A 230,686-nucleotide genomic window follows, 5' to 3' on the forward strand; every position below is an offset into this window, starting at 1 on the left:
GAAAAACAGCCTCACCAGGCTGGTACAATACTGCTGCTTTTGAAACCGAAGCCATTAAAGCTGGTTTATATGCAAAGAGTATCAACGGAGATGCTTTTTCTAATGAAGTAAAAGCACAAACCATCGACTTGATCAAAGCTGATTTAGGTCAGATTGATTTGGTGATCTATAGTTTAGCATCGCCTGTTAGAACTAACCCTAACACTGGAATTACCCATCGTTCGGTATTGAAGCCTATAGGTGGAACTTTTAGCAACAAAACTGTCGATTTTCATACCGGAATAGTTTCTGAAGTATCAATTGAGCCTGCTAACGAAGAAGAAATTGAAAATACGATTGCAGTAATGGGTGGAGAAGATTGGGCCATGTGGATTGATGCTTTAAAAGAAGCCAATTTACTTGCCGAAGGCTTTTCAACTGTAGCTTATTCTTATATCGGTCCTGCCGTTACCGAAGCGGTATACCGTAAAGGAACCATCGGCAGAGCAAAAGATCATTTAGAAGCTACTGCTTTTACCATTAGCGATACTTTAAAAGATTTGAATGGAAAGGCTTATGTTTCTGTAAACAAAGCATTGGTTACCCAAGCAAGTTCTGCCATTCCGGTTATCCCTTTGTATATTTCATTGTTATATAAAATCATGAAAGAAGAAGGCATTCATGAAGGTTGTATTGAGCAGATCCAACGCTTGTTTAAAGACAGGTTATATACTGGAGCAGCTGTACCGGTAGATGAAAAAGGACGCATCAGAATTGACGATTGGGAAATGAGAGCTGATGTACAAGCTAGAGTGGCCACCTTATGGGAAGAAGCTACTACAGAAAACTTGCCATCTATTGGCGATTTAGCTGGCTACAAAGCAGATTTCTTAAACCTTTTTGGGTTTGACTTTGCTGGTGTAGATTATCAAGCAGATGCAAATGAAATGGTTGACGTACCAGGCTTGGTTGAAGTAAAAGAAGAAAGTGGAGAGTAGGAAATAGTAAATGGTGAATGGGAAATAGGGAATAGTAAATGGGGAATAGAGAATAGGAAATAGAGAATTCGCTATTAAAATAAAAACCTCATTCGATTAGTTTCGGATGAGGTTTTCTTTTACGAATTGTTTACAATAAGCTTTAATCATATCCCTAACAGCTCTAAATTCTTGTGCAATTTCTGCTGCCGTTCCAACAGCTTTTGCGGGGTCTGGGAAATTGTAATGAAATTTTTTAGCCATGCTAGGAAAATAAGGACAACTCTCTTTGGCATGATCACAAACAGTGATCACATAATCAAAATCAATTGTTTTATACTCGTTGATGTGGTTTGATGTATGGGTGGAAATATCAATCCCATCTTCTTTCATTATAGCAACAGCTCTGGGGTTTACACCATGGGTTTCTATTCCTGCACTATAGATTTCGGCACTACCGTGAGCAAAATACCTTAAATAGCCTTCAGCAACCTGACTGCGACAACTATTCCCAGTACATAAAACCAATACTTTTTTCATCAGCTAAATTCTAACAACAGCCACCACCTGGCGTACAAGTATTTGCCGTTGGCAATTGAGCCAAATTGATGGGCTGCCTGTCTGCCGGAATACCACAAGCATCTTGTGCTAAACATGCTGTTTGCATATTCACCAACACAAAGTCTTTCCCATCAAAATCTAAGGCATACTTACCAATGGTATGACTTTGGTATTCAACCTCAATCTCTAAATCTTCCATACCCAACATATTTTCAGAAAGGTTGATGATGTGTAATAGTTTTCCTGGTTTTAAACGATGTTCGAAATCGTTGGCATCCCATAGCTGAAAATTAGCCTTATACTCTTTACGTACAGTGCCTCCACAATCGATAAAATGTTTGCTTACCACACCAACTTCTGTAACATGGAAATGTTCTGGCACCAAAGTACCATCTGGCAATTTAAAATTTACTACTTCCAAGGTTTCTAAAAAGTTTTTAACTTCTGATAGTTTCATGCTTTGATAATTTAGGTTAACAACAATTGTTTTTTTGGTTTTGGATTTTTCCAAAGACTTCGGACAGGAAATTCTGGAATTTGGTGAAGGTTTCTTCATCAATACAATAACAGATGGCATTGCCTGCTATATTACCTTTGATCAAACCTGCGTTTTTCAATTCCTTTAAGTGCTGAGAAACTGTAGGTTGCGCCAACGGCAATTCATTTACAATGTCTCCACAGATACAGGTATCAACGGTGAGCAGGTAATCGATAATAGCCACCCTAGCCGGATGACCTAATGCTTTCATTATTGCAGCAATCTCATTTTGCTTTTGCGTAAAATGTGTTGTTTTGGATGCGCCCATGATTTCATATTTTAATATTGCAATATTACGATAAAGATTATTACAAATCAAATTATTATCTTTAATAAAAAAAAGAGATGTCGAATATTAAGCTCATTATTGAAGAAAGGCCAAGTGACATTGGCAATTTTATGGTTGGTAGGTTATTGCCATTTAGAGAGAAAAGAATGGTTGGTCCATTCTCTTTTATCGACCACATGGGACCAGTTTTAATGAGTGACCATCTTAATTTAGACATTCCTCCCCACCCCCACATTGGTTTATCTACTTTAACTTATCTCTTTGAGGGTGCCATTATGCATCGTGATGGTTTAGGTACCGAGGTTGTCATCAAACCTGGTCAGGTGAATTGGATGACTGCCGGGAAAGGCATTGCCCACTCTGAAAGAACACCCGAATATTTGCGCCATACCAACAAAATGATGCATGGTTTGCAGATTTGGGTAGCCTTACCTAAGGAACTGGAACAAATGGACCCAGAATTTTTTCATGCAGATGCAGACCAACTCCCAATATGGGAAGATGGTGACCTTCAATATAAACTCATTGCTGGTGAAGCATTTGGCAAAAAATCACCCATACCTGTTTATAGCCCTTTATATTTAATAGAACTAAAGAGCAAAACCCGTCAAACTGTTAAAATTGGCGATCAGCTTTTCGGAGAAAGTGCCATCTATATCTTAGAAGGCGGAATAGAAAGCGAGGGAAATACTTTTGGCACAAAACAACTATTGGTAGCCAAAGAGAGCTCACTTTGCGAGTTTACTATTCTAGAAAATACCACCATCTACATTTTTGGTGGAGAAGCTTTTCCAGAAGAGCGTTTCATCTATTGGAATTTTGTAGCCACCAGTAAAGAATTGATCGAAGCCGCAAAAGAAAAATGGCTTGCGCAAGAATTTGCTCCAGTTCCTGGCGAAACAGAATTTGTACCCTTGCCAGAACGGAAAGTTTAAATTTTATAATTATTTAGAAAAGGCTACGCCTGTCCCTAGGTTCGTGTCGACACGAACCTAGGTCTTTGAACTTTTAACTCCCCTTCTTAATCCCAAGTAATCGTTGTTTCATTTTCGGTAGGGCGTCCGGTACAAACTAAAACCCTTCCTTCGGCTATTTCCTGATCGGTTAACACTTCGTTGTAATCCATCTTTACATGACCAGAAATACAAGTTGCTGTACAAGTGCTACACACACCTCCACTACAACTGTAAGGCAGATTGATCTTATTTTCAAGTGCAACTTCTAAAATTCTTTTTGGATAAGGGATCAACAAGTGATGGGTATTTCCCCTAAAATGTAAATTAACAGAATAGGTATTGGTGTCTTTTACCTTTTCCGTCATGTCATCCTCATCTACCTCATCTTCTGGCAGCACAAAGGTTTCCCGTTTCACATGGCTTGGCTTAAAACCTGCACCTAGCAATGTAATGCGACAAACATCCATATAATCGACAGGGCCACAGGTATAGAACAAAGCATCATTTTTATCAAAACTGAGGTTCTCTTTCACCAATTGGTTAATCAAGAAACCATTGAGTCGAGCCCGCATTAGGTTTTTAGAATTGCTAAAAAGATGGATCACTTTTAACCTTTCTGGATAAGCGACCTGCCATTTGGCAATCTCTTCCATAAACAAGGTATCTTCAGCAGATCGACTGCTGTAGATCAATACAATTTTCGACTTGGTTTCTTTAACTAAAGCTGTTTTTAAGATCGATAAAAGTGGCGTAATTCCAACTCCAGCCGCAAACAAAAAAACGGTCCTTTCTGCTTTAGTTACTGGATGATAGGTAAATTGACCATTAGGTTCGCCAATCTCCACCAAATCGCCTACCGATAATTGATGATGGATAAACCTAGAGATTTCTCCATTCTCTACCAGTTTAACAGCTATGGTAAGCGGCTCATCAACATCAGGAGAGCTACAAAAAGAATATGACCGTCTTAACTCTCTTCCATTAACCTGAAAAACCAATGGCAAAAACTGACCAGCTTGATAAGCAAGCTTTAATCCATCCACCGTTTCGAAGCTGATGCTCAATACTTGGGTGGCTTGTTGATCTACAGAAATGACACGGAGTTTTTGCAATAACATATGGCTGCTAAAATAACAAATTAAAGGCTGATCAGAAAAGCGCTTCAAATGAAACAACAAAAAAGCCATCCCAACAAGTTGGAATGGCTTTCATCAGTTAGTTAAACAAATCTTATTCTACCATAGTATTTGTACTACCAGTATAAGCAATTAATGCTTTTTGGTTGGTATAACCATTACGTACAGGGTTTTCAAGAATTTCTTTCATTGATATGAGTTTGTAAACATATCCACCTGTTTCACGGTTCAATTTCATTTTGAAATAATTGTCTTGACTTTGCTTATTGATCTGCCTTTTCATATGTCCATCTCCAACATTATAGGCTGCTGCAACTAAAGTCCAGCTATCAAAAATGCCATATAACTCTTTAATGTACTTACAGGCTGCAATGGTAGATTTTTTTAAGTTTTTACGTTCATCTACTCTGCCGTTTACTTTCAAACCATAAATACGAGCAGTACCAGGCATAAATTGCCAATAACCTGCTGCGCCTTTTGGCGAGGTTCCGTCTTGCAGTCCCGATTCAACTAAGGGCATGTACTTAAAATCGTTTGGAATACCATAGGCTGCCAAAATAGGTTCAATAATAGGAAACCATTCTGCGGCTTTGCGGTGTAAACGATTTGTTTGCAGACTTTCATAGGCATAAGAAGCTAAAACTTTCTTCATTTTGCCTTTCACCTTATTATCGCCCAAAGGCAAGGTTTCATCTGCGAATTCTAATTGAGCAAAGGTAAATGCTGGCTCTTCAGCTTTTTTAACTATGGTGGTGAGATTGTTGTTTTTTAGATCTGTTTTTACTTCTGGTAGTGTATAAGCAAACACTTTTGCCATGACTAATAATGTTAAAATTATTACGCATGGAGTGAGGTGTTTCTTTATCATCTTCCTCCTTTTTTTGGTGAACAATTATAATTGGATTTGCAAAGATACAATACATTTAGTTAATTATCAAATAGTTACGTATTTTTCTGCAAAAATCGAGGTTTAAATGTGTTTAAACAGCGATTCCATTTTAATGATTTTAGCTTAATTTTTACGAAATAGATTGTTGCATTTTTATTATCTTTGCACCCGCATATTTTATGTGGTTAAAAGCGTATCATGATAAAAAACAATAACAGGAACAGTCGCGATGACAAGTCCAAGGCGGGCGGAAGCAACACAGGTAGAAGACCTGCAGGCACCGATAAACCCAAAGCAAGATTTAATGACAAAGACGGAAAAAACAATTCTGGATTTGACAAAAAAGAAGACAGGGATAAAGACAAACGCAAATCTGGTTTTGCGGCGGGCGACAAAAAAGAATACAAACCAAGAACAGCAAGAGATGGAGATTCGAAACCATACTCTTCTTCAAGACCATCAGCTGGGAAAGATTTCAAACCCAGATCCGATAGAGATGGTTCAGCCAAAGAATACAAACCAAGAGCGGCAAGAGATGGAGATTCTAAACCATACTCATCAAGACCATCAGCTGGAAAAGATTTCAAACCAAGAACCGAAAACAACGAAAAGGGTGGTTTTAAACCTTGGGAGAAAAAAGAAAGTGGCAACAGCGGATACAAGCCTAAAGCCTATAAAGAAGGAAGCTCTAGAGACGATTCTTCTGAAACCAAACGCAGCTACATTAAAAAAGACAATTACGCGAAAGACGGAGAAAAACCAAATTTTGCAGATAGAAAAGGCGGTACCTCTAGAAGTACAGACAGCCGTCCATATAGAAAAAGAGAAGATGGCGACTTTAAACGCAAGGATGACCGCGGCGAGCGTGTAGCACCAGCTACAAGAGCTAGAAAAAATGCTGCAGAACCAAAAGATGATGGTTTAATCCGTCTAAATCGTTATATCGCCAATTCAGGAATTTGTTCTCGTCGTAAGGCAGACGAATTGATCGAAGCCGGTGTAATTTCTGTAAATGGTGTACCAATTTCAGAGCTTGGACATAAAATTGATCCTTACAAAGACGAAGTACGTTACAATGGCGAATTGTTAAAACGTGAAAAGAAAGTTTACGTTTTATTGAATAAACCAAAAGATTATATCACCACAACCGACGATCCTCAAGAACGTAGAACCGTAATGCAATTGGTTGAAAAAGCCAGTCGCGAACGCATCTACCCTGTTGGACGTTTAGATAGAAATACAACTGGATTAATTTTAATGACCAATGATGGTGAGCTAGCTGATAAGTTATCGCACCCAAGAAATGGCATTACCAAAATTTACCATGTTGAATTGAGCAAAAACTTAAGTCAAGGCGATTTTAACAAAATCCAATTTGGATTGGAGTTAGAAGATGGTGTGATTAAGCCAGATAACATCTCTTATGTTGCTGGTGCAAGTAAAAAAGAAATCGGCATTCAGATCCATAGTGGTAAAAACAGAATTGTTCGTAGAATTTTCGAGCACTTAGGTTATGATGTGGTTAAACTAGACCGTGTGGTTTATGGTAACCTGACCAAAAAGGATCTGCCACGTGGCAGATGGCGTTTCTTAGAAGAACATGAATTGATTCAAATTAAACATTTGATAAAATAACCGATATTTTAAGTAATTTCACAAGATAAGACAACGAAAATCGTTGTCTTTTTTGTAGCAACCCATTTTACATGAAAAAGTCACTCTTCTTTATATTCACTTTAATTTTAGCATTTCAGGCTCAAGCTCAAAACTATAACTTATTGGTTGGCACTTACACCAATAAAGGAAATAGCGAGGGTATTTATGTATACGATTACAATAGTTTAACTGCCGAAACGAAATTGAAAAGTGTGGCTAAAAATGTGGTCAACCCTAGTTATTTAGCTGTAAGTAAAGATCGCAAGTTTGTATACAGTGTAAATGAAGATGGAAAAAATAGTGCAGTAAGTGCTTTCAGCTATGACCCTAAAAGTGGGAACCTAGTTTTTCTAAATAAAAAGGCAGCTGAAGGTGCAGATCCTTGCTACATTACAGTTGACGATAAAAATGTAATTGTAGCGAATTATAGTGGCGGTAACATTGCTGTTTTTGGTCGCAATGCTGATGGTTCATTAGGCGATGTGAAACAAATTGTGCAGCATACTGGAAAAAGTGTTGATGCCAAAAGACAGGCCAGCGCACATGTACACATGGTGCAGTTTACCCCTGATCAAAAATATCTACTGGTGAATGATCTTGGTGAAGACCAAACCTACATTTACAACTATAACCCGAACAGTAAAAATCAGGTTCTAACTGTTAAAAATGTAATTAAAACCAATGCAGGTTCTGGGCCAAGGCACTTAACTTTTAGTCCAAATGGAAAATTTGCCTATTTGGCCCATGAGTTTAACGGAAGTATTACTGCTTTTGCCTATTCAAATGGCAACTTAAATAAAATCCAGGAAGTTGGCTCAACGGTTAAAGATTTTACCGGCAGAATAGACGGAGCAGATATCCATATCTCAGCTGATGGTAAATTTTTGTATGAAACCAATCGAGGTGATGCCAATACGATTAGCACATTTGCAATACTGCCAACAGGAACTTTGAAATTGATAGAAACAATTAGCACTTTAGGTAAAGGTCCACGAAATTTCAGTATTGACCCTAATGGCAATTTCATATTGGTTGCCCACCAATACACCAACGATGTAGTAATTTTTAACCGCAATCAAACCACTGGTAAATTAAAAGATAGTGGCAAAAGAATTAATGTCGGCGTTCCGGTTTGTTTGGTATTTAGTAAAAAATAGCGTCCTACATGAAAAACAAACACTTAGCTCATCAGCATCGATTATCAAAATGGTTCTTAGCCTTATTTGTGTGCTTTGGCTTTTTTGTATTTGCTGGTGGCTTAAGTAATTCCCAACCGGGCCAACATAGAGCTGTACAAACAGAGCTCATTCTAAATGCGGTTCAAAAGAGCAACAAAAAACTTGTTGCTTATTACCATCTATTCGGTTCATTAAACAAGATACATTTCAATGGATTTACTTCTTTTGAAACCATTGTTTTAGTAAACCACCATCGCTCGCTACAAACAAAATTTAAGGTGCTTCAACAGCTGTATTCCAGTCGGGCTACTTTCTATTTTTCTCCTTTAAAAACCATCCCTCAAAGCTTTAAAGAAGAACCGCAATATTTTCTTTTAGGATAACCATCCTCCCCGCCAATTCACTTGGCTTTATTAACTATTTATTTTTTATTGAACCGATACTACTTGGTGTGGGTTAATTATGTATTGCATGAAATTTTTCAAAAAATTGATGCGGTTAATTGCATTGATATTTTTAATGTTACTAGCCACCGTAGGTGTGGGTTTAAGCGGAGGTATACCAATGCCATCTTCTGGAAGAAAAGAAAACACCATTGAGGTTAAAACAGAAGTGGAAGAAGAAGAAGAAGAAAGTCCAGATCAACAGATCAAGCCTCAATAAATTCCACTCCAACAAAAAAGCCATCAAGAAAATTTCTTGATGGCTTTTTTTGAGCTTTGGTATTATTTAGATACCAATGATTGTTGCAGCACCTCTGTATAATAATCGATATACATGGGTAATATTTTTTTAAGATCGAAATCTTTTGCACGCAGATAAGCATGCTCTTTAAATTCTTTTAAAGTCTCGTCATTTTCCAAGATGAGAACAGCTTTTTGCGCCATATCTTCTATATCGCCAACATTGCTCATGTAACCACAATAACCATCTACATTCAATTCTGGCAAACCACCAGCATTGGTAGTAATAATTGGCACCTTGCAGGCCATGGCCTCAAGCGCCGCCAGACCAAAACTTTCAGATTCTGAAGGCATTAAAAACAAGTCAGACACAGATAAGATTTCTTCAATGGCATCTTGTTTACCTAAAAACCTTACATTTTCGCAGATATTTAACTCCCTACACAATTGTTCATTGGCTGTACGTTCAGGGCCATCCCCCACCATCAATAATTTAGAAGGGATTTTTTCTTGCACCTTTTGAAACATTTTGATCACATCTTCTGTACGTTTTACCTTTCTAAAGTTCGAAGTATGGATTAAAATACGCTCATTGTTAGGCGCTATTGCTTTTTTGAAATGATCTTTGGGCTGTAAGCTAAAGCGGTTAAAATCTATAAAGTTTGGAATAACCTTAATTTCTTTCTGGATCTCGAAATGTTTATAGGTATCTTCTTTCAAATCTTCTGAAACCGTAGTTACACCATCACTTTGGTTAATAGAGAAAGTAACCACTGGTTTATAGGTGGCGTCTTTACCTACAAGCGTAATATCCGTTCCGTGCAAAGTGGTTACAAAAGGAATATTAATTCCGTAAGTAGCTAAAATTTGCTTGGCCATAAATGCTGCAGATGCATGTGGTATGGCATAATGTACGTGTAAAATATCAAGCTGCTCAAAACGCACCACATCTACCAACTTGCTAGCCAATGCAGACTCATACGGAGCGTAATCAAAAAGCGGATAATCTCTTACCGAAACCTCGTGGTAAAATAGGTTGGCAGAAAAAAAATCGAGCCGAGCTGGCTGACTATATGTGATAAAATGAACTTGATGGCCTTCATTAGCTAGTGCTTTACCTAATTCTGTAGCTACAACACCACTACCACCAAAGGTAGGATAACAAACAATTCCTATTTTCATTAATATGATTTCTATTTAAGAACAAATTCAATAAAGCAAATTAACCTATATCTTATTTAATTTGTGTTATCTATTGGTAATAAAATTAGGAGGTGCTTTTTATTTTACCAAAGCCTTCATCGTATCATCAATTGTTTGCGCTATCTTATTCTTTTGCTATTTTTGGATAGAGCAGTCTGAATGCATTGGCAACAGCCTGATGCATAATTGTTGCATGGTCTTCTTGTGGCAAATAGTCAAAATAGACTTTTACATTTTTGCTTTTGGTAGCTTTTATTTTTTCGGCCAATAGGTTCGCGTCTACCTCCATTACTCTGGGTAATTCAGTCGGGGTAAGCCCTTCTTTACCAACGCCAATATAAATTTCCGTTTGTTGAGTGAAATCGCCTTGCAAAATTTTTGAATCCTGACCTAAAAGTGAGCCATTGTCCCACCATAAACTTGGACTGATGATGATATATTTATTAAAAAGTGTGGGCTTCTTTAATAAAATCTCTGTTTCCAGTAATCCACCTAAAGACTGCCCTATAATCGTTTTAGAATTATTTGTACGGTATTTTTTTTCAATAAATGGTTGTAGCTCTTTCTCTATAAACGCAATAAATTGATCTGAATGTCCAGTAGTGGGAAATTTCTTTTTGTCTCTTTCAATTCTTGTCGGAAATGTAAAATCCCTCCTTCTGTCTACTGTTGCAATGCCTACAATAATTGATTTTGGCACTTGGTTGATCCATTCAAAACTATTGAATTGAACCAGTCCAACAATATGAATAAAATCTTCATCAGCCGAACCATCTAACAAATAGATTACAGGATATTTGGCTGCTTCATCTTGTTTGTAACCTTCTGGAAGGTAAATATTTAAAATTCTATTTTCTCCTAATTCTTTTGATTGTATTTCGTCAATTACACCCAATACAAAAGGTTTGGTATTTTCTTTTGGCATGGTCTTATTTGTTTGTCCAAAAGCCAATGTTGTAGAAAAAAGAAATGCAAAAACTATAAATATTCTATTCATTTTTATTTGTTTAATATTTGCAGTCATGTTCAATACAATACCTACAAACGCTCACAAAAATAACATCCTATTTTTATTAGAGCCTATTATTTATAATCATATTTGATCAAAGGCTTTTTATACGTCAATTTTCTTTCTTCTGTTTGAATTTCAGTTCGTAATAAAGCCACTTTTTCAATCTGTTTTTGATAACGGTCTAATGCTTTTTTTGCATCATCCTCATCATTTTTAGCTTTTTTGGCTAGTTTATCAGCAGCTTTAGCATCTATTGCACCAGACTTTAACTTCTCTGCAGCGTCTTTATGTTGTGTAGCTGATTCTTTAGCGTTGCCATTTGCTTCCAATAATTTAACTTGGAGTTTTTCAATGTCGGTCTCTCCTTCTGCCTCTTTGATTTTAAGTTCCTGAACTTTGATACTTAATTTGAGTGCATTTATTCGAGCATTCAAAATCCCTACTGAGTCTTTAGAAACTTTGGGAGTATATTGTTGTGCCTTTGTAAATCCATAACTTAAAAGGCCAATACAAATTATTAAAAATCCTTTTTTCATCTGTTATTTAACTGTTTTGGTTTCACTAAACTTTAGCTGTTGATCCATCTTTGCAATTTTAACCTTTAATTTCTCTATGCTGGTTTTTAAACTTGCGATATTCTTTTGATTAGACTTTAGATCATCGGCCAATTGATGTGCTTTTTTGGTATCATTATATAAAGATTTGGCTGCGCTTTTGGCTTTCTTGGCCACCTTCTGGTCTCCAGCATTTGCGGTCATCTTAGCAGACAAATCCTTGCTTTCTTTAGTCGATTTAACTACCCTTTCATTTGCTGTAGCGATATTTTTTTCCAGCTTTTGTGTTTGGGCTTCTGCATTAGCCAATTTAATCTTCAACCCATTTAATTTTGTAGTTTCTTTTAGCAATGCCTCTCTAGTTTTCAAAACCTCTACCGGAACAGGTTTCGGAGCTTGCTGTGCATTGCTCAAACCTGCAAATGAAATGAATAATGTGGTAATGCCTAAAATTAAAATCTGTTTATTTTTCATATCTCAATAATTTATTTTCAACTTAATCATGCAAGAATAATACCCTATGCTAAATAGGACTATAACTTAACAGAAAGCAATCTAATGCTTTAGATTTAAGAAACAAGATATAGATTTTTGGGGAAATAAATCCCAGTTCGGCAATTATTATTAGCTTTTCATTTCGGCCTGGATCACCAAATACATCTCATTAGGACGTTGTGTTCCGATAAAATATTCCAGTCCATCTCTATCGGTTAAAACTACGGCATCTTTACCAGAAGAATAAAACCTGATGCTTCCTTTACGGTGCAGGTTATACACTGGATTATTGAACACATAGTTGCTATAGGTGGCCTTGCGAACTTTTACAATACTGTTTAAATCAATTTTCACTTTTTTGGCTGTCCATAAACCATCAATAATGACACTCTTATTTTCGATACGGATTTTATACTGGATCAGGAAAAGAAGAATAATGGAAACCCCGATGATACCAAAACCTACAACTAAGAAAAGGTCAACTGTATTGTCGCGGTCGCGTTCGTAAACATATGCAGCAAAACAGAATGCGGCCATTACTAGCCTTATCGCAATACGAATGTAATCGCGACCGATGTACTGTTTTTCGATATAAACATGTTTCTGATCCATTATTGATGGGCTTATTTTCTTCTCCTAGCTCCAATGAGCCTACAAACTAGGATGATTGATTTAACAGTTCGAATATAGCAACTTTTTTTGTTGTAGCACTTACTTTATATCTATTGTCTTGACGTAAACCCGCTACCCAAATAATTTCACCATTGCCATTTAAGAGCAATGGAACTTTATCTTTTTTGGGCAATGGAACTTTTTCGTCGATCAAGAAATCGCTTAATTTTTTATACTGTTTCATTCCCAATGGCATAAACTTATCGCCATCTTGCCTAAAACGGACAACCAGTGGAAAAATGAGTTGATCTAAATCCACAAATGCTTGATTTGGATTGTTTGCTATCGAATTCGAATCTGTATAATGCAGGGAAATGATTTGCTCGCCAATTGAAATAGTGGTATCATTTGGGTGTATAAAATGATGTGGTACCTGCTGTATTGGCAAAGCCGAGATCATTACGTCTGTTCTATTGATCGTTGCCCTGTGTGTGCTACTGTAAAATGAAGTTCCGCTTTGTTTGGCTAATGAACTTAAAATTTCATCTACCACAACACTGGTAAAATGATAGGGAGCCAACAATTCAAAAAACAACAGTTTTTGAGGTCGAAGTTTTTTAATTTTCTCGATAGAAAGATAAACATCACCGGCTTTTTCTTCAATCATTTCTGATCTTGTACTGGCCACTACTTGTTGTAAAACTTCTTCAGTTTCTGCAAAACGAATAATATTTTGTGCAAAAGTATGCTCCAAGTTTGGGTTAATTTCTCGCAACTGCGGGATGACCTGAAGTCGGATTTTATTTCTAGCGTACTTTGTACTTTCGTTTGAACTGTCTTCTACAAAGTCGATCTGATTTTCAGAAATTAATTGATCTATATCTAATCGTGATAAAAACAGCAATGGCCTTACCAATTTATCCCTTTTAGGTAAAATACCATGCATTCCACTAATGCCCGTACCACGGGTTAGGTTTAACAAGAGCGTTTCTATCGAATCGTTTTGGTGATGTGCTAAAGCTATAAAATCATACTTTTCTGCTTTCCTAATTTCCTCAAACCAGGCATACCTTAAGTCTCTAGCGGCCATCTGTGTAGAAATCTGATGCTTTTCGGCATAAGTTTTCGTATCAAAATGGGTTACATGTAGCCGAACACCTAAATTAGCGGCCAATAACTTTACAAATGCTTCGTCACGTTGAGCTTCGCCCTCGCGTAAATTAAAATTGCAATGGGCTATACTAAATTGATATCCTGCGAGTTTAAATAGCTGAACCATTAAAACAGAGTCCTTGCCCCCACTTACGGCCAACAGTATTTTATCCGTTTTGGTAAAAAGGGCATTTTTTTTGATGTAAGCCGTAAACTGTGCTATTGGTAACATGGTTCAAAAATATTTAATTTAAGTAGCATAAGCTTGCATCTTCAAAAAAAAATAAAAACAGACTGCCAATCTCCAATTAACAGGTAACAAGGATATAACCTAATTAAAATAAAACCCTAACTTTGTAAAGTGCAGAAATTACGCTTTTTCTTCCTTCTCATCTTATTTCCGAGCCTATTGTTTGCTCAGGAAAAATCAAAAGTACAATTGATCAGTTCATCATCTGTGCAAGTTGATAACAAAAAAAATATCAGTTATCTTAAAAACCCAACATTTAAGCACGATAATGCTACGTTAAGTTGTGATAGTGCTGTATTTTATAACGACCTTAACTATTTTGAGGCTTTCAGAAATGTACATATCAACCAGGCAGATACTGTTAATATTTTTTCTGACCTGCTCAATTACGAAGGCAATAAGAAAATGGCGCATTTAATTAACAATGTGCGCATGGTTGACCCTAAATCGACATTGACCACCAATATATTGGATTACGATATGGCGCTAAAAATTGGCACTTATATCAATGGGGGTAAAATTGTAAATAAAGATAAAGATGTTACGCTAACTAGTAAAAAAGGATGGTATTTTGCCAATACAAGCGATGCCTATTTTAGATATAATGTAGATGTAGTTACCCCGCAAGCCAATATCAAATCGGACACCTTAGTTTACAATACCACCAGTAATTGGGCCTTTTTTCATGGTCCTACCAATATTAAGGGTAAAGATGATAACCTCTATACCGAAAATGGCGCCTACAATACCAAAAGCGAAAATGCTTTATTTGGCAAAAAAAATCTATATACACAGGGAACTAAATCGTTAAAAGGTGATAGTTTATATTATTTTGGCAAACTGGGCTATGGTAAGGCGGTTAAAAATATCGTTTTTATAGACACAGAAGACAAAATGCTTTTACGAGGGCAATTGGGCGAATATTATAAAATAGATGAGCGAGTTGTGGTGACCAAAAATGCCTACATAGGTATGGGAACTGCAGATTCGGTATTAGTGAACAGTAAAAAAATTCCTGATAGTTTATGGATAGGTGCCGATACTTTACAGGCACAAATGGTACTGCAGAAAACATTAACACTAATTCCTACTCCAGTAATTTTAAAGGATAACGAAATAGGGGCAGAAACTGAAAAGGAGAAAAAAGAAAAGGCCGCTGCAAAAGCCCAAGCAGCTGCTGAGGCCGCCGCTGCCAAAGTACCGAAGCCAAAAGCTGCTGCAACTAAAACAGAAAAAAAACCTGAAAAATTAAGCCGAAAAGAAAGAAAAGAAGCTGAAAAAGCGGCCAAGGAGGCAAAAGATGCAAAGGATGTAATTCCACCCGTGCCCAAACCACCAGACAGTACCAAGCTAAAGCCAGATAGCATTCGAATAGATAGTGTCAAAAAAGAAACGGTAAAAAAAGATAGTCTATTACTTTCGTTAAAGAAACCTGTTTTAAAAGACAGCACAAAAACAATAGAGAAAGCAATTGCCAAAGACGTTAATGTAAAAAATGCTGTGCCTGTGGTTGGAGCAAAAACACCAGTTGTAAAAGGTATTGTCCAAAAGCCTTTGGTTAAAGATACACTCCCCTTTAACCCTGCTGATACGGTAAGAACCCGAGCAATTAAGGCTTACCACAATGTAAGGGTGTTTAAAGCAAATTTACAGGCCAAATCTGATTCGCTATTTTACACGGCTGCAGACTCTACCTTAAGATGGTACCAAGACCCGATGATCTGGTCTGAGAATTCGCAACAAACCGGCGACACCATTTATGTGCAGTTCAAGAACAAGAAAATAAACACCATACAAGTATTAAAAAATGGGTTTATGGTAAATACCGAAGGCGATTCTACCAAATTTAACCAAGTGAAAGGCAAACTCATTACTGGCTTTTTTAGCGAAGGAGAGTTAAGAACGATGTATGTTGATGGCAATGCAGAAAGTATCTATTTTACCAAAGACAATGATGGCGACCACATGAACCAAATGATCAGTGGAAGGATCAAATTTACTTTTAAGGATAAAGAATTGAAGGGTGTAATGTCGGTAAAAGACAATGAAGGTGCCTATAGCTCTAATCAAGATATTCCAAAAGAATCGCATTTAACCGGTTTTATCTGGAAACCAGAACTGAGGCCAACTAGTAAAGCAGATATCATTAAAGGCCGACCAATTGCTAAAAAGGAAGTGAAGCCTTCTACTACACCATCAAAAACAACACCTAAAGGCAAAGACCCATCAGGAATCAAACCCATTTTACCTACTAAAAAGCCGACAACAGACAACACTAAAAACGCTGGTAAGAGTTTAGTCCCTGTGGCAAAACCTATATTAGATAAAGTTAAAATGGATAGTGTTAAGGTAGATACGACAAAGACACCCGTTAAAAATTAAAACTAGTTGCTTTGCAAAAAGTCTATTAATTTTTTCATGGCCAATGCCCGGTGGCTAATCTTATTTTTTTGTGCAAGATCCATCTCTGCAAATGTTACCTCATAGCCGTCTGGTTCAAAAATTGGATCGTAACCAAATCCTTTATCACCTTTTGGTGCAGTTCTGAGCTTGCCATAAATTACACCTTCGAAAATATAATTGACGTCATTTTGAATAAGAGAAATCACAGTTTTGAAACGGGCGTTTCGGTTGCTTATCCCTTCCATTTTTTTAAGCAGAAACATCATGTTTTCATAATCGCCCCTTGCACCACTGTACCTGGCCGAATAAATTCCTGGTTCATTATTAAGGGCTTCAACCTCTAGTCCACTGTCGTCTGCAAAACAATCTATCTGGTAGTTTTGTACTACATACGAACTTTTTAAAGTAGCATTTTCTGCAAAGCTATCTCCTGTTTCTGGAATATCAGCCTCACAGCCAATATCAAGCAAATTTAATATTTGATAGGTTGGTGCCAATAATTCACGTACCTCAAGGGTTTTGTTTTGATTATTGGTAGCAAAAACTAATTGATTGGGCATTTTAGTAATTAATTGGTAGGTATTCGTTTTGGTAGGTATTCCAGCTTCAAACCATTCTAACTACCTTTTATGCTATTTTAGTTGTTGTAAGCTACCCCAAAGTGTTTTTTTACTCAACTGATCGCTGTCTAAGTCGTGTAGGTTTTTGGTAAATACAAATCTTGTCTCGTCGAGCTTAACAATTTGATGTAGGGCCTGCTCATTTAATTTAAGTTGTGTAGTTGTAACTCCAAAAGACAATACCAATTGGCAGTTAAAGAAACCTTTTAAATCTTCGAAGGTAGCCGTTGGATAATGTGCATAATTGACCAATGCAAAATCATTATTGGTCAACTCAATCGCTTTAACCAATTTTCTCAACAGCTCTGTACCCACTGTAGTACTTACTTTATTTTCCTGATCATGTACCAGAATTAGGATGCCTTTTTGGTTTTTCCCTAAAAATTCGAAACTAGATTCTCTTTTTAGGGTTGGCATTGGCTCTTCAACTACTCCAGTTTCCTTCGGTAAATTTTCATAAGATACATTTACCGTTGGCAGGGTAATAATTTCAGCAATTTTCACTTCAGCTACGCTAACAGGCTCTACAGAAGCAATTTGATTTTTATCTTCTACCATAAATATATCTTCGGTAAAAAATAAACGCAAGGCTTCAGCGTTACTTGTTAGTTGGCTATTCATCAAATTTATTTTATTAAAATATTTTCTGTTAAAATTAGTTAAATATCTTATTATAGCGGCTTAATTTGTTACTTTTATCCATTAAAAATATATTGTTGTTGTCTTTTGTGAGAAAAGTCTATTGTATTTCTATTTTATGCTTTCTTAATATCGCTTCATTTGCGCAAAATGTGGCCTCTGTTAATGGAAAATCAATAAGTAGTAAAGAGTTTATGTGGGTTTATAAAAAAAACCATGCAGGTGTGGCCAGTGCTTCTTATCAAGAGTTAGCTGCCTACTTAGACCTTTATATTAATTTCAAATTAAAAGTAATTGATGCAAAAGGAATGGGCCTAGATGTAGATACTGCTTACAAAAAAGAGATTAATGGATATGAACAAGCATTAAAGGCTCAAAAGAAAGCATCTCCAAAAAACATTGAATATAATTTCATTATGAACGAGTATAGAGAGGGCGTTCTTATGTTTAATGTATCAGAAAAAAAGGTGTGGAGCAAAGTGCAAGACAACGACAGCCAATTACGTGATTTCTATAGCAAATACATCAACAAATATGATGGCAAAGGCTTTGATGAAGTAAAAGGACAGGTAATTGCAGATTACCAACAAAACTTGGAAGACGACTGGATTAGATTACTAAAATTAAAATATACGGTTAAAGTTAACGACGATGAATTGAGGAAATTGGCTAAACTCTAGCAAAATTTCATAAACGAATTAATATTAACTTTGCCTTAAATACAATTGAATAAAATAGAATGAAGAAATTTTTGTTAATAGCAGGTGGTCTAATGTGCCTGTTTATAAATGTACAAGCTCAAAAGAAGAACCTGGATAAAGTAGTGGCGGTAGTAGGGAGCAATATTATCCTTTTGTCTGACCTGAACCAACAATATGCCATCTACCTTAATCAAGGAAACCCTGCAGACGACAGAGCCAAATGCTTCTTCTTACAGCAAATGCTCACACAAAAACTATTGAAACAACAAGCAGAAATCGATTCAATTATGGTTGATGATGCCCAAGTTGATGATGAGCTTGATAAACGTATGCGTTATCAGATTCAACGTATGGGTGGTCAAGAAAAACTAGAGAATTTCTTACATAAATCGATATTGCAATATAAAGATGAAATGAGACCTGACATTAAGGAAGGTTTGATTGCTAGAAAAATGCAGGCTAAAATTACAGAACATGCCACCATTACTCCTTTAGAAGTAAAACAGTATTTCAACACTTATCAAAAAGATAGTTTGCCTGATATTGGTACAGAAGTAGAGGTTGGCGAGATTGTGCTTTATCCTAAATTAACTAAAGCAGAGAAACAAAAATCTTATGATAGACTTGATGCCATCAGGTTACGTATCAAAAGTGGTGAAGATTTTGCCTTCTTAGCGAAGTCTTATTCTGAAGACCCAGGTTCTGCTGCAGAGGGTGGCGACTATGGCTTTATTGACAGAACTACCATGGTTAAGGAGTTTACGGCATGGGCATTTAAATTAAAAGCTGGAGAGATGTCGCCAGTTTTTGAAACTGAATTTGGCTACCATATTGTACAAGTATTGGAGCGAAGAGGTGAGCAAGCACACGTAAGACACATTTTAATTAAACCTCAAACTACTCCTGCCAGTTTAGAAAGAGTAAGATTAAAGGCTGATAGTATTTATAAAGATATTGCAGCTAAAAAACTAAGTTTCTTTAATGCTGCTTCTTTATACTCTGACAATAGAGAAACCCAATACAATGGTGGTATGATGTTGTATGCTGACGAATTAACTTCAAGAACAACTTTTATTCCGGTAGAGAAATTAGACCCTGCAGTATTTTTGGTTGTTGATACCATGAAAGTTGGCGAAGTTTCTAAACCTATTGAATTTAAAAGTCAGCAAGATGGCAAAGAAGGTTTTAAAATTTTCTTACTAAAATCTAAGATCCCTCCTCACAAAGGTAACCTAGAGCAAGACTATACTAAATTTAAAGAAAGAGCGCAAGAAGATAAAAATTCAAAGATTGTTAGCGATTGGTTTGAAAAACGTAAAGAAACAACGTATATTAGAATTGATGACGAATTTGCATCTTGCGACGAAATGAAACTCTGGGTTAAAAAAGAAAAAAAATAGTTTACATGCAGTTTAACAATGAAGTAGAGGCTGTAAACGCACTGCACCAATCTTATAAAAACATTAAGGCCGAAATAGGCAAAGTTGTTATCGGGCAAGACGAGATTATCAAATCAGTACTCATTGCAATTTTTAGCAATGGGCATTGCCTTTTAGTTGGTGTACCGGGCTTAGCCAAAACCTTATTGGTACAAACTGTTTCTAGCGTACTGGATCTTAACTTTAACCGCATCCAGTTTACACCAGATTTAATGCCGAGTGACATTATCGGTGCCGAGATTTTAGGTGAAGACAGACATTTCAAGTTTATCAAAGGCCCGATTTTTTCTAACATCATTTTGGCAGATGAGATCAATCGCACGCCACCAAAAACGCAAGCAGCTTTGTTAGAAGCTATGCAAGAAAAATCGGTAACGGCAGCTGGACATACCCATCATTTGCCTCAACCTTTCTTCGTTTTGGCTACACAAAACCCTATTGAACAAGAAGGAACCTATCCACTTCCTGAAGCACAATTGGATCGTTTCATGTTTAACATTCAGTTAAACTACCCATCATTTGCTGACGAGCTGACTGTTGTAAAAAACACCACAAGCAATAGAGAAGTTCAATTAGAAAAGATCATTAGTGCTAGTGAAATTCAATATTTCCAGAAACTGGTTAGAAATATTCCGATTACCGACAATGTATTAGAATATGCTGTTAAATTGGCCGCCAAAACTAGGCCTAATACGGCTTTAGCCTCAGCAGCAATCAACGATTACATTTCTTGGGGTGCTGGGCCAAGGGCATCTCAGTTTTTGGTATTGGGTGCCAAATGCCATGCAGCCATCTCTGGTAAATATGCACCAGACATTGAAGACGTACAAGCCGTAGCAGAACCTATTTTGCGCCACCGTATTGTACGAAACTACAGAGCTGAAGCAGAAGGCTTATCGATTGAACAGATCATTAAAGATTTATTCTAGATCTCTTATTTTTCTTTTTATTTCTTATCTGAAAATCAAGCTGTTATTTGGTTTTAGCTAGTTATTTGTTATTTTAGATAAATACTACCTAGAGAACATGAGAAAAAATTTGATGATTTTGGCATTAGCCATTGGTACCTCAACAAGTGTCTATGCAAATAGATATGTTGTTGCAAAAGAAAACCCATCTATTATTAAACTTGATGAGGTAAAAATCACTTTAAATTTAGGAAACATCACTCACCTTAAAAAAAGCGAGGTTAAGCAAAAAATTAAAGATTTGTTAAATAGCATGGATCAATTCGGTACAGAGTCAGCTCTATCTTTTAAAGTGAATGTAAAGGCCACAGCTGATTCAAAAGAGCTTAAGAATTTACAAATTGAAGCCTCTGTTTCTGGAAAGCGAGAAAGTGTAAAAAAGGAAGTTAAGTCGTTATCCAATATCTTATTTGATAGTATGAAGGAATTAACAAAAATTGACCTCCCCTAGTTCAATTGCCCCATGATATTGGGATAATCGGTAATGATTCCATCTACACCCAAACCCATTAAATATTGCAGGTCCTTGATAGAATTTACCGTCCATGGTATAATCTTGATCCCTGCTGCATGACATTTATCGACCAAAGTTTTGCCCACTAGTACTGAATAAGGGCTATAGATTGTTGGGTTAAAACCCAAGTCTTTGATGTTGTTTTCAAAATCTTCTTTTTCGTCGATACCTAAAGATGTACGTATTTTCGGATATTTTTGGTGTACATACTGTAAGGTACGAATGTCAAAAGATTGGATAATCACCCTTTTTTCTAATTTCTTTTGCTTTACAATAGCCATAATAATCTCTACGTATTCTTCTGGGCTGGGTTGAAACTCGCCATCCCCTTTACGGATCAACTTGGTCTCGATATTGTAATCTGGTTTGGCCAATTTATTTAATTTTACATAAGCTTCTACAGAATCTATCAATTCGCCCAGTAAGGGTTTATATACTTTAAATTTTTGCTGTCCTAAAAAACGGGGATGAATTTTACTGCCTACATCAAATTTTTTAACCTCGGCATAATCCATTTGATAGATGTTATATTTCTTCTCCTCTTTTAGGGTAATTGGTTTACCATCTGGAGTTAAGCTAAACTCGTGGTTAAAATAAGGCTCTTGCGACACTACAGCTTGTTTATCTTTTGAAATGACAATATCCATCTCTAAGGTAGTTACCCCTAATTGTAGCCCTTTAATCATGGCTGGAATGGTATTTTCTGGCATAATACCTCTTGCCCCACGGTGACCCTGCACATCAAATTTTTTCTGGGCAAAAGCATGAATTGAAATCGTTAAAACGGCTATTAAAAGTAAGTTTTTCTTCATTATAAAATCTTCTTCAATAATAACGCCAAGATGTTTGGCTTATTGGCTTATTTAGGTTAATACGCATAAAAAAAGGACTTCTGCTTAGCGGAAATCCTTTTTTATATAGGGGTTGTTCAATTAGCGTACGGCCAAAGTAAACAGCTGGGTAGTGATGTTCCAGCTAAAATCTGCCTGACGTTCCCAGATAAATACATAATGGAAACTTTCTCTCAAATCTGTTTTGTAATCAATAGTAGCAATTCCATAAGTATAAGCAATATCTCCACCTAAAGCCTTATCCGCTGAAGTAGTTTTTAAGGTAATCTTATCAATCATTCTATTGTTAAATGCTTGAATCTTATCTTTTCCTACAATTAGGTCGGTTCCAGGGAACATCAACTGGGCATCTGGATTTAAGAACCCTGCAAAAGCACTTGCGCCATGAGTTTTCAACATGGTATTCAATGTTTTTTCTGTGGTGTAGATGATATCTCTACTTGCTTTTATTTCTTTATCTGTAGCAAATTTTGGCGAGTAATGATCTTTTGGTTCTTTAAAGTTTGGAGCAACGTTAACCAAAGGTCTGTTGGTTTCTGCACCAAGATCTAAAATATACTCCCATTTTCCTTCTTTGGCTCTCCAAATTGACAAATAGTGTCCATAAGATTTTGGCTCACCATCTACTACATAACTTCCAGAGGTAAAACCTAAATCTCCGCTTCTTGCTACTCTTGCATAGTTCACTGTCCAGTTCAGGTTTTTCATGTCTGGTGCAGTGGCGTAAAAAGTTTTTGCATTTACCGGATTTGGTCTAAATACGATGGCATCACTTGCCGCATATTTTACGAAAGCTTCTCTAGTTCCATTTTTTGTAGCTGCTTCTGCAAAAGCTTTCTCAGCATTTACTAAAGATTTGGTTGTTCCATCTGCTTTTTGTGCAAAAGCACTTAGGCTTAAAGATGCGGCTAAAACCGTATATATAATTTTCTTCATTGTTAATAGTAATATGGTACGAATATAAGATTAGAATAATAAGCTGAAATAAAAAGTAATTAACAATTACACACTAGCTGGCTGGTTTTTCGCGATAGATTGTTTCCAATACCGTTTGTCCAACTGCATTTAAAGTATTTTTATCAATATTGTTTAAGTTATCTAATTGGGTATGCCAGTTCCTATAAAAATTTCCATCTTCTGAATAATCAATAATATCAATAGTTGGAATACCTGCTTGGTTCATCCAAAAATGGTCATCAATTAAGTTTGGAGAAGGTTTATGAATGAAATAAGCTGAAAACCCGATTTCATTACCAATATCCCAAACTTTTTTCAACACATTAGGTGCGTATTTTCTAGAAACCTCATCTTGTAAGAACTGGGCATTTCCGCCACCCACCATATCGAGGTTAATGGCATATAATGCTTTGTATCCTTTTACATGTGGATTTTTTGCCCAATGTTGTGACCCTAGGCACCAAGTGCTTTCATTTGGTGTTTGGTCACTGCCCTTTCCATAATCTTCAATGTCCCACAAAATAAAATCAACACCTACATTTGGTTGTTTCTGTTGTATTTGACGAGCCATTTCTAAAATTACCGCTACCCCACTTGCACCATCATTTGCGGCATCAAAAGCTTTGTTCTTCATCTCTTCATCTTTGTCTGCATCAGAAAATGGGCGAGCATCCCAATGGGCGGTAATTAAAATCCTATCTTTTTGAGCAGGGTTAAATGAAGCAATGATATTTTTTAAGGTGTGGCTTTTGCCATCGTAGGTTTTAACAGGTGCTTCTTGTACCATTACTTCGCCACCAAAAGATTTCAGTTTTTTAACCAGATATGCTACGCATTTGGCATGTGCTTCGGTTGATGGAATACGTGGACCAAAATCTACTTGCGCTTTGGTATAAGCAAAAGCACTATCTGCATTAAACGCTGGCGAAATCAATTTAACCTCGCTTACTACAGTTTCCTTTTCTTCGGCCGGTTTGTCATTTCTACATGCTTGTAAACTCGCCAATGCAATTAAAGGAAGTATTAAAAGTTTTTTATTCATCTCTGTATGCTTTTATTTAGAGGGAATGGGTAATAGGAAATAGGGAATAGGGAATAGTAAATGGTGAATAGGAAATAGAGAATGGGGATGTAAATAGATGCTGCCCCCATTCTTTCTTTTTAATTTTTGCTCCAAGTTGTACCGTCTTTACTATCCTTTAACTGGATGCCTATATTTTGAAGACCAACACGAATCAAATCAGATGTGGCGTAATCTTTATTCTCTTTAGCATCTTTTCGCAGAGCGATTACCATATCCAATACCTCATTGAGTTCAGTATTGCTCGAGTCTTCATCTTTTAGTCCAAAAACTTCAAATATAAAATCGTGCATTAAGGTTTTCAGTTTAGCCAGCTCACTAGCAGAGATTTTTAAAGCCCCATCATAAACCGTATTGATGATACGAGCCGCTTCAAACAGTTCTGCAATAACTACAGGGCTATTGAAATCGTCGTTCATTGCATTTTCGCAATTTAGTTTAATTGGATCAATTTCTACATCGCCTTGCTCGCTTGCTGTTAGCTTTGGCAATAAACTTACTGCATTCATCAATCGTCTAAAGCCCTTTTCTGATGCATCTAGCGCATCATTTGAAAAATCTAACGTACTGCGGTAATGTGCCTGCAACATAAAGAATTTAACAGTCATTGGGCTATAACCTTTTCTCAACAAAGGATGGTTACCAGTAAACAATTCGCCTGGTAAAAAGCCATTACCTGCCGATTTAGACATCCTTGTACCATTTACCGTTAACATATTGGTATGCATCCAATATTTAGCAGGTTGATGATGGCTACATGCTTCCGATTGTGCAATTTCATTGGTATGGTGCGTTGCCGCCAAGTCCATTCCACCTCCGTGGATGTCAAATTCTTGTCCAAGGTATTTAGCACTCATGGCAGAACATTCAATATGCCAACCTGGGAAACCCATACCCCATGGGGATGCCCATTGCATTAAAGTTTCTGGCTTTGCTTTGATCCAAAGTGCAAAATCTAACCTACCATGTTTATCATCTTGTCCGCCCAGTTCTCTGGTATTGGCCAACATGTCTTCTAAATTACGGTTGGTTAAAATGGTATAATTATATTGTTGACTGTATTTTTCTACATCGAAATAAATGGTGCCATTTACTTCATAAGCATAACCATTGTTGATAATGGTCTTGATCATCTCAATCTGCTCAATGATATGCCCTGTTGCTGTAGGTTCAATGCTAGGTGGCAAAGTATTAAACATGCGCAATACCTCATGGAAACCCAATGTATATTTTTGTACAATTTCCATTGGTTCCAATTGCTCTAACTTTGCTCTTTTTGCAAATTTATCATCACCCTCATCTCTATCTCCTTCTAAGTGGCCAGCATCGGTAATATTTCTTACATAGCGCACCTTGTAGCCACTGTATTTTAAATACCTGAAAATCAGATCAAATGAAATAAAAGTACGACAATTACCCAAATGTACATCACTGTAAACAGTTGGTCCACACACATACATACCCACATGCGGGGCATTTAAAGGTTGGAATAATTCCTTTTTCCGAGAAATGGTATTATATAATTGAAGGTCTTGTTTCATGCTGCAAATGTAAATAAAAGCCCCATATCTTTTAAGTAGAAAGGGTAAACTTAAGGTTTCGATGACTTTAAACGCAAGTCGCTACGTACGGGAAAATGATCTGATAATTTGGCTTCTATAATATGGTAATTGGTAATTTCAATATCTGGTGTAGTGGCAATATAATCGATCTGAAAATTAGGGAATTTGCCATTGTAGGTACGCCCTAAGCCTCTACCCTGTTTCACGAAAGCATTGTTTAACGAATCGGTCATTTTTGTAACGGCATAAGATGCAGGTGTGTCGTTAAAATCGCCAGCTATGAGGTAAGGTGTTTTACAAGTTTTCATGTGCGCTTTCATTAGATCTACTTGTGCACTTCTCTTCTTAAAAGCCTCTCTCAACATCTTTGCAATTCTTTTTGATGAACCTACCTTTGGTGCATCCATTTCTTTAACCTTATCGATATAGGTATAATCCTCTTTTTCGAAAGAAATAGATTGTAAATGCACATTGTAAATTCTCAGCGGATTACCTTTAATATTCAGGTCAACATAAATACTTTCGTTTCCTGAACCAGGTTCAAAAACAATATTTCCGCGATCTTCAATAGGGTGCTTAGAAAAAATAGCCAAACCTATAGCCTCTGTTCTACTTCTCATGGTTGGTTGGAAGTAGTAATAGCTGGTATTGAGCAGTTTCATCAAACTGTCAACCGTATCATAAGGTCCTTTAAAGCGTGTATAAAATTCTTGGAAACAAATGACATCTGGATTTTGCTCTTTAACCACATTCAGCATTTTTTCTTTCACCTCGATGGTATTCTTGTCTCCATAAGGTTTAAAATTATGCACGTTATAAGTCATCATTCTTACTAATTCTGCCTCTTCTTTTTGATGGTCTCCAATATTTCCGAAAAGACCGAATGTTGCAATCAAGGTACTCCAACCAGAAAAAATTACTACAAGCGTAGCCAAAGAGAAGATCCATCTGCTCCTGATTACCCACCAGAACAATACTATAAAATTGGCCAACAAGAAAAAAGGATAAGCCAGTCCGAAAAAAGCAAGGACAATATGTTGGCGGGGATCATTTTTACCCGCTAAGACACCACAAATTAACCCAACAGCCATTGCAATGGCTACGAGTATCATTAGTTTGTCCAATAATGTCAGCTTTTTCTTCTTCATTAATTTTTGCTTGCCTTAAACAAAGTTTCTTTTTCTGCTCTGCTCAATTGATCATACCCACTTTTAGAAATTTTATCTAATATGAGATCTATCTCTTTCTGGTTTACTGTATTGGTATTCTTTTCGGTTTTGTTGTTTTTAACCACCTTCAATTTAGGTTTTTTCTTGAAAACACTACTTAGATCTGTACCGTTTTGTAGCAGTTTAACATATACAAAACCAAATAGTGCACCACCTAAATGCGCAATGCTTCCGCCTGCATTGTAAGATTGCATGGCTATAATATCTAAAATTACGTAAACAAATAAAAGGTATTTGATCTTTACATCGCCAACAAATAACAAGCGAATGCTATAATTGGGTACTAATGTAGCAGCGGCAGCAAAAACTGCCATTACAGCTGCAGAGGAGCCAACAACCGTACTGCTATTTGCTACTGGCTGAAAAACAGGAACCAGGTTATAAATTAATGCGTAAAAAATCGCCCCCAATATGCCTCCTCCTAAATACACAAAATGGAATTGACGAGGTTTTACAAAATCCAAGAATATTTGTCCCATCCAATAGAGCCAAAGCAAATTGAACAAAACATGGAAGAAATCGCGATGGAAAAACTGATAGGTTAAAAGGGTATAAAACCTTGTAAGCCATAAATCTGGTGACGATGGAAAAGCCAAATATTCATTGATAAAGCCATCTACCACACCAGGCATTTTAGCGAAGAAGAAAACAACACTTAATAAAGAAAAAACAATAAAAATGAGGGCATTGATCCCAATATACAACAATACGGGATTGCCCGACTTAAATAATTTAAGCTTTAAATCTGACCATAGGCTATTATTCATAATAATCGTAATAGGTATTTTTGTTCTTCCATAATTTAACTAAGATGTAACCTAATAATGCACCACCCAAATGCGCAAAGTGGGCAATCGAATCTCCCTGAAACCTAGCTACACCTAAGAACAATTCGATAACGATATATACAGGAATGATATATTTTGCCTTTACAGGAACAGGAATAAACATAATGTACATTTCTAAATTGGGATACAGCATAGCGAAGGCCACCAATATACCAAATATGGCTCCAGAGGCACCCACCATTGGTCCAAAATAAATGCCCTGTAAGGTTCTTACATATTCCTGACTTACGCTAAGTGTAGTTAGATCGTTTATTGGCGAACCTGTAATCTGGTAAACCTCAAAAGCTTGAACCGCCCATTGCAAGGCTAATGCACCTAAACCGGTAATGAGATAAAAGTTGATAAAACGTTTACCCCCCCAATGCGCTTCCAATATGCTCCCAAAAGAATACAAGGCAAACATATTAAAAAAGATATGCGCCATATTTGCATGCATAAACATGTAGGTAATAGGCTGCCAAACATTAAAAAGTGGAGAGTTGAAATAGAAAACAGCTAGGTATTTAGTCAATTCAATTCCCTGTTGTTCAAAAAGCCAAGTCGCAAAAAAGAAAATCACATTAATAATGAGTAAATTCTTAACTACTGGGGTAATATTGTTCATATATTATTCGTTTGTTGTTCTTTGTATTGGGGAATAGGAAATAGAAAATGGGGAATGGTAAATAGGGAATAGTTAATTTGCTATTTGTCTATCTACTATTACAATATCTTATATTTCTTTATTCATCCCTTCTACATTATTTATCAAATTTTTGCGCTATTTCTGTTAAAGTTATCGTTTGTATTACTGGTTTACCACTAATGCTAAAGTTAGGGGTTTTACAGGCAAATAGTTCTTCAATTAAGGTATTCATTTCTTGTTGACCTAAAGCTGTTCCGGCTTTTATGGCACTATTTCTGGCCATGCTTCTGGCCAAAGAGTCGCGTTTATCTAATTTCAACTCTTGTTGCGAGTTTTTAAAACCTTCTATTAAATGCTCAAACAACTGGGTTTCGTTAACATTTGTACTTCCCAAATCAACCGGAATTCCTTCAATTACCAAAGTGTTTTTACCAAACTCCCTCACTTCAAATCCTAAGCTTTTGATATCTTCCAACAAACTCTTGGCTAATTCGTAATCATTTGGACTTAAAGTTACCGTTTGCGGGAAAAGACTCTGTTGCGATGCTCCTTTCCGATCTTCTAAGTGTAATAAAAATCTTTCGTACAAAATTCGCTCATGTGCTGCTTGTTGGTCAATCACCATCATCCCCGACTTGATCTGGGAAACAATATAACGATGGTGCAGCTGCATAAATTGTTTCTGTACGGGTTCAAATTCGTCATCTTTTTGAGTACCACCCAAATCTATCGTAGCTTGCTCTGGCAATTGATGATTGGTAATCTCATATAAAGAACCCCAGTTTTTACTTGGCGCCAAGTGTTGGTTTTGACTTCTTGGAGCTGCACTTTCCCTTGCAGGAGATTTTGTAGAGGTAAAAGGGTTAAAATCTGGATTAAAGGCAATGCTCGGTGGCACAATATCTTCTGGTGCTTTATGACTGATCATATTGCTAAATCCAGTTTCTTGGTCGAAATCTATTGTTGGGCTGATATTGAACCTACCTAATGATCTTTTTACCGCCGAATGGATAATGGCATAAATCGATTTTTCATCCAAGTATTTGATTTCTGTTTTTGTTGGGTGAACATTGACATCAATTTTTGCAGGATCAATATCGATAAACAACACATATAGCGGAAAGTTATCATCTGGCAACAACTCTTGATATGCTTTATTTACGGCATGATTGAGGTAAGCATCTTTAATGAAACGATCGTTGACAAAGAAAAACTGCTCGCCCCTGGTTTTTTTGGCAAACTCTGGCTTGCCAATAAATCCTTTTAAATTGATGATTGTTGTTTCTTCTTCAACTGGAATGAGGCGTTCATTGTAATTGTTACCAAACAAATGTACAATGCGCTGTTTCATGGCTGATGCCGGTAAACGATATACCTCAACCCCATCGTGGTGTAGGCTAAAAGCGATATGCGGTTTGGCCAAAGCTACTCTTTGAAACTCGTCGATAATGTGACGCATTTCTGCCGGATTACTCTTTAAAAAATTACGACGGGCTGGGGTATTGTAAAAAAGGTTTTTAATACTGATACTAGTACCATCGGCAGTACCCACAGGTTCTTGTTTGATAAAAGAGGCCCCTTCAATCTGGATCAATGTACCTACTTCATCTTCATGACGCTTGGTTTTCATCTCTACCTGCGCAATTGCGGCAATGGATGCCATCGCCTCGCCCCTAAAACCCATGGTCCGAATGGCAAATAAATCTTCCGCTTTGCGAACTTTGGAAGTAGCATGGCGCTCAAAGCACATTCTTGCATCGGTGATGGTCATGCCACAACCATTATCGATCACCTGAATGAGGGCTTTACCTGCATCTTTAACAATGAGCTGTATTTTATCTGCTCCTGCATCTATGGCATTTTCTAGTAATTCTTTTACCGCTGATGCAGGTCTTTGCACCACCTCTCCTGCTGCAATTTGATTGGCAACACTATCGGGTAAAAGTTGTATAATATCAGACATTTATATTCTTTGTAAGGTTGCTAATTTAGCGAAAATAAGCCTTATCCCTATGGCAGATTTCACATTGTTGATACTAAATGACTTAGCATTGAACTTTTATTAACTTAGAAGAAAAAATAAACAACCGATTGTTGATTTGTTTACCTGTTAATTGAAAACTGTGAACTGATTTTATATCTTTAAAGGATGAAACAAATAATCTCATTGTGTGCCTTGTTGATCATCTTATGTAGTTGTAATCAACCAAAAGCAGATCTGATCATCTATAATGCAAAAATTTATACTGTTAACGATAAATTTGATATTGCCGAGGCAATTGCGGTTAAAGATGGAAAGATTTTAGCAGTTGGAAAGACAGCTGATATTCGAAACCAATATAGTGCCAAAGAAGAATTAGATGCCAATGGAAAAGCAATCTACCCTGGTTTTATTGATGCACATGCCCACTTTTTTGGCTATGGAGAAAGTTTGCAGAGTGCTGATTTAAGAGGCACCAGCAGTTGGGATGAGGTGATTGCACGGGTTACCGAATTTGCAAAAACACATCCAGATGGTTGGTTAACTGGTCGTGGTTGGGACCAAAATGATTGGGCCGACAAACAGTTCCCGAACAAGGATCAATTAGATCGACTGTTTCCAAATAGACCTGTATTGTTAGAAAGAATTGATGGACATGCTTCGATTGCTAACCAAAGTGCATTAAATGAGGCAGGAATTACCAAATCTTTTACCTTAACTGGTGGAGATATTGTAGACAAGGATGGCAAACTAACAGGGTTATTAATTGACAATGCGGTAGAATTGGTAGCCAATAAAGTTCCACCTCCTGATGCAGCAAAAGCGAAAAAAATCCTTTTAGATGCACAAAAAAATTGTTTTGAAGTTGGTTTAACTACCATTGACGATTGTGGTTTAGATTACGATGCGGTAGAATTTATCGAAAAATTACATCAAGATAAGAGCTTAAAAATGCGTTTATATGTAATGCTTTCTGATGCTGAAAAAAACTACGATTATCTATTTAAAAGAGGAGCGATCAAAACTGAAAGACTGAATGTGAGAGCCTTTAAAGTTTATAGCGATGGTGCTTTAGGCTCTAGAGGTGCTTGTTTGCTGCATCCTTATAGTGATATGCCTAGTAAAAAAGGTTTCTTATTGAGTGATATTAAACATTTTGAAGAAGTAGCCAAGAAAATAAACTCGCATAATTTTCAGATGTGTACCCATGCCATTGGCGACTCGGCCAATCGCAGTATCTTAAAAATATATAATGAAGTATTGGGAGGTAAAAATGACAAACGCTGGCGCATTGAACATGCGCAAGTTGTAGCACCAGAAGACTTTAACTTATTTGGCAAAGCGAGCGTTGTTCCTTCAGTGCAACCCACACATGCCACTTCAGATATGTACTGGGCCAAAGACCGTTTGGGTAATGAAAGGGTAAAAGGTGCTTATGCCTACAAACAATTGTTGGCCCAAAATGGTTGGATACCATTGGGAACAGATTTCCCAGTAGAACAGATTAACCCGATGCTTACGTTTTATGCGGCTACCATTAGAAAAGATGCCCAAGATTTTCCTAAAGGAGGATTTCAGATGGAAAATGCATTGACCCCAGAAGAAGCGCTACGTGGAATGACCATTTGGGCAGCCAAAGCAAATTTTGAGGAAAAAGAAAAAGGGAGTTTGGAAGTTGGAAAGTTTGCTGATTTTGTGATGCTAGAAAACGACATTATGAAAGCAAGTGGACAACAAATATTGAACAATAAAGTGTTAAGAACATACCTCAATGGAGAAAAAGTATATGAAACGATCGTGGCCAAGCCAAATACAAGTAAAAAATAAAAATAGGGGCATGATAGCTTCATCTGTGATGAAAACCAACACCAAAAAAAACAGTTTAATTGGCACAATTGCTACTTGTTTAACCTTAATTTTTACCTTAAGTGCCTGCGCACAAGACCATAAAAAAAACGAGAGCAGATTAAAAACAATTAATGCCATAGCGAGTAGCAGTGTTTTACTGAACAACCAACAAAGCTTTATTCCAGTTACCAAACTTGCCGATAAAAAATTCGTTTCTATCAATTTAGGTTTTACCTATCAAACTTCCTTTGATAGCTTATTGAATAAATATGCCGATATTAAATTATTGAGTGCCGATAAGTATAGAGACTCTGCTACACTTAACGATTTAGACGATGACCTTAAATATTTCAGTACTGTAGTCATTGCCATTTCTGATCAAATGGCTAGTAATGGAAAATACCTCAATTTTATTAACAGTGTGGCCAAACACAAAGAAGTAGTATTGGCTGTTTTTGGAGAAGGAAAGAGTTTAGCTGCTTTTGACAATTTAAGTGCCCCAATTGTATGGAGCCCACAATTAAACAATGAGGCGGCAATGGTGGTACCCCAAATTATTTTTGGTGGTATTGCAGCCCAACAAACCTTAACCAAAGGCTACTCTGGAAAATATACCATGGGTTCTGGCTACAAAACAACAGTAACACGTTTAAAATATACGGTTCCGGAAGATGCGGGCGTAAATACTGAAGAATTAAATGCAGTTGATCAAATTGCAGCAGAAGCCATTGCTGGAAAAGCAGCGCCAGGCATTGTGGTTTTAGTTGCTAAAGATGGCAAGGTGATCTACAACAAGGCATTTGGTTACCATACGTATGACAATGCAATACCTGATCGGGTAACTGATATTTTTGACATGGCCTCTGTAACTAAAATTACAGCAACTACACCAAGTGTAATGCGCTTAGTTGAAGAGAACAAATTGAAATTAGACACAAACATTGGCTTTTACATCCCAAGGGCCCGCAACACCCCAATGAATGCCATTCCGGTTCGCGAGGTAATGTTGCACCAAGCCGGATTTATCCCTTACATCCCCTTCCATAACTATGTGAAAGAAGGCGATTACAGTAGAGATTCTTCAGCACTTTTTCCAACAAAAGTTGCAGATCGCTATTATGTTAAGAAAGGATTTTTCAGCGATTTTATGTGGCCTAAGATGTTAAATTCGCCTATTAAAACCCGTGGCAGCTATGTTTATAGCGACATCAGTATGTATGTAATGCAAGACATTGTAGAACAAATTACAGCAAAGCCACTTGATCAGTATGTACTAGACAACTTCTATACCCCATTGGGCATGCATACTGCTGGTTATTTGCCACGGAACCGCTTCGACAAAGATCGAATTGTGCCTACAGAAGATGACAAAATTTTCAGGAAGACCTTGTTAGAGGGTTATGTTCATGATCAGGGTGCAGCACTAAAAGGAGGTGTTGCAGGGCATGCAGGTTTATTTGCCAATGCCAACGATTTGGCCATTTATTACCAATTGATGCTGAACAAAGGCACTTATGGTGGCGAACAATACTTTAAACCGCAAACTGTAGAAACTTTTACCAGCAAACAATCTAATGTAAGCAGAAGAGGCTTGGGTTTTGACCGTTGGGATCCAGATGCTTCGAAAAAATATCCATCAGAATTGGCTTCTTCTCAAACTTTTGGGCATACTGGTTATACTGGCATTGGGGTTTGGGTAGATCCAAGCAGAGGTTTGGTTTATATCTTCTTGTCAAACCGTGTTCACCCAACTGTGAGTGAGCAATTGGGTAAGCTCAATATCAGACCACGCATACAAGACGCCATTATCAAAGCGGTAGATAAAGGAAATAAGTAGGTTAGCTAGGTATTTAGTCGAGATTGCAAATCCAGACTAACTTTACAAATCCCAACTAACATTAATAAGTAGGTTATTTACTAGTGCCAATAGAAAGTATTGGCACTAGAGAAAACTTGTTATAAACAAGGAGTTTCATAAACTGTTCCTGGACACTCGAAATGTGCTGTCGCCGGACCTGGTACACTACAAGCTGGAGACTCGGAATTTCCCCTTGGACAACATTTATAACATTTTTCTCTTTCATCAACTGGTTCTTCTTCTCCAGTTCCGCCTAGTACTTTTTTCATTTCAGCTTTGCTCAATAAATTTAATTTCTTCATGGTTTAAGGGTTTTGATTGTGATAACTATGGTACAACTTTGTTTGTACTACTAGCAATTTAGTTGATTAAACTCAACAAAACAAATCTGCGAATCAACTTGAGCAATAGAAGTGCTACATTAGCATCACAAGTGCATCAATCTTCATATCCACCTAGTGATTTACTTATTTTTATTAATCTTGAAACAATTGCCACAACCTACGACCTTAAAATAGATTAAAATTATTTTAGTTATTTTTGCAGAAACAAAACAATTTATGGAAGACGAATTAATTGTAAAAGACAGTAACGGAAATATATTAAAGGATGGCGATTCGGTAATCTTGATTAAGAGTTTACCTGTAAAGGGAACTTCAGTTACCTTAAAAAAAGGAATGGTGATCAAGAACATCAAATTAACTGATGATGATGGCGAGGTTGATTGCAAAGCCGATAAAATGCGGGTTGTACTCAAAACCATGTTCCTTAAAAAAGCTTAAATTAAAAAGGGTTCGACAATTGTTGAACCCTTTTTAATTACTTACACCAACAACTTGTAAATTATAGTTTCGAGGAGCTGGGTATCTCTATCTTCGCAAAGCAAAAATTCTATTTTATCTTCATGTTGTTTAAAAAAGGAAATCCCTTCAAATTTTTGATCATCGGAAATCTTCTTGGTATAGTTTAAGCTTAACGTTTTACGGTCTATGCTCCCGATATAACTCCCTTGTATTTCTCCATCATCAAAAGTTGAGGTCGTATCTTCTGCAGCTGCAATAAAGTAGATTTGATCTTTGTATAAAATCGCATCGGTAAATGAAGCAATTACATGATTCGTTTTTTGTAATACAATCGCAAAAAATTCAATCTTATTCTCCGCTGTTAGGTTATTCCCAGCTATTTTGACGATCCCATTTTTTGCTGTATTTCCATTTCCACGGTTAAACAAAAACCATTCGTTTCCGGTAAAAATAGCACCTTCAATATTCAGGTTGGCATCATCAATTGAAGCAACTTCTTTTATTCTTCGATAAAGCTTAGACAGATCGTGCCGAATAATTTCTTTTGTTTTAAGCCGATATTCGACTATCAGATTTCGATTGGCCGCAGAACCAGAACTCAATATATAAAGTACATTGTTGTAATTGCAAAGCACTTCAAAATCTGGCTTATCCTTTTTGGGGATATTTTCTAGCTGAGATTGTTTTGGTAAAATCTGGATCCTATTTAGCTTTTCACTGGCAATATGGTATTCATATAAATAACCACTATTGTCGCCAATGATATAGAGCAAATTTTGATAAAGAAATAAGCCTGAGGCCGAACCTACTCCTTTAATTTTCGCAAAAACTTCCAGCTCGTTTTTATACATGGACCTGATTTAAAAAAAGCGCTAAAATGAATTAGCGCTTTATATTTTATGGTTAAAAAAATGCAGTTTCTGCTTTACACTTAGAATAAATTATTTCTTTAAGCCAATCTCTCTCAAACGTTCGTCTAAATATTCACCAGCGGTCATATCGCTGTATACTTTTGGATGTTCAGCATCAATGGTAGAGGCTAAACTTGTTAAATCCATATCTGAACGTGGGTGTAAGAAAAACGGCACTGAAAAACGAGATGTTTTCATTAATTCGCGTGGCGGATTAACTACTCTATGGGTAGTAGATTTTAACTTATTATTGGTTAAACGTTGCAACATGTCGCCAACATTCACTACAATATCAGTATGGTGCGCCTTAATTGGCAACCATTCGTTACTTCTTGTCAAAACTTCTAAACCATCGGCACTTGCACCAATTAATAAGGTAATCAAATTGATATCTTCATGGGCACCTGCACGTACAGCATCATCAGGTAATGCATCTGGGTTTTCAATCGGAAAATAATGGATTCCTCTTAAAATTGAATTTCCATTGTGTACATGTTGATCGAAATAATCAATAGGCAAACTCAAGTAAGTGGCTATGGCACGTAATAAGTGCTTTCCGTTTTCTTCCAGTTTCTGATAAATTTCTCTGGTTACCGGATTAAATTCAGCAATTTCTTCCAGCACTTCGTTATCTGGATATTCCTTTTTAATTGGATCACCATCACTAACTTCTTGGCCAATTTGCCAAAATTCTTTCAAATCAGCAGTTTTAGCACCTTTAGCAGTTTCTTTACCTGCGCTAGTATAACCACGTTGACCAGCTAACTCTGGTTTTTCGTATTTACGTTTTGTTTCTACTGGTAAGCTAAAAACAGCTTTAATATTTGCATATAGTTTATCAATCAATTCTTGACTTACGCCATGATTGGTAATGGTTACAAAACCAGAATCATTAAACGCTCTTCCTAATTCGTCAGAAAAATTTTTACGTTGTTCTTCATTACCATTGATGTATGTACCAAGATCAAGGCAAGGGATATACGGTGTAGACATATAATTTTATTTTAATGAATATTTAAATTTATAAAAGATATGTTAATAAACCTCAACAGCTCCAGTTTTTGTTAGCTAACAAATTACAGAACAATTTGTTAAGTTATTAACAAATTAAGGATATGTATTGAGATTGTCAAGATGATATCCCTTTTTTATATTCAAAAACTTTAATAACTTGTTTTGCGTATACTTACTAACGTAAAATATGCCAAAATGAAAAAACTAGCTATCATTATCTTAATCATCCTATCTATGCAAGAAGCTGATGCTCAAAAACAAAAATTACAGAAAGCCACATTTGGAATGGGGTGTTTCTGGTGTACTGAAGCACTTTTTCAACGTTTAAATGGCGTTACAAGTGTTAAATCCGGATATGAAGGTGGAGACGTGCCCAATCCAACCTATGAAGAAGTTTGTACCGGAACTACTAACCATGCTGAGGTAATTGAAGTTACTTACGACCCAGCAAAAATAAGCTACGACGAGCTTTTGGAAGTTTTTTGGAAAAGCCACGATCCTACCACCTTAAATAGACAAGGTGCCGATGTGGGCACCCAATACCGTTCGGTTGTGTTTTACCACTCTGATGAACAAAAGGCAACGGCTACTAAATACAAAGAGGAGCTGAACAAGGCCAATGCTTTTGGTAAACCTGTAGTAACAGAAATTAGCAAGGCACAACCTTTTTATGTTGCAGAAAACTATCACCAAGATTACTTTATTAAAAACGGTGAATTGCCTTATTGCCGTTTGGTCATTTTGCCTAAGATGGAAAAACTGGAAAAGTTATTTAAGGCGAAATTAAAACACTAGTTTTTTAATTTCTTGATCCAAATAAAAAGCCCCAAGATTTTGTCTTGGGGCTTTTTTAATATCAAAATATATTTTAAGCTTCGTTAACGACACCCATTGAACAGAATTTATCTATTCTGGTGGCAATTAATTTATCAGTATTTACTTTCTTTAATTCTTTTAAATCTTTTAAGATCTGTTTTTTAAGGGTTTCGCCCATTAACTCAGGATTTTGATGTGCCCCACCAAGTGGTTCCCTTACAATTCCATCTATCAATTTATTCTTGAACATGTCTTCAGAAGTCAACTTTAAACATTCTGCAGCTTTTTCTTTAAAATCCCAACTTCTCCATAAAATAGATGAACAAGATTCTGGAGAAATTACTGAATACCAAGTATGCTCTAACATGTACACATGATCGCCAATACCAATACCCAATGCTCCACCAGATGCACCCTCTCCTACTACAAAGCATAAAATTGGCACTCTTAATACAGACATTTCTAACAAGTTACGTGCAATAGCCTCTCCTTGTCCACGTTCTTCTGCTTCCAAACCAGGATAAGCACCCATGGTATCGATAAAAGAAATTACAGGTTTGTTAAATTTCTCTGCCAAACGCATTAGCCTTAATGCTTTTCTATAACCCTCAGGATTGGCCATACCAAAATTACGGTATTGACGTTCCTTTGTATTTTTTCCTTTTTGGTGACCAATGATCATTACGGTTTGACCATCAATTGTAGCAAAACCTCCAATGATCGCCTTGTCATCCTTTACCGTTCTATCGCCATGTAATTCGATGAAATCATCGCAGATCATGCTGATATAATCTAAGGTTTGAGGTCTTTCGGCATGTCGAGACATTTGTACTTTTTGCCAGCCTGTTAAGTTGTTATAAAGGCTTTTACTGGTTGTAGCTACCTTTTCGTCAAGTTCTGCTAGCGTTGCAGACATGTCTACTTTAGTTTTATCAGCAACTTGCTTTACCTTTTCAATTTGCTGCATTAAATCAGCTAAAGGCTTTTCGAAATCGAAGGATGTTTTGATCTGTTCCATAAGCGGGTTACAAAAATAGGGAATTATCCCGAAACATAATGCAATAAAAATTCACTCTACTTTTTAGCGCTGCTTTTATCCATTCAAAAAGTTCAAAGACCATTTGAATCAACAAAAATTAAAGGATACAAAAATGGTTCGTAATCAATACGAACCATTTTAATTGTTATTCAGTTTTATTAAAACTTAGCAGGTACACCAGGTTTTGGTAATGCTTTTTCAATAAAATCTCTGATATGCTCGTTACCCATTTTCAAGTCTGGTTTACGCAGGTACATCATGTGTCCGCTCTCGTAACCTTCCCAGCTCATTCTATCTTTTAATTTACCACTTGGGTCCATTTGCCACATATTGTATTTGGCATTGAAATAATCGCAGGCCCCATCATAATATCCAGACTGAACCAAAACATGCAAATAAGGATTTTGAGCCATTGCTGCACGTAGGTTTTCGCCAGTACGGTCGCCAGTGTTATCCCAAGGATTTACTGGGCCAAACATATTGTATTTTAAATCTGTTTTGTAGTTCAATTCATTACGCAAATACATGTTAATTGCAGGTGTAAATGAGTGCAACCAAGAAGTCAACTCTGCGTTATAATCTGGTCCGTTACCCGCATCAGAGCGATCAATACCTTTGTATCTTGAATCTAATCTTCCTACAGTAAATCCTTTATCGCGTAAAAGCTCTTTCCAAAATAGGTTGGTAGATACATCTAAATTGTTCTGCATAATTACTTTCTGCGAGATACCCGAAAATCTGGCCATTTTTGCAGCAATCTTTTGCTTTTCTGCCATTGGTAAAAATCCACCTTTGGTAATTGCAGGGATCAATTCATTTACCGTAAAGTTTTCTACTTCTGGCAACATATCTGTTAATTTCTTGCCCTGTAAATCGGCTGGCAACATTTTATGGTACCAAGCTGTAGCCGCAAAATAAGGTAAACGTAAAGCAGCATCTAAAACTGTTCCTCTTTCCATACCTAGTTCTGTTGGCGAAACTAGAATTACTCCATTTAGGTACATCCATTGGTTGCTTTGCAATTCGAGTGCTAAACCAGAAACACGAGTGGTACCATAACTTTCGCCAATTAAAAACTTAGGCGATGCCCAACGGTTGTTACGGGTTACAAAAGTATTTAACCACTCTGCCAAATAACGGATATCTGCTCTTACGCCAAAAAATTTATTAGTTGGCACATCTTTACTTGTAGCACGAGAATAACCTGTGTTTACAGGATCGATGTACACAATATCAGCAATATCTAAAATAGAACTGCCATTGTCTTTATAGCCATAAGGTTGGATTGGATAACCTTCGTCGTCAATATTTAATACTACTGGACCAGTATAGGCAATGTGCATCCAAACAGAAGCAGAACCTGGGCCACCATTGAATGAAATTACCAATGGTCTTTTATCTTTATTTTGTACATCAGTACGCTCATAGTAGGTATAGAACAAACCCGCAATTGGCTTGCCTTCTTCGTCCCAAACAGGAAGGGTACCTGTAGTAGCTTTATAAGGCACTTCTTTGCCTCTAATGGTTACCGTATGATTGGTAATTACTGTACTTTCTGGATTAATTGTTCTTGATGAAGTACTTGCAACACGAGGAGCAGCTTCTTCTTTTACGGCAGCTACAGGGGCAGTAGTACCTGGATTAGTTGGTCGTTGACCATTGGGGTTTTGACCTTGAGTTCGTTGTGCTTGGGCAAAACTAACAAAGCTCAATGCAATAAGAGTTGAGGTAAAAATTTTCTTCATTTGATTTGGGTTTGGTTATAGCCATAAATATCAAAAATAGAAAACCATATTTAGCAAAAACACGAAATTGTTACTTCCAAATTCGAGCTTTAATCTGTTTAAACCGATAAATAAAGCGTTGCTTTTTATTAAGGATTGGTTAAAATAGGAGCTAACACTTTTATTTTACCATCTACTTTATTGCTAAAGGTTAAGCCTAAAATTTTAGCAATTAACGGATAAATATTTACATTTTCAAAAGCAGGAATTTTCAGTCCACTTTTAAAATTTGGTCCCCAAGCATAAAAAATGGCCTGCATATCTCTAATTGCTGGGTCAAAACCATGTTGACCGGGGTCTGGCTTAATGCCATTGATGTTAAAGGCGTTTGGCAATTTTGGCACCAGTATAATATCGCCCACCCTGTTGTATAGGTCATTCTTTTTATTGTAATGCCAAACCTTTGGAATCTGTTTACTTAAATAAACATCGTAAGTAGTGGCCTCAGCTTTTAGGGCCTTATAGGTTGGCTTGATATCTTTTTGCTGGTTGGCATATAAATGAAGTAATACATTACCAGGTGGAACCTTAAATTTGTTCATATCTATTGCTTTGGGCAATGGGATGGTATTTTCTCTATCAATTGTGGTCATTCCATGATCGGATACTACAATAAAATTAACAGCAAGGCCCGTGGCTTTTGCAGCTTCCACAACTTTGCCAATGGCATCATCTACAATTTGTACCGCAGCCCGGGCTTCTTCAGAATCTGCTGTATGTTTGTGTGCCGCCTGATCTACCTGTGGGAAGTATAATGCAATAAAATGAGGTCTTTTTTCTGCCGGCAATTGCAACCAGTCTTTAACAATAGCCACCCTCCTATCAATTGGAATAACCTCGTTATAGTTATATAAATAGGTTGGCCTTATTCCATTCATAGAAATTTCTGAGCCCGGCCAATAAAAGATCGCACTTAGCATTTTTTGTTCTTCTGCTAAAATCCAAAGCGGTTTGCCACCATACCAAGAACTATCAACAGCCATCTTTTTATCAGATTTCCTATAAACTACATCTCTGGCTTTATCGTAAAAAATATTATCTACCACACCATGATGTGCAGGATATAAACCTGTAGCAATGGTATAATGATTTGGAAATGTTAACGATGGATAAGCAGGCTTTAGATAATCGGCCTGCACCCCACTTTCTCTTAACTTGATCAGGTTCTTGGCTTGATATTTATCTGCCAGATCCCATCTAAAAGCATCGATAGAAATTAAAATTACATAGGGTTTCTTTTGTTGTTCAGGGCTGTTTGTCCGATCAGCAATTACTTTTTGAACAGTATCTTGTGCCCTGATGGTTAAAGCCAAAGAGACCCATAAAAAAACAAGTAAAGAAAACTTCTTAAATAACATACTCAACATTAATTTAGGTTCTGTCTACTGTAGATACGGTACTCGCCTGGAGCCAACACAGCACTATAGTTTGCAGTTGCTAAATTAATATTTGTTCCGTTCATTGCATCAATCCAATTGCCATTATTACCAAAATCTACATTGGCTGTTTGGGCAGTTACATCAAAATTACCTACAACCATTACTGTGTTTGAACCGCTAATCAATTTGATATATTTAATTCCACCAGTTAAATTATAGCTTGTATTTGCAGTAGTAAAAATGGCATTGTTCTTTTTCAATTTGATAAATTTAGCATAGGCTGTATACAGGGCTTTACGTCTAGCATCATCAAAATAATCCCATCTGATAGGTTTTTCGCCCAAACGACCATTAAAATCGATGCTATAATCATAGCCGAGCTCGCCAAATTGCCAAATCATTTTAGGCCCTGGTACCGCAAATAAAAATGCTGCTGCCAGTTCTTCTCTTTTCAAAGCAGTGGTTAAATCTTTAACCGAATACCCCGGCACTACATTTCCATAAGTTATATTTTTAAAATTCAAGCGTTCCTCATCATGGCTTTCCATGTACGACACTAAATTTTCTGATTTAGCAAAACCATGTTTACTGGCAAATGCCCAAGAGAAGTCTGAAGCGCCTAGCCAGCCCATTGTGGCTTCATTCATATTGTAATTGATGTTTGCCCAAAGCATCATTCCCTCATCGGCCAATACCTTTTCTTCATTTGCTTCTGCAAAATGCTCAAGGATAACGTAAAAATTGTTAGCGTCTATGCTTTTGATATAATTGTTGTATTCTTTCCAAATGGATACCCTACTGGCATCGTAAGCAGCAAAACCCGCATCATCTGAAGATGTTTTCTGTGTAAATCCTTTTGAAAGATCGAACCGAAAACCATCTATTTTATATTGTTGCATCCAATATTTAACTACATTTTTCACATAGTATTTAGTTGCGGCACTTTCGTGGTTAAAATCGTAACCCACATTATAAGGGTGTTTGGCATCTACATTAAACCAAGGGCTATTTGCAGTTGGTTTATTGCCATCAAAATACAATTGCACCATAGGCGATTGACCAAATGCATGGTTCAGCACCATATCCATAATCACGGCAATGCCTTTTCCATGGCATTCGTCTATAAAGTTTTGCAAGGCGGCCTTTGTACCATAATATTTATCAGGTGCCATGGCATAAGAAATATTGTAGCCCCAACTAATGTTACCCTCAAACTCTGTAATAGGCATAAGTTCAATGGCATTGATACCTAAACTAACCAGGTAATCTAATTTTTGAAGGGTAGAGGCATAGGTATGTTCATTTGTAAAATCGCGGATCAGCAATTCGTAAATCACAAGGTTATTTTTGTCTGGTCTAACAAAGCTGTTGTTTTTCCATGCATAAACTGGCTTATTGGCCTGCATTACACTCACAATTCCTGTTGTTTTACCAGTGGGATAGGTTTTTAATCCAGGATAAACCGAAGCAGAGATGAAGCTATCGTTATTTGGATCCAACACCTTTTCGCAATATGGGTCGGCAACTTTCAAGCTCCCATCTACCATAAATTGGTAGGCGTATTCTGTATTTGGATCGAGACCATCAATTTGTACCCACCAAGTATTGTTATCTGGTGCCAATTTCAATTGATTGGCAGGTAGCGTTTGCCAATTGCTAAAATCGCCGATTACATAAACAGATGTTTTTGAAGGCGCATATAACGTTACAATTGCAGAAGTACCTCCATTGATAAAAACCACCCCATCTTTGGCCGCAGCAGGTAAAGGATACGATGTAGGTGTTGGTGTTGTAGGAATTGTGGGCGTAGGATTTGGCTCCGGGATCGTTCCCGATTTCTTACAAGCTAAATGGAACAAAGCCACAATGGCTAACAAATAAATTACCTTTTTCATGAGATTGATTGAATGGATAGCTAGATACCGAATTTTAAAAATACTAATTATAAGTTATTTAACTACTTAAAAAGTTGGCAAACTGCTAAAAACAAATCTAGGCATCCTTAACTCTGTTAATTTCGTAGGTATAATTTGTTATTATGAAATTAATATGACAATTGTATAGAATAACTCATTAATTAAACTACATTAGCGAAAATATTAAAACCAACCCTATACCGCTCTAATTAAAATATGACAAAGAAAGTCAAGTTTACAAACCTCAACAAATCTACCTTTTATGCAACTTTACGAAAACGTGTCGATGACCACTTTGAAGATCAAAACCTAAGCGTACATGCCAATGGTGCCATGTGGTTCAAGGCTATTTTCTTTTTAGGAACTTTTATCACCTTGTACTTTCTCATTTTATTAGGAGGCTTTGGTACAGGAATGATGTTAAGTATGGCCATTTTACTTGGTATTTTTGGCGCATTTGTGGGCTTTAACATTTGTCACGATGCCATACATAAAGCATTTTCCGACAAACCAATTGTCAATAAGTCTTTTAGTTTCTTGTTTAGTTTAATTGGTGCTAGTGCTTATGTTTGGAGTATTTGCCACAACATTGTACACCATACTTACACTAACATATCTGGTCATGATGAAGACATTGATGTAGCACCAGGCTTGATCCGTTTTTGCGAAAAGGAGCCAGTTAACAAAATACAGCGCTACCAACATTTTTATGCTTTTGCACTATATAGCTTGGCCATGCTTTCGTGGGTTTTTAGAAAAGACTACAAAAAATTCTTCCAAACCAAAATTGGATCTCAGGTAGCCAACCACCCTAAAATTGAATATTTCAACTTATTCTTTTTCAAATTTCTATATTATTTCCTATTCATCATTTTACCATTAATTGTAATTGATGTGCCTTGGTGGCAGTTTTTAATTGGCTTTTTAGCCATGCAATTTGCACAAGGTTTGGTATTGGGCCTTGTATTTCAATTGGCTCATGTGGTAGAGGGAACCAGTTTTCCCCACCCTAACGAAGATGGAAATATAGAGGAAGCTTGGGCGGCGCATCAAATGATGACTACAGCTAACTTTGCAGTAGACAGCAAATTAGCTGGCTTTTTATGTGGCGGCTTAAACAGACAAATTGAGCACCATTTGTTTCCAAAAATCTGTCATATCCATTATCCAGCTATTGGTAAAATTGTTAAACAGACCGCATTGGAGTTTGATCTACCTTACATAGAAAGTCGCACTTTTTTTAGCGCACTCGGCTCTCACTACCGCATGTTGCGGAAATTGGGTAAAGAGGCTTATATTGCTCAAGAAAAAGTTGCAGCTATCCCTTGTATGCTTACTGCTAAGATCAACATTAGCCAACCTTTATAAAAAAACTGAAATATCTTTTTTTTATCTGAACAAATGGATAAATTGTTTGTTTAAACAAACAACTTGTTAATGGTGTATGAATAGAGGTTTCTTAAGTAAGGGGGGCGAATGTGGCGCCTTAATTCGCTCTATTGATTGGGGCAAAAATCACTTAGGACCTGTTGCGCACTGGCCACAAAGTTTGTTAACCACGCTCAGCATTTTGTTGAACTCTAAATTCCCCATGTTTTTATATTGGGGCCCTGAATTGATTTGCTTCTATAACGATGCTTATCGGCCTAGCTTAGGCAACAATGGAAAACATCCATCTATTATGGGCATGCGGGCCGAAGAAGCTTGGGTTGAAATATGGCCAATTATTAAACCCTTAATAGACCAAGTTTTAGCTGGAGGCGAAGCCACATGGAGCGAAGACCAACTGATCCCCATTTTTAGAAATGGCCAAATAGAAGATGTTTATTGGACATTTAGCTATAGCCCAGCATATGACGAATCTGGCCAACCAGCCGGAGTATATGTAACCTGCACAGAAACTACCCAAAAGGTAAACACATTACTGGCCTTAAACGACAGTAATGATAAACTTGAATTTGCATTAAATGCAGCAGAATTGGGTACCTGGGACCTGAATCCATTGACCAATAAATTTACGGCAAACAACAGGTTAAAAAGATGGTTTGGGCTTCCGCCAGAGGCAGAAATGGACTTAAGTTTAGCCCTCAATTCTATTTTAGAAAAGGACAGGAAAAGAGTGAATGATGCCATTTTGAAGGCTTTAGACTTTTCTTCGGGCGGCAACTATACGGTTCAATACACCATAGTGAATGCCAAAAATGGTAAAGAAAGAGTAGTAAAGGCTAAAGGAAAAGCCTTGTATAATGACGATCATATTGCCTATCGCCTAAATGGCACCTTACAGGATATTACCGAAGAAATTGCTACTCAGCATGCCTTTAAAGAAAGTGAGGAGAATTTTCGCAAACTCATTTTGCAAGCTCCTGTTGGTATGATCATTTTAAAAGGCGAAGAGTTTTTTGTAGAACTGGTTAACGACGCTTACTTACAAATTGCAGGCAAAACCAGAAAGGACTTTGAAAACAAACCCCTGTGGGAAGCATTACCTGAATCCAAAACATTAGGATTCGATCATATCCTTAAAAAGGTAATGCAAACAGGCATTGCCCATAATGGGAATGAACAGCCTACAAACCTGATCAGAAACGGCAAAAAAGAAACGGTTTTTATCAACTATGTATATGAGCCTTTAAAAGATGCAGATGGCACTATTAACCGAATAATGGTAGTTTCTGTTGATGTAACCGAAATGCTCGAAAGCAAGCGCAAAATACAAGATGCAGAAGAACGGGCCAGATTGGCAACTGCTGCATCGGGCTTGGGCACTTTTGATCTTGATCTGCAAAAAGGACACATGAATACCTCTGAGCGCTTTAATGAAATCTTTGGTTTTAAAAAACAAGTGCCTCGATCTGAATATGTAAATGCAATTCATCCAGGTGATCACCTTGTACGTTTAAATGCACATCGAAGAGCCTTAGATATAGGTCAGATCTATTATGAAGCTAGGGTAATATGGAAAGATCAATCGCAGCACTGGATAAGGGTTGAAGGCAAGGTCTATTATGATGGAGATGGCAAAGCCTTGAGGATGTTGGGGACGGTAATGGACATTACCCAACAACGAAATGCAAAAGAAGAACTCATCCAAACCAACCAAAGGTTGGCCATTGCTTTAGAAGCCGGACGTTTAGGCTCTTACGAAATTGACTTAAATACCCATAAAATCAGTTTTTCTGAGCAATTTAATTTAAACTATGGCCTATTGCCTAATATTCAAATCAGTTACGATGAACTGTTTAATTTTATTGAACCTCCTTTTAAAAACGAGGTAATTGAAGGCATTAACAGTGCCATTGTAAATGGTACGGTATATGGTGCTGAGTATCCCATCCACTGGCCAGACAAGTCCATTCACTGGATCAAGGAATCTGGAAAGGCACAATATGATGAGCAAGGTAATCCAATTACTTTTATCAGCGTATCTTTTGATATCACTGAGACAAAACAATTGCAACAACAAAAAGACGATTTTATTGGAATTGCCAGTCACGAATTAAAAACACCAGTAACCAGCATTAAGGCTTATGCGCAAATGCTGGAAAAAATATTGCTTAAAAAAGGTGATGTAATGGAAGCAGGGCTGATGAAAAAAATGGATGCCCAGTTGAACCGTTTAACCAGTTTAATTGGCGATTTGTTGGATGTAACGAAGGTAAACGCTGGAAAACTACAATACAACCATACCCATTTCGACTTTAATGAAATGATCCATTTTGTAATTGAAGACCTACAACATACCACAGAGAGTCATCAAATTATGATGAATTTACAAGAAGTAGGTCAGGTTTTTGCAGATAAAGAAAGGGTGAGTCAAGTATTAACCAATTTGATTACCAATGCCATTAAGTATTCTCCAGATACCGAAAAAATCATTGTTCACACGAGTATTTCTGGAGAGAACGTTGAAGTTTGTGTAGAAGATTTTGGCATCGGCATTGCCGAAGATAAGCTGCATAAGGTATTTGAACAATTTTATAGGGTAAGTGGCAATATGCAACATACTTTTCCTGGCCTAGGATTAGGTCTTTATATCTCTTCGGAGATCATTAAACGTGAGGGCGGAAGAATTTGGGTAGATAGTACCGAAGGTAAAGGTTCTAAATTCTGTTTCTCTATTCCCGTTAATCGTCATCATTATTAACCTAAAATTTAGCCTTATAACGACTCAATTTTTACAACCAAGTATACCATGAACAAACAGAAACGTGTAACAGTAGCAGACGATGACCCCGGAATTTTAGATGCCGTTGGCATGATGTTAGAAATGGAAGGCTATGAAGTAAATGCGACCTTAAATGGGCACAGCATTCTTAATTTTGAACAAGGCTTACCAGATATTTATGTGTTGGACATTTGGATGTCTGGAGCCGACGGCAGAGAATTGTGTAAAAAATTGAAGAGCGAAGAACGAACCAAAAATATCCCTGTCATTTTAATTTCTGCCAGTAATGATTTGAAACGTTCTGCTGAAACGGCCGGCGCCGATGATTTTCTGGCCAAACCTTTTGAAATAGACATGTTGTTATCTAAGATAGAAAAGGCTTTAACTAATTAAAATCATTGCCACATTCAGCCTTTCGAGTCGCTATTTTTAAACATTAAGAAGTTAAGTCTTAACTATGCTTCATGTTTTAGATTGGTTACCAAATAGTCTTCGACAGGCTCAGACTGACAACATTTATTTATTTCTAAGTTGTCTGAGGTGGTGAGAAAAATGACTGACAAAGCTTTCTATGTGTACTATATTTCTATGTGGTGAAAAAATAACCACCTAAGTAACTTGAGTTAACCTAAGCGCTGGTTTTAAACATTAAGAAGTTAAGCGGACTTAAATCTTCTTAATGCCTTAATGTTTTAAAGGGCATTGGCAAGGGATACTTCGCTGCGCTCAGCATGACAAAGTTAGCTATGTGTACTATGTTTCTATGTGGTAAATAGCACACTAAAAACAAAGCCTTAACCCTTCTTCATTTCTTAATGTTTCAAACTACAGATTGACAAAGCCTTCTATGTGCGCTATCTACCTAAGTGGTAAATAGCACACCTAAAAAACCTAATCCTTCTTCATGCCTTAATGTTTCAAACTGAGTGACGCTTCGATACTTCGACAAGCTCAGTATAAACTTAGCTCAGCGTGACATTTATTACAGTTACGGCGTATACTTTTTAAACAAACTGGTAGCAGTATGTCCACCAAAGCCAAAAGTATTGTTTAGCACATAATTCACTGTTTGATAAATGGGCTGACCCAACACGATATTTAATCCTTCTGGAATTTCATCATCTAGGTTTTGCGTATTAATAGTTGCCGGAATCACATCATTTTTTATCGATAAAATAGAAATGATACTCTCTATTGCTCCCGCTGCACCCAATAGGTGCCCAGTCATAGATTTAGTTCCGGTAATGGCTACCGGTAAATCGCCAAAAACATTTTTAATCCCTACCAATTCGCTAATATCCCCAATCCCGGTTGAGGTAGCATGTGCATTGATATAAGTTACTTCATTCGCTTCAATTCCAGCTTCTTCCATGGCATAACGCATGCCTAATACCGCACCAAGACCTTGGGGATGTGTTCCAGTTAAATGATAAGCATCAGCAGCCATTCCACTGCCCACTAATTCTGCATAAATGGTAGCTCCTCTTTTTACCGCATGTTCTAAATCTTCCAAAATCAATGCGCCAGCACCTTCGCCCATTACAAAACCATCACGTTCTTTATCAAATGGTCTTGAAGCCTGAAGTGGGTTTTCATTATTTTTACTTAAAGCTTGTGCCGAATTAAAACCGCCAACAGAACCTTCAGTAATGGCAGCCTCAGAACCACCAGCAATCATAATGTCTGCTTTACCTAACCTAATGGTATCAAAAGCATTGATAATGGCCGTGTTTGATGAAGCACATGCAGACACCGTACAATAATTTGGCCCATGCAATTGGTGACGAATGGAAATCACGCCAGCTGCAATGTCAACAATCATTTTAGGAATGAAATAAGGACTAAATCTAGGTGTACCATCTCCGCCATTAAATTCTTTCAATTGGCTTTCAAAAGTAGAAATCCCACCGTTTCCGGTTGCCCAAATTACGCCAACTTTATACCTTTCGGTTTCTTCCATTGTGGTAAAGTCCAATCCAGCATCTTTAATCGCCTGATCGCTGGCAGCAATGGCATATTGGGTAAAAAGATCATACTTCTTAACTTCCTTTTTATCTATATACGCTTCGATGTTAAAATCTTTTACTTCACAAGCAAAATGAGTTTTGAATTTACTAGAATCGAACTTCGTTATTGGACCTGCAGCGCTTTTGCCTGCAATGATGTTGTCCCAAAATTCGTTTACTGAATTACCCAAAGGTGTAATGGCGCCAAGGCCGGTAATGACTACTCTTTTCATATTGTTATTGTTGCGGCAAATTCTTTTCGTTGATCAGCTTATTTACCAGTTTTTCAATTTGTGGTGCAATGGTTAAAATGGCAGGAACTGCAACGATGTAGGCAATTGCCCACGATTTTAGCCATATTTTAAAAAATTGATTGTTTAAACCAATGTTTACTATAATCACCACAAAGGTAACAATACCTGTGGTTACCATAGCCATTAAAAACGCAAATGCCAATTTCTTTTTCATTATTCTGACGTGCTTTCTATCCATTCTGCTCTTTTTGCATTCATAACATTCAGTGCATCAGTTGGTGAGGAAAGAAACAATTCGTACATTTTTGCGGTATCTCCTACACGGATTTCAAAGTCGTTATTTTCAAGTGCTGTTAAAAGCTCTTGGGCAACTACAGCAGGTTTAATCCCATTGTGACCCCCTATACCGGCAGAAAATTCGGTATCTACCAATGGTGGCATCAATTCAAATACTTTAACAGACGTGTTTTCTAAGCTTAACCTTAATGAAGTAGTATAAGAATGTACTGCGGCTTTACTTGCAGCATAAGTTGGCAAGGTAATTCCAGGTACATAAGCCACAATTGACGACACATTAACAATAGCTGCCGTTGCTTGTTTTTTCAACAAGGGTAAAAGCTGTTGGTTCAATCTAATAATGGATAAATAATTGGTCAGCATTTCATCTGCAGCATTTGCAAAGGCATCTTCATTTTCATCCGCTAAATTGTAAAGCAGTGCCCTCCCAGCATTGTTGATCACGATATTCAGTTCTGGAAAATCTGCCTTTAGAGTAGTTACCAACTCCGTTACTTCTTCCGCTTTGCTTACATCTGCTTTGATAGCCGTTACCTGACCCAATTTAGCCTTTGCTTCGTCTAATCGGGTTTGGTCTCTACCAACAATGATCACCTGATTGCCTTGTTCGCTTAATAATTTTGCTGTTTCGAAACCAATCCCAGCACTTCCGCCAGTAATTAATATGGTATTGTTTGTTGTTTTCATGTTATGATTTGTTTTTAAAATTTATGTTTTTATACCAATCGGTATATTTTTAATCAAAAAAATTTAAAGTGTTTGTATCATTTTTTTCATCGACTGCATAATCACTACAAAATGGTTCGCGTTGCCCAATAATTTGGCAATCATTATTCCACCCTCAATCATGGCGATCATACTTAGTGCCAATTCTGCGGCATTAACGTCGGTTTTAAATTCTTTGTTGGCCACTCCTTCTTCTATAATTTGAACCAATTTATTCTTCCAAGAAAGCACAGCTGCTGCTGCTCTTTTTTTCAGGTCAGGGTGTGTATCGTCTGCCTCAATAGCGGTATTTAAAATTGGGCAGCCCCCTTCTGTAAAAGGGAGATTAAAGATCTTTTCGTAATTTTCGGCATACACCAATAGTTTCTCTTTGGCAGTGGTGTGTTTGGCAAACTCAATTGCCACCGCCGTATTTAGTTTGTTCAAGTTATAATCGAAAACAGCGAGTGCCACTTCGTCTTTGTTGGCGAAATTGCCATAGATACTGCCTTTTGTTAAACCAGTTGCGGCAGTAATGTCATTCAAAGACGTGCCTGCAAAACCTTTTTTATTAAAGATTGGGGCTGTTCTTTCAATAATAAATGCTCTAGTCCGCTCTGCTTTCGACATGTCTATTTTGATTTGACAGCACAAATATATACCGAATGGTATTATTTTACAAATTCTTTTTAACAAGATGATTTTGAAGAGACAAATAATATGCTCCTTTACAAATTGAGCAAAAGATAACGGGGACACCATTCTTCAGCAAAAGCTTGAAACGGCACCCCCATCATCGATCTCATCAGTATAAGCTATTCAAAAGACTACTTAATGCCCATGCCCTTCGGTATTGGTTAATTTGGCATTGATAAAAAATGCTCCCTTGGCTACAATTTTTGCTCCTTTCGGGATATCAGTTACAAAACTGATTGCTGTAAATCCTAAATTAGATACCCCTCTAATCACTTCTATTTTCTCGAAATTTACATCAGTCTTAGCCTCTTTGTGCACTTCTCCTTCTTCGTGTTTTTCTTCAGGTTTTTTATCGGTTACCATAAAAATGTAGGTTTTACCGTCTGCCTCAACTATGGCATCGTTTGGTACGGCAGAGGTAGTTACATTATTGATACTTACAAAACCAGTAATGTTCATTCCATCTATCAGCCCTGCTTTATTGCCTTTTACCGTACAATGCACTGGAATGGTTTTACTTTCGTTCTCAAAGGCAGTTCCAATACTGAACACTTGCGCATCATATTCTACTGTTGGATTATTGGTTAATGTAAAATGAATGGTCTGACCAACTTTAAGCATCGGCAAATCTTTCTCAAATACATTCAGGTCTAAGTGCAATTGACTATTGTCTACAATTTCTGCCACAGGCGAAGAAACATCTACATAACTCCCTATTTTCGAAAACACATCACTAACAGTACCACTAATTGGACTGGTAACCATGAGTAAAGATTTTAGATTGCCATTGCTCAGGTCATTCGGATTGATACCCATTAATGTAATCTGCTGTTGCAAAGATGCTTTTCGTGTACGCAGGCTACTCAATTCGGCATTGGCACTTTGTAGGTTCTTTAAGGCCCCTGCATTACCAGCATTCAAATCTTTTTGACGTTGAACTTCTTGCTCTGCAAAGGTAATTTTACTGCCAAGGGTGAGGTATTCTTCTTGTAATTGAATAAACTGCGGATTGGTAATGGTAGCAATAACCTGACCTTTTCTAACTGCACTTCCTACTTGTACATTAATGGATTTGATAGCCCCGCCGTACAAAGAAGTGGCATTGGCCTTATTGTTATTGGGCACCCTCAAATTACCGTTGGCCTTAATGGTAGCGGTTAACTGTTTTTGTTCTACCGTACCGTATTGGATGCCTACAGTTTTAATTTGTTCTGCACTTAAAGTAGCAATGGTTGGCTCTTCTTCTTCGTGTGGCGCTGCTGTTGCATTTGCTATTTTAGCTTCTGGATCAGCCGTTTCTTCTTTTGCTTTTTCTCCGCTACAAGCTACAGTTAGGCTAATCAACAGTGCCAGCAATAAGCCAGAAGCCAACATTTTTTGTTTTTTTATCTTGAAATTCATTGTGTTCAATTTTATTTATTCATCAAATAATTAATAGAAACCACCGTTTGGTTAACTTGCTGTATGGCTTCTAAATACTTCAATTCTATATCTGTTGCAGTTTGTAGGGCATATAAATATTCTACGTAATTGATATCGCCTGTGCGATAGCCCAACTTAGCACCCTGTACTATTTCTACGGCATTGGGCAAAGCTTGCTGCAGGTAGTAATTGTACTGTTGCATAGATTGACGGTATTGTTGCAGCGCATTCTTTAACTGGCTTTCCAATTGTTGTTGCTGGTATTGTGCAGTGGCTTCGGCGGCTTGCTTCTGGTAATTTAAAGATTGTACACGGGCCTTATTTGCTCCAAAAGTTAAAGGAATAGCAATCCCAAAACTTACCGCACTAAATCTTTTGCCTGCCCCAAAATACCGTTCTTCGCCATTGATGTTCTGAAACCCAATTAGAGATTGATTGTTATAGCCCAGCTTAAAATCTGGTAAGGCCAATGCCTTTTCTACTTTAATGTTCTGCTCGGCTATCAATGCATTTTGGTACAACGACCTCACAATTGGATGGTTGGCCATAGCAGTGCTATCTAATAAAGCACTCACCATTAAGGGTTCGTATCTCTTGGCATTGACGATTGTAAAATCAGCATTGCTATTCATCAATGTCTTTAAATTTTGATAAGCATTGGTGATATACGTTTCATTCTGTTGCAACAACAAGCTAATCTCTCCGCGTTTGGTTTCTGCAGTACTGAGCTCTAGTTTTTTGCTTTCTCCTGTTTTGAAACGAAGCGCTGCTGCCTTCACAAAATCGACATACAAAGTATCGAGGTATTGGAGTTTAGCTTTGTTGTATTGCAGATATATCAATTGGTAATAATAGCTTCTTACCTGATTTTTCAACTCGTTTTCGCTAATCTTTTGTTGCCATTCCTTACTTTTCACTTCTGCATTGATCAGCCCTTTTTTTGCGCCAAACAAGGTTGGGAAAGGAATGCTTTGAGAAAGCTCAAAAGCATTATCGAAATTGGTACTATTGTATTGCCCCAGTTGTGCATTCAAATCTAACTTCGGTAATTCGCCAGCAGTTTTTTTCTTGCTCTGCATGGCCAATACTTCTAGGCCTTTGGCCTTAACTTCATTGTTGTTTTTAAGGGCAATATTAATGGCCTCATCTACAGACAAGCTTTTATCTTGTGCCTTTGCCGTTTGCAAAAGTCCAAAGCATAATACCACAATGGTGGCAATGGCTGTTTTCATTTTCGGATTTGCTTTTAAAGTAATTTTCGAACTAAAAATGATGTAGAGCAAAGGCAGTACAAACAAGGTTAAAAAGGTAGCTGTTAATAGTCCGCCTATTACTACAGTAGCCAAAGGTTTTTGTACCTCTGCTCCCGAACTGCTGCTCAATGCCATTGGTAAAAAGCCTAGACTGGCTACCGTGGCTGTCATTAAAACTGGTCTTAATCGTATTTTGGTTCCTTCTATCACCCGTTTTACCACGTCGGTCCAACCCTCTTTTTCCAATTGGTTAAAAGTGCCAATCAATACAATGCCATTTAATACGGCTACCCCAAACAAGGCAATAAAACCTATCCCTGCCGAGATGCTAAAAGGCATGCCCCGAAGTAACAATGCAAATACGCCACCAATGGCACTCATCGGAATGGCGGTAAAAATCAGTCCTGCTTGTTTAACTGAACGGAAGGTGAAGTAGAGCAAAACGAAAATTAAAATCAACGACAAAGGAACAGCTATCAATAATCTTTTAGATGCCTTTTGAAGATTCTCAAACGTACCGCCATAGGTAAAATAATAACCAGGTGGTAGTTTTACAGTTGCAGCCAATTTGGCTTGGATATCTTCTACCACAGTTTGTACATCTTTGCCATCCACATTAAAAGATACATATACCCTTCGCTTTCCATTTTCCCTACTAATTTGTGCTGGCCCCAATTTGTAGCTTACATTGGCAATTTGCGATAGTGGGATCTGGTTGCCATTATTGGTAGGCACAAATAAGTTGCTTACATCGGTTAAAGAGGTGCGATGGGCACTGTCTAAACGGATCACCAGATCAAACTTACGTTCGTTTTCATATACTTGTCCGGCAGTTTGGCCTGCAAATGCAGTACTGATTACCGCATTAATATCTGCCACATTTAAGCCGTAAGTAGCCATTCTACTCCGATCGTATTCTACACTGATCTGTGGCAGACCAGAAATCCTCTCGATTTGTGGTTGTGTAATGCCTTTAATGTTATTGATTGCCTTGCTTACCTTATTGGCATAACTGGCCAATGTATCTAAGTTTTCGCCAAAAATCTTTACGGCTACATCTTGCTTAATCCCTGTCATCAGCTCGTTAAAACGCATCTGTATGGGCTGACTGGGTTCTGCAATTACGCCAGGGATATTCTGGAGCTTTTCTTTCATTAGGTCTGCCAACTCATAGAAATCAGTTGTGGTCTTCCATTCCTTTTTATCTTTTAAAACCACAATAATATCTGTTGCTTGCATAGGCATTGGGTCGGTAGCAACATCGGCTGCTCCGGTTTTACCTACCACCATTTTTACTTCTGGAAATTGTTTAATGATCCGCTCTGCCTGCATTACCGTTTCAACAGTTTGACTTAACGATGCACCCTGTGGCAACCCAAACTCAATGGCATAATCTCCTTCTTCAAGCGTAGGAATAAACTCGCCACCCATTCTACTGAACACAAAAAGCGTAAGCACCAAAACACCAATGGTAATTCCAGTAACAATATATTTGATTTTAATTACCTTAACCAAAAGTGGTTGATAAATCCCTTGGAAAAACTTCATCATCCGATCGGAAAAATTCTCTTTATGCTGAGGCTTTTTAGATAAGAACAACGCACACATCATCGGGATGTAGGTTAACGATAAGATCAATGCACCCAAAATGGCAAAACCTACCGTTTGCGCCATTGGCCTAAACATTTTACCTTCAATACCTACCAGCGTAAGGATTGGAATGTATACAATTAGGATAATGATCTCTCCAAAGGCAGCACTGCTCCTTATTTTCGATGCAGAGGTAAACACCTCCTCGTCCATTTCTTTTTGGGTAAGCTTATTAATCGATTTTCTGAGCCCCAAATGGTGCAGCGTGGCCTCCACAATAATTACAGCCCCATCTACAATCAGTCCAAAATCTATAGCCCCCAAACTCATTAAGTTGGCACTTACCCCAAATAAATTCATTAAGCCCATGGCAAAAAGCAGCGCCAATGGAATGGCCGATGCCACAATCAATCCCGCCCTAAAGTTTCCTAGAAAAACAATCAGTACAAAGATCACAATCAGTGCACCTTCAATTAGGTTTTTTTCTACCGTACCAATGGCCCTGTTTACCAAATTGGTCCGATCTAAAAAAGGTTCAATCGTTACATCATCTGGTAGGGAGCTTTGCACAGTCTTCATCCGTTCTTTTACCAAACTAACCACTTCAGAGCTGTTTGCACCTTTAAGCATCAATACAATACCGCCCACTACTTCTTTCTCTCCGTTATAAGTCATGGCGCCATAACGTGGTGGTGTACCAAATTGAACTTTAGCTACATCTCTTACTAAAATGGGTGTTCCATTTTTTGAACTTTTAACAACGGTGTTCTCAATATCTTCGAATGTTTTTACCACACCAATACCTCTAATAAAATAAGCGTTTGGCTTTTTATCGATATAGGCACCGCCTGTATTTTCGTTGTTTTTTTGAATGGCCGAAAACAATTCTGGAATACTTACATCTAAAGATTTTAAACGATCTGGGTTTACAGCTACTTCATATTGTTTGGTAATTCCACCAAAGCCAGTTACCTCTGCCACACCTGGAATGCCGTACAACTGACGACCTACAATCCAATCTTGCATGGTACGCAGATCCATAGCAGAGTACTTGCTTTCGCTTCCTTTTTTTGGGTGGATTACATATTGATAGATTTCACCCAAACCAGTAGTTACTGGGGCCAATTCTGGTTTACCCAATCTTTCTGGTATTTCTTTCTCTGCTTGTTTTAATTTTTCGCTGATGAGCTGACGGGCAAAATAAATATTTACTTCGTCTTTAAATACTACTGTAATTACGCTCAATCCAAATCTGGAGAACGAACGCATCTCTACAATATCTGGTAGGTTAGCGAGCGATTTTTCAATAGGGTAAGTAACATATTGCTCTACTTCTTGAGCTGCCAATGTTGGCGATTGGGTAATGATTTGCACCTGATTATCTGTAATATCGGGCAGGGCATCAATGGGTAGTTTAGAGGCACTCCAAATACCCCAAATAATTAGTAATAAGGTCATCAAACCTATGGTAAGTTTGTTCCTTATGCTAAATTTTATAATTTGATCTAACACACGTTTAATAATTAATAATTGATAAATTATCAATTGACAAGGGCGCATAACATTGCCCTGAGCAATTGACATCGAATTAAAAAAATCAATGATCAACGTGCCATATGCCTAAAGCAAACCGCAGTAAATAAAAGGGAGAAAAGGAATATTAGCCGTTAATCATTAAGAATTAACCGCGAGCTTGGGTGGTTGCCAGATATTGATTGGTCTTTGCTGTAATGAAAACTGATAGATCGCAATGGGATCATTCAGTTCAGCAATGGGAACTTCGATACTGAAATCGATAACTGTGGTTGCTACTACGCTTTGTCCGCAGCAGGTACAAGCGCAAATTGCTGCACAGGCTTCTGTATTGCCATCTTGTTTACCCTGCTCTACTTGAGCAATCACATTTTGAGGAAAATCTCGAGTTTCTGATTCATCACTACATGGCAATGCCGAAAGCAGCACCATCAAGATCAAATAAAAGACACTTAAGTTTTTCACGTTGTAAAAGTAGAGAAAAATATTTATTAGAATCCATAATGATTATCTAAAATAATTACGGCAAATCTATAATTCACATTTGAGTAGTCACAGAAAGCCTGTAAAGAAAGCCACTGAGAATGTTTCAGCTTGAGAGATTTCCTGATTTTATTGAAAATATTTTTTGAATTAAAACAAGTTAGTCCTCCCAAAACTTGAATATCTTTCGAGGTTAGATTAATTTCGTAATGTTTCATAAAGATTTGCTTAGCATATTGAAGCACTTGAATTAGTACTCAAACCCATGTTTATTGCATATCTAAGATATTAATTTTTAATAAAAATCCAATGTTTAGGCCTCAACCGGTTTAAATATTTCATTGCCCCAAAGTTCTAAGGCCTTGAAAACTTCTGTTAGTTTTTCGCCGGTTTCGGTAAAGGAATATTCTACTTTTGGCGGCACTACCGGATAGATTTTTCTTTGAATGATCTGGTCTTCTTCTAGCTCTCGCAACTGCTGGGTGAGCATTTTTTCGGTAATTCCAACTACACTTCTATGCAGTTCGCCATAACGTTTAGGTCCGGTTGCCAAGCGAACTAGAATTGGCAGTTTCCACTTGCCCCCAATTACACTGATCGAAGCTTCCATGGCACATGAATATTGCGCTTGTCTTTTCTTTGTCATATAAAATTTAGTGGAAAGGATTTAAACAATTTCGACACATTTCCTACCTAAAAGTATGTACCGAACTTTAAAGTACCTACTTGCCAAACCTAGTTAATTGCTGTCAATTTGTGCTATAAATATAAAGATAAAATGAAAAAATTAGCAGGTAAAACCGCAATTATTACTGGCGGTAACAGTGGCATAGGTTTGGCCACAGCAGCAGAATTTATAGCTCAAGGAGCAAAAGTGATCATTACCGGAAGAAACGAACATGCCATTAACGAAGCTGTAAAATTATTGGGCAACCAGGCACAAGGTATCGTTTCTGACGCCAACAAAATGACAGACATTGCCACATTAGGTGCTAGCGTTAAAGCATTAACCGAGCACATTGATATTGTAGTGATCAATGCAGGCATTGGCAAATTCAATTCCTTAGAGCAAATGACAGAGGAAATGTACGATGAGATCATGACCATCAATTTTAAAGGTGCTTACTTTAGCCTGCAACAACTATTGCCATTAATTAATGATGGAGGTTCAATTGTATTAAATACTTCTATCAATGCACATATTGGCATGGCAGGTGCTACGGTTTATGCCGCCAGCAAAGCCGCATTATTAACTTTGGCCAAAAATCTATCTGTAGAGTTGTTGCCAAGAAAGATTAGGGTAAATGCAGTAAGTCCTGGTCCGGTGGTAACGCCCATCCACACTGCAGAGAAACTACAGATTACCGATGCCCAATTACAAGAAATGGGACAGGGCATTTTGCAGAAAATACCAGTGGGAAGATTTGGTGCTGCCGAAGAGATTGCCAAAACCATTACCTTCTTTGCTTCAGACGATTCGTCATTTATTTTAGGCGCAGAGCTGATTGTAGATGGTGGCATGGCCACATTATAAAATAGCATTAAGTTGGTCTGGATTTAAAATCCAGACCTCATTGTCTAGTGGATTTTAAATCCACAATTAAATAGTCGAGATTGTAAATCCCGACTAGCAAAAATGGTGGTATGGCTACCTTATAAATATAAAATAGTCGGGATTTGAAATCCCGACTAACAAATTTGAAATCCCGACTAACTTTGTTAAAGTCCTTCGCTCAGCGCTACTTCTTCTTTAACATCAGTCAAGGCTTGGCTGCCTTTGCCCGCTGCTAGCTTGCTTACCCTGTACATTAAAAATATACTGAGAATAGAAATGACCACAATTACATAACCCACAATATCATAGTTTTCTAAAGGGCTAAACTTTGTTTGTTGTATTACAATTTTGCCCGCAACTGCCGCAGCTATACCGCCAGCAATTTGTTGTAAAGAAGCATTGATACTCATAAAAGCACCACGATCTTCCAAATCTGGAATGGCACTGGTTAAGGCCGATGAAGGGATCATTCTACTCATTACGCCCATCATCATCAAGATGTTTAATACCACAACTAACCAAAATGTGGTACCCGATAAATTGGTATACACCACACACATGATCATCATCCAGATAGAAGCAAACATAAATATCTTAAATTTACTTACACTATCGCTTAAACGGCCAATTAATGGCATAATCAACAAAGAGCTTAAGCCAGAGATCATAAATAACATGGGCAATTGAGCATTGGTTACATTGAGGTTATTTACGGCAAAGGCACTCCCAAAAGGCATCATCATAAAACCACCAATAGACAACAGGGCGGTTGAGGTAAAACCAATGCGGTGTTTTTTCTTCGCAAAGGTATGCCATAGGTGCATAAAGGCCGATTTATCTCTTTGAAAAGCCAAATGCGCTGTTAACGGTTTAAGTTGCATTAAAATGAGGATGGCAATCAAAAATGCCAAGCCAGCAACCATTAGAAAAGGGGCCTCCCAATCCCAAATGTTGGCCAAATAAAGGCCAATGGGTACACCCAAAACCTGACTTGCGCCAAAGCCCATTTGTACAAAGCCCATCACCCTACCCCTTTGTTGCAGGTTAAAGATATCTGTAATAATGGCCATAGAGATAGAACCGATTACCCCACCAAAAAGACCAGTAATAATCCTTGCGGCAACGAGTTCTACATAAGTATGGGCCAAACCACAAAAAATGGTTCCGACAATAAAGCCGATGTAAAAAAATAATAAGAGTTTTTTGCGATCGAAACGATCGGCAAAGCCTGCGGTAAGCAAGCCAGAAATTCCGGCGCTAAAAGCATAGGCAGAAACAGCCACACCAAAGGCGGCTGGTGTTAGCGTCAAAGATTTCATCAAGATATCGCCCAGTGGCGACATCACCATAAAATCTAAGATCACCGTAAATTGTGTAACGGCTAAAAGAAAAATAACCATTTTTTGATATCCCGTAAAAGGGATAACTGTTTGTTCTGGTTTCATTAAATGTTAAGTTAACTCACAGCAAGAATGGCCGTGATGATTGATCAATTCGATAATTTGTTGGTGACTCAAAGTATAAGAGACTACCCTCAGCACATAGTCAGAGTCGTCTAAAGCTACATTCCACTTGTTTATTTCTTCGTGGTTGTTTAATATGGCTTCGAGCTTTGCTTTGCAGGCTTCACTTTTGATGTCTGTTTTAAATAGTAAGATGTGGTCTAGATTTTCCATGGGTGTGGGTCGTTAATTTTTTAGTCCTTTAATTACCAGATCGAAGGTTTGCCATAAAACCTCGTCTGTCATCTTAAATGGTTTTCCTCCAATGCTTTGACCTTCTTTATCAAAGCGTACCAGAGAATAAAATGGTGCATAAGCTACCGACCAAAAAACTTCTAATGGCATGGGGTTCATTTCGCCCCTTGCAACTACGCCATGCATAAATTCGCTGATCACTGCTTTAAATTTTTTCATGAAGTCTTCTAAAAACCTTGCCTGATACGTTGAGGTTCTTAGTTGTTCAAAAAATGAGTTGGCCAGAGGGTTTTCTAAAATGTAAGTGTAACGGTTCTTCCATTGTGTACGCATTCCCTCTTCAAAAGACATCGATGGATCAAAATTCCTGATCAGCGTATCTGCCATTTTATTCCCTTCTTCTTTGGCAATAGTAATGATCAGATCGTCTTTGTCCTTATAATAAATGTAAAGTGTGGCTACAGAGATGCCGCAGATTTTGGCAAGCTTATTCATGCTAAACCCTTCAAAACCCTCTTTAACAATACTCTCTAGCGCTTTTTGTTTAACGAGCTTTACTTTATCTTCATCTCTCACTCTCATCGCACAAATATAAGTGAATATTCATTCATTTATAAATTAATTGAAAGTAATTTTTAACATTTAGTTAAAAGATGGTAATTCCCGCATTCCAACCCAGCCAGCCTTTATTGCCATTAATGTCTTGATGTTTGTTGGGTACAATCTGTTGTTTATAACCTACAGCACTGTTTTCTATCAATTTGTTACTTTGGTAAATACTATAGCTTGGTCCACCAAAAATGCTGAGCCCGTTAAATATTTTAATGTGCAAATTGGTCTGAAACTTGGTTAACGTTTTCGTCTCGTCCCAACTACCCAAGTACAAGCCTTGCGTTGTAAGCTCGGCGGCTACAGAAAAGGTATTGTTTAAAATAAAATCGTGGCCCAGGCCTAAACCCGCAGTTAAAATTTTTGCTGTATCTACATAGTTTTGTCCTGCTAAAAAGATGGTATATAATTTGGCATTACCTGTTTTTAGGCTCACATTGGCATTTACCAGTTCGTTGGTAAAGAAACTTACTTTATGGTAGCCATGTTTAACAATATTGATCAGGCCCAAACTTACTCCAGAAGAGCTGTCGGCCAAATTGATTAAACCCAGTTGAAAACCTTTGTTATTTTTAGCATAGTTAAAGCCACCAGAAATTTGCATACCACGAAGGGCTCTGGAAGTGATGTTGCCTAAGCCAGCAATCTGTATTCCTTTAGTGCTGCGACTAGTGATATTGGCCAAACCAGCCACCTGTATTCCGTTTAAACTTTTACTGGCCACATTACCTAAACCAGAAATCTGTATGCCACCCACATTTCCTTTAATTAAACTGGTTAGCCCCGTAAGCTGTATTCCATTTGCATTGCCCTGCACACTATTGATTAAACCCGCAATCTGAACGCCATTTACATTACCACCAACCACGTTAAATACACCAGCAATTTGAAGCTTGTTTACATCGCCCTTGCTCAGGTTAAATATGCCTGCTACCTCTACCCCATCAACCCCGGCAGTATAACCACCCAAAATATTTAGCGAAACTTTGTTTACCACCCTACCACTCATCATTCCGTGCGAGCTTAGGCCAGGCGTAAGTGAAGCCTGAAAAGGCATATTGGCCAAAAAATTGGGAATATTTGCATTTTGGATCCTCTGTTTAGAAGAAAGAAAGAATTTTCCAATCCCCAATTCTTCTATGGTATTGGAAAAGAATGTTCCCTTTTCTTTATCTGGATCATTGTAACCTGCAGGCTTAATGTTAATGCTCGATAGAAATACCAATGAGGTATCTCTATAAGTTTCTTTACTGGCAGTTAAAACAATGGCTGCATGTTCTCCCTTAAACTTTAAGCTAAAATAACCCTCATCATCGGTAAGGATAGATTGCAATAATCTCTTCTCGTAAACGCTGGCCTGTTTAACTTTTTTACCTGTTTTAATATCCACCACATAACCACTAATGGCATAAAGGTTTTCTGCGGTAGTAATATTATCTGGCTCTATGGTAAATTGGTTTACCGCATAACGCAGAATAATGTATTTTTCGTTCTCCTTGTAATCTACCTTCCCATCAAACAATTGGTCTAGCACATCTCTAACTGGTAAACTCTTTACACTCAGGTTTACAATACTATCTTGCGCAATCAATGCTCCATTATAGGCAAAATAAAAATTTCCGGCATTGCTAATCTGTTGCAGTACATCGCCAACTCGCTGCTGCTTAAAATCGAACGTTACCCTTTTAGATAGGTTATGCTGATAGGTAGCTACCGATGTTTGTGCCTTACAAAGTCCTGTTACAAATAAAAATATAATGATGAGTTGATTGCGCATTTCTAAGGATAAGACAACAAAATTTCTTTTTGGTTACGGGTAAGTTTAAGTTCTAATACTTGGCAGATGATAGACAGGTTCTGATCTAGGTTACCCAACTCTAACGGGCCTGTAAAAGTTTCCTTCACTTTATCATCAACTACAATATGGCTACCATAAGCTTCGTTTAAGGTTGCTACCAGTTTTTGTAGTGGGGTATTGTTGGCAATAAACAGTTTTGTACGGTAATAGTTATACAGCTGATCTGTGTTCTGTTCTTTTATCAACTGTTTAGTGGCAGGGCTAATCAACAACTTCTCGCCCTTAATCAATCTAATTTCCTGATCGCCCAACTTAACCTTTACAATACCTGTTTCTACCACAATTTCTGTGTTTTCTTTTCTGTGTTTAATGTTAAACGAGGTACCTACCACTTCCACATCTACATTGTCAACATCAATAACAAACGGGTGTTGCTTATCATGCGCTACATCAAAAAACACATCGCCTTCTTTTAAGCGTATGTTTCTATTGGTTTTAAAGTTTTTGGCGTAGCTGATCTGTGTGTTTTTGTTAATGGTTAATGCCGATCCATCTGGCAGGGTTTTATTCAATACCTCGTTGGTTGAAACCACTTCAATATATTTTGCTGGCATTAGTACCGTATAAAGAGACCACGAGGCAATTGCAACTACCAACACCGCAGCAATTCTAAGCCATAAATTATTTCTTTTTAAAGGCTTAACTATAGTTTGGGCAGCAGGTAAAGCATCGGCTTTTGCCTTAAACTTTAACCAAGCCTGTTCTTCATTAACCTCGCTTTTAGCTGCCAGTTGTTTACTTGCATTCCAGATTTTTTCAAGCTGTGCAAATTGGGCTACATTTTCGGGGTTTTCCAATAGCCAATCATTAACGATGGTATTTTCATCCTCACTCGTTTCCTTTAACAGAAACTTTATCAATAATTCATCATTCACTTCCATGGTCTTAGTTAAAAAAATCTTTGTAATACATTACTCCCAACAAAATCAAGATCAAAAAATCTGCTAGTTTAATCCGTAAAAGCCTTAAAGCCTTACCCATCTGGTTTTCTACCGTTTTAATAGACAGACCCAATTGGTCTGCAATTTCTCTGTATTTAAGTTCCTCAAATCTGCTCATTTGAAATATCGTTCTACATTGTTCTGGCAGGTCGTTTAGGGCGGCTCTTAACTTCAGTTCTAACTCTCCCAACTCTACCCGGGCAGATGCGGCTTCGCTTTCCGTATTCATGGTATGTACGGTAAAGTCTTGGTATTTTGTTTTTACTTTTTCATGTTTCAGATAATTGAGGCTATCGTTATAGGTACATTTATAGAGATAAGCTTTAATAGAGGTCTGTATGTTTAGTAGCTCTCGTTTTTCCCAAAACCTTAAAAACATGTTCTGTACAATTTCTTCGGCCAGATCCATATCTTTTAAAATAACATGGGCATAGGCATGCAGGGCCTTGTAATGAGTTTTAAATAAATGCTCAAAAGCCTGGTTACTGTTACTGGCAGAAATGGTAGTGGTTATGCTCAAAATTTTAATTCCTGTTCAAATATATGCCCTCAGCGTTAATTTTCTTTCTCTCCTTTAATTAATATTTCAGGTGTGTTTAGGTATTCATCTCACCAAATCAATCTATTGCTCTTCATCCGTCTATATTGATCCTTTTTAAAATCTCTTTCCCATTATCGCTATTGGTGGTAAAAAGGTCTATGTATTGTACTTTCGGAAACCAGAACGAACCCCCGTTTATTTTTACAAAAACTCTTTTTAGCAATAGATTTTTACCCTCTTCTCTAATGTACATGCGGTATTGCTGGTCGGTTTCTGATTTTAACAAGTACATGGGCATTTTTTGGTACGCTGCCAATCTAATCTCGTACACATCGTTGCCCAAGGCCTTGCATTTTACCCCATAGGCAAATTTCTTTTCAATACCCGTTAGGGCTTTGGTCTTGCCATTTTCTTCGTACCTAATCCACGATCCTTTAATGGGCAATTGGCTGTCGATCATGCCATCGCTTTTATAGTTCAGCTCGTAAATTACCGTATTGGCATCTGGTGTGCGTTGCAAAAAGAAAAGCAGGTCTTTCCCTTTGGGCGTTGGCAAATTTGGGGCAGTTTGTTCTTGTGCGGCTAACATTTGGCTCAGCAATAAAATAATGCCAATAACTGCTATTTTAACCATTAATTTATAGGTCACTTTAGGCTTCGCTTCTTTTTGAACCTTATTCAGTTTGTGCCGATATATTTTGGCAGGGCTGGCAAAAATAAAGAACAGCATTTCTTTTACCCCATCACTCTGTTTCACATCGTGCAGCATATCTCTATACTCGTGAAAATTCAATACAAACGGGTTGGTTTTGTTTGCTACTGGCGTGGTTAATCCGTAAATAGGTTGCTCTTCTTCATATTGGAACGAGCCAAAAACATGGTCCCAGATCATAAAGGTAGCACCAAAGTTTTTGTCCAGGTATTTCTCTTGGCTGCCATGGTGTACCCGATGGTTTGATGGTGTACCGAAATACTTTTCTATAAAGGGGTGCAGTTTGTCAATGGCTTCGGTATGTACCCAAAACTGGTATAAAGTACTGAGCTGGCTGGCAATTAAAAACACCACCGGATGAAAACCCATTAAAGCTACAGGAATAAAAAATACCGTTTTAAAATGCTGTACCCAACTTTGTCTAAAAGCTACCGTTAAGTTGTAATGCTCTGCCGAATGGTGTACTACATGTGTTGCCCAAAAAAAGCGGTTGTAATGAGAAATACGGTGCGACCAATAGCTACAAAAATCGTAACAGATAAAACATACAATTAACGTGTACCAATTCAGTTCCATGCGCCAAGGCAGTTGGTTGTAAATCCAAATGGCCCCACATACCAAGGCTGTTTTTAGCAATAGGTTAACCGTTAAATTACCCAAGCCAATTAACAAAGAGCCAAATGTTTCTTTACGTTCGTAGCTTTTGTGCGTACCATAGTGCGAAACCACAAACTCTATAATAGTTAACAGAAACACCACCGGCAAGGTATAGGCCACTAAGTTAGGTGCATCTTTTTGCAATTGATATACGGTGCTTAAGGCAATTTCTTTAGCTCCAAATAGTGAGCTAAAAGATTGCCAGTAGGTTTCAAAACTCTGCATAGCTGTAGCTTTAAAATTTAATTAACTTACCAGAGCCACTGATGTTAGATTGTACCACAGGGTTGCCTGTATAATACACCTTACCACTACCACTAATTGATGCCTTTAACCGCTCTGTTACTTTAACCCTAACATCGCCAGAGCCAGAAATGCTGGCATCTGCAAATCGGCTGCTCAATCTTTCCAAGTCAACCTCACCAGAGCCAGAAACTGTTACATCAATTTCATCGGCTGTCATTGCGTCTGCTACCTTAACTTCGCCAGATCCGCTAATGTCAACATTAAAGAAAGCTAACAAAGGGAAATTTCCTTTTACATCTACCTCACTGCTTCCACTTAAATTAATACTTTTAATTACTGGCAGGGTTACGTAAATCTCTAGGTCGTCTCGCCAAACGCTAGCATTTTTGTAGCTCAGTTCTAGTCTACTGCCCACTACTTCGGTTTTAAAATAAGGGATCAAATTGCTCGATCCTTTCAGTTCTACTTTACATTCGTTTCCATAACTGATATGGATGGCATTAGACCCGCTACTGCGAACCCCTGTAAATGTGCCTGGGTTTCTTGTTTCTGTTTTCATATCTCCGTTTGCTGTTAACCTGTCTTTTTTACAGGATATAAAAAGGAGAAAAATGGTTGCAACTGTAATTAGGCCTTTCATGTGTGTGTGTGTATTTTAAGGTTAATTAATAGAGTTAGAATTGGATATTTATTGCATTTAGTGCTTGCAAACGCATATTATTAGCGCAATTAAGCACGCTTGTTAATTAATGTTAATTTGGCCTAGGCTAGAAAATAAAGTGCAGCCCGCCACTATACCCTATAGATAGAGTCTGTTGGCGGCTAGACCATTTGCTCTGCCATGTTTTAAGGTTTTTATGGTTGGCTATTAAGGCTAAACCCTCGGTACTATTGGTACTGGTATAGTTAAAGCTTGGGCCCGCAAACAGTTCTAAATGTTTAAATAATTTAAGGGCAGGAAATACCTTGAAAGAACTTCTAAAGTACTCGCCAGATTCAAAGCTCTCTAAACTGCTTGTGGTCAACTCTGCATTGATCCTAAACATGCTCGACTGTAAAATATGCGCACCCAAGCCAGCCTCAAAGGCATAAACCTCGTCTTTGTTTTTAAAGTTGTAGCCCACACCCAAAATACCGTACAATACTTTTCCGCCCGACCTAAAGGTTAACATGGTGGTCTGGTTCTCGTCCATACTAAGGCCTAGGCTTTTCTCTCCTTTTTTAACAAAGTTGACAATGCCAATAGGGTAATCGCTACTATCGGCTACGTTAATGAAACCAGCAATTTGTACCCCTTTTACTTTTTTGGCAATATTGATAAAGCCAGCAAATTGCGAACCCTTTGTATTTTTAGCGACATTAATAAACCCTGCAAACTGAGAGCCTTTTACGTTTTCGGCAGTATTGGCAAAACCTGCAAATTGCGATGCCGTTACATTTTTGGCCGTATTGCTAAAGCCAGCAAATTGGGCCCCATTCATATTTTTGGCAATATTGGCAAAACCTGCAAACTGTAAACCATTTACATTGCCAAGGGCAACATTAGCGAAACCTGCAAGTGCTACACCATTGCCTTGGCCATAGGTATTGGCAAAACCTGCAAACAAAACCCCTTCTGCTTTTTTAATAACATGGTTAGAGAAACCTGCAAACAAGGTACCATAGGTATTGTTACGCACCACATTTGATATACCGGCAAAAGCCAAACCTTTTTCTACCGATGATACACCTGCAATAACATGAATAGAAAGGTTGTTGGTATCTAATGGTGCTTGTTTACCATTGCTGCTAATTGGGTAAATAAAACCTACGTGTACCTTAAAAGAGTTATTTTGTGCTTGGCTATTTAATGCACCAATTAATAAACCTAAAAACAATATCGCTTTAAAGGTTTTGTGTTTAGTGTGTTGTTGTTTAATGGGAGTTGTAATGTTATTCATTGTGTCTATTTTAAATGGAGACAACGAAAAAGAACTTTACCCCTACGCCACTTCGAAAAAAAAATTAAGACAGTTAATAAAGTTTGAAACATTAAGGCATTAAGAAAGATTAAGTTTTTCCTTAATAACCCTTAACTTCTTAATGTTAAAATAACCATCTCAGACACCTAAGAGCAGCTTAGAAGTTAGTAAACGTTTGTCATGCTGAGCGAAGCGAAGCATCTATTGGCAACCAGTTTGAAACATTAAGGCATGAAGAAAGAATAAGTTTTTCCTTAATAACCCTTAACTTCTTAATGTTAAAATAACCATCTCAGACACCTAAGAACAGCTTAGGAAGCAATACCCTATGTGTTGCTATGTGCCTATGTGGTTATTAAAAAATAGCGCTTCGATAAACTCAGCGTGACATTTAATGAATAACCCTTAACTTCTTAATGTTAAAAACAACCATCTCAGACACCTAAGAATAGCTTAGAGTTAACGGTTTAATTTAACCCTATGTCTTATTATTTGCTGGGTTTTTGAGGGCACCAACCGTTGAGCTTATTTAGCCATTTTACGATTCTCATTTTTCACATCTTTTAAAAGGAAAAGGGATATGATCCAAAAAAAGATAAAGGGGAGCAGCATAAAGAAAAATGCAAAGTTGAGCAATGAATAAGCAACTACAAATACAATAGGCGCATAAATCAATGCAGTACTATAGTAACTTTTACGAACCATAAAAGGCAATAAAAACACAATACCGTGCGAGAGGAGAAGAAAAATCCAATAAACAAATTTATCAATTCCTAATCTTGGAGCCACTTCCAGAAAACCATAAAACTCAAACGCAAAGAGAAAGCCCCAACTACCTTTTATCTTTACACCCATAAAAAGACTGCTGAGTATCATCAGCACTAAAATAAATCTTATACTTTTCATGTTAGTACTAATTACATGGTCCTTTGCCACCAACCGCACTACCACCAGTAGTAACAGCTCCAGATTTACTTCTTAATGCTTGTCCAAGATCACCCGGAGTATTTTTGAACACTCCTCTTGACACATCATCCAGTCCAGCACCACCAGCATTCATCCATTTCAGAGCGGCATCAGTACAATTATAATTAAAAATGTTATACTGCCCATATTGAAAATCACCTTTAGCTTGTGCCAATGCAGAAGTAAATTCAATATTGTTAACATTAATTGTATAACTCACATCATAAGCATGCCCACTATTATCTTCCAACACCCCCGGCCTAATTACACCAGGCAATATATTACTTGGGCGAGGATAGAACCCTACCACCTGACGAACAGAAGAACCGTCTGTATTTATCTTAGTAAATCCTACAAAGGCGTGTCCAACATCAAATTTTTGGCCCGCAATTACCAACACCAAATTCCCATTTGCAGGTACTGCACCAACCAATGTAGATTGTTTATTTGTACCATTTACAGGTTGATCTACATATAATGTAAGTTTATATTCTTGTGCTGTTTTTCCATCATTAAAACAATCAAGATACTTATTAAAGTTTTTAATTGTATCCTGTGGGGTTTCTTCTATCAATGCATTTTCTATATTATCCTCAGTTAGCGCATCAGGTTCCACACCACCACTTCCTGTACCTCCATCACCTGGAAGAGGTGGCGGATCTTGTACATAAACATATTCGCAACTCTCAAAAGGTTCAGAAAAGCTCAAATACCAAGAATTATCAGAACAGGATCCGTTTCCATAAAGATCTTCTACTGTCCATCTAGGTGGCTGGCACCCTCCACTTTCATCTAAATAAATAACAGCATTAGGACCACAATAGGTGTAAAATGTACATGCATATCGCCACTCGCACTGTCTTTCCCAAGCCATTGTTTTTATTCCAGTATTGCTTCTTTTATCACCTAATAACTTGTTCGTTTCTCCTTTATAAGTTATATCCAATCCTTTTTTGTAACTGAATTTTCTTTTTTCTCCTGTTACCAAATTATCTAATAACAATACCCCACTAAAGGCATTAAGACTAAATGTTTTGATACTCGGTTTTGCACCTGCCACAAGTTCTGGAATATAAGTTGCTTTCATAAACACCTTTCCATCTCTAATAATCAAAAACTGTTTATTGTTTAAAAGTTGTGCCTTTGTAGATAAGCCATCCTTTTTCAATATACCTTCTAGTGGCACATAACTATAAATTATGCTATCTCTAGTTATGGTTTTTACCTGCGACCAGTCTGGCAACCACGAAATCTCTACTTGGCCATTTAACTTGCCAGCCAATTTTTTATCTATTTTATTTTGGTAATAAAGCTTTTGCAATTGATCGTTATTAATCATTTTACTTCCCTCCTCAGTAGTTGGAATAAGAAGTTCTTTTTTACAGCCTGTATAACACACTAGTAAAAGAGACAAAAGCACAAAAGCCAAAAGGTTTTGAATTCGAGAGCAGTTAGTTTTCATAAGGGTATCATCTAATCTTATCCCAAAACTATTCCACCCATATCAACAGTATATAACCAATGTATTATTAATAAAGTCTGAAACATTAAGGCATTCAAAACAGTTAAGGTTTTTCTTAACTTCTTAATGTTTAAAAACAACACTTAGGTTAACTCAGGTTACTTAGGTGGTTAATTTTTTTACCATCTCAGACACCTAAGAACAACTTAGAAGTTAGTAAACGTTTGTCATGCTGAGCGCAGCGAAGCATCTCTAGCCAACCAATTTGAAACATGAAGACATTAAGAACAGTTAAGGCTTAACTTCTTAATGTTAAAAACTAACACTTAGTTTTAAATACCAAAAGCCCCAATAAAGGGGCTTTTAGCGCATTAATCAAAAAGGAGTGGTGAAGCTTTTTATTTCAAGATGTTTTGTAAAACCTCTTTTTTACCATCAATCTCGTCAGTTATTTTTAAGCCCAATATTTGTGCAATCATTGGGTAAATATTTACGTTTTCGAAAGATGGAATTTTGGTATTCTTTTTAAAAGCAGGGCCCCATGCCATAAACGTAGCATGCATGTCTTTTACCTTTAAAGGTTCAAAACCATGGTAACCTACACCAGGTTTTCTGTTAGAGAATACCTTTGGCCAATGTGGCAACAAAATAATATCACCAATTCTATCCATGCGGTCGTCTTTGGCACTGTAATGCAGTTCTGCAGGCACATCGGCCTTTAGGTACACATCGTAATCTTTGGCCGTTTTTTTCAGTTCGTTGTACAAAGGCAAAATATCTGCTTTGTCTTTGGCCTGAATGTCAACCATGGTACCAGACGATGGAACAATAAACTTTTCTAAATCAATGGCCGTAGGCATCGGAATAGGGTTTTCTCTATCTACGCTAGTCATGCCATGGTCTGAAACAAAAACGAAGTTAACCGGTAGGCCAGTTGTTTTTACAGCTTCTGTAAGTTTAAATATAACCGAGTCTACCATTTTTACGGCACGCTCGGTCTCTTTAGCCTCTGGGCCATAGCTGTGCCCCGCATGGTCTGGCTCAGACACATAAAAAGTAATAAAATGTGGCCTTCTCTCTTCTGGTAGGCTTAACCATTCCTTTACAGTCTGTATCCTTTGGTCTACTTTAATCTGCTCGCTATAATCGTAATAATAGGTAGACCTTACATTTTTTACCGCAGCTTCAGAGCCTACCCAAAACATATTGGCTGCCAACATATTTTGTTGCTCGGCCAGTACCCATAGTGGCGTACCACCGTACCAACTGCCATCTCTAACTTTGTCTTTTGCACTCATCGAGTACTTTTCTTTTTTCACCTTATCGTAAAAGGTATTGTTAACCAAACCGTGGTGCGCAGGGTATAAACCAGTAGCAATGGTATAATGGTTCGGAAAAGTAACCGATGGATAACTAGGTATCATAGAGGCCGACTGCACGCCGTTTTTACTCAACTCTAACAAGTGTGTGGCTTGGTATTTCTCTGCATAATCGTACCTAAAACCATCGGCAGAAATTAAAATTACATACGGCTTTTGCTGTTGAGCAACACTGTTTTTGTTCTGTTTGTTTACCCGTTGCGTTGTATCAACCGGTGTTTGTTGTGCCCCTGCCCAATTAGATAAGGCCAAGAGCACAAGCAAGAAACTATATTGGATAATTGTTTTCTTCATTGATCTTTTTTTACGGTAATAAAACCATGCTAAATATTGAAGAGCGTTAATTTAGCAACAGCATATTTTTAACCAGATGGATTTATTTATAGATTTCGTTCAACAATCCTGCAAGGCGAATACCCGCTTGTGCCAAACGTTTTTTAATAAAATCTGCATGTTTTGGATAATAATCGTAATCGAACTCTGCATTTTGTGCAGCCTCGGCATACAATTGCTGACTAATCTCGTACGATTCGAAGGCCCATTTGGCTACCTCGTCTTTTTGCCATGCTTTGGCTTCATCTTTAGAAATTACATCGCAGCTTTTGGCCAGCTCGGTATAAGACATGCCTGCATAATCAATCAAACCGCTGTCCCAAAGGCCATGTAAATTGGTTTCTTTGCGCATCAATTTTACCTTAATGCCATTACCGCCAGAGTCTTCAGAACGGCCAGTATGCATCGGCTGATGAAGATCGCCTACCAAGTGCACCAAAAACTTTAGGGCAAATACTTTTTCTGCCTTGCTCTTTGCAGGGTCTTTTAAATCGTTGCTACAATTTAAAATGGCTTTGTAAATATTCGGTTTGTCCATACCCGTTAACTGGGCACTAAACTGCTCGTAACTTAAACCATGCGCTACGTTTACATAATGCCAAGGGGCAGTGTAGGCATATTTTTCGTAAGAGCGTATCTCGTCTGGATAGGTACTTACCATGGCCAAAGATTCAGAGCCTAACAGCTCTTTTACGGCAGCACCTGCTTTTTTGCTTAAATGATTCTCAGCAATCTGGCCTATGGCACGGTGGCCCACTACGCCCCAAGAAATAAGCGAAAGACAGATGGCAATGGCGCCAATTGGGAATATTAATTTTTTTAACATCGTTTATAGGGTTGAATAAAAAAGGGAAAGCGAACTTTCCCTTTTAAATGGTTTAAATTTCAAATTAGTTAAAGATGTAACGGAAACCAAACTGCATGCTATAGGTAGAACCAAAGCCTACACTGTCTCTGTAACCTTGTGTAATTGGCAAGTTACGATCTGTTGCAATTCTGAAAGTTGGTTTGGTAGTACCACCTGGTACCAATGCCGCTGCATTTGTAGGCACCAAAATTGAAGAAGTACCTGAACCTCTTTGTGTACCCCAGTATTTGTTTAACAAGTTACCAAAGTTCAACACATCCCAGCTAAACTGGATGGTGTTACGTTTGCCACCAACATTGGTAAACAAGTCTTGTTGGAACCTGAAATCGAACTGGCCGTTAAATGGTGTAATGGCACCGTTTCTTTCTGCATATTGTCCTTTTCTGCCACGCAGGTATTTATCTTGCTCAATGTAGCGGAAAAAGTAATCGCTCTGTTGTTTAGCAGTATAAGTTACCGCATCGGCACCAGAACCTACTGTTAAAGGCACAAAGGTAATTTCTGATGCGTCTTTAGGTACGTAGATCAAATCGCCAGTTACCCCATCTCTGTTGATATCTGTAGAATAAGTAAATGAGTTACGACCATTAGAACCATCGTACACCAAAGTAATCTGTGTACCCAAGTGTTTGATAATTTCTTTACGGTAATATAATGAGGCAATGATACGATCTGGCGAAACAAAACCTGAATAACCTAATACTGGTTTGTTAGCTCCATCTACCGTACTTGTTCCCTGCCATGCAGATAAAGTTTGGTCTCCACTACCCTCGTACAAGCTTTTTGCTTCACTTCTGATGTAAGAGATCGAAGCGCCGAAACCATTATCGAAACGTTTGTTCAAGCTTCCTGTTACCGAGTAATAATACCCTTTGTTGGCATTGCTCAATACAATTACGTTAAATGCATCTGGCTGTTTTACACTCGAGCCACCTGGCATTACCGTTCCTCTTGGTACAGCTTGGCCATTATAAATTGGGTTTAAGAATTTATCTGTAGCCGCATTCGGATAGATCATTCTGTTATCTGGATAACCAGCAACATTTAAAGGCACAGGATCTACCAAGTTGGCATTGCGGAACAATACCGTACGTAAATCTTTGTTATAAATACCTTCTACCGAAGCTACGATACCTAAAGGTAATTTAATGTCTACCGCTAAACTGGCTTTCAATACCGAAGGCATTTTCAAGTTCCTATCCATTACGGTAATAGGGTTTGGCAATACCGTACCTGCAACAGGTACAGATGCTGGGCGGTAAGCACCAATGTTAGGGTTAAATGGACCAGGCGTGTTGTTTTGGCCTGAATAGGTTTCTGTAATCTGCAACATACCAGCATCACCGGCTTGTGCTACAATCCATACGTTCGGAATTTTTCCGGTAAAGATACCAGCACCACCTCTAACTTGTAAAGAGCGGTCGCCTTTTACATCCCAGTTAAAACCTATACGAGGTGAAATAGCCACTCTTGATTTAGGTAAGTTACCTGTATTTAAATGTTCGCCATTTTGGAAAGTTAATGCCGAAACCAATGGATGCTCTTTTAATACTTTAGGATAAGTACCCAAATCAAAACGAACACCAGCCGTTACACGGAATCTATCGCTAACAGAAATCTCATCCTGTCCGTATGCCGAGAACTGTAAAAATTTAAACGTTGGGAAAGCTTGGGCATAACCAGGCGATAATGAATACGTTTGGGCAAATTCAATTGGTTTTGCTCCGTTTTTAAAATCATCCCAAGAGTTAAAGGTATAATAACTGGTTCCGAAACGTTGGAAACCATTTTTGGTAATATTGTATTCTCCTTGTAAACCTGCGGTAAAGTTGTGCTTACCTGCAGACCAAGTAACATAATCGTTTAATGAATAAACCTGTACATCTCTTAAGTTGCCATAAGTAAATGGCTCGTAACCAAAAGTAGTAAATGGTGTGGCAGGCTGTACTTCGCCTTTATCATTAACTTCCGATTTTAAGATATCAACCAAAGGGAAAACATCACTATCAGAACTTCTAGGGTCGTTCTGGTTGGTATAAGATAACCTTAAAGTATTAGCCACCTTACCTATGGTACTGTTTAACTCAGCAGTAATAGAGTAAAGGTTACTTTCTTGATAATAGATAGAGTTTTTAAATGGCAATGCTGTATTACCCGTACGTGAACCACCACCTGGGAAAGCACCTAACGGACTTCTAGAGGTACTTACTGGCGAAGGATTTTTAGTTTTTACATAACTACCACGAATGTTGAAACGGTTTTTGCTGTTAATGTTCCAGTCTAAACGGCCCAAAAGGTTGGTACGCTCGTATTTGTAACCATAACCTTGGTAAATACCCGGATCGTAATTGTATTTAGAGATCAGGTAGTTTCTAATCTCGTCTAACTCTGAAGCTTTTGGACGTACCACATTGACACTTCCTGTAGCGCCATAAGGGTTTTCTGGAGTTGCAGCAACTCTAGTTTGGCCTGGTCTAACTTGGTCTTCTCTTTCTGCGTTTAAAAAGAAGAACAATTTGTTTTTAATAATCGGGCCTCCAATTCTTGCGCCATAGGTTTTATAAGTCTGATCTGTTGGATCGGCTAATTCTGGATAGTTCTGTACTTTTTTACCAATTTGGTTTTGGTTTCTAAAGTAGGTATAGGCAGAACCCGAAAACTCGTTGTTACCCGAACGGGTTACTGCATTGATCGATCCACCGATAAAACCAGATTGTTTCACATCATAAGGTGTAACGTTAACCGAAATAGCTTCTAATGCATCAATAGAAACTGGGTTACCATTACCCGGCAAGTTGTTACCAATACCAAAGTTATTGTTAAAATCGGCTCCATCTACAGTTACGTTGTTCTGGCGAGAGTTACCACCACCAATAGAAGAACCATTGGCCTGAGGCGCAAGTCTAATCAAATCGCTTAAACTACGCGTTAAAGTAGGTAGTGCATTAATCTCTGCTTTGGTTAAGTTGGTAGAAGTACCCGTACGACTAGCATTTAACATAGAGTTTTTAACCGTTCCTTTTACCGCAATTTCGCTTAACTGGGTACCTGCAGCTTCCATGCTTAAGTTAAGCAAGTAAGGATCGCCCAAACCGATGTTAATGTTCTCTATTGTTTTTGGCTCTCTACCTACATAGGTAAATTGGATCTTATATGGACCTCCCGGACGTAAGTTCGGAAGTGTAAAACGCCCATCTTGGTTACTACTTGTAGTGTAGGTAGTACCAGATGGAGTATGAGTAGCCTTAACGCTAACTCCGGGCAAGGTTTCTTTGCCTTCTCTAATGGTTCCTGTTATGCTTCCTGTGGTTACCTGTGCGTGTACGCTCAGGGCAGAAAACAACAGTAATAGATAAGTAAATAATTTCTTCATGTTGTTTTTTTAATATTTGAACTCTGTTTCACATCATCCTACATGGACGATTTCAGGGGTCAAAGTTCTCTTAGCCACATAAAGCAAATATTACCTACTAGTTAAAGAAAGCTTAATGTTGTATAATCACTGTTACAGTTAACCATACCCCAAACAAATACACAAACAACTGCATTACAACAACTTAAATCCGAAATTACAACCAGCGCAATTAACCAGCTTAGACCTTGTTAATTTAAAACCAATTAAAAGTTATCGTTATGTTTAACTAAAATGAAATTACTCTATTACAGCAATAACCCATTTATAGCGTTGATATAATCGATTGCATAACTCATGGCCTCTTTTTTAATCCTTAAAGTTCAACCATTCGTATTTCGTTTGCCACCACTCGTCGGTATTCTCTTTAAAACATAGCCTTTGCGCTGCAATTTTGAGCCATCAATCTAAAGCAGCATAAACATGAAAGCAGTTTTTACTTTTTTAATCCTCATCAGTGGCATTGCACTCCATGCACAAACCCGTATCAGTGGCACCATTAAAAACTACAATGGCGAGATCATTTCGGGTGCAAATGTAGTTTTGGTAAATACCTACGATGGTACCTCTACCGATTCTCTTGGTCGGTTTAAATTTACCACCAGCGAAACTGGTAAACAATTGCTTCGTTTTACAGCAGTTGGATTTAAAACAGATAGTATTTGGATTAATTTAGAAGGCAAAGAGATTGTACTTGCCTTGCAGCTTAAACAGGCAATTAATGAGCTCAATGTAATTACCATCAGTGCAGGTACCTTAGAAACCGGCGACAGTAAAAAAGGATCGGTACTAAGCTCTTTAGATATTGCCACTACTGCTGGAGCCGTTGCAGATATTGTGGCTGCACTACAAACCTTACCGGGTACTGCACAGGCATTTGGCGAAAACGGTTTGTTTGTTAGGGGTGGTTCTGGTGCAGAAACACAAACCTATTTTGATGGGCTATTGGTTAAAAATCCTTTTGGTAGTCAATTGCCCGATATGAATTCGCGTAGTCGTTTTTCTCCATTCATCTTTAAGGGCACTACTTTCTCTTCTGGCGGTTACTCTACCCAATATGGTCAGGCGCTATCGTCTGCTTTATTAATGGAAAGCAAAGACCTGCCCGAAAAAACAACCACAGAGTTCTCCATATTGAGTGTAGGCCTAAGTGCTGCCCATACCCAAAAAATGAAAAACAGTTCGCTAGCCATCGGTGGCAATTATTATAACCTAAAACCTAATTATGCCGTAATTAAACAGAACGTTAACTGGCAGAAAGAACCTGTAGATATTCAAGGCTCGCTTCAATACAAATGGAAACCAAGCAAAAGCGGCATATTAAAAGTATATGGGCAGTACAACAATACCCAAGTAGCTTTATTAACTGGTAGCGATACCAACCCAACACATGTAACCAATACCAACAACACCTATTATGCCAATGCTACCTATCTAGATTATTTAAGCAGCACCTGGAAAATACAGGGTGGTGTTTCTTATAGCAACGCTAAAGAAAATGGAACCGTGAGCATTAACAATTATTACAGACACAGCAACTTGCTACAAGGCCGTTTTACTTTAAGCCATTACCTTAACAAAAGGTCGTTGCTAAGAATGGGTGGCGAGGCTTACCATAGCAATAGGTTAGAAGGCTGGAACAACTTGTCTCGTGGTTTTGGCGACAACCTGCAGGCAGGTTTTGCTGAGGGCGAATTTTATTTTGGCGATGCGGTGGTGGCCCGCATAGGCTTAAGGTCTGAGCATACTTCTTACATTAACAATTGGAACATTGCGCCTAGAGCTTCGTTGGCATTTAAAGCAGGCAAACGCGGACAGCTATCTTTGGCCTATGGCACTTTTTATCAAAACCCAGATGATAGCTATTTAACACAAAGCAAAAACTTAAGTCCAGAAAAAGCAGACCATTATATTTTAAACTACCAATACCTAAATGACAAGATCACCTTTAGGGTAGAAACTTATTACAAAAAATACAGCCAATTAACCAAATACGATTTTATGGGTTATGTTTCTTCTTTTGGGGTATACAATTACCAAAACCTGAACAATGGCGGCAGTGGTTATGCCCGTGGCTTTGATGTGTTTTTTAGAGATAAAAAAACCATTCCAGCAGGCGATTATTGGATTTCTTACTCTTTCTTAGATACCAAAAGAGATTTCAGAAACTATCCAGTACAAGCTACCCCTCCTTTTGCCGCCAAGCACACTTTAAACATTGTGTATAAACAATATATCCCCTACATTAAATCAGAAATTGGCACAACTTATTCTTTCAGTTCTGGCCGTACCTATTACAACCCTAACAATACAGGCTTTTTAGCCGATAAAACCAAAAACTTCAATAACCTGAGCCTTAACGTTAGTTACATTACCCGTGTATTTAAACAGTTTGCGGTGGTGTATGCTTCGGCCACTAACCTACCTGGCTTTAAAAATGTATACGGCTACAATTATTCGCCAAATGGCGAAAACAGAACGGCAATTTTGCCAGCTGCAAAACGCAATATCTTCTTAGGCTTATTGGTTACCATAGGCGACGATACTTTTAACCATTAATTAAATTATGAACTCTAAATCTTAATCAACATGAAAACTATTCAATTCATTGCCATCTTATTTCTTATTTCTTTCACAAGTTTTGCGCAAGCAGACAAATTTACCACAGCCATGCAAAAAGGGCTAGTGATGATAGATAGTGCAAAAACCCCCGATGATTATACCGCTGCGGGCAACTATTTTGAACGTATTGCCACTGCCGAACCAAAACAATGGCTGCCCCAATATTATGTGGCTTTTAATAACCTATGTGCTGCACTATTGGGCAAACAAGATGCAGAAACCAAAGATGCCATTTACGACAAGGCCATGCAATATGTAGAAAAGGCCGATGCTTTGATCCCTAACAATAGCGAGGTTTATGCACTAAAATCTTATATCACTTTTATGAAAATGGCTGTAGCCCCACAAGCAAGAGCCATGAGCATGATACCTAAGGCTACTGCCTTTGCAGAAAAAGCAATTTCTTTAAACCCCGAAAATCCAAGAGCCTATTTAATGAAAGGGCAGAACCTATTTTACACCCCAGAAATGTTTGGTGGTGGTAAAGATAAAGCCAAACCAGTTTTAACTACTGCTGTAGCAAAATTCGAAAACTTTAAGGCCATTGGTCTAGAACCAAATTGGGGTAAAAACAGAGCCAAAACTTTATTGCAACAAAGCAACTAGTACAGGCCTACCATTAAAATGTAGCATTTTAATGGTAAAATTGGTGAAAAGCAACTACCTTAATGCCTACAAAATGACAAAGAGAATAATAGCCATTAAAGAGAAGGGGTTCCTTCATGTCAATATTAAATATGGCACAATTGGCATTGCTGTTGGTATGGTAATGAGCCTATTTGTAGCTATTTTTAATAGAGATAGTATTTCTATGGAGGATGCCACCATCAATGTAATCTATAGCATGATGATTACCCTAGGCATTGCCAATATTGTTGCTTTTTACCAATGTTATTATACTCCAACAAATACCAGTTTTTGGAAATTTATTTTAGGGTACTATGCTTGTAACCTAGTGGGCATGGTAATAGGCATGGAAACTGCCAATCTGTTTGTTTCCTTGATCTTTGGTTATGATATCCATTTTTTTAGATGGGAGTATTATGGATCTACCTTGGCCATTGTAACCATTGTAGGTACATTGATCTTATTTTATCACCTGCAAAAAATCAATGCCGAAGCCATTTTACAAGCTAGAGAAATGGATCTGGTTAAACTGGAGCAGCTAAAGACACAGGCAGAGTTGCAAGCGCTACAATCTAAAATCAATCCACATTTTTTGTACAACGCTTTAAATTCTATTGTTAGCCTCATTCATGAAGATGCCAACAAGGCCGAAGAAATGACCTTAAAGCTTTCGAAACTGTTTAGGTACAGCATCAACACCATGCAAGAAAACTATTGCTCCATTAAAGAAGAAATAGAAATCTTAAATACTTATTTAGATATAGAAAAAGTACGTTTTGGCAATCGGATCAATTTTCAGATCGAAAGCCCTACCGAACTGGAAGACAAACTCATTCCTCGCTTTTTATTGCAGCCATTGGTAGAAAACTCGTTAAAGCATGGTTTAAAAGACATGCGGATGCATGGAGAAATGAAAGTAGTAATTGCCTTAAATGAAGCCCGGATAGAAATTTTTATCTACGATAATGGAGTTCCATTTCCTGAAGAATTAATTGCAGGTTATGGCCTACAAAGCACTTTTGATAAACTTAAATTATTGTACGGCGACAATTATGATCTACAGCTCAACAACAGTCCTGCAAAGCACATTAAAATTTCAATTCCTTTAATCTAATCACCATGTGGAAAACCATAATTATTGATGATGAGCAATTGGCACGCCAACGGATTAAACGTTTGCTAACGGAGTACGATGAGGTGGACATAATTGCAGAAGCCGAAAACGGTTTGGAAGGCTTGGAGTTGATCCATCTTCACCAACCAGACCTGATCTTTTTAGATATTGAAATGCCTGTTTTAAATGGTTTTGAAATGTTGGCCAAACTCAACTATCAACCAAAAGTTGTTTTTACTACAGCTTACGATCAATATGCAATTAAGGCTTTTGAAGAAGGATCAATAGATTATCTACTCAAACCTATTGAAACCGAAAGACTGAACAAAACCATTAAAAAACTCAAACAAACCAATCTTTCTACTCCACAGTTACCTATAAATGAACTGATCCGTCAAATTCAAGGTAAAAAAGCAATCAAAACCTTAACCGTAAAACTGGGAGATAAAATTCTTTTGATCAAGCTTGAAGATATTGTGCATGTACAAGCAGAAGATAAATATGTATTTCTACATACCAGCGATGGCAAGAAACATTTAACAGATTATACACTTGCCACACTCGAAGAAAAGCTACCAGAAGAATTTTTAAGGGTGCACCGCAGCGATATGATCAATACCGATTACATTAAAGAAATTAGAAAAGGTTTTAATGGCGCACTCATTTTTGTCTTGAACAACCCTAACGAAAGCCGTGTAACCTCTAGCCGCTCCAATAGCGAAGCGCTGCGTTTAAGATTTGGGATATAAATTGTTGGTCGACCCCTTGCTGGTCGGGATTTGTAATCTCACTTGTTGGTCGGGATTTATAATCCCGATCCTTATACTTTGGATTTATAATCCAAAACACCGCACACTTGCAAAATAAATAAACCACAGTATCTTCTAATTAAAAAGATCTTATTCATCATACACTCGTTGGCGTGGACGCCAACAACAGCAAGTAATCAAACCACATAGAAACATAGGGCACATCGCTAACAATTAAAGCCTATGTTTTCTATGTACCTATGTGGTCAAAAAAACAAACATTCCTAGTTGGTCGAGATTTGCAATCTCGACCATTATAATCATTATCTTATTTCAAATAAGGCTCCATAATCTTTTGCCAAATGGCATAGCCCTTGGCATTCATGTGCAGGTTGTCTTTTAAAAAGATATCCGTCATAATGGTGCCATCAGGATTGAACATTGCATCGTAAGTATTTACAAATGTTACCCTCTTCAACTTTTTCGTCATTTCGGCAATCACTTTATTGGCTTCTACCATTTGTGGCATATATTTTTCTCTCGATGGACTTGGCTTAATAGAAATATAAACCAAAGGTACTTTTGGATATTTTGTTCTAATCAAGTCAATCAATTGTTTTACCCTGTCAACCACCACCTGTGCAGTTGCCCCACCAGTAAAGTCATTTTCGCCACAATAAATCACAATCTGTTTCGGATGATAAGGAAAAATAATATCTGGTGCATAATTGATCACATGAGGCAAAGAAGAACCTCCAAAGCCACGGTTAATAATTACATGGTTCGGAAAATAGGTCTGCACATCTTTCCAATTGGTAAAAGTAGAGCTCCCTACAAACAGAATAGCCTTTTTTGGCGGAAATTGAATACTGTCTTGCTTTTTAAAATTTCTGATTTCATTATAAAATGGGGCGTCTTGGGCTTTTAAGGTAATAAAAGCAGTTAAAAAAAGTAAAATGAGGGATAACTTCTTCATTGTATGGTCTATTTTTTATGTGGTTATTAAATGGATTGCAAATTAGTTCAAGTGTTGTAACGCAGGTTTGTATTTTTATGTATTGCCTGCATTACCATTTCATTGTTTTTTTAAGATAAGCGGTCAATTCTGTTGCTATTTCTTTATGCTCGGCCAAAGAGGGATGGCCACCACAACCTTTATTAGCCTGTTTAGAGAAAACATACATCCCGACATTCTGGTCGCCAGCTTTATTTAAATGTGCTTTTACAGCGGTAATGTATTTTACTAAAGCTGCTTTTAATTCTTTACTGGCCATTGGACTAGTTAAAAAAACCAGTTTCGCTTTAGGATAATAACTACGCAAAGATTTGGCAAAATTTACATACGCTGCACAAAATGCAGTAGAATCTTGTATGCCATCATTCTGCCCTAAACATACGGTTACCACATCTGGTTGGTAGCGATTAAAATCCCAAGGCAAATTATCTTTAGCCAAACTGATCTGATCAAAAACCTGTGGCATGATTACTTTTTTATCGCAACAACTGTGCATTAGGCCAATACCAGAAACCGACGACAGGTGCCATTGGGCATTCAAACTCCGTGCTGTAGTAGGGCCATAAGCAAACCAAGCATTGTGTTGGTCGTGCCACTCGCCTTTACCGCAGGCAATCTCGCTTTCATCGCTACCAGCCCCACAAGTAATAGAATCGCCAATAAATTCCATTTTACGTGTAGGCTTAGGTGGTGGTGGCAATAATTTATCGCAGGTAAAACCTACAAATTCTATATAACCATTTTCGGCTTCCGAGTTTTTGCAAATGGTAATGATATGTTCTCCAGCTGGTAAATCTTTGGCCAGCAAAAGATCGTTCACTTTTCCTTTCAACTGAATTCGGTAGGCAGGTTGGTTGTCAATCTTTATTTCCAGGTAGTTCAGTACCTTGTCCCAAACCATCTGATCATTCAGTTGTGCCGAAAAAGAAGTGCCACTAAATTTAATGGTCACATAAGCGCCAGAGGCCCAAAATTTAGGTTTAGCAGCATCAGAAAAATCTACCCTCCCAGTGTATTGCACATACTCGTGGTTGGCTTTAAAAAAATGTGCTGTATGCTTTTTTGTAAACGAAAAACAACAGGCAGACAATAACAATACGAAGTAAAAAATCCTTTTCATATACTTAAACAAAAACACGGTGACCTGAGAGATTATCTCTAAACTCTTTAGGCGTACAGCCCTTTTTCTTTTTAAAAATTCGGTTAAAATTAGAGATGTTATTGAACCCACAATTGTAAGCTACTTCTGCTACAGCTTCGGTGGTGTCTATCAATTTTCTGGAGGCATGCCCTAGTCTGATCTCAATCAAACTATCAATAAAACTAATGCCTGTTCTGCTTTTAAAGAACCTGCTAAAAGACACCTCCGTCATGTTGGCTATTCGGGCAACTTCTGCCAAACTCACTTGTTTATCGAAATTAAAGTTAATGTACTCCATTACCTTTTCTACACGCCTGCTGCTGTAAGAAAATTCAGCATTACTGAAGGTAGAATCAGAGAGTGTACGCATGTTTCTAGAAGTAGAAAGATCGTGCAAAATAGACATCAGTTCCAACACCGAATCAAAACCATGTTTCTTGTTCAACTTTACCAATCTTGGGCCAATGGTCTGAGCGGTTTCTTTCGAAAATAGAATACCACATTTCGATTTCTCAAACATCTCCCTAATTACACGCAACTGGTTTCTACGCAAAAACTTCTCATCAAACAGGTCTTTATGGAATTGGATGGTTACTTCGTGTATCTCTTGTCCACTTAATTTGTGGGTTTCCCACACATGTGGAAGATTAGATCCGATCAGTACCAATTCAATCTCTCCAATTTCCTCAATATGATCTCCTACTACCCTTCTCGCTCCTGTAGCATTAGAAATAAAGTTCAGTTCCATTTCCTCATGGTAATGCAACGGAAAGTCGAAATCCTGTTTCTTCCGCTCAAAAATGGTGAAACAATCGCTGTTGGTTAGTGGTGTTATTTCCTTTATCATATTTGATTACACAGTAAGTGAATAAATAATATCAATAAACAGGATAAAATAATATCAGTCATCAAATATATAACAACCACAAGCAATTTGCTAATTAAAATAGTTTAAACAAAGATGAATCACGTTTATTTTGAAAATAAAGAATGTTAAAGCGATAAAAATATTATAAATGGATAAAATAGTATTATTTTGTGCATTAGATAGACTACTACTTTTGAGTAAACCAAATAAACCGCTTATGCTTAATAAACTAACCACTAATTTATTGGCACTACTTGTATGCCTGTTATCCATTACCAATTGCTTTGCCCAAGACAAAAAAATTTCGGGCAAGGTATCTGATGAGAGTGGAACTCCACTTGTTGGTGTTTCAGTTGGTATAAAAGACACCAAATTGGCAACCAATACCGATGTCAATGGAAATTTTATCATCAGCGCAGCTGCCAACCAAACCATTGTATTTTCATTTTTAGGAATGGAAGAACAACAGTTTACCATTGGCAACAAAACATCATTCAACATTATTTTAAAGTCAAAGAGCACTATGCTTTCTGATATTGTAGTGATTGGCTATGGCACTGTTAAAAAGGCCGACCTTACTGGCTCCGTTGCCAGAATTGAACGCGAAGACTTGCTTAAAGATGGTCCAATTAACATTCTACAAGCCTTGCAAGGAAAAATTGCTGGCGTAAACGTTACACAGAATGACGGTTCGCCAGGCGCAGGTTTGAGTATTAAAATTAGAGGATCGAACTCTTTCTTGGGTGGCACAGAACCATTGTATGTAATAGATGGCATTCCTTTTAACAACTCGAGTTCTGGCTCTACACCAATGTCAATTGGCGAAGATGAAAAACAGACCTTAAATGCCATGGCTTTTATTAATCCTAGCGAAATAGAAAGTATTGATATTTTAAAGGACGCTTCTGCAACAGCTATTTATGGTTCTCGTGGAGCAAATGGCGTGGTTTTGATCACTACCAGAAAAGGAAAAAGTGGAAAAGACAGAGTAGAGGTGAATGTAACTACAGGCGTGGCAGAGGTTTCTAAAAAACTCGATGTACTTAATGCATCAGAATATGCAGCTTATCAGAATCTAGCCTATGCCAATGCCAACAAATACACGGGTACAAATTACAATATCCCTTACCCAGGGGCACAGGTACCAGATCCTTTAAACCCTGGAAAAACCTACTATTCTAAAGGCCCACAAGATTACATTGGCAACAATAACAATTGGCAAGATCAGATCTTCCGTCGTGGTATTTACCAAAATTATTCAGTTAACATTGCTGGTGGTAGCGATATGGGCAACCATAGCATTACCTTTAACTATTTAGACCAACAAGGTACCATTTCAAATTCTGGCTACAGCAAATTAGGCTTAGGATTAAACTTGGGCAGAAACATTAGCAAAACATTTAAGGTGGGTACCAGCACCACGTTTTCGAGCACTACAACCAATGGTGTAAAAACAGGAACCGATAAATCTGATGCAGCAAGTGCAGGCGTTATCCGCTCTGCCATTACCTTCCCTTCTACAATAAGCGAACCAGCGGTTTACGATGGCGTGGGCGATGCCTTCATCACCAATCCTTCTATCTACGTTAACGATGTATTAAACAAGGTAAAGGGACTAAACATTTTCTCTTCTAATTACATGGAAGCTACTTTTTTAAAAGACTTCAAGTTTAGACAAAACATTGGTTTCAGCTATGCATCGAGCACAAGAGACCAATACTACCCACGCAGTGTATACGAAGGGTTTGCGGTAAAAGGTTGGGGTTTAAAAGCCGATAACCTATGGAACAGTGGTACTGCAGAAAGCATTTTAACTTATAACAAAACCATTGGCAAACACAGCTTGAATTTAATGGGTGCTGGAACTTTTGAGCGCACCAATGGCAACAGCAAAAGATCTGAAGCCAAAACATTTCCAAATGACGCGTTACAGAACGAAAACTTAGCCGCTGGCGAGGTTATTCTTCCAATTATTTCTTCGCGCTACCAATCTACACTGATCTCTTTCTTAGGTCGTGCCAACTATAGTTTTGACGATCGTTACCTGTTAACCGTTTCTTACCGCCAAGATGGATCGAGCAAATTTGGCAAGAACAATAAATGGGCAGGTTTTTCTTCAGCAGCTTTGGCATGGAAAGTTTCTAACGAGAACTTCATCAAAGACATTGAACAGATTAGCGATTTAAAAATCCGTGCAAGTTATGGCCAAACAGGTAATCAAGGAATTGGCAGTTATGCCTCATTGGCTAAACTAAGTGTATACAACTATCCATTTGGTGGTGCTGTACAAACTGGTTTGGCTAACGATTTGTATTCTGGCCCGGCTAACGAAAAGTTAAAATGGGAAACCACTACCGCCTATAATTTAGGTTTAGATTTAGGTCTATTTAAAAACAGGTTAAACTTGCATGTAGAATTGTACAAAAAAATAACGGATGATCTTTTACAAAACCTGATCATCCCTTCTTCTACAGGTTTCCAAACTAAGCTGGTTAACTCTGGCTCTGTACAGAACAAAGGATTAGAGGTTACCCTAAACGGAACCATTGCCAAGAGCAAAGATTTCGAATGGAATTCTAACTTCAACATCTCATTTAACAGAAACAAGATTTTAAGCTTAAGCCCTAACGTAACAGAACAATATGGCAGAAACATCTCTACTGGCGATGCACCATTTATCCAAACTGTAGGCATGCCAATTGGTGCATTGTACGGTTATGTAGAAGATGGTTATTACGACAATGAAGCAGAGGTTAGAAATGATCCAGCCTACACCAATCAGGGAGACCCAATTATTTTAAGAACTATTGGTGAGATCAAATACAAAAACTTAGATGGCGACCCAAGCAATATCTCTCAAACCGACAGAACCTTTATTGGCGATGTAAACCCCGATTATACTTTCGGTTTCATCAACAATTTCAAATACAAAAGATTCGACCTGAGTATTTTCATCAACGGTGTACAAGGCAACGATATCATTAACATGAACACCAGGTTTAATGGAAATTTAGGCACCAATAAAAACATTACACAAGAAATGGCCGATGGTGCTTGGGCGCAAGGTAAAGACAACACCAATGCCACAGGGCCAAAAATAATGCGCCAATTTTTTAGAAATCAATTGTTTAGCAGAAGATTTATAGAAGATGGTAGTTTTGTAAGGATCAAGAACATTACTTTAGGGTATAATGTTCCAATGCGATCAAAAACCATTTCGGCATTGAAGGTTTCTGTAGGAGTAAGCAACCTGTTCACCTTTACCAATTATTCAGGTTACGATCCAGAGATCAATAGTTATGGAGACAATCCTGCTTTATTTGGTGTAGACTTAGGTGGCTATCCAAACTCGAGAACTTATAACCTGTCTTTACGTTGCAATTTTTAACCTTATTAAAAATATAATATGAAAGCGATTTCAAAATATTTTATAGCATTTGTTGTTGGCAGCTGTTTATTAACCAGCTCTTGCAAAAAAGCACTAGAAGAAACCCCCTACTCTTTTTATTCGCCAGAAAATTTCTACAAAAACGAAAGCGATGCAAAAGCAGCCATCAATGGGGTTTACAACGAATTATATACTTACGATCTGTATCTACAGCCTTTCTGGAACATGACGGTTTTAGATGACGACCATGTTTCTGGAGCCGATTGGTTTTTGGGCACTACGGGCGCAGGTAACCCTCAGGCCTATTTTGGCTGGGACAGACCATGGGTAGGCTGTTATGCCATTATTGCTCGTGCAAATACCGTATTAGAAAATGTAGTGAACATTACTGATATTGATCCAGATATCAAGAATAGAATTTTAGGAGAGGCTTATTTCTTAAGAGGTTGGGCTTATTTTCAACTGGTTCAGCTCTATGGCGGTGTGCCAATCCGTTTAAAATCCTTATCAGCAGAAAATCCAGAAACCAATGTACCACGTGCTTCAGTAAAAGATAGCTATGCGCAAGTAATTAACGATTTGAAAGCTGCCGAAACCAAATTATTACCCTTAGGGCATGCCAAAGTTGGAGAAGCAGGCCGGGTTAACCAAGGTGTAGCCAAGGCATTTTTAGCTAAAACCTATTTAACCATGGCTTCTGGCTCTTTGGTTGGTAACGTAACGGTAAGAGGCGGTACAGACAATGGTTATTATACTTATGCAAAAACAGTAGTAGCTGGCTTAGAAGGCTTAGACACCAAAGCTTATTATACTTTAGCAAGAGATAAGGCGGCCGAAATTATAACAAGCAACTTATATACCCTCACTCCAAACTGGAAAGATTTGTGGAGCATTGCAGGCAGAAACTCGAAAGAACAAATGTGGGAATTGCAATCGCTAGCAGGAACTGCTTTTGTAAATAACCTGAGTGCTTATTTCTCGGCCAGATCTGTATTTGGTCAAGGCGCAGTATGGACAACCAACAACCATTATAGCGACTATGAAGATGCCGACAAAAGAGTATTAGATGGTGTAACACATAATTATACTACCCTACAGGGCACAAATATTTTCTACCCATCGTGGCAAGCAGCCTTATACAAAGTTGTAAATGGAGTGAATTATAACAATACCGGAACAACCGGAGCCGAAAGAGCTTATGTTATTAAATACAGTTCGGTAGCCGATCCAACTGTGGCCAATAGCGATGCATTTTTTCCGCTGATGCGTTATGCAGATGTATTGTTGATGTATGCTGAGGCAGAAAATGAAGTAAACGATGCTTCTACCCAAGCCTACGATGCCTTAAATGTTATTCGTACCAGAGTAAGCGCCACACCAGCTCCAACAGGGATGAGCAAAGAACAATTCAGAAGTTTTGTTTTGGCAGAGCGAGCAAGAGAATTTAACCTAGAAGGTGTGAGACGTTTTGACCTGATGCGTTGGGGCGTTTATTTACAGGTAATGAACAAAATTACAACCGGACAGAACAGCATCTCTAAATTGAGGTCGCTTAAAAACCTATTGTTGCCTTTACCACTTAACGAACTAAATTCTAATACAGCGATTAAGGGCAATAACCCGGGCTGGTAAAATTGATATATTTATTTAATCATGACTTTCAATCCTATAAGTATGAAAAAAAATACGCCATCAATACGCATTTATGCAATGGTTGCACTAATGCTGCTATTTTTAGCCGCCTGTAAAAAAGATAAAACGGAGAATGCTGCAGCGCCAACTTTAAGCGAGGTAACTAATCTTACAGCACGAACAGCTCCATTGGCTTCTGTTGGTTATGGCGAGTGGATCTTAATTAAAGGCACCAATCTGGCTACCACTTCTAAAGTAGATTTTAATGGTACTTTAGCTGCCGATTCATTAGTCTATGCCGACGATAACAGCATTACGGTGAAGATCCCTTCTACTTTAAAAGACCCCGTAAACAATCCAATTACGGTAACTACAAAATATGGCACCGCCACACTCAATTTCAAAATATTACAACCCGCTCCATTGGTTACAGATTTTGATCCAGCTGCTGGTGCACCCGATGATCAAGTAACCATTAAGGGCAATTATTTTAAGGGCTTAACTGGGGTAACCATTAACGGCGTAACGGCCAGCATTGTATCTAGCAGTCAAACCGAAATTAAGGTAAAAGTACCTGCAGGCGTAACTAATGGGCCCATTGCAGTAACCACTCCAATTGGAACAGTTACCGCTACCAAAACCTTTGGCCTTAAACATGTCATTTTTGACGAAGCATTGCGAGGTGGATGGAGCAATACTTCTTATAGCAGTACCTGGGATATGGCCCAATCTGTAATTGTGCGACGTGGAACGATAGCCATTGGACATAAATACTCGGTTGGATTTGGTGCCGCAAGGTTCAGGTGTATTCCTACCTTTAGCACAACTGGTTATACTGTACTTAAGATCTCTATTTATGGTGGGCCAGGTACCGCAGGTAAAAAAGTGAGAATTTCTTTAACTCCAGCAAAATCAACTTACGATCTGATTCTAACTGAAGGTGCTTGGACAGATTACCAAATTCCATTAACCAATTTGGGTAGCCCAACACTCATAGACTACATTACTTTCCAAGAATTTAGTGGAATAGCCTCTCAGATTTACATTGACGACATTGGTTTCTACTAGTTGATTAAATTTTTAAGCAAAAATTAGCCGTATCCCTTACATGAAATTAAAGCAGATCATTTTACCAAGCATTTTGAGCAGCCTACTCTTATTAGCGAGTTGTACTTTGAATGCCCAATCTTTAAGCGACCCCCTAGCCACCAAAGAAACAGTTGCGCTTTACAAAAATTTGCACAAATTGAGTAAGCAATATACTTTATTTGGACATCAAGATGACCTGGCTTATGGGGTAAACTGGAAATATGTTGCGGGTAAAAGCGACATTAAAGATGTGGTAAATGATTATCCAGCCATTTATGGTTGGGATATGGGCCGGATAGAACTGGGTAGTGCTAAAAACATAGATGGTGTTCCTTTTAACCAAATGCGCAAGTACATCCAAGAAGCTTATAAAAAAGGAGCTGCAATTACCTTAAGTTGGCATTTCGACAATCCACTTACTGGCGGCTCCTCTTGGGATACCACCAAAAATTCGGTAGCCGCCATTTTACCTGGCGGAGCCAAACACCAATTGTATAGCTCGTGGTTAGATAAGGCTGCGCAATTTATGCAAAGCTTAAAAGGTAGCAAAAATGAGGCTATCCCCATTTTGTTTCGCCCTTTTCATGAACTCACTGGCAATTGGTTTTGGTGGGGCAAAAACACCTCTACCCCTGCCGAACTGAAACAGGCTTGGCAATTTACCATCAATTACCTCAGAAACAAAAAGCAGCTCCACAACCTGATCATTGTATACAACACCAACGATTTTAACACCGAGCACGAGTTTTTAGAACGTTATCCTGGCGATGATCTGGTAGATGTGGTGAGTTTTGACCTTTATCAGTTTGAACAGAAAGACAAACAAAAATTCATCAATGCCGTACGCCATCAATCTACCATCCTAACTAAAGTAGCCAAAGAAAAAAATAAATTGGCGGCCTTTGCCGAAACAGGTTTCGAGGCCATACCAGATGCAACTTGGTGGACAGAAACTTTATTACCTGCCATTAAAGATTATCCTTTGGCCTATGTATTGGTTTGGCGCAATGCTGGTTATTCAGCTTCTATGAAAAAGATGCATTATTACGCACCTTACAAGGGGCAGGTATCTGAAAAAGATTTCAAGAAATTTTACCAATACAACAAAATATTATTCGAAAAAGCCCTAGGCACCAAAAAAATATACCAATAACCTTAACGCTTACATGAAACTACAACTCATAGACATTTTAATTCTGGTTACCTATCTCGCCACCATGGTGCTCATTGGTTTTTACATGAGAAACAAGGCCAAGCAAGATAAAGAAAGCTATCTAATGGGCGGCAAAAAATTGCCTTGGTATATGCTGGGACTTAGCGATGCGAGCGACATGTTCGACATTAGCGGAACCATGTGGATGGTTGCCCTCTGTTTTGTATACGGCTTCAAAAGCATTTGGATCCCATGGTTATGGCCTGTTTTTAACCAGGTTTTTATGATGATGTTCTTGTCTAAATGGCTCAGAAGATCTAATGCTACCACAGGTGCCGAATGGTTAAAAACCAGATTTGGCCTTAGCGGAAAAGGAGTTACAGGTTCGCATGTAATTGTAATTGCCTTTGCCTTAATCAGCTGCCTCGGTTTCTTGGCCTATGGGTTTGTGGGCTTGGGCAAGTTTGTACAAGTTTTCATTCCTTGGGATGCGATTAAAGACTACATCCCTTTCCATGTAACCGATAAATATGTACCCCATTTTTATGGCATCGTATTTACCTTGTTCGCCATGTTCTATTCTATTATTGGAGGTATGCACAGTATTGTTTTGGGCGATGCCATTAAGTATTCGATCATGACTTTGGCTTGTATTGCCATTGGTGTAATTGCTGTACAACATTTAAACGGACAAACCTTAAACGTACCAAAGGGATGGAACGACCCTTTCTTTAGCTGGAAACTGAACCTCGATTGGAGCAAGATTGCTGCCGATGCCAACAAGAAAATTGCCGATGATGGTTTTAGTCTCTTCGGGATCTTTTTTATGATGATGTTGATGAAAGGGATTTTCGCCTCATTGGCAGGTCCGGCTCCGAACTACGATATGCAAAAAATATTGAGTACACGTAGCCCAAAAGAGGCCAGTAAAATGACTGGTTTTGTAAGCATTATCCTTTTGCCTATCCGCTACTCTATGATTACCGGATTAACCGTGCTAGCGCTTTTATATTACAACCAGCTTTACCTAAAAGGACCAGATGGCGTAACCGATTTCGAGCGCATCTTGCCCGCAACCATCAACAATTTTTTACCTGTTGGTGTATTAGGTTTAGTATTAACTGGCCTGCTAGGGGCATTTATGGGCACATTCAGTGGCACTTTAAATGCGGCACAAGCCTACATCGTAAACGACATTTATTTAAAATACATTAACCCTACCGCAGCAACTAAAAAAATCATGTCTATGAACTACATTGTAGGTGTAGTAGTAGTAGCTGTAGGGATCTTTTTTGGCTTTTTAGCCAACGATGTAAACAATGTGCTGCAATGGATAGTTGGAGGTTTATATGGTGGCTATGTGGCTGCCAATTGTTTAAAATGGTATTGGTGGCGCTTTAATGCCAATGGCTTTTTCTGGGGAATGGCCGTTGGTGTTGGTGCAGCCTTGTTAATGCCTTATGTAACAACGGGCCTTCCCTTATATTGGTGGCCATTGCTCTTTGTGCTTTCCTTTATTGGTTGTTTAATTGGCGCCTATACCGCTCCGCCAACAGACACTACTGTGTTAACCTCATTTTATAAAACGGTAAGACCATGGGGATTTTGGCAACCCATACATCGTATTGTAACAGCAGAAGACCCAACTTTTGAAGCCAATAAAAACTTTAAGCTAGATATGTTCAACGTAGTACTTGGCGTTATTGCACAGCTCTGTTTAACCATTGCACCAATGTACCTCATTACAGGAATGTACTCCCCTTTATGGATAGCCCTAGCCATTTTAGCCGTCATCATCTTTACTTTAAAAAGAACCTGGTGGAATAGATTAGAAGATTAAGAAAACACATGAAAACGAATTTCGAACAACGCATTACACAATTGGCCAAAAACCAGGAAGAGTTAATTCAAACTCCAAACCAAAAGATTGAAGAAGGAAATGGCCTTTTCAATAGATATAAAAACGCAGTATTAACAGCTGGCCATGTGCCATTCAATTGGAAATACGACCTTAACCCTCAAACCAATCCTTATTTAATGGAGAGGTTTGGCATTAATGCCGTACTTAACGCAGGTGCTATTAAATGGCAAGACAAATATGTGTTGATTGCCAGAGTAGAAGGAAACGATAGAAAATCTTTCTTTGCAGTAGCCGAAAGCCCTAACGGGATAGACAATTTCCGCTTTTGGGAATATCCGGTGGTGATGCCAGAAACGCATGAACCAGATACCAACATTTACGACATCAGATTGGTAGCTCATGAAGATGGCTGGATCTACGGTCTTTTTTGCACCGAACGTAGAGATCCGAGTGCTAGCGCTGGCGATCAATCTGCGGCCATTGCACAGTGTGGAATTGCACGCACCAAAAACCTGGTAGACTGGCAAAGGTTGGCCGATTTAAAAACATCCTCTCCGCAGCAACGCAATGTAGTATTGCACCCCGAGTTTGTACATGGAAAGTATGCCTTTTATACCCGCCCACAAGATGGATTTGTTGATGCCGGCAATGGTGGTGGCATTGGCTTTGGCCTTTCTGCTTCTATAGAAAATGCAGTGGTAACAACTGAAATTGTGATTGATAAAAAAGTTTACCATACTGTTTACGAAGCTAAAAATGGACAAGGTCCGGCCCCTATCAAAACATCAAAAGGTTGGTTACATTTGGCCCACGGCGTAAGAAACACGGCCGCTGGATTAAGATATGTGTTGTACATGTTTATGACAGACCTCAACGACCTTACTAAAGTGATCCATAAACCTGCAGGTTATTTTTTAGCACCAGAAGGAAGAGAAAGAATTGGAGATGTGTCTAATGTGGTGTTCAGCAACGGTTGGATTGCGGATGAAGATGGAACTGTTTACATCTATTACGCTTCTTCAGACACCCGCATGCATGTGGCTACAAGTACCATTGCCCAATTAACCGATTATGTGATCAACAACCCAGAAGACGGTCTACGTTCTGCTACTTCTGTAAACACCATTATAGATATTATTGATCGGAATAAAAAAATTGCAGATGAGACGCCTATTGCCGTAAATTTAAACGGACAATCTGCGCATTTGTAACATGGATCCCGAAAAAATAAATACTTACAAAACCGAAGTAACAGCTGAACTGGAAAGCCTGCTCAACTGGTGGATCACCTTTACAGTTGATACAGAAGAGGGTGGTTTTTATGGCAAGATAGACCACAACAATACCGTGGCTCCAACTGCGCCAAAAGGCCTGGTCTTAAACGCAAGGATCCTTTACACTTTTGCTTCGGCCTATTTATTAACTGGCAAGCAGCCTTATCTTGCCATGGCAGATAGGGCATTTACCTACCTCACTACCCATTTTTTAGACACAGAAAATGGTGGTTTTTATTGGGCTGTAGATTTTAAGGGAGCAATGTTAGATGGCAAAAAGCAAGTTTACGGACAAGCTTTTGCCATTTACGCATTTGCCGAATATTATAAGGCTACCCAAAACGAAAAAGCTTTGGCATTGGCCATTGATGGCTTTTCATTATTGGAGCAACACAGCTTTGATCATCAGTACTTAGGTTATTTAGAAGCCTTTACCAAAAATTGGCAAGAAATTGACGATCTGCGTTTAAGCGACAAAGATCAAAACGAAAAAAAATCGATGAACACGCATCTGCATGTAATCGAAGCTTATACCAATCTTTATGCCGTATGGCCAAACGAAGCTTTGGCACAGGCCATAAAGAAATTATTAGCTAATTTTTCTACACACATCATTGATAAAGACACTTATCATCTCCAATTGTTTTTTGCAGAGAACTGGGAAGTGAAATCTTCGTTAGTTTCTTTCGGGCATGACATTGAAGCAGCCTGGTTATTACAAGAAGCCGCAGAAATGATCGCCGACCCAACAGCAATTGTTCAATTCAAAAACCTTGCACTAAATATCAGTAAGGCCAGCACCAAAGGTTTAGCTGAAAATGGTGGGCTATGGTATGAATATGATACCGCAACTGCACACTGGATTAAAGAGTGGCATTGGTGGCCACAGGCCGAGGCCATGGTTGGTTTTTTTAATGCTTGGCAGCTTAGCGGAGACGAGCAATTTCTAACCCATTCCCTACAAAGTTGGTCTTTTATTAAACAATATATTAGAGACAAGCAAAAGGGAGAATGGCATTGGGGACTTAACAGTGATTACTCGCTTATGCAGGGCGAAGATAAAGCTGGCTTTTGGAAATGCCCCTACCACAATGGCAGAGCATGTATAGAACTCATTAAAAGAATAACTGCCAAAAACCTTCATACTTGGTAATATTCCCAACTTATATCGCTAAAAAGGAGAATTACAATTGGGCATGTAAAAAAAATTACGATATTTAGGGTCATCATCGCCCTTAATTATTTATCGATCCCTTAATCGCTCATGAAAGTTAAGTTTATTAATAGTTATACTTTGGCTTCCTATTTTGTCCTAGGTACATTTATTATTGGTGTAATCAACATTTTTATTCACGGATTAGAAGACCTAGCAGATGTAATTTTAGCGGTGGTTATCCTTCTGCTCAGGTATTTTTCTTTTGTATTGGTTAAAAGAAGCTTCAATTGGAGTAAATATCTTTTAGTTCTTTTATTGGCTCGAAGCGTTTATCGCCTTTGGTATATCTGCAATTTACCAGGCACCGATTTTCTGGGTGTATTTATGATGATCCTACAAATTATCTTTACCATACTGGCTTTATCCTTAATTACCAAGGTACCCGCTAATATTTACAAAAAACGAACCCGCATCTAAGCTATTTTATTATCTGCTCAAATCTTGAGATTTAACTACGGCAATCTGCTCATTGCTTAAGGTTATCTCTAGATCTATCTTGATCTCATCGTTGTTTTTAATAGCTCCCAATATCGTTTCGGGCATTTTAAACTGGTAATCGCTCAGTTTGATATAGTGTGTTCCTCGAAATGTTAAACTTTGGTCTTTATTCACCACATGGTGCAACTGCAATGCAACTCGATTGCTTTTGCCCCCTATTTGTAACTCGCCAATAACATTGGTCATTTTCATTACAGATAGCACCATGGCATTGCTTTGTTTAAAGCTGATCTGAGTTACACCATTGTACCTAAACAATTCATCCATCGCCTCATTCATTAATGGATTTTCGCCTTTAAGTTCGTTTACCGGCAATACAAAACTCAATTGCGATAGTTCTTGCAGCTCGTCCTTTTCTAGACTGAAATAACCGTTACAAGCAAAATTTAAAGCAGTAACCGACCAATTGCCAATAGTAGAACTCCCTTCTACAGCAATCTTAGAACGATCGTAACTTTTATAATAGATTTCTTCTTCTTTAGTTCTTACAAAAGAGATACAGATCACAACGATCAGCAATAATACGATGCTAAAAAGTCCTGTTTTTTGAAATACAAAATTTTTAAAATTCTTCATCATCATTTGATTTTAAGGGGATTATCATTCAAAAATAAATGTTTAAACATATAAAATCTATGACATCCATACACTCAAAAAAGTGATTGATCTCATTTTTTTGAATTGGCTAACTAATGATTACTATCTAACAATTTTCCTTAACCCAAGCAACATCTAAAAAAGTTGGGTGTCTTGTAAAAAACCAAAACAAGCCCAAACTACCATGAGAATCTTATTTCTACTTTTATCATTATGTACCCTATCTCTTTTTTCGAAAGCACAAGACCATAAAGGAAGCATCCAAGGTATAGTGATCGACTCTACTACTTCGAAACCCATTACTTATGCAACCATAAGTATTTACAAAGCAACAGATACCACCCTAATCAGTTATAAGTTAAGTGATGAAAAAGGAGAGTTTCGGATCCCCTTGCTCCCTACTGCACTTCAATTAAGGGTAGTGGTTACTTTTACAGGTTATGCAGTTTACCGCAAAGAATTGTTGATCAGCAGCGACAAACTTCAGGTCGATCTGGGTAAAATATTGATGAACACTTCTGCCCTGAGCCTGAATGAGATTGTAGTACACGCCGAACGCCCACCCATTACCGTAAGAAAAGATACTGTAGAGTTTAATGCAGCTTCTTTTAAAACCTTACCAGATGCTTTGGTAGAAGACCTATTGCGCAAATTGCCCGGGGTAAATGTAGATAAGGATGGAAATATCTTGGTGAATGGCCGCAGAGTATCGACCATTTATGTAGATGGAAAAGAGTTTTTTGGTGGAGATGTACGCATTGCCTCGAAGAACCTCCCAGCCAATACCATAGACAAAGTACAGGCCATGAATGATCCTGAAGCGATAAGGCTAAATCCCCTGATGCCTGAAGCAGATATTCCGCAAGTGATTAACCTTAAACTAAAACCCGGCATCAAAAAAGGAATGTTTGGTAAAATATATGCCGGTGGAGGCTTCAAAGACAAAGGAGAAGCAGGAGCCATGTTGAACCTTTTTAGAGATACTACGCAAATCAGTTTATTAGGCTATGGCAACAATTTGAACAAAGCAGCTTTTGCCTTTACCGATCTACGTTCTGTGGGTGGTTTTAACCGAAGTGGTTGGGGCAATGCCAATGGCAACGGTAATGGCGGTCTCTCTATCGATAAGGTATCTTTTGGCGGTTTTGGCTCTGGATTAATGACATCTTCTGGTGGTGGCGGAAACTTCAATACCATGATCAAAAAAGTACAGTTTAGCCTTAACTATTTTTATGGCGCCGTAGTATCAGATTATGATGAATTGAGGAACACCCAACAAAATTATAAGGATACCTTGCTCATTACCAGACAGAATATGGACCAACAAGCTCGTACCCATGCCCAAATGATAGGCTCGAAAGTAGCGTTTAACCTATCGCCAAAATTGCGTGTAGAATTTAGGCCTACTTTTGTTTTTACTAAAGAAAATACCCGCCAAATTTTCGATATCAACTCTACCAATAACAAGGGCATACTTAACCAAAGCAATAACGACCAACAAAACCGCAACAATGGTTTTACCTACATGTCTGTGTTAAGAGTAATCACCAACTTTACTAAAAAAGGAAGAACTTTTGATGCCTACAACATTACCAATATCGACAACACTAACACCAATCTTTTTAACAAGGCGAACAATTACTTTTTCCAACCACCATCGCAAAGTATCTTAAATCAGTTAAGAAGGAATGATACGCGTAATACAAGTAATCTTTTCATGGCGTATTACAACGATCTTTGGAACGAAAAAACCAGCTTTAGCTCGAGCATTAATTCTTCTTACTTCCATAACACCAATGACATTGGGACTTTTTTACCAGACATCAATGAGCAATACATCATTGGCGTGCCTTCATTGTCTCAAGATTTTATAAGATCAGGCATGAAAAATGATGTTACGACAAGCATCCGTTGGAAATTCAAAAAATTATCTTTTGGCCCAGGTATAGGCCTAAGTTCTTATATCGCTAAAAATGCATTTAGTGCCAGCACTTCCGTTCAACAGAATTTCTTTTTTGTACTTCCTTCATTCAACATCAGCTACGATATCTTTAACCTCAGCTACCAGACCAATTATCGCGAGCCTGCCATGGCCAACCTACAACCTGTAGTAAACAACACCAATCCATTGTTTATCAGAAAAGGAAATCCAGACTTGAAGCCATCCTATAACAATGCCTTAAACTTATCGATAAGGAAGTACGACACCAAACGTTTCATGACTTATAACATTGGCTTTAATGGATCGATAGTTAAAAACGCTACCATTATTTCTCGTACCCTTAACAGTTCAGGCGTACAAAGTACAATGCCTATCAATAGCAGTGGGATATGGACCATCGGCAATAACCTCTCTTTTCAAAAAGACTGGAAATTGGCAAACAATCGTCAGATCTCATTTATAGCTTCAAACAATAGCTCACTTAACCAATCGTTGGTGATGCTCAATCAGGTAAAAAGCGATTTCCAGACTTGGAGCATTCGCCCCTCTGGCGAAATCAGGATTAACCTGAACGACAAGTTTGAGCTGAACCAAGCTTATAGCCTTACCCGTTTCAGCAATAAATACGAAAGCAAAGAGTTTACCAGTCAATCTTTAACCTATCACGATTCGAAGAGCGAAATTATCTTCCGCATTGCGGATAAACTGGTTTGGGAAACTTCGTTAGATTACCGCTACAACCCTAATTCGGTACCGGGCTTATTGAAAGATTATTACAAATGGAATGCAGCCGTAACCTATATTTTCTTAAAAGGCCGGAGAGGTCAATTAAAATTTGCGGTTAACGATATCCTCGACCAAAATATCATGGCCTCGAGAACGGTTCGCGAAAACTTGATAGAAGATATGCAGGGCAGTACCATTAGAAGATATGGGCTACTTACTTTCACCTATAACATCAGAAATTTTGGAGAAAAGATTGGTGGTAAAAACAAATTATTTTAAGCAATAAACTAAACAACTATAACTCACGAAAGCTTTACCCCACCAGGTAAGGCTTTCTATTTTTTATTGATTTTAGAAATGGTTTGCCCTACAGTTTTGCTAGGTTTATCCATATCCTTTTTTGCAAAATCTATGGCAGTTTGGAGCAGTTGTTTCACTTTCTCATTCCTATAATCGCTCTCTGCCTTAACAGGGATGTGTCTAATCAGATTTCCTGTACCAGCAAGCAAATGATGCGGATCGGCTAACAAAGTGCCTTTGTTAAAACCCAAGTTCAAATGATTGGTATAGATTGGGATCATACAATAAGCATCGCCCAATTTCTCTGAGGTTGAAAAAACAGCTGTTAAGGCATGGGTATGATAAATCAGCTCATTGCTGTCTGGATATAGGTCTAATATAAACGCCCTTAAATCGCAAAACAACTCAATTACCTCTTGTTCTTTCTGCACCAATAAAGCCTGAAAATCTGGATGTATAGGTCTCTCTGTCATCATCTGGCACTCGGATCTGTTTGCATGGCACAAATTAAATTACCTTCGGTATCTAAAAACTTGGCAATCCAGCCCACATAAGGGATGGCCATTTTTGGCATGAGAATTTGTCCGCCTTTGCTTTCAACTCTTTGTATAATTTCGTTAATATCCGCTACCGCAATGGTACATTCTAAACCAATTAGTTTTTCTTTTACAGGAGAATATTGTCTGGATTGTAAGGCCCCAATCAATTCCCCATCTTCCGATTGATCAGCTTTGATCTGCAAAAAATCGCTCGGACCATAAGCATTGAAACCCCAGTCAAACACGTCACCATAAAAATCTTTTGCCCGATCCATATCGTCAATATGAATGGCAAAATGAACCAGTTTATTTTTCATTTGGTTTAATTTTGATTGTTGCTCAGCTGATTTACAGCTCAACTCTATCAACGAATTTAACGATTTAACAGCACATCTCTTTTGATCTATATCAAAAAGACACAAACTGTTTAAGCCAGCGTTAGCCGATAACCCTTACCATGAATATTGATCAATTGGATAGACGGATCAATTTCTAATTTCTTTCTCAATTTCGAGATAAACATATCCAAGCTCCTACCAACAATTACACCTTCATCTTCCCAAATCTCTTTCTGAAGCCTACTTCTTTCGATAATGGCATTTGGCGATTGGGCAAAAATGAGCAGGAGTTTATTTTCTTTTGCCGTTAATGTTGTAGTTGCTGTTGACGTGATGAGCAAACGTTTTTTTGCATCAAAAAGCGTGTCTCCTATTTTGAAACCTTCACCCTCAATAGAATGCGGTTCGCTTTTATCTTTTCCGGTTTTACCCGATCTTAAAAAAATCAAACCAACAAAGGCCAGCAAAGGCAAACCACCAACCAAGTAACCTTTCTGCAAGTCGGTAATGCCCGAATTTTGAAATTTCACATCGATCACGTAACAAGCTTTAGGCTGTACTCTTCCAGAACAGGCAATGATATTATCCTTTTCATTTTTAGAAATGGCATAACCAAATATCACATCATTACCACCGCAGTTTAAAACATTCACAATATAATTATGGTCAATCTTATCTTTTGATAAAGCGCTGCTGATGATCTTTACCAACGAATCTGCCTGAAAGGTAAGCTCTTGCTCAAACCTGATCTGGTATTCATTCTCTGCTATTTTTTTAACAGGAAGTACCCTAGAGGTGCGATCGCCAGCTTGCAATAATACCTCATGGCCAATCTTCCTCAATAAAATCTCTTGTTTGGCCATGTCAAAATCATCACGGCTAGTGAAACCAAAAGCTACCCAGATTACAGATAGGCACAATAATCCGATTAATGCTAATCGATACTTGGTTTTCCTATACAATTGTGTTTGCTCCTTATCCATCTTCTTAAATTTGAATTTACAAAGTTTAGGATTTATTTAACCTTTTAACGAATAAAGATATCGATTATTTATTGGCTAAGTGTATTTCAAAAATTGATCGCAATACTTTGATATATTTACAAAACAAAGCAGATTTAACGTTAAAATTTAAGACTTACTTAAACTAACCCTATTTTTGTGTGCTAATCTCTTGCCGACATGAAAATATTATTGATAGAAGATGAACAAAGAGTTGCCGGACTAATTCAAAAAGGATTAGAAGAACAGGGATTTGCAGTTACCCTAGCCTACGATGGCGCATTTGGAAAAAAATTAGCCTTTGCAAATACCTACGACCTAATCATTACCGATATCATTTTACCTAAGCTCAGTGGTATTGAGCTGTGCAAGGAAATCAAGACCGAATACCCTCATCTGCCAATTATCATGCTCACTGCTTTAGGCACAACAGATGACAAGGTAGAAGGTTTTGATGCAGGGGCTGATGATTATATGGTTAAACCTTTTGATCTGCGAGAGCTTTATGTTCGGATCCGTGCCTTGTTGAAAAGAAATACTTTGGAGATCAAACCAAAAGAAACCTTAATTGAATATGCCGATCTCCAATTGAATAACGATACCAAAACAGTATTTCGGTCTGGCGTAGAGATTAACCTTACCCCTAAAGAACTCAAACTGCTGGAATACATGATCCAAAACAAAGAAAGATTGTTGACCAGAACAGAGATTGCAGAAAAGGTATGGGATACCCATTTCGATACCGGAACGAACTTTATTGATGTTTACATCAACTATCTCCGAAAGAAAATTGATAAAGATTTCGCCAGCAAATTGATCCATACCAAACCGGGCCTAGGCTTTATATTTAAACTATAAACCGATGAAAATCCGCAATAAGCTCACCTTACTGTTTACTGGTATTGTTGCAGCCATATTCTTGGTTTTTGCACTTGTTATTTATCTTTCTTTCAATAAAAACAGAGAAGAGGAATACTATAAACAATTGCACAACATTGCCATTACCAAGGCAAAGCTACTTTTAGATGCCAAGGTTTCGCCAGCGGTTTTACAGTTGATTTACCGAAATGCCCAAAATGTATTGTACGAAGAGGAAGTAGCCATTTACGATACTTCTTTCCATTTAAAATACCATGATGCGGTAGACATTGACAAGGTAAAAGAGACCCCTCAAATGATTGCTGAGATTGTTAAACAGCATTACATCGAATTTTATCAGGGCAAGATGCAGGTGGTGGGTATTTTATACCAGCACAAGACCGGAAATTATGTACTCACGGCTGCTGCTAACGACCAACTCGGCTATGCCAAGCTCGATAATCTCAAATACACATTGATCATTGCATTTCTGGTTACTATTGTTCTCATTTACCTTTGTGGCCTATTCTTGGCCAATAAGGCGCTTCAACCTGTTTCTAATTTAATTGATGAAGTAGAGGAGATTACAGCCACCAATTTAGATTTAAGGATTAAAGAGGGTAATGGCAAAGATGAGATTGCTGAACTGGCCATTACTTTTAATGCCATGCTCAATAGGCTCGAAAAATCATTTGATGCCCAAAAAGAATTTGTTTCTAACATCTCTCATGAACTGAGAACCCCCTTAACAGCCATGCTTACCGAGCTACAGCTTACCGTAGAGAAAGAGCGTGACCAAGAGACTTATCAAAAATCAATAGTGCATGCCATTGGCGATGCCCAAAAACTAGTGCGTTTATCCAATAGCCTTTTAGACTTGGCCAAAACCAATTACGATTTTACCGAAATTGCCTTTAAAGAATTGCGCATAGATGAGCTGATTGTAGATGCCAGAGCAGACGTACTGCACCTACAACCTAGCTACAAGGTGAATATTGTTTTTGAAACTGAAATTGAAGACGATGATTTTATCTCGGTTTTAGGCAACGAATACCTGCTGAAATTGGCATTGATTAACCTGATGGAAAATGGCTGTAAGTTTTCCAAAGCAATGGAGGTTACAGTTGCGATCAACTATTTCAAAGACAAAACCATTCTTCGTTTTCAGGATCAGGGCATTGGAATTGACGAAAAAGATCTTCCACATGTTTTCAAGGCATTTTATCGTGGAGCCAATCAAAGTTATGCCACTGGAAATGGCATCGGGCTTTCTTTAACCAAAAAGATTGTAGAGCTACACAGCGGAACCATTAACTTACAATCGAAAATCGGCGAAGGTACGGTCTTCACCATTGAGCTTCCTCATGTTTAGCTTTTAGGCAATCCCCTATTTCTCTAATTAAATTCTAATGAACTTCTAAGGCTCCTCTAACCGGGGGCTTTTTTGATATACCCTACTTTTGCGGCAGTTAAAAAAAATAAACATGGACAGCGATCCGAATAGTAATCATCAATTTTTAAATCTTCCCCTCTAAACTGGATTAGCTTTTTTTGGCAGTCCTACACCGATGGGACAAATCTTATGCTCATGCCTAAAAAAAGAAAAATGCAATACCAGTTATTGCAGCACTGCAAATCGCATCTAAAACACACCTGCTTTTTAAGTCTCGAAGAATACCTGGTTCTTCAAAGTAAGTGTAAGGCTTCTGCCTTAACAGGAATATCCAGTTTCTCCATACTGCCAAAACAGTAACAGCAAGTGCTTTTCGCACAATGTGCACAAAAAATTCATTCTAGCTCACACACATTAAATATCAAGAACATGAAGTTATTGACCAAAATCAATGGAACCGTTCGAAAAAGAATCGCGACAACGGAAAACTTTAATCACCTTTCGGCAAAACGTTTGCGGAGAGCGGCCCAAGAAAAAAACACTTTCCTTTATACCATGTTGGAAAGCAGCGAAAATGGCTTATCCTCAGCAGAAGTAAGCGAAAGAAGAAAAAAATTCGGTTTCAATGAAATCGCACACGAAAAAGCTGCCGCCTGGTATGTCCAACTTTTTCAGGCTTTTTTAAACCCCTTTATAGCTGTACTGATTGTACTTGCGGCAGTTTCATTCATCATCGATGTACTGCTGGCTAGCCCCGAAGAGCAAAGCTACAAAACCGTAATTGTAGTGGGTGTAATGGTATTGCTGAGCTCACTGCTCCGTTTTTGGCAAGAGTACAGTAGCAACAGAGCCGCAGAATCGTTAAAAAGCATGGTCAAAACCACGGCAACGGTTATCCGCAACAACAAAGAAAGAACAGAGCTCAATATCATAGACCTTGTTCCCGGCGATCTGGTTTTCTTAAGTGCGGGCGATATGATTCCTGCCGACTGCCGGTTGGTACAGAGTAAAGACTTGTTTGTAAGCCAATCTATGCTTACCGGCGAATCGCTTCCAGTAGAAAAAAGAACAGCACAATTGGCGCCAATTCAAAATGATGGCCCATTGGAAATGGACAACATTTGCTTTATGGGCACAAACGTAGTAAGCGGTACTGGAATGGCAATTATTGTCAATACCGGAAGTGCCACCTATTTTGGCTCCATTAGCAAAGCCATTACGGGCAAACGGGCCGAAACCAGTTTCGATAAGGGTATTAATAAAGTGAGCTGGCTACTGATCAGGTTCATGTTGGTGATGGTGCCTATGGTATTTCTCATCAATGGGCTTACCAAAGGCGATTGGTTTGACGCCTTGTTGTTTGGGATTTCTGTAGCGGTTGGCCTTACTCCAGAAATGCTCCCGATGATTGTAACCGCCAACCTGGCCAAAGGTGCAAAAAACATGAGCAAACGAAAAGTAATTGTTAAACGCCTAAATGCTATCCAGAATATTGGGGCAATGGACGTACTCTGCACTGATAAAACAGGCACCTTAACCATGGACAAGATTGTACTGGAACGACACTTGAATGTTTTTGGTGATGAGGATGATGAAGTAATGAAATGGGCTTATCTGAACAGTTTTCACCAAACGGGACTAAAAAACCTATTGGATGTTGCCGTATTGGAACATGCAGAAATTCACAACTTCATCAATGCAACGGCAGATTTTGTTAAAGTCGACGAAATTCCCTTCGATTTTCAAAGAAGAAGGATGAGTGTAATTTTAGAAGAAAGAAATGGCAAACATTTATTGATCTGTAAAGGAGCAGTAGAAGAAATGCTCGAACACTGCAGCAGCGCATTCGATCCGGGAGCAAACAAACAACTCCATATCGAGAATGACAATATTGTAGCCATGGACAACACAATGCGCAAAATTGTGCTAGAAACTTCCAAAAAATTAAATGAAGAAGGCCTGCGTGTGTTATTGGTGGCCATAAAAGAATATGATGAAAGACCACTCAACTACAGCATAGCTGACGAAACCAACATGGTGCTGACTGGTTTTATCGGTTTTCTAGACCCTGCTAAACCTTCGGCTAAACCTGCCATTGAGGGCTTACAGAAGCTAGGTGTAAACATTAAAGTACTCACCGGCGATAATGAGATCGTGACCAAGAAAATCTGCCGTGATGTGGGCATTCCAGTACAGCATATTTTATTGGGTAAAGATATTGAACGGCTGAGCGATGAACAGCTGACCGAAAGATTGGAAGAGACCAACATTATGGCCAAACTAAGTCCCATTCAAAAAGCTCGAATTGTTCAACTTTTGCAAACCAAAGGACATACTGTTGGTTTTATGGGCGATGGCATTAATGATGCAGCTGCGCTTAGGGATGCCGATGTGGGTATTTCTGTAGATACCGCTGTAGATATTGCCAAAGAAAGTGCCGACATTATCTTGTTAGAAAAAGACCTGATGGTATTGCGCAAAGGGGTTATCTATGGCAGAAGGACCTTCGGCAACATTATCAAATACATTAAAATGACGGCCAGCAGCAACTTTGGCAACATGTTTAGCATGCTCGGTGCCAGTGCATTTTTGCCCTTTTTGCCGATGTTACCTATCCATTTATTGGTACAAAACCTGCTGTATGATATTTCTCAAACCGCTATTCCATGGGACAGCATGGATGATGATTTCATTGAAAAACCACAAAAATGGGATGCAGGTGGCATTAGCAGGTTCATGCTATTTATTGGCCCGATTAGCTCTGTATTCGATTATGCCACTTTTGCCGTAATGTGGTTTGTATTTAAAGCCAACCTACCAGAGCACCAAACCCTTTTCCAGAGCGGTTGGTTTATCGAGGGGCTACTTTCGCAGACCTTGATCGTACATATGATCCGGACCAGAAAAATACCTTTTATCCAAAGCTGGGCCACAAAGCCAGTAGTTGCCTTAACCACATTAATTATATTGATTGGCATTGCCATTCCCTTTTCGCCTTTGGCCAGCACTTTAAAAATGCAAGCATTGCCATTCAGTTACTTCCCATGGTTAATTGGCATTTTAACAGGCTACTGTGTATTGACACAAGTAGTTAAAACATGGTTCATTCAAAAGTTCAATCAATGGCTCTAGCCTATCTCCCCTTTCATCTTAATTGGTGAAAGGGGAATAACCTAGCCAACAAAACTAATCACATGATGAAATTACAACATCTGCTGGCCATTGTAATGGCCGGTATGGCTTTGCCTTGCTGTAAAAGTATGCAAACCGTAAACGAAATTCCTGCAGCTATTTATACTGTTTCCCCTAAAAAGAAAAGCACAATTGATAGTGGCACCAAAGATTTTCAGGCTCCAGCTCATTTTAAAGCTGATGTTGAAGAGACTGACGGTATCCTTCAAATCAAACCCTTAACAGAACAGCTGTTACCTATAGAATTAACAATGAATCCTGTACAAAATCTCCATATCTATAGGTACACTTTTGATATCGACATCTTGACCATGCCAGTTAAGGTTAGGCCGGCAGTTAAAAGTTTTCCGGCACAGCTCAATGCCGACTTTAGTGCGGCCATCTATTTTGGGTATCGAAAAGATAGCTACAACATCCAATCTGGAACCACTGGTAATTCAAAATTCAAGATCAATGGAGCAGGTTATGGTTATGGTGCTTTCATAGGCATTGGTTCAGTAACCATGAACCCATTTGTAACCAACCAACACATCGATTATGAGTACAATGGTTTTGTGCTGAATGGTGGTTTTGCAGGCATTTACGACGCTAAAAAATTCAACCTCGGGCTGGCCATTGGGATCGATCATCTGGCAGATAAAAATCGTAAAAGTTGGATTTATCAAGATCAAATTTGGTTTGGCCTATTGTTTGGCATTAACCTCAATTGATTTTGAAACCTTTCATCAACCCGCACAAAAAGAGGATTACATCGTAACATCAATGCGAAAAGTAAATGTCATTTAGATAAAATATTTATCTTGTAGCCCCTATCATGACAACGAATACTTCAAAAGCAAAACAAAGCATTTTACCAATTATTGTCATTGCACAATTCTTTTGTACCTCGTTGTGGTTTGCGGGCAATGCAGTGATGTCTGATCTTGTTCGGCAATTTCACTTCGACCCCTCTTATTTGGCACATTTAACCAGTGCCGTACAATCGGGCTTTATTGTGGGTACTTTAGTTTTTGCAGTACTGAGTATTTCAGATCGGTTTTCACCTTCACTTATTTTCTTTAGCTGTGCCATTATTGCCGCATTGGCCAATCTTTGTATCAGCTTAAGTAACATCAATGTACAGCAATTGATGGTATTGCGGTTAATTACTGGTTTTTTTCTGGCAGGCATTTACCCTGTAGGGATGAAGATTGCTGCCGATCATTATGAAAAAGGATTGGGTAAATCGTTAGGCTTTTTAGTAGGCGCCTTGGTTTTTGGAACGGCCTTTCCACACCTCCTTAAAAGTATCAATGGCATTCCTTGGCATTACATCATCTTTTCAACCTCTTTATTTTCAATAATTGGAGGTGTAGCTATGTATATTTTTGTTCCCGATGGACCATTTAGAACCGTTGGACAACAATTGAGTCTTTCTTCTTTTATCAAAGGTTTTAGCAATCAAAAATTTCGGGCTGTTGCTTTTGGTTACTTTGGGCACATGTGGGAATTGTATGCTTTTTGGGTATTTGTGCCTGTAATGTTAGTGTTCTACAATACACATCACCCCATCACTCCGCTTAACGTGCCCCTTTTATCATTTTTGATTATTGCAATTGGTGGTGTGGCCTGTATATTAAGTGGCTTATGCTCCAATCGATTTGGCACCAAAAAATTGGCTACGATTGCTTTAAGTCTATCCTGTGTTTGCTGTTTCCTATCCCCATTGATCTTACTCCAAGCTTCTCCCTTTGTATTGATTACTTTTTTGTTGATTTGGAGCATGGCGGTAATTGCAGATTCGCCCTTATTTTCTACCTTAATTGCTCAAAATGCAGCTAGTGCCTATAAGGGTTCTTCCTTAACCATTGTCAATTGTATTGGCTTTGCCATTACCATTGTGAGTATTCAGTTGATCAATGCTTTAAAAACCGATGCCAATGCGCCTTACATTCATATGCTACTCGCTTTAGGTCCGATTTTAGGGTTAATTGCTTTGGTAAGAAAAGATTGATCAGCTACACCCTTAGCGAAGCACGAAAACCTCTGGCTGCATAGTACGAATCTGCACCATTGTGGTAGATAAATACGGTACCATATCTAAAATCGCCAAAAAGACTTCCTCCTTTGTCTCTAATCTCAGTAGGTGTAATGATCCAACTCGATGTTTTGGTATCGAAGTTGCCCAATTGCTGCAATTCTCTGTATTCTTGCTCCGTTAAAAGGTTAATACCCATTGCCGAAGCCATATCCATTGCACTATTTGCTGGTTTATGTTCTTTTCTTGCATCTAAAGCTTTACGATCGTAACAAATGCTTCTACGGCCTTTAGGGCTTTCTGCAGCACAATCGTAAAAAATATATTCGCCAGTTTTTTGATCATAACCTACCACATCTGGCTCGCCACCTGTGTTTTCCATTTCTTGTAACGACCATAACTTTTCAGCATGGTTGCTTAACTTGGTTTGTACTGTAGCCCAATCCATACCTTGATGGCGGTTCATGTGTTGCTCAAAACGTGTTTTCAATATGCTCAACAGCGCTTCACACTGTGCTGGCGATAACTCTTTGTTATGATCTTTCATATGTATTAGTCGTTAAGTCCTTTTCCGTTTAAAATTTGAGGGATACATTTTTCAACCCTTTCTACTCGGGTTTTGGATTGTTTAGCTGCTGAAAAATGTAACAAATATGCTCTTTGCCTTCCTGGGGCCAATGCCTCAAAAGCAGTTTTCAAGGCCGAGATTTCGTTTAATTTTTGCTGAAATTCTTCAGCCATTACAAATTCGTTTGTTTTTTTTAATTGAACTTTCAGGCCTGCTTTTTCTATTTCAATGGCCTCAAAAATATAGGTCTTCAGCGTGGTTTCCATTGCTATTATTTGTTGAGCATTGGTAAAGCGGATTTGCCGAGCGGCCTGTACATTTTCACTTTGTTGGATCAGTACTCCATCTGGATCTTGTAACAAAGCCCCTTTAAAAAATAACAGTGCACAATATTCCTTAAATGCATGAATTAAAACAATGTTATTTTTATGATAGGTGTAACAAGGCGTGCCCCATTTCAGTTCTTCATTTAATCCGCATTTCAGAACAATGGTTCGCAACTGCACCAATTCGGCTTGCCAATTTTCGGCTTTATTAAAATAAAAATCGACTTTCGGATTCATACTGTTTATTTCTTAAAATTAGCTGAAATCATTTGTCTATCCAAGGGTCTAAAATACCACGACACCACGGTTAGCACAAGTAATAAAATTGGTCCAAAAAATTCCTTGCCTCCATCGCCAATGGCCAAATGAGAAAATACAGCACCAGACATGGCAAAAAAGAAACCTGCATAGGCCCATTCTTTTACCAAGGGGAATTTAGGGATGAGCACTGCAATTACACCCAATATTTTCCAAACGCCAATGATGATCAGAAAATAAGCTGGATAGCCCAAATGCGCCATCATTGTCACTTCATCTTTCATTTGAAGTAACTGTACCACTCCGGTAGATACCATTCCTAAGGCCAACCAAACTGTGGCAATCCAATAGATAATTCGATTTCTCTTTGTCATGACTTTTTATTTTAATTGATGTACAATAGTTTGCAAACGGTTATGTGCCATATTGATACCTTGAGCAAAAGGTAACTTTAACATTTGATCTCTTAGCTCAGCCGATTGATAAACCACATGCATCTTCAGTTTACTGGTATCAGCTGTTAATTTTTCAAAGGTTAAAAACTCCAATTGTACCGCAAAAGGGCTAGGCACCATTTCAAATGTCCGTGTAATTTTCTCGTCCGGTACCAACTCGTGTATTACCCCACTGGCCTTAAATACCACATTGCCCTTGGCATCGCTGGTTTCAAATTGGTAACTGCCATATTTTTCACTTTCCAACTTCAACACTTTGGTTCCCATCCATTGTGCTACAATTTCGGGCAATATATAGGCTTTAAAAAGTAGTTCTACAGGCAAATCAAACTCCCTAGTAATCACTAAGTCTTGTTTACCCTCTTCTGCATTGATTTTTGTTTTGAGTTCCATAAGAGGCTATTTTTTGGATTGGTAGTTTTTCATGATGGTTTCTAATGCATTGAATCGATCATCCCACATTTGGCGGAACGGTTCAATAAAATCGGCTACTGTTTTCATATTCTTGGCGTTGATATTATAATAGATTTCCCTACCATTCTGCTCTTGTTTAAGCAATTCGCACTCGGTTAATATTTGCAGGTGTTTAGAAACGGTTGGTCTTGCGGTGTCAAAATTTGAGGCAATTGCACCTGCTGTCATCGCTTGAGAGGCCACCAATAACAATATCGCCCTTCTGGTAGGGTCTGCTATGGCTTGAAATACGTCACGTCTTAAATTCATTATGTAGCTATTTGACTACAAATATATATGTAGTTATTTAACTACGCAAATTTTTATGAAAATTTTTCTGATTGAGATGAAGTTCGAACCCCATCCGTGAACTAAGCAATACAAATAAGATGCTATTAAACCATAAATTAGTATAGAGAAGATGTTTTTAACACCATCTTCTCTATGCATTGTTAGGCGATCGGATTTTTATTTTTTTACGGATATAAAGGTTTCTACTTCTGCTTGGTCTCCGTCGTAATATTTTTTACCGTGAATGGTAAAGTCGGCTTTGTAGGCCCGGTTCAGGTTTTTATTTCGCCATATCTCTAACCAGGTATTGAAAACGGCTGCGGGCATTTTACCTTTTGAGGTGAACTTTTGGTAGACCCCAGTTTCAATTGTGATGCCTACAAATCCTTTAGGTATATTTTCTAAAGAACTTACCGGTAATCCAACAATGGTGGTATATGGCCCATTAAAGTCAGTTTCATAATCGGTATAAACTGCATAAATATCGTCGCTCACTTTATTGGGAATTTGTTTTTGTATGGCCTCACCCCAAAATTTACCCCACAGTCCTTCAATGTCTTTTGATGACTGTCCATTTTGGTTTGTTGTTCTTACTGAAATGCCAATGACATAAAATTTTTGAATGGTTTGATTGTTCATAGTTTGAGATGTTTTTGGTTGTACTTGTGTGTAAGCGCTAAATGAGCATAGCACAAATGCGAGCAGCATCAAATTGCGAAATGTTTTCATTGTTCCTTTATGATATTTTGTGATGTTGCAAATTTAGAATGCTCCTGTGTCAGCCCTATGGCAAGGGTGCTGAACATTTTTTTCTGCAAATTTCAAAATACATTTCAAAGGTGATTTGGTGGGGCTCAAATGTCTGATCAAGTACCAATAAACTTTCAACTCTATCTAAGCGAAAGGCTCTATAATCGTTTCTTAATCTGCAGAACGCAACGAGCAGCCAATTTTCTTGAGCAGTGTAAATAGCAAATGGCTCTATGGTTCTTTCTGTAGTTTGGTTATTTTCTGGCGAATAATACTTTATCTTAACAAGATTAAAATTTGTTAATGCCAATTGAAGGGTCGATAAATTATTACTGGTTCGGTTGTTATCGGCATTTTGTCCAGATAGTGTACGGTTGGCCAATAAATTGACTTTGTCTTTTGTATGGTTTCGTAAAACAGATTTTATTTTACCAATGGCCTCCACATAGTCTCTTACAAAAGATGCATCTTTATTTTTCAATATCAATTGCTCGGCAGTGATCAGAGCATTGGCTTCGCTTTCGGTAAACATTACAGACGGCATTCTATAACCATCCATTAAGGCATAACCTTTCCCTTCTTCTGTTAAAATAGGAACATCAGCTTTTTCCAAAGCTTTAATATCTCGATAAATTGTTCTTTTACTTACTGAAAATTTCTCTGCTAATTCTGCAGCTGTCAAAAGCCGTTTGGTTTGCAATTGGGTTAAGATTGCAGTCAGTCTGGAAAGTCGTTTGGTATCATTATCCTTCATGAGTTCATTATAGCTTCTTTTTAATCGGCCTATGTTCGTAGCTCACAATGCGTTTCAGTTTCCACTCATTGCCTTGTCGCTCCCAAATATGGATAAACTTTCCTGTACCTTCTGGCACACCATTTACAAAAAAGGTATGTTCGCCCAATTGCACTGCCCCAAAATCTCCCAACTTATCAATGGTACATGAATTTAATTGTCTGGTCAGTTTTTCGGGTCTAGCACATTTCTCCATTAAAGACTTAATTTCGAGCTCTTTTGATTTGCTTAATCCAGAACGGTCATCATAAAACTCTACATCGTCTGCAATAATCTTTTTGAAAAGTTCTACATCACATTGATTAAATGCCACACTAAATAACAGACTATCCATTTTGATAATTTCAGCTTTTAAGCTGGCCATTTTTTCAGGAGCGCTTTTAGTTTGGGCCATAACCGGAATGCCAAAAAATAGCATAAACAGGACGAGTAGATTTTTCATTTAAATATATTTTAGGATTTTGTTTAATGGGTAGATTTTTGTTTGAACCTCTACCTCTTGAAATTTTGTTGCTTTGACATGCCAAATGTACAACTTAAAACAAGTCGATTTCAATTTTACATTAACCCATACTTATTGGCAGTTGATTGGGCGAAACCCCATATTTCTTTTTAAAAATAAAGGAAAAATGAGAAAGATCTTCAAAGCCCACCTCTAAATAAACTTCAGTGGGCTTTTTCTTTTTTTCTGACAATTGGTAATAGGCCAGCTCCAATCTTTTAGCCGTTAACCATTTTTGAGGGGTAGTATTGAAAAGCTTCTTAAAGTCTCTATTAAATGTAGAGAGGCTTCGCCCTGTTAAATAGCCCAATTTCTCTAATGACATGTTGAACATAAAATTGCGTTGCATAAAACTCACCAGATCAATTTTGCCAGGGGTATCGAAATTTGCCAATACGCTGTCAACACCTGCATCAATCATCCTTAAGATGCTAATGGCTTCTGTTATTTTTAATGAGGCCAACTCTTCTGGAAACTCTCCCTCTACATCAAAGTAAGGAATCAATGAAGCCAAACAACTTTCTAATAATGGATGGTTGCTGAAGCGATATATTTTTTGCTCGGGCTGGGTTCTCTTCCTAACATCAATATTTTCGTAATATTTTTTCAGTCGTTCGAGCGATAAATGCATCACCACGGTTTTATGGGGCAGGCCATTTTTAGGGTAATTGATAATGGTAGCCAATTGATTTCGGGGGATGAGGAAAATATCGCCCGTTTTAAAGTAAAAGGTGGTATCCCATTGGATAATTTTTGTTTCGCCAGAGATAAACCAAACCAACATGTGGTCATCAAACATCAAGTCTGATTTAAACAGTTTGTCTTCATAAGAAGAAAGTTTGATCTCTTTGCTCAGGTGTCTGGATATGTGTTCCATTTTTGATAAAGTTATCTATTTCGTATCGATTTCTTTTAAGGTTGGAATGAATTTTTAGATGGACTGCCCACCATCAATAAAATATTCAGATCCGGTAATAAACGATGCATCATCACTTGCCAAAAAGCTGATCAACTTGGCTACCTCTATCGATTTCCCGAACCTTACCAAAGGGATAGTGGCTGTAATGTGGTCTTCCAAAGCTTGGTCCAATCCAATTTTCCCCATAATTTCTGTGGCAACAGGGCCTGGGCTTACTGCATTCACTCTAATCTTTCGAGCAGCCAATTCTACCGCAGCAATTTTCATCACAGCATTGAGTGCAGCCTTGCTTGCTGCATATACCGATCCCTGCGGTGGCGAAATATGCGCAGATGTTGAAGACAACAAAACCACTGCTGCGTTTTCATTTAAGATAGGGATAAACCTGCTCAACGTAAAATAAGCTCCTTTGAAATTTACGTTCATTACCTCATCAAAAACGTTTTCTGGCATTAGCTCAATGGTCGAAAACTTTGTAATTCCGGCATTGACCAAAAGGATATCTATTTTTCCAAATTGTTGGGTTACTTCCAAAACTAGCGCATTGATATCCTCAACATTGGATTGATCAGCGATCAACCCAATTACACCCAATTCTTTAGCAGCTTGCGCCACTGCTTCTTTTCTTCTACCAGTGATGATTACCTGAGCACCCTGCTCTTTTAATTCTTTTGCGGTAGCATATCCGATACCACTATTACCACCAGTAATAACAGCTACTTTTCCTTTTAAATTTTTCATCGTCCTATTCTGATTAGTTTACTTTAAAGCTAATTCCTGTCATTTCTTCGGTTAGATCCCAAAGTTTTTTAGCATTGCCTTCATCTAGCGAATAAGGTTGTACACCTCGCGTACCCAAACCATTATCTTGGCCAAAGTTGCCCAGATCCAATTCTGCAACATCTCCATCTTCACAGTACACTCCGCCTATATCATCAAGCATTGGGCTGGTGGCACACCATACGGTAGTTGCAGCACCTTGCGGAATGGTTTTTAGGCCTGCCAAAATTTCTGGGCGCATGTTGCCATTTTCGTCAAAGAAGCCCATTTGTTTAAACAGTTCCATATCTGCATCTCTGGCCAGTTCTGTACCAGCAATTGAGCCTGGATGTAAAGAATATGCCCTTACATTAAATGATTTGGCACGATGATCTAGCTCCAGCGCAAATAGATTACTAGCCGTTTTTGATTGTCCATAACCCAAAAGGGTTTGGTATTCTCTGTGCACGAAATTGGGATCGTCGAAATTGAAAGGAGCCATTTGATGTCCGTATGAAGATACATTAACCACTCTTGCACCATTGGCTTCTTTAAGTGCTGGCCATAATCTGGCCACCAACTGATATTGCCCCAAATAATTGGTAGCCAATTGCGATTCAATGCCACGGCTATCTCTTTGTAAAGGCACCCACATGATCCCCGCATTGTTGATCAGTAAATGCAATGGTCTGCCCGATGCAAGAAATCTTTCGGCAAATGCATCAATAGTATCAGTCTGGGTCAGGTCCATAGCCTCAATTTCAACATTTGGAATACCTGCTAGGTTTTTCTTTGCTTTTTCAATGTCTCTGGCTGGCACCACTACCGTTGCACCTGCCGCTGCAAGTACTCTTGTAGTTTCTAGGCCGATGCCTGCGTTACCACCTGTTACAATTGCTATTTTTCCATTCAGGTTAATGCCTTTGATCACTTCAGTAGCTGTTGATGTGGCGTTAAATCCAGATCCTACTGGATGTTGTAACGCTCCTTGATAATTGTTCTTTTCCATTTTCTTTTTTGTTAAATGTTATAGGACAAATTTAGGGCGATGTAGAAGGACAGGTTTTGTTCAGCGTGTCAATTTACTTTGTTTAAAATGTCAACTCGCTACAACAGGTTGAATCAATTAACCCCTGCTCGCCAAAAATAATTATTGGCAAACAGGGGTTAATCAGGTATAGTGTTACCCAGTGGTTGATTTATTTCAAAACAGTACCATAAATTTTATTCAACAAATCTTGTCTCATTTTTGAGTTTCTTTGATCTAGTAGGATAATGGCACCCCAATTTTTAGCCCTATTGTAAAATATAATTGAAGATTGTCCCATAGAATCTCCAGATTTTAGGTAAACGGTGTTTTGATCATCCACCATCACGTTAAAACCTAATCCCATTTCTCTTTTGTCATCTTTATAGTAGATTTTTTCTGCAATGATGGATGCTTTACCTACTGTAGTCTCTTTATTCAAAACTGCTTTTAAATAGGTAACCATATCAGCAGCGTTAGATTTTACCAATCCGGCAGGTGCGGTAACATTCCAGTTGAAGAATTCCTGAATGCCACCTTCTGGATTGTGAGCTGTCGTTATATTTTTTACATTGAAATCTTTGGTCAATGTACTTGTCATTTTTAACGGTTGGAATATTTTCTCTCTAATAATTTGATCATAACTCTTGCCATATACTGTTTCTAATATTTGTCCAAGCAAAGTATAGCCAATCGTAGAATAACGAAATTTACCATAATCCTTTAGTTCTGTACAGTTGTTGATGATAGCAGTTAATGTTTCTTGAGTTACATTACTTACAGGCTGTTGTGGATTTAACTCTATTAATTTCGCAAAATCGATATCAGGCAAACCAGATTGATGAGAGCCTAAGTCTGAAATTTTGATCTTGTTTTTAAGATTTGGATGTAACACATACGCCTTAGGAAGGAAGCCATCAATAAAATCATCGGTTTTTATTTTATGCTCCACAACTGCTTGTCCTATTAAATTTGAAGTTAAAATTTTAGTGATCGATGCAATTTCGAAGATCGAATTCTTATCGATTTTCGCTTGGCTGGTTGCATTCAAATTACCATAAGCAGTATAGTATGCTTCCTTATTTTGGATAAAGCCAACGCTAATACCAACGTTTGGATTTTTTTGATAATTATCTTTGATGATGGAATCGATCTTTTTAAAAATGCCTTGTCCAAAAGAAAAGTTACTGATGAATAATAGAGCGGCTAAGAGTTTGAATGAAGTTTTCATGATATCGAATTTTAAGTTAAAAATTATTACTCTGCAAACATGCGGAAGAAACTGGTGCTGTGCGACCGAATAAACGTAGTCGAACCCATTTGTTTCAAAAAATAAGTACGCATCATTACAAAGACAAGTACGAGTAATTACAAATTACTGTATTACAACATTTTGCAATACAGTAATTGATTTATTGTGGTTATTTTTCTTTTCGAGTTACTGGGATTTGAACAGTTAAATGATCTCTTGTTATAACAACAGATTTTGGTTGGCCGTTGCTGAAATCGAATTTTAATCGGTTGGGATAATCTACAATTCTAAATGATCCATCTTTTAGATAAAGTAACTCATTCTCATTTTTTCCTTTCAAGAAATCTAATAACGGAGACTCAACATAAAGACGATTATTCTTTTCTACAATTTTGGTATCCATTCCCTGTCCGTATAAGAAATCGTTATAAGTTCCGATCAGTTGTTTTTTTAAACTCAATGGTATTTCCTGAATATCTTCATTGGTTTTTTTATTCCAGCCCATTAGTGTAAGGATCTTTACTCTAGTATTATTCATCACTGGAAAACGATTAGGTTTTTCGCCATTGGCTAGATATACTACACCATTACCATCTGTCATAGAAGCCAAAACATTGCCCCCAACTCCAGTATTAGAACCATTACATGAAAACCAATCGTAGTTGTTGTAACCAAAAGATTTTTGCCACCCGTAGCTCCATCCGCCTACAGCATTTTTTAAAGCGCTTACTGCTGTTATTTTTTTAGCAATATCATGAGAGATCACCTTGTTATTCTTATTGCGTAAAGCATTTTGTATTTCAATAGCAATTTTAGCCAAATCAGTTGGTGTAGACCATAAGCCAGATGGCCCAACTTGAGGTGTAATTGGTAAACCATTCCTGATCACTTTTCCTTTTTCATCATGAACAAGCGCCACATTAGTTAGAAATCCCTTTTCATCAGGCTGTATCATTGTGGTGTTTTTCAAGCCAAGAGGCGAAAAAATGTATTTTGCTGCAAGCTCGGCAATAGGCTTGTTCAAAGTATCCTCTAATGCCATTTGGATAATTACATATCCACCTCCACTGTATTGCCAGTTTGTTCCTGGGGCGAATAAGAAATCAATTTCTTTATTGTATCTCGGTATTTTACCTAAAAGACTTTGTTTTAACGTTGGAATGGTATCTCCTTCATAATAGTCCTCAAAGCCCTCTTGCGTTGTACCAGCGGTATGATTAAGAAATTGTCTCCAAGTTGGGCTGTTGTGCTCCGTAAACTTACTTTTTGGCAAATGCCAACGTTTTAAATATTTGTCTATTGGATCATCTAAATTAATCAACCCTTTCTCTTCAAGCATATAGCAAAGCAGTGCGGTAATTGGTTTTGCAATAGATGCTGTAGAAAAAGCGGTGTTTTCATCTATCTTTTCGTTTGAACTTGTTGATTTTACACCAAATTGGTTAGTATAAACGATTTTGTAGTTTTCAAAAACAACAACACTAAACCCCGGAAGCTTGTGTTTGACTAATTGTTGTTCAATATTTAAACTGTCTGTAAGAAAGCTAAGGTCTCTTTTTGTAGACAATGCTTTTTTGTTGGTTTGACAACTCGAAACTGTTAAGAGAAGGAGGAGTAAATAAAGCGTACTTTTCATGGTGTCGTTTATTAGGTTAAAAATTATTTCTATGCAAACATGCCGAAGAAACTGATGCTATGCGACCGAATAGACGTAGTCGAACGCATTTGTTTGAAAAAACAAGTACAAGTAATTAAGCAGACGAGTACGAGTAATTACAAACCACTGCATTACAACACCTTGCAATGCAGTGTTCGATCTGTTGATGTTATTTTTCTTTATTGATGATTGGGATTTGAATAGCTAACTGATCTCTTGTTAATACAACAGCATTTAGCTTTCCATTGCTGAACTCCAATTTTAATAAGTTGGGATAATCTATAATTTTAAATAATCCATTTTTCAGATACAGCAACTCATTTTCATTCTTCCCCTTAAATACTTCCAAAAATGGAGATTCAACATAGAGACGGTTATTCTTTTCTACAATTTTGGTATCCATTCCCTGTCCATAAAGGAAATCATCGTAAGTTCCGATCAGTTGCTTTTTTAAACTCAAAGGCATTTCCTGAATGTTGTTATGAGGTACTTTTTTGTTCCAGTTCATCAGCGTCAACAGCTTTATCCGAACTTGGTTGATCACAGGAATACGATTAGGTTTTTCGCCATTTGCAAGAATTACAAAGCCATTCCCATCGGTCATCGTTGCAAAAATACTACCACCAACCCCAGTATTGGAGCCGCTACACATAAACCAATCGTAGTTGTTGTAACCAACAGACTTTTGCCATCCATAAGCCCAGCCACCAACAGCATTTTTCAAAGCGCTTACTTTCGTTACTTCTTTAGCGATACGATGAGAAATTACTTTGTTATTTTTATTGCGCAAGGCATTTTGTATCTCAATGGTAAGTTTAGCTAAATCTGTTGGGGTAGACCATACTCCAGATGCGCCAACTTGTGGTGTAATTGGCAGACCTTTTTTAATCACTTTTCCATCTTTATCGTGAACTGAAGCAACATTAGTCAAAAACCCAGTTTGATTAGGCTGTCTCATGGTGGTGTGCTTTAAGCCAAGTGGCGAGAAAAGGTATTCTGCTGCAAGTTCTGCAATAGATTTATTTAAAGTATCTTCTAATGCCATTTGTACAATTACGTAACCACCGCCACTGTATTCAAAACTGCTTCCTGGTGTAAACAAGAATTCAATTTCCTTATTGTATCTTGGTATTTGCCCTAATAAACTTTGTTTAATTGTTGGAATGGTATCTCCTTCATAATAGTCTGCAAATCCACCTTGATTTGTACCAGAGGTATGGTTAAAGAATTGTCTCCAAGTTGGGCTATTATGCTCCGTAAACTTACTTTTAGGCAAGTGCCAACGTTTTAAATATTTGTCTATTGGATCATCTAAATTAATTAAGCCTTTCTCTTCAAGTATATGGCAAAGCAATGCGGTAATTGGTTTTGTAATTGATGCTACAGAAAAAGCAGTGTTTTCGTCTATTTTCTCTTTAGCATTCATTGATTTCAATCCCACTTGGCTCGAATACACAATTTGATAGTTTTCAAAAACAACAAGGCTAGCTCCCGGAAGCTTGTATTTTGCTAATTGTTGTTCAAGATGTAAACTATCGGTTAGAAAGTTATAATCTGCCTTTTTCGACAAAACTTTATGGCTTGTTTGGCAACTCGAAACTGTTAAGAGAAGGATCAGTAAATAAAGCGTACTTTTCATGGTATCGTTTTTTAGGTTAAAAAATTATGACGATACAAACATGGGGAAGAAATTAAGGCTATGCGACCGAATAGACGTAGTCGAACGCATTTGTTTGAAAAAACAAGTAGGAGTTATTAAAAAGACAAGTACGAGTAATTACAAAAATTTGTTTTACAGACTTTTACGATAAATAGTTGGGGTTTTACCCGTATGCTTTTTAAAGGCTGTATTAAAAGAAGATTTTGAATTAAAACCTACATGATATAGAATTTCTAAAATAGTTAGCTTACTTTTTGTCACATCTTTTAAAATATCCATGGCACTTTCTATCCGATAGGCATTCACAAAATCGTAAAAATGTTGTTCTAATTTATGGTTAATTAAAAGTGATAAGTCTCTAACAGGAACCCTAATGTGCTTGGAAACCTCTTGAATGGTTAAAGCAGGATTAAGAAATGGTTTTTCTTCGACCATATACTGCTGCAATTTCGATAACTCTTCATTGTACTCTTTTTCAGCTACGGCTACTTGCTCATTATTTTTTTCTTCTAAAATAAGATCCGAAACCAATTTTAATTTCGAGTCTACACTTCTGAATAAATCGGGATGATTTAATGCCTTATATAAATACCAACAAATCATAAACAGGTTAAATACCGATATGCCAACCCTTATCCATTCAGAGATATAAGGATAATCAGAAAATTTAAACGCATTTTTTAAAATGGCAGTTAAATATAAAAAGGTGAGTATGCTTGTAAACTGAAATAACCACTGGTAAGCATTAATGCTGGCTCCTGCATAATTTTCTAAATAGAGCTTTTTTGCTCTTCTTAATAACATAAAAATAGCCACAAAATAGACCACTATTTGAACAAGAATAAGCAAATGGGTAAACTGCAGCTCAATCATATCTTGGCGATTGACAATAAAATTAATTTTAGAAGCCGCATCTACGGCATAAAAACGAGGTAACAACACAGCATTAACCATTAAAAATGGCAGCAGATGAAGTAGATATTTGGCTTTAAGCTTGAAATCGGCATAACAAACAGATAAAACATACAGGTAAAAAACAGGAACCTGTAAGAAAGCAAATGTAGTTCTGAACATTCCCATATTTGAGGGGCCTTCACTAACTAAATTAAATAAAGGATGACTAAGATCTATAGCATTTACCAATAGAAAAACAGCAAATAACACATTGCTGATCTTATGTTTGGTTTTAACCGTAAGCAGAAAAAATGCAAGAAATAGTGAAATGAATAAAGAGACTACTGTTACAATAACTAATAAATTGATTTGATCCATTCCTTTTTATCCGTCGTTTATTTTAGAAATTTGTTTTTAGCTTACAAATAATGACTCGCAGCTTTAAGCTATGCTTTATCCATTCATTTTGTGGGACGAATTTAGCTAATTTTTATAATTATTTCTGATTTGGTCATCATCAATTTGAAGACATTGACCAAGTGGAATTAAACAAACTGGCCTATCTAATTGACCTCTATTTGCATGATCATGATAGTCAAACAAATACCTTTTACATTGTCTGTATCAACAATGTAGTATTGATGGGAAGAAGTAGAATGGATGAGGTATTGATCAAACATCAATAGATGTTATAACAAGTAAAGCTAACGATGTCTTAATTAATTTATAACCTAAAATTGCGCTTTTATCTTCAGCTCAGCTGCTCAATTCCCTGGTCAAGCTGAAAGAGGATCCTGGCACCCGAATCTGCAATATCCCTATCCTGATCAGGGCTACCTCCAGAGGATGCGATAACGCCGATAACCTTACCTTCTATATTTTTGATCATTGCCGTGCCCGCAATGTAAAGTGCACTTTTCTTGAATTCTAGCATCCTTTGTGCGTGGATACCAGTCCTTACGGCTATCGCTTCGAGTCTATCATCAACTACATCAAACATCATTGCTGTTTTTGCTTTCTTAACAGCAAAATCAATCATTTCCACATCCTTGTCTAATCTTGCAAAAGCAACCAGATAGCCATTGCTATCTACCACCGCAATGCTTGCCGAAATACCCAATAGCCCTGCTTTTTCTATCGAGGCACCTATTGCCTTTATCGCCTGAGGATAAGTGATATTCATGTTTGCTGTTTTGTGTAGTCATAATCGGCATTGATAATGCGATTAGTTTTTTATCATCCAAGTTGCAGCTGTTCTGGTTCTTCAATATCTTTCTGATCTGCTGAAGCCCCAACCAACCAATTGTCTTCCTGTCCGTCGTCCTCATTTAGGCACTCCAGGTGCAATTTCAACTGCCGCTTCCCTATAATGTCCAATAGTTCGGTTACGCCATAATAATCAATAGCATCTATAATATCTACATTTTCCAGCAGTTCCTGAACTTCTACTCCATTAACAACAATACCTAAACAGTAGGCCTTGGTGGCTGGATCAATATGGACCGATTTGGCATTTTTTATCTTCAAACGCATCTTTATTTTTCAGTTTGTCTTCTTTTAAATAAATGTCATCCAAATCGAGCTGATTAAAAATCATCCAAATGTTATAGACTTCTCTTTTCCTTAACATGTCCATGTGGACATCACAGTTAAAATTTCCCCTATTGTAATGTGCTGTCCAACATGGCCAATATTTTCCATCTCATACCCTCCAAATTCACCTCTCTTTCAAAACTTAAAAGTAACTCCTCTTCTACAAAATGAGCGCAGACTTTAAGCATTACAGCAACAACATGTTACCGTAGGTATACAAATAGCAAAAATTTGCTACTGCTGTCAGAAACGAATAAGCTATCTTAAAGTCGACATGTGCCAAATGGCAAAAGGAATTGAGACGATAAATCGTTACTTTACTGTTTGTTAGATGATGATGAGGTTAATGGTATGGATACGATGATTTCAGTGCCTTTTGCATCTGAATGTATTTTAGTCTCACCGTTTAAGGATTGAACCCGGCGCCGAATAGATTGCAAGCCCATAGTTGCTTTCCCATTTCTGAGTTTCTTTTCATCTAGCCCTATCCCATCATCATGGATAGTTAATACGAGGCCATCTTCCTCATAAATCAGGATACTCACATTTTTAGCTTTGGCATGTTTGATAATATTGGTAATTGCTTCTTGGATGATACGGAGAAAAGCAATTCGGATATCCATGCCAACACCTGTTAATGAACCATCGTCAATGTGAATAGTTTTGTGGTAGCGGCTATCGGGCAGCGAACTGTCTGTAAGTAGTTTGATCTGCTTTTCAAAAGACTGTTCTTGTTGGTTATCAGCTGCACTGAACCACTCATGGCTTTTATTTCGGGCTACCGTATAAGCATGTGCTGCTTCCTCCTGAAGCATATTCAATTTGTTTTTTAAGGCCATATCAGTGGTATCCATCAATAACACCTCCAATTGATACCTAATGGCAGCAATGGATGATGAAAGACCATCATGAAGGTCTTGCCCAAGTCTTTGTTGTTCTTCTCTTACTGCCTGATGTTTTGCCTCCTCCATGGCAATGATTTGCATATTAGCAGTGTTGTTGAGTGCCGCGATCTGAGATTTTGCTTTCTTACTTCGGTTAAGCATGATCAAATAAATACTCAGCACAACAATAACGGCAGAAAATGAAACAGTCAGCAACCAAAAATTTCGTTGGACATTTTCCTCACTTAACACCTTGTTATCATCTTGTATGGCATTGTACTTTACATAATCACTGATAAATTTTTTCGACTTTTCCCATTCTGCAGACATGGCCTTTTCCAATTCCAGATGAACTTTGATAATCTCGTCTTTATTGCCCAGTTGATTTGCAACTTCTAAGGCATTATTTAAAATATAGATTTCTAAAGACCTGTCTCCACTTTGCTGTGCCAATTCATAGGCCTGATATAAATAATCAAGTGCTATTTTAGGCTTGTTATCGTAATATCCGCTCATCAAAAAGAGCGAATTGACCTCTAATCTTGAGCTGCCAATACGTTTTGAATCTGATATCAATTGCTTGATAAGGAGTAATGTTTTGTGTTTTTGTCCATTTAAAATTAACAAACGTACTTGCCAAAGCCGAATAAAGATCAGCATGGACTCATCCTTATAACGATTTGCAATTCCCCTAGATTTGTTAAGGTAGTAGTTGATGCTATCTGTAGAAAGATTTGAATTTCGGTTACAGTAGTTCATATATACCTCTGCCATGATGCTATCCTTTTTTAGTTTTACTCCAGTCTGGATCGTCTTTTGCAAAAGCGATATAATCTTTGTCCTTTCAGAAATGCCCTTGTTCAGCACTTCAGCCATGTCTAAATATATTCGAATAATTTTCTCTTTATCTTCAGATTCTTGGTAATATGGCAATATTTTACCGAGTAAATTCAGCGATTCTGCATATAACCCTCTCCTAAAAAAAGCATAAGCGATCAATTGATTGGCATCTGCTTGGCCTTTCGGGTAATGTAAGCTCGTTGCGATACGTTTGGCCTTTACTCCATAATAAAAGCAGCTATCTGTATTATTGCTACGGTAAAGTGTTCCCAGCTCGTTTAAACTGTTAACCAGGTTAATACTGTCTTTGATGAAAGGTAGCTCCTGTAGTTTCTGCTCAATCTGCTTACTTTGGCCGCAGGCAAAGTGAGCACTAAGGCAAAACAATAGAATGAGGACAGCGCAAGATATCGATTTTAGGAATTGCATAATTGAGGCCTTGATGAAAGAAACAATTGGATGTGGATTGGATATACAAGCATAAAAACCTCCTATTGGCATTAGATCAATTCCTGATCACGGGCATACAACAATAATTCTGTAATGGAATTTACATTTACTTTTGACATCATCTTCCGCCGATGTGCCACAATTGTATGTTTGCTCAAATGCGCCTTCTCGGCGGTATGGGCAATGGATAGTCCCTGTGCAAAATACTGTAAGATTTCTAATTCTCTAGCAGTAAATGGCATTTTTTTGATGCGTTCTGTATGCTCAGCAATTTCGCTGATGATTGGGCAGATATATGGATTGCCCTGCGCTATTGTGGTTAGACATTGGAGTATGGTATCAAATCCAGATGATTTTGAGATAAATCCATGGGGCTTATAATCCAAAATATTAGTCACAGTTGTAGGGCTTATGGTAGAGCTCATTACAATGATACTGGTCTGTCGGCTCAAACGCCTCACCTCATTAATCAACGCAAGGCCATTTTCATTTTTCAGGTAATAATCCAAAAATAGGCAAATACGTGTTTTGGAGTGTTTGATGAGAAACTGTGTCAATTCTTTTTTATCATGAAGGGTATGAACGGCACTAAAAAGATCCAAACGTTCTATCAATGCCGAAAAAGAATCGGCAAATAAAAGGTGGTCATCGAAGACAATCGCAATGGTGTTGGTTTTCTCCATAAATTATTTACCTAATGTAGCAAAAGTATGGGATTAGATTACTCACAAGTAGCTGTGAATAACTAATTTCTATTTATGAATAGCCAATTTATGCTATTCATAAATTAGGTAATCGCATTTTTTTGCTATTGCATACTCTTGATAAATTTAGATAAGTTAGGATTGATCAGTTGAAGCAGAATAGAGAATGTACAGGTAAAACATCAAAAAGCTTTAAAAACAAGAAAGCCTTACAACTTTCGTTATAAGGCTTTTAATCTGCTTCTGAGACTGTGTGCTTTTCAAGAAATTTGTTGGATGATTTGAATACCATTTCAAAGATTGGAGAAAATCCTCTAGAATAATCTAATCAAATTTCAAAATAATAACAAAAATTGAAACTATTGTTTGGCGTAGACACACCAGAAAATTTCGCTTGCAGAAAAGTAGATAAGCGGACGTGTGGTGAAGCTGATGTTGAACACAAGGATGTGTTTGTAATTGCTTAGCTTTGATTTAGGATTAATTATATCAAAATATTGCGAACTGAATTAGATATACATCAGGTTAATGCAACCATTGCCGAGCTTAAAAGACTTGATTTGAAGACTGCGACACGGGATCAAATCTATCAGTTACTGAGTAGGCTTTATGGGCATATCGGTGTTACAAGAAAGCTTGAAAAAGGACGTTTTGTTCAGCGTGGTGTGTTCATAGGATCGGAAGAGGATTTCCCCAAAGAGGTTCAACGGATTTCCTTCAATCCAAAGGGTTCGGCAATGGGCCGATGTAATTTTGATGGGAATTCGATGTTTTATGGATGCATCTCATCCAATGTTCTGGAAGGGTACATTAACTGCGGCTTTGAATTACTGCCATTGTCCAATGAGGAAGTAAAAGACCTGCCGCCGATCCGGGAACATCGGGTAATTGTTGGCAATTGGATTTTGTCAGAGGAAACAGAATTCGTGAGCATCGGAAGCAGAAGCTACCTAACACACCTGAATACAGATGTACAGCATCGAAATGAACTTTTTTACAAAATAATCAGCCCGTACCAGCAATCGATGTTGAGCTTTTATGCGATAGATAAATTTATCGCTGATGAATTCAGCAAACCAGTTCCTAAAAATGAGCCTTGGTTGTATAAGATTTCAGCCACCTATGTAGATATGATAAAGGCAAACGGTCATAAGGGCTTGATTTATCCAAGCGTAAAATCAAATGGTGCAGGAATGAATATCATTATTTTTCCGGAGTTTGTCACCAATGGGCTGATCACTTTTGAAAGATGTGTATACGGCATATTTTACGTGCGGGAGAAGGAAGTGGGGAACGAATGGTTGATGAAGGCTAAAGCGAACGATGGGAAACTGGTTTGGAAGGATGAATATGGAAGGATGCCAACTCCATTGAGAAACTTCTACAAAGGTATTTCGGATATAAATCCAGCTGAGGGCAAAATCAAGATGTTGGATCTTGGTAATTCTCCATCCTGAATGCATACCTTTATTCATGGAATCAAAGAAAGCTCCTAAGAACAAGCCGTTTCCCGATGCACTGATCAAACAATGGGAAAAGAATGATGGCGTAGATTTCGCTATCGCACTGGCCCGGATAACGGGCTGGATTCTCCAGGTGGACTGGTTGTGTTCGCGTGAAGATGATGATGTACATGATATGGTACCTTTGCGTGTTTATGTAGAGACCAATAGAGATGTCGTATTTGATTTCACTGGTAAAAAGAGTATGATGGCTTTTCATAAGTATACCATTATGCCTATCGCTTCAAAACGGCTTAAAAATGGTTTACAAAATAAGGCGACCAGAAGTTATACCGAGCAGGAACTGCGTGAAATGCCTTTGCGGGTTAGGGCAAGTGATTACGGAATAGAAAAGGCGACCCAAGCTATTTTAGCCAACTCTGCATATTTGGCATTGATACCCAAACGTGAAAACAGTTATATCTCCGGCCATGACGCCGTTCTATTCTCACAAGGCAACTGTGTTCCATTTGCAGACGCTGTTCAACAATTGACAAGTCTACCTGCTGTAGGTATAGAGGTTTCAGCATATTCGGAAGAATGCGGAAGTCAACTGGGGTTTTGTCATGCGGTGATCTTGCATCCAGATGGGACAGTTGAAGATTCCTGGGGTGTGCAGCCTTTATCGGTTATTTTAGAACGGTTTTACATCAAAGATTACCAGATAAGCCCTCAGATTTTTGAAGATGCAAAACAAAGACATATTCGAGAAAATCCGGATCGCTACATGCATGCTTATAAAAAAGCAGTATCGCTTTTAACGCCATACCGATAATAGACTCATTTCAGCTTTCCAGCATTCGCATCTTATTTAGCACTAATACCCACCTGTTGATAAGTTGATTATAGAAGTTTTTAAAGAACTTCCTAACTTTATCATATTCTGTTACTTATCGATAAAAATGAACAATACAAATACAGTTGCCAGAGGAAATAAATTTGAAGATGAAGTTTATGACTTTATCAAAAAGGAATTTGATGCTTTGAAATTTGGCGTGTTACCCACCTGCTGTAGATTCTTCAAGAAGAAAAAATATTACTCTTCAAGACTGGATTCGTATATCGAATTTGATATAAGCATTGAGGTATGGCTGGAAGACGCCAATGAATATTCGTTTCTCTACCTTTTGGAATGCAAGGATTATGCAACTTCGATTCCTGGTAGCGATATCAGTGAATTTATTACAAACGTCGAAATGGTTGCCGGCATGAACGTTAAACCGATCATCATAAGTACCACTAGGCTTCAAGAACGGGCAATGCGATTAGCAACAGAAAGAAAATTAATGTGGATATTGATTGAGAAAGGAAAACACACAACCAAGCTTCACAATTCAAGAAAAAGTAACAACTTCCAACTTCAAGATGCAGACATAAGGTTGTTGAAGCAAGAACTTGAGCATATCAATTCATTAAGGCAGTTGGAATTGAATGAAGAAGTGACACACCAAGATTGGGATGAGATTTTAAAGAAATTTCTCGAGGGGGCTCTTTCAGGAAATTTAACTGGTGGACAGGATTCTGACATAGGTTTAAGGCATCTTTCTGGAGAGATAATCAAAAATATTGCCAACCGTATTTTGGATAAGTTCGATCCGAACATCAGAGAGAAATTTTTAGCTCTAGATGATGAAGCTTTTGTGGAACATTTAACAAAAGAATATGGTATAACAATAGTTCATTCTACTATTGATCAACCCAGAGACAGAGAAGTTTTGGGGTATTACGACTGTGCCCAAAAACAAATTACCATCGATCTCAAAGTAGTCGGAACAGACAGGTATATGTTTGTACTCACACACGAAGCTTCCCACTATTTTCTACATTCTAATCTTTCTATTGACCAAACAAGTTATGATGGCATGCAAGACTCGTTGTTAAATCCGCAGACCAATCGGCATGAACTGGTAAATGATAGGAACTGGATTGAGTGGCAGGCAAATTACCTTGCAGTTTGTTTGCTTATACCAGATTTGAGCCTACAGGTTCGATTGCGACTATTCCAATTGGGCAAGGGATATGGCAATCTGGGAAGAATATTTGCAGACAACACTCCTGACAGTAGGCAAAAGCTTAAGCTTACCCTACATCACTTGAGTGGATATTTTGGTGTAAGCGAACTGAATATTGAATATCGATTAGCTGGCATCGGGATGTTGCGGTATTCGAAATATTATCGCAAAGAGTCACTCCCGATCCATGTTAGCGCATCAAGTGCGCAGCCGATTGGACAAATTTTATATAGAGCATTGATGGAATTGGAAGCACGTTCTGGGACTTCATAAGCTAAATTCAACTCCAGACAGACACCATATCTGATTACTTGTTAATCCAAAATTATGTCTGTTATTAACGCTCGACTTTCTGGCCATCTTCGTAATGTAAAAGAAAACTACCCTTTTGCTCTTGTTTTTGATAAGGAACGAATTATCGCTACAGAAGAATGGTCAGCAGAGGAGCTCTCTTTCATCGAACTTTTCGCAGAGCTTAACTATGCATTTATTTCGGGGCTACATCAAGCCTATAAAACCTTGCAAACACAGGATTTAGCAACCAAGGATTAAATGATTTAAGGAAAGTTTCTCCATTAAATGGCAATGAAATTCTCTCGGTTGTTAATAAGGGATTGGTGATAGATGAAGGAAAGAAAAAAGCTTTCGTGGGTGCGGGTTTCATGATGAGACTAGTATTCGATCATTTAACACCTACTATAGAACTGGCGAATAGGTTGGCCATTCTTGATGACGGGAAGTAGTTTATTAATGTAGAAAAAGAATTCCATTAAAAACAAGAAAGCCTTACCGGACATGGTAAGGCTTGTTCTTGCATTGGCTCCCTCTGCTGGGCTCGAACCAGCGACCCTCTGATTAACAGGTGGACGCCCCCCACGTTCTAACAATATATTTATCAAACAGTTACGGTAATTTTAAAAATCTCTGTAACGTATTTGTAACGGTTTTTATTTTTGTTAATTAAAGATACGGCTTTTTATTTAAGAATAAAATGCCATCCTCCATATATGAAGAAGATTAGCTAAATCCGAATGTAAAAGCATACAGAGTGCAGTAAATTTATAGGGATTTTACGGTAGCAACGAGGTTGAGATGAACAAACCACGGCATTCGAAAAGCCTGTTTCCAATTTAATTTAGAACAGGAAAAATCATACTGATTATAGAATATGTATGGCGTATTTGCCTTTAATATCCTTAAATATGCCTTGCTGCAACGTGCCAATGGTCTAATTGCAATTAACTTAAATTCATCCATGCTACCGAGAGTTTGTTCGTTAAAGTTAGTTTTTACCCTAAATAAATATAGTACAGCTAAAAACATCCACTAACTTAATAAAATACAGGCAAACTATTGATGCAAGTATTAACAGTATCAGTTAAAATAATACTATTTTTAGATTATTAATTAAAAGATTTCTCTCTCAAAAAATGCCAAAGACTGAACTCGTTAATCCTAATGTTGGAAATTTTATTGAATCTATCCGAGATATAGGTTATTCTTTTGAGGTAGCTGTTGCTGACCTTATCGATAATAGTCTTACTGCAGGGTGCTTGAATATTAAAATCGTTACCATACCCCAACCTGATCTAATATTTGCAATGCTTGATGATGGATTTGGAATGTCTGAAGTGGAGCTATTAGAAGCGATGAGACTAGCATCCAAACACCCTCGTGAAGTCAGAACTAAGACAGATCTTGGACGATTTGGATTAGGACTTAAAACCGCATCCTTTTCCCAGTGTAAAAAACTAACTGTCATTTCAAAAAAAAATAACTCTGTAGTTGCTAGACAATGGGATATCGATTATATATCCGAAAAAAATGCTTGGCTACTCATTAATCCAGATAAAATTGACCATTATCCATTTTATGAAGACCTTTTAAACTTAAACAGTGGAACCCTCGTTTGTTGGGAAAACGTCGATAGATGTGAAAAAAATGGTTTTTCTAACGTTATTGATAAGTTAAGAAAACATCTATCTCTAGTATTTCATAAATATTTGGAAGGATCAGAAACTTCAAAATCGGTAAAAATATTTGTTAATCAGAATCCACTTATCCCATTTAATCCATTTAATCTTAACCATTCGGCTACACAGCAACTTGCCTTGGAAAAAATTAAATTGTATGGAACAACTATTCTAGTCCAGCCTTATATTTTACCCCATCACTCGAAGCTGTCACAGCAAGAATACGAATTATATGCAACTGAAGATGGCTACATTAAATCTCAGGGATTCTATTTATATAGAGAGAATCGAATTCTAATTTATGGTACTTGGTGGGGGCTTCACAAATCTTTAGATGCACACAAACTTGTTAGAATTAAGGTTGATATCCCAAATAGCATCGATACTTATTGGGGTATAGATATCAAAAAATCTATTGCAAGGCCTTCCGAGGAAATAAAAAATGATTTGCGCCGTATCATTGGACAATCAACAGAAAAAGGATCGAGACCATTTACAGGTAGAGGTCGAAAGATTGAAAATAAAAACATAGTACATTTCTGGGAAATTCTTCCGCTAAATGATGAATTCCGTTTCGCAGTGAATCATGAGCATCCATTTTACAAGGAGTTGTCTTCTAGCCTTACTCCTGAAAATCTTGATAAATTAAACTATTATTTAAAAGGACTGGAAGCATATCTTCCATTAGAGGCAATTCAATTTAAGCTTCAAAAAAGTCCTCATTTGGTTAAGCAACAATCTGCATTTTCTGAAGAGGACATTGTTGAGCTGACTAAAAAATTAATAGATGCAGGTCTTTCACAAGAATATATAAATGAACTTTTGAAAACCGAATTATACAACGATCGCAAAAACCTACTTCAAAATGGACACAATTAGCTATCAAGCAATAAAGGAAAATATACATAATAAGCTTGTTAAAGTGACAGGAGCCCTTGCTCATGACAAAATTGAGGAAGAAATCACTAAAATAAGAAAGGTCATCGCAACAGTAGGCACTGAAACATTTGCAGATATACTTTCTATAGAAAAATATTCAGATCTATCAGAAAGTGATTGGAATAGATTAACACGAGAATTTGAAATTCATTTCAACGTTAAGTTACCAAATGGAACACTGATTCAAGGAGATGAGCAACAAGAACGCGACACAGTTTGGTGGTCAACTCTTCATAAGCAAAAATCAGAAAAATATTATTGGAATAGATATGCAAGTTTTCTAGAAACAACACTTCCACCGGATGTAGTGAAGACAATAGATGAAGATACTGATGTAGTCATGGATAATCTGGAGAATCCATCGTCATCTGTATTCTCTCGCTATGGCATGGTAGTCGGCCATGTACAATCAGGCAAGACCGGCAACTATGCAGCAATAGTTTGTAAAGCCGCCGATGCAGGTTATAAATTTATTGTTGTTATTGCTGGAGACAAAAACAACCTCAGAAACCAAACTCAAGAACGACTAAATGAAGCATTCATTGGACAATCAAAAGGGATACAGGTGGGCGCTGGCAAAGGAAACTCTAGTCATGAAAAGTTACCTTATAGCCTAACAACGGTAGAAAAAGACTTCAATAAACATGATGCAGATAAGGTAGCCCAAGGTTTAAATTTCGACAATATCAGCGTGCCGATACTTCTTGTTATAAAGAAAAACTCCGGAACTCTAAAAAATGTAATTGATTGGCTACAGAAGCAATACGTGAACAAGATTGTGAAACATGCAATGTTAGTAATCGATGATGAATCTGATTATGCATCCATTAATACAAAGGAAGAAGATGATCCAACTCAAATAAATAAAAAACTTCGCATTCTTCTAAGCCTATTCCAAAAGAGCGCTTACGTCGCTTTTACGGCTACACCTTATGCGAATATTTTTATTGATCATAATGCTGAAAATACGGAATTAGGAAGAGATCTTTTTCCAAAGGATTTTATTTATGCGCTCGATGCTCCCACAAACTACTTTGGGGCAAGAAAGATTTTTCTCGACAATAACAGGAAACACTTAGTTGCAATCAATGATTGGAGAAATTTACTTCCGTTGAACCATAAAAAAGATTTAAGTATCGATGCTCTGCCTGAAAGTTTATTAAAAGCTATAAGACTTTTTCTTTTAGTTGTCGGCATTCGAGCACTGAGGGGACAAGAAAACAAGCATAATAGTATGCTCATTCATGCTTCAAGATTTACGGATGTCCATAAAATGATTGCAAAGTTAGCTGGAGCTTATGTTTCATTAGTCAGAAAGGATATAACATCATATGGAAAACTTGATAATGCACTAGAACAAAGTATACACCTACAGAACTTAAAGAGTACGCTATTTGATGTTTATCCAGAAATAGAATTTAGTTGGTCAGAAGTTTTAAAAAGTCTAGTTAAAATCATCGATTCAGTCATTATCAGGGAAGTGCATCAGAAAACGACGCTCCCTTTGGTGTATAGAAATGATATTGTTACCAATGCGATAGTTATTGGAGGGACAAGTCTTGCAAGAGGTTTTACAGTGGAGGGTCTAAGTATCAGTTATTTCTTGAGAAGTACAGTTTTTTGGGACACCTTGCTTCAAATGGGTAGATGGTTCGGATATAGGCCAGGGTATGAAGATTTATGCAAAATTTTTATGTCTGCTGAAAGAATTGATGATTTTTCAGAAATTATTAAATCTACGGAAGATCTTTACCAAGATTTTAAATTAATGGCCGAAAAGGGCATGACTCCTAATGACTTCGGACTGGCTGTTCAAGAAAATCCTGATAGTGCATTACAGGTAACTGCCAGAAACAAGCAAAATCATGTCACAGAATATATTCATTCTCTCAAGCTTGATGGAAGACTAAAAGAAACCAGTCGACTTAGAAGTGACCCTAATGATATTGAGAAAAATGTTCAATTGGTCAAAAATCTGATTGATGCTTTGCCAAACCCAGAACCAATTGAAGGTAGCTTCATATGGAGAAAAGTTGATCGATCGGTTGTTGGAAGTTTTTTAAAAAATTTCAAGACTTTTGAAAACGATAGGTTGGGACTCACATCAAGAATGCCATTGCCATTCATAGAAAAGTTTACAGAAGAACGTGAAACGTTATGGGATATTTCATTGCATAATGGTATTGGAAGCGAGTTTCAATATAAGGAAATCAAAGTTAAAAGAGAGACTAGACAGTTCTCATATAAAGATGACGGTTATTTTGAAATTCAGAATCGACAGGTATCATCTGGTTCATCTGAATCAATTGCTATATTAGATCCCGAACTAAGAAAAACTTACGGTCCGGACCGAGGTTTAACTCGTAGAAATATGGAACGTCCACTTTTGATGATACATATCATAGAACCTACATTCAAAAAGGATGGCATACCAACTTCGAATTTTGACAGTATAACCGAAATGATTGCCATTGGAACAAGCTTTCCCGGAGACGTTACAACGAAAGAAGATATCGTAAGGCTAAAAATTAATACTGTTTATTATCAAAATTTATTAAAAGACCTTGAATTAGATCAGATTTCAGATGACTGACCAACTTAATAATCCATGGAACAATATGTTCATCTCCAGTGGAAGACGGATAGACACTGAAACAAATCACAATATTTTCTGGATATTGGATGATGGTGGTCGAGCTGGTATAAGAATAAACTTCAAAACCATCCCTGCGGAATTTGAGGATGTTGGAAAGTTCAGTGGAATTTCTATGATTATTAGACATTTGACAGATTTTGACGATGAGTTATATCTAATTTTGAATAATTCTTCCGACAAGGAAATCTTCCATACACTATGTTTAAACCTTATAAGTATTGCTGTATCTATCAGAGACGAAACTCAACTGTTTATTGCAATTTTGAAAAGATTGAAACACTGGCAACGATTTTTGAGCCAGGTTGCTTCAAAGATGTTATCAGAACAAGTTCAGATGGGATTATATGGGGAACTAATCTTTTTAATAGAATGCGTTATGCCAATTATGAGTGATAAAGATGCATTGCTTTCTTGGGTAGGCCCTGATTTTCATAAACAGGATTTTTCATTTGAAAATAGCTTGGTAGAAATAAAAACATTTATATCATCAAATGGACCTTTCATAAAAATCTCATCAATGCATCAGTTAATATTTGAACTAAAACCCTTAACACTTGTAGTTTATGGGCTTACTAAAAATAATACTGGCCGATCTATAATCGATTTGATAAAGGAAATAAAGAATAAATTTACAGACAATCATTATTTACTAGATATATTTGAAAGTAAGCTTGCCTTGTACGGTTATCTTGATGGCATTTCTGAAGAGCCATTTTTTAAGTATTTCACTGATACCAAAAAGGCATTCAAAGTCAATAGTGAATTTCCAAAAATTACCCCAAAAGAAATCGCTAATCAGATTGTAGCACTCCAATATACCATTGATCTTTCTAAATGTTCTATTTTTGAAACAAACATTAACGCAACTTTTTAACTCACCATCCCATGGCAATATTAGATGAATTTCACGAAGATTTTATTCAATCAGTTCTAATAGATGCAGAATCAAGGAGTCTGTTCAAGGCTCAGTCATTTTTTGAAATTGTCTGTGAAGATCTTGTCAGTGTTGGTGACTTGACCACTAACTATACACCTGCAGAATATATTAAAAGAGGTTTGGAGGCATACGGCTATGATTATGATGAAGAAAGAAAAATTCTTACCATTCTTAACCATCAATTCTATCAAGACGATACGATTCAGACACTTACAAAAGGTCAGATAGAGACTAAATTCAGTCGATTGAAAGCATTTTTTAATAAGTGCACTGAACAACTTTACAGTGAAATGGAAGAAACATCTGAAGCATATTCAATGGCTTATAACATCTTCAGATACTTTGAAAGGAAACAGCTAAATAAAGTTAGGCTTATGGTACTAACTGACGGTAAAGCAACAAGAAATCTCCTTGAACTTCCTGCCGAAAGCATCAAAGATATACAGTTTGATTTCCGAGTTGTGGATATTGAGTATTTACATAATATTTATGAGTCGGAAACTAAATCTGCAGTTTCAGATATTGAAATTGATCTTCCGTGCCTTAAGATTAACGATGATAAAAATAGCTACCAATCATATCTAGCAGTGATAAGTGGTGACCTTTTGGTTGATATTTATGAGGAGAATGGACAGAAGCTTTTTGAGCAAAATGTACGCACATTTCTCCAGTTCAAGGGAAATGTCAATAAGGGGCTTAGAAATACAATTGAATATAATCCCGAAATGTTCTTTGCTTATAACAACGGCATAACTGCCACAGCAGAATCAGTAGAAATATCAAATGACGGAAGGCTTAAAAAAATTCGAAATTTCCAGATTGTAAATGGAGGGCAGACCACCTCCGCTATTTACGCTGCTAAAATGACGTCAAAGCTTGATGTTTCCAAAGTTGCCGTCCAGATGAAACTTTCAGTGGTAAAAAGCACACAAAATCAAGATGAATTTGTATCAAAGGTTGCCGAATACGCAAATACGCAAAATAAAATAAATAATTCGGATTTTTTCTCAAATAGTCCTTTCCATAAAGATATGAAGGAATACTCTACCAGAATATTTGCTCCTGCAACTGGGGGCGCACAAAAAAGAACCCATTGGTTTTATGAGCGAGTTCGAGGTGAATATTTAAATAGTCAGGCATACCTTAAAGCTGCTGAAAAAGCAAAATTCTTACTAGAAAATCCTAAAAATCAGGTTGTAGACAAAACACTCCTTTCAAAGACAGAAATTATGTGGCGCGGTAGGCCTGATATTGTATCTAAGGGGGCGCAGGAAGCGTTTAAAAAATTTGCTGATGAAATTACTGAAACCTTGGAAAAGGATAATCTAGCAATAACCGAAGTTTATTTTAAAGATGCGATTTGCAGGGTTATTCTATTTAGGACTGTAGAGAGAATGGTTTCAGCTGCACCATGGTATGATGGGGGATTCCGAGCTCAGACAGTAGCATATACTATATCTTATCTATCTGAACTCACACAAGCCTCTGGATTTGAACTTAATTTTGATCTTATATGGGAACTTCAGGAAATCCCACAATCACTTGTTGAGATGCTAAAACTTATCTCTGAAAAAGTGTACCATAAAGTAACTCATCCTGCACCAGGCTATGCTAACATCACACAGTGGACTAAAAATTCTATGTGCTGGAGTGCCGTTAAGGAAATTGACATTGAATTCCCTATTGAAGACCCTCGTCTGTTTATCCACAGGGAAGATAAAAAATATAAGGCAAAAGAAAGTAAAGGTGTCAAAGCGGTAGACAAAGGTATTGATAATCAAATCTTTGTTCTTAAGGTTATTACCAAAGATTGGAATACTTTGCTCAATTATTATAAAAATTACAAAGGCATCAAAAATCTTAGCTCGATGCACCTTGACGTTTTAGAAAAGATGGCATCAAAAAAAATAACACTGCCCTCAGAAAAACAGTCAAAAATTTTATATCAAATCTTTGAAGGCGCACGTCAAGAAGGGGTATTACTTGATACAATCTGATTGGGTAAAAAAAACATTTTTTATTGTTGCCATATTTATTATTTTCACTGTTTGTTAGCGTTTTTCTTGTAAATATCAGAAATTTTTACTAACGGATTGATTATCAAATTATTACAACGTGAAAAAGTCTAAAAAAATTGGTATCGATATTTTCAGCGGAGCAGGTGGCCTGAGCTTAGGCGCAGAAAACGCTGGAATTTCCATTGGACTAGCTATAGAAAAAGACCCTTCCGCTGCAAAAACCTTTAGTAGAAATCATCCTGGAGTAAATATTCTGTGTAAAGATATCGGCGAAATCAAACCTTTAGAACACATCGAAAAAAATCCTTTCATTGTTTTCGGAGGCCCTCCTTGTCAAGGTTTTTCGTTGTCGAATACTAAAACTCGCACAGAATTTAATAAGAATAATTATTTATTTAATGAGTTTGTAAGATTTGTAAATGAGCTTCAACCAGAGTGGTTCTTGTTTGAAAATGTTGAAGGTATTACTACTTTCAATCGTGGGGAAACTGTAAAAGAAATAAAAGCCTGTTTCAAGGAAATCGGATATGAAACTACCGAAAAAGTTCTTTACGCATCTGATTATGGAGTTCCACAACATAGAAACCGTTTTATAATGGTGGGAAACCGTCTAGGAAAAACCTTTGAATTTCCTGCTAAGAGCAATCGTAGAATTAGTGTTGAAGATGCAATTTCAGATTTACCAGATCTCAATAATGGAGATAAGTTCGCTGATCTGCCTTACAAGAGACAGCTCTCAGAAGTTAGTCACTACGCTAAATCAATGAGGTTAAAATCAAATTCTGCTAGTCAAAACTTAGTATCTAAGAACGAAGACTATGTTATAGAACGATACAAACATATAAAACAGGGTCAAAATTGGCGAGCTATTCCTTCGGAAATGATGCAAAACTATGCTAACGTTAATAATTGCCATAGTGGGATTTACAAAAGATTAGATGCCTCAATCCCATCTGTTGTAATATCCAACTACAGAAAAAATATGTTAATTCATCCTTTTCAAGATAGAGGTCTTTCCGTAAGAGAAGCTGCAAGGTTACAGAGCTTCCCAGATCACTTTGTTTTCGAGGGAACTTTAATGCATGTACAGCAACAGATAGGTAACGCTGTACCTCCATTGCTAGCTGAGGCTATTTTTAAAAAGATATTAAGTTATTAATTCTTGTAAATTATAAGTTAAAAAGTAATTTGATCCTTCAGAATAAGCGTTAATATTGTACTGATTTGCTGAAGCATAGCAAATTTGTATATCATCATTCTTAAGGGCTGCAATTGCTACACCCATAGTTGAGATCTTATTATTTAGTGGAGAAATAACAATATTATATTGTTGTCCATATTTAGCATATAAACTGGTAATCTGATCTTGTGTCTCCTTAATATTTGTGCAGGAGAATTCGAATTGATCTAAAAGAATAGATGAGTTATTATTTGCAAGATGCTTATATTTCTCATTTGCAATCTGACTTAATTGTTCATTTATGGAGTCCTTACTAGATGCTTTTCCCAGAATTAGTTTATTAGGTTCAAAAGAATTGATTATTTCATCCGCCCTTTCTTCTTCAAATCCACTAAGAAGTATTAATAGAAGTTCTTTTGAAGGTAACTGCATCCCAGAAAACCCTAATACTGACCTTATATCTCTTATTCCTTTTGTTAACCAAATATTTTGATCTTTATCCGAATAGCTTTCAGCTGGTGTATAGACAAAAATCACCTCTAAATATTTTAAGAATAATTCGGCAGAAAGAAGTCTGATTAATATAAGTAAAACCTCTCTGGTAAAGGTAGTCATATCTATAACCACCTTATATTTATCTTTTGATACTGTATCAGAAAATTTTAAAAACAACTGATAAAACTTGTCGTAAGTTTCAAGTGGAGAGTTTTTAGGGTAATCTATTCTTGATAAAAAAGGAAGGTTTTTCTTCACTTCTTCTAAATTATCTTCGGATACTTTGTAGGTATCTTCAATATGAAAAATTACAGCCTCTTTTACTTGAGTTTTATCTAAATTGATTCCTAAGTACGTTGAACGGCTCTCAAAACCAGATGAACACAAGTAAAGATCTATAACTCCTAAATAGGTAACGATATTTTCTTTTTCTATTCTCATGTTATTCGAGTTCAGTTAGTAAACTTAGTTGCTGATCTTCGTCGCCATTAGAAAGTGTTTTGTTAGCTTCACGTTCAAATTTTAAAGGGTCAGTTAGGCTTATTTTTAACACACTACTGTTCATAAATTTGTAGCCTTTAAAACCAGCTGGATCCAATTTAAAATAAGGGGATAAAGTACGACTTAAAATATAAAGCCTACACCTACCTGTACCTTGTTTGTTCCCAATTGAACTTTTATGCAAATATCCATAATGTTCTGCAAGGTCAATTATTTCTTTTAATTCATTGTCGGGCATATCATTTAAGGCAACTGAAAAAACTATTCTTTCAGCTCTATCTGAAACAAATATTCTGTGGAACATTTGTCCAAGACCAATGATAAGATTATATAATTTATCTGCTTTACTTAAACGCTCATTCTCATTTTTATGTCCATGTTCCTCGATAACTTTTTGAAATTCATTTTCTAAAAAACTACTTGAGTATTCTTTAATTATGGAATCTTGAACCATTACGGGTATATGATCAATGTCTGGAATTTGAATTTCATTCCTAGAAATATGGTTCGAAAACATCCTGGTGGCCGGCTCTAGAAAATGACGTATAATACCAGATGAAACATCTACTAAATTATCGAAACCAGCATAGTTATAATGAGAACCTGCACGACTTCCCTTTAATCGCTTTACATACTCGGAAGTAGCATATCTCCTAGCGGCATCACCTCCCGCATAAGATTTATTTGGGTTTGAAAATTCAATTTTTAATTTAGCTTTAATCTCTTCGATTTCCTTCTCCTGGTCAGCGTCAAAAGGAAAAAAGTCAGTTGGAGCAATCTTTTTCTCCAAATATTTTTCAATACGTTTACTAACAATTCTTTCAATACGCTTATAATAGTTATTGTTGGGCGTTGTGTAGACAGTTGCTATGTTAACCTGTGAATAATCATGTGGTGAATCAATCGTTTTGTTTGTGACCGTTTTTAAGGTTTTATAATCTAATTGCGTAGATATCTTAATGCTGATATCTTTTGAGGTTCTATAAGAAACCCAAGTATTAAGAATTTTGGTTTGTGTTTCATTCAAATACCCAGCATCATCCACCAATAGAAAAATAGGCTTATCCTCAGGAAAAAATGAAAGTTTTTTAAGTTCCAAAAGTATTGGATATAAAAAATCTAAATAATTACATAAAGGACCATTATATTCTAAAGGCAAAGAGGGAGACAATGCCACCTTTTTGCAATAGGTCTTACATTTTAAAAAGATTTCATCCAGTATTTTGATTACTCTTTCAAAGTAGCTTACTGGATTATCAAATTCGACCTTATAATTTTCAATATCTTGACCAGAGATATCAACATACCATAAAAATGTATTGCAATAAAAATCTTTAATTTCAGCTAAGCACTTGTCAAAATCATCTTTATACTGTAGGATGCTTTTAAAACATTTAGATGCAACATACGTAGTTAAAAGGTGTTCATTAAAAAAAGTATTGGAACTATCTTTTAATCTATCCAGCTCTGGGTAATTAATATCTGTTAATTTTATTGGAGCATATAATGAAAAATAGTTGAGTTCATTAAGCCCACAATTCCTATCTATCTTTTGACAATCGGGCATCATGTACCTAAACATCATACTCTTTCCTGAACCCCTAGGACCATTTAAAAATGTATGACCAATTTCAGGCACTTGATAAAAATCGGTGAAGACATCAACGAATAACTCATGTACTTCTTTCGCAGAAATTCCTTCTGGCGTATTTACTTCAAAGGGATTTTTCATGCCGTCAGTATTTTTGCCTTAACTAAATTAGAGATATAATCGCCATCTATATGTTGCCCACCATGTAAAGTGAGACTTGCACATGCATCAAAAATATTTTGTTTGTCGAGACTTGGATAGCCATTTTCTTTTAGCTCGTAAGCAATAGGAGCTATAATCTCATCGTGATCAGACGAAGTAAGCAAGTGGATTTTTACTCGTACTTTATTAAATCTGCAAATTTCCGGGAGAAACCTGCCGCAATATAACGCTTCCAAAAAAGTTTTTTGGGTGCGCTTATATATTTCGGTGATCAGATATTCTTCAATAATACCACTCTTTGTTTGTTTAGGGTATTTATCAGTTAGGTATTTATCTTCAACATAAAAGCTTAATTGTATTTCCTTCTCGTTGAGATGAAGGCTATCTAAGCTTGCTGAATATAAATGGAAGATTTTACTTGTTTCTTCTATCTGATTTATTTCAAGGAGAAAATTAGAGGCTCGTGTTAAATCTTCTGCTAGTTCATCTCCCAACCGAAGGCACGCTGCTAAAAATTGCGGTCTAATTCTTTCATGAGATAGTGTATCTGAAGTTTGAAGTTTACCAATTGGATCATCTTGGCCGCCATGCGACCTCGCAATATTTCCAATAACCATTTTTTCTGAAGTGTTTAAGGCTTTTCCAGCATCGAATTTTGCTAGAATCTCCTTTCCCTTTTTTGCATGCTCAACCCTGCTTCCAATTAAGTGACCTGTATCATGTAATTGAATAGCCATTAGGAGAATGAAAATCTCATATGGTGAAATATAGAACTTATCAGTGCCAGGATTAAATGACGGATTTAAGCAACTAATAATCTTAGAAACCCTGTCAATAACCATTCTGATATGATCTACACCATGGTCATTGTAATAACCTGACTTTTCAATCTCTAAGATTTTCGTCTTAATTTCTGGATGAACATCCTTATCAAACGCATTTTTAAAAGTCTTGTAAATACAGAAATAATCCTTTTCATGCGGGAATACAGACTTGTCCGTAATTTTTAAAAATTCTTCTTCGATATTCACTATACTAAATTTAACAACCAGATAAGAAAAAAATAATCTTATCAGATATAAGTATGTCAAGTTTACAAAAAAAAATGGTTTTTCCCGTAGCTTCTGAAAAAGAGAAAATACAATAGCAAAAAAAGAAAGCGAATGACCTTTCTATCGTACTTATGCAATACGGCTCAGGTAACCCGAATTCGAATTAATAACCAAAATTGCTATAATATCGTGATTTCGAAATGAAATTAATGATTTTTAATAGAAAATCGTCAAGTTTAACAGAAAAACTTGACTTACTTAACGAGTAGAAGATTATGAGAAATTGGGTCTTCAAGCTTTAAGGTAGCTGCATTAGTTGCCCTGATCTAGTCAATTTTTTGAAATAGCTTTTTCATTTTTTCGTTGTTTTTGTTTTTAGGAAATAGATAAATTAAAAGGCGCTCATAAAAAGTTCTTGATAGGACATAAAACCGCCTTTGGGCTTGTGGGTACGGATTGCTAAACGTAAACCTGTTGTTTTTTCAAATCGGTTCAACGAAAACGAGCATTCAGCAATATTGAAACTCTTTCCCCGGTAATTGATTTTGACAAGTTCATCCCTGATTTCAAAAGAGGCATCTGTTTTGCCCAACCACAGCGCAACCTTGCAATCCATTACCTTTCCGGTAAGCCCTGCGCCAAAAACCGTATGCACCTTGGCATTGGGGAATTGTGCATAAAGGAAATTTAGCTGCTGGTAACTGGGCAATAAGCCCAGCGCAGCAAATGCTACCACTACCGAGGTGTCGAGCCAATTGGAATAATATTGGCAGAAGCATAGCAGCTCTGAGGCAGAATAGCCAAGAAAAAGATGTCTAACCTGTGCTGGGAAACCGTCGGCTGCTAACCAAATGCCAGCAGTCGACGGTATAGAACTTCTTGACCCCCAATACTCTGATGTAATCTCTATATTGTCAAGGCAGTATGGGAATTTCCAATCCCCATTTTCCAGATCAGAAAACTGAAGGAAAAAGTCTCTTAGTTCTGATTTAATTCTGGGCTGATCTGAACTGGTAAAAGAGAGCATTAGCGAGAGGCATTTCGCCCATAACCACGGTCTTGTTGTGGTTTGTGGCTATGCTCTTCATTTCGTGGCAATGATACATTACCAGTTTCTCTATCCTTTTTTGTTTGGTCCATCACTTCTTTCATAGCCTTATCATAGCCCTTGGTAAATTCCTCTTTTTGTTTCTCGCTGTTACCAACTAAATTTCGAACCCCTTTAAACAGCAGATAAGAAATACCACCATCCAACAATACTGAAAGGATCAGATGTTTAGTGTCAGACCGAACTCCCTTGCTGTCGGTTGCGCTGTGCTGAAAGCGTGTCCCATCGCCGAGTTCTACCAATTCGCCATTGCGGAATGATTTTTTCTGTTTTTCTGATAAGGTTTCCCCATTTACCTTTAAGGGTACTTCGACATGATCAGGACGGTAGACAATAAATTCTTTGGTCTGCTGATCATATTCGATAGCGAGCAGTGCGAGTTTTTTATCAGCCTGCTCATACGCTTTCTGTACAGACTGCAACTTTCCGGATTGGAGGTTCCTGCTTTCTTCTTCGCTGAGCAGAGGGTGCGAAATTGCCTGTTTATAGATTGGATGCAAATTGAGTTCAACTTTGCCTTTTTCGTTTCTGGTCAATGACAACTTTGCATCCAACTGGCGTATGGTAAAGCCGTCCAGTTGTAGATTTTCCATACTCAGCATATCTGTCCTGCGACCAGCTAGCAGTGCATCCAGATTATCGGAAGCCATTTTCGGCTTCCCATTCTGATAAAGCCCAAGCCTTTCCAATTCTTTTATAGGCAGTTCATTTTCTTTGATAGGTGTTTCCATAATTAATTTTTTTTATGATCTTAAAATCGTTATCGCCTTTGGGTATGGGCAGCTAACTCCTGTCTTTCAGAAGCAATTACAGTTAGGCTATTGTCGGTTGCAGTTTTTTGGGTATGGGCTAAGCCCAACTTAACATTCAGTAAGGAACCATATAGTCCATCATTTTTGGATAGGATAAAGCTCTTTCCACTTTCCAGTTCCTCCATCCGCAGGCGACCCTGTTTCAGATGTCCCTGTACCTTATAATGCGCACCATTATATGAGATCTCATCCCCTAAGGAAAGATATTCTGAACCAGCACCTTTGTTTCGGGGCTTGTTTTCTGTTAAGGGTTCTTCGATTCTTTCTATCTCCCTTTTTTGTTCTAGTCCAGTGAGATAATTAAATATCTTTTCCGCATCCGCAGCGGCCGCATGGATCTCAAATGGGGTATCCTGAAGTAACTTGATCCAATCACCAACATAAGCGGTATGCTGACCAGGATCATGACCAATGCGTAATTCCTGCCCAATCAAAAGGGAGGCTATTTCTGCCCGTAGTTCCTCGCGGGCATACCTCTGGGTACCAAACTTATTTATAATACTACGGTCTAGGCGGTCTTTATGGCCAGTCCAGTGACCTAGTTCGTGGAGCAGCGTTGCATAATATTTATCTGGCGCATCGAACTGTTCTTTTAAGGGTATGGTAATCTTATCCCTTGATGGGCTGTAGTAAGCACTATCTCCCGCTTTATGATCAATAGATGCCCCAGAGCCTGCGATCAATTTTTCCGCACGTTCGATGGGATTCCATTCCAGTTCGTTTGCGCCCTCCTTTAGCAGTGAAGGGATCCCGTTTACCTGTGCGGCATTGAACACCCAAGCGGTGGTAATAATGGGCCTATCCAGTTTTATTGGTATCCTAATCTGTTTTCCTTCTGCATTCAGTAGCGGCTTGCCGTTTTCATCCCGTTTTGCCACCAAGTCTGTGGTTTTAACAAACTGTATTAACGAAGCCTTTTCGCCTTTTTTAACGTTCCATTCATTGGCCGCTGCCTGCTTAAAGGTTACCCATCTCGGATCGTCATATCCAGCAGTCAGCAGGGAAAAAATATTGATGCCCTTGTACCGGTTTCCCGTCAGGGCGTTATATGGCAGCTCAAAGGCAGGAGTGTTTTCGATGCTCCATGGTTTTTGCCATGGAGCAGTTCCGTCCTTTAATTGTTGGATGAGTTTTTCGGCAACCTGTACGTGCAGCGCCTGTATCTTATCATTCGCCATAATCTTCCACCTCTTGGGAACTTTGTTCTGGTTCGGGTAGCATATCAGCATATTCTACCCCATAAACGGCGGCCTCGGCCGCAGTTAACCCGATTGCTTCACCTGCGGCAAGCATGCGCAGTTTATCTTCTAATGATCTTAAATGTGGTTCCATAATTATTGGTTTAATACTGATGTCTCTTGCTCAGATGTCATCAGTGTTTTCAAAAAAAACAGTGGGTTCAGGTATCTTTCCCTGAATTTGATGCTAAAATGTAGGTGTTCGCCTGTTACCCGGCCTGTCGCCCCGGTAATACCAATAGGCTGTCCAGCGATTACCTCGTCCCCCGATAAGACTAGGATATAGGAAAGGTGGCCGTAAACGCTTTGGAACTGTCCGTGCATAATCCTTACATAGTTGCCCAGAATAGGGTTATAGCCCGTAGCGCTCACCTTTCCATCCATGATACTGAAAACCGGATCGTAACGTGCTGCCAGATCAACGCCCCGGTGAAAATCAGGATGCCCTGTCACGGGATGAATGCGTTTTCCGAAAGGAGAATTGACATATAGCTGCCCAAGGGGTAGGCAGATCGGTGAGTTATTTTGCCCCTGCGCATAAATGGGAAAAAGCAAGAACTGTGTAACTAAGAAAAATAAACGTATCATTTTGCAGGAAATTTAGCGGCCAACGCCACTAGATTGCTGTTGCGATTGGTTTTCTTCTCTAGCGAGATCAAGCTTATCCTGTAATGAAATGGTGCTATAAGCAAGAGTTCTTTCGTTGGTCATTGCCAGCTCCATGGCATCCCTTAGAAAGCTCACCGAATTTTTTTCTTGCAGAATCGTAATCTCCATTAAGGTTTTGAAGTCTGGGGTATCCATTTTCTTGATGTTAACCAGTATATCTTCATACAGCTCCTTATGGGGTTTGAGCACCAGTAACGCATCGGCAGCATAAAGACCAAGCTGGTTCGTGCCAAAACCAACATATATTTCATCTTTGGCGAGGTCGGTACTTGTAATGATACCTACCTCGCCCTGGTGATGCACCGGATCTTTGGTCAAATTGGGGTGTACCAGAACTAGGTGGCCTGTTAAATTGTCCATAATATTAAATGTTAGGTGTGAAAAAATATTTATCAGTGTAACCAGAACAGCTACTTCTTAATGGTTGGTTTCATCATTCCCTTTGGTTGGGGTACGGTAACCGTTGGCTGGGCTGGCTTAAAATGTTTTACTATTTGCTGTACTTCCAGATTAATCTTATGGAAGTTCTCTCGCAGTACTTCATCTTTTTTGCCTTTGAAATCATAATAGACCGGCAATGGGCGGTAATTCTGTTCTTCCTTTTCGATTACGGCCATATCTAGGTTGATCCTGCAGTTTATCGCCGAGGTCTCGAATTTCCCTGTATAATTCGTAGCCGCATCAGTAGCCAGGATACCCACCATTTCGCCAGCTCTTAGTGCGGCGATCTTTCCGGCTGGAATCAATGGTTCCAGTCGTTCGCTCAAAGATATCGAGGTCTTGTTACGGTCAATACTCAGGCTTTCGCTCTGCTGCTTGACCTTACCGAAAAGTCTTTCTAGCCAGTCCAGTGTTTCTTTATTGCGGACTGAACCGGCAAGTACGTTTCCAACGACCGAGGTAATGGTTGTAGCGGTATCCTTTCCGTACTGCTGCCTAAATTGAGGCAGTTCCTGCAGACCTAAAATAATCCCTACCTTGTTTGATCTAGCTACTGCAATCAGATTTTCAATCTTATGGATGTATAGCGTGGGAACTTCATCAATGATCAGTACCGCTGGCAGATTGCCCTTTCGGTTCATCAGCTTGGTAATGCGGTTCAGTACGATGGAATAGCATGCCGAGTTAATGTTCTGCGTATTGGGGTCGTTGGCCAGTACCAGAATACCGGGACTTTCCCTGTTTGATATTTTCAGATTGAAATCATCACCAGAAAATACCCAAAAGGTTTCTTTGGTGGCAAGTCGGCTGATAAATATTTTCAGCGTACCAACCTGACCTTCCAGCTGATCAAAGGCTTTAGCGTGATAGGCACTACGGAAAGGAGAAAGTAATGAGGCCAGTTCAGGTTCGGAAAACAGCGTACTGAAAATTTCATCATAGGAACAGTTCAAAAATGAAAGTACATGCGGAAAACTGGAATATTTTCCGCCGTCATGTTTACTGAAAAAGTAAACACAGGCTGCCAAAAAATTAATGGCCGATTGGGTAAAGAACTGGTCACTGCCTTGGGATTTATCTCCTTTTTTTAATGCTTCTACCAAACCTTCTGCACTTTCAGAAGCTTCTGCCAAAGTTTCCATATAATCGCTACGCCAGGGATTGATACGCCTGCTTTTTTCAACCTGGTTTAAGTTGATAACATGGAAAGTGTGCTTGGTGCATTTACCGTTCTGTTTGGCCAATAGGTAATGGTAATAGGCAATCTGACCCAAATCGGGGTACTTGTAATCATACACACAGACACAAAATTCCTTGGCGATCAGCTGGCGGATGGCTGGATTGATTAAACCAAAAGTCTTGCCCGAACCTGGTACGCCAATATTGAGCACCGCACGATAGATATTCGTTAGGTTTAGCCAACCGTCCCATACCTTATTTTTATAGTAAAATTGCATAGGGATGTTTACCGAACTGGGCGTATCGATCCTTTTAGTTGGCTGCATAAAGGATTCACCCTCTACATTCCATTTATCCTTACCCAGGCGGGAACTTATCATTTTGGATACGTTATCCATTGCCACATGAATGAGGATTGTGCCTAGAAATGTGCTACCGATATAGATAACATCAAACCAGCCAGTAACCAACGGGGACGCCCTGCCTTGGAACCAGATACCAGAAAAGAAAATGAATAGACCAACGGACAGCGGATAAGCGATATGGTTTTTTGGGTTGAGGTCTTTCTTTTTTCGGCTGAGCGTACCAACTGAAACTAGGCAGATCAGCAGCAGGGTAAATAACTTACTGTAAAAAAGCTCATGGTAAAATGGTATCCTGGCAAGTTTAATAGCAAAAAGGCGTAGGCTGTATTTGTCCATATCATCCTGAGTTATCAGCTTACTAGCATAAAAAAACAAGAAAATCTCAATCAGAACAGACAAATAGATGCCAAATTGCAGGAAGCGGTGCAAGCTCTGTTGTTCTTTGGTTTCTTCCATAGGTAAATTGTCTTTTAATGGTTGGAAGGAAACCTTCGGGGTTCTTCCATAAATGGATAATTATAAACTGTCCGCTTTTAACAGGTCTCCATATTTGATTTTTAATGTTAATGTTCTACCAGAAATCTGCTTTTCGGTCAGCTCGATGTTCAGTACCTTGTTTCCGGGAAATGTGGTTTTTTTCAGCGCATAGATATTTCGGTAATGTTTTTTAAAGGATGTGGTGGGATAGAGTTGCCATACGGGTTTAATTTCAACGGACTGTACATTGGTAGCCTTAACGATCTTTTTGTCCTCGATCTTAAAACGCTGCTGGTCTATATCATAGGACAGATTGGTTTTGTTGTAATAACTGATATCAAGAAAAATGTAATCACCAGCCGTATAAACGTAGTTAAGTGTTCCATTTAAACCATAATCGGTAGAGCTTCGTAGCGTTTTACCAGTAGGTTTAGCCAGAATACCCAGCGCAAAACTCTCCATTTGCTTGGACGTAAGAGAAGTACCCGGGACATCTAGCGGCCTGGTATGTTCCGGTAGGATATTTACCAGTACAGGTAATATTTCTGTTTGCATTCCGCTAGAATAGCACAGATTATATTGGGCAATAAAGCTTTCTCCCACAATGGTCACGATGCCAATATTCTGGCCAGAACTAGAAAGGTTGGATAGCGAATCCGGAATAATCTTTAACCTCAATACATTTTTAATCGGTAGATCACCTGTTAGGGAATGCGTGGATATGTCGACATAATGAATGGGCTCGGGAGAAATAAAATGTAGGGAAACATTGCGGCTGATCAGAATATTTGGCAAATCCTTACGATAAACATCTAATGAGATTTGTGCGTAGGTTATTTGGACCGCCCCTAGGGCGATCAATAGGAAAATAATAAACTTCTTCATCTGTATATGGGTTAATACTTGTTTTGGGTGTTTTTGAGTTCTTCGGGGTCGATAAGATAGACCTGGGTATTATATTTCAATTTTGCCTTATTGCTACGGATCAGCTTACTAACAGCAGTGGTGGTTGACTGGAACATCTTCTGGAGCATGCTCATGACCAGTTGATTATTATTCTCGGCCTGTTGCTGGATGGTCATGCCCTGAGATGCCTCACTGCCCAGCTCTTTTGAAAATTCACGAAACGCGGAAGCGGGCACATAAAACCCCGGCATGCCATCATTATCGTAAATATCGAGCCGAACTGGCAAGATGGAGCTGCCTTGAAAAATTGAGCTAATCGAGAGGTTGACCCGTTGTCCGCTGAATCCTGTAATCTGGGCATAGAGGTAGGTACCCTTTTTGATCAGAAATTTCCCAGCAGTCATGTCATCAAGCAGACGAATGCGGAGTCTGGAACTTGCATAACCGGTAATATCCTGATCCACGATGGCACGGATAAAACCATCTTCCACGTCACTTGAAATGGTGTTAAAAAGTGCGGCCGTGGCTGATGTTTTAGTCACTTTGAGTTTTTTTTGATCTTTTATGCGCTGCGCTGCCAGCCCCATTTCTTTTTCCCTTTCCTGTTGGGCTTTATACTGCGGATCGTTGACCTTTCCCATACTGTCTATAAGGGTCATCTGTTCCCTAAATACTTTCATAGGGTCAGTTTCGACCTGCCTGCTAGCTCTTGTTGTGTTTGGTGCAGGTTCACGGAGTTTGGCAATGGCAGCAGCTAGCTCTTTATCAGAGCCGTTGTTTTGAGTGCTTCGTGTTTTCGGGCTGGCATCAGCAAAGCTGGAATAAGAACGGTTAGGTTGCTGGCTAACATTGCCGTACCGGCGTTTCATTTCCCTGTCAATGGAATCCAGCATTCGTTTCTCTCGCAAGTTGTACAGATCGGGCATCTGTTGCACCTTGGTCTGTTCCTCGCCAATCTGTCCAACTGCGGTATAGCCATCGCCATCCTTGAACTGTTTGCGGTAGGCATCCAGTTTATCTTCCAGACCTTTGTTTTTTATGTTGTCGGAAACCTCGACCACATTGTCCTGTAGTGCATTTCCGCCCTGGGAGACAGGCTCATCTTTTCCGATACTGCTTTTCCATGCGTAAAATAAAAGGCACAGAAAAGGCAATAAGATTAGCGGGAGCATGTATTTTGGCTGCTTAAAATTGATTTTCATAATTATTCCTTTATTTAGGGTTGAGTTGGTGATTGATAATTTCTAGCCGTCGAATGGCATTTTTGAGCAGCAGGCTATCGGCTGGGCCAAGGCTATCTTTGTGCAGTACGGTATTGATCTGGCTTTGCAGGTCAAGTACTTCTTTGAGCGCCTGCCCAGACTGTATAATCTGCCCAAAACCCTGGGTGATCGGACTAGTGCCAGAGGCAGCAAGTGATGGAAGTGGAGGAGCTTTGCTTACCCGCAAGACCGTAAAGGCGAGTATGCCCGAAAGCAGCATACTGGTTAGCATCAGGGCAAAAAGCTGGTGGGGATATTTATTACCTATCCTTTTGCAAAAAACACCTAGGTAGAGAAAGTATTTCCCGAACTCCTTTGTGAGTTCCTGAGCTAAATTAGCTGGGGGGTTAGAACGAATTTTTCTGTACATTTTCAAGATCTTTGTTTTCAATGGTTTTCCATCTGGTAATCAATACTGCATGGGGATTATTGTCCGAGCGGGTTTCTAGGTCTTTCAGTTCTCCCTCGGTTACCAGCGAGCGAATGATGGTGGAACTTCGACGATCGATCTTTTGCTTGCCGTAATACCTGAAATATTTGCGAACCTCATCAATTTGAATAGAATCGGTCTGTAGGGTCAGCACCGCACTTGAAGAAAGGATAGAATTGAAAAATCCTTTTTCTTTCAAGTTATTGTACTGTAGCGCACCGCTTTCATCCACCAGATACATCGCCCTTTTCATCTGATATTCGATGTATTTATCGTCTGGGGTCAGCGAAAAGAAAAGGCTGTGAAACATATTGATGTGCGAGCGGTATTCTGCGGCTCGGTTTAACTGTACATCTGTTTGTTTAGCCATCAGCGGAACACTATTGGCATCCAGTACATATACGCTTTTTCTGGCATCGGCAACCTGCTGGTAAGCGAAAAAGGAAACGGCCAGCACCATCACTATCGCCGTTAGAAAACTTCCGGCAGAGAGAAAGGTGGCCAATCTTATTTTGGATTCTATGTTTTTTACGATCATTATTTCATCATTTTGGTTAGCATTCTGGACATATTGGAAGCCCCTCGGCCCATGGTCGATGCGGCAGAACTAATTCCTGAAGTGGATACGATCCAGGTGCTGATACTTGGGACGGTCAGCATGGTCAATCCTCCGATCAGAAAGGTTACGATGACCATACCGAATGAAAGCAGGCCATTCCCTGCAAACCATCCAAGTTTTTCAAGGCTGTCGCTGGAAGAACCTACCAGCTCCTTATAGCGACTGATTTCAGCTTCCATAGCATAATGCTGAAATAGCGAGGCTACATACAGAACCAGAAAACCAATACCGGTATACAGGTTGACCGAAATGAAGCGGGCGACCCAGGTACTGAAACTATCCCTGAATGCGGGCAATATGCTTACCGCTACCGAAAAGGGACCTAGTATGATGAGTATGGTGGAAAAGATGATCTGTATAATAAAAATGATGTATACACATATCCGCAGTACCCAAAGGGCTAATGTTTCTAGGATAGAAGTAGCTAGTAGCTGCATGCCTACCTGCATTCGGTTCCGTAATTCTACAATGGGATTCCAGACCTCGGCAAAGCCTTCCTTTACGCTAGATTTAACCGATTCCCATGCATTCTCATACCAGGTATCTGCCTCTACTTTTGCCGTTTCGGTCTGGGCCTGTACAGTCAGTAGCTGATCGGCTACCTGTACCATCAACTGTGCTCGTTCCATCCGCAAGTTATTGACCCCGGTCTGGCTGTCATTGAACATCAACTCGGTTTTATTAGCGATAATATCGGTGGGATAGGCAATCATTCTGGTAAAGGGCGACCACCAGAGAATAACCATGACCAGGCCAAATGGCCTAAGCAATGGCATAATCTCCATTTTTTTGTCCCCGGACATCATTTCATAGGATTTTATGGCAAAGAAAATGAGCATGAATATGGCTGATAATGCCTGTGCATCGGCAATAAAGGCATCATAATGTGTCCAGATCGTGTTTTTCATCGCCTTTAGAAAGTGCATCATGCCCTCTTCGTACACGCCATTTCCCTGTAAAAAATTAAAGGTCTTTTTAAAGGAATCCGGCACGTCAGTGGAATTTGATTGCACAAAAAAACCGGCAGTGCCGGTCAGCAAATTGGTTATGTTCATCATGTTGATTTAGAGTTTGGATTTGCTCAGGATATCATCGGCGATCTGGCGATCGGTGCGGTTACCATTTTGGACGGCAATGGGTTCTTGCCTTGATTTTATTTTTGCTGCCGTTTCGCTCAATAGCAGAAACCTTCGGGCATATAGCTTCTTTGCTTGCCAGGAAGCATTGAGCTTTCGATATTCTAGCAAAAGACGGTGATAGGCCAGTATTCGAGATCCCCTGTCAAGGGTGGCATTCATGGCACCTTCTAAACGTTCTTTAATTCCAGCGGATTCTTCCTTGAACCAGTTGTATACTCCAGTGCGAACCAGGTAGTCCTTTTCTTTTAGGGTTGTGCCATTTAGTAGCTGGTCATCCTGCTGGTTCAATAGCGGCTCTAGTTCATGACGGTAATAAAGCTGCCATAAGGGATCTGTACGGGAAAAAACTGCAGCGTAATTTACCGCTTCGCTAATGGCTGTATTTTTAAGGGTATCAGCATGGAGCTTGTAAGCGTTTTCCGTATGCTGCATGGCAGCAGCAAAGGCCAGCCGCTGGGTCTGTGGGCCTGCCGGGCCCAGAGGTCGAAGGTCGTTATTGGGGTAGTTCGGATGCCATGCCCAGGTTAATAGATAATTTGGGTTCAGCCCCAGAAAACCGCTGGTCGGTGTGAACTTGCTCTGGCTCCATTGTTTAAATACCATGCGCTCTTGCTGATTAGTAATATGCCTGTCCCTAATGGTTCGCTGGGCCCATAGAGATAGGGTGAGCAGCATGAGTACCGCTGCCAAGAAATAATGTTTCATAAGCTATTGTTTTAAAAGTTTAAAATTTCGGATAATCTCATCTGCCATGCGGGTATCCTGGTTAATAAAGCCGCGATAGGGATAGGCTGTTTTCAGTATTCCGTTGGTTTTGGCCCAGTACATCGAGCGGCCCATGCCATAGCAAAGGGCACGCATCACTTTAAGTTCCAAAATGATCTTACGGAGCAACGCGTCTCGCTTTTCATAGTCCATTAGCACATTGCTGCCCTCTTTGAGTACAAAGGCAGAAACCTCGCTAACTAGGTTTACTCCGCGTGTTTTCATCTGCCGTGCCACATCTTCGGCAAATAATAGCAGATAAGGCTCGGAGGAGGCCATACTAACCATGGCATTGCTCTCTTCTATTATTTCGCTACTAATCTCGCCAATCTGCGCTATGGCAATCCCACTTTTTAATGCCCGGTTAATCTGGGTGAGTGAGCTGTGGATCAGCGTTTGAACCATGACCACAGAGCTGACATTGATATTAATGTCATCCAACCTGTTCTGGATGGTCTTGAGATAGCTGTTATGGGTGTTTTCTGCTGCCAAACGCACACCGCCGTTCTCATTGACAATGTTGAAGTGCTGGCGATCAAATACTATCGTTTGAGCCTTGCTACTTTTGATCATGGCTAGCAGCAACAGGTAGGTCATAAATAATCTGTACATCGTTATTGGTTTTTTAGGATACCTGCATTGCGGACAATTTCGTCCACAATGCAGGTATCCTGGTTGATAAAATCTGCAAAAGGATTCAGTGATTTTTTGCGCCCCGCCTGCATCATTGACTGGGCAAGCCCTTTGCTGGCGCCTTCGATTAAGCGGAGCTCCGTCAGCGCATGTGAGAACAACATCTTACGATCACTAGCCTTCATTTGATTGATATCCCCGATGCTTAGGGCGAGGGCTACGATGTAATTAGCTATCATCCTTGCCCGGTCGGCAAGATCAGTTTCGGTCTGTATGGCCAGAACAATCAGCAGCGGGTTATCATTTGCCAACTGATATATAATGCCCTGTTGGCGGATGATCTCCGAAATAACAGGGCTTGCTTCCAGTCCAATCTGCGCAGCATCGATGGCAAGACCCACGGTATGGAACCGGTTTTTCAGCTCACGGTATTTTGTCTTTAATTTGACCATCTGGCCCCGATTGACCTCTTCATTGGCCGAGGTTAGCGCCTGATTATTTTTTGCCTGATCTTGTCTACTATGCTCACTCTTGCTTTCTGCTACCAGTTGGTGAAGCAGTTCCACGTTGATCTGGCAAATAGCTGATTTGAACATGCCAAGCAGAAGGCATATTGTTATGATCGCTGTTTTCATTGTTTGAGGTATTTGGCGTTTCGGATAATATCGTCCGCTATCTGTTTATCAATATTGAGGTACCCTGCGTATGGGTTCAAGGAATTTAATATGCCACGCTGTTTGGCCCAGAACATGGTTCGGTGCATACCGTATGCAACACCTCGCAAGATCATCAGCTCGGTTCTAATCCGGCCAAGAAGCTTTGCCCTTTCCCCTGAATCCATTAGGTTGTTTATACCACCCTGCAATACAAAAGAGCTTACTTCTGCTGCAAGGGCAGTTCCTCTTCGTTTGAACTCTCGGGCACCATTTTCGGCAAATAGCAAAAGTGCTGGGTTGTCCTGTGCGAGAGCGACGGCCTTATTTACGTCAGATACGATATCTATGCTGATTTCTGCAATGTCATTAATGGCCAAAAGGGAACGAACTGCCCCAGAAACTTCGCTCAGTCCACGATAGATTTGCTGCTGCAGGTCATTGACAATGACCAGTTGCCCGGTAACGGCCAGCTGCCCTCTTTGGATCAGGGTAAGGTTATTGTTAGTGCTATTGAGCTGGTTGTTTATAATTCCAGAATGGGCAGCCATGGCGCCTGCAGTAGTAGGATCGATATAGATCTGGGCAAAACCGGAAAGCCCCAATAGGAACATTCCTGTAATCAAAATTATTCTTTTCATATAAAATCAGGTTTAAAATAGGTGACATCACTGGCAGTGGGCATTCCATTTTGGTTAACATTGCGGACAAAGTTTTCTAATGGCAGTCCGCTTTTCTGCTGATCGGCAACAAAGGCTTCAAGTGCTGCTTGGTAGCTGCCATGAGCCTTTAAGTAAACTTCAATGGCATTCTTCTCAGGCTTCTCGGTAGTATAGGCCAAATATTGGAAGATGGAAACTTCTACGCCATACACTTCTCCCGAGCTGCCCCGGCGGATGTAAACCTCCTTAAAGCGTCCACGGCCTTCCTTATTATCCAGTTTATTTATGGTAAATATCTTTTTCTGTTCAGTTTCAGTAATGGAAAGCAGTTTGGCGATCTCTTTATAGTTCTCCTTGAACTTGCTCTGATCTAGCAGGAAAATGGTATCCGAATTACTCAGGATGCTATCTTTTACAACTTCGTTCCCGATAATATCTCCCAACTCCTGAGTGACCACAATAGCCTCGCCCCAAAATTTTCGTACTGTTTTATAGAGATAAAGAATGTATCCGGCCATTAATGGTGATGCGATGGCCTTCCACGCTTCCTCAATTATTAATGCTTTGCGCTGGGATGTCCGGTGGCGCATTTTCTGGATAAAAACGTCCATAATTATCAGGGTGACCACTGGAAATAAAATCTTATTCTCTTTTATATTATCGATTTCAAAAACAATGAAACGTTCGGAGAACAGAGACTGATCGGCAGGTTCATTCAGGATGCTGTCAAACTCACCGCCCTGATAGAATTTTTTCAGTACATAGCGAAATTCGTCCAGATCAAAGGGTATCTTTTCTTCGCTTTTGATTTGTGGGATTTTCTTTAGGGCAAATTCATAAAAGGAGTTGAAATTCAACTCGGATATCCTGTCATGTTGATTGGTTTCTTTATCAAAATACCGGCTGTAATAAGCGGAAATTACGTTCGAGATCACGTCCCTTTCAACGGTGTTGACCGTACCTTCTGCGCCTTTCCATAACAGACTGATCAGTGTACATAAAAAGTCCTTTTTTTCAATATTATATTCACTTTCATCAATGGCAAAAGGGTTCATCGTGATCGGCTTGCTATCCGACCAGGTAATGTATTTTCCATTATAATAGGAACACAGGCCAGAATAGGAATGCCCCGTATCCACTATTACCACATCCATGTTGTACAGCATATACTGCTCGACTAGCGCATTTATCAGGTACGATTTTCCAGAACCTGAGGGGCCTAAACAGAATCGGTTGCGTGCATTGATGCGGCCGGTACGCATGGGCAGGTCTGACAAGTCTATCCCAACGGGTACGCCCTGACGGTCGGTAAAACGGATCAGGAAATCTGAGGGTTCATCCGTTAACAGGGCTTCCTTAAAAAAGAAACAGAGCGCAGCATCGGCAGTAGTCAAGAACCAGTCGTATTTCTTCAGTTCTACGCCGTTGCCAGGCAGGGCGCAGCGAAACAGTTCCAGCTGGTTATAGGCATTGCGTGAGGGAATAATGCCTTGTTGAAAAAGTGCAGCCTCGATATAATTGACTGCCTTGTTGATCTGCTGCTCTTCTGCACAAACGATCATGGAATAATGGGCATTAACCAGTAATTGATTTTCTCTAGCCACATCAACCAGTAGCAGGTCTATATCTTCTACGCAGATCAAGTTGGCTGGATCAGGTACGCCCGAATGCCGTTTACGTTTCAGTTCCAGTTTATTGAGTGTCATTTGCTGAGGTGGTATTTCCAGCACTTGATTATAGATGATAACTCGGTATCCTGGAACCTGATGCAAAAAGGAAAGGTTATCTACAGGAAAATCCCGCATACCCTGATTATCCTGTTTTTCGGTATAAACGCCGACCTTTTCCGGCAGATCCACACAATCGGTATTAACCATGCTGATGCAGCGGATAGCCAGATCGCCTAAATTCAATTGTTGGTCACCACAGCGCATATTATTGAGTACGGTATGGATCGAGGCGAATTCCATGCTGAGCACTTTACTTATGTAGCGGTTGATCTCGGCCTCGTTCAGATACCGGGGATTCATTCCGGCACTGGCCAACAGGTCGGAAATTTTAGCTATGTTCTGGAAAAAATCAGCGAGGACCTTTTTATCAAAAGTGTAAAAAGTTCCACGCTTGACCTGCCTGGTAATAACCAGATAGGTTTTAATATCGGTGTATTCCCTTCCTTCAAAATGTGCATTGTACTTTTGCTGTAAAAATTCACTGGCAGCTGCAGGCTTATATTTCCTGCGGATAAATACGTCCTGCTTTTGTATAATATGCCCTTCTCCCATTATCTTAATGATATTCAATAGCAGATTTTGATAGGCACAAAAGGCATCTGGGTTTGCTCCAAATTGAAGGACGGGATTATTGATGTGCAGGATCATAGAGAAATCGCCTTTCTCCCCGTACAGTATATGTAGGCCGTTATAGGTATCGACCCCGGCATAAGGCATTTTAAATGCTGTTTTTCTTTCTCGCTGCATGATTGATTTTTAAATGGACTGGATGGATAAAGACCCCTGTATTCCGGGTTTTGGCATGTAGACCGTCCTTTTGCCGAAAAAAGGTATAGCCCAGACCTGCCGATATCAGGGCAATGGTCAAAAAGCCGCCTAGGTACATGCTGGTCAATGACCCGATCAGACCGCCCAGGATCAGGCCACCTGCAAGGGAGCCGATGCCCCAATAAATGAATTTCCCTTTAAAGCCACGGTAGATAAGGGGCTTTTGAAGCCCCTTATAGATTGGATATTTAGCGGTCATTATACGCCGAAAAATGCCTTGATGACTACCGATACCAGCACCAGAAAAAGGCAGGATCCGCCCCAAGACATAAGCTCCTTGTTGATGTCCTGATCCCCAGAATTCCATTTGATGTACACACGAACCCCACCGATCAGGCCAACCACTGCGCCGATGGCAAGGATCAGTGTAGAGACGGGATCAACATAAGCGGTTAGCGAAGAGGTGGCTGCATTGATTCCTGTTTGGCCGCCACCTTGGGCAAATAAAGATTGTACCGCCAACATAGAAAGCGCAGCGATTGCAAACAGTTTTTTAGTTTTTACTATCATGGATTAAAGATTAAAAAAGGGTTAAAAAATGGAAAATTTGTTTAGTGGATCCCATAAAGGGCTTTGAGTACTGCCCCGATGATCGAGAGGAAAAGGCAGGAAAAGAACCAGCCCATGACCTGGGCATCGATGTGGTGTTTACCAGATTGCCAATTGGCATAAATGCGCAGCCCCCCAAAAATGCCACTAATGGCACCGATGACCAGTACTAGGTCGGCCATACTGAAATACCAACGATGCATCTCACCGCTAGCTTGGTAAAATTCTGATATACCTGGTTGGGCCAGGCAACAAGTTGGTAGGACAAAAAAAAAGACAGCCAGGGCTGTCTTCAAAAAAGATCTAATAAAATCCATGGGTAATATCAGTAAGGGATAGCTTTGGTATATTCGATCAAGTCTGCATGGGCAAGGGCAAAAAGTTGTTTGATGCCAACCGCTCCGGTAGATTGTAGTAACCCAGAAGAAATTGCCTGCCTGGTCTTTGGTAGCGCTTGGGGCTGCTGGCCGGTAGCATCAGCATCAGGGACGATCTGCTTGGGCACGTTCTGTTCAGAAAATATCAGTTCCTGCCCCTGATCCTGGGTAACAGGTAAGCTACCTTTGCGGAACATTAGGTCAAAGATTACGTTCAGTGCGTAATAAAATAGGTAAACAGCAGCAAGGCTGAGAAGAAATTGGTTCCAGTTCATAATTCAATGTTTTTTATGTTTTCTTTGATATATTGTATGAGTTCGGGATGTTGGGAAAGAAAGTGCTGCAAGCTGTAGGCGATCAGTTTGTTCATATCAATGGATCCGGCAATCTTTAACTGCTTCAATAGAAAGACGGTCCTGTCATCTAAGCGGATCAATAGTTTTTCCGTGCCGTTCAGTTCATAGGCCAAAATGCTTTCCAGCAGATGATCTATTGGCCTGTTAGAATTTTTCGGCACCTGTTTCCGGGCTATTGTTTTTTTTATGGGTACAGCTTGCCCATCATTTTTTATTGCTTCCCTTAATTCATCCGCTAGCGATCTGATTTTGTTCATGTCTGTTCCTCCCAAGCCAGATATTGTTCATAGACCAGATCCAGTAGCGGCAGTACAACGGGGTAAAGGATTAATGGGGTCTGAAATGTGCTGATACGCTGAAAGTCTACACGGTCGGCAAGTGCTGGGGCAACCACTCCAAACTGCTGCATCACTTTTTCGACCTCACTTTTTGTCTCGTACCGAACCGTGCTTTTGATGCGATTTGGAATAAAAATAAAGGGAGCCCTTGCATTGACCTTGCGCAACACCATGGCAAATAGCACCGTAGAATCTACAGAAAATTCATCGTAGGAGAATGGGCATAAAATAACATCTGCCGCAGCGAATAATGGCAACAGGCCATCATCGTCCATTTTGCCCGGCAAATCGATCAGTATCAACTCGCCGGGCCTGCTAGAAAGTGCACGGTGCAATGAGGGAAAGCTTTTCAGTTCTGCCGACACCACTTCGTAAAGGGGCTGATTTTCAAGAATTTTTGCCTTTTCGGCCTTTGAGTACAGGGACTGTTGGTAGTCCATATCCAGGATGGTGACCCGGCGACCACGAACCCCGGTGAGATAGTTGGCAAAAAGTAGGGTAATCGTGCTTTTCCCTGCACCACCTTTCTGGTTTCCTATGAGTATAACCATAATTAATAGGGATTTAGTTAGCGTGTATTAGTTCTGGCCTTGCGCTTGCGTTGCCGGTTACGGCCCAAGATGGCCTCATCATCAATGTCATCTGAAATCTCTAGGTTAATTTCTGATAGCCAGGTAGAGGCTAGGATTTGTTCTGAAGAAAAGCTGTTGGTTTCAAAGGCAGGCGCATATTCCGTTGCCACCTCCTGTGAAGTATCATTGATTTGTTCATCAGCAAGTGAAGCATCTGTTCTGGCATAGTGTTCTGATATAGGGATAACATTTTCTAAGTTCTTGGTAAATTCTGCCAAGGGCATTAAGTCACCTCCTTTGAAAACGATTTTTTTTGCATGGTCAACTAGGGTATAGGCATAGGCTGGCTTATCGTCTTTGCCGTGAAAAAGTACCTGCATACCAAATTTTGAAGCGAGAAATTCGGCCAGCTCCGAAGTGTAACCTTGGGGCTTTGTCGCTTTACCTCCAGCTAGGGGCACCGTTGCCCGCACTAGGGCTGGGTCATGACTGCCACGATATTTTTCTGTAATAGCCCTAAGCTGGGCCAGACGATCTCTATCTTTTCGATATGCGCCAATCTGTGCATCTACCAAGGCTAGTTCGATACTGCCTTGCTGTTTACCATACCTGCAAACCAAATAATATCCATCGGTCAGTTTTAATGTATAGCCCTTTGCTTCCAGTAGCATCATAAACTGGGCACGGGTATTAAAGTTATATTCCATGGCTTTCTCGATGTCCGTAACTGCCTGTTGTTTTTCATCGATGCCCATTACCTGGTTCAGTACCTGATAGGCCCGTATTTTTTCATAGCTATCCTTAATTTTGCGTCCGCTCTCATCAATGCGGGTAGAAACCAAATGGATGTGGTTGTTGAGCGTATCCTTATGGAATACCAGAAGGTAGGGCTGCGTACCGTAGCCCATTCCTTTGAGCCAAAGTTCAGCGATGGCGGTCAGCTCTTGCTTGGTATGCGATTTTCCCTTACAGGAAATTACGGCATGAAACTGGGGATATCTGATCCTGCTACTTGTGGCAGAACGAGCCTCTAAATAATTGACATAATCCGATGGTTTCAGCTGTCCCAAACCTTGAAGTGCGCCGAAGTTTGCTACTTTCATCAGTTCGCCATTATCCTTATCCACTTTATCGGTATTATAGCGAACAGCTTTAAAGGTGGCCGATGGAGCCAGTATCTTTACGATCATGTTTGCCTTTCATTAAGCGGATAAGTTGGCGCAGGGTCTTTTCCAGTTCCTGTTGTACGGTAATATAGTTGCCCAGCAAGTTGTTAAACTCCAAGGCGATGTCCTGGTTAAGCATACCTTGTTTTGCAAGCACATTGGCATGACGTGCCAATTGGTTAATGTTGTTACCGGCACGGCCTAGTTCGGCGCCTGTGGAATCAAGAACCTTCATCAGCTCTTTGGTATTGATCAGCATTCCCTGTGAATTTTGCAATACCCGGATGCGGACAATATCTGATCTGGTAATGCCCAGGTATTTTTCCAATTCTAGAAATTGCTGAAGTTCCCCTTCACTCAATCGAAGTTCAAATCGCCGGGTCTTTGTTAAGGGTACGGATGCATTCTTATTAAAACCGAACGGCATAAATTTTCTGTTATTGATATGAATTAATAGCAGCAATGGCTCGAAAGATTTCTAGGGCCACCTGTGGTACAATGGCATTGCCATAGGCTTTTACACTTTCCGTGCGCCAGGAAGAAAAGGTAACTCCGTCCAATTCGGGGGGAAGCCCATCATTTCCGCCACAAAACGCGGGTTGAGTCGGCCATGCTTTCCAGTCGGGAATCCTGTTCTGCCAATCTGATGCTTCTTTGGAAGGATCTGGGTCAAGTGGTCCAGGATTGAACTGGGCATATCTTCGGTTTGCTGCCCCGCAGGTCTGGATTGCGCTTGAAGTGTGTGATAGATTAGAAAATCCGTTAAGGATACTTGTCCCCCAGTTCCGTTTTCGTTCTTCCTGTCGCTCAACTTCCTGCCATCGAGTACCTGTGCCATGGTCACTTTGGTATTGCTCATCTCTGTCGCTGTTGGCGTGGGCAACAAACCAGATCCGATCTCGCTGGTGGGGTGCATTAACAGCAGCAGCCGGAATACACAGCACGACTGGTGTGCCGTCCTTAAGCTCGGGCAGTACATATCCTGCTGACTGGATTTCTGAAATGATGTTTCCGATGACCCTTTGCTGGAGTCTAATGATGGTACTGTTTGGCTGCTGGTCACTGTTCTGACAAAAAAGCTCAACCGCTTTGATCTCCATTTCAGATAGACTGTCTGGCTCGAGAATGCTGAACAGGCCAGCAACATTTTCAAGAACGATCCACTCGGGCCTTGCTTCTGTAATAATTCGGCAAGCCTCTGGGAAGAGATAGCGGTCATCCGTTTTGCCCTTTCGCTTTCCGGCATTACTGAAAGGCTGGCATGGGAACCCTCCGCTGATGATGTCAACGTGTCCCCTAAACTTAGTTGCATTAAATTGGAATATGTCTTCATGATGAATGGAATTGGGCCAGTAATATTGAAGTATTTTTTTGCCGAACGGATTTTTTTCGCAGGAAAAAACATTCTGCCATCCAAGCCAGGTAGCGGCGATATCGAAACCACCGATACCACTGAATAAACTGCCATGCCTAATCATGGATAGCTATATTTAGGAGCTAGGGGATAGATGGCCTTGGCCATCTTAAAATAGATAGTCTGCATAAAATAAGGTTTGGGTTAAAAAATTGGAGTGAAGCAGGTGCTTAGGCGTTGGATATTGCCTATATGCAGGAAAAAAAAGCAAGTTGCGAGCTTTTTTCTTCCCTAGACTGCCCTTTCCCCATCGGGGTGGGCTAGTCTAGGGCAAGTTCGTTTTTGTGGGTCAGCCAAGCCCTAGGGGGCTGGTTGTACGTACAAAAACACAACTTGCCGATTACAAAACAAAAAAAATTGTACTGTTTACTTGTAGGTTTTAACGGATTATCTTTGCTTAACTAAATTTTATAATATGAGCAAACATAAAGAGGAGTGGTTCAATTTATTGGTGAAGCAGGATATGCCGAAATGGCAAATATTCAACAATAGCGATAACATTTCTATAAAAGTGCCAAATGACCAGGACCTGAAGCTTATTGCCAATAATTTTCCCGACACGATCATATTGTTACATCCATATATCGTATCACCTAATGAAGAGCTAGTCTTTATTGTGGGCAACGACAGTAATAGTTTCGAGTTTACTTTACATGCCTCTGGAAACATACACGATAATCCCCGCTGGATTTCATAAATACCTACCGGGATATTTGTTTACACATACTAATATCTAAACAGTTATTTGGATAGCCAGATAGTCGTATGATTACATAACCATGCTTGCATTTAGCTGGATATGGCTATAATTGCATAGACATCTATTGAACTAAGTCCATATCTGAATATTCCGTTATTTAAATAACTGTATTTCTGAATATGGCTATAAATACATAAAAAGCTATTGGTATAAATGAATATTAGCATAGCTGTATATACAGCTATAGGTATGTAAATATATACAGATAGACAAATGGGAGTACATTACCTTTTTCGGTTAGTTGCTAATGTCGGTTCTTCTTGTGATGGCCTGTCAATAGCAAGGGTAGCCTCTTTTAGTTCTGCAACTAATTTATCGTTATAATCCTTATATCCTGTATATTCATTAGACCTGTCGGTAGCTTGCGGCAATCTGGCCATCAATTCCTGTGCAGACCTCATACCTGGTCCGTCATTGTCAAAATAGATGTCGATTTTAGGAATGTTGGCAGCCCATTCTATTGCACGGCTTAACATGGAAATAGAATTCAACACGATAACTGTCGGCATGATCTGCGCCGGGTTTAATTTGAGCCAGCTTAGGTAATCCATATACCCTTCAAACATAGCGATATGACCAGCCAACCCAGGAATAATGGAAATTCCTTTAGGTCCAATACTGCTCTTAAAGCCATTTGAGGTAGCAAGCTCCCAACCCTGATGTTCGTTCTTCCAGCCTAAGGCATAAAAAGTGCGCTGGTCCTCTGGATCATGTTTGTTACAGTAATAGATAGTATTAAGACGGCCTGTTGCAACCTCCTTAACTCCTCTAGATTCCAGGTATCTCGCCAGAATAAAGTTGTCGCCAGCTTCCTGTACCCTGACCACTTCGTATTTATAGGTATCTTCTTCTTTTTGGAAAGGATATTCTTTTTGTGGAAGGTATTCGGGTATCAAAGCAGTATCCAGTTCGCTAACTTGTTGGATTTTTTGCAATACCTCTACAAAGGGAAGATTTGGCCATAGTGCCATACCAAGTTGAACGATCCCACCACCTTTAATGTTGGTATCTCCAGCCCCGCCCCGGTCGAGCCATTTTCCGCCATTGTCCCATACGGTAAAAGATGGGGTATCTCTTTTGGTCTCTCGCAGCATACTATGATAAAAATGCTCCTTACCTGTTTTTTTAACTGATTGATGGCCGAGCCTTGCCAGAAAATCGACAATGGAAAGTTCCTGTAAGTCGGCAACCGCTATAAATTTGGACATAAGCTATGGATTGGGTTAATGGATCTGTTTGTTCTTAAGTTTATCGACCTCAGTTAAAAAATTAGCATTTGATTGCTCTGAGGATAAGAAGGCTGATATGTGATTGAATTTTGAGGCACGATGGATAGCTGCATTTAGAAAATCAAATGAATTAAGCACCAATATGTTTGAGCCTGAAACTTTGGTCTTATCTTGCCAGTTGAGATAATCCTTGAAATTTTCAAACACAACTAGCCTGTTTTCTTCGCCAGAAATAACGCTAATCCCTCTTCGACCGATACAACCTGAATAATACCAGGACCTGACTTCCCATCCGCCATTTTCATTCTGCCACCCTGCCGAGAAGAAATCTTTTCGCATTCCCTTTTCATCAATCACATAATAATAAACTTCTTTTATATGCCCCTTGGAAATATCAAGAAGTCCCTCGGCCTGCAAGTAGGAGTAGATTAGAGAATTGCCGCCAATGGGCTTAATTTCTTGGATATGATAATTTGGGATTTTGACGGCCATTCTCCTGCGACCTGAGTGGGGGGCAAACCTTTTATTTGGTATCTGCCCGCTGCAAAGTTCACTGATCTTTTGGAGGACTTCTTCCAAGGAGTGGTTTCGCCAATAGGCTACACCAAAATCAATAACATCGCCACCTTTGCCCAGGCCTTTATCAAACCAAACGCCCAATTCATTATCTATTCGGAAAGAATTTTTCGTGTTCCTTTTGGGTTCGTTAAAAACATTCTGATAAAAAATTTCATTTCCAATTTTTTCGCTCTGTTTAAATCCAAGATGGGACAACAGGTCAAGTATCGACACATGATCTTTTATGTCGATGATATTTAAAGTATTTGTTATCATTTTCTAGTGGTTAAAGGGTTTTATGATTTTAGATATAGTGCAATGCAGCACTTGATTTATTAATCGCCTCAGCCTCTAAGCGATCAATGCGCCATGTGGCAGAATGATCTCCATCCTTACGCGATGTAATAAGACCTAGGGCAATCCAGTATTCAACATTTTTGCGTCCATAGAGGCGAAACGCCTGTGACTTTTTAAGAAATGGCCTAATCTTACCTACTTTTGATAATGCCTGAATTGCACCCATTTCGGCGGCATCCTGCAATAAGAGCTGAAGCTGATGGCTTGTTAAATTGATGTTCATTTAAAAGAGAATTAGGTTAAAAGATTTGATTAAATCAGAAGGGAGTTCTGGTTTGTAGTTCCGGCAATGGGTAACGAGCCCAATGTAATTCGCTTTTGCCGGTTAGATTTTTCGGGACTACTCACGTCGGTTTCTCCAAACCGGGCTATTCGCCTGCCAATGCGCTTTTGGTTATTGGTGCTTGATCATTATCGAAATTTCAATAAATCATCTAACCTCACCTTCGCAAAATTCCCTGCCCTTAGCAGGATAATGTTTCGTCCCTATACGTCAAAGATCGTTTCATAGCTAAGCGGCAAGGCTTACCTATTCCTATCTGCCACAGACAGATAGGTTATGCGGTTGCTAGATGCCGCAACGGCGTCCAGTTGTTTTCTTCTAATAATTTTTTTGTTGATCCTGCCACCAGATGATACCAAATGGATCAGTTCTTCACTGATCCACCGATCTACATTGCTGCGGCCATAAAGTCGATACGCTTCTGCTTTTCCTAAGAACTCAGGCAAGGCAATATTTTCTGTGAGTGCCTTTTCAGCACCCGCTATAACTGCATTTTTTAGCAGACGAACCAGTTCCCTACGCTCCATTGCAGATAGATTTTAAAATGGAAGAATGTTTTGGGAAAGGAATAGATGAAAGTGGCCAAGCCCACTCCACAGTAATGTGGAAATGCTTATTCAGTAGAAAAAGAAAAGAAACAAAGAGGGGCTGGCATTTCATAAACCTTGTCCAGTTAACCTGACATTACATTATGCAGGAGCAACAGGACAAAGGTTCAAAGGATCCGAAAGTCTGATTGACAACTTATGGGGTCGGACCCTAAACTTTTTTTCAAAAAGTTGGTTAAAGCAGTTATTTTGATGGTTATAGGTCTCTATTTTTTGGAAGCTGTCTTTTACTGCGTTTCAGGTCATCCTCGTTCATCAGCCGGATGTTGATGGCTTCCCGCATTCGGTCTAGATATTTTGTGGTATTCATTTGATCCCTTCTGGAAATTTCTGTCCATCGCCGGTATGCTCTTCCTACATTGACCCCTAAACTAGATTCAAGCCATCTAATGATTTCCGAGATAGTTGAATTTCCATTATTCATCTGGCCCGTTAACCAGATCCCGTAAGCGATTTCGACAAGATTTATAGATTCACCGGTCCATTTGCAAGTAGAGCTTATATTTTCTTGGCTTGCCAAACCAGTAACATTTTCAAGGTCACTGAGCTTTTTTACAATATGCTCATAGATATTTTCTGCAGCCATAATCCTTGCGACCAAATGATCTCCAGCTGTAGAAAAACGCTCATCGACATCAGCTCTTGGCTTTACTAACCAATTCGGATAAATTTTTATTCCCCTTACAAAAAGCTGTTCATCCATCTGCACAGCCCCAGAGCGGAGATAATGCACCATGTGCCCATTACAATCAAGAAAATCTTCTATTTTTTGCAGTTCTTTCTCATAGAATTTTCTTATCCGTTTTCTATCTCCTTTGGGTCTTTTTAATCCAAATTCTTCTAATGCAAGGTAGTATAGATGAAGCGAGATGAACCTGGGCTTGGTTGATTTAAAAAAATTGATTTCCTCTTTGATATCTGAAAAGGGGGTCGAAAGTAGCAGTTCTTTCAGTTTGCTATTATAAAGAAGAATAGGCTTAAGAAATAGACCAACCTTAGAGATTTCATCATCATTTTCTTTTTTCAAAATCTCAATCTCGCCAAGGAGATTTTGGAGTAGATTTTCTGTTGCAGATAGAACCATCATTGAAAATTATAATATGGGATATGTTGAAACAAATGTTGGTATAAGCTATTCCATTATCAAGTGTAAAGACTGGGCTAAATATTTCCACCCATTAACAATAATTGCCCGTAAGGGCATTTAAAGGCAATAACAAAGATGGATAATTATGTCCCAAAGTTTTGAGAATAGGACATACAGTTCTTGTCGGTGATAAAAAATTGTTAAATAAGAAAGGCTGTTAAGGTTCTAAAAAAAGGAAAGAACACAAAATAATGATAGATATTTTTCATCAATTTGTGCAATAAGAGATTGCAGTAATACTTTTACCCTGATGGCCGTTTTCCTATTGTTTTCGGCATAGGTATTCTGCATGTTCCCTATGGAAAGATTATCTTTATTGGCAGTGCCCACATGGCTGTGGATAAATTCAAATAGGTCGGCCTTGCGCTTTACCTGTACTATTCCCTTATCTATCATTAACCGAAAAATGAAAAGAAACTGCTCCATGGAGATGGATATCTTAAAATAGAACTGTTGCAGGAAAAATTTTGCACCATTTGCAGTTAAAGTCTTTAGATTGATATTGAGTAGCTTTTTGATACATATAATCTCGTTCTTCATGATATTGCAAAGTGCTTCACTTAATGTTTCGGCATTTTGATTATAGCCATAGTTCGGCTTAACAATAAGCTGGTTCAAAGTACGAATCTGGACGGTTATTTTGATGAACTCTTCCCGGTAGCTTTCTACTTCGTCATAATTTCGTTGGATCTTCTTGATACAATACTGCAATAAAGGAAAATAGTTAAAGTTCAAGTAGCATAGCTGAGAAAATAAATCATATTGAATATCCTGTGTTTTTTCCAGATCAATTTTCTTAAATGAATTGGTAACGGCATACCAATAATCCAATTCATAAAAACTGGATCTTGAATACAATTGCATATCATGCTGATAGCTGGATAATACAGAGAGAAGGTCTTCATCAATTCCAGCACTTTTAAGTTTTGGCAACAGCCCATTCCATTCTTTCCCCAAAATTACATTTGCTGCATTCTTTAAGCTATGTGGGACTCTCATTTGAAAGTTAAAGCAGTAGGCGAAATTATCCTTGAAATAGTTAAGTAGATCATTAATTGTTGCGTCAACAGCCTCAATATATGCTGTTCTTTGGAGTGATTTTTTTTCGTTACTTTTTAATATCAAGTAGCTGTTACAATCGTCTGAAATTAGAACAAGTCCTGATTGCAGGCGATCCATAAATGTAGGGGCATTTGAATCTAGATGTAAATGTCGATTCTGGAGTTCTTTTTGGAATTGCAGCACAAGATCATCTAATTGCTGTGTGAATTCTGCTTTTCCCTCAGACTTAAATTCAACTTTCACATTAATTAATCTACTGACAATTCTTTCAATTCCGCCAAGTTCATCCAAGAAACCATTTTCCCCATCCATACTCCATTTCTCCCATATAAAAGATTAAACATCAAATGCCCAGTCCACAATCTGGTCTATAGCATCCAGTATCTCTTGTTTTTCAGACTGTACATCTATTCCACAAATTGTTGATTCATTTTTTTTCGAATGCAAAATCATATAATAAATACCACTCACTAATAATGCGGTAACTGCTTTTATATTTTTTTTACTTCCGGCAAATAACGGTTCAACTTTTTCAAGTAACAGTTTTCCTATTCCTTCTCTTACTATAGATATACTATTCAGTACCATTGTTCTTTCTGTAACTTCCCATAAGATGATTGAGCGCATTTCTTCATGTGTATTAAAGTATTCAAAATGCCCTCTAAGCAGGCTGCTTACCAGTTCTTTTAGGGATTCCCTATCTGTTTTTCCGCTAGTCTCTATCTTCACTTCTCCAGCCTTTGCAATCCAATAATCATTTTTCAGTACATACGCTTCTACCAATTGATCCACGCCACCAAAATAACGATGGATCAATATTTTACTAACATCGGCCTCCTTTGCAATAGCATTCAGTCCTAGTCCCTTGTAACCATTTTTTTTGATGATGGCACCAACCGCATCAACAAGCCTTTGCATGGTTTCATTCTTGTTTTTCACATGGCCGGAGACACTTCTATACCTGAGTGTCATCTGAACGGATTAAAGGTTTTGATATAAGAAGCTTCTTGTCAACATTTTCAAAAGCATTAAGCACCCTGTCCAGATGCTCTTTGGTATGTGTAGCCATGATATTTAATCTTACCCTTGCATTCTTTTTTGATACTGCCGGGTACATGATTGGATTGGCATATACACCAGCCTCCAATAATAATTTCCCTGCTTCCAGGGTTTTTCCTATATCACCTATTTTTACGGGTATAATTGCAGAAGCTGTTGTGCCGATGTTAAATCCCATACCCAGTAATCCATTTTTTAGATAGTTTACATTTTCCCAAAGCTGATCTTTCCAGAATGGTTCCTCATCCAGTAAATCCATTGCCTTTAATATTCCCAATGTAGTTGGCGTGGCCGTAGTAGAAAAAAGATGTTGTTTTGATTGGTATTTCAAAAAGTTGATCAACTCTGTATCAGCTACTACATAACCACCAATGTGGGCAAAGGCCTTACTAAAGGTTCCAGTAATGATATCGACCTTATCAAAAAGATCATATTCCTCTATTGCTCCCCTGCCAGTTTTTCCCACTACTCCAGTTCCATGCGCATCATCAACGACTAAATATGCCCCATAATGATGAGTTAATTCAGCAATTTGATCCATTAAGGCAATGTCACCATCCTGTGAGTACACCCCATCAATAATGACCATTTTTGTACGGAAAGTATGTTGGGCATGCTTTAGGGCAAGTTCCAAGGATTCCATGTTGTTATGCAAAAAAGTTTTTACGTTGGTCAATTGGCATCCCTCATAAACACTGGCATGCACGGCCATATCAACAATTGCGATATCATCTTTCTGCAATAGGCATTGTAATGTTGCACTATTTGCAGTATAACCAGTTGTATAGAGTATTGCGCTTTTCCTTTTGAAGAACTTTGCTATACGGTCTTCCAAATCCTGATGGTAACTAAAATGACCGCCTATTGCTGGCGAGGCACCTGCTCCACTACCAAATTTTTCTATTGCATCTTTCAAGGCCTGCTTTATTGCCGGATGTTGAGTAAGGCCCAGATAATCATTTGATACAAAACAGGCACAACGCTGCGGTTCGCTTTTACCTGGAAGTAGAAGCTCCATTTCTGGACCGCAGCCCGATATAGATTCTATCCTGTAATTTAGATGTCCCTTGTCCTTTAGGTAATTAAGAAATAATTGGAACTCCGTGGCTCTCGCCATTGCATCTAGCTCTGGGATATTCTCAAAGTCCCTAAAGCTTGCCTTTTCAAAATCAATATTTTTCATAATTAGATATAAGCGTTAAACTTAAATCTACCATCAATTTTTATCAAAAGTGGTAACATGGTGTTTATTTTTAAAAATGCATGTATACCTTAAATAAGTTATAATTGATTCTGTAGGAAATAATTAGTAAAAAAATCCACCCAAAAAACCGCCATCCCCAACCATTATCCAAATAAAAACCAATAGGTGGAAAAATGGCATCTAACCTGTCCACTTGACTGCAACACAAAAACGCTTTTGTTTTACAGTTAAAAAAATGAAAAGCCAGACCTTACTCAATAAAATCCTTGACTTGCCCCATTGTAACAAGGAGATAAAAATTCTGTTTGCCGAGCAGTTCTATGCCGTTAATTTTCAAAAGGGGCAGACCATTATAAGCCCTAATTTACTCAATCAATGTCTGTATTATGTAACTGAAGGCCTATTACGGCGATATCCTTTACAATTGAGCTCGGCCAAAACAAGCCAGTTATACATTAATGGAGATTTTATATTCCAAAATGGTGTATACGTTAAAAGACCAAACCTAGAATATATAGAGTGCCTTAGCGATGTACAGCTCATGAATATCAACTATAAGCAACTTGAACGTTTTTTTCGGAAGCAACCCGAAGCGATCAAGCTGTTGCTCTCCATTATGGAAGCACAAAGGCTAAAGGAAATTGAAGTTATTGAGATGCTGCATGTAGAGCCTGCTTTGGATAGGTATCTATTTGCATCAAGGTTGATTGGGAAACATATCCACAACCTCCCTAAAGAGGTATTAGCTTCTTATTTAAGAATCAGCAGTAAACAGCTTGGCCGGTTGCTTATTGAATTGGCACATTATAAGTGAGGAAAGTTTAACCAATGGAGACATACGTCCCGTTATTTCGGGACACATGTCCGCTTATTTTCAGACATACGTCCAGCTCAAACAGAAAAAAGCGAGTTAATTTTGGTTTGTAATTCAACCACCAGCAATTATAAGAATAATATAAAATGAAACCATCATGTGCATACCGCTTGAAAGCCGAAATAAATATGCTCATGATAGCTTCATAACCGTTAAAACTCAAATTATATTCTAATGAAAAAGGAAAACGTACTTCAATTAATCTCAGGGCTTATCGCAGCATTATTTTTCTACGCAGCAATGAGCAAGTTGATAGATTATGATAAATCTATTGGAGAAATGCGTAATCAAATATTTCCTGTTGCAATCGCAAAAGTATTAACATGGATGATCCCATCAATTGAAATTACCCTTGTGTTTCTTCTTTTATTCCGAAACACCAGAAAGAAAGCACTTTGGGCTTCGTTGTTCTTGTTAACTGCTTTCACTTTATATATAGCAATAGTAATGACAGGTGTTTTTGGAAGAATACCTTGTAGTTGTGGAGGAATTCTAAAAAATATGAGCTATGGAACCCACCTCATATTTAACCTCTTTTTTATTACACTCGCCTCGTTGGGTCTTGCCGTAGACAATGGCTGGATATCATATAACAGATTTGTTAACCTTAAAAACAGAAAGGATCTTGCCTAAAAATTGAATGAGACGATAATGCCGGACTTAGGGCTTTACCTGCAACAAAAACCGAAATCAATCATCCCGAAGATCTAAGCCCAAGTGATCTGAAAGATAAAAACTATTGTGCCCATAAAAAAGAAAGGTGCAATCACAATAATTACAATTATGGAAAAATTTAAAAATGCGCTTAAAAGCGTTAACAAATTCGGCTTATTAGCATTGGTATTAGTAGCCTTTTCAACTTTGGCTTTTAAAGCGCCTACTAAAGATACAGATGTATTATACAAAAGAGATAATATTAGTGGGGTGTGGTCTCCAGTTACTACTAGTAGTTACTATTGTGATGGGGATTTAAATATCTGCACACAATTGTATCCAGCTGGCAAAAACCCGACTGACAATCCCGATGATTATATTGAGGAAACGCCGGGTGTTTATACCCCATTTTAGTTCATCAAGTTTAGTTTAACTAACAACACATCCAGTAAAATGATTTCATCTTACTGGATGTGTTGTTTAACGGAGATTTTGTTCTAAACCACTTAAAAGAGTTTCTAATTTTGGAATTGGAAATGTATATCGGTTACTATTTGGAAGTAAAGTATATATCTGGCCTTCTAGAGTGTGGGAAATGGTAATTTGATAACGATTATCTTTATTTAAACGCCGTAAATCACCCCATCTTAATCCCCTGAAAACTAATTCTTTCCTTCGTTCTTCTAATATTTGATTTAAAGCATCTGTAGAGTCTACGGCCGTTAATGTTATATAGTTAACTGTATTATTGTATCTAGTTTTTAGTAAGATATTTAAATTGTCCATAGCATTTTGTAATTTTCCTGCACGTGCTTCACATTCCGCTTTAATCAAATAAATCTCATCCCTAGCCAACCCACTAAATAGTGTTCCAATGCTTCCTGTATACCTTCCCTTAAACCATGAAGGGTTGCTTCCAGTAAAAAATATGATTTTTCTTAAATCATCCGCTGAATAAGACTCATAAAGCGAATTGTCCACAGTTGCATTTGTGGCTCCCCCAAAAGTGTATGTAGTCATTCGAGAATAGAATATGGTTTCAATATTCACATTATTGGGAGCTACCGGAAATGGAGCAAGGGATGTTTTGCTCAATGTATTGTAATCGATAAGTGAACTATTAAATTTTAAAACCGCTGTTGCGTACAATAAAGCATTATCATAATCTTCCATATTGAGATAAACCCTAGCCAAAAGGGCTTGCGTAGCTATCTTATTAGGTCTAGTTTGAAAGTTTGAGCTATTTGGCAACAAGACTTCAGCTTCTTTTAAATCTTTAATTATCTGGTCATAGGTTTGTTGTAAAGTTCCTCTACTTGATTTTATATTTACATCACCTTCTAAACGAATGGGAATGCCTAAGTCAGACCTTGCAGTACTTTTATTATATGGCTTAGCGTACATCTGGGCAATATTATAAAAAGCAAATGCCCTATGAAAAAGTGCACTTCCTTTTATTCTATTCCACTCTTGTTGTGGACTAGAAATTGGTTCAATGTCCAATAGCCCATCCAAAACAATATTAGCATAAAATATCTGTTGATAAGGTGTATTCCAGTCCAAAATTGATAATCCTTCATCAATGTCTTCTGCCCATATATAACTGTTTTTCTGGTATGCCCCGATGTAAGTGTTAACTTTAGCACCAGTAGTATAATAGTCATCAGAAGCGATAACTGGCAATGATGGAGTGATATTAAAAACATTTAAATTATCTAACAGATTTTCAAAATCTGTTAGAGTCTTAGGTACTAATAATGCCTTATCCGTTTTATCTTTTAAAAACTCTTTTTGACAAGACAGAAAAGTGGCGGCTAATATAATAAGTATATAAATATTCTTTTTCATTTTTTCTTTAATTAGAATGTTAAAAATCAATTTTTAGTCCGACACCAAAAGTCCTGACTGGTGTATAATCTGCATTAGAATAATCTGGATCAAAATCTGTTTTGGTAGCCTTCCATATAATCCCGATGTTATTAGCGTAGCAATAAATTTGGGTTCGTTTAAACGAGGATAACTGTCTCTTATTATTAATTATATAAGTCAAATTAATATCCTGCAAACGGATGTTATTGCCTTTTTCTACAGTAGCTTCTGAATAATTATATAAGATATCTCTATTGCCGTTTAAAGATAACGGCATAGATGGAACGTTTGTAAATAGTTCATCACCTTCTTTTTGCCAGCGTGTAGTATAGCTTCCATAAGCAAAACCTTGTCCAGTCAAAATATCATTATAAGAGATTAAAGGTGTTCTGAAAAAATAATTGAACCTGTATGTAATGTTAGCGGAAATGGAAATTTGCTTATAGCTAAAGGTATTTCGCAATGACCCAAATATTGTCGGGCGTGCAGACCCATGATAAATTAGATTATCTGGCGTAGCTGCATTCAAAATGTTTGTATAATCCTGACTTACCTGTCCATTTAGGTAACCTTGAGGGGCTCCAGTTTTCGGGTCTAGTCCAGCCCATTGATAACTGTACAACGCATAAAATGGTTTACCTTCCAACGGGTAAACATTGGTTTCTCCAAATTGGGTATAAAAAACCGCCGATTGCTTTAAGTTATAATCGACTACCTTATCCGTTACGTAACTATAAAGAACATTGGTTTCCCATTTAAATACTCCACTCACGTTTTTACTATTGAGTATGATATCTACCCCATGACCTTTTGTATTTGCTGTGTTGCCCCTAAAAGTATTAATACCTGTTGATGGTGCATAGGCTATATCTCCTATAAGGTCTATACCTTGTTTAAAATAAGGTTCAATACTTCCACTTAGCCTATCGCCTTTGGCATTAAAATCAATACCTAAATTAATCATCCTAACTCTTTCCCAACGCAATTCGGGGTTGGGAGGGTTTATAATAGTAGCATAGATCTGATTTATGGCATTGCCAGAAGAGTATCTTGCTGTGGTGTATGCGGATAGTGTTTTGCTTATATTGCCATTATAACCATAAGTCGTCCGAATTTTTAAATTAGGCAACCAATCTATCTTATAAAAATTTTCTTTATTAACATTCCATGCAAATCCTATAGAATAAAGAGGGACGCCTTGTTGGTTGGCATTTACCCCAAACAAGTTACTTCTATCAAGTCGTCCGCTAATAGATATCATGTATCGGCTTAAATAAGTGTAAGATGCATTCGCATAGTAGGATAAATAACGGTCTGTAAGTTCAGTTGAGGAATCACTAAATGGAATTGCAATAGAACTTCCAGAATTAAAATATTGGCGATATGTACTCAAATAATCGACTTTCGATAGGGTGGCGTGTTCTTCGTCAAAGCCGTACATCCTATTGTTGTTACTTATAGTATGGTATTCTCTAAGTTCATAGCCTGCTATACCATTAATTTCGTGATTGTTACTCCAATTTTTTGAAAAGTTTAACTGAAGCCTAATATTTTGGTTCTCAATATTGCTATTGCTTAAATCATTTATCCCCCCTTTTGGTATTGGATAGCTTAATACACCTGTAGAGCTTGCTTGTGTATACCTATTGATAAGGTTTCTGGTATAATAGCTCTGATCGTTACGCAAGTTTCGGTTAAGTATGTTGGTACTGCCATACTGATATAAAGCTTCTGCATTTAAAATGGGAAATATTTTATACCTTAAAGATGTATTTATGCGGTAGTCTTTTGAGTTTTTTGTGTTATTACCCAAATAGATTTCATCTAAGGGTTTGTAAGTCCAATGGATCAAACCTGCATTTTGTGCATCACGAATAAATTTAACTCTATAATCCTGTGTCATTGCCAGAGCATTTCCTTCGTCATCAGCAAGCTTTGCATATGGGTACAGCGAGGTAGCTGAACCTGTCATCCCGATAGTTCTTGTGCCTGAGTTATTGCTAATTGCATTCCCTTGTGTATAATAAATATTGGCAGATGCTTCCAAATGGTCATTAAGTAAAGAGAAATTGTTGCCGAAGTTTAATGTTACTCGGTTATATCTATTGTTTATCAGATTGTCAGTATTGTGGTCGTAACCTGTAGATACATAATAGCGATATTGCTTTCCTCCACCATTTATATTCAAATTATACTGTTGTTTAATACTGTTTTGATAAAAGTATTTTTCGAAATCGTTCCTCACATCATTTCTTTTTAATGCTTCAATCTGTTCGTCAATCTGGTTGGCTAACAGAGGATTGTCCCTCTTTGCAATAAGCAGTTCCACTACCGGTGTTAGTGCAGGGTTTGAGGTTAACGTTTCAAACTGTTTATAATAGTTTTGTTCAAACAGTTTTTTTTCGATATCTATATAATCGGCAGTTGACATTCGTGGCTGATAAAATAGGTCTGGTTTTGCACCGATTGTTAGATTGCTATTAAAAGATATTTTCGGAGGTTGGTCATATTTGCCTTTTTTAGTGGTAATCACGATTACTCCATTTCCAGCTTTTGAACCCCAAATACTGGCAGAAGAGGCATCTTTAAGTATAGTAATACTTTCAACGTCATTTGGATTAATGTTACTGAGCTCTCCTTCATAAGGAAAATTGTCTATCACTATCAATGGACTGGAATTACCATAAATGGTATTTTGTCCTCTAATGCTAATTGAACTACCTGCTTTACCTTTGTTAAATATTAGACCAGGTGTAATATCCTCTAGTCTATCTATGATATTTGTACTTATTCTACGATTTAGTAGTTCATTGTTTAATTGGACAAATGAGCCAGTTGCTCTTTCTTTTGGTAAACTTTGATAGCCAGTGCTAACAATATTTATTTCAGATAATTCATCAATAGCTTCAACTAATACTATTTCCAAAGGAGCATTAATTGGTAAAGTAACAGCGAGTTCTTGTGATATATAGCCTATTGATGAAAAACTAAGCACCACTTTATTCTCATTTGAATTGATAGTGAATTTCCCGTTTTCATCTGTTGTTGTCTTAAGATTTGTTCCTTGTATATTGATTGATATGGATGGCAATGGTTTCATATCTATAGCAGAGATAACCCTTCCATTTATTTTTTGTTGAGTATAACCAATAAAATGGCAACACAGTAATACTATGCTAAATAAAATAGTCTTCATATAAATTATTTATTGATTATTTTGATTGTGCCACTTGCTTTTTATCACTCAGAATGAGCATATCGATATACGCCTCTTTCTCAACAAATTTCAAACTGTATTTTTCAAGTGCTTGATTTATCTCTATCACATTGCTTAAGTTGGCTTTTATAGAAATATCGGCATATTGTTTATAATTGGTGTCGTCAAATAATGGCAATGGATGGCTTTGTAAAAAAAAACGCATGCGTGCTATAAAAACTGATAATGGGCAATTGGTCATTTCTCCACCAAAACCAGTAAATTGGGCGGTGGATTCCCCTTTTAAGTTTGGAATTTCAGAGGTATTAGATGTTCTTATTAATGCGAGACATTTGACTTTTCTTTTTTCTATACTTACTTTGTATTCGGTGAAAAAAGCATCCAAATCTTTCTGCATAATTTGATTACTATTCATGGTCAGATAATTTCCATTAATCAACTCGTAGCAATAACCATTTCCATTTCGGCGCCATTCTATATAGTCTGTGGATAGATTGGATTTAAAGACTATCCGTGTGGTATCTTCTACTTCAAATAACATTTGTTTAAAATCCTTTTGATACGCATAATGGTACAATTCTCTAATTGTGCTGTTTCTTGCCAGGATACGTTCGAAACGATTATTTCCCAATTGAAAATTGTTTTTTGAATATCCTAAGCCAACTCCATCTATATAACCGGAAAATGTTGATTGTTTTAAAACTGTTGTTTTATCCAAATAATTTGCAAAGAATAGCGGTTTAGCTTTGTCGTATAAAATCGGAATATCAACTTTTTCTTTTGCTGTTATATTTCCAGTTGTTAGCATCTTTTGGATATATTCACTATTCACATAATAACTTTCTGTAATCGCCCTAACAATCCCTTCTCCATCAATCCACACGTAATGTGGCAAATAAACGTGTGGAAATAACTGATGCAATTCCTTATCAGCAGCTACCACAGGCAAAACATAATGCTTACCTCGTTGTTTCTCTAATTTACCCAAAAAAGGCATTACCTCTTTTTCGGTTTGGTAGGTAACAGATAGGAACTGTATCTTATCGCCAAAAGCTTTCTGTAAACTATCCATCTTGGGTATCATAGCCACACAGGGCGAGCACCAAGTAGCCCAAAAATCTAGTATAAGTAGTTTACCTTTAAAATCTGAAATCTTTGCAGTTGTGGCAGGTTTGCCATTTGCATCTTTGTAGTTGTATAAGCCTGTTATGGTTATATCAGGTACTTTTTGCCCTATCTGTATGCCTTTGGCGGTTACATCTACAGCTTTGTTTTCCTGTGCTATTGCCGTAAAATTTAAGCATAGCACAGCCAGTACGATGTATATCGTTATTTTTTTCATTGAAATTTAGTTAGTTGATTTAAGAAAAATAGCCCCTCTAACGGTTCTGGTTATAAACCGAGGTCACCAAGAAAAAACCCTGCCCCTTTAAATTGTTATTAACTATTATTAACCTAAATTTTTATGAAACAAGAAAGCAGGGTTCAAATAAATTCAAACCGGGCTTTTAATAATTAGCTGGAATAGCTGTTTTTTTGATTTAACTGGTTTCGGCAAACCTAAAACGACATAACCGACCCCATCCTCTTTTGGAAAAGTTAGGGTGATTGTGATAGGTGTTTTAGGTTGTTTTTTCATTGCTCGTAGTCTATACGAGTCTTTGAGAAAATACTACAGGGTGGGTCATATTTTCTGCCGACAACGAGGTACTAGCACTAGAACCAAGACGCAACATCAATAGGAACCCATCCCTGAAGATTGTGCAAATATACACAATAACAGTTATGGGTTTATTCCTATCATCTTGCGTCGTTTAAAAGTGCTAGTTTTCGTTGACAAGACTCTTGAATAAATCCGATTACGTTCTCAATAAAACGTAATAGTTAATTTTATTTACTAAAAAATTTAATATTATAGAGTAATTACATACAAATATAGAATAATTCCATTCATATAGAAATAAATTCTCAACTAAATTTCTGACAGCTTAAATTTAGTTTGATTAATTAATGATGTGTGGGAAAAGAAACATTAACCAAGCTTGGGCTTTATCTAACCAAAAAGCCATTGAGTCAAGCTAAACTTTCACGTAGAACAGGGATTTCTAAAGATAGAATTAGCAAACTACATGTCGATATTAACTCTAGGCCTTCTATTGAGGAAATATACTTAATTGCTTTGGCATTAGAAGTTACGTACAATGAAATTGTCGAATTCCTATGCAAAGGATTAAAGTTAAGACCTGAGGAAGAATGGGATTAACACTTTAGAATTAATCTTATAAATCAAAAATCTATACTTCATTTTTTTTAAATAATAGTTATTATGGATAACACCACTTATGAATACTTTATCCGTAGATGTTGGAATTGCAGTAGATTTAAACGCGGTGCTGATGCAGATATATGGAACCGATTATTAACTGACTATTGGGAGGCTCAAAATCCTACCGATTCTCATACTAAGAATCCACAAATAAAATACCTTAAAAAACTAGGTGAAGTAAAAGTTTTTTTAGACAAGGCTTTTCATAAACTGATTTCCACAGCTGAAAAGAAAAAAATAAACCAAAGTGCTATTGCTGATTTGCATAATTATAAAGGAATAGTAAATAATAGCGAGGTACCGCAAGAAATATTTGATGCTTTAAAAAGCTCTTTTACAATAATTAACGATAATAATATATGCCCTTTTCCTAATGATTAATTGATTTTAGAGCAGTACCCGATTAATATCTTACAATTATAATCTCAGTAAATTATAATTCAATTACTAAAATAACTGTTGAATTGAAGAAATAGGCAGGGTTAGGGCAAGCCTAATAAAATATTATCGATTATCCGATTTCTCAATAAATTCTTCAAGAGTTTTAAGATTGTCCGGAGACACTGCCCCAATACCGGGCAAAAGCAATTTAACAATACCAGCAAGCTCTTTTATCTCGGCATTCTTTTCAGATAAAGCTTGTTGATAGCCAATCGCATATCCTTTGGCTGCAATACGCCGTTCATCATTGTCAATATAAGTAGTGTCTGCATACTGAGTAGCCAGTTTTATGACTTTATTTTCTGATGAATTTGTTGGAGCTTCCATAATCTATTTAATTGTAAAAATATCAATTAATATTCAATTACTAATCTTCGTAATTCAAATAGTTATCATTAGGATTCGATATTGTGGAAAGGTATAAAGTTTAGTAAACTCAAAATTACGGTTTCCCGTAATGTTTGTAATTTATACTCATTACACTCCCGATCTAGGATTTTCCAGTAGATTTATTATCTAATGTTTTAACTATGATAGAAATATACAGATCAGAAGTCCTAGGCTTCTACGAGAAAAAAAAAGCATTGGGTGAGCTCTCAACTAACCTAATGAAACCTACATGCGCCAACCTTCGCAACGAATTCCGATTATTGTATAATGCCGGATGTGACAATTTGGATAAACGAGTTGTAAGAGAATTTCTTCAAATGCCATTCGATAAAGAACTTACAGATTTAGCAGTTAAGAAATGTGATATAGATAAATTTAAGTCACTTGGCAACTTCATCAATAGAAATCTTAAAACCCATGAGAGAAACTTTGAGCTTCTTGCTTGGCTAATCAATTTCCCTCAGCGTCCTTACTCAAAGTATTGGCGCATAACAAACGGTAAACCAGATTTACTGTCAGAGCTGTCAATAACAAACAAGGGAATTGTTGAAGAGAGTTTGGAAACGAATTTTCATTTTCGTGAACATACCTTAGTGGCACACAATGCCAAAGTAAATTCAGAACATGCTAAGCAAGATTATTGGGTGGAAACTGAAAATCTCCAATTGGAAAACTATAAATCAATTCCTACTGATGGCTTTGCCAAGAAAGAAGTAACGCTAGAATATCCCTCTGGAGTAAAACTATCTGTGGATGCATCAGACATTTCATTAATTGAGAAGTTGGTAAAACTGTGGTAAATTATTTTTTTTCTTACCTTAGTTTAGGTAATAACCTGAAAAGCAATTTTTTAAATGGAAATTAAAAAGATAAAAGATCAGACTTTTGGTTTTTTAAAAGAGATTTATAGCGTATGGTTTCCGTGGCTTGACATTGCTGTTCTCGCATTTATATATTTCTTTTTGTGGGGAGAACATATTAATCCTTACCGTCAATATCAGTTAATTAAGCATGGAGAAATAGCAATAGGACAGATTTCTGGAGAGTCAGGTCTGTACGCAAATTCTGATGCCCCAAGAATGCGTGATTTCGATTATACCTTCACCTTGCCAAACGGCAAGACAATAAAATCAAGCTCTCATACTTTCAACATAAAGGAAGTTGACGGCAAACAACGTAAATTTCCTGTAAGTGCAGAAATTTCCTATCTAACTAATCAGCCCGAGATCAATTGGGTAAAATCTAACCTTCCACATAGTATAGGAAACTTGGCTAAAAGAAATTTGATATTTGGTCTACTATTTATTCTGATGTCGTATTTGATCAGCACCATTGTGTTTAGACTAAGTATACTTGATTATCGGGCAGAAAAACAAGAAAGATTATTAGCTAAGGAAGAACGCATCTTAATTCAATTACCAAAAGAACAGTTGAATTGAATGAGTTTATATTATCAGGGTTAGGTTTAGAGCAAGGACACCTATTTTTTGCAACAACCTATTCTGTACCATTAGCTCATTTGTTAAATTTCACAGTTTTTACACAAAAAGATTTAAAGCAAAAACGGGAATAGAAAGTTTCATAAAAAAGGAAATGAATTTTAAGATAAAATTATATAAGTTTTTTCAACAATTATGTAGCATTTGAATATCCAAAAAAAGCTAGGTTTTATTAAATGATTGGATAAAATCGATCAATGCGTTTAGTGATTAAAATTTATTTGCATCATAATAATGGGTATTTTAGTGAACATTCGGCAGTTTAGCTAGCTTTTAAAGGCAGGTATCAATCAAAAATATGGTATGTTCAAAATTGCTTAGAAAATCTTAGAATGCCGTCATACTTTTATTTACCCTATCTTCATTTACTTGACCTGAACGCTACGGAACTATCCAGATATAACAGAAAATGGACATAAACAAAATAAACGACGAGCAACAGCAACAGAGAAATGATCTCTATATAATTGTCAGCAATAAAATCAAAGATTCTATGCTTATTTCTAGCCTTGGATTTTGGTCGTTTTAAGGCTTTACGGTTGCGGTCTTCATTCTTTTTCATTGTTATATATGGACATTTCTGCATCGATAACCTTAAAACAGTAAGACAATATCTCTAATTTTATCGATCTGGTTAGCTGCAAATTGTTGTTCTGTTTTGACTATCGTTTATATGTTAATACTTGTTGAAGGGCCCTGGTTTTGCTTCACCGACTTTGATTCTCTCTATCAACCGACTACACCGTCAGATCATCTACCAACAAATTACTCGTATTGAATTAAAACTCTTGAGTTACACCCTGTCAATAAACCCATTGACCGATTCCATTAAATTACCATGAACCGGCCAACGGGATATAGATGCTAAATAAATATTCCTCTGTGTTATAGAATTTTATAAGGATTTGTTTCCTAAGTATAAATCAATGGGTAATCATCAATTCACGATTAGTTTTGTTTTTTACGATCGATACCCTGCAAGGCTGGATAATCAACCCTATTTTGCATTACGTGAGGAGGAATGGGTAGATTTAATCTTCCAGCCTTGGGGTGTCTTTTCCAACACTGATGTGGCAACCCCCCGCTTCTTGATTTCCCTACCATCTTTTAAAGTGATAACATAAATATACTTTTCGGTACAAAATGCGTGATTAGCATTCAAGTCAACCTTGACGGTGTAATCGCTAAACTTAAATGATTTGAAATCTTTTAGTTCTGGGCCAAGGTGATGCTCAAGATAAGTATCAATTGTACCCTCAATACTCCCTGATTCAACTATTTCAGAATTTTTAACAAAGAGTTCTGAAATTCCAGAAACTGACAGATTTTCAATAGAAGACTTGTAGCTGTTTAACACTTTTTTTACCTCATCTATTTCAGATGTCTGGGCATAACCTGTTGCGGCGATGGCGATTAAAAGACTAAAAATAATTACTGTTTTTTTTAATTGGGTTTTCATATTGTTTTTTGTTTAAATACATGTTTTCTAATGGATAGGTACTTGCATTTACAATGCGGGCACCTCTTTTAATTCTTTTTAGGATGGCCCTAAAAGAGCCTTGGCCGATTCCTTGTTATCAAAATACCGGATATAGAAATACAAAGACCTCACCTAGAAGGCTAATTAAGCATCATTAAAAAATTCATGAACCTGTGCTAAGTAAATTTTTGCTGTTCTTGTATTGGAATTCTATGGTATAAACAAAGCGATACTCCAAAAACTGGCGTATCCATCTAGTATACCGTTGGTCATTAGAGATACCTTGCACAAGAAATTGCGGATTAAATATATCAATCGCACTTTTTAGCCATTGCTGACGAATACTTAGCAATAGCCTAAGCGTTCAATCCGCTTATTAACGCTGAGAAAACAGCGACAAGCAAAATATTTATAATTAGCATAGTAAATTTCTACATGATGAGGAATCTATCACCCTCAAATGGGGCAATAAAATTAGCTGCAGAACGAGGCTCTACGCCACATTATGTGAAACTCAAATTAAGAAGGAACTTATAGAAACCCTAATATCCACGGAGGATGGCGGCTTTCTATCGGCGATAAAAAAAATTATTTTTGACTGCTCGATTGCGAGCTGATCAAAGCACCAAAAAAATGGAGGTAATAAAAGATATACTGGGGCCTTTAAATCTATTTTCCCAACAGAGGATAAGCTTTTGGCTAACAAATTAAACTCTTCCACCTCGTCCTGGCAACAAGTATCTTTGTTATCGTCGAGTGCCTGTAAGGAATCACGGTTAGGTAAGTGATGATCTGATTGATCTTCTGGGTGATGATGATCACTTGAATGCAAATGGCTACCATGTTCATGATCTTTCTCTGAGGAAGGGCCAAGATTTGACCCTAAATGTAAAGAACAAGCAAATGCTACTACTGTATGGAGTAGAAATATAACCAGTAGAAATAGTGCTTTAGATTTCATATACAATAAGTAAATATATATATCAGTTTTGATATTATTTTATATAATTTTCGTCAGGGCATGATTGTAATTGGCAATTGATAGTGGCAATAACACAAAAAAGTAACAGTGATATAGAATTTCAGGATAAATATTACTTTGTTGTTTCCCCTTACCATATCGATGTGCGGGATCTCAAGTTTACCTGCCAATGCACAACGATCCTTTTATTGATGCAGCTGCTAAAATTCTATACCACTATTTTGATTGTTATTTAGTTATTAATTATCAGAATACCATTAGGCTTCTTTCCCACTGATATATCCTTTATTTTGGTGTGATTTTGAATGGAAATGACCGATACATTTCTTGCTAATTGATTGGTAACATAGGCTGTTTCGCCATCTTTGGTGAAAGCTATTGCATGAGCTCCCAAACCTGTTGAAAATGCATTTCCATAGACCCAATTATTATTTATCGTATTCAGGGTCCAGTAATGCACCTTCCCGTTTTCAGGGTCTGTTACCCATAATTCATTTTTGAGCGCATTATGTGCAACACTACCTGGTATAAAGCCCAGAGAAATAGTCTGAATTACAGTATTTGAACTCACATCAATTACACTTACCGACCGGCCATCCTCATTGTCTACATACATTCTATTGTCCAGGCCAACCCATGCGGCAACAGGGTTATCTCCCACAGGAATCATCGCAATCCTTTCTTTTGTTACAGGATTGATCACTGAAACATTATCATCCCCGCCATTAGCTACGTAAGCTTTTTTTCCGTCAGCGGAAAAAGTAACCTCGGCAGGCTCCATACCCACATTTATTACTTTTTTAAGTGCATAGGTTTGAGCGTCATAAACCAATACCTTCCCATCCATTTCCATCTGAGATGTCCAGATCTCTTTCCCATCAGGTGAGTAAACAGCGTTATGGTTCATTACTGGCAATTCCAAATCTTTGATTAACGCTCCCTTTTGAGCATCTAGAACCATTACCATACCCCTCATGTCCGCCATACCACCACTATGTCCCGCACTTAAATCTGTTCCTGGAATAGCTATGGTCAAATTATTTAAAGTTGGTGATTTATAAATATGATGTGGCCACATTACCATTTTACCTTTAGCATTCATTAATGAAATGGTTTGGGTAACTAGGTTTTTAGACAAGTCAATAACCGATAAAGAGCCATCTTCTCCGTTAACAACATAGGCTGCCGGATAATTGATATTTAGATCCATATTCATACCTTTATTATCCATATCGTGGACCATCTTTTTACAACTCAAAAAGACTATAGCGCTTCCAGTTATACCTAACAACGCTACTACAAAAAATTTAATTGATTTCATTTTATTAATATTTTATACTATTTAATTGATTTTAATTTTGCTTTCATGACTTCTATTTCTTTTCGTTGACTGGAAATAATCTCCTCCTGTAATTTTTTAATTTCAGGATCTCGGGATTTCGATTGCTCACTCATCAGTATTGCCGCTGCATGGTGCGGGATCATTCCTTTTAAAAATTGCTTATCCGAAACAGCTGTTTGAGATTGAATTAATAAAAAGAATGCGATAAGGCCGCCCGAACATAAAGTAATCAAACCTGCATTCAGTTTCCTATTCCCATACATTTTCCCCATTAAAATCAATTCAATGATAATCATTGGCATGGTCATGAGTCCGGCCATATAAAACTGATTGATATTTGGGTAAACATTAGCCCAACTGTTTGCCATTGCATACATTAGCATGTACATGGTGACAAAAGAAAGTACCGTCATGATCAACAGCTTTTTGTAATGATCGTTATGATTCTGTTCCATTTTCATTTCTTTATGATTTTTCATAATTACTATAATTTAAACTCAAAACATTAATCAATTTTAGCTCCCCTAAGCCGTAATGAATTTAGAATAACCGAAACCGAACTAAAACTCATGGCAAGTGCAGCTATCATTGGTGACAATAAAATTCCAAAAACTGGATATAAAAGACCTGCTGCAACTGGAATACCCAAAATATTATATCCAAGAGCGAAAAACAGATTACCCTTTATATTGCCCATTACTTTATGGCTCAATAACCTAGCTTTTGCAATTCCGTTCAGATCACCTTTTACCAATGTGATTGCTGCACTTTCAATAGCGACATCTGTTCCTGTTCCCATAGCAATACCAATATCTGCCTGCGAAAGGGCAGGAGCATCATTTATACCATCGCCTGCCATAGCTACTTTTTTACCTTCGGCCTGAAGTTTTTTTATTTCATTTAGCTTGTCCTCTGGGAGCATTCCTGCTTTAAAGCCATCTAAATTCAAGGTACCGCTAACCGCTCTTGCCGTATCTTCATTGTCACCGGTGAACATGACTACCTTTAAACCTTCCCGTTGAAGTTTATGTATAGCTTCTTTGCTAGACGCTTTTATTTTATCAGAAATAACCACAAAGCCAACAGCCTTATCTCCAACAGCTAAATAAGATACCGTTTTCCCTTGCTTTTGGGCAGCCTTAACCTGTTCTTCTAATTTAGTGTCAATTTTGGCTTTGACGTGTTCCATTAATTTTTGATTCCCCAAAGCAAGTTCCTCTTTGCCAAGCTTACCTATAACTCCTTTACCAGTTACCGCTTCAAAATTTGAGATTGGTTGAACCCTTACTTTGTTTTCTTCCCCATAACGTAAAGTTGCCTGCGCCAAAGGGTGCTCACTGCTACTATTTAATGCTACTATTCTTTCAAGGACATCCTTTTCATTGAAATCAGAATTTACGCTCACTACTTTTTCTACGGATGGTTTACCTTCTGTAACCGTTCCAGTTTTATCAATAATAACTACATCAATGGTATTCATTTTCTCTAGAGATTCTGCATTTTTGATGAGTATACCAGACTGTGCGCCTTTTCCTACGCCTACCATTACCGACATGGGCGTAGCTAAGCCCAGCGCACATGGGCAGGCAATGATCAATACTGCAATGGCATTTACAAATGCATAAACATAAGATGGCTCAGGTCCATAGATTGCCCATACAATAAAGGTAACAATGGCAATCACTACTACTACAGGCACAAAATATCCTGAAATTTTATCGGCCATCTTTTGAATGGGTGCTTTAGATCGGCTGGCAGAATTAACCATTTCAATGATCTGGGAAAGTAGCGTTTCAGAACCCACTTTTTCGGCAAGCATAACAAAAGTCCTATTTCCGTTGATCGTACCTGAACTTACCTTGTCTCCCGTCTTTTTCTCCACCGGGACAGGTTCACCCGAGATCATAGATTCATCAATGATGGCTTCACCTGTTTTAATACTACCATCTACTGGTATTTTTTCGCCCGGCTTCACTCTTAACAAATCTCCCTTTTGAATGTCATCAATAGAAACTGTCGATTCTTTATCTCCCACAACCTTTGTAGCCGTATTAGGCGCTAATTTCAATAGTTCTTTAATGGCACTATTGGTTTTACCATGCGCCCTAGCTTCTAAAAGCTGACCAAGCAACACCAAGGTCAAGATTACGGTTGCAGCCTCAAAATATACATAGACCGTACCATGGTGGGTTTTAAACTGGTCTGGAAAAACATCAGGAAAAAGCAGGGCGACAAGACTAAATAGCCAAGCTACCCCTGCACCGATACCGATCAGGGTAAACATATTCAGTTTCCATGTAATGATAGATTGCCATGCCCGTTGAAAGAACATCCACGTTGCATAAAACACCACAGGAATAGAAAATACAAACTGAACCCAGTTCCAATATTTCAGCTCCATTAACTTAAAGATCGGGTTACCCGGTATCATTTCTGACATGGCAATTAAAAAGATAGGAACAGTAAAAATGGTGGCAATCTTAAACTTGTGCAATAGGCTTTCATAGGTTTTATCTTCCTCTTCCAAATCAACCCCCAACGGTACTAAATCCATTCCACAAATTGGACAGGAACCGGGCTTATCGCTAATGATTTCGGGATGCATGGGACAGGTAAATTGTGTTGTTTGCTTTAATGTAGGCTGTTTTAGCAAATCCATTCCACAAACTGGGCAATGACCTGGTTTATCATACGTTTTATCTCCTTCACAATGCATCGGACAATAGTACACCCCTCCAATTTCTTCCTTATTCACTTTAATAGCAGTTGTGCCATGATGGTGATGAGCTTTCTCTTTTGTATCCTTCTCATGGGCTTTCATTTCAATATGATAATTTCCCACAGCAGATAATGCTTTCTGCATTTTCTCAGTCTGAATATGCTTATCCATGGTAATTATTGCCTCTGCTGGTTCCAGGCTAACCTTTGCAGAAATGCCCTCAATTCCATTCAAAGCATTTTCAACTTTACTGCGACATCCCCCGCAGGTCATTCCGGTTATTTGATAAGTATGCGTCATAATGTGATGATTAATGAATTAATAATTCAATGTTAGTCCTGCACCATAGCCCATGTCACTATCATAGTGGGTAGATAAACCAAAATATTTAGTAACTATATATCTAAATCCAGCCATATACTCCTTATCTGTATTGACCATAAATTGAAAACGCAGTCTTTTGGAAATAGGAACGTCCTCCCGCATCAACTGAAACCTTACGTTTCCTTTATGATCGATAGAGGCATCTGCAACAATTAACATAGGCAACGTATATTGTACCCCTAATTGAAATACCTGTCTAAAATTTTTGGTATTGCGCTGTCCAAAAACATTATTCCCAGGCGATAAGGATTGTCCAAAAATATTTTTATCTAATGGATCAATAGTCCTTTTTCTAAAGTCCCAGCCAACATAAGGTAATAGCCATTGATTTCGCCCGATATACCTTCCAAAGTGACTTTCGCTTTCATAACCCATTTCTTTATCAAAGCCAATTCTCCATTCTGTTGTGAAACGATAGCGGGTATTGGCCAGCATAATCTCACCGTCACTACCATTGGTCTCTATTCCAACCCTTGCCATTGGATGAAATTCCCTATCATCACTGAACAATTTGCGTTGTGCCAATTTAGGATTAGGGATTTCGGGATTGGGTGGCGAATTTTCGTAGCTAAATACCCTGCCCATACCGCTCATCATGTGGTAAAGGATATGACAATGGAAAAACCAATCACCCCCAGGTTCTGTAGCAGCAAATTCAATTGTGTCCCGCTCCATTGGCATGATGTCGATAACGTTTTTCATAGGGGCATTTTCACCTTGTTCATTTAGCACCCTAAAATCATGACCATGAAGGTGCATCGGATGCCGCATCATACTGTTATTGAACAGGATAATCCTCACATTTTCGCCTTTCTTGATCAGTATTTTATCACTTTCAGAAACCGTTTTGTTATCCAAAGTCCAGACATAGCGGTTCATATTACCAGTAAGATCAAACTTTAGCTCCTTCCATGGGCCTTTCGGTAAAGTTGTTTTTTTAGGATCACGGAGCATTCCATAGTTTAACGTAACGATGTCTGAGTTATCAGCAGCCATATTCATTCCTGCCATCCTTTTATCGTTTGGCATTTGCATACCCTGCATGGCTGCTTTTTTGTTTTCTTTTTTCGGACTTTCCTCACCTGTTACTTCTGGATACATCACGGTATTCATGTCCATGGCCTGGTTCTGCATTTTCATACCTTCCATTTGGACCATGTTGCCACTCATGTCCATCATGTCGTTCATCATTTTCATCCCGGCAAAATATTTCAATTTTGGCAGTTTCTGGGCAGCGACTTTCTCTCCTGTACCCAACCAAAGTGATGCCGATTTTGTACGGTCTTCTGGTGTCACCAAAAATTCGTAGCTTTTATTTTCCGGAATGGTTACCACCACATCATAGGTTTCAGACACGGCAATGATCAACCTGTCAACCTCTACAGGCTCTACATCATTTCCATCTGTAGCTACTACGGTTATTTTACCGCCTGAGTAAGTCAGCCAAAAATAATCTGAGGCTCCGCCATTGGCAATGCGTAGCCTAACCTTATCACCCGCTTTAAACTGGGGCTGAACATTTTGGTTCTTACCGTTGATTAGAAAGGCATCATAATAAACATCACTCACATCCATAGCATTCATGCGCTTCCACTCATTATTTATCTTGGTTTTGAAATGCCCTGTCCTGATTGCTTCGGCATAACTTTGGGTCGTTCCTTTTTTAATGGCAAACCAATCATTAGCATTTTTCAGACTTCGTTGTACTTCTTCTGGCTTCATATCCGTCCATTCACTCAACACTATCGGAATGGTTGGAATGTCCCATTCCTTCTTTTTGTTCATAATGAATGCACCGTACATCCCAATCTGCTCCTGAAGTCCGCTATGGCTGTGGTACCAGTGTGTACCTGTTTGAACGATAGGAAATTTGTAGATATAAGTAGAGTGGGGTTTAATGGGCATTTGTGTAAGGAAAGGAACTCCATCCATCTGGTTCGGCAAAAACAGGCCATGCCAGTGCAGGGATGTCTCCTCATCTAAGTTATTATGTACGTATATCAAAGCCGTATCACCTTCGGTAAACGTTAAGGTAGGCATAGGGATTTGACCGTTCACAGCAATTGCCCGTTTTGTTTTCTTTCCGAATGTTACGGTTGTATCGGCAATGTAAAGATCATAGCGAACGGTGCGAGGAGCTTGGTTATTTGTAATGGTTTTAATAGCCCCCAAATTTGCCTTTGCCTTTTTGATGTTATCCATAGTGGAACTGTCATCTCCCATCTGCATTCCGCCCATGTTTTCCATATTGCCCGTCTTTTTAGCTTCCTCCTTCATTGGCATATCCATTCCATCATGCCCAGTGGGAGTTGTCTTGGGAATTTCCTTTACCAGTTTCATTCCGCACTTAGGGCAGTTGCCCGGTTTGGACGCATGTATTTCGGGATGCATGGGGCAGGTGTAGGTTACCAGTTGTGCGGGCTTATCCGTAGCTTCCTCCTTCATTGGCATTTTCATGTCGCCCATATCTGAAGTCTTTACAGGCTGCGCTTTTTTATCGGGAGCGGAAGCTTTAGGTTTAACAGCTTTTGCTTTTTGAACGACGAGCTTCATACCACATTTCGGGCAATTACCAGGTTTGCTAGATTGTATTTCCGGGTGCATCGTACAGGTATAAATAACCTTGGTCGGCTTTTCACCTTCCTTTTTTGGCATTTTCATTCCCTTCATATCCTGAGCGGAAGCTACTGCATAAAAGATCAATAAAAAGGCTGTTAATATATTTTTCATAATTTGATAATTAAAGATTTCTATTATTTAGACTATCCTTTGATATTTGAACCCAGCTAATTATTTGCATTTTTTCTGCATCGCTCAAAATAGCATTTCTATGGATGAGGGTATATGAAGATAAAGGCATGGTATCATCTTTTAAACTATTCTCTATAGCGCGTAATTTGCTCTGTTGTCTTCTGGGAGTATAAGCGCCAAATTCGTTGAAATTCAGCTCTGCTTTACCAGATTGCACATGATTGTCCAAGAACCAGTTCAAGGGTTGCACATTGGCATACCATGGGTATTGGGTGTTGTTACTATGGCAATCATAGCATGCTTTTTTCAAGATCCCTTGTACATCATCTGGCATGTTAACCATTTTAGAAATATCATTTGGCATAGCCTGCCCACTTTTGTTGCGGGCAGGTTGTACAAATTGGATAATTACAAGGATTACCAATAACCCAAGAAGTATTTTTTTTATGCCTTTCATGGCTACTATTTTAATTCCTCTTGAACCGTACCGCAAGTTGGCATAGCTTTTCCAAGATAAGGATTTTTAATATCCTTCACTTCGCTCAACCAGATTGCGCCCTTATTTTTATTATACATTGGGCAGTGGTCAACATATAAAGTTTGATTGGCTCCAAGTAGTTTAATAAGGTCGTACATATCCTTGCTCAATATATCAAAGTGTTCTCGCTGATGTGCAATATTTCCAACGTTGGCTCCAATGTGTTCGGCATGTTCTTTGCCATCATCGTATATATCGGTATAAGCTTTATCCTGCTCTGGTGTTAAAGATTTTTTATCAAAAGAAGCGAAGCCAGCGACCATTTCATTTCCAGCCGCTGCTGCATCTTTATCATTGTCAGCTGTAAGGGCGTTCTTTAATTTGATATATGAACTTAACAGTGCAGCAGTAGAAGTACCTTTTTCTGCAGGTTCTGTTACAACAGCTTTGGTGGTTGTAGAGTCTGGCATAGCCGTTGTTTGGGTTTTATCACTACCATTAGAGCAGGCTGCTAGAAATAGTAAGGAAAAAGCTGAGCTATAAATTAATGTTTTCATCGTATTTTAATTAAAATATTTTTAAATTGTTGATTATCTGTTTAGGGAACAATTGCATTTGTATAACCCTAGAACAGAATTATTTGATAAAATCCGAAGTTAATTGTACAGCTACTTGCACCCAAATAAGGTGAAACTGTATAATTAACAAACAGAATTACTTTAAAGTTTCCTTTATCGCTCCGCAGGTTAACATTTGTTTTCCGAAATAGGGGTTTTTAATTGCTGTGTTATCAGAAAGCCAATAGCTTTTTTTCATTGGGCAATAGTCATAATAGACTGGCGCTTTGGTCAATTTTACAGCTTTAGCTAATTTGAAAAGGTTGGCAGAAAAATTAGCAAAGTGTTCTCTTTGATGTACGATTTCCTTTGTCTCTGAGATATGTTTAGCATCAAATTCAAGTTTATCCTGAAGCCCCATAAAAGAGGTCATTTCTTCCTTTGGCATTGATTTCATATCCATACTGCTCAATACTTTAGAAAATTCGCTTGCTTTTGATGCGGCTAAGGTTGCATCGGAATTTACCAACGCATTTTTGATGTCGTAGTAAGCCGTTAATAAAGATTGTGTTTGGCTGTTTTGGGCAAAAACAGGTTTGATCCATGCAGTTGCAACTAAGGCAACTACTAAAAATATTTTTTTCATGATGTGATAATTTAATGTTTATACTAATTTTTTGACATAGCAATAGCTATGTCAAATGTATTTGTCCGCTAACAGTAGTAAACTGGCTGTTTAGCAAACTCATTAAATCTTATATCTGAAAACTTTGAATGCTTATTCGAATATCTTCGTTAGGGGGTCGACACCTATGGTTTACGTAACCACTTTGATCTGGTGCGATACTGATTACTGGAACTAATAAAGTATAAGCGTAATTGGCAAGCCCTACTACAGGTAAACTAACCAGTACTTTAGCACTTTCTGGGATGAGTTTACTTTGGATAGTCAGCTCATTTACCAGCTTTTTACAACAAGTATCTTCGTTTGAAGAATTCAGTCCTGGTATCGAGGTATTCTCATGGTCCTCTGCATGATTGTGCTCATGATCTTTGTGTTCATGAACAGCCGCTTTTGTATGGGAATGAGTATCATTATCATGATTCTCCTCCATTGCCAAAGCACAGCCAAAACCCACAACAGTATTGAGCAAAAATATAACTAACAGAAAGATAGCTTTACTTTTCATGACTATGCAAATCTATATAAAGATGCAAAATTAAATTTATATTATTCAACCTATTAGTTATATAATTATGCTGCTACCCATTTAGAGTAGCAGCGTTTAAATCCATCTATTCTTATTTCAATGTTTCTTTTACTTCGCCACAAGTCATCATGCTTTCGCCGAAATAAGGGTTTCTGATTTCTTTTTGATTACTTAACCAAGCCGCACCTTTATCATTTAGTGCCATAGGGCAGTATTCTACATAGATTTCGCCAGAGTTTAAGCCAGCGCTTTTTACTCTTTCTATAAAATCAGTACTCAAATCAGCATACAAAGTTCTTTGGGATTCAATATCTTTAGCTGCACCTATTTTAGCTGCTAATGTAGCTAATGAACCACCATTATTTAGTGCTTTTGAACCCAGTTCGATAGCATTAACTGCTACTTTTGCCTCGATCATATCACCATTTACAAGTGCATTGGTAAGATGTACATAATGTTGGTAAACTGCATTTAATTTATCGTCTTTTAAACTAACGCTTACAGCTGTTTTTTCCACAGGAGCCGCATCGTGACCTTCGCCTGCCGCATGGTTATGACCTGCATGTGCATCTTCAGCTACTGGTTTATCACTGTTTCCACAAGCTGCAAATAGCGTTACTGCAACTAAAATCATTACAAAATTGGTTATTGTTTTCATTTTTTTTGGTTTTATAATTAATATTTATGATTTACTTAGTTTGAGCCCTTCAATAGGGTTTTTTCCTCTTTTAAGGATATACTCGCTATACAATAGATATGCTCCAGTTACTACTACCTGATCTCCTTTTTTCAATCCTTCGGCAATCTCAACCTGATCATCGTTTTCTTGCCCAGTTTTTACAAGCTTGGCTTCAAAATTGTCTTTTCCGCTTTTAACCCAAACGTGCATTCCTTTTCCATCTCTTATTACAGCATCTACCGGCAAAGTCAATACATTAGTTTGACTTGCAGAAGGTAAAAAGACGTTGGCTTGTAAGCCTGGTTGCCATTGATTTGATGGATTAGGGATAGTCCCTCTAATTTGTGTAAGCTGTGAACCTGATTGTAAAGCTGGTGTAATAAAACTAATGATCATTTCTTGTGGCTTATCTTCCCAACCTGCAACCACCACCTTAACCTTTTGGCCCTGTTTTATGTTTTTAGCCTCACTTGGATAAACATCAGCTTCGACCCATAACTGGCCGTAACCTTCTAATCTTAATATCGAGCCCCCTTCTGGCACGTACTGCCCCTGTGTTACCGATAACTCTGCCACAACACCACTTTGCGGTGCATAAAACACAATAAATGGATCTTTTTTCTGGGTTTTTAACAATTGCAGAACCTGTTTTTCAGATTGACCATATAGTAGCAGTTTCTGTTTGGCAGCAGCAACTAGCTGACGTTCTATTTTATCGCCCTGAAATTGTTTCTCTTGTGCTGCAGCCATTAAATATTCCTGTTGCAGGGTAGCCAATTGCTCAGAATACAATTGATACAAAGGTTGCCCTTTACTAACCTTAACCCCAGTTTCTCTTACATACAATCGCTCTATTCTACCTGCAATTCGGCTAGAGATATAACTACTTTGCTCGGGATCAACAGTTAACCTTCCATTAAGCTGTTTACCACCAGAAAAGCTATTTTCTCCTATTATTACGGTAGTTATGTTGGCTAATGCTTGGCGCTTCTCATCTACTTTCAGTGCTTTATCGTTACTATTCTTTTCGAAAGGCACTAAATCCATCCCACAAATGGGACAAGTACCCATTTCATTTTTAATTACCTGTGGGTGCATTGGGCAAGTAAAAGTCTGCACCTTTCCTTTTGCAGCCCCTTCTACAGGTTTTTTCTCATTGCTACAAGCTGTAATAAATAGGGATGGAAGCACCGCTATTAAAGCAAATTTCTTTATAAATAATTTACGTTCCATAATTTTATTTTTTAATGAAGCTTTCACTATCAATTAGATATGCTGCATTTTTACTGATCTTCCAATTGCTAATATCTTCTGTAATTTGTACCATCCCAGCGATGGTAACGCCTATTTTTACCGTTTTTGGAACAACTACATTACCTTCTTTTTTAAATAACACTTTTTTGTCCCCTAATGATACGATCGCAGATTCTGGTAGCCACCATGAAGCAGCTAACAATACAGGTATTTTAGCAGTAAGAAGTTCTCCAATCCTAAAATTCGATTTGTTGAGATAGGTTCTGGCAATAGTAAAGTTCTCCCCATTTTTAAAAACAGGCTGTATCATTCCAATAGTCGCATTCTGAGCAGTGCTTTTATCCGCAGTTTTATAAAACATCAACTTATCTCCTTTTTTAATCAGCGATGCCAAGTCAGGTTTAAATGAAAACTCTGCAAGCGTGCTACTGGCATTATAAATCGTAAAAAGCGATTGCCCAGCACTTACATATTGTCCTTCCCGTAACATTACAGGAGAGTTTGCCGGAGCACTTGCCACAGGTGTAGCAGACGTTGCAGATCCACCACCCATGCTACTCATTCCATCTCCACCAGAAGAAGGTGCAGCAGTAGATGGAGCAGCAGCCGAGGTTGCAGCAGATTTTTCAAGAATATACCCATCTGCACTGCTATATACAGGAATACGGTAATTAACTTTTCTTGTTTTTAACAATTGATTAATTGCCGAATTATTCATTCCCAACAACATTAACCGCTGTTTAGCACGCTCTAGCATAGATTGATCTGTTTCGGAACGTTGCAAAAAAAGCAACTCCTGTTGTGCTGCAGCCAAATCTGGGGAGTAAACCTCCATAATTAACTGCCCTTTGCGAACCGGCTGATAATTGTACTTGATCAATAAACGCTCTATTCTTCCACTTACCCTACTTGCTACGCTATTCTCATTACGTGTATCGTAATTAATTACACCTTGTACTTCTGCTGTAAATATTCTAGTGCCATACTCGGCTTTAATTACCGGCAATGTTGACACCACCTGTGCATTTGTAGGTTTAAGCAGGTGAGAGAGATTACTATCTATTTTTACGACCCCAGGATCATCATGGGCATCGTTTTTAACAGCTTTATTCCTATTGCAAGAACTGATTATCATGATGCCAGCCATCATCAACAAAGCAAAGCTAAAGGGGTTAACGATATATTTCTTTCTCATAATCTACAATCATTAAGTAAAGTTTCAGTTTTTCATCTAGTACACTTGTTTGCATCATTGTTAATGCTTCCCACGAATCGATTACTGCTGGTAATTCCGTTTTATTCTCGCGGTAGTTTAGAAAGTTAACATCCATTGTTTTTTGTAAGCTTGGAATAATTTTATCCTCCATTACCTTGATCCGCTTTTGCATAGACTGGATTTCGAATTGCATACCGTATAACATCCCTTGCGTTTCTTGAAGCATAGCTGCTTTCTCTTTAGCCATGGCCTGCACTTCATATTGCATTCCTTTTACTTCAGATTTATACATTTTTGAAGACCATGGCGCAATTGGAATGCTTACCATTCCCATAATGCTAAAGGCTTTGGGCATCATTTTGGTTAATGGCGACATGTGATCAAATCTTACCTTAAAATCAGGTCTGCTTTGTTTTTTCATCGCTTCGATATTCAATTGCATAGATTGTATGCTGTAATCCATTTTCTTAATATCGTTTCTAGCCAAGGCCAAACTACCTGTATCAATAGCTTTTGCAGCCACAAAAACTGGCTGATAAGCGGTATCAATAGCAAAGTCGGCATTTCCCTGTTGGTTCATTAAACTATTTAACCAGGCCCTGCTTTTAGCAATATCACCTTCTTGCATGATGATCATGTTTCGGTTCTCTTCCAATTTAGCAGTAGTTTTATATATACTACCTAATTTCGACTGGTTAAAAGGATACCTAATCTCTTCGATCTTTTTCATGGTTTGCATAATCTTTTCATTCTGCGCCAATACACTAATTTTTTGCTGTGCAACCAACCAGCCAAAATACAATCGCTTTGCTTGCGCTTTGTATTCGTTTAAGGTAACTCCCCGGGTTTCATTTTCTACTTTACCTTTCGATTCGATATATCGTTTGTTAGCATTTTGCTTCACTGGATTGGGAATATCCTGTTCTAACTGCAGCATTAAAGAGCCTTTATCGCTCTCATCCATAATCATTTGACCAGGATAAGGTGTCATAAACGTGCCCACGCCAACCATTGGAGCCATCCAAGCTGTTGATGCTTTAGCCGCATGTTTATAGCTTTCTGCTTTTAACCCATACGATTGCAGCAAAAGGTTATTCCTATCTATTCTTTGTAAAACCGTATCTAATGAGAGCACCGGTTTTTGCTGTGCGAATGCACAAAACGGCAATAGCAGCAGTATCAACGTTATTTTTTTAATGCTGTACATCGTGAACCTCCAATTTTCCATATTTCCTCAATTCGTATTCTTTAGACATTAAAAAGATAAGTGGAGTAACCAGTAAAATGTGGGTAGATGAGGTCAATACTCCACCTATCATTGGTAACACGATGGGCTGCATTACATCTACTCCAACGCCGGTAGCCCATAACACGGGAACCAGTCCAAACAGCGACACACAAACTGTCATTAGTTTCGGCCTTAACCTTTTGGCAGCACCATGAATTACATATTCCCTCAAATCTTCTTTTGTGATGGTCTCACTTGAATTTCCTTTTAATTTAATGAGTTGTTGCATGGCATCATTTAAATAAATGACCATTACAATACCTGTCTCAACGGCAATGCCAAATAAGGCAATAAAGCCTACGGCTACACCAACAGACAAATTCACATCCCAGAAGTAGATCATATAAGCCCCACCTATTAAAGCAAAAGGAACTGTAATCAGACTTAAAAAGGCTTCTCTTATCGAGTGGAAAGCGAAATACAAGGAGAAGAAAATGATGACCAAAACAACAGGAGCAATCCACATTAAGGTTTGCTTACCACGGATAAGATTTTCATATTGCCCACTCCATTCCAAGAAATAACCTTCTGGAAGTACCCCTTTCTCTTTGTTTAGCTTTTCCATTGCATCCTTAACTGTACTTCCTAAATCCCGATCACGCACATTAAACATTACAGCACCACGCAAAATGGCATTATCAGAATTGATCATCGGTGGTCCGTCTTCAAATTTCACATCGGCTACAGCTGATAAGGGAATTTCGCCAAAAGTGGCCGACTGAATAGGAATACGTTGGATTCGCTCTACACTGTTTCTATATTCCTGTGCCAAACGTACGCTAATAGAAAAACGTTGCCTGCCTTCAATGGTATTGCCAATGGTTGCACCACCCAATGCACTTTCCACCACTTGGTTTACATCATCAACAGTTAAACCGTAACGTGCCAGTTCATCTCTCTTTATATCGATAGACATATATTTTCCGCCCGTAATTGGTTCTACGAATAAATCGCTAACCCCAGGTGTGCCTTCTAATGCTGCTTTCACCTTTTCAGATACAGCAGCAATAGTGTCCAGGTTTTGTCCAAAAACCTTAATCCCTACATCGGTACGAATACCCGTTGCCAACATATTTATTCGGTTAATAATAGGCTGGGTCCAACCATTTACCACACCCGGAATTTGCAGTTTAGCATCTAGCTCGGTTACAATATCCTTTTTGGTAATCCCTTTACGCCACTCACTTTTAGGCTTTAATGTTATAATGGTCTCAATCATACTAATCGGCGAATTATCAGTAGCGGTATTCGCCCTGCCTGCCTTTCCTAAAACCTTATCAACTTCTGGTACCGACTTAATAATCTTGTCTTGTATCTGCAATATGCGTTTTGCTTCTGCATTCGATACATCAGGCAACGTAACCGGCATAAAAAGAATACTTTGCTCATCCAACGGAGGAATAAACTCCGTTCCCAGGTTTTTAAGCAATGGAATGGTAATCAACAAGGCAATAATGTTAATTGCAATTGTAGTTTTTCTCCATTTTAAAACTGTTCTGATAATTGGTTCGTAAACCCTCTCTAATATTCTGTTTACGGGATTTGCATTATCTGGCTTAAATTTTCCCTTCATAAAAAAGGAGATCAGCACAGGTGCCAGCGTAATTACCAACAAAGCATCTACAATCATGATAAATGTTTTGGTATACGCTAGCGGATGGAACAGTTTGCCTTCCTGTCCGGTTAACATAAATACGGGTAAAAAAGAGGTAATGATAATGACTGTTGCAAAGAAAACCCCTCTTGAAACCTGCTTACTGGATTTAGTAATCACCGCAAGGCGATCTTCTTCACTAATCCAATTTGGCGTTTTTTTAAATCTATTTTTAAACCACTTGATCATGATGTTGTTGTTTTATTTTGGTCCTTTTCCCATAACTCATATCGTTCTGCCAAATGCTTATAGGCATTTTCGCTCATAATAATACCATTGTCTACAATCACACCTATGGCTAGTGCAATACCGGTAAGCGACATAATGTTGGATGAAATATCAAAGGCATTGAGTAGGATAAAGCTCGCTGCTATGGTAATTGGAATTTGTATAATAATACTTAATGCACTGCGCCAATGGAATAGAAATACGAATACGATGATCGATACCACAATCATCTCTTCTATCAATGTATTTTTGATCGAATCGACCGATTCTTTAATTAGCTCGCCCCGATCATATACAATATCAAACTTTACGCCTTTTGGCAATCCTTTTGATACTTCTTTCATCTTTGCTTTTACCTTATCTATTACCTCTGCCGCATTTTCGCCATAACGCATCACCACAATCCCGCCAGCACGTTCACCTTCACCGTTCTGATCAAAAATACCTAGTCTGGTTTCTCCTGTCATTTGTACAGTGGCAAGGTCTGAGACCTTTATAGGTGTACCATTCTGGTTCTTTATAGGAATATTTGAGATCTCTTCGAGCGATTTGAGGTAGCCCGAAGTTTTAATAATATAGCCCATATCGCTCATTTCGAACTTACGCCCTCCAGACTCGTTATTATTGCTTCTCACCGCAGCAATTACCTGCGGTACGCTAAGTTTGTAATACAATAACTTATTAGGGTCTATCGAAATTTGATATTGCTTCTGAAAACCACCAAATGAAGCAATTTCGCTCACTCCTGGAACATTTTGCAAAGCAAATTTCACGTACCAATCTTGTATCGCACGCTGTTCGCCCAAATCCATATCTGGGGCATCTAACGTGTACCATAATACATGACCTACGCCCGTACCATCAGGCCCTAATTGCGGAGCAACACCTTCTGGTAAGGTTTTGGCGATTGTACTAATTCGCTCCATTACACGCTCTCTGGCCCAGTATACATCTACATCATCTTCAAAGATTACGTAGATGAAACTCATGCCGAACATGGAAGAGCCCCTTACATATTTGATTTTGGGAATACCTTGCAAATTGGTAACCAGCGGATAGGTAACCTGATCTTCTATCAATTGTGGCGATCTGCCCATCCATTCGGTAAATACAATTACCTGATTTTCTGAAAGGTCGGGAATGGCATCTATCGGATTTTTTTGTACAGCGAATATTCCCCATATAAATAATCCGGTAGAAAGTGCCAGCACAATAAACCGATTGCGCATAGACCATTCTATAATTTTATGTACCATCTTTATTTTTTTCAAATCGGTGCCCGATTGCTCAGGCACCTAATGTTAATGTTTGTGATCTGATTCTGGCTGTTTTGCAGGTTGACTTGCTCTATCGTATTTGCAGCAGCCTGGAAGTTTATCATAAACCGCTTCAGTAGCTTTAAATTTTGGCGTATCATGCCCTACATCAGCAATCTTACGCTGCACATCATCGAGCTTAATTTTACCAGAATCGTAACTTAGGGTTAGCACTTTAGTTTTTGCGCTCCATTCTGCAGCAGTTACTCCATCTACTTTTACTGCTGCTTCTATACGTTTTTTACACATACCACAATTGCCAGATACTTTAATACTGTCTATTTTAGACTGCGCAAAAGCTGCACTGCCAAGGAAAGCCAACATGGCTACCAAAGAGAATCGTAATGATTTCATAATGAATTGATTTGAAATAAAAATTTGGATATAAAGATTTTGGGGTATAGCAAAGCTATGCCCGGTACACGAATGTGCTAGATATTAATAGAAATGAATTCTATATTCTGTAGGTACAATTACGGATAAAAATGGGAATGCATTCTTTTTCAGGAGGTGCATTACTATATACAGATTGAATTGCCTTATTGGACAAAATCATCTGATCGGTATCATATTTGAAAATATGATCGGTTAGTACTACTACTGTTGGGTTAAATTGATAAACAGTCTGTGCTGACTTTTTACTACTGTCTATCTTGGCTTGTTTAAAATCATCCTTACAGCAGGAATTTTTCTTGATTTCCTTTTTAGACATACCGCATAATTCACAGTTGTCTTTTTGAGTTTGAGTTAAGCCCCAATTTGCCAACTTACCCATGCAATAATGAAAATGCACAGTTGCCCCACTGGAAACTCCCAGATAGAAGAAAGCAAGAATGGTGAACAGTATTCTTTTCATTATTAGCGCAAATATAAGGTACTATAATTATTTTTCGTTATATAATTTCACTTATTTATTACACCATTATCTACATAGCTCTGTTTTTTATCATGCCATGTCATTAAAATTATATCTTTTATATACTATCCAGTGGTTTTCGGTTATTTGCTCCTAGTAACTTGAATTGTCTTGGAGATATACCAGTTACAGATTTGAACTGGTTGGACAAGTGCGCACTGCTGCTATAGCCCATCTTCCAAGCTATTTCATTGAGGTTGAGTTCACCATATTGGATAAGCTCTTTTACTTTCTCTATTTTTTGTTGGATGATGAATTTTTCGATGGTCGTATCTTCACTTTCGGAAAATAACCTACTCAGGTAGCTGTAATCCCGGTGCAACCGATTACTCAATGCTTCACTAAAAACAACGTGCAGTTCGGGCTGTTGCGAATGGTGTATGAGTTCAATTATTGTATTACGGATCCGTTCAACCATCTTATCCTTGTCCCTGTCAATCAGTTCGAACCCCAAAATTTTAAGTGAAGCAGAAATTTCGCTCAACAATTCCTCTGAAGGTTCGGGAGAAACAACGGCCTGCCCAAGTGAAATATCATCAACCTGAAGGTCGTGGTGCTGAAGCTGTTGTGTTACCACCGAAATGCAGCGGTCACACACCATGTTTTTTATAGATAACAACATACCCTATAGGTTAGATTAAATGCTAATATACGCTTTGTTAAATGAGATAATTTTCAAAGGCAGGAACATCGAATTGATAATCAAACGATGTTCTTGCCAAAATGTAAGCTGGATTAAATTTTTTCTGCTTTGTAACCAGCCTCTTCAAGCGTATCGATGATCTGATCGGTATCGATTCCCTGGCTTACCTCCACCGTTAATATCTTGTCGGGGTTTTGCGTATCCACCTCCCATTTTTCAATAGCTGAAAGTTTGTTCAGGTGGGGAGTAACGGCTGCTATACAGCCGCCACATTTGATATTTGTTTTGAATTTTAGTGTTTCCATGATTATGTTGTTTAAATAAGTTTAGAAAATTTTAATCGAAGGCTATTGCTTACAACCGATACCGAACTAAGCGCCATTGCTGCCCCCGCTATCATCGGATTTAGCAGAAAACCATTAATAGGGTATAAAATACCAGCAGCAACGGGAATTCCTATAAGGTTGTAAATGAATGCCCAGAACAGGTTTTGGCGTATCGTGCGAACAGTGAGTTTCGATAGGCGCAAGGCCTTTGGAACTTTCATAAGATCAGAAGATACGAGCGTAATCTTGGCTACATCAATCGCAATATCAGAGCCTTTTCCCATGGCAATTGACACATCCGCCTGCGCAAGGGCGTGGCTGTCATTAATGCCATCACCAACCATGGCAACTATTTTTCCCTGTGATTGTAATTCCTTTACGAATTCGGCCTTATCAGATGGCAGGACATCTGCCCTGAAATTAATGATACCGACTTGTTTTGCAACAGCAGATGCGGTCTGGTGATTGTCCCCGGTAAGCATATAGACATCTATATTACGTTTTAAAAGTTCGGTCACGGCATCAGCGGAACCTTCTTTGATCTGGTCGGTAATGGCTACGATGGCGAGTACCTGCTTTTCATCAGCAAAATAGATTACCGTTTTAGCTTGTAGTTGTAGACTTTCGACGGTATGTTTTAGTTCGTCATTTATCTTAATGCCGACATCATTTAGAATTTTGTGGCTGCCCGCCCAATACTTTTGTCCTTCAAAAGAGGCAGATACTCCTTTTCCCGTTAAGCTTTCAAATCCAGCAACCTTAATCTCGCTAGCAATGGTAGGCTTCAAATGATTGACTATTGCATCGGCAAGTGGATGTTCAGATTGCCTTTCAAGTGCATAAAGAATGCTGTTCAGTTTTTGCTTGTCAAATGAAGAACCATTCTGCCAAATCATTTCTGAAACCTCTGGCTTTCCTTTGGTAAGTGTTCCGGTCTTGTCCAGAATAACTGCATTGACCTTATACCCAAGTTCCAGCGCTTCAGCATCTTTAATTAATATTCCATTTTCTGCACCTTTTCCTACGCCAACCATAATTGCCGTTGGCGTGGCAAGTCCAAGTGCGCATGGACAGGCTATCACCAGAACAGTGACCATTGCAAGCATTCCCTGTGTAAATGCATTCTCACCTCCAACCAGAACCCACAAAAGAAGGGTCAACAATGAAATGCCTATTACTATCGGAACAAATATTCCTGCGATCTTATCCACCAGTTTTTGTACTGGGGCTTTCGAACCTTGTGCATCCTGGACCATTTTTATGATCTGTGCTAGCATGGTTTCTCCGCCAACTTTTTGAGCCATGAACCGAAAGCTGCCCTTTTGGTTAATAGTTCCAGCAAAAACCTTATCGCTTTTATTTTTAGGCACAGCCACTGGCTCACCCGATATCATGCTTTCATCTACATAGGAACTTCCTTCGTAAACCTCACCATCTACAGGAATCTTCTCACCAGAGCGAACCAGTATCCTGTCACCAATACTAATATCAGCGAGGGGAATTTCCTTTTCGCCATTTTCAGTTATCACCAATACTGTTTTGGGCTGTAGGCCAATGAGCTTCTTGATAGCAGAGGAGGTATTGGATTTAGCCCGCTCTTCGAGCAGTTTTCCGAGCATGATAAATACAATCACTACTGCCGCAGCCTCAAAATAGACATGTGGATGGAGGCCTCTTTTATGCCAGAATTCTGGATATAACGTATTGAATATACTGAACAGATAGGCAATCCCAGTACTTAGGGCAACCAAAGTATCCATATTCGCCTTGCCGTGTCTTGCCTGCTTAAAAGCGTTGATAAAGAAATTCCTTCCGAAGAAAAAAAGTACTGGTGTTGTGAGTGCAAGCATATAATAATTTGCATAGGGAATATCCATAAAGAACATTCCTATCAGAACAACGGGAACGGTCAGTATCCCAGAGGCAACCATACGTTTTTTAAGGGCAACATAGTTCTTGCCCTGCACTTCTTCCTGTTTTTCCCTGCCACTTTCGGTATCCATGATCAGGTCATAGCCAATGGATTGGACTGCTTTTTGAAAAGCATTTGGCTGAATTTCGTTGGGATGATATTGCACCTTAACCGTTTGTGTCGCATAGTTCACTTCTGCCTTTTCTACCCCTGATTGAGAACCTATCATACTTTCTACACTGCTTGCACATGCCGCACATGTCATGCCCAGAACTGGCAATGAGATCGTCTCTAAATTGTGTGATGTTTTCATTATCTGATTGTATGGTACAAAAGTACATCGCTTGTGCCACTGGATTTTTACAGGATTTTGGGAAAAAGTTGCATAATTTTACATTAAATACCGCCTCCACAAATACTAACACCCTCCATAATGAAGAACTTGAAACTGATTGCCGTATTGTTTTTTATATGCTTAGCTTATAGTGCATCTGCGCTTATACCCTTGCAGCCTGTAATAACTGGCCAACAGCCAAACATTGCAATAGATACCAAAGGGACTGTTCGCATGGTCTATGGGGATGGGGAGAATATCTATTGTATAACTTTAACCGACAATGGAGCAAAGTTCTCTAAGCCTGTGTTTGTAGCCTCATTAACAGGTATGCACCTTGGAAATACACGGGGTCCACAAATTGCATCTTCATTATCTTCTAGTGTTATTGCTGCGATGGACAAGGATGGCAACATCCATACCTATAGACTGGAACATACAAAGAACATTTGGAGGAAAGGAGCAAATGTTAACGATATTTCAAAATCCGCTCCTGAAGGTCTGATGGGACTAACCGCAGATCGAAACAATAATTTCTATGCGGTATGGCTTGATCTTAGAACTGATAAGATGAACAATATCTATTTTTCAGCTCTACAGGCCAAAAGCATGAAATGGTCAAAAAATAAATTGGTATACCGATCACCAGAGGGACATACCTGCGAATGCTGTAGGCCAAATATCATCGCAAAAAACAATAAACTGGTCATCACCTTCAGAAACTGGCTTGCTGGTTCCCGTGATATCTATTATGCTAGCTCAACTAATATGGGAAAAACTTTTACTCAAGCGGCCAAAACGGGTATGGGAACATGGAAGCTAAATGCTTGCCCTATGGATGGAGGTGGTGTTTCGATTGATGAAAAAGGTGTGGTTTCGACTGCATGGCAGAGAAATGGACAGATCTTCTATTGGAATGAACAAAAAGCAGAAAGATCTCTAGGTAATGGCAGAAGTGTAAGCATGGCACAGCGCGGAAATAAAACTCTGATAGCGTGGCAGGAAAAAGATGATATTAAGGTTGCCGATATTGTCAAAGGAACAACGAAAGTTATTGGTAAGGGAACTCATCCGCGGATCTATCTTCTTGGCAACGGTAAAAGTTTATGTGTCTGGGAAAATAATAAAACTGTTAAGCATATACTTTTATAGCAAAAAAATAATATACCAATTATATTGTCGCATTTTTATTACAGTAAAAATATATTTAAGTAATTGCTTAAATGCTTATATTTGGTTTTATTTTAAATATGAGCAATTGCAAAAGAATTTTCGCAGACCTTGGACAGATTAATAATTGTAGAGAAGCCCTAAATTCAAACCTTATTCAATTCTCCGAGCTGTCGGGATTGTTGGCCCTTACTGGTAATGAGGTCAGGCTAAAGATACTTTTCCTATTAAATAGGGAAGATGAGCTATGTCCATGCGATCTCAGTGATATACTTGATATGACCATTCCCGCAATCTCACAGCACTTACGAAAGTTAAAGGATGGAAATATGATCCAATCGAAAAGATCGGGTCAGACCATATACTATTCCATCATAGCCTCACGACTTGAACTACTTCATCCATTTTTTAGCCAACTACAGAAACCATTAATAGTAATATAATGAGTAAAAGCATACAGAAAAGTTGGATAGCAGGCCTCCTTGCTGCATTTACTGCCTCAATTTGCTGCATTACCCCTCTGTTTGCAATCATTGGCGGTGCTGGTAGTGCATCCACCTATCTGAATTGGGTAGAACCCTATCGCCCCTATATCATCGTACTGACAGCAATCCTATTTTCACTAGCATGGTATCAAATGCTAACTAGAAAACCCGTACAAAAAGATGACTGCCAATGTGATGAGCAAACAAGTGGTTTTATGAAATCTAAAAAATTTCTACTGGCCGTTACCGTAATCTCTACACTAATGATCGCCTTTCCCTATTACTCAAACTTACTGTATGCAGGGCAAAACAGCACCACAAATATCAGTTCAAAACCAAAAAAAATCAAAACAGCTGAGCTTTCTATCCAAGGAATGAGCTGCGCTGCCTGTACCAGCCATATTGATGGAGGATTGAATGGCATTAGTGGCATCGCTAAATCCACGACCTCTTTTGAAAGTAGAACCACCTTAGTGAGTTATGATCCAGATCGTATATCTGCCGATAGCATTAGCAAGAAAATTAGTAAGATTGGCTACAAAAATACACTTATCAAAAACAATTAACCATGTACACTACAACAACCCTCATTTCTACAATTACCTGCCCAACTTGTAACTTTGCAAAAACTGAAGAAATGCCAACCGATTCGTGCCAGTACTTTTACGAGTGTGAAAACTGCAAAACCACCCTAAAGCCACTTACTGGAGACTGCTGTGTTTTTTGTAGCTACGGCACTGTTAAATGCCCACCGATACAGCAAGGAACACCCTGCTGTGGCTAACTTACCACCTCATAGAAAAAAATAAGGTTTCCGTAAAGATGCAGTGTCGCCAAATCATTGTATCCACTTGCCCTATAAAGACATAATTCTTACGTGACTCTTTTAGTTATTATTTTCTGCCTAGCCTATAAAGAAACAACATCCATACTCCAAATGCAACAATGAAAGCTGGTAAAGGGTTCTTCATTGATAATCCAGCCAAAAATGCACCGGTTCCAATAATGCAGGTTAAGAAAAATAAAATCAAGGTTTTCATACTTATCAATTTTAAATCATCAGTTAAATTAAATATTCTAGGAAATCAAGCTGGTAAACAAACTTGTTCTATTTTAGCTTTTCTCAGTTTTAATCTTAACTTACCTTTCAACCTCTTAAGCCTATTTCCTCTCCGTCCTAATAGTTTTATTACATTTTGTTGTAATTCATCTACAATTTTCCAATCCTTTTCAATGTAAATATCTGTTGTTTTATTTCCTTTATCAACATGGTTTAATGCTAAAGCTACATCATCCTTACTCATACGGCAAGTGTTTCTTCCCAAATTTCCAACGGTATGGCGAGCCCAATAAAAGGTAATGCCACACAATCCATGCTGTTTACACAGATTTCTCATTCCTACACTAAGTGCTTTATTTAACGAGCCAATAGTTGAATATCGTACTGAAAGTTTGCCTAAATACTTTTTAAGTAAAAATCTAGCCTCTCTCACTATAAGAATACTAATAAATGCCTGGTCTTTTCTCTTATCCCTAGTTTTAGATCTGTTATATTCAAGCCGGCCCTTTACCAGATTTGATTGATCTATCTGGATTAGATCGGAAGCATTAATACCGCACATGTAGAATGAGAGCATGAAAAGATTGCGTGCCAGTTCTGCTCTACTTCCTTTTCTGCACCTACTGTATCTTATGGTTTTTACCGTGGCAATATCACAATTTCTTTTTCTTGTCTCTGGAACATCTACTATCTCGTAATCTTCAAAAGGGTAATGTTCTATCTTTGTAATTCCCAAACTCTTTTTATTGTACCTTTTGCGAGCGTGATTGAATAATGATCTTAGATCACGCATGTAGTTATGTACAGCCGCATCAGTGCAAGGTTTTTGCGAGGTCACCGTTGGTCGTCCATACTGATCAACTCTGGTCATCTTTCGCTCTGTTCTTAAGAAATTATCCCAATCAAAAAGCATATCGACATCAATCTCGGTCACCAATACGATTTCCCTTCTAAATAAATCGACTATGCTGTTCTTAACCGTATTGAAGTTAGCGGCACTTTTGTTCTTTTTTAAGACCTTTAATCCTTCAATAAAATCAGCACAAAACTTAACAAAGTCAATTTCCTTGTCAGCTTCCGAAAGATGGTCCTTAAGCTCCTGACAGGAGAATAATTTTATTCTTGTTCCAAGGTTGGTAATTTTTATACGATAATCGTCTAACTCAACATTTATCTGCTTCTTAATGAAAGGGTCTTTTACCAGTAATTCTGATTTGAAATCTGGATGTTTTTTCACCTGTCTATCTGAAACATAATATGATGTGTCGATGAACTTGGTTTCGTTTTTGTGATAGACTCTGATCTTAACATTGTAAGTTCCGTCATTTTTGTAATGGTGTACATAAACTTTTGCTTCAACTGTTGCCATGCTTGGTAGGTTTAAACTGGGTTAATGAATGAACCGGAAGTCCTACGAGGCAAAAATTTCTGTAACGGTTTCTGTAACGGTTTTTCGTAAAGTTTAGCAAAAAATGCTGTTTAACTTGCCGAGCTACCCATTGATAAACTTATTGGAATGGGGGGAGGAGTACTTCCTTATGTAAGTAAAAAGCCCATTCTATTGCTAGAAATGGGCTTTTTTAGTTCTTCACGGACTCGTGAAGTTGAGCTCCCTCTGCTGGGCTCGAACCAGCGACCCTCTGATTAACAGTCAGATGCTCTAACCAGCTGAGCTAAGAAGGAGTACTGGTTATTCCGAAAACGGCTTTAGATAATATGTTAAGAACATAAACCCTTGTTCGTTTTGGGAATGCAATATTAGGGCTTTTAAATTATTTATGCAATATTTGTAGTGAAAAAAATTAAAAAAAATTTAATATAATACATATGAGCCTGATAATCATAGGTACTGTGGCTTTCGATGCCATTGAAACACCGTTCGGAAAAACGGACAAAATCGTTGGTGGAGCCGCAACTTACGCTAGTTTAGCTGCATCTTACTTCTATAATCAAACAAAAATTGTTGCTGTTGTAGGCGATGATTTCAAAAAAGAAGACATTGAAACTTTAAACCAACATGGTATTGATACCGAAGGTTTACAAATTAAAGAAGGCGAAAAGTCATTTTTCTGGAGTGGAAAATATCACAACGACATGAATAGCCGTGATACTTTGATCACCGAACTGAATGTATTGGAGAATTTCGATCCGATTATCCCAGATAGTTACCAAGACTGCGAATACCTAATGTTGGGGAACCTTACCCCACAAATTCAGCAAACGGTGATTAAAAGGTTGAACAAGCGTCCTAAACTGATCGTTCTAGATACCATGAACTTCTGGATGGACATTATGATGGACGATTTGTTGGAAACCATTAAAATGATTGATGTGTTAACCATTAACGATGCAGAAGCCCGTCAATTATCTGGAGAGTATTCTTTGGTTAAGGCTGCCAACAAAATCTTAACGATGGGTCCAAAATACCTGATCATTAAAAAAGGCGAACATGGTGCTTTATTGTTCCATGAGGATAAAATCTTCTCGGCTCCTGCCCTACCTTTAGCAGAGGTATTTGATCCAACAGGTGCTGGTGATACTTTTGCTGGTGGATTTATTGGTTATTTGGCACAAGTAGGTACCGTAAACTTCAACAACATGAAAAATGCCTTGATCTATGGTTCGGCATTGGCTTCATTCTGTGTAGAGAAATTTGGTACAGAACGTTTATTAGAACTAGAAAAAAGTGCCATCGCAGAAAGATTACAAGAGTTTGTAAACTTGAGCAGCTTCGAAATTACGCAAGACTAGAAATATTTGAAAGTGTAAAGTTTAAAGTTCAGCAGGCCTAACTTTCAACTTTACACTTTTTACTTTCAACTTCTTACTTTCAACTTCCTACTTCAACACCCCAATTACTTCAAACTTTTCGAAAACAGTATCGGTATGCGGTGCATCTGGCAGTTCGGCTGTAAGGTCTTGCCCAGCCCAATGCTCGTAATGTTTTCCATTTCGCCATAAACGGCTACTCCCTACATCATAGATCTTTCCCTTATAAGCAATCCATACCTGAGGTTTATCCTGTCCGTTACGCAAGGCCAATTGCTGTTTACTGTATTCGGGCAGCTCCATTATTTGGTCTTTTTATGCTTAAAAAATTCGAACAGGTAAACCGCCAACAACAACATACCCATCATATAGAAATGGTTTTCTAAAGGGATATGAACCAACTGTAACTTAATAGTCTCTGCAGTATCGTAAGTTAAGGTAGGCAAGTTACAAAGTACACCATAACAGATATAAAACGGAACTAAACAAGCTACATAGGCCCTGTAAAACCGATACATGAACCTTAATTTGTTCAGGTATTCGATATAGAGCAGCAGCAAAAGCAACACAGAAAAGGTAACTACCGTATACCATTTGGCATAGGCAAAAAAGATAAAGGCCACACAGATACCCAACATCAAGTTACTAACCGATAAACTAAATTTTTGTAAATGGTTGTTTGGAAACTTGATATTGAGATAATTATAAATTCCTAAACCTGCAAAACTAAAGGCAAAGAAAAACAGGTACTGTTCTATCGGAACCGTTCTGTAATAAGTACCGATTAAAAAAGAGGGATTAAAACCCCAAACTCCAAAAATGGTAAAAACTACCGTAATGGCCGAAAAGATAATTCCAGACACCAATGTAGCAGGTATCACAAACCTAAGGTGTGCTTTATCGAGTACACTTTTATCAAAAGACAAAAAGATCGGAATAAGGATAAGCAATAAATCGAGCAGTAGAAAACTATAGGTCATTTAAATTTGATTTGGTTTCAGATTCTCAAAAGTATGATTTTATACTTAAACCATCCTCAACTACAAATCAATATCAAATAAAAAGGCCCCAAATTGGAGCCTTTCTCTGTGTTTTTCATTCAAATATTATGCCTCTGTAGATGCAAGGTCCTTTGCATAGGTTTTCAAGTATTTTTTTAGGATACCACGTGCCACATGGATCCTCGTTTTAACCGTTCCGATCGGGATGGCCAATTCATCAGCAATTTCGTGATATTTATAGCCTTCGAAATATTTAATAAACGGCACATAGTACTCAGGCTGTAAAGTAGCCAAAGCTTTATGGATATCGCCCATTACAAACTTACTCTCTACCGCATTGCGTGTAGCGCTATAATGTAGGTTGGCCGATGAGATATCTTCACTCTGTGTAATTAAAGTATTTGTTTTTACCATGCGTCTGTAGTTATTGATAAACGTATTGCGCATAATGGTAAACAACCATCCTTTTAAATTGGTACCCTCTTTAAATTTGCTGTAATAAGTAACCGCCTTTAGCAGTGTATCCTGCACCAAATCATTTGCATCTTCAATGTCTTTTGTAAAATTTAAAGCGAATGACTGTAATGAGCCAGAATAATCATGCAATTGGTGGTTAAATTGAAGCTGTGTCATAGTTTTTTAGTTTTAAGTTTTAAAAAAGAAACAGAAGCCTTGTGGTTCGGGCAAACTGTTTATAGTTATTAAAGCCTATACAACTATGATACCAAAAATGGGAGAACAATTAACTTAAAGTTAAAAATCATGCCCTAGCAAGTCAAAATCAACTTGTCACAAGATGTTTACCTCGCGTTCTAAACCAACTAAAAATTTGGCATATACCGTATTGATAATTTGTTCTGAAAAATTATACACCTCTTGTCCACTTGCTGCGCCATGGTTAACCAATACCAGCGCCTGATTTTTCCAGGTGCCAGTTTCGCCAACAACAATTCCTTTAAAACCGCATTGCTCTATTAGCCATCCAGCAGCCAGTTTTACTTTTCCGTTTGGCGCTGGGTAATTGACTACATCTGGAAATTTCTGTACCAACGTTTCAAATTCTTCTTTACTGATCACCGGATTTTTAAAAAAACTGCCTGCATTCCCAATTGTTTTTGGGTCGGGTAATTTGCTTACCCTAATATCGGCCACTACGGTAGAAATATCTGCTATGGTAGGTTCGGTAATGTTTCTATTGGCCAACTCTGTGGTAATGGCGCCATAATGCGTTTGCAGTGTTGCTGTTTTACTTAAATGAAACGTTACACTTGTAATGATGTACTTACCTTTCAGCTCGTTTTTAAAAACACTGTCTCTATAACCGAATTGACAAGCAGCATAATCGAATGTTTTCATTTGGCCCGTTTCAATTTCAAAGGCCGTACAAGAAGTAAATACATCTTTCAGCTCTACACCATAAGCACCTATGTTTTGAATGGGCGAAGCACCTACAGTACCTGGAATTAAACTTAAATTTTCTATGCCTGCAAAACCTTCTGCCACGCAATAGTTAACCAGATCGTTCCACACTACACCACCACCAGCAACCACACTTACGGCATTGCCATCTACTTGATAACTGATGCCAGGAATACTGACTTTGATGACCAAACCTTCAAAATCTTTAGTAAAAAGCATATTGCTGCCGCCACCTAAAATTAACAAATTTTGTGTTTTTGCAATGGGGTTGTTAAAAACCTCCTGTAAATCTGCTTCACTTGTTACTTCGGCAAAGTAGTGGGCATTAACATCGATCCCGAAAGTATTAAATGGTTTAAGCGATACGTTTTCTTGCAAAATGGGCATAAGTTTAATTTAAAGGACAAAGGTATTAAAATGTTGCTCAATTGTTGATTGGTTCATTGGTTCATTAGTAAAAAGTACCTAGTACTAAGTATAAAGACCCAATAGTTTATTGCACAACTTATAATTGTCACATTGAGCTTGTCGAAATGTTTTACCAAGAGGTCTTTGGCTGGCTCAGACTGACATATTTGTTATCATTGGTTTATTAGTACTAAGTATAAAGACACAATAGTTCATTAGTACAAAGTAGTAAGTACTTAGTATAAAGATAAAGTAGCCTAATAAATCATCTCAATTTTGTGTACAAAGCCCACTTATAACTTACAACGTATCGCTTTCAACTTTTTACTTTGAACTTTCAATCCATTTTCCATCTTACCTCTTCCATCAGTTTTATTGGTTCATTGGTCAATGGTTCATTAGTATAAAGATTTAGTAAAGTATCCCAATTTTGTGAACACACCTAGTAAACTTCACATTTTGTGAACAAAACAACTTTTCACTTTGAACTTCTATTCCCTATTTCCTATTCCCTCAGAAAAACCCGCTTACAACTTAAAACGTACAACTTTTCACTTTGAACTTTAAACTTTCTACCCTATTTCCCATTCCCTATTTACTATTCCCCAAAAAATACTTTCTACCCCTACCCTTCCTCACGCAAAATATTCTCTATCCTTTTATCAGGCACCAACCAGATCAGCGCCACCAAAATATATAATGCTCCCGAAATCCATACATGTACAAAGGCACATGGAATGGCTATGGCGTAACAAACGCAAGAGATTTTTCCTTTCATTCCACTGCCTACAGCTTTAGACAAGGTCGATTCATCTCCGTGATGTTTGATCAGCAATGAAGTTAAAATGGCATAAGCAAGTCCATTCATTAACAGTACAAAGCCATAAACAGCCATGGGTGCAGGTGCAAAGTGGTTCTCTCCCATCCAAGCAGTAGCAAAAGGGATCATCGATAACCAAAAAAGCAAGTGCATGTTGGCCCACAATACCGCTCCGTTTACTTTATTTACCACGGTGAACATATGGTGGTGGTTGTTCCAGTAAATGCCCACATAGATAAAGCTCAACACATAACTTAAAAAAACAGGCCATAGCGCCAGCAAATCTATAAGTTTGCTCTTTTCGTGGGGAACTTTTAACTCCAACACCATAATGGTAATAATGATGGCAATTACCCCGTCGCTAAAAGCTTCTATTCTTCCCTTTTTCATAATTTGATCTTAATCGTTTAGCCGAATATAGAAAAATTACATTAAAATTAGATTTAGATATTTTCACCTAGAAAAAACCCCATTTCGCCGAAAGAGCCTGTTTTAAGCTGCTTTCTATACTTTCCTTTGTAGCATGGAAACAACACAAACCAGCACAACGATTGCTGAAGAGATCAGAATTTTAATAAGGAAACTTTGGAGTTAAAAAAAGTTTCCATAGTTTTGCGCCATCATTTAGGAACAAAAAAGTGGAAGTAAGGGAATATATCATAGAAGAGGCGGACAAGCTTTTTTGCCAATATGGCTTTAAAAGTGTAACGATGGATGACATTGCCAAACACCTGGGCATGTCTAAAAAAACAATTTATCAGAACTTTAGTGACAAGGACGAACTGGTCACTATTCTGATCAAAGAAAAACTAGCAGCGCAAAACTGCTTAATGGAAAATGCCTATGCCAATGCAGAAGATGCCATTGAAGAAATCTATTTAATGATTGGCAATATTCATGAAGTATTAAATAACATTAACCCCAAATTATTTTACGACCTGCAAAAGTACCATACCCAAGCCTGGTTGTTTTTTAAAGAATTTAGGGATAAGGCCATTTATGAAACGATCAATAACAACTTGAAACGTGGCATCAGAGAAGGTCTTTACCGAGCAGACATTAATATTGATATTTTAACCCAGCTCCGTTTAGATCAATCAGACCTGATCTTTCATCACCACGACCAGTACACCATGAACAAGTACAATATTGCACAGGTAATGGTAGAACTTACCGAGCATTTTTTATATGGCGTTTGTTCTTTAACCGGATTGGGCCATATCTATGCCAATAAGATGAAACTACAAACACAACATACCTCTACCGAGATCAACAATTAATTTTATTAAACCCAAAAAATAGTAAACATGCTTAGAATAAAAACGGCAAAACTTGTATTGATCCTGCTAATTGCAGGGATGGTTTTGCCACAAATTGTAAACGCACAACAGCAGCTCACGTTAAAAGACGCCCTCGTTTTCGCATTGCAGAACAACACCAATATGCGCAAATCGAGATTAGATATTGATGGCGGACGTTATAAGGTTGAAGAAGTAAGGGCACAAGCTTTACCACAACTTACTGGTACTGCTGGTTTAACCTACAATGCCATCATCGGTCAACAGGTAGTTGACTTTGGTGGTCAGTTACAGACCCTTAAATTTGGTCAGAAGTGGAATTCGTCTGCAGGTATTCAGTTGTCACAACAACTATTTAACCAACAAGTATTTACCGGCCTACAAGCTGCCAGATCTAGTGAAGAGTACTATAACCTTACTGCACAATTAACAGAAGAGCAGATTATCGAGTTGGTAGCCAACAACTATTATCAGGTTTTGGTAAACAGACAACAATTAGGTGTGTTAGACAATAACATCAAAAATGTGAAGGTGGTAGAGAAAATTGTGTCTAACCAATATGCAAATGGCTTGGCTAAGAAAATCGATGTAGATCGGATCAATGTAAACCTAACCAATCTGAATACGCAAAGAGAGCAAGCAATTAATGGCATTACCTTGTTAGAAAACCAATTGAAGTTTGCTATGGGTATGCAAGTGGCTACACCGATAGTGTTACCTGCTACAGAATTAACAGAAGTAAGCACTTTACCTCAACTTGCAGCTACGATAGACTTGGCCAACAGAACAGAAATTAAGCTTTTGGATAACCAAGACAAACTTTTGGCCTTACAAAAGAAAGCTTATATAGCAGAATATTATCCTACATTGGCTTTAACCGGAAACTATACTTATTCTAGCCAGGCCAATGGTTTTGACTTTTTAAATACCAACAGCACCGCAATTGGTTACGGATCTTCAGCCATAGGCTTAACGCTTAAAGTGCCAATTTTTAATGGCTTTTTAACCCGCGCTAAAGTACGTCAGGCTGATGTGAACATTAGAAAAGCACAAGAAGACAGGTTAAATACCAAAAACTCATTGAACATGGCCTACGAAAACGCCAAAATTCAATTGCGCAATAATTTAAACACCATTACATCGCAGCGTAAAAACGCAGAACTTGCACAAGAGATCTACAAAAGCACGCAGAACAATTACAATAATGGCTTGGCTACCTTAACAGATCTGTTAGATACAGAAAACTCGTTAACACAAGCTCAAAATAGCTATACACAGGCCTTATTAAATTATAAGATTGCCGAAATACAATTAATTAAATCAAACGGAAACATTAAATCGCTAGTACAATAGAAATGAAAAGAGTAATCACCATCATCATCGTAATTGTTGTTGCCCTTGGCGCAATAGCTTACGTTTTAAGCAACAATAAAAAGAAGAACGAAGAAAAAACCGCATTCATTGCAAAAGGAGGCGGGGCTGTTGCTGTTCGTGTAGCAGATGTAGCGAAAAAAGTTGTTGATTTAGATTTCAATGCAAATGGAAACTTTGCAGCCAATCAAGAACTGAACTTCTTATCAGAAAATGCTGGTCGCGTTACCGCGATTTATGTAAAAGAAGGAGACCGCGTAAGCAAAGGACAAGTTTTAGCCCGTGTTGACGCCGAAATTATCAATACAGATAGAGAAACTGCAGAAGCCAACTATCAGAATGCATTAAAAGACGAAGCCAGATACCAAAGCTCTTACCAAACTGGAGGTGTAACACAACAACAGTTAGACCAGGCTAAATTGGCTAGCCAAAATGCAAAATTACGTTTACAGGCTTCGCAAAGAAAACTGAGCGACGCCAACATTAAATCGCCAATTAATGGTATTGTAAACAAAAAATACATTGAAGTAGGTGCCTTTGTAACCGCACAAGGAACACAGTTATTTGAATTAGTTGATGTTTCTAAATTGAAACTGAAAGCAAATGTAAACGAAACGCAAGTGGCCAACCTTAAATTGGGCGATCAGATTGCGATCCAGTCTTCTGTATTCCCGAATGAGAAATTTAGTGGAAAAATTACATTTATTGCACCAAAAGCAGATGCAACTTTAAACTTCCCCATTGAAATTGAAGTAGCTAACAATACCAAAAATAGCTTAAAAGCAGGAATGTATGGAACAGCAGTATTCAACTTCCCACAACAAGCACCAAGTGTATTAATTCCACGTACATCATTTGTGGGTAGTGTAAGTAGCAACCAGGTTTTTGTATTAGACAAAACAAACAATACCGCAAAATTGCGTCAAGTAGTAACAGGTCGTATTCTTGGAGAGAACGTAGAAATTCTTGATGGTTTAAAAGAAGGCGAAACCGTAATTATAAGCGGCCAAATTAACTTAGCTGAAGGCACTGCCGTTAGTATCGTTAAATAGTTTAATTGGCGGTTACAGTTTACAGTTTTGTAATCCTGAGCCTGTCTAAAGAACAATATTTAGTTCACTTGCAATAAAAAATTAAAATGAAGATAACAGATATATCTATAAAAAGGCCTTCGTTGGTAATTGTGGTATTTACCGCACTGACCTTACTTGGGCTATTGAGTTACTTTTCGTTGGGTTATGAGTTGTTACCGAAATTCTCAAACAACGTAGTATCTATTTCAACCATCTACCCTGGGGCATCGCCTAATGAGGTAGAGAATACCGTAACCAAAAAAATTGAGGATGCGGTATCATCAATGGAAAACATTAAAAAGATCAATGCCGTATCATTCGAGAGTTTGTCTACCGTAACCATTACCTTAACGGATAAGGCAAATATAGACAATGCCTTAAATGATGCACAGCGTAAGGTAAACGCTATTCTTGCTAATTTACCTGAGGATGTAAAAACACCATCGTTAAGTAAATTCTCTTTAGATGATTTACCGGTAATTACCATGTCTGCCTCTGCAAATATGGACGATGTGACCTTTTACGATTTGATCGATAAACGGATTGCCCCAGTAATTTCGAGGGTAAGTGGTATTGCACAGGTAAACTTAATTGGTGGATCTGAGCGTGAAATTCAAGTGGCCTTAGATGCCAAAAAATTACAAGGTTACGGTCTTTCTGTGCCTCAGGTACAACAGATGATCTTGTCGTCGAATTTAGATTTCCCTACAGGTAGTGTTAAAACCCAAAGTCAGGATGTTTTGATCCGTTTATCTGGAAAATACCAAAACATTGAAGAATTGCGTAACCTGGTTTTAACTACCGGAAAAGATGGTGCACAAATTCGTTTAAGTGATGTTGCTGATGTTCAGGATGCGCAAAAAGAAACGGAGAAACTGGCACGTATCGATCGCAAGGGAGCTATTGCTATCCAGATCATTAAACAAAGTGATGCCAATGCCGTAGAAGTAAGTAAAGGGGTAAAAGCCATTATCGCGAAGTTAAAAACAGAATACGCTGCAAATAAATTAGACATTAAGATTGTAAACGACAGTTCTGTGTTCACACTTGAATCTGCCGATGCCGTAATCCACGATTTGATCTTGGCGGTAATATTGGTAGCATTTGTAATGTTGTTCTTCTTGCACAGTTTCAGAAATGCGGTTATCGTAATGGTATCTATTCCTGCATCTTTAATTGCAACCTTTATCGGGATCAGTTTATTTGGTTTTACCCTTAACTTGATGTCTTTACTAGGGCTATCACTTGTGGTAGGTATCTTGGTAGATGATGCGATTGTGGTACTGGAGAATATCCAACGCCACATGGAGATGGGCAAAAACAAAGTAAGAGCAGCTTCAGACGCAACCAGAGAGATCGGTTTTACGGTAGTTTCCATTACTTTCGTAATTGTAGTGGTGTTTTTCCCAATTGCGGTAAGTACAGGTTTGGTATCAAACATTCTACGTCAGTTCTGTATTGTGGTAATTATTGCAACCCTACTTTCGTTGGTGGCCTCATTTACCATTGTACCCTTACTTTTCTCAAGATATGGTAAACTAGAGCGTATTGAAGGTAAAAACATGTTTGGTCGTTTCATTTTATGGTTCGAAAAACAATTGAAAAAATTCACCCACTGGATTACAGGTATCTTAACCTGGGCGTTAAACCATAAGGCTTTAACATTAGGTATGGTATTCATTATGTTTATCAGCTCATGTGGTTTAATGGTTGGTGGTTTTATTGGTTCAGAGTTTTTCCCTAAATCAGATAAAGGCGAGTTTTTGGTACAGATAGAACTACCTAAAGATGCATCATTAGAACAGACCAACTTCTTCACCCAAAGGGCAGAAACTTTCTTACACCAACAACCAGAAATTACCCAATTAATTACCACAGTGGGCCAGGCCAGTGGCGATTTTGGTGGAACTCAGGCTACCGCCTACAAATCAGAGATCAATGTAAAACTGGTAGAGCGTAATGAACGTAAAGGAGTTTCTTCTGATATTTTTGCCACCAAAATGAGCCGTGCACTAGCCAAAGAGTTGGTAGGTGCCAAAGTTAAAACGGTTCCAATTAGTATTTTAGGAACTGCAGAGAATGCCCCAATCCAATTGGTGGTAATGGGTTCTGATCTAGATAGCGTTTTAAAATATGCCGAAGGTGCCCAAAAGACATTAGCAGCTATTCCGGGTGCTACAGAGATTAAACTATCTGTAGAAAAAGGAACGCCAGAAATTAACGTAAAAGTAGACCGCGATAAAATGTCGGCTTTAGGTTTAACCTTACAAACTGTAGGTTTAACCATGCAAACAGCATTTAGTGGTAATACCGATGGTAAATATAGAAAAGGTGAGTACGAGTACGACATCAATATCCAATATCAGGATTTTGACCGCAAAAACGTGGAGGATGTACGTAACTTGATTTTTGTGAACCCAGCAGGACAACAAATTAAACTATCGCAATTTGCCAGCATAACCGAAGGTTCTGGACCAAGTCAGTTAGAGCGTTTAAATAAATCTACTTCCGTTTCTGTTAAGGCGCAATCTATTGGTCGCCCAACGGGTACCATCGTAGCCGATTTTCAGGCTAAGCTAGAAGAACTGCAAAAAAATGGCAAATTAAAAGCTCCAGTTGGTGTAAGTTATACTTGGGCAGGTGACCAAGAAAACCAGGCTGAAGGTTTTGGTACTTTGGGTATTGCTTTGTTAGCCTCAGTTATTTTGGTTTACCTGATTATGGTGGCATTGTATGATAGCTTTGTCTACCCATTGGTTGTAATGTTCTCGCTGCCATTGGCCGTTATTGGTGCCTTATTGGCGCTGGCCTTAACCAATAACTCGATTGGTATTTTTACCATCTTGGGATTGATCATGTTGATGGGTCTAGTAGCGAAGAATGCGATTATCTTGGTCGACTTTACCAACCACATGAAAGCTGAAGGAAAATCTACTATAGAAGCCTTGATCTTAGCTAACCATGCTCGTTTAAGACCAATTTTGATGACAACCATTGCCATGATTTTTGGTATGCTTCCAATTGCATTGGCCAGTGGTGCCGGCGCTGAATGGAAAAATGGTTTGGCCTGGGTTATTGTAGGTGGACTAACGAGTTCGCTCTTCCTAACTTTGATTGTTGTACCTGTGGTTTACCTGATGTTTGATAGAATGCTAGATAAACTTGGCTTCAACAAACAAACCAAAACAATAGACGAGTTGATGGTAGAACCATACAACCATAAAGACGTTCATGAGTACGACTTAGAACACTAATACATTTCCCAATACAATTTTTAGTTTTTTTTAAAGGAGCCCAAATGGGCTCCTTTTTTTATGCAGAAAACTATTGGTCTTCAAACTCACATCTATTGTCAATTCAAACCACTGTCTCCATTCACCTACCCAAAACCTCCATTGACCGACAAACTAGTTTTTAATTATTAATTAATATTTTCTTTTGTGAATAAAAAAATTTTAACAGAAAAGTGACGGAAACTTTTAGATTAAAAAAAGTTTCCATAGTTTTGATAGATAAATTTTAAGGGGAATTTAGATTGGAAGTAAAAGACTATATAATTCAAGAATCGGATAAACTTTTTTGCCAATATGGTTTTAAAAGTGTAACCATGGATGATATTGCTAAACATTTAGGCATGTCTAAAAAGACTATCTATCAGCATTTTAAAGATAAAGATGAGCTGGTAAATATTTTGATCAAAGACAAACTCACCACGCAAGACTGCAACATGGATTTCAGTGCAAAAAATGCACAAGATGCCGTTGAAGAAATCTTTTTTGCCATTGGTAATATGCACGAATTGTTAACAGGAATGAATCCAAAACTTTTTTACGACCTCCAAAAATATCATCCCAAAGCTTGGTTGTACTTTAAAAATTTTAGGGAAAAGAAATTAGGCAAAGTTATTTCCGAGAATTTAGAACGTGGAATTAAAGAGGGTTTTTATAGAAAAGAAATTAACATAGATATCCTTACCCAAATGCGTTTGGCCCAAGTTGACATTATTTTTAATCAGCACGATCACTATACCACCAATAAATATACCATTGCTCAAGTTATGATAGAATTAACCGAGCATTTCCTTCACGGTATCTGCAACCAAAAAGGAACAGAACAAATTAATCAATACCAACAAAAATCTACGCAAGCACAACAACCTTTATGAAACATCAACTTTACATCTTCCTCTTTTGTTTGAGCTGGGCCCTACCCTCTAAGGCACAAACTAAAGACACTGTGGCAAGTTTTAGCTTACAAGAGGCTATTTCTTATGCACAAAAACATCAGGTTAGCATTCTCAATGCTCAAATAGACGAGCAGATTGCTAAAAATACAGTTAAACAAACTATTGGAATCGGATTACCACAGGTAAGTGCCAGTGCCAACTTTCAAGACTTTCTTAAAGTAGCCACAAGTTTATTACCCGGTGAGTTTTTCAATGCACCAGGCACTTTTGTACCCGTTAAATTTGGTGTAAAATACAATTCATCAGTTGGTTTAGATGTTAACCAACTTTTATTTGATGGCTCGTATCTAGTAGGCTTACAAGCTTCTAAAACCTACAAAGAGCTTTCTGTTAAAAGTACAAGTCGCACCCGTATCGAAACTGCGGTGGCCGTAAGTAAAGCTTATTATTCAGTATTGGTAAGCACAGAACAGTTATCCTTAATTGATGCCAACTTGGCTAGTTTAACCAAATCGCTCAGTGATGCCGATGCACTATTCAAAAATGGTTTTGCAGAAAAAATCGATGTAGACCGTTTAAATGTACTCAAAAACAACTTGCTTACCGAAAAAGAAAACGTAATTAGACTTTTAGCTTTAAATGTAAACTTGCTTAAATTCCAAATGGGCATGAGCGTAAGCAGCATGTTAACCCTAACTGATAAAATTGGCAGTGTTAATTTGGATAAAAGCGTAATTGTTAGCGATTCTGGCGCCTACAGTAAAAGAATTGAGTACTCGTTAATGCAAACCCAAAAGAAACTGAACGATTTAGACGTGAAACGTTATAAAAGCTTATTCTTACCTTCATTATCTGCTTTTGGTAGCACATCTGCAAATTTCCAAAATGATAAGTTTAGCGATTTGTACAGCAAACGTTTTCCAAGTACGGTTATCGGATTGAGGTTATCCATTCCATTAATTTCTGGTGGACAAAAAATCTATCAGTTGCGCAATGCGAAACTAACGGCACTAAAAACCCAAAACCAGCTTTACGATTTGCAGAATGCCATTAACCTAGAAATTTCTCAGGCACAAACCACTTATTTAAACGGTCAACGATCGCTCGATAACCAAAAAAGAAATATGGAGCTGGCCAAAGAGATTTTAAGGGTAAGCAAAATCAAATACGAACAAGGTGTGGGCTCTAGTTTAGAAGTAACCACAGCAGAAACTTCACTTAAAGAATCGCAAAACAACTACATCAACGCTTTATATGATATGCTGATCAACAAAGTAAATCTGGATAAAGCACTAGGAAACATAATTTATTAAACCTTACAAAAACACAATACAATGAAGAAATTATTATTCATTTCAGCAATTGCATTTTTAGCTGCATGTTCGCAGCCAAAAGATAAAAAGACTGAATTAGCCGATCTAAAAAAACAACGTGCCGAACTCGATGGCAAAATTGCGACACTAGAAGCAGAAGTTGGCACTAAAGACTCTTCAGCTACCAAAGACGTAACTGTTTACGATGTAAAAACTGCTCCATTTAACAACTATGTTGAAATTCAAGGTAGAGTAGATGCAGAGCAAAATGTACAGGTTAACCCAGAAGCACAAGGTGTAGTTACTTCGGTTTCTGCAGCTATTGGTCAAAATGTAAGCAAGGGACAAGTATTGGCCCAGATAGACGATAATGTTTTACGCCAAAGCATAGCCCAATTGCAAACTCAGATCGACTTGGCTGTTAATTTATACAATCGCCAGAAAAACCTTTGGGACCAAAAAATTGGAACTGAAGTACAATTTGTAAATGCAAAATCAGCAAAAGAAGGCTTAGAACGCCAAATGGCAGTTTTAAATTCGCAGTTGGCCATGTATAAAATCAAAGCGCCAATTAGTGGAACTATCGAACAAATGGACTTGAAGGTAGGTCAGGCAGTATCTCCTGGTATGTCTTCTATCAGAATTGTAAATGCCAATACCTTAAAAGCAAAAGCACAAGTTGCCGAGTCTTATTTAGGTAGAGTTGGTCAGGGCGATGATGTACAAGTGATCTTCCCAGATATTCCAGACAGCTTAAAAACCAAGGTTTCTTTTGCTTCAAGAGTAATTGATCAGGCTTCACGTAGTTTCGATATCGAAATCAAATTGCCTTCAAATGCCAAATACCGTGCAAACATGATTGTGGTTTTAAAAGTGGTAGACTATAAAAACCCAAATGCCATTACCATTCCGGTAAATGCCATTCAAAATGCCGAAAATGGCCAATATGTAATTACCGTTGTTAATGGAAAAGCAAAACGTAGTCCAATTAAAGTGGGCAGAACCATTGATGGCAGATCAGAAGTTTTATCAGGTCTAAGTGCTGGCGACAAGATTGTGGTTTCGGGAATAGAAGATCTGAATGAGGGTGATACAGTTAAATATTAATCAAGGTAAAGAAAGGCGGGCCATTGAATGTGTCTTTAAAGAGTATGATACTCAAGGCTCACATCTCAGGTCTCACATCTTAATACTCATATCTCAAATCAAATGAAAGACGTTAACAAAGAGTTTAAGCCCTCGAGTTGGGCTATAGATAATAAAACCGCCATTTATATCATTACCATAATGATTACGGTAGCAGGTTTGTTTGCCTATAATTCTACTCCAAAAGAAAACTTTCCGGAGGTAATTATCCCGAAAATTTTCGTGCAAACAATATACCCTGGAACCTCTCCAGAAAACATGGAGACCCTGGTAACCAAACAATTGGAAAAACAGATCAAAGGAACACAGGGACTAAAGAAAGTTACCTCTAACTCCTACCAAGATTTTTCAATCATTACTGCCGAATTTGGCACAAATGTAGACATCAAAGATGCCAAACAACGTGTAAAAGATGCGGTAGATAAGGCCAAACAAGATTTACCAAGCGATCTTCCAAAAGATCCGACGGTGCAAGATATCAACCTGTCTGATCTTCCGATCATGTACCTGAATATCTCTGGCGATTTTGACCTGAAAAAACTGAAAGAATATGCAGATGATATCCAAGACAGGATTGAAGCTTTGCCAGAAATTTCGGGTGTTGACATTGTAGGGGCACTAGATCCAGAAATGCAGATTACTGTAGACATGAACAAAATGGCTGCAGCACAAATTTCTTTTGGCGATATCCAAAATGCGGTAGGTTACGAAAACGTAAGCGGATCTGGTGGTACCGTTAAAATGGATGGCCTCCGCCGTACCCTAAACGTTAAAAAAGAATTCACAAATGCTGAACAAATTGCCAATTTGGTGATCAAAACGCCAACTGGTGCAGCTGTTTATTTAAGAGACATTGCCGAAGTTAAAGATGCATTTAAAGAACAGACCAGTTATGCCCGTTTATATGGTAAAAACGTAATTACGCTGAATATTAAAAAACGTTCGGGACAAAACTTAATTGAGGCTTCAGACAAGATCAATCAGATCATTAAAGAAATGAAGGAAAAGTCGTTGCCTAAAGCTTTAGACATTAAAATTACTGGCGATCAATCTGACCAGACCCGTGTAACCCTACACGATTTGATCAATACCATTATTATTGGTTTTATTTTGGTAACCATTATCCTCATGTTCTTTATGGGGGTAACCAATGCACTTTTCGTAGCACTTTCGGTTCCCCTATCTATGTTCATTGCTTTCTTAATGATGCCTTTACTAGGTGGTATTATGGGCTTCAGTTTTACCATGAACATGATTGTACTCTTCTCCTTCCTTTTAGGTTTGGGTATTGTGGTAGATGATGCCATTGTGGTAATCGAGAACACGCACCGTATTTTTGATAATGGGAAAGTACCCATTGTAAAAGCGGCTAAAATGGCGGCGGGTGAAGTATTTGTACCCGTATTTTCAGGTACCTTAACCACTTTGGCTCCATTCTTCCCCTTATTGTTCTGGCCAGGTATTATTGGTAAGTTCATGTACTTTTTACCATTAACCTTAATTGTAACTTTATTTGCCTCGTTAATTGTGGCCTATATCATCAACCCTGTTTTTGCGGTCGATTTTATGACCCACGATGACCATTCGGCCAACAAGAAACCACATTTTGATAAAGCGGTAAGAAAGAGAATGATCATCTTTGCCGTTTTAGCCTTATTGGGCTATCTGGTTAATTTTGGTTTGGGTAATTTCGTTATATTTATTGCAATTCTTTACCTTGTTAACCATTTCTTCTTAACCAATGCCGTGAAAACATTCCAGAACAAAATCTGGCCTGGTTTCCAAAACAGGTATGTTAAAGTTTTACATTGGGCGGTAGAACATCCCAAAAAATTGATTTGGGGTACTTTCGGGCTTTTCTTTGCTACCCTTTTCATTTTCTTCGCCTTGGTAATGTCTGGTAGGCAAAAAGTAATCTTTTTCCCTTCGGCAGATCCTAACTTTGTGTATGTATATGTTGGCTTGCCAGTAGGTACAGATCAAGCTTACACCAACGAGGTGGTTAGAAAAGTAGAGCAAAAAGTAACCAATGTACTTTCTAAAAATGGCAAGATAGATCCGGTAGTTACCTCAATTATCTCTAACGTAACCAAAGGCGTTACCGATCCACAGGATGAAGATCAGGGCGAATACCCTAACAAGGGAAAAGTTACGGTTGCTTTTGTAGAATTTGGCAAAAGAAACGGCGTAAACACAGCTCAATACCTAGATAAGATTAGAGAAGCCGTAAAGGGTGTACCCGGTGCAGAAATTTCTGTAGCACAAGAACAAGGCGGGCCGCCAACAGCTAAACCAATCAGTATTGAAATTACTGGCGATAACCTCGATTCGATTGTGCATACCTCTGAAAGGTTAAAAAAATACCTAGTGGGCAAAAAGATTGCTGGTGTTGAAGAATTGAAATCAGATTTCCAGAACAACAAACCAGAAGTAGTTTTCGATATTGATAGAGAAAGAGCAAACAGAGAAGGTATTTACTCTGGGCAAATTGCCAACGATCTTCGTGCAGCGCTTTATGGTCGTGAAATTTCTAAATTCAGAGATGAAAAAGAAGATTAC

General features: G+C 38.2%; 213 protein-coding genes and 1 tRNA gene (2 of these 214 only partly in view). 68 read left to right on the forward strand and 146 right to left on the reverse strand.

From position 1 onward, the window contains the following. A protein-coding gene (gene fabV, locus AQF98_RS14535; protein WP_055132690.1) for an enoyl-ACP reductase FabV crosses the window boundary here: on the forward strand, positions 1–977 show its 3' portion. It extends 238 nt beyond the left edge of the window; only the last 977 of its 1,215 coding nucleotides appear in the window; the start codon falls outside the window, past its left edge; its stop codon occupies positions 975–977. 96 nt (positions 978–1,073) lie between these two features. Here fabV and AQF98_RS14540 read toward each other — a convergent pair whose 3' ends face one another. From AQF98_RS14540 to AQF98_RS14550, 3 genes are read right to left on the reverse strand one after another with little or no spacing between them, the layout of a single operon-like run. Then, the gene (locus AQF98_RS14540; RefSeq protein WP_055132691.1) at positions 1,074–1,496 is read right to left on the reverse strand and encodes an arsenate reductase ArsC; all 423 of its coding nucleotides are present in this window, start codon (positions 1,494–1,496) and stop codon (positions 1,074–1,076) included. Between the two features lie 10 nt (positions 1,497–1,506). After that, positions 1,507–1,974 carry a DUF6428 family protein gene (locus AQF98_RS14545; RefSeq protein WP_055132990.1) on the reverse strand — a complete coding sequence of 156 codons (468 nt, stop codon included), beginning with the start codon at positions 1,972–1,974 and terminating at the stop codon, positions 1,507–1,509. 16 nt (positions 1,975–1,990) lie between these two features. Further along, a complete protein-coding gene (locus tag AQF98_RS14550) occupies positions 1,991–2,323 on the reverse strand; it encodes a helix-turn-helix transcriptional regulator (RefSeq protein WP_055132692.1) in 333 nt (110 codons plus the stop codon). A 77-nt stretch (positions 2,324–2,400) separates the two neighbouring features. Between AQF98_RS14550 and AQF98_RS14555 the strand changes: the two genes are divergently transcribed. Continuing rightward, positions 2,401–3,279, forward strand: a complete 879-nt coding sequence (locus AQF98_RS14555) for a pirin family protein (RefSeq protein WP_055132693.1) — start codon at positions 2,401–2,403, stop codon at positions 3,277–3,279. Between the two features lie 86 nt (positions 3,280–3,365). Here AQF98_RS14555 and AQF98_RS14560 read toward each other — a convergent pair whose 3' ends face one another. After that, entirely contained in the window at positions 3,366–4,418 is a 1,053-nt protein-coding gene (locus AQF98_RS14560; RefSeq protein ID WP_082435119.1) for a ferredoxin--NADP reductase, read from the reverse strand. A 112-nt stretch (positions 4,419–4,530) separates the two neighbouring features. Further along, entirely contained in the window at positions 4,531–5,253 is a 723-nt protein-coding gene (locus AQF98_RS14565; RefSeq protein ID WP_235524234.1) for a lytic transglycosylase domain-containing protein, read from the reverse strand. A 270-nt stretch (positions 5,254–5,523) separates the two neighbouring features. Here AQF98_RS14565 and AQF98_RS14570 point away from each other — a divergent pair, with 270 nt between their 5' ends. From AQF98_RS14570 to AQF98_RS14585, 4 genes are all read left to right on the forward strand, one after another. After that, on the forward strand, positions 5,524–6,960 hold the full coding sequence (locus AQF98_RS14570) for a pseudouridine synthase (RefSeq protein WP_055132695.1): 1,437 nt from the start codon (positions 5,524–5,526) through the stop codon (positions 6,958–6,960). 71 nt (positions 6,961–7,031) lie between these two features. Beyond that, entirely contained in the window at positions 7,032–8,138 is a 1,107-nt protein-coding gene (locus AQF98_RS14575) for a lactonase family protein (protein WP_055132696.1), read from the forward strand. A gap of 8 nt (positions 8,139–8,146) precedes the next feature. Next, the gene (locus AQF98_RS14580) at positions 8,147–8,542 is read left to right on the forward strand and encodes a hypothetical protein (protein ID WP_055132697.1); all 396 of its coding nucleotides are present in this window, start codon (positions 8,147–8,149) and stop codon (positions 8,540–8,542) included. 88 nt (positions 8,543–8,630) lie between these two features. After that, a complete protein-coding gene (locus AQF98_RS14585) occupies positions 8,631–8,822 on the forward strand; it encodes a hypothetical protein (RefSeq protein WP_152969728.1) in 192 nt (63 codons plus the stop codon). 62 nt (positions 8,823–8,884) lie between these two features. Here AQF98_RS14585 and bshA read toward each other — a convergent pair whose 3' ends face one another. The 6 genes from bshA to tilS form a co-directional block, all read right to left on the reverse strand. Beyond that, complete coding sequence (gene bshA, locus AQF98_RS14590; protein WP_055132699.1) at positions 8,885–10,024, reverse strand: N-acetyl-alpha-D-glucosaminyl L-malate synthase BshA; 1,140 nt, start codon at positions 10,022–10,024, stop codon at positions 8,885–8,887. Positions 10,025–10,169: 145 nt separating this feature from the next. After that, positions 10,170–11,042: an alpha/beta hydrolase gene (locus AQF98_RS14595; RefSeq protein ID WP_055132992.1), complete on the reverse strand. Its 873-nt coding sequence runs from the start codon at positions 11,040–11,042 to the stop codon at positions 10,170–10,172. A gap of 86 nt (positions 11,043–11,128) precedes the next feature. After that, entirely contained in the window at positions 11,129–11,593 is a 465-nt protein-coding gene (locus AQF98_RS14600; RefSeq protein WP_055132700.1) for a hypothetical protein, read from the reverse strand. 3 nt (positions 11,594–11,596) lie between these two features. Continuing rightward, positions 11,597–12,085 (reverse strand): hypothetical protein, encoded by a 489-nt coding sequence (locus AQF98_RS14605; RefSeq protein WP_055132701.1) that lies wholly within the window; start codon positions 12,083–12,085, stop codon positions 11,597–11,599. A gap of 150 nt (positions 12,086–12,235) precedes the next feature. Further along, the gene (locus AQF98_RS14610; protein WP_055132702.1) at positions 12,236–12,718 is read right to left on the reverse strand and encodes a hypothetical protein; all 483 of its coding nucleotides are present in this window, start codon (positions 12,716–12,718) and stop codon (positions 12,236–12,238) included. Positions 12,719–12,764: 46 nt separating this feature from the next. Then, positions 12,765–14,102 (reverse strand): tRNA lysidine(34) synthetase TilS, encoded by a 1,338-nt coding sequence (gene tilS / locus AQF98_RS14615; RefSeq protein WP_055132703.1) that lies wholly within the window; start codon positions 14,100–14,102, stop codon positions 12,765–12,767. Between the two features lie 129 nt (positions 14,103–14,231). Here tilS and AQF98_RS14620 point away from each other — a divergent pair, with 129 nt between their 5' ends. Then, positions 14,232–16,502: an OstA-like protein gene (locus AQF98_RS14620; RefSeq protein ID WP_082435084.1), complete on the forward strand. Its 2,271-nt coding sequence runs from the start codon at positions 14,232–14,234 to the stop codon at positions 16,500–16,502. 2 nt (positions 16,503–16,504) lie between these two features. On the opposite strand, the gene rdgB is transcribed toward AQF98_RS14620, so the two are convergent. Both rdgB and AQF98_RS14630 read right to left on the reverse strand, forming a co-directional pair. Continuing rightward, on the reverse strand, positions 16,505–17,083 hold the full coding sequence (rdgB, locus tag AQF98_RS14625) for an RdgB/HAM1 family non-canonical purine NTP pyrophosphatase (protein ID WP_055132705.1): 579 nt from the start codon (positions 17,081–17,083) through the stop codon (positions 16,505–16,507). Positions 17,084–17,155: 72 nt separating this feature from the next. Further along, a complete protein-coding gene (locus AQF98_RS14630; RefSeq protein WP_055132706.1) occupies positions 17,156–17,764 on the reverse strand; it encodes a hypothetical protein in 609 nt (202 codons plus the stop codon). A gap of 107 nt (positions 17,765–17,871) precedes the next feature. Here AQF98_RS14630 and AQF98_RS14635 point away from each other — a divergent pair, with 107 nt between their 5' ends. The 4 genes from AQF98_RS14635 to AQF98_RS14650 all read left to right on the forward strand — a co-directional run bounded on the left by AQF98_RS14635 (position 17,872) and on the right by AQF98_RS14650 (position 21,341). Next, positions 17,872–18,462 carry a hypothetical protein gene (locus AQF98_RS14635; protein ID WP_055132993.1) on the forward strand — a complete coding sequence of 197 codons (591 nt, stop codon included), beginning with the start codon at positions 17,872–17,874 and terminating at the stop codon, positions 18,460–18,462. 59 nt (positions 18,463–18,521) lie between these two features. Continuing rightward, the gene (locus AQF98_RS14640; protein WP_055132707.1) at positions 18,522–19,883 is read left to right on the forward strand and encodes a peptidylprolyl isomerase; all 1,362 of its coding nucleotides are present in this window, start codon (positions 18,522–18,524) and stop codon (positions 19,881–19,883) included. 5 nt (positions 19,884–19,888) lie between these two features. Beyond that, positions 19,889–20,851: a MoxR family ATPase gene (locus tag AQF98_RS14645; protein ID WP_055132708.1), complete on the forward strand. Its 963-nt coding sequence runs from the start codon at positions 19,889–19,891 to the stop codon at positions 20,849–20,851. A 97-nt stretch (positions 20,852–20,948) separates the two neighbouring features. Continuing rightward, positions 20,949–21,341 (forward strand): hypothetical protein, encoded by a 393-nt coding sequence (locus tag AQF98_RS14650; protein ID WP_055132709.1) that lies wholly within the window; start codon positions 20,949–20,951, stop codon positions 21,339–21,341. On the opposite strand, the gene AQF98_RS14655 is transcribed toward AQF98_RS14650, so the two are convergent. From AQF98_RS14655 to mutL, 8 genes are all read right to left on the reverse strand, one after another. After that, positions 21,338–22,216, reverse strand: a complete 879-nt coding sequence (locus AQF98_RS14655; RefSeq protein WP_055132710.1) for a glycerophosphodiester phosphodiesterase — start codon at positions 22,214–22,216, stop codon at positions 21,338–21,340. The two genes, AQF98_RS14650 and AQF98_RS14655, sit on opposite strands and share 4 nt — an antisense overlap. Before the next feature lie 120 nt (positions 22,217–22,336). Then, positions 22,337–23,191 carry a nuclear transport factor 2 family protein gene (locus AQF98_RS14660; RefSeq protein ID WP_055132711.1) on the reverse strand — a complete coding sequence of 285 codons (855 nt, stop codon included), beginning with the start codon at positions 23,189–23,191 and terminating at the stop codon, positions 22,337–22,339. Between the two features lie 73 nt (positions 23,192–23,264). Continuing rightward, a complete protein-coding gene (locus AQF98_RS14665; RefSeq protein ID WP_055132712.1) occupies positions 23,265–24,254 on the reverse strand; it encodes a M28 family peptidase in 990 nt (329 codons plus the stop codon). Between the two features lie 119 nt (positions 24,255–24,373). Beyond that, complete coding sequence (gene cysS, locus AQF98_RS14670; RefSeq protein ID WP_055132713.1) at positions 24,374–25,834, reverse strand: cysteine--tRNA ligase; 1,461 nt, start codon at positions 25,832–25,834, stop codon at positions 24,374–24,376. 50 nt (positions 25,835–25,884) lie between these two features. Next, entirely contained in the window at positions 25,885–27,003 is a 1,119-nt protein-coding gene (locus tag AQF98_RS14675; RefSeq protein ID WP_055132714.1) for an endonuclease/exonuclease/phosphatase family protein, read from the reverse strand. Beyond that, positions 27,003–27,851, reverse strand: coding sequence for a rhomboid family intramembrane serine protease (locus AQF98_RS14680; protein WP_055132715.1), 849 nt, complete (start codon positions 27,849–27,851; stop codon positions 27,003–27,005). Before AQF98_RS14680 ends, AQF98_RS14675 begins: the two co-directional genes overlap by 1 nt. After that, complete coding sequence (locus tag AQF98_RS14685) at positions 27,844–28,536, reverse strand: rhomboid family intramembrane serine protease (RefSeq protein WP_055132716.1); 693 nt, start codon at positions 28,534–28,536, stop codon at positions 27,844–27,846. Before AQF98_RS14685 ends, AQF98_RS14680 begins: the two co-directional genes overlap by 8 nt. A gap of 136 nt (positions 28,537–28,672) precedes the next feature. Then, positions 28,673–30,520, reverse strand: coding sequence for a DNA mismatch repair endonuclease MutL (gene mutL / locus AQF98_RS14690; RefSeq protein ID WP_055132717.1), 1,848 nt, complete (start codon positions 30,518–30,520; stop codon positions 28,673–28,675). A 186-nt stretch (positions 30,521–30,706) separates the two neighbouring features. Here mutL and AQF98_RS14695 point away from each other — a divergent pair, with 186 nt between their 5' ends. After that, on the forward strand, positions 30,707–32,365 hold the full coding sequence (locus AQF98_RS14695) for an amidohydrolase (RefSeq protein WP_055132718.1): 1,659 nt from the start codon (positions 30,707–30,709) through the stop codon (positions 32,363–32,365). A 10-nt stretch (positions 32,366–32,375) separates the two neighbouring features. Then, positions 32,376–34,223, forward strand: coding sequence for a serine hydrolase (locus AQF98_RS14700; RefSeq protein ID WP_235524235.1), 1,848 nt, complete (start codon positions 32,376–32,378; stop codon positions 34,221–34,223). Positions 34,224–34,342: 119 nt separating this feature from the next. Here AQF98_RS14700 and AQF98_RS22170 read toward each other — a convergent pair whose 3' ends face one another. Next, complete coding sequence (locus AQF98_RS22170; RefSeq protein ID WP_161805874.1) at positions 34,343–34,513, reverse strand: hypothetical protein; 171 nt, start codon at positions 34,511–34,513, stop codon at positions 34,343–34,345. A 291-nt stretch (positions 34,514–34,804) separates the two neighbouring features. Here AQF98_RS22170 and AQF98_RS14710 point away from each other — a divergent pair, with 291 nt between their 5' ends. Continuing rightward, positions 34,805–35,026, forward strand: a complete 222-nt coding sequence (locus AQF98_RS14710; protein WP_055132720.1) for a zinc ribbon domain-containing protein YjdM — start codon at positions 34,805–34,807, stop codon at positions 35,024–35,026. Positions 35,027–35,067: 41 nt separating this feature from the next. Here AQF98_RS14710 and AQF98_RS14715 read toward each other — a convergent pair whose 3' ends face one another. Continuing rightward, entirely contained in the window at positions 35,068–35,898 is an 831-nt protein-coding gene (locus AQF98_RS14715) for a hypothetical protein (protein ID WP_055132721.1), read from the reverse strand. A 90-nt stretch (positions 35,899–35,988) separates the two neighbouring features. Then, positions 35,989–36,951, reverse strand: coding sequence for an isopenicillin N synthase family oxygenase (locus tag AQF98_RS14720; protein WP_055132722.1), 963 nt, complete (start codon positions 36,949–36,951; stop codon positions 35,989–35,991). A 216-nt stretch (positions 36,952–37,167) separates the two neighbouring features. Between AQF98_RS14720 and msrA the strand changes: the two genes are divergently transcribed. After that, positions 37,168–37,767, forward strand: a complete 600-nt coding sequence (msrA, locus tag AQF98_RS14725; protein WP_055132723.1) for a peptide-methionine (S)-S-oxide reductase MsrA — start codon at positions 37,168–37,170, stop codon at positions 37,765–37,767. Between the two features lie 73 nt (positions 37,768–37,840). Here msrA and AQF98_RS14730 read toward each other — a convergent pair whose 3' ends face one another. From AQF98_RS14730 to AQF98_RS14745, 4 genes are all read right to left on the reverse strand, one after another. Further along, positions 37,841–38,806: an acetyl-CoA carboxylase carboxyltransferase subunit alpha gene (locus AQF98_RS14730; protein ID WP_082435086.1), complete on the reverse strand. Its 966-nt coding sequence runs from the start codon at positions 38,804–38,806 to the stop codon at positions 37,841–37,843. Positions 38,807–38,985: 179 nt separating this feature from the next. Further along, positions 38,986–40,572 (reverse strand): S10 family peptidase, encoded by a 1,587-nt coding sequence (locus tag AQF98_RS14735; protein ID WP_055132724.1) that lies wholly within the window; start codon positions 40,570–40,572, stop codon positions 38,986–38,988. Positions 40,573–40,700: 128 nt separating this feature from the next. After that, complete coding sequence (locus AQF98_RS14740; RefSeq protein ID WP_055132725.1) at positions 40,701–41,969, reverse strand: ectonucleotide pyrophosphatase/phosphodiesterase; 1,269 nt, start codon at positions 41,967–41,969, stop codon at positions 40,701–40,703. A gap of 8 nt (positions 41,970–41,977) precedes the next feature. Beyond that, positions 41,978–43,885 (reverse strand): alpha-amylase family glycosyl hydrolase, encoded by a 1,908-nt coding sequence (locus tag AQF98_RS14745; protein ID WP_055132726.1) that lies wholly within the window; start codon positions 43,883–43,885, stop codon positions 41,978–41,980. 237 nt (positions 43,886–44,122) lie between these two features. Here AQF98_RS14745 and AQF98_RS14750 point away from each other — a divergent pair, with 237 nt between their 5' ends. From AQF98_RS14750 to AQF98_RS14760, 3 genes are all read left to right on the forward strand, one after another. Next, positions 44,123–45,274 carry an acyl-CoA desaturase gene (locus AQF98_RS14750; RefSeq protein ID WP_082435087.1) on the forward strand — a complete coding sequence of 384 codons (1,152 nt, stop codon included), beginning with the start codon at positions 44,123–44,125 and terminating at the stop codon, positions 45,272–45,274. A gap of 76 nt (positions 45,275–45,350) precedes the next feature. Continuing rightward, positions 45,351–48,053 carry a PAS domain-containing protein gene (locus tag AQF98_RS14755; RefSeq protein ID WP_055132727.1) on the forward strand — a complete coding sequence of 901 codons (2,703 nt, stop codon included), beginning with the start codon at positions 45,351–45,353 and terminating at the stop codon, positions 48,051–48,053. Positions 48,054–48,101: 48 nt separating this feature from the next. After that, on the forward strand, positions 48,102–48,467 hold the full coding sequence (locus AQF98_RS14760; protein WP_055132728.1) for a PleD family two-component system response regulator: 366 nt from the start codon (positions 48,102–48,104) through the stop codon (positions 48,465–48,467). 595 nt (positions 48,468–49,062) lie between these two features. Here the strand turns inward: AQF98_RS14760 and fabF are convergent. The 8 genes from fabF to AQF98_RS14800 all read right to left on the reverse strand — a co-directional run bounded on the left by fabF (position 49,063) and on the right by AQF98_RS14800 (position 58,959). Further along, positions 49,063–50,313, reverse strand: coding sequence for a beta-ketoacyl-ACP synthase II (gene fabF, locus AQF98_RS14765; protein ID WP_055132729.1), 1,251 nt, complete (start codon positions 50,311–50,313; stop codon positions 49,063–49,065). A 4-nt stretch (positions 50,314–50,317) separates the two neighbouring features. Further along, the gene (locus AQF98_RS14770) at positions 50,318–50,548 is read right to left on the reverse strand and encodes a DUF2798 domain-containing protein (RefSeq protein WP_055132730.1); all 231 of its coding nucleotides are present in this window, start codon (positions 50,546–50,548) and stop codon (positions 50,318–50,320) included. Continuing rightward, positions 50,548–51,318 carry an SDR family oxidoreductase gene (locus AQF98_RS14775; protein ID WP_055132731.1) on the reverse strand — a complete coding sequence of 257 codons (771 nt, stop codon included), beginning with the start codon at positions 51,316–51,318 and terminating at the stop codon, positions 50,548–50,550. The genes AQF98_RS14770 and AQF98_RS14775 overlap by 1 nt, the downstream gene beginning before the upstream one ends. A 63-nt stretch (positions 51,319–51,381) precedes the next feature. Then, positions 51,382–51,966 (reverse strand): TetR/AcrR family transcriptional regulator, encoded by a 585-nt coding sequence (locus AQF98_RS14780; protein WP_055132732.1) that lies wholly within the window; start codon positions 51,964–51,966, stop codon positions 51,382–51,384. A gap of 201 nt (positions 51,967–52,167) precedes the next feature. Beyond that, a complete protein-coding gene (locus tag AQF98_RS14785; protein ID WP_055132733.1) occupies positions 52,168–53,433 on the reverse strand; it encodes an efflux RND transporter periplasmic adaptor subunit in 1,266 nt (421 codons plus the stop codon). An 11-nt stretch (positions 53,434–53,444) separates the two neighbouring features. After that, positions 53,445–57,857 (reverse strand): CusA/CzcA family heavy metal efflux RND transporter, encoded by a 4,413-nt coding sequence (locus AQF98_RS14790; RefSeq protein WP_369816926.1) that lies wholly within the window; start codon positions 57,855–57,857, stop codon positions 53,445–53,447. Between the two features lie 114 nt (positions 57,858–57,971). After that, on the reverse strand, positions 57,972–58,262 hold the full coding sequence (locus AQF98_RS14795; RefSeq protein ID WP_055132734.1) for a DUF6660 family protein: 291 nt from the start codon (positions 58,260–58,262) through the stop codon (positions 57,972–57,974). A gap of 364 nt (positions 58,263–58,626) precedes the next feature. Continuing rightward, positions 58,627–58,959: a helix-turn-helix domain-containing protein gene (locus AQF98_RS14800; protein WP_055132735.1), complete on the reverse strand. Its 333-nt coding sequence runs from the start codon at positions 58,957–58,959 to the stop codon at positions 58,627–58,629. Positions 58,960–59,091: 132 nt separating this feature from the next. Between AQF98_RS14800 and AQF98_RS14805 the strand changes: the two genes are divergently transcribed. Further along, positions 59,092–59,847, forward strand: a complete 756-nt coding sequence (locus AQF98_RS14805) for an SDR family oxidoreductase (protein WP_055132736.1) — start codon at positions 59,092–59,094, stop codon at positions 59,845–59,847. A 185-nt stretch (positions 59,848–60,032) separates the two neighbouring features. On the opposite strand, the gene AQF98_RS14810 is transcribed toward AQF98_RS14805, so the two are convergent. The 14 genes from AQF98_RS14810 to AQF98_RS14875 form a co-directional block, all read right to left on the reverse strand. Continuing rightward, positions 60,033–61,313 carry an MFS transporter gene (locus tag AQF98_RS14810; RefSeq protein ID WP_055132737.1) on the reverse strand — a complete coding sequence of 427 codons (1,281 nt, stop codon included), beginning with the start codon at positions 61,311–61,313 and terminating at the stop codon, positions 60,033–60,035. 6 nt (positions 61,314–61,319) lie between these two features. After that, positions 61,320–61,544: a hypothetical protein gene (locus tag AQF98_RS14815; protein ID WP_055132738.1), complete on the reverse strand. Its 225-nt coding sequence runs from the start codon at positions 61,542–61,544 to the stop codon at positions 61,320–61,322. Between the two features lie 12 nt (positions 61,545–61,556). Then, positions 61,557–62,147 (reverse strand): TetR/AcrR family transcriptional regulator, encoded by a 591-nt coding sequence (locus AQF98_RS14820; protein WP_055132739.1) that lies wholly within the window; start codon positions 62,145–62,147, stop codon positions 61,557–61,559. Positions 62,148–62,211: 64 nt separating this feature from the next. Next, the gene (locus tag AQF98_RS14825) at positions 62,212–63,951 is read right to left on the reverse strand and encodes an STN and carboxypeptidase regulatory-like domain-containing protein (RefSeq protein ID WP_055132740.1); all 1,740 of its coding nucleotides are present in this window, start codon (positions 63,949–63,951) and stop codon (positions 62,212–62,214) included. Between the two features lie 2 nt (positions 63,952–63,953). Beyond that, positions 63,954–64,913 (reverse strand): FecR family protein, encoded by a 960-nt coding sequence (locus tag AQF98_RS14830; RefSeq protein WP_055132741.1) that lies wholly within the window; start codon positions 64,911–64,913, stop codon positions 63,954–63,956. A 4-nt stretch (positions 64,914–64,917) separates the two neighbouring features. Further along, positions 64,918–65,493, reverse strand: coding sequence for an RNA polymerase sigma-70 factor (locus AQF98_RS14835; RefSeq protein WP_082435092.1), 576 nt, complete (start codon positions 65,491–65,493; stop codon positions 64,918–64,920). A gap of 112 nt (positions 65,494–65,605) precedes the next feature. Then, positions 65,606–67,108, reverse strand: a complete 1,503-nt coding sequence (locus AQF98_RS21940) for a DUF4833 domain-containing protein (RefSeq protein WP_082435094.1) — start codon at positions 67,106–67,108, stop codon at positions 65,606–65,608. Between the two features lie 10 nt (positions 67,109–67,118). Continuing rightward, a complete protein-coding gene (locus tag AQF98_RS14845; RefSeq protein WP_055132743.1) occupies positions 67,119–67,769 on the reverse strand; it encodes a head GIN domain-containing protein in 651 nt (216 codons plus the stop codon). Positions 67,770–67,896: 127 nt separating this feature from the next. Next, entirely contained in the window at positions 67,897–69,069 is a 1,173-nt protein-coding gene (locus AQF98_RS14850) for a hypothetical protein (RefSeq protein ID WP_055132744.1), read from the reverse strand. 546 nt (positions 69,070–69,615) lie between these two features. Beyond that, a complete protein-coding gene (locus AQF98_RS14855) occupies positions 69,616–69,996 on the reverse strand; it encodes a hypothetical protein (RefSeq protein ID WP_152969730.1) in 381 nt (126 codons plus the stop codon). A gap of 7 nt (positions 69,997–70,003) precedes the next feature. After that, positions 70,004–71,518 (reverse strand): hypothetical protein, encoded by a 1,515-nt coding sequence (locus tag AQF98_RS14860; RefSeq protein ID WP_055132746.1) that lies wholly within the window; start codon positions 71,516–71,518, stop codon positions 70,004–70,006. 398 nt (positions 71,519–71,916) lie between these two features. Beyond that, positions 71,917–73,191, reverse strand: coding sequence for an ectonucleotide pyrophosphatase/phosphodiesterase (locus AQF98_RS14865; protein ID WP_055132747.1), 1,275 nt, complete (start codon positions 73,189–73,191; stop codon positions 71,917–71,919). Between the two features lie 82 nt (positions 73,192–73,273). Further along, positions 73,274–74,056, reverse strand: coding sequence for a S1/P1 nuclease (locus AQF98_RS14870; protein WP_055132748.1), 783 nt, complete (start codon positions 74,054–74,056; stop codon positions 73,274–73,276). 64 nt (positions 74,057–74,120) lie between these two features. Then, complete coding sequence (locus AQF98_RS14875; RefSeq protein WP_055132749.1) at positions 74,121–77,471, reverse strand: TonB-dependent receptor; 3,351 nt, start codon at positions 77,469–77,471, stop codon at positions 74,121–74,123. Positions 77,472–77,933: 462 nt separating this feature from the next. On the opposite strand from AQF98_RS14875, the gene AQF98_RS14880 reads away from it, so the two are divergent. The 4 genes from AQF98_RS14880 (at position 77,934) to AQF98_RS14895 (ending at position 82,622) form a co-directional block, all read left to right on the forward strand. Next, a complete protein-coding gene (locus tag AQF98_RS14880) occupies positions 77,934–80,069 on the forward strand; it encodes a TonB-dependent receptor (protein WP_055132750.1) in 2,136 nt (711 codons plus the stop codon). A gap of 30 nt (positions 80,070–80,099) precedes the next feature. Next, complete coding sequence (locus tag AQF98_RS14885) at positions 80,100–80,738, forward strand: hypothetical protein (protein ID WP_055132751.1); 639 nt, start codon at positions 80,100–80,102, stop codon at positions 80,736–80,738. A 73-nt stretch (positions 80,739–80,811) separates the two neighbouring features. Continuing rightward, positions 80,812–81,873 (forward strand): sensor histidine kinase, encoded by a 1,062-nt coding sequence (locus AQF98_RS14890; protein ID WP_161805875.1) that lies wholly within the window; start codon positions 80,812–80,814, stop codon positions 81,871–81,873. Positions 81,874–81,878: 5 nt separating this feature from the next. Continuing rightward, positions 81,879–82,622 (forward strand): LytTR family DNA-binding domain-containing protein, encoded by a 744-nt coding sequence (locus AQF98_RS14895; RefSeq protein WP_055132753.1) that lies wholly within the window; start codon positions 81,879–81,881, stop codon positions 82,620–82,622. Between the two features lie 328 nt (positions 82,623–82,950). Here the strand turns inward: AQF98_RS14895 and AQF98_RS14900 are convergent, their stop codons facing one another. From AQF98_RS14900 to AQF98_RS14910, 3 genes are all read right to left on the reverse strand, one after another. Further along, positions 82,951–83,598, reverse strand: a complete 648-nt coding sequence (locus AQF98_RS14900; RefSeq protein WP_055132754.1) for a GDSL-type esterase/lipase family protein — start codon at positions 83,596–83,598, stop codon at positions 82,951–82,953. Positions 83,599–83,689: 91 nt separating this feature from the next. Next, the gene (locus tag AQF98_RS14905; RefSeq protein WP_055132755.1) at positions 83,690–84,757 is read right to left on the reverse strand and encodes an SGNH/GDSL hydrolase family protein; all 1,068 of its coding nucleotides are present in this window, start codon (positions 84,755–84,757) and stop codon (positions 83,690–83,692) included. Positions 84,758–84,761: 4 nt separating this feature from the next. Beyond that, positions 84,762–85,625 carry an AraC family transcriptional regulator gene (locus AQF98_RS14910; RefSeq protein WP_055132756.1) on the reverse strand — a complete coding sequence of 288 codons (864 nt, stop codon included), beginning with the start codon at positions 85,623–85,625 and terminating at the stop codon, positions 84,762–84,764. Between the two features lie 238 nt (positions 85,626–85,863). On the opposite strand from AQF98_RS14910, the gene AQF98_RS14915 reads away from it, so the two are divergent. The 8 genes from AQF98_RS14915 (at position 85,864) to AQF98_RS14950 (ending at position 97,676) form a co-directional block, all read left to right on the forward strand. Then, positions 85,864–89,034, forward strand: a complete 3,171-nt coding sequence (locus AQF98_RS14915; protein WP_055132997.1) for a TonB-dependent receptor — start codon at positions 85,864–85,866, stop codon at positions 89,032–89,034. An 18-nt stretch (positions 89,035–89,052) separates the two neighbouring features. Continuing rightward, a complete protein-coding gene (locus AQF98_RS14920; protein ID WP_055132757.1) occupies positions 89,053–90,666 on the forward strand; it encodes a RagB/SusD family nutrient uptake outer membrane protein in 1,614 nt (537 codons plus the stop codon). 42 nt (positions 90,667–90,708) lie between these two features. Further along, the gene (locus AQF98_RS14925; RefSeq protein ID WP_055132758.1) at positions 90,709–91,734 is read left to right on the forward strand and encodes an IPT/TIG domain-containing protein; all 1,026 of its coding nucleotides are present in this window, start codon (positions 90,709–90,711) and stop codon (positions 91,732–91,734) included. 40 nt (positions 91,735–91,774) lie between these two features. After that, positions 91,775–92,908, forward strand: coding sequence for a glycoside hydrolase family 26 protein (locus tag AQF98_RS14930; RefSeq protein WP_055132759.1), 1,134 nt, complete (start codon positions 91,775–91,777; stop codon positions 92,906–92,908). 13 nt (positions 92,909–92,921) lie between these two features. After that, a complete protein-coding gene (locus AQF98_RS14935) occupies positions 92,922–94,748 on the forward strand; it encodes a sodium:solute symporter family protein (protein ID WP_055132760.1) in 1,827 nt (608 codons plus the stop codon). Positions 94,749–94,756: 8 nt separating this feature from the next. Continuing rightward, positions 94,757–95,980 (forward strand): glycosidase, encoded by a 1,224-nt coding sequence (locus AQF98_RS14940; RefSeq protein WP_055132761.1) that lies wholly within the window; start codon positions 94,757–94,759, stop codon positions 95,978–95,980. 1 nt (position 95,981) lies between these two features. Then, complete coding sequence (locus tag AQF98_RS14945; protein ID WP_055132762.1) at positions 95,982–97,196, forward strand: AGE family epimerase/isomerase; 1,215 nt, start codon at positions 95,982–95,984, stop codon at positions 97,194–97,196. 111 nt (positions 97,197–97,307) lie between these two features. Then, positions 97,308–97,676: a hypothetical protein gene (locus AQF98_RS14950; protein ID WP_055132763.1), complete on the forward strand. Its 369-nt coding sequence runs from the start codon at positions 97,308–97,310 to the stop codon at positions 97,674–97,676. A gap of 9 nt (positions 97,677–97,685) precedes the next feature. Here AQF98_RS14950 and AQF98_RS14955 read toward each other — a convergent pair whose 3' ends face one another. Continuing rightward, positions 97,686–98,333, reverse strand: coding sequence for a YceI family protein (locus AQF98_RS14955; RefSeq protein WP_161805876.1), 648 nt, complete (start codon positions 98,331–98,333; stop codon positions 97,686–97,688). Positions 98,334–98,538: 205 nt separating this feature from the next. Between AQF98_RS14955 and AQF98_RS14960 the strand changes: the two genes are divergently transcribed. Next, positions 98,539–101,301, forward strand: a complete 2,763-nt coding sequence (locus AQF98_RS14960) for an outer membrane beta-barrel protein (protein WP_152969731.1) — start codon at positions 98,539–98,541, stop codon at positions 101,299–101,301. 56 nt (positions 101,302–101,357) lie between these two features. On the opposite strand, the gene AQF98_RS14965 is transcribed toward AQF98_RS14960, so the two are convergent. From AQF98_RS14965 to AQF98_RS14975, 3 genes are all read right to left on the reverse strand, one after another. Next, complete coding sequence (locus tag AQF98_RS14965; RefSeq protein ID WP_055132766.1) at positions 101,358–101,798, reverse strand: DUF1801 domain-containing protein; 441 nt, start codon at positions 101,796–101,798, stop codon at positions 101,358–101,360. After that, positions 101,795–102,178 (reverse strand): VOC family protein, encoded by a 384-nt coding sequence (locus AQF98_RS14970; RefSeq protein ID WP_152969732.1) that lies wholly within the window; start codon positions 102,176–102,178, stop codon positions 101,795–101,797. The genes AQF98_RS14965 and AQF98_RS14970 overlap by 4 nt, the downstream gene beginning before the upstream one ends. Positions 102,179–102,288: 110 nt before the next feature. Continuing rightward, entirely contained in the window at positions 102,289–103,182 is an 894-nt protein-coding gene (locus AQF98_RS14975) for a helix-turn-helix domain-containing protein (protein ID WP_055132768.1), read from the reverse strand. A gap of 198 nt (positions 103,183–103,380) precedes the next feature. Here AQF98_RS14975 and AQF98_RS14980 point away from each other — a divergent pair, with 198 nt between their 5' ends. The 5 genes from AQF98_RS14980 to AQF98_RS15000 all read left to right on the forward strand — a co-directional run bounded on the left by AQF98_RS14980 (position 103,381) and on the right by AQF98_RS15000 (position 110,636). Further along, positions 103,381–104,058: a response regulator transcription factor gene (locus tag AQF98_RS14980; protein ID WP_055132769.1), complete on the forward strand. Its 678-nt coding sequence runs from the start codon at positions 103,381–103,383 to the stop codon at positions 104,056–104,058. A gap of 4 nt (positions 104,059–104,062) precedes the next feature. After that, entirely contained in the window at positions 104,063–105,430 is a 1,368-nt protein-coding gene (locus tag AQF98_RS14985; protein ID WP_055132770.1) for a HAMP domain-containing sensor histidine kinase, read from the forward strand. Positions 105,431–105,880: 450 nt separating this feature from the next. Then, positions 105,881–108,583 (forward strand): magnesium-translocating P-type ATPase, encoded by a 2,703-nt coding sequence (gene mgtA, locus AQF98_RS14990; protein ID WP_082435096.1) that lies wholly within the window; start codon positions 105,881–105,883, stop codon positions 108,581–108,583. Positions 108,584–108,645: 62 nt separating this feature from the next. After that, entirely contained in the window at positions 108,646–109,353 is a 708-nt protein-coding gene (locus tag AQF98_RS14995) for a hypothetical protein (RefSeq protein WP_152969733.1), read from the forward strand. A gap of 104 nt (positions 109,354–109,457) precedes the next feature. Next, on the forward strand, positions 109,458–110,636 hold the full coding sequence (locus tag AQF98_RS15000; protein WP_055132772.1) for a nitrate/nitrite transporter: 1,179 nt from the start codon (positions 109,458–109,460) through the stop codon (positions 110,634–110,636). A 4-nt stretch (positions 110,637–110,640) separates the two neighbouring features. Here AQF98_RS15000 and AQF98_RS15005 read toward each other — a convergent pair whose 3' ends face one another. The 15 genes from AQF98_RS15005 to AQF98_RS15075 form a co-directional block, all read right to left on the reverse strand. Further along, positions 110,641–111,207 (reverse strand): DUF4256 domain-containing protein, encoded by a 567-nt coding sequence (locus AQF98_RS15005; protein ID WP_055132773.1) that lies wholly within the window; start codon positions 111,205–111,207, stop codon positions 110,641–110,643. A 5-nt stretch (positions 111,208–111,212) separates the two neighbouring features. Then, complete coding sequence (locus tag AQF98_RS15010) at positions 111,213–111,791, reverse strand: YdeI family protein (protein WP_055132774.1); 579 nt, start codon at positions 111,789–111,791, stop codon at positions 111,213–111,215. 5 nt (positions 111,792–111,796) lie between these two features. Continuing rightward, on the reverse strand, positions 111,797–112,186 hold the full coding sequence (locus AQF98_RS15015) for a DoxX family protein (protein ID WP_055132775.1): 390 nt from the start codon (positions 112,184–112,186) through the stop codon (positions 111,797–111,799). A 6-nt stretch (positions 112,187–112,192) separates the two neighbouring features. Further along, positions 112,193–112,660, reverse strand: a complete 468-nt coding sequence (locus AQF98_RS15020) for an SRPBCC domain-containing protein (RefSeq protein WP_055132776.1) — start codon at positions 112,658–112,660, stop codon at positions 112,193–112,195. Between the two features lie 6 nt (positions 112,661–112,666). Next, on the reverse strand, positions 112,667–112,990 hold the full coding sequence (locus AQF98_RS15025) for a helix-turn-helix transcriptional regulator (RefSeq protein WP_055132777.1): 324 nt from the start codon (positions 112,988–112,990) through the stop codon (positions 112,667–112,669). A 198-nt stretch (positions 112,991–113,188) separates the two neighbouring features. Continuing rightward, positions 113,189–113,650: a GyrI-like domain-containing protein gene (locus AQF98_RS15030; RefSeq protein ID WP_055132999.1), complete on the reverse strand. Its 462-nt coding sequence runs from the start codon at positions 113,648–113,650 to the stop codon at positions 113,189–113,191. A 145-nt stretch (positions 113,651–113,795) separates the two neighbouring features. Continuing rightward, a complete protein-coding gene (locus AQF98_RS15035) occupies positions 113,796–114,515 on the reverse strand; it encodes a YafY family protein (RefSeq protein WP_055132778.1) in 720 nt (239 codons plus the stop codon). Between the two features lie 7 nt (positions 114,516–114,522). Beyond that, complete coding sequence (locus AQF98_RS15040; protein ID WP_055132779.1) at positions 114,523–114,996, reverse strand: nuclear transport factor 2 family protein; 474 nt, start codon at positions 114,994–114,996, stop codon at positions 114,523–114,525. Between the two features lie 121 nt (positions 114,997–115,117). Beyond that, on the reverse strand, positions 115,118–115,933 hold the full coding sequence (locus tag AQF98_RS15045; protein WP_055132780.1) for an AraC family transcriptional regulator: 816 nt from the start codon (positions 115,931–115,933) through the stop codon (positions 115,118–115,120). 54 nt (positions 115,934–115,987) lie between these two features. Next, positions 115,988–116,716 carry a glucose 1-dehydrogenase gene (locus AQF98_RS15050; RefSeq protein ID WP_055132781.1) on the reverse strand — a complete coding sequence of 243 codons (729 nt, stop codon included), beginning with the start codon at positions 116,714–116,716 and terminating at the stop codon, positions 115,988–115,990. 13 nt (positions 116,717–116,729) lie between these two features. Then, the gene (locus AQF98_RS15055) at positions 116,730–117,743 is read right to left on the reverse strand and encodes an SDR family NAD(P)-dependent oxidoreductase (protein WP_055132782.1); all 1,014 of its coding nucleotides are present in this window, start codon (positions 117,741–117,743) and stop codon (positions 116,730–116,732) included. Between the two features lie 190 nt (positions 117,744–117,933). After that, positions 117,934–118,992: a serine hydrolase gene (locus tag AQF98_RS15060; protein WP_055132783.1), complete on the reverse strand. Its 1,059-nt coding sequence runs from the start codon at positions 118,990–118,992 to the stop codon at positions 117,934–117,936. A gap of 190 nt (positions 118,993–119,182) precedes the next feature. Beyond that, positions 119,183–120,649: a serine hydrolase gene (locus tag AQF98_RS15065; protein ID WP_055132784.1), complete on the reverse strand. Its 1,467-nt coding sequence runs from the start codon at positions 120,647–120,649 to the stop codon at positions 119,183–119,185. Positions 120,650–120,839: 190 nt separating this feature from the next. Next, positions 120,840–122,309, reverse strand: coding sequence for a serine hydrolase (locus AQF98_RS15070; RefSeq protein ID WP_055132785.1), 1,470 nt, complete (start codon positions 122,307–122,309; stop codon positions 120,840–120,842). A 153-nt stretch (positions 122,310–122,462) separates the two neighbouring features. Beyond that, positions 122,463–123,602: an AraC family transcriptional regulator gene (locus AQF98_RS15075; RefSeq protein WP_055132786.1), complete on the reverse strand. Its 1,140-nt coding sequence runs from the start codon at positions 123,600–123,602 to the stop codon at positions 122,463–122,465. Between the two features lie 161 nt (positions 123,603–123,763). On the opposite strand from AQF98_RS15075, the gene AQF98_RS22175 reads away from it, so the two are divergent. Beyond that, positions 123,764–123,910, forward strand: coding sequence for a hypothetical protein (locus AQF98_RS22175; RefSeq protein WP_161805877.1), 147 nt, complete (start codon positions 123,764–123,766; stop codon positions 123,908–123,910). 65 nt (positions 123,911–123,975) lie between these two features. On the opposite strand, the gene AQF98_RS15080 is transcribed toward AQF98_RS22175, so the two are convergent. The 4 genes from AQF98_RS15080 to AQF98_RS15095 all read right to left on the reverse strand — a co-directional run bounded on the left by AQF98_RS15080 (position 123,976) and on the right by AQF98_RS15095 (position 127,674). Next, positions 123,976–124,407, reverse strand: coding sequence for a heme-binding protein (locus tag AQF98_RS15080; RefSeq protein ID WP_055132787.1), 432 nt, complete (start codon positions 124,405–124,407; stop codon positions 123,976–123,978). A 53-nt stretch (positions 124,408–124,460) separates the two neighbouring features. Further along, positions 124,461–124,757: a hypothetical protein gene (locus tag AQF98_RS15085; protein WP_055132788.1), complete on the reverse strand. Its 297-nt coding sequence runs from the start codon at positions 124,755–124,757 to the stop codon at positions 124,461–124,463. Between the two features lie 377 nt (positions 124,758–125,134). Then, complete coding sequence (locus AQF98_RS15090) at positions 125,135–127,042, reverse strand: sensor histidine kinase (protein ID WP_055132789.1); 1,908 nt, start codon at positions 127,040–127,042, stop codon at positions 125,135–125,137. After that, positions 127,042–127,674, reverse strand: a complete 633-nt coding sequence (locus AQF98_RS15095; RefSeq protein WP_055132790.1) for a response regulator transcription factor — start codon at positions 127,672–127,674, stop codon at positions 127,042–127,044. The genes AQF98_RS15090 and AQF98_RS15095 overlap by 1 nt, the downstream gene beginning before the upstream one ends. A 518-nt stretch (positions 127,675–128,192) precedes the next feature. On the opposite strand from AQF98_RS15095, the gene AQF98_RS15100 reads away from it, so the two are divergent. The 9 genes from AQF98_RS15100 to AQF98_RS15145 all read left to right on the forward strand — a co-directional run bounded on the left by AQF98_RS15100 (position 128,193) and on the right by AQF98_RS15145 (position 140,891). Then, on the forward strand, positions 128,193–129,152 hold the full coding sequence (locus AQF98_RS15100; RefSeq protein WP_055132791.1) for a hypothetical protein: 960 nt from the start codon (positions 128,193–128,195) through the stop codon (positions 129,150–129,152). Between the two features lie 16 nt (positions 129,153–129,168). Next, positions 129,169–129,972 carry a hypothetical protein gene (locus AQF98_RS15105; protein ID WP_055132792.1) on the forward strand — a complete coding sequence of 268 codons (804 nt, stop codon included), beginning with the start codon at positions 129,169–129,171 and terminating at the stop codon, positions 129,970–129,972. 127 nt (positions 129,973–130,099) lie between these two features. Beyond that, positions 130,100–131,482, forward strand: a complete 1,383-nt coding sequence (locus AQF98_RS15110; protein WP_055132793.1) for an ImmA/IrrE family metallo-endopeptidase — start codon at positions 130,100–130,102, stop codon at positions 131,480–131,482. A gap of 54 nt (positions 131,483–131,536) precedes the next feature. Then, positions 131,537–131,761: a hypothetical protein gene (locus tag AQF98_RS15115; RefSeq protein WP_055132794.1), complete on the forward strand. Its 225-nt coding sequence runs from the start codon at positions 131,537–131,539 to the stop codon at positions 131,759–131,761. An 878-nt stretch (positions 131,762–132,639) separates the two neighbouring features. Continuing rightward, positions 132,640–134,061 (forward strand): ATP-binding protein, encoded by a 1,422-nt coding sequence (locus tag AQF98_RS15125; RefSeq protein ID WP_055132796.1) that lies wholly within the window; start codon positions 132,640–132,642, stop codon positions 134,059–134,061. After that, the gene (locus AQF98_RS15130) at positions 134,048–136,714 is read left to right on the forward strand and encodes a Z1 domain-containing protein (protein WP_055132797.1); all 2,667 of its coding nucleotides are present in this window, start codon (positions 134,048–134,050) and stop codon (positions 136,712–136,714) included. The genes AQF98_RS15125 and AQF98_RS15130 overlap by 14 nt, the downstream gene beginning before the upstream one ends. After that, a complete protein-coding gene (locus tag AQF98_RS15135; protein ID WP_055132798.1) occupies positions 136,707–137,651 on the forward strand; it encodes a PD-(D/E)XK motif protein in 945 nt (314 codons plus the stop codon). Before AQF98_RS15130 ends, AQF98_RS15135 begins: the two co-directional genes overlap by 8 nt. An 11-nt stretch (positions 137,652–137,662) precedes the next feature. Then, positions 137,663–139,711 carry an AIPR family protein gene (locus AQF98_RS15140; RefSeq protein WP_055132799.1) on the forward strand — a complete coding sequence of 683 codons (2,049 nt, stop codon included), beginning with the start codon at positions 137,663–137,665 and terminating at the stop codon, positions 139,709–139,711. Positions 139,712–139,829: 118 nt separating this feature from the next. Continuing rightward, on the forward strand, positions 139,830–140,891 hold the full coding sequence (locus tag AQF98_RS15145; protein WP_055132800.1) for a DNA cytosine methyltransferase: 1,062 nt from the start codon (positions 139,830–139,832) through the stop codon (positions 140,889–140,891). Here AQF98_RS15145 and AQF98_RS15150 read toward each other — a convergent pair. The 29 genes from AQF98_RS15150 to AQF98_RS15280 form a co-directional block, all read right to left on the reverse strand. Next, complete coding sequence (locus AQF98_RS15150; protein ID WP_055132801.1) at positions 140,880–141,848, reverse strand: hypothetical protein; 969 nt, start codon at positions 141,846–141,848, stop codon at positions 140,880–140,882. The genes AQF98_RS15145 and AQF98_RS15150 overlap by 12 nt on opposite strands. Before the next feature lies 1 nt (position 141,849). Beyond that, the gene (locus AQF98_RS15155) at positions 141,850–143,640 is read right to left on the reverse strand and encodes a hypothetical protein (RefSeq protein WP_055132802.1); all 1,791 of its coding nucleotides are present in this window, start codon (positions 143,638–143,640) and stop codon (positions 141,850–141,852) included. Further along, positions 143,637–144,692, reverse strand: a complete 1,056-nt coding sequence (locus AQF98_RS15160) for a hypothetical protein (protein ID WP_152969734.1) — start codon at positions 144,690–144,692, stop codon at positions 143,637–143,639. Before AQF98_RS15160 ends, AQF98_RS15155 begins: the two co-directional genes overlap by 4 nt. Positions 144,693–145,104: 412 nt before the next feature. After that, a complete protein-coding gene (locus tag AQF98_RS15165) occupies positions 145,105–145,740 on the reverse strand; it encodes a hypothetical protein (RefSeq protein ID WP_055132804.1) in 636 nt (211 codons plus the stop codon). Continuing rightward, positions 145,740–146,552 carry a DUF4099 domain-containing protein gene (locus tag AQF98_RS15170; protein ID WP_055132805.1) on the reverse strand — a complete coding sequence of 271 codons (813 nt, stop codon included), beginning with the start codon at positions 146,550–146,552 and terminating at the stop codon, positions 145,740–145,742. Before AQF98_RS15170 ends, AQF98_RS15165 begins: the two co-directional genes overlap by 1 nt. A gap of 29 nt (positions 146,553–146,581) precedes the next feature. Continuing rightward, on the reverse strand, positions 146,582–147,811 hold the full coding sequence (locus AQF98_RS15175) for an ArdC family protein (protein ID WP_055132806.1): 1,230 nt from the start codon (positions 147,809–147,811) through the stop codon (positions 146,582–146,584). Beyond that, positions 147,801–147,965: a hypothetical protein gene (locus tag AQF98_RS22180; protein ID WP_161805878.1), complete on the reverse strand. Its 165-nt coding sequence runs from the start codon at positions 147,963–147,965 to the stop codon at positions 147,801–147,803. The genes AQF98_RS15175 and AQF98_RS22180 overlap by 11 nt, the downstream gene beginning before the upstream one ends. Positions 147,966–147,967: 2 nt before the next feature. Then, complete coding sequence (locus AQF98_RS15180) at positions 147,968–148,459, reverse strand: M23 family metallopeptidase (protein ID WP_055132807.1); 492 nt, start codon at positions 148,457–148,459, stop codon at positions 147,968–147,970. Positions 148,460–148,471: 12 nt separating this feature from the next. Then, complete coding sequence (locus tag AQF98_RS15185; RefSeq protein WP_055132808.1) at positions 148,472–148,900, reverse strand: hypothetical protein; 429 nt, start codon at positions 148,898–148,900, stop codon at positions 148,472–148,474. Between the two features lie 50 nt (positions 148,901–148,950). After that, positions 148,951–150,981: a TraM recognition domain-containing protein gene (locus tag AQF98_RS15190; RefSeq protein ID WP_055132809.1), complete on the reverse strand. Its 2,031-nt coding sequence runs from the start codon at positions 150,979–150,981 to the stop codon at positions 148,951–148,953. 60 nt (positions 150,982–151,041) lie between these two features. Then, positions 151,042–151,887, reverse strand: coding sequence for a conjugative transposon protein TraN (gene traN / locus AQF98_RS15195; RefSeq protein ID WP_055132810.1), 846 nt, complete (start codon positions 151,885–151,887; stop codon positions 151,042–151,044). A gap of 11 nt (positions 151,888–151,898) precedes the next feature. Beyond that, positions 151,899–153,110, reverse strand: coding sequence for a conjugative transposon protein TraM (traM, locus tag AQF98_RS15200; protein ID WP_055132811.1), 1,212 nt, complete (start codon positions 153,108–153,110; stop codon positions 151,899–151,901). 10 nt (positions 153,111–153,120) lie between these two features. Beyond that, the gene (locus tag AQF98_RS15205; protein WP_055132812.1) at positions 153,121–153,540 is read right to left on the reverse strand and encodes a hypothetical protein; all 420 of its coding nucleotides are present in this window, start codon (positions 153,538–153,540) and stop codon (positions 153,121–153,123) included. Next, positions 153,518–154,138, reverse strand: a complete 621-nt coding sequence (gene traK / locus AQF98_RS15210) for a conjugative transposon protein TraK (protein WP_200911899.1) — start codon at positions 154,136–154,138, stop codon at positions 153,518–153,520. The genes AQF98_RS15205 and traK overlap by 23 nt, the downstream gene beginning before the upstream one ends. Beyond that, positions 154,138–155,277 carry a plasmid transfer protein gene (locus AQF98_RS15215; RefSeq protein WP_235524236.1) on the reverse strand — a complete coding sequence of 380 codons (1,140 nt, stop codon included), beginning with the start codon at positions 155,275–155,277 and terminating at the stop codon, positions 154,138–154,140. Before AQF98_RS15215 ends, traK begins: the two co-directional genes overlap by 1 nt. A 6-nt stretch (positions 155,278–155,283) precedes the next feature. Next, entirely contained in the window at positions 155,284–156,063 is a 780-nt protein-coding gene (locus AQF98_RS15220) for a hypothetical protein (protein ID WP_055132813.1), read from the reverse strand. A 3-nt stretch (positions 156,064–156,066) separates the two neighbouring features. After that, positions 156,067–156,735 (reverse strand): hypothetical protein, encoded by a 669-nt coding sequence (locus AQF98_RS15225; RefSeq protein ID WP_235524237.1) that lies wholly within the window; start codon positions 156,733–156,735, stop codon positions 156,067–156,069. 2 nt (positions 156,736–156,737) lie between these two features. Then, complete coding sequence (locus tag AQF98_RS15230) at positions 156,738–157,391, reverse strand: hypothetical protein (protein ID WP_055132814.1); 654 nt, start codon at positions 157,389–157,391, stop codon at positions 156,738–156,740. Next, a complete protein-coding gene (locus AQF98_RS15235) occupies positions 157,388–158,050 on the reverse strand; it encodes a hypothetical protein (protein ID WP_055132815.1) in 663 nt (220 codons plus the stop codon). Before AQF98_RS15235 ends, AQF98_RS15230 begins: the two co-directional genes overlap by 4 nt. Continuing rightward, positions 158,047–160,548 carry a TraG family conjugative transposon ATPase gene (locus tag AQF98_RS15240; RefSeq protein ID WP_055132816.1) on the reverse strand — a complete coding sequence of 834 codons (2,502 nt, stop codon included), beginning with the start codon at positions 160,546–160,548 and terminating at the stop codon, positions 158,047–158,049. Before AQF98_RS15240 ends, AQF98_RS15235 begins: the two co-directional genes overlap by 4 nt. After that, positions 160,520–160,828, reverse strand: a complete 309-nt coding sequence (locus AQF98_RS15245) for a hypothetical protein (protein WP_055132817.1) — start codon at positions 160,826–160,828, stop codon at positions 160,520–160,522. The genes AQF98_RS15240 and AQF98_RS15245 overlap by 29 nt, the downstream gene beginning before the upstream one ends. Beyond that, a complete protein-coding gene (locus tag AQF98_RS15250) occupies positions 160,828–161,139 on the reverse strand; it encodes a DUF4134 domain-containing protein (RefSeq protein ID WP_055132818.1) in 312 nt (103 codons plus the stop codon). Before AQF98_RS15250 ends, AQF98_RS15245 begins: the two co-directional genes overlap by 1 nt. Positions 161,140–161,180: 41 nt before the next feature. Continuing rightward, positions 161,181–161,495, reverse strand: coding sequence for a DUF4134 family protein (locus AQF98_RS21945; RefSeq protein ID WP_082435097.1), 315 nt, complete (start codon positions 161,493–161,495; stop codon positions 161,181–161,183). 8 nt (positions 161,496–161,503) lie between these two features. Then, a complete protein-coding gene (locus tag AQF98_RS15255) occupies positions 161,504–161,830 on the reverse strand; it encodes a hypothetical protein (RefSeq protein WP_055132819.1) in 327 nt (108 codons plus the stop codon). After that, complete coding sequence (locus tag AQF98_RS15260) at positions 161,827–162,168, reverse strand: hypothetical protein (protein WP_055132820.1); 342 nt, start codon at positions 162,166–162,168, stop codon at positions 161,827–161,829. The genes AQF98_RS15255 and AQF98_RS15260 overlap by 4 nt, the downstream gene beginning before the upstream one ends. Then, positions 162,165–162,800 (reverse strand): ParA family protein, encoded by a 636-nt coding sequence (locus AQF98_RS15265; RefSeq protein ID WP_055132821.1) that lies wholly within the window; start codon positions 162,798–162,800, stop codon positions 162,165–162,167. The genes AQF98_RS15260 and AQF98_RS15265 overlap by 4 nt, the downstream gene beginning before the upstream one ends. 17 nt (positions 162,801–162,817) lie before the next feature. After that, on the reverse strand, positions 162,818–164,011 hold the full coding sequence (locus AQF98_RS15270) for a relaxase/mobilization nuclease domain-containing protein (protein WP_055132822.1): 1,194 nt from the start codon (positions 164,009–164,011) through the stop codon (positions 162,818–162,820). Continuing rightward, the gene (locus AQF98_RS15275) at positions 163,974–164,315 is read right to left on the reverse strand and encodes a plasmid mobilization relaxosome protein MobC (protein WP_161805879.1); all 342 of its coding nucleotides are present in this window, start codon (positions 164,313–164,315) and stop codon (positions 163,974–163,976) included. The genes AQF98_RS15270 and AQF98_RS15275 overlap by 38 nt, the downstream gene beginning before the upstream one ends. A gap of 109 nt (positions 164,316–164,424) precedes the next feature. Beyond that, complete coding sequence (locus AQF98_RS15280; protein ID WP_055132824.1) at positions 164,425–165,465, reverse strand: DNA cytosine methyltransferase; 1,041 nt, start codon at positions 165,463–165,465, stop codon at positions 164,425–164,427. A gap of 351 nt (positions 165,466–165,816) precedes the next feature. Here AQF98_RS15280 and AQF98_RS15285 point away from each other — a divergent pair, with 351 nt between their 5' ends. Beyond that, positions 165,817–166,098: a hypothetical protein gene (locus tag AQF98_RS15285; protein WP_055132825.1), complete on the forward strand. Its 282-nt coding sequence runs from the start codon at positions 165,817–165,819 to the stop codon at positions 166,096–166,098. A 287-nt stretch (positions 166,099–166,385) separates the two neighbouring features. On the opposite strand, the gene AQF98_RS15290 is transcribed toward AQF98_RS15285, so the two are convergent. The 8 genes from AQF98_RS15290 to AQF98_RS15325 all read right to left on the reverse strand — a co-directional run bounded on the left by AQF98_RS15290 (position 166,386) and on the right by AQF98_RS15325 (position 173,647). Beyond that, positions 166,386–167,369: a toprim domain-containing protein gene (locus AQF98_RS15290; protein WP_082435099.1), complete on the reverse strand. Its 984-nt coding sequence runs from the start codon at positions 167,367–167,369 to the stop codon at positions 166,386–166,388. Positions 167,370–167,384: 15 nt separating this feature from the next. Beyond that, positions 167,385–168,224, reverse strand: a complete 840-nt coding sequence (locus AQF98_RS15295) for a hypothetical protein (protein WP_055132827.1) — start codon at positions 168,222–168,224, stop codon at positions 167,385–167,387. Between the two features lie 28 nt (positions 168,225–168,252). After that, a complete protein-coding gene (locus AQF98_RS15300) occupies positions 168,253–168,528 on the reverse strand; it encodes a hypothetical protein (protein ID WP_055132828.1) in 276 nt (91 codons plus the stop codon). A 302-nt stretch (positions 168,529–168,830) separates the two neighbouring features. Further along, positions 168,831–169,115, reverse strand: a complete 285-nt coding sequence (locus tag AQF98_RS15305) for a hypothetical protein (protein ID WP_055132829.1) — start codon at positions 169,113–169,115, stop codon at positions 168,831–168,833. A gap of 277 nt (positions 169,116–169,392) precedes the next feature. After that, the gene (locus AQF98_RS15310; RefSeq protein ID WP_055132830.1) at positions 169,393–170,283 is read right to left on the reverse strand and encodes an RteC domain-containing protein; all 891 of its coding nucleotides are present in this window, start codon (positions 170,281–170,283) and stop codon (positions 169,393–169,395) included. A gap of 225 nt (positions 170,284–170,508) precedes the next feature. Then, positions 170,509–171,717 carry a hypothetical protein gene (locus tag AQF98_RS15315; protein ID WP_055132831.1) on the reverse strand — a complete coding sequence of 403 codons (1,209 nt, stop codon included), beginning with the start codon at positions 171,715–171,717 and terminating at the stop codon, positions 170,509–170,511. A 24-nt stretch (positions 171,718–171,741) separates the two neighbouring features. Further along, entirely contained in the window at positions 171,742–172,377 is a 636-nt protein-coding gene (locus tag AQF98_RS15320) for a TetR/AcrR family transcriptional regulator (RefSeq protein WP_055132832.1), read from the reverse strand. Further along, the gene (locus AQF98_RS15325; protein ID WP_055132833.1) at positions 172,361–173,647 is read right to left on the reverse strand and encodes an aminotransferase class I/II-fold pyridoxal phosphate-dependent enzyme; all 1,287 of its coding nucleotides are present in this window, start codon (positions 173,645–173,647) and stop codon (positions 172,361–172,363) included. Before AQF98_RS15325 ends, AQF98_RS15320 begins: the two co-directional genes overlap by 17 nt. 256 nt (positions 173,648–173,903) lie before the next feature. On the opposite strand from AQF98_RS15325, the gene AQF98_RS15330 reads away from it, so the two are divergent. From AQF98_RS15330 to AQF98_RS15340, 3 genes are all read left to right on the forward strand, one after another. Further along, a complete protein-coding gene (locus AQF98_RS15330) occupies positions 173,904–174,482 on the forward strand; it encodes a Crp/Fnr family transcriptional regulator (RefSeq protein ID WP_055132834.1) in 579 nt (192 codons plus the stop codon). Between the two features lie 234 nt (positions 174,483–174,716). Continuing rightward, positions 174,717–175,175 carry a MauE/DoxX family redox-associated membrane protein gene (locus AQF98_RS15335; RefSeq protein ID WP_055132835.1) on the forward strand — a complete coding sequence of 153 codons (459 nt, stop codon included), beginning with the start codon at positions 174,717–174,719 and terminating at the stop codon, positions 175,173–175,175. Positions 175,176–175,325: 150 nt separating this feature from the next. Further along, complete coding sequence (locus AQF98_RS15340) at positions 175,326–175,610, forward strand: hypothetical protein (protein ID WP_055132836.1); 285 nt, start codon at positions 175,326–175,328, stop codon at positions 175,608–175,610. Positions 175,611–175,676: 66 nt separating this feature from the next. On the opposite strand, the gene AQF98_RS15345 is transcribed toward AQF98_RS15340, so the two are convergent. The 4 genes from AQF98_RS15345 to AQF98_RS22185 all read right to left on the reverse strand — a co-directional run bounded on the left by AQF98_RS15345 (position 175,677) and on the right by AQF98_RS22185 (position 181,921). Further along, on the reverse strand, positions 175,677–177,044 hold the full coding sequence (locus AQF98_RS15345; RefSeq protein WP_152969736.1) for a RagB/SusD family nutrient uptake outer membrane protein: 1,368 nt from the start codon (positions 177,042–177,044) through the stop codon (positions 175,677–175,679). Between the two features lie 19 nt (positions 177,045–177,063). Further along, a complete protein-coding gene (locus AQF98_RS15350; protein WP_082435101.1) occupies positions 177,064–180,261 on the reverse strand; it encodes a SusC/RagA family TonB-linked outer membrane protein in 3,198 nt (1,065 codons plus the stop codon). 16 nt (positions 180,262–180,277) lie between these two features. Then, on the reverse strand, positions 180,278–181,624 hold the full coding sequence (locus AQF98_RS15355) for a TlpA family protein disulfide reductase (protein ID WP_055132839.1): 1,347 nt from the start codon (positions 181,622–181,624) through the stop codon (positions 180,278–180,280). 153 nt (positions 181,625–181,777) lie between these two features. Beyond that, entirely contained in the window at positions 181,778–181,921 is a 144-nt protein-coding gene (locus tag AQF98_RS22185) for a hypothetical protein (RefSeq protein WP_161805880.1), read from the reverse strand. A gap of 378 nt (positions 181,922–182,299) precedes the next feature. On the opposite strand from AQF98_RS22185, the gene AQF98_RS15360 reads away from it, so the two are divergent. Both AQF98_RS15360 and AQF98_RS15365 read left to right on the forward strand, forming a co-directional pair. Beyond that, positions 182,300–182,545, forward strand: a complete 246-nt coding sequence (locus tag AQF98_RS15360) for a helix-turn-helix transcriptional regulator (protein WP_055132840.1) — start codon at positions 182,300–182,302, stop codon at positions 182,543–182,545. A 63-nt stretch (positions 182,546–182,608) separates the two neighbouring features. Then, positions 182,609–182,989, forward strand: a complete 381-nt coding sequence (locus tag AQF98_RS15365; protein ID WP_055132841.1) for a hypothetical protein — start codon at positions 182,609–182,611, stop codon at positions 182,987–182,989. Between the two features lie 123 nt (positions 182,990–183,112). On the opposite strand, the gene AQF98_RS15370 is transcribed toward AQF98_RS15365, so the two are convergent. Continuing rightward, positions 183,113–183,376, reverse strand: a complete 264-nt coding sequence (locus tag AQF98_RS15370) for a hypothetical protein (RefSeq protein ID WP_055132842.1) — start codon at positions 183,374–183,376, stop codon at positions 183,113–183,115. A gap of 203 nt (positions 183,377–183,579) precedes the next feature. On the opposite strand from AQF98_RS15370, the gene AQF98_RS15375 reads away from it, so the two are divergent. Next, positions 183,580–184,239 carry a hypothetical protein gene (locus tag AQF98_RS15375; RefSeq protein WP_055132843.1) on the forward strand — a complete coding sequence of 220 codons (660 nt, stop codon included), beginning with the start codon at positions 183,580–183,582 and terminating at the stop codon, positions 184,237–184,239. A gap of 54 nt (positions 184,240–184,293) precedes the next feature. Beyond that, a complete protein-coding gene (locus AQF98_RS15380) occupies positions 184,294–184,878 on the forward strand; it encodes a hypothetical protein (RefSeq protein ID WP_055132844.1) in 585 nt (194 codons plus the stop codon). Positions 184,879–185,935: 1,057 nt separating this feature from the next. Here the strand turns inward: AQF98_RS15380 and AQF98_RS15385 are convergent. The 21 genes from AQF98_RS15385 to AQF98_RS15485 form a co-directional block, all read right to left on the reverse strand. Next, on the reverse strand, positions 185,936–186,397 hold the full coding sequence (locus tag AQF98_RS15385; protein ID WP_082435102.1) for a nuclear transport factor 2 family protein: 462 nt from the start codon (positions 186,395–186,397) through the stop codon (positions 185,936–185,938). 535 nt (positions 186,398–186,932) lie between these two features. After that, positions 186,933–187,379: a hypothetical protein gene (locus AQF98_RS15390; protein ID WP_055132845.1), complete on the reverse strand. Its 447-nt coding sequence runs from the start codon at positions 187,377–187,379 to the stop codon at positions 186,933–186,935. 253 nt (positions 187,380–187,632) lie between these two features. Then, positions 187,633–188,721, reverse strand: a complete 1,089-nt coding sequence (locus tag AQF98_RS15395; RefSeq protein ID WP_055132846.1) for a YncE family protein — start codon at positions 188,719–188,721, stop codon at positions 187,633–187,635. 17 nt (positions 188,722–188,738) lie between these two features. Beyond that, entirely contained in the window at positions 188,739–189,221 is a 483-nt protein-coding gene (locus AQF98_RS15400; RefSeq protein ID WP_055132847.1) for a DUF305 domain-containing protein, read from the reverse strand. 26 nt (positions 189,222–189,247) lie between these two features. Then, on the reverse strand, positions 189,248–191,761 hold the full coding sequence (locus tag AQF98_RS15405) for a heavy metal translocating P-type ATPase (RefSeq protein WP_055132848.1): 2,514 nt from the start codon (positions 191,759–191,761) through the stop codon (positions 189,248–189,250). An 18-nt stretch (positions 191,762–191,779) separates the two neighbouring features. Beyond that, complete coding sequence (locus AQF98_RS15410; protein WP_082435104.1) at positions 191,780–194,575, reverse strand: multicopper oxidase domain-containing protein; 2,796 nt, start codon at positions 194,573–194,575, stop codon at positions 191,780–191,782. 10 nt (positions 194,576–194,585) lie between these two features. Next, positions 194,586–195,053 carry a heme-binding domain-containing protein gene (locus AQF98_RS15415; protein WP_055132849.1) on the reverse strand — a complete coding sequence of 156 codons (468 nt, stop codon included), beginning with the start codon at positions 195,051–195,053 and terminating at the stop codon, positions 194,586–194,588. Positions 195,054–195,058: 5 nt separating this feature from the next. Continuing rightward, a complete protein-coding gene (locus tag AQF98_RS15420) occupies positions 195,059–195,631 on the reverse strand; it encodes a DUF3347 domain-containing protein (protein ID WP_055132850.1) in 573 nt (190 codons plus the stop codon). Between the two features lie 157 nt (positions 195,632–195,788). After that, on the reverse strand, positions 195,789–196,277 hold the full coding sequence (locus AQF98_RS15425) for a DUF3347 domain-containing protein (RefSeq protein WP_055132851.1): 489 nt from the start codon (positions 196,275–196,277) through the stop codon (positions 195,789–195,791). A gap of 109 nt (positions 196,278–196,386) precedes the next feature. Then, entirely contained in the window at positions 196,387–196,821 is a 435-nt protein-coding gene (locus AQF98_RS15430) for a hypothetical protein (protein ID WP_055132852.1), read from the reverse strand. 112 nt (positions 196,822–196,933) lie between these two features. Further along, on the reverse strand, positions 196,934–197,500 hold the full coding sequence (locus AQF98_RS15435) for a DUF3347 domain-containing protein (RefSeq protein WP_055132853.1): 567 nt from the start codon (positions 197,498–197,500) through the stop codon (positions 196,934–196,936). Positions 197,501–197,524: 24 nt separating this feature from the next. Beyond that, on the reverse strand, positions 197,525–198,754 hold the full coding sequence (locus tag AQF98_RS15440) for an efflux RND transporter periplasmic adaptor subunit (RefSeq protein WP_055133005.1): 1,230 nt from the start codon (positions 198,752–198,754) through the stop codon (positions 197,525–197,527). A 4-nt stretch (positions 198,755–198,758) separates the two neighbouring features. Beyond that, a complete protein-coding gene (locus AQF98_RS15445; protein WP_055132854.1) occupies positions 198,759–199,970 on the reverse strand; it encodes an efflux RND transporter periplasmic adaptor subunit in 1,212 nt (403 codons plus the stop codon). Then, positions 199,948–201,174, reverse strand: a complete 1,227-nt coding sequence (locus AQF98_RS15450; protein WP_235524238.1) for a TolC family protein — start codon at positions 201,172–201,174, stop codon at positions 199,948–199,950. Before AQF98_RS15450 ends, AQF98_RS15445 begins: the two co-directional genes overlap by 23 nt. A gap of 10 nt (positions 201,175–201,184) precedes the next feature. Beyond that, complete coding sequence (locus AQF98_RS22380) at positions 201,185–203,122, reverse strand: efflux RND transporter permease subunit (RefSeq protein ID WP_055132856.1); 1,938 nt, start codon at positions 203,120–203,122, stop codon at positions 201,185–201,187. Further along, the gene (locus AQF98_RS22385) at positions 203,119–204,417 is read right to left on the reverse strand and encodes an efflux RND transporter permease subunit (protein ID WP_055132857.1); all 1,299 of its coding nucleotides are present in this window, start codon (positions 204,415–204,417) and stop codon (positions 203,119–203,121) included. The genes AQF98_RS22380 and AQF98_RS22385 overlap by 4 nt, the downstream gene beginning before the upstream one ends. 45 nt (positions 204,418–204,462) lie before the next feature. Then, complete coding sequence (locus AQF98_RS15465; RefSeq protein ID WP_055132858.1) at positions 204,463–204,831, reverse strand: heavy-metal-associated domain-containing protein; 369 nt, start codon at positions 204,829–204,831, stop codon at positions 204,463–204,465. A 100-nt stretch (positions 204,832–204,931) separates the two neighbouring features. Further along, on the reverse strand, positions 204,932–205,333 hold the full coding sequence (locus AQF98_RS15470) for a hypothetical protein (protein WP_055132859.1): 402 nt from the start codon (positions 205,331–205,333) through the stop codon (positions 204,932–204,934). 118 nt (positions 205,334–205,451) lie between these two features. Beyond that, positions 205,452–205,994 carry an AraC family transcriptional regulator gene (locus AQF98_RS15475; RefSeq protein WP_235524239.1) on the reverse strand — a complete coding sequence of 181 codons (543 nt, stop codon included), beginning with the start codon at positions 205,992–205,994 and terminating at the stop codon, positions 205,452–205,454. Positions 205,995–206,128: 134 nt separating this feature from the next. Then, a complete protein-coding gene (locus AQF98_RS15480) occupies positions 206,129–206,341 on the reverse strand; it encodes a heavy-metal-associated domain-containing protein (RefSeq protein WP_055132861.1) in 213 nt (70 codons plus the stop codon). 11 nt (positions 206,342–206,352) lie between these two features. Next, positions 206,353–208,587, reverse strand: a complete 2,235-nt coding sequence (locus AQF98_RS15485; protein WP_055132862.1) for a cation-translocating P-type ATPase — start codon at positions 208,585–208,587, stop codon at positions 206,353–206,355. A 120-nt stretch (positions 208,588–208,707) separates the two neighbouring features. Here AQF98_RS15485 and AQF98_RS15490 point away from each other — a divergent pair, with 120 nt between their 5' ends. The 4 genes from AQF98_RS15490 to AQF98_RS22415 all read left to right on the forward strand — a co-directional run bounded on the left by AQF98_RS15490 (position 208,708) and on the right by AQF98_RS22415 (position 211,047). Next, on the forward strand, positions 208,708–209,760 hold the full coding sequence (locus AQF98_RS15490) for a hypothetical protein (protein ID WP_055132863.1): 1,053 nt from the start codon (positions 208,708–208,710) through the stop codon (positions 209,758–209,760). A gap of 98 nt (positions 209,761–209,858) precedes the next feature. Further along, the gene (locus AQF98_RS15495) at positions 209,859–210,221 is read left to right on the forward strand and encodes a helix-turn-helix transcriptional regulator (RefSeq protein ID WP_235524240.1); all 363 of its coding nucleotides are present in this window, start codon (positions 209,859–209,861) and stop codon (positions 210,219–210,221) included. Continuing rightward, positions 210,221–210,829, forward strand: coding sequence for a mercuric transport protein MerTP (merTP, locus tag AQF98_RS15500; protein ID WP_055132864.1), 609 nt, complete (start codon positions 210,221–210,223; stop codon positions 210,827–210,829). The genes AQF98_RS15495 and merTP overlap by 1 nt, the downstream gene beginning before the upstream one ends. 2 nt (positions 210,830–210,831) lie before the next feature. After that, the gene (locus AQF98_RS22415; RefSeq protein ID WP_082435106.1) at positions 210,832–211,047 is read left to right on the forward strand and encodes a GDCCVxC domain-containing (seleno)protein; all 216 of its coding nucleotides are present in this window, start codon (positions 210,832–210,834) and stop codon (positions 211,045–211,047) included. A 301-nt stretch (positions 211,048–211,348) separates the two neighbouring features. Here AQF98_RS22415 and AQF98_RS15505 read toward each other — a convergent pair whose 3' ends face one another. Then, entirely contained in the window at positions 211,349–212,692 is a 1,344-nt protein-coding gene (locus AQF98_RS15505; RefSeq protein ID WP_055132865.1) for a phage integrase SAM-like domain-containing protein, read from the reverse strand. 240 nt (positions 212,693–212,932) lie between these two features. Beyond that, positions 212,933–213,006: transfer RNA gene (locus AQF98_RS15510), tRNA-Asn, on the reverse strand. Between the two features lie 144 nt (positions 213,007–213,150). Between AQF98_RS15510 and AQF98_RS15515 the strand changes: the two genes are divergently transcribed. Further along, positions 213,151–214,074 carry a PfkB family carbohydrate kinase gene (locus AQF98_RS15515; RefSeq protein ID WP_055132866.1) on the forward strand — a complete coding sequence of 308 codons (924 nt, stop codon included), beginning with the start codon at positions 213,151–213,153 and terminating at the stop codon, positions 214,072–214,074. A gap of 87 nt (positions 214,075–214,161) precedes the next feature. On the opposite strand, the gene AQF98_RS15520 is transcribed toward AQF98_RS15515, so the two are convergent. From AQF98_RS15520 to AQF98_RS15540, 5 genes are all read right to left on the reverse strand, one after another. Next, positions 214,162–214,395 carry a cytochrome b5 domain-containing protein gene (locus tag AQF98_RS15520; protein WP_055132867.1) on the reverse strand — a complete coding sequence of 78 codons (234 nt, stop codon included), beginning with the start codon at positions 214,393–214,395 and terminating at the stop codon, positions 214,162–214,164. Further along, a complete protein-coding gene (locus AQF98_RS15525) occupies positions 214,395–215,072 on the reverse strand; it encodes a lycopene cyclase domain-containing protein (RefSeq protein ID WP_055132868.1) in 678 nt (225 codons plus the stop codon). The genes AQF98_RS15520 and AQF98_RS15525 overlap by 1 nt, the downstream gene beginning before the upstream one ends. 126 nt (positions 215,073–215,198) lie before the next feature. Further along, complete coding sequence (locus AQF98_RS15530) at positions 215,199–215,726, reverse strand: RNA polymerase sigma factor (RefSeq protein WP_055132869.1); 528 nt, start codon at positions 215,724–215,726, stop codon at positions 215,199–215,201. Positions 215,727–215,882: 156 nt separating this feature from the next. After that, the gene (murB, locus tag AQF98_RS15535; protein WP_055132870.1) at positions 215,883–216,899 is read right to left on the reverse strand and encodes a UDP-N-acetylmuramate dehydrogenase; all 1,017 of its coding nucleotides are present in this window, start codon (positions 216,897–216,899) and stop codon (positions 215,883–215,885) included. A gap of 646 nt (positions 216,900–217,545) precedes the next feature. Beyond that, entirely contained in the window at positions 217,546–218,130 is a 585-nt protein-coding gene (locus tag AQF98_RS15540) for a TMEM175 family protein (protein ID WP_055132871.1), read from the reverse strand. A gap of 248 nt (positions 218,131–218,378) precedes the next feature. Here AQF98_RS15540 and AQF98_RS15545 point away from each other — a divergent pair, with 248 nt between their 5' ends. From AQF98_RS15545 to AQF98_RS15580, 8 genes are all read left to right on the forward strand, one after another. Beyond that, positions 218,379–219,020 (forward strand): TetR/AcrR family transcriptional regulator, encoded by a 642-nt coding sequence (locus AQF98_RS15545; RefSeq protein ID WP_082435108.1) that lies wholly within the window; start codon positions 218,379–218,381, stop codon positions 219,018–219,020. Positions 219,021–219,047: 27 nt separating this feature from the next. Next, a complete protein-coding gene (locus AQF98_RS15550) occupies positions 219,048–220,391 on the forward strand; it encodes a TolC family protein (protein ID WP_055132873.1) in 1,344 nt (447 codons plus the stop codon). 2 nt (positions 220,392–220,393) lie between these two features. Beyond that, positions 220,394–221,461, forward strand: a complete 1,068-nt coding sequence (locus AQF98_RS15555) for an efflux RND transporter periplasmic adaptor subunit (protein WP_055132874.1) — start codon at positions 220,394–220,396, stop codon at positions 221,459–221,461. An 86-nt stretch (positions 221,462–221,547) separates the two neighbouring features. After that, the gene (locus AQF98_RS15560; RefSeq protein WP_055132875.1) at positions 221,548–224,736 is read left to right on the forward strand and encodes an efflux RND transporter permease subunit; all 3,189 of its coding nucleotides are present in this window, start codon (positions 221,548–221,550) and stop codon (positions 224,734–224,736) included. Between the two features lie 281 nt (positions 224,737–225,017). After that, entirely contained in the window at positions 225,018–225,647 is a 630-nt protein-coding gene (locus AQF98_RS15565; protein WP_055132876.1) for a TetR/AcrR family transcriptional regulator, read from the forward strand. Continuing rightward, the gene (locus tag AQF98_RS15570; RefSeq protein ID WP_055132877.1) at positions 225,644–226,981 is read left to right on the forward strand and encodes a TolC family protein; all 1,338 of its coding nucleotides are present in this window, start codon (positions 225,644–225,646) and stop codon (positions 226,979–226,981) included. The genes AQF98_RS15565 and AQF98_RS15570 overlap by 4 nt, the downstream gene beginning before the upstream one ends. Before the next feature lie 21 nt (positions 226,982–227,002). Next, positions 227,003–228,088 carry an efflux RND transporter periplasmic adaptor subunit gene (locus AQF98_RS15575; RefSeq protein WP_055132878.1) on the forward strand — a complete coding sequence of 362 codons (1,086 nt, stop codon included), beginning with the start codon at positions 227,003–227,005 and terminating at the stop codon, positions 228,086–228,088. A gap of 102 nt (positions 228,089–228,190) precedes the next feature. Next, a protein-coding gene (locus AQF98_RS15580) for an efflux RND transporter permease subunit (RefSeq protein ID WP_055132879.1) crosses the window boundary here: on the forward strand, positions 228,191–230,686 show its 5' portion. It continues 969 nt past the right edge of the window; the window shows 2,496 of its 3,465 coding nt (coding positions 1–2,496); it begins with the start codon at positions 228,191–228,193; the stop codon falls past the right edge of the window.

The sequence above is a fragment of the Pedobacter sp. Hv1 genome (genome assembly GCF_001412215.1).
In the GTDB taxonomy this organism is placed as follows: domain Bacteria; phylum Bacteroidota; class Bacteroidia; order Sphingobacteriales; family Sphingobacteriaceae; genus Pedobacter.

Excerpts from the sequence above, each read along its gene's own strand:
- AQF98_RS14540 (WP_055132691.1), bottom strand. The coding sequence starts at position 1,496 with ATGAAAAAAGTATTGGTTTTATGTACTGGGAATAGTTGTCGCAGTCAG.
- AQF98_RS14545 (WP_055132990.1), bottom strand. The coding sequence starts at position 1,974 with ATGAAACTATCAGAAGTTAAAAACTTTTTAGAAACCTTGGAAGTAGTA.
- AQF98_RS14550 (WP_055132692.1), bottom strand. The coding sequence starts at position 2,323 with ATGGGCGCATCCAAAACAACACATTTTACGCAAAAGCAAAATGAGATT.
- AQF98_RS14555 (WP_055132693.1), top strand. The coding sequence starts at position 2,401 with ATGTCGAATATTAAGCTCATTATTGAAGAAAGGCCAAGTGACATTGGC.
- AQF98_RS14560 (WP_082435119.1), bottom strand. The coding sequence starts at position 4,418 with ATGTTATTGCAAAAACTCCGTGTCATTTCTGTAGATCAACAAGCCACC.
- AQF98_RS14565 (WP_235524234.1), bottom strand. The coding sequence starts at position 5,253 with ATGGCAAAAGTGTTTGCTTATACACTACCAGAAGTAAAAACAGATCTA.
- AQF98_RS14570 (WP_055132695.1), top strand. The coding sequence starts at position 5,524 with ATGATAAAAAACAATAACAGGAACAGTCGCGATGACAAGTCCAAGGCG.
- AQF98_RS14575 (WP_055132696.1), top strand. The coding sequence starts at position 7,032 with ATGAAAAAGTCACTCTTCTTTATATTCACTTTAATTTTAGCATTTCAG.
- AQF98_RS14580 (WP_055132697.1), top strand. The coding sequence starts at position 8,147 with ATGAAAAACAAACACTTAGCTCATCAGCATCGATTATCAAAATGGTTC.
- AQF98_RS14585 (WP_152969728.1), top strand. The coding sequence starts at position 8,631 with ATGAAATTTTTCAAAAAATTGATGCGGTTAATTGCATTGATATTTTTA.
- bshA (WP_055132699.1), bottom strand. The coding sequence starts at position 10,024 with ATGAAAATAGGAATTGTTTGTTATCCTACCTTTGGTGGTAGTGGTGTT.
- AQF98_RS14595 (WP_055132992.1), bottom strand. The coding sequence starts at position 11,042 with ATGAATAGAATATTTATAGTTTTTGCATTTCTTTTTTCTACAACATTG.
- AQF98_RS14600 (WP_055132700.1), bottom strand. The coding sequence starts at position 11,593 with ATGAAAAAAGGATTTTTAATAATTTGTATTGGCCTTTTAAGTTATGGA.
- AQF98_RS14605 (WP_055132701.1), bottom strand. The coding sequence starts at position 12,085 with ATGAAAAATAAACAGATTTTAATTTTAGGCATTACCACATTATTCATT.
- AQF98_RS14610 (WP_055132702.1), bottom strand. The coding sequence starts at position 12,718 with ATGGATCAGAAACATGTTTATATCGAAAAACAGTACATCGGTCGCGAT.
- tilS (WP_055132703.1), bottom strand. The coding sequence starts at position 14,102 with ATGTTACCAATAGCACAGTTTACGGCTTACATCAAAAAAAATGCCCTT.
- rdgB (WP_055132705.1), bottom strand. The coding sequence starts at position 17,083 with ATGCCCAATCAATTAGTTTTTGCTACCAATAATCAAAACAAAACCCTT.
- AQF98_RS14630 (WP_055132706.1), bottom strand. The coding sequence starts at position 17,764 with ATGAATAGCCAACTAACAAGTAACGCTGAAGCCTTGCGTTTATTTTTT.
- AQF98_RS14640 (WP_055132707.1), top strand. The coding sequence starts at position 18,522 with ATGAAGAAATTTTTGTTAATAGCAGGTGGTCTAATGTGCCTGTTTATA.
- AQF98_RS14645 (WP_055132708.1), top strand. The coding sequence starts at position 19,889 with ATGCAGTTTAACAATGAAGTAGAGGCTGTAAACGCACTGCACCAATCT.
- AQF98_RS14650 (WP_055132709.1), top strand. The coding sequence starts at position 20,949 with ATGAGAAAAAATTTGATGATTTTGGCATTAGCCATTGGTACCTCAACA.
- AQF98_RS14655 (WP_055132710.1), bottom strand. The coding sequence starts at position 22,216 with ATGAAGAAAAACTTACTTTTAATAGCCGTTTTAACGATTTCAATTCAT.
- AQF98_RS14660 (WP_055132711.1), bottom strand. The coding sequence starts at position 23,191 with ATGAAGAAAATTATATATACGGTTTTAGCCGCATCTTTAAGCCTAAGT.
- AQF98_RS14665 (WP_055132712.1), bottom strand. The coding sequence starts at position 24,254 with ATGAATAAAAAACTTTTAATACTTCCTTTAATTGCATTGGCGAGTTTA.
- cysS (WP_055132713.1), bottom strand. The coding sequence starts at position 25,834 with ATGAAACAAGACCTTCAATTATATAATACCATTTCTCGGAAAAAGGAA.
- AQF98_RS14675 (WP_055132714.1), bottom strand. The coding sequence starts at position 27,003 with ATGAAGAAGAAAAAGCTGACATTATTGGACAAACTAATGATACTCGTA.
- AQF98_RS14680 (WP_055132715.1), bottom strand. The coding sequence starts at position 27,851 with ATGAATAATAGCCTATGGTCAGATTTAAAGCTTAAATTATTTAAGTCG.
- AQF98_RS14685 (WP_055132716.1), bottom strand. The coding sequence starts at position 28,536 with ATGAACAATATTACCCCAGTAGTTAAGAATTTACTCATTATTAATGTG.
- mutL (WP_055132717.1), bottom strand. The coding sequence starts at position 30,520 with ATGTCTGATATTATACAACTTTTACCCGATAGTGTTGCCAATCAAATT.
- AQF98_RS14695 (WP_055132718.1), top strand. The coding sequence starts at position 30,707 with ATGAAACAAATAATCTCATTGTGTGCCTTGTTGATCATCTTATGTAGT.
- AQF98_RS14700 (WP_235524235.1), top strand. The coding sequence starts at position 32,376 with ATGATAGCTTCATCTGTGATGAAAACCAACACCAAAAAAAACAGTTTA.
- AQF98_RS22170 (WP_161805874.1), bottom strand. The coding sequence starts at position 34,513 with ATGAAAAAAGTACTAGGCGGAACTGGAGAAGAAGAACCAGTTGATGAA.
- AQF98_RS14710 (WP_055132720.1), top strand. The coding sequence starts at position 34,805 with ATGGAAGACGAATTAATTGTAAAAGACAGTAACGGAAATATATTAAAG.
- AQF98_RS14715 (WP_055132721.1), bottom strand. The coding sequence starts at position 35,898 with ATGTATAAAAACGAGCTGGAAGTTTTTGCGAAAATTAAAGGAGTAGGT.
- AQF98_RS14720 (WP_055132722.1), bottom strand. The coding sequence starts at position 36,951 with ATGTCTACACCGTATATCCCTTGCCTTGATCTTGGTACATACATCAAT.
- msrA (WP_055132723.1), top strand. The coding sequence starts at position 37,168 with ATGAAAAAACTAGCTATCATTATCTTAATCATCCTATCTATGCAAGAA.
- AQF98_RS14730 (WP_082435086.1), bottom strand. The coding sequence starts at position 38,806 with ATGGAACAGATCAAAACATCCTTCGATTTCGAAAAGCCTTTAGCTGAT.
- AQF98_RS14735 (WP_055132724.1), bottom strand. The coding sequence starts at position 40,572 with ATGAAGAAAATTTTTACCTCAACTCTTATTGCATTGAGCTTTGTTAGT.
- AQF98_RS14740 (WP_055132725.1), bottom strand. The coding sequence starts at position 41,969 with ATGTTATTTAAGAAGTTTTCTTTACTTGTTTTTTTATGGGTCTCTTTG.
- AQF98_RS14745 (WP_055132726.1), bottom strand. The coding sequence starts at position 43,885 with ATGAAAAAGGTAATTTATTTGTTAGCCATTGTGGCTTTGTTCCATTTA.
- AQF98_RS14750 (WP_082435087.1), top strand. The coding sequence starts at position 44,123 with ATGACAAAGAAAGTCAAGTTTACAAACCTCAACAAATCTACCTTTTAT.
- AQF98_RS14755 (WP_055132727.1), top strand. The coding sequence starts at position 45,351 with ATGAATAGAGGTTTCTTAAGTAAGGGGGGCGAATGTGGCGCCTTAATT.
- AQF98_RS14760 (WP_055132728.1), top strand. The coding sequence starts at position 48,102 with ATGAACAAACAGAAACGTGTAACAGTAGCAGACGATGACCCCGGAATT.
- fabF (WP_055132729.1), bottom strand. The coding sequence starts at position 50,313 with ATGAAAAGAGTAGTCATTACCGGCCTTGGCGCCATTACACCTTTGGGT.
- AQF98_RS14770 (WP_055132730.1), bottom strand. The coding sequence starts at position 50,548 with ATGAAAAAGAAATTGGCATTTGCGTTTTTAATGGCTATGGTAACCACA.
- AQF98_RS14775 (WP_055132731.1), bottom strand. The coding sequence starts at position 51,318 with ATGAAAACAACAAACAATACCATATTAATTACTGGCGGAAGTGCTGGG.
- AQF98_RS14780 (WP_055132732.1), bottom strand. The coding sequence starts at position 51,966 with ATGTCGAAAGCAGAGCGGACTAGAGCATTTATTATTGAAAGAACAGCC.
- AQF98_RS14785 (WP_055132733.1), bottom strand. The coding sequence starts at position 53,433 with ATGAATTTCAAGATAAAAAAACAAAAAATGTTGGCTTCTGGCTTATTG.
- AQF98_RS14790 (WP_369816926.1), bottom strand. The coding sequence starts at position 57,857 with ATGCGCCCTTGTCAATTGATAATTTATCAATTATTAATTATTAAACGT.
- AQF98_RS14795 (WP_055132734.1), bottom strand. The coding sequence starts at position 58,262 with ATGGTGCTGCTTTCGGCATTGCCATGTAGTGATGAATCAGAAACTCGA.
- AQF98_RS14800 (WP_055132735.1), bottom strand. The coding sequence starts at position 58,959 with ATGACAAAGAAAAGACAAGCGCAATATTCATGTGCCATGGAAGCTTCG.
- AQF98_RS14805 (WP_055132736.1), top strand. The coding sequence starts at position 59,092 with ATGAAAAAATTAGCAGGTAAAACCGCAATTATTACTGGCGGTAACAGT.
- AQF98_RS14810 (WP_055132737.1), bottom strand. The coding sequence starts at position 61,313 with ATGAAACCAGAACAAACAGTTATCCCTTTTACGGGATATCAAAAAATG.
- AQF98_RS14815 (WP_055132738.1), bottom strand. The coding sequence starts at position 61,544 with ATGGAAAATCTAGACCACATCTTACTATTTAAAACAGACATCAAAAGT.
- AQF98_RS14820 (WP_055132739.1), bottom strand. The coding sequence starts at position 62,147 with ATGAGAGTGAGAGATGAAGATAAAGTAAAGCTCGTTAAACAAAAAGCG.
- AQF98_RS14825 (WP_055132740.1), bottom strand. The coding sequence starts at position 63,951 with ATGCGCAATCAACTCATCATTATATTTTTATTTGTAACAGGACTTTGT.
- AQF98_RS14830 (WP_055132741.1), bottom strand. The coding sequence starts at position 64,913 with ATGGAAGTGAATGATGAATTATTGATAAAGTTTCTGTTAAAGGAAACG.
- AQF98_RS21940 (WP_082435094.1), bottom strand. The coding sequence starts at position 67,108 with ATGCAGAGTTTTGAAACCTACTGGCAATCTTTTAGCTCACTATTTGGA.
- AQF98_RS14845 (WP_055132743.1), bottom strand. The coding sequence starts at position 67,769 with ATGAAAGGCCTAATTACAGTTGCAACCATTTTTCTCCTTTTTATATCC.
- AQF98_RS14850 (WP_055132744.1), bottom strand. The coding sequence starts at position 69,069 with ATGAATAACATTACAACTCCCATTAAACAACAACACACTAAACACAAA.
- AQF98_RS14855 (WP_152969730.1), bottom strand. The coding sequence starts at position 69,996 with ATGAAAAGTATAAGATTTATTTTAGTGCTGATGATACTCAGCAGTCTT.
- AQF98_RS14860 (WP_055132746.1), bottom strand. The coding sequence starts at position 71,518 with ATGAAAACTAACTGCTCTCGAATTCAAAACCTTTTGGCTTTTGTGCTT.
- AQF98_RS14865 (WP_055132747.1), bottom strand. The coding sequence starts at position 73,191 with ATGAAGAAAACAATTATCCAATATAGTTTCTTGCTTGTGCTCTTGGCC.
- AQF98_RS14870 (WP_055132748.1), bottom strand. The coding sequence starts at position 74,056 with ATGTTAAAAAAATTAATATTCCCAATTGGCGCCATTGCCATCTGTCTT.
- AQF98_RS14875 (WP_055132749.1), bottom strand. The coding sequence starts at position 77,471 with ATGAAGAAATTATTTACTTATCTATTACTGTTGTTTTCTGCCCTGAGC.
- AQF98_RS14880 (WP_055132750.1), top strand. The coding sequence starts at position 77,934 with ATGAAAGCAGTTTTTACTTTTTTAATCCTCATCAGTGGCATTGCACTC.
- AQF98_RS14885 (WP_055132751.1), top strand. The coding sequence starts at position 80,100 with ATGAAAACTATTCAATTCATTGCCATCTTATTTCTTATTTCTTTCACA.
- AQF98_RS14890 (WP_161805875.1), top strand. The coding sequence starts at position 80,812 with ATGACAAAGAGAATAATAGCCATTAAAGAGAAGGGGTTCCTTCATGTC.
- AQF98_RS14895 (WP_055132753.1), top strand. The coding sequence starts at position 81,879 with ATGTGGAAAACCATAATTATTGATGATGAGCAATTGGCACGCCAACGG.
- AQF98_RS14900 (WP_055132754.1), bottom strand. The coding sequence starts at position 83,598 with ATGAAGAAGTTATCCCTCATTTTACTTTTTTTAACTGCTTTTATTACC.
- AQF98_RS14905 (WP_055132755.1), bottom strand. The coding sequence starts at position 84,757 with ATGAAAAGGATTTTTTACTTCGTATTGTTATTGTCTGCCTGTTGTTTT.
- AQF98_RS14910 (WP_055132756.1), bottom strand. The coding sequence starts at position 85,625 with ATGATAAAGGAAATAACACCACTAACCAACAGCGATTGTTTCACCATT.
- AQF98_RS14915 (WP_055132997.1), top strand. The coding sequence starts at position 85,864 with ATGCTTAATAAACTAACCACTAATTTATTGGCACTACTTGTATGCCTG.
- AQF98_RS14920 (WP_055132757.1), top strand. The coding sequence starts at position 89,053 with ATGAAAGCGATTTCAAAATATTTTATAGCATTTGTTGTTGGCAGCTGT.
- AQF98_RS14925 (WP_055132758.1), top strand. The coding sequence starts at position 90,709 with ATGAAAAAAAATACGCCATCAATACGCATTTATGCAATGGTTGCACTA.
- AQF98_RS14930 (WP_055132759.1), top strand. The coding sequence starts at position 91,775 with ATGAAATTAAAGCAGATCATTTTACCAAGCATTTTGAGCAGCCTACTC.
- AQF98_RS14935 (WP_055132760.1), top strand. The coding sequence starts at position 92,922 with ATGAAACTACAACTCATAGACATTTTAATTCTGGTTACCTATCTCGCC.
- AQF98_RS14940 (WP_055132761.1), top strand. The coding sequence starts at position 94,757 with ATGAAAACGAATTTCGAACAACGCATTACACAATTGGCCAAAAACCAG.
- AQF98_RS14945 (WP_055132762.1), top strand. The coding sequence starts at position 95,982 with ATGGATCCCGAAAAAATAAATACTTACAAAACCGAAGTAACAGCTGAA.
- AQF98_RS14950 (WP_055132763.1), top strand. The coding sequence starts at position 97,308 with ATGAAAGTTAAGTTTATTAATAGTTATACTTTGGCTTCCTATTTTGTC.
- AQF98_RS14955 (WP_161805876.1), bottom strand. The coding sequence starts at position 98,333 with ATGAAGAATTTTAAAAATTTTGTATTTCAAAAAACAGGACTTTTTAGC.
- AQF98_RS14960 (WP_152969731.1), top strand. The coding sequence starts at position 98,539 with ATGAGAATCTTATTTCTACTTTTATCATTATGTACCCTATCTCTTTTT.
- AQF98_RS14965 (WP_055132766.1), bottom strand. The coding sequence starts at position 101,798 with ATGATGACAGAGAGACCTATACATCCAGATTTTCAGGCTTTATTGGTG.
- AQF98_RS14970 (WP_152969732.1), bottom strand. The coding sequence starts at position 102,178 with ATGAAAAATAAACTGGTTCATTTTGCCATTCATATTGACGATATGGAT.
- AQF98_RS14975 (WP_055132768.1), bottom strand. The coding sequence starts at position 103,182 with ATGGATAAGGAGCAAACACAATTGTATAGGAAAACCAAGTATCGATTA.
- AQF98_RS14980 (WP_055132769.1), top strand. The coding sequence starts at position 103,381 with ATGAAAATATTATTGATAGAAGATGAACAAAGAGTTGCCGGACTAATT.
- AQF98_RS14985 (WP_055132770.1), top strand. The coding sequence starts at position 104,063 with ATGAAAATCCGCAATAAGCTCACCTTACTGTTTACTGGTATTGTTGCA.
- mgtA (WP_082435096.1), top strand. The coding sequence starts at position 105,881 with ATGAAGTTATTGACCAAAATCAATGGAACCGTTCGAAAAAGAATCGCG.
- AQF98_RS14995 (WP_152969733.1), top strand. The coding sequence starts at position 108,646 with ATGATGAAATTACAACATCTGCTGGCCATTGTAATGGCCGGTATGGCT.
- AQF98_RS15000 (WP_055132772.1), top strand. The coding sequence starts at position 109,458 with ATGACAACGAATACTTCAAAAGCAAAACAAAGCATTTTACCAATTATT.
- AQF98_RS15005 (WP_055132773.1), bottom strand. The coding sequence starts at position 111,207 with ATGAAAGATCATAACAAAGAGTTATCGCCAGCACAGTGTGAAGCGCTG.
- AQF98_RS15010 (WP_055132774.1), bottom strand. The coding sequence starts at position 111,791 with ATGAATCCGAAAGTCGATTTTTATTTTAATAAAGCCGAAAATTGGCAA.
- AQF98_RS15015 (WP_055132775.1), bottom strand. The coding sequence starts at position 112,186 with ATGACAAAGAGAAATCGAATTATCTATTGGATTGCCACAGTTTGGTTG.
- AQF98_RS15020 (WP_055132776.1), bottom strand. The coding sequence starts at position 112,660 with ATGGAACTCAAAACAAAAATCAATGCAGAAGAGGGTAAACAAGACTTA.
- AQF98_RS15025 (WP_055132777.1), bottom strand. The coding sequence starts at position 112,990 with ATGAATTTAAGACGTGACGTATTTCAAGCCATAGCAGACCCTACCAGA.
- AQF98_RS15030 (WP_055132999.1), bottom strand. The coding sequence starts at position 113,650 with ATGAACAATCAAACCATTCAAAAATTTTATGTCATTGGCATTTCAGTA.
- AQF98_RS15035 (WP_055132778.1), bottom strand. The coding sequence starts at position 114,515 with ATGAAGGATAATGATACCAAACGACTTTCCAGACTGACTGCAATCTTA.
- AQF98_RS15040 (WP_055132779.1), bottom strand. The coding sequence starts at position 114,996 with ATGAAAAATCTACTCGTCCTGTTTATGCTATTTTTTGGCATTCCGGTT.
- AQF98_RS15045 (WP_055132780.1), bottom strand. The coding sequence starts at position 115,933 with ATGGAACACATATCCAGACACCTGAGCAAAGAGATCAAACTTTCTTCT.
- AQF98_RS15050 (WP_055132781.1), bottom strand. The coding sequence starts at position 116,716 with ATGAAAAATTTAAAAGGAAAAGTAGCTGTTATTACTGGTGGTAATAGT.
- AQF98_RS15055 (WP_055132782.1), bottom strand. The coding sequence starts at position 117,743 with ATGGAAAAGAACAATTATCAAGGAGCGTTACAACATCCAGTAGGATCT.
- AQF98_RS15060 (WP_055132783.1), bottom strand. The coding sequence starts at position 118,992 with ATGAAAACTTCATTCAAACTCTTAGCCGCTCTATTATTCATCAGTAAC.
- AQF98_RS15065 (WP_055132784.1), bottom strand. The coding sequence starts at position 120,649 with ATGAAAAGTACGCTTTATTTACTCCTCCTTCTCTTAACAGTTTCGAGT.
- AQF98_RS15070 (WP_055132785.1), bottom strand. The coding sequence starts at position 122,309 with ATGAAAAGTACGCTTTATTTACTGATCCTTCTCTTAACAGTTTCGAGT.
- AQF98_RS15075 (WP_055132786.1), bottom strand. The coding sequence starts at position 123,602 with ATGGATCAAATCAATTTATTAGTTATTGTAACAGTAGTCTCTTTATTC.
- AQF98_RS15080 (WP_055132787.1), bottom strand. The coding sequence starts at position 124,407 with ATGAATATCACTTATCCTCAGGCGATAAAGGCAATAGGTGCCTCGATA.
- AQF98_RS15085 (WP_055132788.1), bottom strand. The coding sequence starts at position 124,757 with ATGCGTTTGAAGATAAAAAATGCCAAATCGGTCCATATTGATCCAGCC.
- AQF98_RS15090 (WP_055132789.1), bottom strand. The coding sequence starts at position 127,042 with ATGCCAATAGGAGGTTTTTATGCTTGTATATCCAATCCACATCCAATT.
- AQF98_RS15095 (WP_055132790.1), bottom strand. The coding sequence starts at position 127,674 with ATGGAGAAAACCAACACCATTGCGATTGTCTTCGATGACCACCTTTTA.
- AQF98_RS15105 (WP_055132792.1), top strand. The coding sequence starts at position 129,169 with ATGGAATCAAAGAAAGCTCCTAAGAACAAGCCGTTTCCCGATGCACTG.
- AQF98_RS15110 (WP_055132793.1), top strand. The coding sequence starts at position 130,100 with ATGAACAATACAAATACAGTTGCCAGAGGAAATAAATTTGAAGATGAA.
- AQF98_RS15115 (WP_055132794.1), top strand. The coding sequence starts at position 131,537 with ATGTCTGTTATTAACGCTCGACTTTCTGGCCATCTTCGTAATGTAAAA.
- AQF98_RS15125 (WP_055132796.1), top strand. The coding sequence starts at position 132,640 with ATGCCAAAGACTGAACTCGTTAATCCTAATGTTGGAAATTTTATTGAA.
- AQF98_RS15130 (WP_055132797.1), top strand. The coding sequence starts at position 134,048 with ATGGACACAATTAGCTATCAAGCAATAAAGGAAAATATACATAATAAG.
- AQF98_RS15135 (WP_055132798.1), top strand. The coding sequence starts at position 136,707 with ATGACTGACCAACTTAATAATCCATGGAACAATATGTTCATCTCCAGT.
- AQF98_RS15140 (WP_055132799.1), top strand. The coding sequence starts at position 137,663 with ATGGCAATATTAGATGAATTTCACGAAGATTTTATTCAATCAGTTCTA.
- AQF98_RS15150 (WP_055132801.1), bottom strand. The coding sequence starts at position 141,848 with ATGAGAATAGAAAAAGAAAATATCGTTACCTATTTAGGAGTTATAGAT.
- AQF98_RS15155 (WP_055132802.1), bottom strand. The coding sequence starts at position 143,640 with ATGAAAAATCCCTTTGAAGTAAATACGCCAGAAGGAATTTCTGCGAAA.
- AQF98_RS15165 (WP_055132804.1), bottom strand. The coding sequence starts at position 145,740 with ATGCTCTCTTTTACCAGTTCAGATCAGCCCAGAATTAAATCAGAACTA.
- AQF98_RS15170 (WP_055132805.1), bottom strand. The coding sequence starts at position 146,552 with ATGGAAACACCTATCAAAGAAAATGAACTGCCTATAAAAGAATTGGAA.
- AQF98_RS15175 (WP_055132806.1), bottom strand. The coding sequence starts at position 147,811 with ATGGCGAATGATAAGATACAGGCGCTGCACGTACAGGTTGCCGAAAAA.
- AQF98_RS22180 (WP_161805878.1), bottom strand. The coding sequence starts at position 147,965 with ATGGAACCACATTTAAGATCATTAGAAGATAAACTGCGCATGCTTGCC.
- AQF98_RS15180 (WP_055132807.1), bottom strand. The coding sequence starts at position 148,459 with ATGATACGTTTATTTTTCTTAGTTACACAGTTCTTGCTTTTTCCCATT.
- AQF98_RS15185 (WP_055132808.1), bottom strand. The coding sequence starts at position 148,900 with ATGGACAATTTAACAGGCCACCTAGTTCTGGTACACCCCAATTTGACC.
- AQF98_RS15190 (WP_055132809.1), bottom strand. The coding sequence starts at position 150,981 with ATGGAAGAAACCAAAGAACAACAGAGCTTGCACCGCTTCCTGCAATTT.
- traN (WP_055132810.1), bottom strand. The coding sequence starts at position 151,887 with ATGAAGAAGTTTATTATTTTCCTATTGATCGCCCTAGGGGCGGTCCAA.
- traM (WP_055132811.1), bottom strand. The coding sequence starts at position 153,110 with ATGAAAATCAATTTTAAGCAGCCAAAATACATGCTCCCGCTAATCTTA.
- AQF98_RS15205 (WP_055132812.1), bottom strand. The coding sequence starts at position 153,540 with ATGTACAGAAAAATTCGTTCTAACCCCCCAGCTAATTTAGCTCAGGAA.
- traK (WP_200911899.1), bottom strand. The coding sequence starts at position 154,138 with ATGATCGTAAAAAACATAGAATCCAAAATAAGATTGGCCACCTTTCTC.
- AQF98_RS15215 (WP_235524236.1), bottom strand. The coding sequence starts at position 155,277 with ATGATGAACATAACCAATTTGCTGACCGGCACTGCCGGTTTTTTTGTG.
- AQF98_RS15220 (WP_055132813.1), bottom strand. The coding sequence starts at position 156,063 with ATGAAACATTATTTCTTGGCAGCGGTACTCATGCTGCTCACCCTATCT.
- AQF98_RS15225 (WP_235524237.1), bottom strand. The coding sequence starts at position 156,735 with ATGTACAGATTATTTATGACCTACCTGTTGCTGCTAGCCATGATCAAA.
- AQF98_RS15230 (WP_055132814.1), bottom strand. The coding sequence starts at position 157,391 with ATGAAAACAGCGATCATAACAATATGCCTTCTGCTTGGCATGTTCAAA.
- AQF98_RS15235 (WP_055132815.1), bottom strand. The coding sequence starts at position 158,050 with ATGAAAAGAATAATTTTGATTACAGGAATGTTCCTATTGGGGCTTTCC.
- AQF98_RS15240 (WP_055132816.1), bottom strand. The coding sequence starts at position 160,548 with ATGCAGCGAGAAAGAAAAACAGCATTTAAAATGCCTTATGCCGGGGTC.
- AQF98_RS15245 (WP_055132817.1), bottom strand. The coding sequence starts at position 160,828 with ATGACCGCTAAATATCCAATCTATAAGGGGCTTCAAAAGCCCCTTATC.
- AQF98_RS15250 (WP_055132818.1), bottom strand. The coding sequence starts at position 161,139 with ATGATAGTAAAAACTAAAAAACTGTTTGCAATCGCTGCGCTTTCTATG.
- AQF98_RS21945 (WP_082435097.1), bottom strand. The coding sequence starts at position 161,495 with ATGGATTTTATTAGATCTTTTTTGAAGACAGCCCTGGCTGTCTTTTTT.
- AQF98_RS15255 (WP_055132819.1), bottom strand. The coding sequence starts at position 161,830 with ATGAACTGGAACCAATTTCTTCTCAGCCTTGCTGCTGTTTACCTATTT.
- AQF98_RS15260 (WP_055132820.1), bottom strand. The coding sequence starts at position 162,168 with ATGAACAAAATCAGATCGCTAGCGGATGAATTAAGGGAAGCAATAAAA.
- AQF98_RS15265 (WP_055132821.1), bottom strand. The coding sequence starts at position 162,800 with ATGGTTATACTCATAGGAAACCAGAAAGGTGGTGCAGGGAAAAGCACG.
- AQF98_RS15270 (WP_055132822.1), bottom strand. The coding sequence starts at position 164,011 with ATGATCGTAAAGATACTGGCTCCATCGGCCACCTTTAAAGCTGTTCGC.
- AQF98_RS15280 (WP_055132824.1), bottom strand. The coding sequence starts at position 165,465 with ATGATTAGGCATGGCAGTTTATTCAGTGGTATCGGTGGTTTCGATATC.
- AQF98_RS15285 (WP_055132825.1), top strand. The coding sequence starts at position 165,817 with ATGAGCAAACATAAAGAGGAGTGGTTCAATTTATTGGTGAAGCAGGAT.
- AQF98_RS15290 (WP_082435099.1), bottom strand. The coding sequence starts at position 167,369 with ATGTCCAAATTTATAGCGGTTGCCGACTTACAGGAACTTTCCATTGTC.
- AQF98_RS15295 (WP_055132827.1), bottom strand. The coding sequence starts at position 168,224 with ATGATAACAAATACTTTAAATATCATCGACATAAAAGATCATGTGTCG.
- AQF98_RS15300 (WP_055132828.1), bottom strand. The coding sequence starts at position 168,528 with ATGAACATCAATTTAACAAGCCATCAGCTTCAGCTCTTATTGCAGGAT.
- AQF98_RS15305 (WP_055132829.1), bottom strand. The coding sequence starts at position 169,115 with ATGGAGCGTAGGGAACTGGTTCGTCTGCTAAAAAATGCAGTTATAGCG.
- AQF98_RS15310 (WP_055132830.1), bottom strand. The coding sequence starts at position 170,283 with ATGATGGTTCTATCTGCAACAGAAAATCTACTCCAAAATCTCCTTGGC.
- AQF98_RS15315 (WP_055132831.1), bottom strand. The coding sequence starts at position 171,717 with ATGGATGGGGAAAATGGTTTCTTGGATGAACTTGGCGGAATTGAAAGA.
- AQF98_RS15320 (WP_055132832.1), bottom strand. The coding sequence starts at position 172,377 with ATGACACTCAGGTATAGAAGTGTCTCCGGCCATGTGAAAAACAAGAAT.
- AQF98_RS15325 (WP_055132833.1), bottom strand. The coding sequence starts at position 173,647 with ATGAAAAATATTGATTTTGAAAAGGCAAGCTTTAGGGACTTTGAGAAT.
- AQF98_RS15330 (WP_055132834.1), top strand. The coding sequence starts at position 173,904 with ATGAAAAGCCAGACCTTACTCAATAAAATCCTTGACTTGCCCCATTGT.
- AQF98_RS15335 (WP_055132835.1), top strand. The coding sequence starts at position 174,717 with ATGAAAAAGGAAAACGTACTTCAATTAATCTCAGGGCTTATCGCAGCA.
- AQF98_RS15340 (WP_055132836.1), top strand. The coding sequence starts at position 175,326 with ATGGAAAAATTTAAAAATGCGCTTAAAAGCGTTAACAAATTCGGCTTA.
- AQF98_RS15345 (WP_152969736.1), bottom strand. The coding sequence starts at position 177,044 with ATGAAAAAGAATATTTATATACTTATTATATTAGCCGCCACTTTTCTG.
- AQF98_RS15350 (WP_082435101.1), bottom strand. The coding sequence starts at position 180,261 with ATGAAGACTATTTTATTTAGCATAGTATTACTGTGTTGCCATTTTATT.
- AQF98_RS15355 (WP_055132839.1), bottom strand. The coding sequence starts at position 181,624 with ATGAAAAAAATAACGATATACATCGTACTGGCTGTGCTATGCTTAAAT.
- AQF98_RS22185 (WP_161805880.1), bottom strand. The coding sequence starts at position 181,921 with ATGAAAAAACAACCTAAAACACCTATCACAATCACCCTAACTTTTCCA.
- AQF98_RS15365 (WP_055132841.1), top strand. The coding sequence starts at position 182,609 with ATGGATAACACCACTTATGAATACTTTATCCGTAGATGTTGGAATTGC.
- AQF98_RS15370 (WP_055132842.1), bottom strand. The coding sequence starts at position 183,376 with ATGGAAGCTCCAACAAATTCATCAGAAAATAAAGTCATAAAACTGGCT.
- AQF98_RS15375 (WP_055132843.1), top strand. The coding sequence starts at position 183,580 with ATGATAGAAATATACAGATCAGAAGTCCTAGGCTTCTACGAGAAAAAA.
- AQF98_RS15380 (WP_055132844.1), top strand. The coding sequence starts at position 184,294 with ATGGAAATTAAAAAGATAAAAGATCAGACTTTTGGTTTTTTAAAAGAG.
- AQF98_RS15385 (WP_082435102.1), bottom strand. The coding sequence starts at position 186,397 with ATGAAAACCCAATTAAAAAAAACAGTAATTATTTTTAGTCTTTTAATC.
- AQF98_RS15390 (WP_055132845.1), bottom strand. The coding sequence starts at position 187,379 with ATGAAATCTAAAGCACTATTTCTACTGGTTATATTTCTACTCCATACA.
- AQF98_RS15395 (WP_055132846.1), bottom strand. The coding sequence starts at position 188,721 with ATGAAATCAATTAAATTTTTTGTAGTAGCGTTGTTAGGTATAACTGGA.
- AQF98_RS15400 (WP_055132847.1), bottom strand. The coding sequence starts at position 189,221 with ATGAAAAATCATAAAGAAATGAAAATGGAACAGAATCATAACGATCAT.
- AQF98_RS15405 (WP_055132848.1), bottom strand. The coding sequence starts at position 191,761 with ATGACGCATACTTATCAAATAACCGGAATGACCTGCGGGGGATGTCGC.
- AQF98_RS15410 (WP_082435104.1), bottom strand. The coding sequence starts at position 194,575 with ATGAAAAATATATTAACAGCCTTTTTATTGATCTTTTATGCAGTAGCT.
- AQF98_RS15415 (WP_055132849.1), bottom strand. The coding sequence starts at position 195,053 with ATGAAAGGCATAAAAAAAATACTTCTTGGGTTATTGGTAATCCTTGTA.
- AQF98_RS15420 (WP_055132850.1), bottom strand. The coding sequence starts at position 195,631 with ATGAAAACATTAATTTATAGCTCAGCTTTTTCCTTACTATTTCTAGCA.
- AQF98_RS15425 (WP_055132851.1), bottom strand. The coding sequence starts at position 196,277 with ATGAAAAAAATATTTTTAGTAGTTGCCTTAGTTGCAACTGCATGGATC.
- AQF98_RS15430 (WP_055132852.1), bottom strand. The coding sequence starts at position 196,821 with ATGAAAAGTAAAGCTATCTTTCTGTTAGTTATATTTTTGCTCAATACT.
- AQF98_RS15435 (WP_055132853.1), bottom strand. The coding sequence starts at position 197,500 with ATGAAAACAATAACCAATTTTGTAATGATTTTAGTTGCAGTAACGCTA.
- AQF98_RS15440 (WP_055133005.1), bottom strand. The coding sequence starts at position 198,754 with ATGGAACGTAAATTATTTATAAAGAAATTTGCTTTAATAGCGGTGCTT.
- AQF98_RS15445 (WP_055132854.1), bottom strand. The coding sequence starts at position 199,970 with ATGAGAAAGAAATATATCGTTAACCCCTTTAGCTTTGCTTTGTTGATG.
- AQF98_RS22380 (WP_055132856.1), bottom strand. The coding sequence starts at position 203,122 with ATGATCAAGTGGTTTAAAAATAGATTTAAAAAAACGCCAAATTGGATT.
- AQF98_RS22385 (WP_055132857.1), bottom strand. The coding sequence starts at position 204,417 with ATGGTACATAAAATTATAGAATGGTCTATGCGCAATCGGTTTATTGTG.
- AQF98_RS15465 (WP_055132858.1), bottom strand. The coding sequence starts at position 204,831 with ATGAAATCATTACGATTCTCTTTGGTAGCCATGTTGGCTTTCCTTGGC.
- AQF98_RS15470 (WP_055132859.1), bottom strand. The coding sequence starts at position 205,333 with ATGAAAAGAATACTGTTCACCATTCTTGCTTTCTTCTATCTGGGAGTT.
- AQF98_RS15475 (WP_235524239.1), bottom strand. The coding sequence starts at position 205,994 with ATGGTGTGTGACCGCTGCATTTCGGTGGTAACACAACAGCTTCAGCAC.
- AQF98_RS15480 (WP_055132861.1), bottom strand. The coding sequence starts at position 206,341 with ATGGAAACACTAAAATTCAAAACAAATATCAAATGTGGCGGCTGTATA.
- AQF98_RS15485 (WP_055132862.1), bottom strand. The coding sequence starts at position 208,587 with ATGAAAACATCACACAATTTAGAGACGATCTCATTGCCAGTTCTGGGC.
- AQF98_RS15490 (WP_055132863.1), top strand. The coding sequence starts at position 208,708 with ATGAAGAACTTGAAACTGATTGCCGTATTGTTTTTTATATGCTTAGCT.
- AQF98_RS15495 (WP_235524240.1), top strand. The coding sequence starts at position 209,859 with ATGAGCAATTGCAAAAGAATTTTCGCAGACCTTGGACAGATTAATAAT.
- merTP (WP_055132864.1), top strand. The coding sequence starts at position 210,221 with ATGAGTAAAAGCATACAGAAAAGTTGGATAGCAGGCCTCCTTGCTGCA.
- AQF98_RS22415 (WP_082435106.1), top strand. The coding sequence starts at position 210,832 with ATGTACACTACAACAACCCTCATTTCTACAATTACCTGCCCAACTTGT.
- AQF98_RS15505 (WP_055132865.1), bottom strand. The coding sequence starts at position 212,692 with ATGGCAACAGTTGAAGCAAAAGTTTATGTACACCATTACAAAAATGAC.
- AQF98_RS15515 (WP_055132866.1), top strand. The coding sequence starts at position 213,151 with ATGAGCCTGATAATCATAGGTACTGTGGCTTTCGATGCCATTGAAACA.
- AQF98_RS15520 (WP_055132867.1), bottom strand. The coding sequence starts at position 214,395 with ATGGAGCTGCCCGAATACAGTAAACAGCAATTGGCCTTGCGTAACGGA.
- AQF98_RS15525 (WP_055132868.1), bottom strand. The coding sequence starts at position 215,072 with ATGACCTATAGTTTTCTACTGCTCGATTTATTGCTTATCCTTATTCCG.
- AQF98_RS15530 (WP_055132869.1), bottom strand. The coding sequence starts at position 215,726 with ATGACACAGCTTCAATTTAACCACCAATTGCATGATTATTCTGGCTCA.
- murB (WP_055132870.1), bottom strand. The coding sequence starts at position 216,899 with ATGCCCATTTTGCAAGAAAACGTATCGCTTAAACCATTTAATACTTTC.
- AQF98_RS15540 (WP_055132871.1), bottom strand. The coding sequence starts at position 218,130 with ATGAAAAAGGGAAGAATAGAAGCTTTTAGCGACGGGGTAATTGCCATC.
- AQF98_RS15550 (WP_055132873.1), top strand. The coding sequence starts at position 219,048 with ATGCTTAGAATAAAAACGGCAAAACTTGTATTGATCCTGCTAATTGCA.
- AQF98_RS15555 (WP_055132874.1), top strand. The coding sequence starts at position 220,394 with ATGAAAAGAGTAATCACCATCATCATCGTAATTGTTGTTGCCCTTGGC.
- AQF98_RS15560 (WP_055132875.1), top strand. The coding sequence starts at position 221,548 with ATGAAGATAACAGATATATCTATAAAAAGGCCTTCGTTGGTAATTGTG.
- AQF98_RS15570 (WP_055132877.1), top strand. The coding sequence starts at position 225,644 with ATGAAACATCAACTTTACATCTTCCTCTTTTGTTTGAGCTGGGCCCTA.
- AQF98_RS15575 (WP_055132878.1), top strand. The coding sequence starts at position 227,003 with ATGAAGAAATTATTATTCATTTCAGCAATTGCATTTTTAGCTGCATGT.